The following is a 224,335-nucleotide window of genomic DNA, read 5'->3' on the forward strand; positions in this document are numbered from 1 at the left end:
CCCTTCAGGAGGACTAGTGCGGTGGACCTGACGCTCGTATCAGTATTGCAGCAAGCTCTTCATACGAGCGTCAGATCCAAAACTGCACTAGAATCATAATCATGCTAGTGTCCCGTCTCCGAATTACCGCTTCATTTGCCTGACCCTCGCACGGTCATTCGGAGACATCAGGACACTAGCAAAATCAAAAAGCTAGAGCAGGCTCCGAGCGATGTGAATCGAATCAGGATTCCCGAATCGGCTGACATCTGATTCATGATTCCTGCCGCAGAATGGAGGCGGCTGGAATGGCGCTTTCCGACGATCTTCGCAAACGAGTGGTGGAGGCTGTCGTCTCGGGCGGGCTGTCGCGCAATGCGGCGGCGAAGCGTTTCGAAGTCAGCATTGCGAGCGCCGTGCGCTGGGTCAAGCAATTCGAGACGACGGGAGAAATGTCGCCGAAGCCGACTGGAGGCGATCGCCGCTCCGGCCGCATCGAAGCCCATCACGGCTATCTGATGGGTCTGATCCGGCGCACGCCGGACGTCACCCTGCTGGAGATCCAGGAACGTCTGATCAGGAATTGCGGCGAGCATTTTTCGAGTTCCGTGCTGTGGCGCTTCTTCGACCGTCATGGCGTCACGTTTAAAAAAAGACCGCACACGCCTCGGAGCAGCAGCGGCCGGACGTCCTGAAGCAACGCCTCGAATGGTTCGAGCGACAGCTCGATCTCGATCCCGAGAAGCTCGTCTTCATCGACGAAACGGGCGCCTCGACCAATTTGGCGCGCAAAGGCGGGCGTTGCCGGCGTGGGCGGCGGCTGCGCGTCGGCGTGCCGCACGGCCATTACAAGACGGTCACGCTCGTCGCCGGCATCCGCCTTCGCGGGCTCGTGGCGGCGAAGACCTATGATCGTCCGATCACCGCCGCCCTGTTCGAGGACTGGGTGGAACACTGCCTCGTTCCTACCCTCACGAAAGGCGACGTTGTCGTCATGGACAATCTGTCCGCCCACAAGGGGCCGCGGGTCAAGGAGTTGATCGAGGCCGCGGGCGCCGAGCTGCTCTACCTCCCGCCCTATAGCCCCGACATGAACCCGATCGAGAAGGCGTTTTCCAAGCTGAAAGCGCATTTGCGCAAAATCGCCGAGCGAACTGTCGCCGCCCTGATGCGCGCCCTCGAAACCTGCGCCGACATCTTCAAGCCCGCCCAATGCGCAAACTACTTCGCCGCATGCGGATATGATCCACCTTGATCGGAGTCTGCTCTAGTGCGGCTTATGTCTCGCAATTGCCTACAGGGGCTTGCCGCGAAGGGCATAGGCAATTGCGAGACGCCACACTAGTGTCCCGTTGGTTGTAACGTTCGTATGAGTGCTCGCTGCAAGGGAATACGAACGTTAGAACCGGGACACTAGAGCGTTTTCTCGCGAAGTGGATACCGGTTCGCGCGAACAAAACGCTCTAGCGGTCGGATGCCGATCCGAGCCGGCCGCGAGTGTGAAAAGCCGTTTCGGCAGCAAGCTCGCCGCTTGTCACGGTGCGTCATGATCAGCATCCTTTGCGCCGCATGGGCAAAAGGGAGAGCATGATGACGAGGTCAGGCGTGGCACTGCTGGGTCTGCTGGCATTGACGGCGACAGCACCGTTGCCGGCGCTGGCCGAAGGCATGGCGGAAGCTGCCGTCAACCAGGTGTTGGCGGATCCGCGGGTGGCCCGCGCCCTCGAGGCCATCAAGGCTGATGATGCGCGAACCCTGGCTGAACAGCGCAGGCTGACCGAGATTCCGGCGCCGCCCTTCAAGGAGGCGGCGCGCGGCGTTTATCTGTTGTCGCGGTTCAAGGAAGTCGGCTTTGCCGACGCCAGCATGGACAGCGAAGGCAATGTGCTGGCGCGCCTCAAGGGGAGCGGCGGCGGGCCGATGCTCGTCATCGCCGCCCACCAGGACACGGTGTTTCCCGAAGGCACCGATGTCACGGTTCGCGAGAACGATGGGGTTCTCAATGCACCGGGCATCGGCGATGATTCGCGTGGCCTTGCCGCGCTGCTGTCGGTCATGCAGGCGATCAAGACGGCGGAGCTGTCCACCGTCGGCGACGTGCTGTTCGTCGCCGATGTCGGCGAGGAGGAGCTCGGCAATCTCCGGGGCATGAAGGCGCTGTTCCGCGATTACCCGGAGATCGACGGCTTCGTATCGATCGACGGCCTCGGTCTCACCCGGATCATCAATCGCGGCACCGGCAGCCATCGATACGAGATGGTCTTTCGTGGTCCCGGTGGACACAGCTTTCAGGAATTCGGATTGCCGAGCGCCGCTCACGCCCTCGGTCGGGCCGCCGCGAAGATTGCCGAACTGCGGGTTCCCGCAGAGCCGAGGACCACCTTCACGGTCGGCACGGTGTCTGGCGGCACGTCGGTCAATGCCATCGCAGCCGAGGCCCGCATGACCGTCGACATGCGCTCGAACTCCACTGAGGAATTGCTGAAGCTGGAGCAGCGCCTGCTCGGGCTCGTGCACGAAGCCGTCGCCGACGAGAACCGGCGCTGGGACACCGACAAGATGACCGTAGAGGTCAAGCTGATCGGCGATCGGCCCGCCGGCGAGACCCCGGCCGATTCGCCTCTCGTCGAGGTGGCGCAGCGCTCGGCCAGGGCCCTGACCGGGGCGGCGCGCGTCGGCTTGTCCGGCGCCAGCACCGATTCCAACGTGCCAATGTCGCTTGGCATCCCCGCTATAACCATCGGCGGCGGTGGAGAGGGCGGTAACTGGCATTCGCGCAACGAATGGTACAAGCCGGCCAGAGCCTGGCTTGGCCCACAGAATGCACTGGTCCTGGTGCTGGCGCTGACCGGGCTCGACGGTGCGACCGCGCCGGTGCTTGCCCGGCGCAAGTAAGGGTTCCGTTCCGGCGTTCGTCCGTTTTCGGGTGGTCAGCTGCGCCGGCGATGCCAGGCTTTGGCGCAAGATTCTCCATGTGAACCAAAATTTCAGCATGATAGGATCAGGCATCATGACCAATGGCTATTCGCTGTTCGACACCGCCGTCGGGCGCTGCGGCGTTGCCTGGGGCGAGGGCGGTCTGATTGCGGTGCAACTGCCGCAGCCGAATGAGGGGCAGACCCGCACGCGCCTCGCCCAGCGTTGCGGCGAACTGGAGGAATGCGCGCCGCCGCCGCATGTCGCTGCGGCGATTGCGGCCATGATCGCGCTGCTGGCCGGTGAAGCGCGCGGCCTCGACGACATTGCCCTCGATATGACCGATGTGCCTGACTTCAACCGCAAGGTCTACGCGATCGCCCGCGCCATTCCGCCGGGAGAGACTCTTACCTATGGTGATATCGCCCGCCGTCTCGGCGACGTGGCGCTGTCGCGTCAGGTCGGTCAGGCTCTCGGCCAGAATCCATTTCCGATCGTCGTGCCCTGTCATCGGGTGCTGGCGGCCGGCGCCAGGCCCGGCGGCTTTTCGGCCAGCGGCGGCACCGCGACCAAGCTGCGCATGCTGGCGATCGAAGGCGCCTACGTGAACCATACGCCGTCGCTGTTCGATCTGCCGCGGCAGGAGGCGGGCCAATGATCGCGACGCAATTGCGCGCCGGTGCAGTGACCGTCCATGACCACCGCTGCAATCGTGGCCCGGACGATGTTCCCTTTGCCGAAGTCCATGGCGGTTTTTCCCTGTCCTACGTCCGGCGTGGCAGTTTCGCGTGCAGCGCGCGCGGTCGCCACCACGATCTCGTTGCCGGTGCTGTTCTGATCGGTCGCCCGGGCGACGAATATGTCTGCAGCCATGAGCACCACGCCTGCGGCGACGAGTGCCTGAGCTTTCAGTTCGTGCCCGAACTCGTCGATGCCGTCGCCGCCGGCGTCGAACTCTGGCAGGCCTCGGCACTGCCGCCGCTCGCGGCCACCATGGTGGCGGGCGAGCTTGCCCAGGCTGCCGCCGAGGGGCGCAGCGACATCGATCTTGCCGAGGCAGGCCTTCTTCTCGCTGCACGGTTTGCTCGCCTCGCCGGCGCCTCGTCGCATGCCGTCGGCACGCCGCGTGCGGCGGAGCGCAATCGCATGGTCGAGATCGCGCTCTGGCTCGATGCCTGTTCCGATCAGGCGATCGATCTCGAGTGTGCCGCCGCCCGGGCATCGCTCAGCCCGTTTCATTTCTTGAGGCTGTTCTCGAAGGTGCTCGGCGTCAGTCCGCATCAATACCTGGTGCGCGCGCGCCTGCGCCACGCGGCCCGCCTGCTCGCCGACGAGGAGCGCGCCATCACCGACATCGCCTATGATGTCGGTTTCGGCGATCTGTCGAATTTCGTGCGCAGCTTCCGGCGCGCCGCCGGGGTGTCGCCGAGCGGCTTCCGCGCGCTGGCGCGGGGCGACCGCGCCGCCATTGCTGCGAGTCTCGAAGTTGCAGGCTTCGAAGGCTTCGACGCGGCGATCTTCCGGCAGTAGCGCCGCAAGAATGTCCAAGCCGCGCGAGGCGTGGCGCATCTAGTGTGGCGTCTCGCAATTGCCTACAGGGGCTTGCCGCAAAGGGCATAGGCAATTGCGAGACGCCACACTAGTATCCCAGAGCGCTCGGAGGAGGGCTGGGCGGTCGCGCGACTGACGCCGTCCATGACAACCAACGGCACGGCGTACCGGATCGCCTGCTTTCGCAGGCGATGACAACTAAGAGGTGAGGCCGCGCGGGCCGACGAGATGCCGTCTAGCCGCGCCCTTTCAATTGAACCACTTGTCGTAGATCGTCTTGAACTTGCCGGTTTCGATCATGATGTGCAGCCACTGGTCGACGAAGGCCTGGAGGGCGATGTCGCGTTGCAGCCAATAGGCCTTTTCGGCGAAGTCGAATGGCTTGTCCGGATGCACAGCGCAGAGCACGCCCGGATGCAGCTTCTGCTGATAGCGCGTCTCCGAGGCGTCGGTCATCATGACGTCGGCGTGGCCGGATGCGATCTGATCGAAGATGGTGACGTTGTCGCGAAAGACCTCGATCGGCGCCTGCTTGATATTGGCCCGGGCGAAGCGCTCGTTGGTGCCGCCCGGATTGACGATCACCCGCGTCTGCGGCTGGTCGATGTCGGCGACGCTCTGGTATTTCGCAACGTCGCCGCAGCGCGCGATCGGCGTCTTGCCTTCGCGCATAATCGGCGTCGAGAATAGGCCTTTCTTCTGCCGATCGAGGGTGATCGAGACGCCGCCTGCGGCCATGTCGAAGGCGTCCGCCTCGAAGTCCTTGGCGAGGGTCGGCCAGTTCGTCGGCACGAATTCCACCTTGACCCCGAGCGCCTGGCCAAGCGCGTTGGCCATATCGACATCGAAGCCCTCGAATGGTGTGCTTGCGTCCGGGCGAAAGCCGAACGGGCGGTAATCGCCGGTGAGGCCGACGCGCAGCGTGCCGCGGGCGAGAATGGCGTCGAGCCGCGAGGGCGCTGCGGCGACCTGCCCCGATGCCGATGAAGCCGCCGAAGCAGGTGCCTCGGCCGGCGCCGCGGTCGCGGCCGACAGCGTGGCCATCATGAGCACCGCGGGTAGAATGCGTCGCATCCGTCTCTCTCCCGGCTCAGGGCTTCGGCGGCGCGGTGTCATGCACCGACGGGCGGAGCATCATGGCGTCGTGGAAGGCCTTCAGATTGGGGAAGGCGTCGCGCCAGCCGCAGCTGGCAAAGCGCAGGTCGGCATAATCGAGCGCGCAGACGAGGGCGATCTGGGTGATGTCGAGCGGACGTCCGAACACCTCGCGCCGTGCGTCGAACAGTTTGAACCCCTGCCAGGCGCGATCCCACTGGTCGTCATACCAGGCCTGCCAGCGCAGCGCCTCCGGCCGCAGCGCCGTCTCGTAGCGGCACAGCAGCATGGCATCGAGCATGCCCTGGATCATCGAATGCTCGCTGCGCACCAGCCACCGCGCCGGTCCGGAGGCCGGAACGAGCTTGCCGCCGCCGGCGAGATCGTCGAGATAATCGACGATGGTGAGCGAATCCACCACCACGCTGCCGTCGTCGAGGATCAGCGCCGGCAATTTGCGCAGCGGATTGATCTTGCCGGCATAGTCGGCATTCGCCTGGGTCGGGCTCATGCTCGCCGGCAGCAATTCGATGCGGTCAATCAGGCCGAGTTCGATAGCGGCGATCCTGACCTTGCGGGCGAACGGCGAGGCGGCGGAGTAAGTCAGCTTCATGACGCGTCTCACGATCTTGCAGATGCAGATGTTGCAAATGAAAAGGCCGGTGCCAGCGGGGCGCGAATGTCGGATTCACTCCGCCATGCACCGGCTCTTGATGTCATTGCCCTTTAAGCCGCGACGACTTCCTGGCGCTGGCTGCCGAGCCCCTCGATGCCCAGCGTCACCACGTCGCCGACATTGAGGAATTTCGGCGGCTTCATGCCAGCGCCGACGCCGGGCGGCGTGCCGGTCGTGATGATGTCGCCGGGCAGCAGCGTCATGAATTGCGAGACGTAGGCCACGCACTTGGCCATCGTGAAGATCATGGTGGAGGTGTTGCCGGTCTGGCGGCGCTCGCCATTGACGTCGAGCCACATGCCGAGCTTCTGCACGTCGGCGATCTCGTCCCTGGTGACGAGCCAGGGGCCGATCGGGCCGAACGTGTCGTGCGACTTGCCCTTGGTCCAGGTGCCGCCGCGCTCGAGCTGGAAGTTACGCTCGGAGACGTCGTTGCAGATGGCGTAGCCGGCCACATGGTTGAGCGCCTCGGCCTCGCTGACATAGCGGGCGCGGGTGCCGATCACGGCGGCGAGTTCCACCTCCCAGTCGAGTTTGGTCGAGCCGCGCGGCTTTTCCGTCGGATCGTTGGGACCGCACAGGCAGGTGTTGGCCTTGAGGAAGAAGACCGGCTCCGCCGGGATCGGCATGCCGGATTCGGCCGCATGGTCCGCATAGTTCAGGCCGATGGCGACGAATTTCGAAATTCCGCTGACTGGCGCGCCATGGCGCGGATTGCCGGAGACGAGGGGCAGGCTCGAAGGATCGAGCGCGGCCAGCGCCTTCAGCCCAGCCGGCGACAGCGTCTCGCCGTTGATGTCCTTCACATGGGCCGACAGGTCGCGGATCTGGCCGGCGCTGTCCAGTAGGCCGGGCTTCTCATGGCCGACGGCGCCGAAGCGGACGAGTTTCATAGGCGTCTTCTCCCTTTGTATCCTTCAGCGAGTGTTTGAAGCAGGTGGCGGCAAAGATCAACCGCTGCAGCCGGAATGCCACTCCACTACATGGCGAGGCGGAAGGCGGCGCCGTCGCGCACGATCCGGCCGCCGGCGAAATGACCGCCGATCACCCGCGTGTCACTGCCGGCGAAGCGCTCGGCCAGCATCAGCCGGCTGCGGATCGCCTGGCCGGTGTCGAAATCCGCGGTGGAGCACCAGTCGAGATGGGCCAGTTGAATGGGATGGTGCGCTGCATCACCCGCCAACAGCAGGCTTTCGCCCTGGGAGCTGATCAGCAGGCTGAAATGGCCGGGGCTGTGTCCAGGGGTCGGGATCAGGCTGATCACGTCGGCGATGCGGCTGTCAGCGTCGTAGAGCGCGCCTTGCCCCGCCGCCATCACCGGCGCGACGGAGTCGACGAAATGCGCCGGCGGCTTGGCCGCCCAGTGGTCGTATTCGGCGCGGCCGAACAGATAACGGGCGGCGGGGAAGGTCGGCAGCCAGCGTCCCTCGACGAGGCGTGTATTCCAGCCGACATGATCGACATGGAGATGGGTGCAGACCACTGTATCGATGCTCTCGGCCGGATAGCCGGCCTCGGCGAGGCGCTCGAGGAACGGCGTCGCGAGATTGTTCCAGGCCGGAATCGAGCGATCCTGTTTGTCGTTGCCGAGCCCGCTATCGATCAGGATGCGCCGGTTCGGGGTTTCCACCACCAGGGCATGGATGGTCATCTTCATCCGGCCCTCGCCATCGGCGAAATCCGGCTCCAGCCACGGGAGCGCCTGGACCTCCTCGCGGCTGGCCTGCGGCAGGATGAAACGGGTGCCGCCGAGGGACTCCAGCTCGACGATTCGCGTCACCCTCACCCGTCCTGCCGTCCATTGCATGCGTTGCCCCTCCGCCCGTCGGCCGCAGCATGGCGCAGGGCACCGCTTCCGGGCAAGGTTGGGGCGCTCTTCCGCAATTCCGTCATGGCGCACATGCAAAATGCGCGGGCGTTCCATTCCCACGGATCGGTTTCATTCCTGGAACGTTGTTGGTGCGTTCCGATCCACCGATTGGCAGATGACGGAGAGCCCCATGCCTGAACTGGCGATTTCGCCCGACAAGGTCGCCTTCCTGATCCTCAAGGCGCGCGAGTTCGACGCCAAGGAGGCCGTCACCGATGCCGACAGCGGTTCCAACGGTGCCGACGACGACATGATCGATGTGCTGGAAGACGACGGCGACGACCCGGTGGTGAGGGAGATCGCCGGCTTCATCGGCGCGCTCACCGAAGATGAGCAGGCCGATCTCGTCACCCTGATGCGGCTCGGCCGCGGCGACGGCACCATCGAGGAATGGGACGAGCTGCGGGCCGAGGCCCTGCGCCAGAGCAATGGCCGCACCGCGCATTATCTCCTGGGCGAGCCGCTGCTCGGCGATCTGCTCGCCGATGGGCTCGAGGGCTTCGGTATTTCCTTCGCCGATCTGGAGCGCATTACCCCGGTGAGCGAGTAGCACTCTGCCGACGCGCGCATCGGCTCGCCGCATCTTCTGGCCTCATCACCCGCTTTAAGCGGGTGACCAAGTAAGCCGTGCCGGCGAGAGAGGGCGTGGCGGCTGAGGACTCGGTTACAGCGTTCCCGGGAAGGCGCCGCCGTCGAGCAGGATGTTCTGCCCGGTGATGTAGCCGGCCTTGGCGCTGCACAGGAAAGCGCAGGCGGCGCCGAATTCCTCCGGATCGCCGAAGCGTCCGGCCGGATTTTCCGCGGCGCGCTTGCCCAAAACCTCCTCCACCGGGACGCCGGCGGCCTTGGCCTGGCCGGCGCTTACCGTGCGCAATCGGTCGGTGTCGAAGGGACCCGGCAGCAGCGCGTTGATGGTGACGTTGTGCTTCACCGTCTTGCGCGACAGGCCGGCGACGAAGCCGGTAAGGCCGGTGCGGGCGCCGTTGGAGAGCCCGAGCACGTCGATCGGCGCCTTCACTGCGGCGGAGGTGATGTTGACGACACGGCCGAACTTGCGCGCGATCATCGGGTCGACCGTCGCCTTGATCAGCTCGATCGGCGTCAGCATGTTGGCGTCGAGCGCCTTGATCCAGTCGTCCCGCGTCCAGTTGCGAAAATCGCCGGGCGGCGGGCCGCCGGCATTGTTGATCAGGATGTCCGGCTGGGGGCAGACCTTGAGCGCGGCCTCGCGGCCCTCCGGCGTGGTGATATCGGCGGCCACCGTGGTCACCTCGACGCCGGGATTGGCCTTGCGGATCTCCGCCGCGGTCGCTTCCAGCGCCTCGACGCCGCGTGCCACCAGGGTGACGTGAACGCCTTCGTTGGCGAGCGCCACGGCGCAGGCTCGGCCGAGACCCTTGCTCGCGGCGCAGACCAGCGCGCGCCGGCCCTTGATCCCGAGATCCATTGTTTTTGCTCCGTCTTCTTGGCTGAGGGCGGGGGCGGCGCCTCCCGCGCGCCGCCATGCTTCACGTTTTTCCCAGATCTGCAAGCGGGGGAGAAAATTGACGATTTCTCAATGGCTTGGCGATTCGTACCGGATCGTCATAAAATCATGAAAAAGATCGTCATGGCCCCTTTCCAAAGCGGGGTGACGTTGGTACATAGCCCTCGCAACCGCGGGCCGCTTCGGCCCCGGGCGCCTTCTTCGGAGCACCGGACAGGTGACGGCGTCCTGGAACATCCAGGCCGCGAGCCCTTTCTTCTCCGTGAAGGCATGCAACGGTTTAACGCGGGGTGGAGCAGCCCGGTAGCTCGTCAGGCTCATAACCTGAAGGTCATAGGTTCAAATCCTATCCCCGCAACCAACTTTGATCGCGAACGGCCCGCCCTTCCGGCGGGCCGTTTGCTTTTCGAGCGCAGCCGCTCGAATGCCGGCCGGACATCGCCGATCCTCGCCATTAGTCGCGCTACAGCTGCGATTTCTTTGAGCGTCCGGTCGCGGAAGGCGAGAATTGCGAGAATCGTGGCGAGCGTTCGGGGATGGACGAGGTGGCAGGAAACGGGTCGTTTCGGCTCGGTCTGTGCGGCAAGGTGGCTAGGCAATCCTGATTACGGGGAATGAACATCGGGATAGGCTGCAAGTGATGATGCGTGACCTGTTTGCTGATGACGAACATGCACTGCCGAGACGCGAGAACATCACGGCCGGCGCCGTCCTCATGCGCGGTGTCGCCTTGGGCGTCGAAGACGAACTTCTCGCAGCTCTCGCTGCCGTCGCACAAGACGCGCCGTTTCGCCACATGACAACGCCGGGTGGCGTCATGTCGGTCGCCATGACCAATTGCGGTGCGGGCGGGTGGGTGTCGGATCGCAGCGGTTATCGCTACGACAGCACCGATCCGGAAACCGGCAAGCCGTGGCCGGACATGCCCCAGGTTTTCCGTCGTCTTGCCATCGAGGCTGCGGCCGATGGCGGTTACGATACCTTCGTTCCGGATGCCTGCCTGATCAACCGCTACCTGCCCGGTGCACGGCTGTCGCTGCACCAGGACAGGAATGAGCGGGATATGGCCTGTCCGATCGTGTCGGTTTCACTTGGTCTGCCGGCGAGTTTTCAGTTCGGCGGGCCGAAGCGGATCGATCCGATCAGGAAATATCTCCTTCGCCACGGCGATGTCGCCGTTTGGGGTGGTCCGTCACGCCTCTGCTATCACGGCATCTCGACGCTCAAGGCGGGAGATCATCCGAAAATCGGCCCGATGCGGATCAATCTGACCTTCCGCCGGGCGCTGTAGCGGTGATCTTATGGCGTCACGACCACTGCCGAAACATGACCGATGCGATGCCATCCCAGACCGGGCCGCTCACCATAAGTCTGGAGTCGCTGCTTTGATGGTCGGCGACGTCGGCGTCGAGAGCGAATGAGGCGCACCTGCTTCGCTTCTACCGATAACCGCTGGCATCGGCCGGTTTGCCGGCCTCCTGCACTTCGATGAGATAGCGCCAGGCGTTCGGCCGGGAGCCGTCGATATCCGTGAAGCCATAGGCCTGTGCCAGTCCGCCGCGTTCTCCCGGTCACATAGACAGCCGCGCCTTGCGCGCCCAGCTCGATCGCAATGCCACGACCGGCGCCGCGTGTCGCGCCTGCCACCAAGGCCACTTTTCCCGTCAGTGCGGCTGATCCCATGTTGATTCTCCTTCGACGCCGAGGCGGCACTTGCCGGCGAGTCAGGAGTTCTGTCACCCCGATGTGTTCACGCCTTGACGTAGACGAAGGCCTTGAGCCCCGATCTCAGTGTCACTTCGATCCGCTTGTAGTCCGACACTTCGTATCGGTCGGCTGCGTCCAGCTCCTGCGGCGTGATGCGAAACACCTGGCCCTCGACGGCGTCGGACGGATTGTCGGACGGCATCACCACCGGGTGAAAGCGCTCGCCGCTGGTGCGAATGACCTCGGGGTCGGTGATCTCCAGCATCTCCTGGCGGAAGCCGGGCATGGCGTCGCCTTGTCCTTCCAACAGCCGACCAAACGAAGACAGCTGGACACTCTCCAGCTGCAGGGTTCCGTAGGAAAACAGATTGATGGTGCGGAAAGTAGTCATCGGCGCCTCCGTGGGAGACGCATATCGCCTGATGGCCGCCCCGACAATCGCTGTCGACGCAGATCCTATCGTGCGGCGAAACGCCGTGCTGATGGCGACCAGCGCAACTGTCCCGGCTAGTACGGGAAGAAGCAGAAAGCTCCACGACGCGCCAATGGTGATGGCGACCAGTGGGTCGGCGCCTGCGGGCGGATGCAGCGTGCGGGTCAGCCGCATGGCGGCGATGGCGAGGCCGACGCCGAGCGCCAGCGACAACGGCTGGTGGCCGAGCAGCGAGAAGCAGCCGAGGCCGATTGTCGCCGAAATCAGATGGCCGCCGATCACGTTGCGGGGTTGGGCGAGGGGGCTGTCGGGCAGGGCGAAGAGCAGCACCGCGGTGGCGCCGAAGGGGGCGATGATCAGGGCGAGTTGCAGCGATGCGCCGACAAGCGCCAGCAGAAAGATTGCGACGAAGCCGCCCAGGCCGGCAAGCAGGGCGGGAAATAGCTGCGGCCTTGCCGATGACCAGGCGGCGCGCCAGGGGCTTTCGGCTAGCGCGCCCGGGGGATCGGACAGCTCTCCGCTCATGCGCGGCATCCTTGTGAAACTTCGGAAAATCTCCGCCTGACTCGGTTGTCGTCGCCCGCCTGCGCGAGGGATCTGCAAGATCGTTTTCTGGTCATGCCCGGCCCTGTGCGGCCTTGTGCCGGGCATTCACGCCTTTGCAGCTTTTCAGCAGAGAAAGACGTGCATGGCCGGGACAAGCCTGGACGAGCCCGGCCATGACGAGTGATCTCACTTCTGCAAGACCTCGCTTGCGCGGGCGACGACGATTGCGGATTTGCTATGCCCGCTTCCGGAATTTGGCGGCCTCTTCCGACCCGCCGGTGGCGTTGCCGGCGCTGTAGGAATGGGCGCCGGTGCCGGCGAGCTGGCCGCCGTCGACGATGAGATATTCGTCGCGGATCGGCCGGCCCTCGAAGAAGCATTCGAGGATCTCGCGCGTGCCTGCCGCATAGCGTGCCTGCGCCGAAAGCGAGGTGCCCGAGATGTGCGGCGTCATGCCGTGATGAGGCATGGTGCGCCAGGGATGATCCTGCGGCGCCGGCTGCGGGAACCAGACGTCGCCGGCATAGCCCGCCAAGTGGCCGCTCTCGAGCGCCCGAACGATGGCGTCGCGATCGCAGATCTTGCCGCGCGCCGTATTCACGATATAGGCGCCGCGCTTCATTCCGGCGAGCATCTTCTCGTCGAACAGATGCTCGGTCTCCGGATGCAGCGGGCAGTTGATCGTCACCACGTCGCAGACCTTGACCATGTCCTCGACCGTCGGATGCCAGGTGAGGTTCAGCTCCTTCTCCACCGTTTCCGGCAGGCGGTGGCGGTCGTAATAGTGCAGATGCATGTCGAACGGCTTCAGCCGCCGCAGCACGGCGAGGCCGATGCGGCCGGCGGCGACGGTGCCGACATGCATGCCTTCGACGTCGTAGGAGCGGGCGACGCAATCGGCGATGTTCCAGCCGCCCTTGATCACCCACTGGTAGGACGGGATGTAGTTGCGGACGAGGCCGAGGATCATCATCACCACGTGCTCGGCGACGCTGATCGAATTGCAGTAGGTGACTTCCGCGACCGTGATGCCGCGCTCGATCGCGGCCTGAAGATCGACGTGGTCGGAGCCGATACCGGCGGTCAAAGCGAGCTTGAGCTTCTTCGCCTTGGCGATGCGTTCCGCCGTCAGATAGGCGGGCCAGAACGGCTGGGAGATGATGACGTCGGCATCGACCAGCTCGCGCTCGAGGACGCTGTCGGGGCCATCCTTGTCCGACGTAACCACCAGGGTGTGGCCGCGGGACTCGAGATATTGGCGCAGGCCCAGTTCGCCCGAGACGCTGCCGAGCAGCGCGCCGGGAACGAAATCGATGGCCTTCGGCGTCGGCAGGGTCTGGCCGCCGGGATAGCGCTCGATCTTGGGCAGACCGTCCCGGGCATAGGATTTCGGGTATCCGTCGATCGGATCGTCGTAGAGCACACAGACAACTTTCGCCATGAAACGCTTCCTCCGTTCGTTGTGTTGGGCAGCAGGAAGCGCTCCCGCAGACAGCGTCCTGTCCGCAGCTGTCCCCGACGATCGGGGGAGTTCATCCCAAGCCGGCCCTCCGGCCGGCGCGGTGATGTCTCGGAGCGTTTCCCATTCTGCTGAAGGTCCTGACAGGACCCTTGCTGTCGCGCCGACGAGAATGTCCGTGGGCGCATGGCGTGGGCAAATCGATTGTTTTGAACGATTGATAAACGGCCTTGATCAAGCGGGCGGTTCGATCGGCCCGGCAACGCCGTCGCCACTGCCCACCGCGTCCAGCAAGGCGGCGGCCATGGGGGATTGCGGCAGACGGTCGAGCAGGACGAGGCCGATCGCCTGCGTCTCGATCGGGTTGACGAGTTCGATCGTGCGCAGATCCGGTGCGGAGCCGAGCAGACGGGAAAACGTGTGCGGCAGGATGCTGCACCAGCGTCCGGAGCTGACATGGGCGAGCACGGCCAGGAATGAATCGCTGATGACCGGACTTGCGACGGGCAGCCCCAGCGACGCGGCGATGGCGTTGAGGATGCGCCGGTTCTGCATGTTTTCGTTGAGCAGGCACAGGGGCTCGGCGAGCGCCTCGGCCCAGTCGATGGAGGGTCGGGCGGCCAGCGGATGGCCGCAGGTACAGGCGAAGACGTAATGCTCGCGATAGAGCAGGTGGCGGCGGACGTGTTCGAGCGGTTCGTTTTCCAGATAGGTCAGCCCGCCGTCGATCTGGTAGGTCTCGAGCGCCAGCTGGATCGCCCGCGAGGTCATGGAGCGGATGTCGATCGTCGCCAGCGGATTGATGCGGGTGAAGCGTTCGGAGATCAGGGCGACGCCCGGCATCGCCGCCGGAATGACCCCGAGGCGAAGAGCGCCGTTCAAGCCCGCCCTGGCGCTGCCGAGGCCTTTCTTCAGGTTCTGATAGTCGGACAGGATCTGCCGGCCCCATTGCAGCGCCCGCTCGCCGTCCGGCGTCAGGCCCTGGTATCGGTGGCCGCGCACGATCAGCGTCGCATTGAGGTCGTCCTCCAGCTTCCGGATCGCCGCCGACAGGGCCGGCTGGGTGACGTTGCAGATTTCGGCGGCACGGGCGAAATGCCTGGCATCGGCGAGGGCGACAAAATAGCTCAGGTGGCGGATCAGCACGGGCGGTCCTCCGGATATCGTTATATTAAAATATATATATCGATATCAGCCCGGTTTCCCAAGCGGGACGATCCTGCGCGCGTGCCTCTTCTGGCGAAACGCCTATTCCAACATTTGCATGCCTTTTGGACTGGCGTGGTTTGCGAATGTTGGAATCGAAGGACCACTACGACGACCAGTAGCGCCGGCGACGCAGAGGACGACGAGCGCGGCCGCGGCGATCATGGTCCAGGAGACGGGTTCGCCGAGCAGCAGCGCTGCGAGGGCGAGGCCGAAGAAGGGCTGGAGCAGCTGCAGCTGTCCGACGCGGGCGATGCCGCCGAGCGCAAGGCCGCGATACCAGAACACGAAGCCGACCAGCATGCTGAAGACCGAGACATAGGCGAGCCCGAGCCACGCGCCGCCGTCGATCCCCTGCCATGAATCCGGCAGGGTGACGAGCGCCACCGCTGCCATCATCGGCAGCGCGATGACGAGTGCCCAGGAAATCACCTGCCAGCCGCCGAGCCGCCGCGACAGCTTCGCGCCTTCGGCGTAGCCGAGGCCGCAGAGCAGGATGGCCGCGATCATCAACAGGTCGCCGGAGACCGCGGCCGCGCCGCCGCCCGACAAGGCGAACCCCGCGACGGTCGCGCTGCCGAGGCCGGCGAACAGCCAGAACCTGGGCTTGGGCCGCTCGCCGCCGCGCAGGACGGCGAAGATGGCGGTGGCCAGCGGCAGCAGGCCGATGAAGACGATGGAATGCGCCGAGCTGATGTGCTGGAGCGCCAGCGCGGTGAGCAGCGGGAAGCCGACGACGACGCCCAGCGCGGTGATCACGAGCGGGGCGAGATCGCGGGGCATCGGCCGCGCTTGGCGAAGCGCCAGCAGCAGCGCCGATCCGAGAAGGGCCGCGATCACCGCGCGGGCCGAGGTCAGGAACAGCGGCGAGAAGCCGCCGACCGCCGCCCGTGTCGCCGGCAGCGATCCGCTGAAGATGATCACGCCGAGGAGGCCGCTGCCCCACCCGGCTCCGGTCTGTCGCATGCCGCCTCGCTTTCGCACCGGAGCTTGAAGCGCGCGCCCTGGCGCGACCAGTCACACTCCAATACAATTCAGGTGAACTGTATGGATAAGGTCAGCCGCACAATCGGGACAGGCCGCACATGGACGACAGACCTGACACGCGCACGGGCCAGGTGATGGCCGCGATCCGCGCCAGGGTGGCGGGGCGCGCGCTGGCGCCCGGCGACCGGCTGCCGTCGATCCGCAGTTTCGCCGCCACCATGGGCGTGTCGCCGTCGACGATTGTCGAAGCCTATGACCGTCTCGCCGCCGAGGGGCTGATCCGTGCCCGGCGCGGCTCCGGCTTCTATGTGTCGGGCGCGGGGCTCATGCCGCTGGCGCTCGCCGAGACGGAGCCGCGGCGCGACCGCGCTGTCGATCCGTTCTGGGTGTCGCGGCAGTCGCTCGACGCCGATGCATCGGTGCTCAAGCCCGGCTGCGGCTGGCTGCCGGCCGACTGGATGCCTGAGCCGTCCCTTCGCCGCGCCATGCGGGCGCTGGCACGGGCCGGGGACACGGTGCTGACCGATTACGGCGGCACGCGCGGTTCGCCCGTCTTGCGCCGGCTGCTGCTCGGTCGCTTTGCCGAGGAAGGGATCGGGGCCGCGCCCGATCAGGTTCTGCTGACCGCGTCGGGCACCCAGGCGATCGACCTGATCTGCCGCTTCCTGCTGCGGCCCGGCGATACGGTGCTGCTGGACGATCCCTGTTACTTCAATTTCCAGGCGCTGCTGCGGGCGCATCAGGTCAAGGTCGTGGGCGTGCCCTATACGCGGTCCGGCCCGGACATAACGGCTTTCGAGGCGGCGCTGGCGGGCGCGAGCCCGCGCCTCTACATCACCAATTCGGCGCTGCACAATCCGACCGGCGCGTCGCTGTCGCCGCAGACCGCCCATCGGCTGCTGCGTGCCGCCGCGGCGCACGACCTGACGATCGTCGAAGACGACATCTTCGCCGACTTTGAACCGGAGCCGTCGCCGCGCCTTGCGGTGCTCGACGGCCTCGACCGCGTCATCCGGATCGGCAGCTTTTCGAAGACACTCTCGGCCTCGGTCCGTTGCGGCTACATTGCGGCGCGTTCAGACTGGATCGAAGGTCTCGTCGATCTCCAGGTCGCCACCAGCTTCGGCGGACCGAGCCCGGTCGCGACCGAACTGATCGCCCGCGTGCTGACCGGCGGCGGCTATCGCAAGCACATGGACGAACTGCGCCGGCGACTCAACGGGATGCGGCGGAAGATCGCGGCGCGCTTCGAGCCGCTCGGCATCCGGCCGTGGCTGCTGCCGCGTGGCGGCTTCTATCTGTGGTGCCGCCTGCCAGAGGGGGTCGATTCGGCCGGGCTGGCGCGCACGGCCCTCGACGACAATGTCGTGCTGGCGCCCGGCAACGTCTTCAGCGTGTCGCAGACGGCGTCGGCCTTCATGCGCTTCAACGTGGCGCAGTCCGGCGATCCGCGCGTCGCCGCCGTGCTCAGGCGGGCGATCGGCGCGGCCGGCGCGGATCGCGGACAGCGTCAGAAGGCTGCCATCGAGCTTCAGGCGCGCTCGGGGCTCCCGGGACAGGGTATCGCCGTCGGCCCGACCGAATAGCCATGGCGCCGGACGACCGCTGCCGAGTGCAGCGATTGCGACGGCGGATACGTGCTGCGCTGAAGCGGCTGCCGTTTCCGCAATCACGCCTTTCCCGCCACGGCATCGACGCCCGTCAGCTCCGCCGACAGCGCCCAGAGACGCTCGGCCTCCTCCGGATCGACCGCATAGGCGCGGACGCCGACGAAGGGCTCGCCGGCCATTTCAGCGCGCAGGGCGACATCGCAATCCTCGCAATAGCGCCCGCCGAGTCCGTCGAGCCGGGGTGAGGTCGCTGCCCAGACCTGGGTGGCGGCGCCCTGCTCCGGCGTCTTGAACGTCGGGTCTGCCGGCGCGCCGCTGGCGTCGACCCAACCGGCGGTCACCATCTCCTGGCGGGTCAGGTGCCGCTGCAGCGGGGTGAAGATCTTGCCCGGATGGAGCGAGAAGGCCCGCACGCCGGACTCGCGGCCCAAACGATCGAGATGGACGGCGAACAGCGCATTCGCTGTCTTCGACTGGCCATAGGCGCGCCATTTGTCGTAGCCGCGCGCGAAGTGGGGGTCGTCCCAGCGCATCGGCGAATTGTGGTGGCCGGCGGAGGAGACCGCGACGACGCGCGCGCCGCCGTGCAGCAGCGGCCACAGATGATTGGTCAGCGCGAAATGGCCAAGATGATTGGTGGCGAACTGGGCCTCCCATCCCGGCCCGACGCGCGTCTCGGGGCAGGCCATGATGCCGGCATTGTTGATCAGGATATCGATGCCGCGGCTTGCGCCGAGCATGCGTTCGGCGAAGGCGCTTACGCTGGCGAGATCGGACAGGTCCAACTGCTCGATGATCACGCCGACCAGGCCGACCGTGGTTGTGCGCGCGAGAGCCGGATCTCTCGCGGCCACGACGACCTCGGCGCCGGCCCGCGTCAGCGCCTTCGTCGTCTCAAAGCCGAGGCCGGAGTGGCCGCCGGTGACGATGGCGCGCCTTCCGCTGAGATCGATACCGTCGAGAACTTGCGTTGCGGTGGTTCGGGCCCCGAAGCCGGAGCCGAGCGGTGTCTGCTGGTCGGTCATGGTCGCTCCTTCTTGGGTGTCCGTGCGGCTGCGGCGCTCACCCGCCATAGCGCAAGGCGCGGAATCCGCTCACAGGGTGGCGCCGTGGTCTTTTCATCCGGCGCCAAGGTTGCACGGCGCAAGATCTGCAAACAGGACCGGTGTTATTCCGGTACTGATACTGCTATGATGGCGCCATGGACGCGCGACCCGTATCCGACGCCCGCCGCCGTGAACTCGCGGCTTTTCTGCGTAGCCGGCGCGAACGACTGACTCCGGCCAGCGTCGGGCTGGCGGAGGGCTTTCGCCGGCGCACGCCCGGGCTGCGGCGCGAGGAAGTGGCGCTGCTCGCCGGTGTCGGTACCACCTGGTACACCTGGCTCGAGCAGGGCCGCGACGTGCGTCCCTCGCCGGAAGTGCTGTCGGCGCTTGCCGATGCCCTGAAACTCGACGTCGCCGAACGGCGCCATCTCTATCTGCTCAACGATCGCGAGCCGCCGTCGTTGCGGCCGTCCGGGGCAGAGGCTGTGCCGGCGCCGCTGCTGCGCATGCTCGACAGCATGACCGGACAGCCGGCCTATGTGCTCGGCCGGCGCTGGGACGTGCTCGCCTGGAACCGAGCCGCGGCGGTGGTCTTCGGCGATTACGGCCGCCGCCACGGCGACGAGCGCAACGTTATGCATATGGTGTTCGCCGATCCGGCGCATCGCCGCCTGCTGATCGACTGGCACCTCCTGGCCCCCGCCGCGCTCGCCATGTTCCGGGCCGCCAGCGTGCACTATGCCGGCGATCCGGATTTCGAGCGGCTGATCGCCAAGCTCAAATCCGCCAGCGCGGAATTTGAACAATGGTGGCCGCGGCACGAGGTGCAGGGGCCCTTCGCCGGCCGCAAGCGCATCGACCATCCGAAGGCGAAGCGGATGCACTTCGAATATACCAGCCTTGCGGTCGCCGATCAGCCGGACATGCGGCTCGTCGCCTACATGCCCCTGGACGAGGAGCGGACGGCGGCAAAGCTCGAACGGCTGCTCAACCGGGCAGCGTAGAGCGCTCGGTTGGGATCGGAGGCGCGTCCTCTTCGTCACGATTACCGGCCTGCGGGCAGCAGGCGTCATCCGAACGTGCGATATCATGAGATCATCTCTGTCATTTCCGACCGGGCACCTTGGCCCGTCGTTGCGCCGGTGGCGTCTGCTGAACCGCGTCAAGCAGTCGGCATTGGCCGACGAGATCGGCGTCTCCCAGGCGACCGTCTCGCGCTGGGAGGCCGGAGCGTTGGTACCCGATGCAAGAGAAGAGGCGCACCTCGTCCGGTTGCTCGCGGCGCGACCGACCTCTGCCGCCGATCGGGCCGTGCTTTGCCTGGTGACGACGTCCTCGCTGCCGATGCACCTGATCTGTGATCTGACACACCGCCTCTTGGCGGTCTCCCCGGCGCGCGCCCGCGAATGGCGCGTCGGCGCCGCAGATCTGATGGGAAGTTCGCTTTGGCGTTTCGCCTCCGATGACATTATGGCCGCTGAAGCGGCGCTGGCGGAGCGCGGCTGGTACGAGGCCGTTGCGCCGGATGTGACCATCGTCACAGAGCGGGCGGAACATCCCGAATTGACGATCCGGGCGGGATCTATCCATTACGCACGCATCCCGCTGTCGGATGGCCGCTTTGTCCGGCTGGTCCAGGATGGTGTGCGGACCGGCCGTGCATAAAATATGCGGCGTCTGGCGCTTTTCGCGCGGGTCGGGCTAGTGTCCCGGTTCTAACGTTCGTTTTCCCTTGCAGCGGGCACTTCTACGAACCTTAGAACCTAAGGGACACTAGCATGATTATGATTCTAGTGTGGCGTCTCGCAATTGCCTATGCCCTTCGCGGCAAGCCCCTGTAGGCAATTGCGAGACATAAGCCGCACTAGCTTTTTGATTTTGCTAGTGTCCTGATGTCGCCGAATTACCGTGCGAGGGTGAGGCAAATGAAGCGGTAATTCGGAGACAGGACACTAGTGCGGTGTTGGATCTGACGCTCGTATGAAGAGTTCGCTGTGATACTGATACAAGCGTCAGATCCACCGCACTAGATCCCGGGATCCAGATCAGTTGGCCGGTGCTGAACGATGCATGACCCGTATTCGCCGAGAAACGACGAGGAACAGCCTGCAATCGAACCCTCGCGGTTGCGTGGCATCGTCGATTTTGTCCAGGCGGCGGAACGCCTGAAGGATACGCTTCGCAGTGGCGCGACCGCCGGCGGCCGAGCCGAGAGCGTGGCGGAGCACAGCTGGCGGCTGTGCTTGATGGTGATGATGTTCGGGAAGGAACTGTCCGGATACGATCAGCACCGGCTGCTGAAACTCTGCGTCATTCATGATATCGGCGAAGCCATCTCGGGCGATGTGCCGGCCATTCATCAATATTCCGGTGACGACAAGGCCGAGCGGGAGCGGGCGGATCTGATCGCGCTGTGCGCCTACCTGCCCGAAGATCTTCAGCAGGAGATCGTCGAACTCTGGGACGAATACAATTCCGCGGCAACGCCGGAAGCGGTTCTGGTGAAAGGATTCGACAAGCTGGAAACGATGCTCCAGCACGCCGTCGGACGGAACGCCCCTGATTTCGACTATGCGTTCAACCTGTCCTACGGCCTGGCGCAGACCAGCAGGCATCCGCTGCTCAGGCAGCTTCGCAGGCTGGTTGATGACGCGACGCGGGCGCGGCTGGACGCGCCGGCTGACGGTTGAGGGCAAGCCCCTTCCTGGCTGATGATGAACTCCGTGGCCGTCCTCCGCGCCAACCTTGCCGTGAGCCCCACGCGGTTCGTCATGGCGTGCAGGCCGTTGCCGCGTCGCGGCCGCAGGCTCGCCGAGGTGCCGGTGAAAATGATCGTCCTGGGTCCGGCGAGAACTCGACGACGATCTGCTCTTTCAAGCAGAGGAGAGCCGTGGGTTATGACGATGGCCGGGCAGCTTTGGTGATGATGGGCTGGTTGATACAGCCATCCCCGCAAGGTCCGTCCTTCCGATGAAAACTCGATATCGATACGCATGGGGCCTCCGTCTGCGGTTGAAGGGGGCTTTTATGTCGCCTTCGGCCGGCGTCCGCGCCTCGCCGTTCGACAAAAGCCACGCCGAATCGGTCAAACGCGGAGGCAAGCGGCATCTGACTGGAAGAAGGGGCGGGTCGAGAACCAGGTCGGGCTGGTCCATGAACGCTTCTTCACGCCGCGGCTGCGGTTCAATAACTATGACGAGCGGGCACTCCTGAACGCCCGTCGCCGTCTGGTCGGGCGATGTTCGATCCTCTGGCTCACTGCCGCAGGACCAGCATGTTTCCGGCCAGGATGGCGGCTGCACCGAGCAGGAAGTGGCTATCGAGCCGAAGGTTCTCGAACAGCGCGGAAAGGATCAGGGCGATGAGCGGCACGGTGGCGAACACATAGGCGGCAGGACCCGGGCCGAGCCGGCGCACCAGTTCGAAATACAGCATGAAGCTCACGCAGGAGGCTGCGACCGCCAGATAGAGCAGGCTGAGAAGGTAACGCAGCGAGATGTCGGCCGCGAGGGGCGCGCCGATTGCCAAGGCCCAGAGGGCACTCGCCGCCGCACCGATGATGGCTCCCCAGCCGAGTACGGCGAGGTTAGGCAGGCCGGCTCTCTGGTTGCGTGCGCCGAGGACCGTACCGGCGGCGGTGACGATTGCCGCGACGAGGGCCCAGGCGAAGCCGGCCTGGCTATCGGCTCCGAGCGCGCCCATCCCCGGGACGAAGACCACGGCAATGCCGACAATGCCGCACAGCGCTCCCCAGAGAAAGCGCCGCGCCAGCGCAGTGCCGAGCACGAAGCGCCCGATCACGGCGGCGAACAGCGACGATGTGGACAGGACGAGGGCGGCGAGCCCGCTCGGAATGTGCCGCGTCGCCTCGTAGAAGGCGATGAAGGCGAGCGCGAAGAACAGCACGCCCTGGAGCCCGACGTGGAACCGGACGGCGCGCGGGATCGTCAAGGACACGCCGCGCACTCGGCCATAGCCCAGCAGGAGAACGCCCGCGAGCGCCATGCGCAGGGCGACCGACCACGGCGCCGGCGTCACGCCCGCCTGCATCGCCGTCGCCAGGGCGCCGCCGCCCCACAGCAGGGCTGTGAGCGCGAATAGCACGCCCGTCACGAGTTCGATCTTCTTATCAGCGAAGGCCATCCTGATGTCTCGATGCGGGCGCTTTCGGCCTCAAGCTTGTGCAAGGCGCCGTCGATCACGGCGCGTTCATCTGCCGAGAGGACGGCGAGAAGATCGGCCTCGATCGCGCGTCCCAAGGCGGCGATGTCATCGAATGCGTTCCGGCCCCGGCGCGTGATGGTGACGGAGGCGAGGCGCCGGTCCGTCTTGCCGGTGCGTCGTGTCGCGAAGCCCAACTCGACAAGCTGTGCGATGCCGCGGCTCACCGCGAAAGGATCGAGGGCGCAGGCGCGACCGATCTCGGATGCGCTGGCGCCGTCCCTTTCGGCGACGACGGCGAGGATGCGCCAGCTTGCCTGACTGAGGCCGAACGTCTCGCCGTAGAAGCGCTCGAGCGGCCGGGCGACCTGGATCGCAACGAGGAACATGCGGTAGGGCAACCATGCGCTTAGATGCAGGGTTGCGGATGTGTCGGAGGCGGGCAGGGTCACGGCGCAGCCATATAATTGCGAATCGCAAATATATCGCAAATATTATCGCCGAGGGCAATGCCGAGCCGGGGGAAGCTCGCTTGCTCTTTCCCTCCCTGTCGCTACAATTATTGTAGCTTATAGGAGGCGAACATGGATCTCGACGCTCATCCCACCGTGCTGAAGGCTCGTTCCAAGGGGGCGGCGAGGACGGCCGTGGTTCTCGACGCGACCTGGCTGAAGGCCGTTGCCAAGGAATGTGGCGCCGACGATGTCGGCCTCGTCGAGATCGATCGGCCGGCGCTGAAGGCCGAGCGCGGCCATATCGCCAAGGTCTTTGCCGGCACGCGCACGCTGCTGTCGCTGGTGGTGCGGATGAATCGCGAGCCGGTGCGCTCGCCGACGCGCTCGGTCGCCAATCAGGAATTTCATGCCGTCCACGACGCGGTGAACGAGGTCGCCCGGGAGATCGTCCGCCGTCTCGAAGCCGAGGGCATCCCGGCCTGCAATGCGGTGGGCGCCTTTCCGATGGAGGTGCAGTTGCCCGGACGAGGCTGGATGGTGGCGCACAAGCCCATTGCCGTCGAGGCGGGGCTCGGCATGATCGGGCTTCACCGCAACGTCATCCATCCGGTGTTCGGCAGCTTCGTCCTGCTCGAAACGGTGCTGATCGGCCGCGACGCCAGCGCCTACGACCGGCCGATCGACTACAACCCATGTTTCGAATGCAAGCTGTGCGTCGCCGCCTGCCCGGTCGGTGCCATCAAGTCCGACGGCGCCTTCGATTTCATGTCGTGCTACACCCACAATTATCGCGAGTTTCTCGGCAATTTCGGCGACTGGGTCGCGGCGCTGACGGATGCCAAGGACCATCGCGACTATCGCCGGCGGTTCGACGACGGCGAAACCACCTCGATGTGGCAGTCGCTGTCATTCAAGCCCGGCTACAAGGCCGCCTATTGCATTGCCGTCTGTCCGGCCGGCGAGGAGGTGATCAATCCCTTCCTCGAGGACCGCAAGGGCTATCTCTCCGGCGTCGTCAAGCCGCTCACCGCCAAGGAGGAGACGCTCTACGTTCTGCCCGGCTCGGATGCGGAGGAGCATGCGGTGCGGCGCTTTCCCCACAAGCGCATCAAGCATGTGAAGCGCCAGCTGCGCGCGAGCTCGATCCCGATGTTCATGGCGGGCCTGCGGCTCGGCTTCCAGCGCGGCAAGGCCAAGGATCTCTCCGCCCGCTATCACTGGACCTTCACCGGCAAGGAAGAGGCGCAGGCCACCATCCGCATTCACGATGGGCGCATCGCGGTCGAGCCCGGCCATGTCGGCGAGCCCGACGTGAAGATCACCGCGGATTCGCAGGCCTGGCTGGCGATCATCGCCGGCGATGCCAACATTCTTGCCGCGATCGTCTTGCGCAAGGTCCGCGTCAAGGGTGACATGCGGCTGTTCCGCGCCTTCGGGCGCTGCTTTGCCTGAAAGCGGGCCGATGAAGCCAAAATCCTTTGCACACATGGTCTGTCCCGTCGCCCGGGCGCTGGAGGCGGTCGGCGATCGCTGGTCGCTGCTGATTCTGCGCGATCTCTTTCTCGGGCTCGCCCGTCATGACGATCTATCGCGCTCGACGGGCATTCCGCCGACCACGCTGTCGAGCCGGCTGCGCCAGCTGGAAGGTCAGGGACTGCTCGCCAGGCGCCCTTACCAGACCAACCCGTCGCGTTACGAATACGTCCTCACTCCCGTCGGCGAGGCCGCCTGGCCGATCCTGCTCGGCCTCGCGCAATGGGGCAATGCCCACGGCGGGCTGGCGCCGGCGGAAGTCCCGATCGAGTTCGTCGACAGGCGGACTGCCCACCCCATCCACCTCGAAGCGGTCGATTCGCTGACCGGCGACAGGGTTTCTGCGGCAGACATCGAGGTGCGCGCCGGCCCCGGTGCGGATGAGCTCGCGAGGTGGCGGATCGCACACGGCGAGGAGACGCGGCGCGTGCGCGACAGGTAGAAGGGCGGCAAGGCGGCGACGGTCGGCAAGCGAGAGCGACCGTAGCACTCTGCCTTAAGCCATCAACCAGCCTCTCCCATCACTTCCGCCGTCATCCCGAGACGGTGCAACAGGCTCGAATCGCGATCGTCGCCGGGATTTGCCGCCGTCAGCAGGGTGTCGCCGATGAAGATCGAATTGGCGCCGGCGAAGAAGCACAGCGCCTGCATCTCGTCCGACATGGCCGCGCGACCGGCGGTAAGTCGCACATGGGATTTCGGCATCATGATGCGGGCGAGGGCGACGATCCGGATGAACGCGAACGGGTCGACCGGCGCCGCCTCGGCGAGTTTCGAGCCGGGAATCGGGATCAGCATGTTGATCGGCACGCTCTCCGGCGCTTCGTCGAGACTGGCCAGCGTCACCAGCATGTCGATGCGGTCGTCGGCCGCCTCGCCCATGCCGAGGATACCGCCGCAGCACACCTTGATGCCGGCGGCGCGTACATGGCCGAGCGTTTCCAGGCGGTCGGCAAAGCGGCGCGTCGTGACGATCTCGCCGTAGAAGCGGTCCGAGGTGTCGATGTTGTGGTTGTAGTAGTCCAGCCCTGCGGCGGCGAGCCCTTCGGCCTGGGATGGCGACAGCATGCCGAGGGTCATGCAGGTCTCCAGCCCGAGCGCCTTGACGCCCTCGACCATGGCGGTCAGCGTCGCCAGGTCGCGATCCTTCGGGCTGCGCCAGGCCGCGCCCATGCAAAAGCGCGTGGCGCCGCCCGCCTTGGCCGTGCGGGCCTGGGCGAGCACCTCATCGACCTCCATGAGCTTGGACGCCTTCAGCCCCGTCGGGTTATGCGCCGACTGGCTGCAATAGCCGCAATCTTCCGGGCAGCCGCCACTCTTGATGTTGAGCAGCTTGCTGAGCTGGACCCGGTTGGGATCGAAATGCGCACGATGGATCGTGTGTGCGCGGAACAGCAGATCATTGAATGGCGCGTCGTAGACCTCTCTCGCCGTCGCCAGGGTCCATGGGGTGGGAGATGGGGACAGCGCCGGTGACGCGCTGCCCAAGACCGGCGTGCTGCTGGCAACTGACGTCATGGGGCTCCTTCGCGGGGTCTGCGCCCGTGGCTTCGATTGATTGCGCCGGCGCGGCTGAAGTGCTGTCCGCCGGCTTGCAGGAATCATAGATAATTGCTCTATCAATCCCTGTTTTTTTGCGGAGCATAGCCCGCAAAGGCGGCGATGCACGGACTAATATCATAGATAATCTATGAGAGACTGATGGCCGAAACCTCTGCAGAGCGTATTGCGCGGGTGCTGGCGGAGCGGATCGTGTCCGGCGAGCTTGGCCCCGGCACGCCGCTTCGCCAGGACCGGATCGCCGCGGAGTTCGAGACCAGCCATGTGCCGGCGCGGGAGGCGTTTCAGCTGTTGCGCGCCCAGGGCCTCGCGGTCAGCGAACCCCGTCGCGGCATGCGCGTGGCACCGCTCGATCACGCCGCCATGCAGGAGATCGTCGAGATCCGAGCCGCCCTGGAAAGCCTGGCGCTGACCCACGCGGCGCCGCGCATGAATGCCAACGACTTCGAGAAGATCCAGAGCGCGCTCGAGGCGGGGGATGAGGCGCAGACCATGGAGGAGTGGGAACTGGCCAATCGCGCCTTCCATCGCGCGCTGCTCGCGCCGTGCAAGATGCGCAAGCTCCTGACCATGCTCGACGAACTCCAGCTGGCCAGCTCGCGGATCGTCTTCTTCGCGAGCCGGTCGGCCGGGTGGCGGCCGCATTCGAGCCATGCCCATCGCCAGATCGTCGGCGCGTTGAAGAAGCGGGATATCGCCACGGCGGTGGCGCTGCTGCAGCGGCATATCCGAGGACTGGAACGCTCAACGGACATGAGCGGACACGGTCCAGGCGGCGGAGTGGAATGATGACCGGATCAGCCGTGAGGCAGCAGCCTGGCGATGACGCTGCGGCCGAGCTCAGCCGCTGCCGCGACCTTGGTCATCAACTCGTGAGGCGAGCCGAGATGGGTGGATTCGAGCACGTGGCGCAGATGCTGGTGATCGATCGGCAGCCGCCGCACTTCATTGGCGAGGGCGTGCTGGACCGCCGCCATCAGTTCTTCGAGCCGCCGCCCCCAGTCTGAATCCCGCAGGTCGATGCGTTTCTTGATTGCGGATTCCATCGTGTGAATTTCGGCGAGGAGATCCTTGGCGAGCCGCATCCGGTCCTTGCGCAGGGCGTATTGCAGCATCTGCTTCTTGTCGTCGATCTGGTCGAGCACGATCTGCACCGCGAGGGCATAGGGCATCTGCGAAAGCCTGGCCGCCTCCCTGGTGTTCGCGCCTTTGGTCGCAAGCTCGATGATCTGCCATTTGGCATCGAGGTGTTTCTCGACGACCGTCAACGCGAAGGGAACGGCCTCTTCGCTGGCGCTGCGCAGCTTGTTGAGCGCGGCCAGAATCTTGGTCACCGACTCGTCTTTTGCAAAATGGATCTTCGGCGGCAGGCCGGCAGTGAAAGCGGTCAGGGCCTCGTGGACGCGCTGTACCGTCATGAGCTTGACGAGGTCGTCGAACGTCGCCGGCGAGCTCGTATAGAGCATCAGTCCATGACGGATGTCAGCGGTGCCTTCGGCGGTCGCGAGCATCTGCTGGACGTAGCGGCTGACCTTGGTCTGAAAGGCCGAGGCGATCTGTTCCGCGTCGCGCGTATCATTGATGGCAATGGCGTGCTTCACCGCCTCGATGTATTCCGCGCACATCGTCCGCAGCAGCTTTTCCGAGATCCAGCTCCAGATCGGGCCGAGCGAGCTGCGCGAAATCTGGCCGGCATGGGCGCGCTCGGGAGCGCACTCGACCAGGACCGGCTCGAGCGGCTGGAAGAAGCAGCGCGACGGCGCGTCGATCCGGTTCGGCGCAGGGGCGGTGCCGCGGAATTCACCGCGAAGAAGCGCGATGATGTCCTGCGAGCCCGGGATCTCCTCGCCGAGCTGTTGCAGCCGCTCGAGTTCGGCGAGCAAGCGGCTGCGCACCTGCGGCGAGAGCTGCCGCAGGTAGCTGTTGATCAGCGGATCGCTTGGAGCTTCCGGCTGCGCCATCGCGCTCAGCCTCCGGCTGCAGTGCTCAGATCGGGCTAATCCTGGACGATTGAAGTGAATAAACGGCAAACAAAATCAATGAAAGATAGGGAATAATAGGAATTATAGATACTGATCCACCATTGTTGCGGGTTTTGCACGCGGCATAATTTCCAGTTTTTCCTGCAAATTAACCGTGCTTTGTAAGCCGAATTTAGCTCTCCCGGCGCTATGGTTGGCCGGGGGAAAAAGATGAGTGGTATTACGTTCTGTCTGCCAAGAGCTTGTGTCGCCGTCGTCGTCGCAGCCGCTGCGGCGGCCGGTCTCGTTGCACCCGCGCCGGCCCTGACGCTCCAGGGCTCGACGACCTTCACCATGACCGTGGTGGAGCCGCACGCCAAGGCGGTGGAGGACGAGACGGGCATCGGGCTGGAGATCATTCCCAACAAATCCAGCCTCGGTCTTCTTGCGCTGTTCGAGCACAAGGCCGACCTCGCGATGATTTCGGCGGGTCTCGCCAAGGAGATCCAGCTGCTCAAGGAGATTCATCCCGATCTGCCCTTCGAGCAATTGAACGCCGCCGAGATCGCCAGGACGCGTGCGGCCTTCGTCGTCCATCCCGCCAATCCGGTGCGTAGATTGCCGCTGGCAAGCATCCGCAGGATCCTGACTGGCGAGGTGGTGAACTGGAAGGCCTTCGGCGGCGCCGACCTGCCGATCCGGGTGGTGGTGGTGCGCACCGGCGGCGGCGTGCTGGCGAGCGTCGAGGCGGCGCTGCTGGGATCCGGCCATATCTCGACGCCCGACGCGATCCGGGTCCAGGTCGGCACGCAGATCCTCAAGGTGGTGGCGCAGGAGCCGGCTGCCCTCGGCATTACCCAGTTCGGCCTCGTTCGACGCGGCAGCGCCGTCGAGCTCGAGACCGATCAGCCGATCGAGCAGATCTTGAGCCTTGTCAGCCTGGGCGAGCCGTCATCCGACGACCGTCGGGTCATCGAAGCGATGCGGCGCCGGATGGAGACTGAACGATGAGCAGCTTGCGGGATCGCGTCCTGCGGGCGCCGCGGCGGATGGCAGTGCAGCTCTATACTCTGCGAGTCGTCTCCATCGCGGCAGTGGCCCTGCTGGCGCTCGCGTCGATCCATTTCGCCGAGGAGACAAGGAGGGCGGCGGATTACGTCTTTCGCAGCGGCGTTGCGACGCTGCGCAGCGGCTTCGAATTGGAAATGATGTTCGAAAAGAATCGCCGTCTGGTCGAATCCGCGCCGGCGGATCTGGATCGGGCCCGGCTGCAGGCAAACCGCGCAGTCTTGCGTCGCCTGAATGCCGACATGGCCAAATTCCTCGACCGGAGCGGCCTTTGGGACACAATGCAGGGATCAGGCCAACACGCCGCCCTGCGCCACGATTTCACCTTGCTGGCCGAGGCCGGCGACCGCGTCATGTATCTTGCCGAGAATTTCTCCCAGGATCAGGCACTCGAGGTTTCGCGGGGCGCCTACGCCAAGGCGGCCGAGGCGATCGACCTCAGGCTCGATGCTTGGCGCGACGACCGGCTGGCCACCGCCGACCGGGAGCTCGCCTCGATGTCCCAAGCCGCGACGCGGCTGGGCATCTGGGTCGGCGCCGGCGGCCTGTTGGCCGTCCTGCTGATCGGCCCGATCGGGATCCTGATCAAATTTCGCATTCTTCGCCGCCTCGGACGCCTCACCAGCGTGATGTTGCGGCTGTCGCGCAGTGAGACCGCGCTCACCGTCCCATACACCCGGTCGTCCGACGAAATTGGCGATCTCGCCCGCGCGCTCGAGGTGTTCAAGAACAATGCCATCGAGCTTCAGGCCGCCCATCTCCATCTCGATACGGCGCTCAATAACATGTCCCAGGGACTGTGCATGTACGATGCGCAGGAGCGACTGTTGCTGTGGAACGAGCGCGTTCTCGAACTTTATGCCGTGCCGCCCTGCCTGATCAGGGCGGGTCTGGCCGTGCGAGAGGTGCTCGGGATATCGCGACGCGGTCTCGTGGGCGCGGAGCTCGATCAGGCCTATCAGCAATTCCGCAGCGGGATTCCCAGGCACGGCACGCACCAGTACCGGCGCACGCTGCCCGACGGGCGCTCGATTTCCGTTTCGCAGCGCGCCATGCCCGATGGCGGCTGGGTGGAGACCCACGAAGACGTCACCGAGCAGATCAAGGCCGAGAAGCGGATCGCCCATATGGCGCTGTATGATGGCCTGACCAATCTGCCGAACCGCTTCAAGTTTCATCACGAATTGCAAGGCTGCGTCGCGCGTGCGGAGCGGGTCAAATCGGCCTTGCTTTGCCTCGATCTTGACGGTTTCAAGAACGTCAACGACGCATTCGGCCATGCCGAGGGCGACGCTCTGCTGCGGCAGGTCGCGGCCAGATTGACCGCCTGCATAGGCAAGAACGACATCGTCAGCCGGCTGGGCGGAGACGAATTCGCCATCCTGTTGCCGGATGTCGCCGAAATCGGGACGGTGACGATCCTGGCCGGCGATATCATCAGGAGTCTGAGCCAGCCGTACGACGTGAATGGACATCAGGCGATCGTCGGGGCGAGTGTCGGGATTGTGCTGATTCCCGATCACGGCAACGACGCTGACCAATTGCTCAAACACGCCGACCTCGCCATGTATGGCGCCAAGGCCGGTGGCCGGGGCTCGTTCCGGTTGTTCGAGCCGGCGATGGACGAGCGAATCCAGGCGCGGCATTCCCTCGAAATAGACCTGCGGCGGGCCGTCGACCAGAACCAGTTCGAGCTGCATTTCCAGCCGACGCTGTGGGTCAAGAGCGGTGAGGTGAGCGGCTTCGAGGCGCTGCTGCGCTGGCGGCATCCGACCCGCGGCATGGTATCGCCTTGCGAGTTCATCCCCGTCGCCGAGGAAGTCGGTTTGATCAATCGCCTCGGCAAGTGGGTGCTGCGTCAGGCCTGCATGGAGGCATCGGCCTGGCCGGAGCATGTTCACGTCGCGGTCAACCTCTCTGCGGCGCAGTTCAGGGACGCCGATCTCGTTCAGGACGTCTTCTGCGCAATCGGCGAGGCCGGGCTCGATCCGCGCCGGCTCGAACTCGAGATCACCGAAACCGTCCTGCTTCAGGACGATCTCGCGATCCATGAGACGCTGCATCAGATCCGCGGCTTCGGTGTGAAGATCGCCATGGACGATTTCGGCACTGGTTATTCGAGCCTGAGCTATCTGCGCAGCTTCCCCTTTGACAAGATCAAGATCGATCAGGGCTTCATCCGGGGGCTGGACAGCGGCGACGATGCCCTGCCGATCGTTCACGCGGTGATCGGGCTTGCCTCCGGCCTGCGCATGACGACGACGGCCGAAGGCGTCGAAACCAGAGCCCAGCTCGAGGTCCTCCAGAACGAAGGCTGTGACGAAGCCCAGGGCTATTTGTTCAGTCCGGCGGTTCCCGGCAGCGAGGTGCTGGCCTTGCTCGATCGGATCGATCGCGAGTTTCACCGCGCCGCCTGATTGGCCGCATCAACGCCGGCCGACCGCGCACCGACCGTCGCCTATATCTCGAATTGATCGAGCGCAGGTCGGATGGCGGCAGAATATGACAGGGTATCAACTCCGCTTCCTGGCTTGCGCCGGACGGCTTCTTCGGTCTGATCTTGATGAACGCTTCTTCCTTCAATTCCGAGTTCGACAGCGTGGCTGAAACTGCCGAATCCGCCATGGCGCTGATGACGGCGCAGCGGGTGCCGCCGACGCCGGATAACTTTCAGGTCTGGTTTGAATATTGCCGGGGCGAATCGCCGTACCTGCAGAAAACCATCGATGCCCTGCTCGCGAGCGGGCGCCGGTTCGATGCCGCGGTGAACCGCGATCTGTTCCTGACCCATGCCAGCTCCTCAACTCGCGATCGCGAGGACGCTCATGAGCTTTCGCGTCAGATTCAGCATCTCGCGGACCGTGCCCGCGAGATGTTGAACGCTGCCGCCGCCGATCAGCGCAACCAGGCGCGCGATCTCGTCGAAGTGACCGCCCAGGTTGGCAGTCACGCCGACGGTGGCGGTCCTTGCTCGGTCGTCGAGCGCCTTGTCGAGGAGTTGACCAAGGCCGCGGCCCGCGCCTCGAGCCTGGAATCAAGCTTCGCCAAGACATCTGACGAGATCGGCAAGATTCGTGAGAGCCTCGAAACCGCCGAAAAGGAGTCCAACACCGACGTTCTTACCGGGCTCGCCAATCGCCGTGCGCTGGATGCATTTCTGCGCGCCACCCGTATGGCGGCGTTGGGGAGCGGCGAGCCGCTCAGTCTCCTGCTGGTGGATGTCGACCACTTCAAGCAGTTCAATGACGGTTTCGGCCACCTGATCGGCGACCAGGTGCTGCGCCTGATCGCGAGGACGGCGCAGGACAATGTCAGGGCGAGCGATCTGGTCGCCCGCTACGGCGGCGAGGAATTGATGGCTGTGCTGCCATCCGCCGACAGCGAGATCTGCGGCGAGATCGCCGAGCGTATCCGTCGCCGGCTGGCCGAGTCGCAGTTGGTCCGGCGTTCGACCGGCGAGAAGCTGCCGCCGGTCACGGTGTCCATCGGCGTCGCCCAGTTCATTCCCGGCGAAGCGATCGAAGCGCTGATCGCGCGGTGCGACGAGGCGCTCTATGCAGCTAAACGCGCGGGACGAAACCGCATCGTCGTTGCCTTAAGTCGCTAGTGTCCTGTCTCCGAATTACCGCTCCATTTGCCTCATGCTCGCACGGTAATTCGGAGACATAAGGACACTAGAAAAATCAAAGTGCTAGTGTGGCTTAAGTCTCGCAATTGCCTACGAGAGGCTTGCCGCAAAGGGCATAGGCAATTGCGAGACGCCACACGAGCCTTTTGCTTTCTAATGTTCGTGTTAGAGGTTGCCGCGATGTAGCACGAACTTCGGAAAGCGGACGCCGGCGTCGAATGACGGAGATGTGATGGCGGCCGGCGATGTCGTCCCTTGCCGCGGCGGCGGGTTCCGACAATTTGCGTCCTTGCCCATTGGAGTGCGCCCATGACCAGCGATCCCCGCCGTATGCCGACCATCTTTCTCTCCCATGGCGGCGGTCCGTGCTTCTGGCTCGACTCCCGGCCGCCATTTGCGGCAAATGCGTTCGAGGGCCTGCGGCGCTATCTCGCCGCGCTGCTGACGGGGCTGCCGGCACGGCCCAAGGCGATCGTGGTGATCTCCGGCCATTGGGAGGAGGCGGTGCCGACGGTGAGCACGTCGCAAGCGCCGCCGATGCTGTTCGATTACTACGGTTTCCCCGAGCATACCTATCGGCTCAGCTATCCGGCGCCGGGCGAGCCTGCGCTGGCGGAGCAGCTGCGCCGCATGCTCGGCGAGGCAGGCATCGCCACGGCGGCGGACGCCGAGCGCGGCTTCGACCACGGCGTCTTCGTGCCGTTCCTGATCGTCGATCCTCAGGCGCAGATTCCGGTGGTGATGCTGTCGCTGCAGCACGAGCTCGATCCGATACTGCATCTCGCCATCGGCGCCGCGCTCGAACCGTTGCGCGATGAAGGCATCCTCATCGTCGGCAGCGGCAACAGCTATCACAATCTGCGGCACTTCTTCGACGGCGAGCCGGCGGCGGCGGCGACCTTCGATGCCTGGCTGACGGATGCGGTCACGGATGGCGATCCTGCCGTGCGCAATCGCAAGCTCGCCGACTGGGCGCGGGCACCCGCCGCGCGGCTCTGCCACCCGCGCGAGGAGCACCTGCTGCCCCTGATGGTCGCCGCCGGCGCCGGCGGCGACGATGTCGGCAGGCGTGTCTTCCACGACGTCATCGGCGGCAAGGCGATTTCGGGCTACGCCTTCGGCTGAGCACACGGGCAGACGATCGCCACGGCTCAAGGGGGCGGCGCGAAGGTTCGTGTCGGTCGGCGTTCTCCTCTCCGCCCTCGGCGTGCTCGGCCGCGCGCTGGCAGCCTCGACGGCGACGCAAGCCACTTGGCGCGGTGATCGCGGCGGCGCTGCGACGGGTCTGCGCTGCATCCGCAATACGCCAAGGTGCTGCGATATGGCGCCGGCCTTGCCTGAGCGGCGATGATCTTTCAGCCGCCACTAAGAATATCAATTTGTTTATGGATTTGACATTCGCTTCTCATGCCCGCGTCCAAGCGGGTTGCGAATGTCAAATCCAAAACCGCACTGGAATCATAGCTATACTAGTTTTCCTTTGGTTCTAACGTTCGTATGCGTGCTCGCAGCAAAGGGATACGAGGGTTAGAACCGGGACACTAGTGACGCACCGCATAAAGCGGGGTGCGCAATGTGAGCTGGAAGGTCGGTTTCGGCATCCAGTCGATTTCAGCGGTGACGCCGAACAGGCGGTTGTCGTTGTCGTCCATGAGGTCGAGGTCGAAGCGCAGCACCGGCTCGGTGAAGGACTGGAACTGGGCGATGCCGGCGAGTGTGCCGCCGCCGAAGGTCTGCAGCCCGGCGCGGCCGGTCAGCTTCCAGTTGTTGTCCCACTGGTAATAGGCCCCGACATAGCCGGCATAGGCCGGATCGACATGGGCGAGCGGGCTGTCGACGTGCACGGTCACGGCGCGCAGGCCAAACAGCAGGCCGCGGGTCTCGTCCTTGTCGAGCGCGTAATTCGCCTCGGCGATGCCGGTGAACTGGGTGGTGGAGAAGAGGCTGAGAGACACCGAACGGGTCAGGCTCGCCTGCACGGTCACGGCGGGTAGCACGCCGCCGTTCTGCTGGATCACGTCGGCCTGCACGCCGACGTTCCAGCTGTCCGCGGCCATGCTGCTCCAGGACGTCAGGTCGCTGCGCGTGGTCAGCGTCGTGATGCCGCCATAGACCGAGATGCGGTCGTTGAGGTCGATCGTCACCGGCAGGTCGATGCTGACGCCCTGGCGCGAAAATCCCGATGGCAGGGCGTTGTTGGACGCCAGCAACGACAGCACCGGGAAGCTGCTGCCGAGACCGATGCCGAACGTGCCGGCCGGCAGCGAGGTGAAGTTGGTGCGCATGTCGAGATAGAGATTGGGCACGGTCGAGGCGGGCTTGGCGTCGTCATCTTCGTCGGCCTCGGCGGCGAAGGCGGGGGCACTGGAAACCAGTACGACCAGGGTGCAGACCACCATCGCCGTCCGCCGCCGACGGCTCGAATGAAAACTGACGAGGTCGGCCGCGCTGGACATGCACGCAACGTCCGGGTGCGAGAGGCATGCAGGCTAATGGCAAGCGTCCGGTTTGTCAGCAGCAACCTTGCCTTCCTCGGTCTGGGCCGGATGGACAACCTCCTGGGACACTGCACCTGGTGCCCGCTTTCCGAAATTCGTGTCCGGAAGACGCCGTGCTAGTGTCCCGGTTCTAACGTTCGCTTCCCTTTGCAGCGAGCACTCGTACGAACGTTAGAGCCAAAGGGACACTTGCAAAATCAAAGTGCTAGTGTGGCTTATGTCTCGCAATTGCCTACGAGAGGCTTGCCGCAAAGGCGGTAGGCAATTGCGAGACGCCACACTAGAGCGTTTTCCCGCGAAGTGGATACAGGTTCGCGCGAAGAAAACGCGTCAAAACAAAAATCTAGAGCCTCCGCTCCGATTCCATCGGAGCGGAGAAGGCTCCAGCATAGTTATGATTCGAGTGCGGTTTTGGATCCGACGCGCGTACGACGAATTCGCTGCAATGCTGATACGAGCGTCAGATCCACCGCACTAGCGGCCGACGCGCGTCCAGGCTTCGCCGCCGCACAGCGGGCCGACACAGCCGCGCACATCGAGTCGCGAGGGGCCGGCGACGGTGATCGTGCTGTCGTAGCTCTGGCCGTCGTCGGCATTGTAGATGCGGCCGGACCAGGCATTGGCCGTCGTCTGCGCCATGTCGATGAACAGCTGCAGGCCCATGATCGGCCGGTTGCGCAGGGCGGGATTCTGGTTCTTGTCGTCGACCTGGGGCTTTCCGGTCGCCTTGTCGATGGGGTCCCTCAGCCAGATCACCTTGCCGCAAAGCTTGCCACCGCAGTGGCTGACCTGGACGCGGGCATCGCCGGCCTGAGTGAGCCAGACCCCGACGGGACCGTTGTCGGCGGCGAAAAGCACCGAAGGCATTAAAAGAGCAATGAAAAGCAGAGCGGCAGAAAATGGACGAAAGCTGAAGTGCATTGGTCAACCTGATGAGAAGCCTTAACCGGCGGAGCCTTGATGTATCGGATTTCAAAAGATTTCCAAAGGGGCTGCGGTGATTGATCGCGGCCGCGCGCCGGCGGTATCACGGACCTTTGTTTGAGTGCCGCCCGCTTGGCGCGGCGCCGGCACCCCGGCATCCTGCGGATCGGGCATATCTGGTTGATACGATCGCATGATCGGAGAGATCCCGGGGCATTGACGCGGGAGGGTGGCGAATGCCGCAGGCGGGCGACGAGGCGCGGACGCAGGCCGACTTCTACCGCAACTTCCCGCTTTTCCACAGCTTTGACAGGCTGATGGACCCGGCGCTCTATGCGCCGCTGCCGGACGGCTGGCTGATCGGTGTCGCCGACATCGTCGAATCGACCAGGGCGATCGCGGCAAAGCGCTACAAGGCGGTCAACATGGCCGGTGCCGCGGTGATCGCGGCACTCACCAATGCCCTGGACGGTCGGGAGTTTCCCTTCGTCTTCGGCGGTGACGGGGCGAGCTTCGCCGTTCCGCCGCACGAGGCGGCGCGTGCGCGCGACGCGCTCGCCGCGACCTCCGGTTGGGTCCATCGCGACCTCGATCTCGAGATGCGCGTCGCCCTGGTGCCCCTCGAAGCGATTCGCGCCGCCGGCCGGGATGTGAAGGTGGCTCGCTATGCGCCGTCGCCCTTCGTCGCCTACGCGATGTTCTCCGGCGGCGGTCTCGCCTTCGCCGAAGCGGCGATGAAGCGAGGCGAATTCGCCGTTGCGCCGGCGCCGGACGGCTTGCCCGATCTTTCCGGGCTGTCTTGCCGCTTTTCCGAGATCCCGGCGCGCCGCGGCCTCATTCTGTCGCTGCTCGTGGTGCAGGGCCGCGACGGCTCTGCCGATGAATATCGCCGCATCATCGAAGGTCTCATTCGGCTGATCGAACGCAGCCCCGACGCCGGCCGACCGGTGCCGCCGCAGGGGCCGCCACTTGGCTGGCCGCCACAGGGCCTCGACCTGGAAGCCCGGGCCAGCCGGCGCGGGCCACTGCTGCTGCGCACGGCGCAACTGCTCGGCTTCACCCTGTTCGCCTATCTGATCATGCGCTTCGATCTGAAGGTCGGCGGATTCTCGCCGGCCGACTATTGTCAGCAACTGGTCGTCAATTCCGATTTCCGCAAATACGATGATGCGCTGCGCATGGTGGTCGACTGCACGCCGGAACTCGCCGACGAATTGCAGCGACGGCTGGAGAGCGCGGCGGCGGCCGGCAGCGTGCAATTTGGTCTGCATCGCCAGGATGCGGCGATGATGACCTGCTTCACGCCGAGTGCGCTCCGCAGCGATCATGTGCATTTCATCGACGGCGCCCGTGGCGGCTATGCCTCCGCCGCCGTGGCGCTGAAGGCGGCGGCGCCTTCAGCTCGTTCGTGACGGTGGTCTCCATTCATCTCCGGCCGGTGGGCGCGGTCGCGGCGCCCCAAGGCGCGAACTTCACCACGGCGGCATAGCCGAGGTCGATGAACGCGGTGAAGGGTGCGGCGAAGCGCAAATAGCGCGCTTGCGTCGATCACGGCCGGATCGCTGGTGAAGAGATCGATCCAGCGCCGCGGCCACGTCGCGACAACAAGGCCGACAGCGGCGATGGTCACGAAAGAAACGAGGCCGGCCGTCCAGGCGACGCCCCGGGGCCGATCCGTTCGGCTCCCACCGCCATGCCGACCGTCGGCACCGAGCCGACGCCGACGGCGAAGCCAATCGACGCAAGCATGAATTCCAGCCGCGCGCCGATGCCGTAGCCGGCCAGCATCTCGGTGCCGAAGCGCGCCATCATATGGGCGAAGATGGTGACGGCGAGCACCGACTGCAGGGGCGATAGACAGGCAACGGCGCCGACCTTGAGAATGTCGAAGAGCATGCTGGCGTGGCAGCGCAGCGGCGCGGCCGAAAGATTGGCCCGGCCGAGGCCGCCGAAGAGATATCAGAAGCTGTTCGCCGCCTATGTGGAGATCTTCTTTGGCGGAGTGGTCATCCCCTGGCTGATGAACACCCTCAATTCGATCCTGCGCTGCATCGTTCCTCGGCGCCCGGCGCTGCGGGATTATCTATGATGGTCTCGGCAGTTACGGTCGCGCCTGGCAGGATGCGGCGCTGATCGGCGTTGTCGCCGGCCTCATGCAGATGCTGATCGATGTGCGGCCGCCGGAGCGCGGCAATGCCGCCGCAGTCGCTGCATTGCCCGCAAACTGATCAAATCGTCGGCAATCGCCGCCTTGCATCATTGCAGGGCGGGGGCCCATATTCCCTTCCTCCCGAAACTTCTGTAACGGTTCCGGGCTCAACAACACCTCAAACGTTCCGCGGGTATTGCCATGACCTTGAAACTCCCCGACTTGCCTTACGCATACGATGCACTCCAGCCCTATATGTCCAAGGAAACGCTGGAATATCACCACGACAAGCATCATCAGGCCTATGTCACGAACGGCAACAACCTGCTCAAGGGCACCGAATTCGAGAACAAGTCGCTCGAAGAGATCGTGAAGGGTTCGTTCGGCAAGAACGTCCCGCTCTTCAACAATGCCGGGCAGCACTACAATCACCTGCATTTCTGGAACTGGATGAAGCCGAACGGCGGCGGCGACAAGCTGCCCGGCCGTCTCGCCAAGGCGATCGACTCCGATCTCGGTGGTTTTGCCAAGTTCAAGGAGGACTTCATCGCCGCCGGCGTGGGCCAGTTCGGTTCGGGCTGGGCCTGGCTCTCCGTCAAGAACGGCAAGCTCGAAGTGTCCAAGACGGCGAACGGCGAAAGCCCGCTGGTCCACGGCGCGACCCCGATCCTCGGCGTCGACGTGTGGGAGCACTCCTACTACATCGACTATCGCAACCGTCGGCCGGACTACCTCAAGGCCTTCGTCGAGAATCTCGTCAACTGGGATTACGTCGACGAACTCTACAGCAAGATCTCCTGATCGGTCGCGCGAATGTCCGAAGGGCGGCCCCTTGCAGGGCCGCCTTTTTCGTTCCCCAGGCTTTTTCTTGGGCCAAATCTTCGTGGCCCATGCTCATGACGATGGGATAATTGACGGAGCGGGCACGATGGCCTGCATGGGTTCGGTGCTACAGGCGCGGCCGTGATTGGGGGCGACATGAAGAACTACATCCTGGTGTTTCTCGGCGGCGGTCTTGGATCGACGCTGCGCCACGGCATGAACATGTTGTGCGCGCGACTGTTCGGCACGGCCTTTCCCTGGGGCACTTTCGTCATCAACATCACCGGGTCGACGGTGATGGGACTGATCGCCGGCTATCTCGCTTTCCGCGGCGACGCGGCCCAGCCCTGGCGGCTCTTCCTGATGACCGGCATCCTTGGCGGCTACACCACCTTCTCGGCCTTCTCCCTCGACGCCATGCTGCTTTATGAGCGCGGCGAGTTCGGCCTTGCCGTCGCCTATGTGGCGGGATCGGTGGGCATCGCCGTTGCCGGCCTGGCGGGCGGGCTGGCTCTGGTTCGGCATTTCGCCTGATGCCTTGTCGCTGGCGGGCGGGAGGCTTGCCTTCTGTGTAAACGTTATAATATAACATCCAGAGATTGGCCGGATCTTCCGGCCCCTCATTTCTTTGGAGTTCCGTCTGGAGTTGTCGTTGGCCCACGCCCACCCTCATCCGGTCCATGATCACGCGCCGCACGCCCACCCGGCCCAGGCGGCGCCGTGGTCGATGCTGGCCCTCGGCGTCGGCGCCCGGCTCATGATCGCTATCGCCGCCAGCGCGGTTCTGTGGGCGACGGTCTGGCTGGCCCTGCAATGACCCTGGCACTTCAATTCGAAAATCTGACGCTGGGCTACGACCGCCACCCGGCGGTGCATCACCTCAGCGGCACCGTCAACGGCGGTGCGCTGCTCGCCCTGATCGGTCCCAATGGCGCCGGCAAATCGACGCTGTTCCGCGGCATCGCCGGGCTGATCAAGCCTCTGTCCGGTTCGGTGCGTCGCGACGGCCTCGGCCCGCGCGACATAGCCTATCTGCCGCAGAGCGCCGAGATCGATCGCAGCTTTCCGATTTCGCTGCAGGATTTCGTCGGCACCGGGTTGTGGCGCACGACGGGCGCTTTCGGTGCCCTCGGCCGCCGCGACCGCGATGCCATCGCCGCGGCAGTCGGCGCGGTCGGTCTCAACGGCTTCGAAGCGCGTCCGATCGGGACATTGTCCGGCGGCCAGACCCAGCGCATGCTGTTTGCCCGCCTGATGCTGCAGGATGCAGACGTCATTCTGCTCGACGAGCCGTTCAACGCCATCGATGCCCGCACGGTCGCCGATCTCATGGCGCTGGTGAAGCGCTGGCATCGCGAGGGCCGAACAATTCTCGCGGCCCTGCACGATTTCGAACTGGTGCAGGCCAACTTTCCCGAAACGCTGCTGCTGGCCCGCCGGTTGGTGGCGTGGGGCCCGACGGCGCAGGTGCTGACCGCGGAAAATCTGCAGACGGCGCGACGCATGTGTGAGGCCTTCGACGACGGTGCCGGCGCCTGCGCCGCGGAAACGTCCCGCGCGGCCTGAGACCATGCTCTCCTCCATCCTGATCGCGCCTTTCACGGAATTCGAATTCATGCGTCGCGCCCTCGCGGGCGTTCTGGCCCTGGCGCTGGGCGGCGCGCCGATCGGCGTGCTCTTGATGCTGCGGCGGATGAGCCTGACCGGCGACGCCATGGCTCATGCCATTCTGCCGGGTGCCGCAGTGGCGTTCCTGTTGTCGGGGCTCAATCTGTTCGCGATGGCCTTCGGCGGCCTCGTGGCAGGCTTTGCGGTGGCGCTGCTCGCAGGCGTGGTGACGCGGGCGACCGAGCTGCGCGAGGACGCTTCGCTCGCGGTGTTCTATCTGATCTCGCTGGCGCTCGGCGTCACGATCGTGTCGCTGCGCGGCTCCAATATCGACCTGCTGCATGTGTTGTTCGGCAATGTGCTGGCGATCGACGATCAGGCCTTGCTGCTGGTTGCTTTCAACGCCACGGTGACGATGCTCGTGCTGGCGGTGATCTGGCGGCCGCTGGTGATCGAATGTGTCGATCCCCTGTTCCTGCGCAGCGTCAGCCGCGCCGGGGGGCCTGCGCATCTCGTCTTTCTCGCGCTGGTGGTGATCAACCTTGTCAGCGGCTTCGAGGCCCTCGGCACGCTGCTCGCGGTCGGACTGATGATGCTGCCTGCGGCCGTCGCCCGGTTCTGGTCGCGCGACGTCACCGGCATGATCGCCGTCGCGGTCGTCGCCGCGCTGCTGTCAGGTTATGGCGGATTGCTGCTGTCTTTCCACACCAAGGTCCCGTCGGGGCCTGGCGTGATCCTCGTCGCGGCGGTGCTCTATCTCGTCTCGCTGCTCACTGGGCGCGTCGGCGGGCTGCTGCGCCGCCTGTTTCCCGCCCCGCATCTGGAGGCATGACATGACCCCGTCGCGCCGCGACATTCTCACCGCCTGCGGCTTCGCCCTGTTGGCCACGGGCCGGATCCTGCCGGCGCGCGCCGCACCGGCGCTGAAGGTGGTCGCGACCTTCTCGATCCTCGCCGATTTCGCCCGCAATGTCGGTGGCGATCGCGTCGCGGTGACATCGCTGGTCGGCGCCAATGGCGACAGCCACGTCTATACGCCGACGCCGGATGATGCCCGCCGAGTCGCCGATGCGGCGCTGGTGATGGTCAACGGCTTCGGTCTCGAAGGCTGGCTGCCCCGCCTCGTCAAGGCCGCCGGTGGCCGCGCCCGCCTCGTCACCGCCACCGCCGGGATTGCGCCACGCAAGACCGCTCCGGACGAACACGCCGAGCATGAAGTCGATCCTCACGCCTGGCAGTCGGTGGCCAATGCGAAGATTTATGTCGGCAATATCCGCGACGCCTTGATTGCCGCCGATCCCGCCGGGGCCGAGGCCTACCGGGCGAACGCCGCTGGCTATCTCGAAAGGCTCGAGGCCCTCGATGCCGAGGTGCGGGCGGCGGTGGCCCAGATCCCCCCGGCACGACGCAAGGTGATCTCCACCCACGATGCCTTCGGCTATTTCGCCCGCGATTACGGCGTCGCCTTCATCGCGCCCCAGGGCGTCTCGACCGAAGCCGATATCGGGGCGGCCGACCTCGCCGGCCTGATCCGACAGATCCGCGCCGAAAAGATACCTGCGGTGTTTCTCGAAAATCTTTCCGATCAGCGGCTGATGCGCCAGATCGCCGCCGAAACCGGCGCCCGGATCGGCGGAACGCTCTATTCCGACGCGCTGACGGCCGAAAACGGCGAAGCACCCACTTACATTGACCTCGTCAGGCACAATATAAAGACACTGACCGGCGCCCTCGCGGGGTAGACCCGCATCCCGCGGCCGGTAGAAACCTTCCCTCCGAAACCGTCCGCCCGGAGTTCGTTGATGTCCACCGCCGCTTCCGAGAAAATCCCCGTTACTGTGCTTACCGGCTACCTGGGCGCCGGCAAGACCACTCTGCTCAACCGCATCCTGTCGGAAAACCACGGCAAGAAATATGCGGTGATCGTCAACGAATTCGGTGAAATCGGCATCGACAACGACCTCGTCATCGGCGCCGACGAGGAAGTGTTCGAGATGAACAACGGCTGCATCTGCTGCACCGTCCGCGGCGACCTCGTGCGCATCTTGGAAGGCTTGATGAAGCGCAAGGGCAAATTCGACGCGATCATCCTGGAGACGACCGGGCTCGCGGACCCGGCTCCGGTGGCCCAGACCTTCTTCGTTGACGAGGACGTCCAGGCCGCGGCGCGGCTCGATGCCATCGTCACGGTGGCCGACGCCAAATGGCTGAGCGAGCGCCTCAAGGACGCCCCTGAGGCGAAGAACCAGATCGCCTTCGCCGACGTCATCGTCCTCAACAAGACCGATCTCGTCTCCAAGGCCGAACTCGCCGAAGTCGAGGCGCGGATCCGCGGCATCAACCCGTACGCCAAGCTGGTTCGCAGCGAGCGCTGCAACGTCGCGCTCTCCGACGTGCTGGGGCGCAACGCCTTCGATCTCGATCGCATCCTCGACCTCGAGCCGGAGTTCCTCGAGGCCGGAGACGATCATGACCATCATCACGATCATGGTCACGGCGACGATCACGATCATGGTCATGATCATGATCATGACCATGATCATGGCGGGCTGAAGCACTATCATGACGAGGAGGTGCAGTCGGTGTCGCTGCGCACCAGCGATCCGCTCGATCCCAACAAGTTCATGACGTGGCTGCAGGATCTGATCGCCCGCGATGGCATGAACATTCTGCGCTCGAAGGGCATTCTGTCGTTCAAGGACGACGACGAGCGTTATGTTTTCCAGGGCGTCCACATGATGCTGGAGGGCGACCACCAGCGCGAATGGCGCGACGACGAGCCGCGCGAAAGCCGCGTGGTCTTTATCGGCCGTGATCTTCCGGAAGAGGCGATCCGCGAAGGTTTCGCCACGTGCGTCGCGGCGTGATGTCCACCTTCGATCCCCGCCCCGAGGCGGCATCCATCGCTTCCGTGACCGATCGCGTCGTGCCGGTGAAGCTGGCGCAGCCGGCTTTCGCCGTGCATTTCCTCGGTGACGCCGTCGCCTTTGTCGGCAGTGTGGAGAGCGTCATGCTCGCCGGGGCCGGCGAGACTTCGGGCGAGACTTCGGTGGTCGCCGCCCATGGCGGCGGCATTCTCTGCACGGCCAGCGACGGCAGGCGGCTGGTGACCGGCGGCGACGACGGCAAGGTGGTTATACTCGACGCAGCCGGCAACGCCGAGACGGTGGCGGCCGACGTCAAGCGGCGCTGGATCGACAATGTCGCGCTGCAGAGTGACGGCGCGGTGGCCTGGTCGGCGGGCAAGACCGCGACGGTGCAGTCGGGAAGACAGGAAGCCAAGTCGTTCGATACGCAGTCGACTGCGGGCGGGCTCGCCTTCGCGCCCAAGGGGCTGCGGCTGGCGATCGCCCACTACAACGGCGTGACGCTGTGGTTTCCGAACATGGCGGCGAAACCGGAAGTCCTGGAGTGGAAGGGCTCCCATCACGCCGTCACCTTCAGCGGCGACAATCGCTTCCTGGTCACGGCCATGCACGAGCCGGCGCTGCATGGCTGGCGGCTGGTCGATTCCAAGCACATGCGCATGACCGGATATCCTGGCCGCGTCCGCTCCATGGCCTGGACCGCGGGCGGCAAGTTCCTTGCGACCTCCGGCGCAGATACGATCATCCTCTGGCCATTCGCCAGCAAGGACGGCCCGATGGGCAAGGAGCCGATGATGCTGGCGCCGATGAAATCGCGCGTCAGTGCGGTGGCTTGCCATCCCAGGCAGGAGATACTCGCCGCCGGGTACGAGGATGGCACCATCCTGATGGTGCGTATCGCCGACGGCGCCGAGATCCTGGTCCGGCGCAATGCCGGCGACGCCGTGACGGCACTTGCCTTTGGTCCGAAGGGGACGCGGCTCGCTTTCGCGAGCGAAGGGGGCGAAGCAGGTCTTCTGGACCTGTAGGGGGCGGCCGGGGGGCAATGCGTTTTCTCGAAACTTTTCAGACCGCTGATTTCTTTGACACACTGGTCAGTCTCGCGGTCGCCTTCGTGCTCGGCACGTTCATCGGCGCCGAGCGGCAATACCGGCTGCGGACCGCGGGTCTGCGCACCAACGTGCTGGTCGCGGTCGCCGCTGCGGCTTTCGTCGATCTCGCCATGCACCTGGAAGGCGCCGATGGCGCGGTGCGGGTGATCGCCTATGTGGTCTCCGGCATCGGTTTTCTCGGCGCCGGCGTGATCATGAAGGAAGGCACCAATGTGCGCGGCCTCAACACCGCGGCGACGCTGTGGGGCTCGGCGGCGGTGGGGGCTTGCGCCGGCGCCGACATGGTGGCGCAGGCGGTGGCGCTGACGGTGTTCGTGCTTGCCGGCAATACGCTGCTGCGGCCCCTCGTCAATGCCATCAACCGCCGCCCGCTCCACGTTGCGAGCTCGGAAGTCAATTACGACGTCACCGTCACCTGCGACGTCGAGTCCATCGCCGAGCTGCGCGACGTGCTGGTCGAGACTCTCGAGAACGCCCATTATCCGGTCGACCATGTCGAAGTGACCGAGCGCGGCGATGCCGTCGAGCTGGTGGCGCGACTGACCAGCACCTCGGTGGATGCCGAGGAGCTTGACGCCGTGGTGGCAGCGCTGTCGCGCCGCGACGGTGCGCGCCATGCCACCTGGGAAAGCCGTACGCGGGATTGAGTGAAAGTCGCAGCGCGGCCGGCAACGACGACCGGTTGGAACGGAGCCCGGCGCCTTGCGTTGGACGCGGAACCGCAACGGCGCCGACGGATTCGAGACGATGGCGAGCCACGTCGCCGGCCACGAGCAGTCGATCGATATTGCCGATCGCTCGCAATTCATCCCGCGCTGAGTTTGCCGCAGGAGGTTCCATCCGTGGTGCAGGAACTTCGCGCGCTGCCATCCGTTGCGAAGAGAGAGACGGCGCCGTGCAGCGCCGCGTGCGCGGAGGTGGAGATGAGCGAGACTCCCGGCCGATCCCGTCAGGCGACGAGCATTCACGCGCGGCGGCGTGACGCGCTGCTGCGCCGCCGTCGCGCGTCCGGCGTTGTGTTCGGCATCGCCGGCCTGACGATCTCGGTGTTCGCCTACGCCCTCACTGTTCGATCGCCGCACCCACAGGTCGCGCAGCATTACGTGCAGAGCCAGACGGCCCCCAGTGGCCAGACCACGGGACAGAATCGGTCACCGCCCGCGGCGCTGCCGCCGGCGCCCGCCGAAAAGATCGCGCCACTGATCAGCAGGTGAGGCGCCTTGGCGTCGCCATCGAAGGGAGGCGTCCCGCTGCGCGCATTCCGGTGTGGCGTCTCGCAATTGCCCACCGCCGTTGCGGCAAGCCTGTCGTCGGCAATCGCGAGACATAAGCCACACTAGGAATGCCGCGTCTCAGCGTACCAGGATGTTGCGGAACTGCCAGGGATCGCTGGTGTCGATGTCTTCCTCGAACAGGCCGGGACGGTCGTTGAGCGGGGTCCAGTCGGTGTAGTAGCCCTTCACCGGACCGAGATAGGGCGTCTGCACCTCGAGGCAGCGGCGGAAATCGAGCTCGTCGGCCTCGACAATGCCGGCGGTCGGATTCTCCAGCGCCCAGACCATGCCGGCGAGGACGGCGGAGGATACCTGCAGGCCGGTGGCGTTCTGATAAGGCGCAATCAGGCGGGTCTCCTCGATCGAAAGCTGCGAGCCGTACCAGTAGGCATTCTTGGCGTGGCCGTAGAGCAGGACGCCGAGTTCGTCGATGCCGTCGACGATCTCGTGCTCGTCGAGGATGTGCCATGTCGGCTGCATCTTGCCGGCGGCACCGAACATTTCGTGCAGCGACAGCACCGCGTCGTTGGCCGGGTGATAGGCGTAGTGGCAGGTCGGTCGGTACACCACCTTGTCGCCGTCGCGCAGGGTGAAATAGTCGGCGATCGAGATCGACTCGTTGTGGGTGACGAGGAATCCGTATTGCGCGCCAGGAGTGGGGCACCACGAGCGCACGCGGGTATTGGCGCCCGGCTGCAGCAGGTAGATCGCGGCCTGGCAACCCTGCGCATGGCTGCGGCCGTTCTCCGGCATCCATTTCTCATGGGTGCCCCAGCCGAGCTCGGCCGGTTGCAGGCCCTCGGAGACGAAGCCTTCCACCGACCAGGTGTTGACGAATGAGTTCATCGGCTTCGGCGCGCGGGCGCGCTGGGTGTCGCGCTCGGCGATGTGGATGCCTTTGACGCCGAGCTGCTGCGCGAGCTGGGCCCAGCCGTCGCGGCTTTTCGGCTCGTTGATCGCGAGCCCGGTATCCGCGGCGAGGTTGATCAACGCCTGCTTGACGAACCACGACACCATGCCGGGATTGGCGCCGCAGGTCGAGACCGCCGTGGTGCCGCCGGGATTGGCGCGCTTGGCGGCGAGCAGGGTTTCGCGCAGCGCGTAGTTGGAGCGCGCCTCCGGGCCCATGCTGCGGTCGAAATAGAAGCCGGCCCAGGGCTCGACGACGGTGTCGACGTAGAGCGCGCCGATCTCACGGCACATCGTCATGATGTCGACCGAGGAGGTGTCGACCGACAGATTGACGCAGAAGCCCTGGCCGCCGCCTTCGGTCAGCAGCGGGATCAGGAGTTCGCGGTAGTTCTCGCGGGTCACGCCCTGCTTGATGAAGCGAACGCCATGCTTTGTCGCCAGCTCGCCGTCCTCGTGCGGGTCGAGAATGACGAAGCGCTTTGCGTCATATTCGAAGTGCCGCTCGATCAGCGGCAGCGTGCCCTTGCCGATCGAGCCGAAGCCGATCATGACGATGGGGCCGGTGATGCGCGCATGTACGGGGAAGCTGGACATTCTTCAGGTCTCCAAATAGCGGGACATGACGGGGGGCGGCGGTGCGTGCCCGCGGCGGCTCGATTGGCTCGTTCAAAACGACAAATGGCCGATGAAATCAAGGCCCTCCAGATGGCCGAGCGGCGGCTGTCATCGGTGCGTCACACGATGTGGTCCGGCTCGAGCGCGCAGCGGACATCACGCGACAGCTCAATCTGCAGGGTTGGATGCCCGATGCCGAAGCGATGGGCCAGTTCGCCGCAGGTCTGCGCCAGGAAGCTGTCCCCGGGGTGACCGGCCGGCATGACCAGGTGGGCGGTGAGCGCCGTTTCGGTCGTGCTCATCGGCCAGATATGCAGGTCGTGGATCGAGGCGACGCCAGGCAGTCCGACGAGAAAGGCCCGTACCGCGACCGGATCGATCCGGTGCGGCACCGCCGCGAGCGACATGGCCGTGCTCTCGCGCAGCAGGCGCCAGGTCCCGGCGACGATCACCGCGACGATGCCGAAGCTGGTGACCGGATCGAGCCACAGCCAGCCGGTTTGCGCAATCAGGAAGCCGGACATTACCACGCCCGCCGAGACCGCCGCATCGGCCGCCATGTGGAGGTAGGCACCACGGATGTTGAGGTCGCGGTCGCGGCCGCCGGCGAACAGCAGAGCGGTGAAACCGTTGATTGCGATACCGACCAGAGCCACCACCATGATGGTGCCGGTCGCAACCGGCTCGGGGGCGATCAGGCGCTGCGCGGCTTCGAGGATGATGGCGCCGCAGGCGATCAGCAGCAGGACGGCATTGGCGAGTGCGGCGAGGATCGAGGAGCTGCGCAGGCCATAGGTCAGACGCGAGGTCGGCGGCCGTTTGGCCAAGATGGCGGCGATCCAGGCAACGGCAAGCCCAAGCACGTCGGAGAGGTTGTGTCCGGCATCGGCCAGCAGCGCGGTCGAATTGGCGAGAAAACCGAAGACACCCTCGACCAGCACGAAGCCGCCATTGAGCGCGATTCCGATAGCGAAGGCGCGGCCGAAATCGGCCGGCGCATGGCTGTGGCCATGGTGATCGTGCTGATGATGCGCATGATCGTGGCCGTTCCGATGATGATGCTGACTGCCGCTCATGGCGGCGATGTTAGCATCGCCGGATGGCGGCGGCGACTGCGCATCGATGTCACGAGTGCCGAACAGCTCGCGGAACGTTATAACGTCGCGGCGGAACGCGAATGTCGGAGCAGGGAGGGCTGCACGCGCCGCATCTTCCGCTGTGCCGACCTGAACCGAACCCGTCGCTCAGCTCCGCCGCTTGGCCGTCACCTCGATCTCGATCTTCATCTCCGGCTTGAGCAGTGCGGCGATCACCAGCAGCGTGGCGGCGGGGCGGATCGCGCCGAGATATTCGCCGCAGACCGCGAACACGGCATCGGCATCCTTGGCGTCGGTGACGTAATAGGTGGCGCGGACGATGTCGGCCATGGCGAAGCCGGCTTCGGTGAGCACCTTGCCGATGGTGTTGAAGCAGTTGCGCGTCTGGGTGGCGACATCGGCCGGCATGATCATCGTGCTGTAGTCGTAGCCGGTGGTGCCGGAGATGAAGACGAAGTCGCCATCGACCACGGCGCGGCTGTAGCCTGCCGTCTTCTCGAAGGGCGAGCCGGTGGAGATCAGGCGACGGGACATATGGTGCTCCTCTTGGACAAAACGCCGGCGCCAGCGTGCCGCCGCCAGCGGGCAATTCGACATCGAATTTTCAGGCAGCCTGATTCAGGCCACTTTGTTTCATGCAGCCTTGGCTACGGCACGGCGGCCGCGTGAGCGCGACCAGCCATCCGCGGCGCCGGTGGGCAGGATCATGCCGGCGGCATCGGCCAGGGCACCCTCTCGCAGTTCGAGCGCCAGCAGGCGATCGCGCTCAAAGGGCCCCGGCAGGGTCAGCGCTCCGGTGGCCGCGGCCGAGAAGCCGAAGCGGGCATAATAAGGCGCGTCGCCAAGCAGGACCACGGCGCCATCACCGCGGCGCTCTGCCGCCGCGATGGCATGGACCATCAGCGCGGCGCCGATCCCGAGCGACCGGCAGGCCGGATCGACGGCGAGCGGGCCGAGCATCAATGCCGGCTTGCCGCCGGCATTGATGTGCCAGAGCCGCAAGGTCCCGACGACGCGGGCAGCGCTGCGGGCCATCGAACCGTGGCAGGTCGCGACGAAGGCGAGGCCTTTGGCCGGCAGCCGGCCATCGCGCAGGCGCTGGCAGGTGCGTTCGAAGCGGCCGGGGCCGAAGGCGGCATCGAGCAGGGCCTCGCGCGCGCCGGCATCGGCGGCGCGCTCGGCGCGGATCGCGAACGGGGCGGCAGCCGCGGCGGGCCGTTTCGAGGCGGTCAGGTTCAAGGCGGTCATGTTCAAGGCGGTCATGGCACGTCGTCCCGGCTCCGCTGTCGTCTCGCGCGGAGCATCGTCATCCGGTCGCGCCTCGCGCGCCGGCGATGGTTTCGGGGAAGGGGCCGGCAGCGCCGGCCCCGGGCTGAATCGTGTTCAGATGTGATAGGTCTTCAGCGGCGGGATGCCGTTGAACGCCACCGACGAGTAGGTCGAGGTATAGGCGCCGGTGCCCTCGATCAGGACCTTGTCGCCGATCTCGAGCGTCACCGGCAGCGGGTACGGCATCTTCTCGTACATCACATCGGCGCTGTCGCAGGTCGGACCGGCCAGCACGCAGGGGGTCATCTCCGCGCCGTCATGCGGGGTGCGGATGGCGTAACGGATCGACTCGTCCATGGTCTCGGCGAGACCGCCGAATTTGCCGATGTCGAGATAGACCCAGCGCACCTCGTCCTCGTCGCTCTTCCTGGAAATCAGAACGACTTCGGTCTCGATGATGCCGGCATTGCCGACCATGCCGCGGCCCGGCTCGATGATCGTCTCGGGGATCTGGTTGCCGAAATGCTTGCGCAGGGCACGGAAGATCGATCGGCCGTACTGCACCACCGGCGGCACGTCCTTGAGGTAACGGGTCGGAAAGCCGCCGCCCATGTTGACCATGGTCAGGACGATGCCGCGCTCGGCGCAGTCGCGGAACACCTGCGAGGCCATGGTCAGCGCACGGTCCCACGCCTTCACCTTGCGCTGCTGGGAGCCGACATGGAACGAAATGCCGCACGGCTCCAGCCTGAGGCGCTTGGCGAGGTCGAGCACCTCGACCGCCATCTCCGGGTCGCAGCCGAACTTGCGCGACAGCGGCCATTCGGCGCCGGCGCAATCATAGAGGATGCGGCAGAACACCCGGGCGCCCGGCGCCGCGCGCGCGACCTTCTCGACTTCGGCGGCGCAGTCCACCGCGAACAGCCGGATGCCGAGCGCGTAGGCGCGGGCGATATCCCGCTCCTTCTTGATGGTGTTGCCAAAGGAGATGCGGTCCGGCGTCGCGCCGGCGGCCAGCGCCATCTCGACCTCGGCCACCGTGGCGGTGTCGAAGCACGAGCCCAGCGAGGCGAGCAGCGACAGCACTTCCGGCGCCGGGTTTGCCTTCACGGCATAGAACACCCGGCTGTCGGGCAGCGCCTTGGCGAAGCTCTGGTAGTTTTCACGCACGACCTCGAGGTCGACGACGAGGCACGGCTCGGTGTCGAGGCCCTCGCTGCGGCGGCGGCGCAGGAATTCCTGGATACGTTCGGTCATAGCACTCTCCAAACGGCCCAGCGACGGACCGCTTCAGATGTGACGCCGGATACGAGCCCACGGCCCCGTCACGCGATGGAGGCGCGACGCAGCCAGAACCTCGAACCGACAAGTGCTGCCGTGGATTGGAAGGGAAATCCCATCCGCACACCTGGCAATGAAGGACAAGCCTCTTCGGTATTCGCGCCAGCTGGTGGAAAGCTGGCAGAGACCAAAAAAGCCCGCTCCGTCGTTGCTTTAAGTCGCGTCCCCCGTTGAGAGCGGGGTGCGCCGGTTCGCCTCCGGCTGCCGATCACGGTTGCAAGGAGTGAGGACCCTTAAGTGGCGCGCCTCTTGAGAGAGGAGCTGGGCTACTCAGTTCCTTGGCGGCTGTCCGGCCTCTTGTCCGGATACCTACCGACCGACACACGACCACAGGCACGTGCGAAATTGGGCAAGACCGGAGATAAGTCTTTTAATCCGGTACCGCAAGAATTTTTTCGTCGCGACGCCAGATTTCACAACCGGCGCCGCGCAGTGTTGCCGCGAGGGCGCAAGATCGGCGCCTCAACATGAACAGCTGTTAAACTTGATCGAGGAAAGGCCGGATGAAGATGCCGTCGAGCACGCGCGAGGCCCCTAAAACAAGGCTCGCGGCGAATCGCTCTGGCGCCGAGGCTCAGCTGCGGCGGGTGAACGGTTCGATCTGCCGGGCGTTGCGCACGAAGGACACCATGATGGCGAAACCGATGACGAACAGCACCGCCTGCAGCACGTGGGCGCCCTTGTCTTCAAGCCCGAACAGGATGGCGAGCGCCCAGCCGCCGGCAAAGGCGGCCCCGAACACTTCGGCGCCGATCAGCACGGCAGCCGACAGCACGGTGATCACGCTCGGCCAGGCAATGCTTCCCTTTGCAGCGGGCGTGGTCGGCGAGGAGCTCGGAGAAGCCATGATCAATGATCCTGTGGGTGGTCCGGGTGGATTGAAGGTCAGCAGGTGACCTTCACGAGGGGCAGTGAGCTTCGAACAAGGGCTAAAGAAGGCGGCCTGCCGCCCCACCAGCGGGCCGCAATTTCGTCGAAAACGCCGGCCCGATCAAGGCTCGTGGCTGCTCAGGCGCCGAAACGGCCAGGACGGACCTGAAATCGCCGGTTCCGGGCTCTATATATGCTGATCCGCGCCAGCCGGCGCTTTCGACCAGAGCTTTCGATCCATGCAGGATGATCCGATGACCGATTCCGTGACCGCCGCCCCGAACGCCGCCGGCAACCCGTTGCTCGCGGCCTGGACGATGCCGTTCGAGACGCCGCCCTTCGACGCGATCCGGCCCGAGCATTTCCTGCCGGCCTTCGAACAGGCCTTTGTCGATCACGCCCGCGAGGTCGCCGCCATCGTCGACGATCTCGCCGAGCCGGATTTCGACAACACCATCACCGCCTGGGAGCGCGCCGGCAAGCTGCTCAACCGCGTCGCGGCGGTGTTCTACGACCTCGTCTCCGCCGATTCCAATCCGGAGCTGCTGGCGATCGAGAGCGAGGTCGCCTTGCGCATGGCGAGGCACTGGAATCCGATCATGATGAACGCGGTGCTGTTCGGGCGCGTGGCGCGGCTCTATCACGACAGCGCCCGGCTGCGCCTGACAAGGGAGCAGGCGCGCCTGCTCGAGCGCACCTATACCCGGATGCACCGGGCCGGCGCCGGTCTCGACGAGGCGGCCAAGCAGCGCATGGGCGAGATCAACGAGCGCCTTGCCCAGCTCGGCACGACCTTCAGCCATCATCTGCTGGGCGACGAGCAGGACTTCGTCCTCGAACTCGGTCTGGACGATCTCGGCGGCCTCAGCGAGGGCTTCATTGCCGGGGCCAGGGCCGCGGCGGCCGAGCGCGGCCTCGACGGCAAGATCATCGTCACCCTGTCCCGCTCCTCGGCTGAGCCGTTCCTGCAGACCTCGACCCGGCGCGATCTGCGCGAGAAGGTCTACCGAGCTTTCATTGCCCGCGGCGACAACGGCAACGCCAACGACAACAGCGCGGCGATCCGCGAGATCCTCGCCCTGCGCGAGGAATCCGCCAAGCTGCTCGGCTATCCCCATTTCGCCGCCTATCGCCTCGAGGACTCCATGGCCAAGACGCCGGAGGCGGTGCGTGGCCTGCTGGAGCGGGTGTGGGTGCCGGCCCGGGCCAAGGCGCTGGCCGACCGTGATGCGCTGCAGGAGCTCGTTCGGGAGGAGGGGGGCAATTTCGCTCTCGCGCCCTGGGACTGGCGCTATTACGCCGAGAAGCTGCGGCAGCAGCGGGCCAATTTCGACGACGCCGCGATCAAGCCCTATCTCGTCCTCGACAATATGATCGCCGCGGCCTTCGACGTCGCCCACCGCCTGTTCGGCCTTACTTTCGCCGAGCGCAAGGATGTTGCCGTCTGGCATCCGGACGTCCGGGTCTGGGAGGTGAAGGACGCCAAGGGCGATCACAAGGCGCTGTTCTACGGCGATTACTTCGCCCGGCCGTCGAAGCGCTCCGGCGCCTGGATGACCTCGCTGCGCGACCAGCAGAAACTCGATGGCGCGGTGGCTCCGATCGTCATCAACGTCTTGAATTTCGCCAGGGGCGCCGAGGGCGAGCCGGCGCTGCTGTCGCCGGACGATGCCCGCACCCTGTTCCACGAGTTCGGCCACGGCCTGCACGGCATGCTGTCCGACGTGGTCTATCCGACCCTGTCGGGCACCAGCGTCTTCACCGATTTCGTCGAGCTGCCGTCGCAGCTCTATGAGCATTGGCAGCAGCGTCCGGAAGTGCTGCGGAGCTTCGCCAGGCACTACCAGACCGGCGAGCCGCTGCCCGACGAACTGCTGCAGCGTTTCCTTGCCGCCCGCCGCTTCAATCAGGGCTTCGCCACGGTGGAGTTCCTGGCCTCGGCCCTGCTCGATCTCGAATTCCACAGCCAGCCGGCGGGTTCGATCGCCGATGTGCGCGAATTCGAGCAGCGCGAGCTCGACAAGATCGGAATGCCGGCCGAGATCGCCATGCGCCACCGGCCGCAGCAGTTCGGCCACATCTTCTCCGGCGGCCATTATGCTGCGGGCTACTACAGTTACATGTGGTCCGAGGTGATGGATGCCGACGCTTTCGGTGCCTTCGAGGAGGCCGGCGACATCTTCGATCCGGCGGTGGCCAGGCGGCTGCACGACGACATCTATGCCTCCGGCGGCTCGCGTGACCCGGAGGAGGCCTATATCGCCTTCCGCGGCCGCAAGCCGCAGGTCGAGGCGCTGCTGCGCGGGCGAGGGTTGCTGACAGAACCGGAAGCGGCTTAAGACGGACCCGTCACGGGCCGGCAGCCTGCCGGCCCTGTTTCCGAGAGCGATCGCATGACCCTCTACTCCAGCGGACATCGCCGCGGCGTCGTCGCCGCCCCTCATGCCGTGACCGTCGAGGCCGGGCGCCACGTCCTCGCCGAGGGAGGCAATGCGGTCGAGGCGATGGTGGCGATGGCCGCCTCCATCGCTGCAGTCTATCCGCACATGAATCATGTCGGCGGCGACGGCTTCTGGCTGCTGCGCGAGCGCTCCGGCCGGGTGCGGGCACTGATGGGAGCCGGGCCCGCCGGCAGCCGCGCCACGCGGGAGCTCTATCGCGAGCACGGCCATGACGCGATCCCGCCGCGCGGGCCGCTCGCCGCACTCACCGTGCCGGCGGCGGTCGGTGCCTGGAAGCTGGCGCTCGATGCCGCCAGGGCGCTGGGCGGCAGGATGCCGCTCGACGTGCTGCTGGCGAGCGCGATCCGCAGCGCCCGCGACGGCTACACCGTCACCCGCAGCCAGGCCGATCTGACGCGTACCAAGCTCGACGAGCTGAAGGATGTGCCGGGCTTCGCCGCGGCCTTTCTCACTACTGAGGGCAAGGTGCCCGAGGCCGGCACCACCCAGCGGCAGAGCGCGCTCGCGGCAACATTGGAGCATCTCGTCTCCGCCGGGCTCGACGACTTCTATCGCGGCGACGTCGGCCGCGAGATCGCCGCCGATCTTGAGCGGATCGGCAGCCCGGTGACCCGCGCCGATCTCGAGACCTATCGGGCCTATGTCGCCGAGCCGCTCTCCGTCGGCATCGGTGCCGGCACGCTCTACAACGCGCCGCCGCCGACCCAGGGCCTTGCCTCGCTCATCATCCTCGCGCTGTTCGACCGGTTGCGGGTCGCCAAGGCCGAGGGCTTCGACCACGTCCACGGCATCGTCGAAGCCACCAAGCGGGCATTTCGTGTCCGCGACCGTTTCGTTACCGATCCGCGGCGCCTCCCAACGCCACTCGACCGCTTCCTGTCGCCTGCCTTTCTCGATTCCGAGTTCAAGCAGATCGACCGTGCCAGGGCAGCGGTCTGGCCGCAGGTCTGGGGCGAGGGCGACACCATCTGGATGGGCGCCGCCGACGGCGACGGCAATGTCGTCTCCTATATTCAGTCGATCTTCTGGGAGTTCGGTTCGGGCTGTGTGCTGCCGAAGACCGGCGTGCTGATGCAGAACCGCGGCGCCAGCTTTTCGCTCGATCCCAAGGCGACCAATCCGCTGTCGCCCGGGCGCATGCCTTTCCACACCCTCAACCCCGCCCTCGCGGTGCTCAAGGATGGCCGCGTCATGGCTTATGGCACCATGGGCGGCGACGGCCAGCCGCAGACCCAGGCAATGGTGTTCTCGCGCCATGTGCTGTTCGGCCAGCCGCTCGAAGAGGCCCTCGACCGGCCGCGCTGGCTGCTCGGTCGGACCTGGGGCTCGAGCCATACCAATCTGCGCCTCGAGGGTCGCTTCGACGGTAATGTGATCGACCGCCTGTTGTCGGCGCGGCACGACGTCGAGGTGCTGCCCGAGGCCTATTCCGACACCATGGGCCATGCCGGTGCAGTGGTGCTGCATCCGTCCGGGTTGATCGAGGGCGGCCATGACCCGCGGGCCGACGGCGGCGCTGCCGGGCTCTGAGGTGCGGTCGCGTTTACGCCGCAGTTGACGGTCAAATCATTGCTGCGCTGCGGCGGCCTGCCGCGGCGCTTCGTGCTGCATTGATGAGCGAGGCGGGGATGATCCTGAATCGGCTTTGCGGGCTGGAAAAGCTGCGCGCAGGCTTGGTCCGGCTGGTGCCGGCGCTTCTGTGCTTGGGCGTGCTCGCCGGGGCCGCCGAAGCCCATCCCCATGTCTGGGTGACGGCGGAGAGCGAGCTGCTGTTCGCGCCCGACGGTGCGCTGACTGGCGTGCGCCACAGCTGGACCTTCGACGACATGTTCTCGAGCTATGCGGTGCAGGGCATCGAGACCAGGACCAAGGGCGTCTTCACCCGCGAGGAGCTCGCGCCGCTCGCCCAGACCAATGTCGAGTCCCTGAAGGAGTTCGGCTTCTTCACCTTCGCCCGCAACGTCGAGGCCGGGCGCAAGAAGCAGAAATTCGAGGAGCCGGTCGATTACTATCTCGAGCACAGGAACGGCGCCCTGACGCTGCACTTCACGCTGCCGCTGAAGGCGCCGGTGAAGAGCCGCAATCTCCTGGTCGAAGTTTATGACCCGACCTTCTTCGTCGACTTTGCGCTGGCCAAGGAGAATCCGGTGAAGCTGGTCGGCGCACCGGACGGCTGCAAATTGTCGATCGAGCGCCCCTCGGACGGTGCCTCCCAGGCGCAGACCCTCGGCGAGCAGAATTTCCTCGATGGCGCCAATGCCAATTTCGGCGCCAATTTTGCCAACAAGATTGCGGTGGAATGCCCATGACCGGAATGATCACGAGGGCCCGCGCCGCCGCCGGGCGCGGGCGGTCCTTTCCTGTGCTGGTCCTCGCGGTGGCGGCGATGGTGGTGGTGGCCGACGGCGCCTTTCATCAGCTCCTCGCCCAGTCGCCGTTCGGCGTCGGCCGCACCACGCCGGATCCGCAGGTCGGCGGCGTGGTCGGCTGGCTGCTCGAGATGCAGTCCTATTTCTACCGGCAGATCTCCGGTGCAATCCGCGCCGCCAAGCAGGATGGCAGCGCTGTCGTCACCCTGCTGGCGATCTCCTTCGCCTACGGCGTGTTTCACGCCGCCGGGCCCGGGCATGGCAAGGCGGTGATCTCCTCCTATCTCGTTGCCAATGAGGAGACCGCCCGGCGCGGCATCCTGCTCGCCTTCGTCTCGGCGCTGCTCCAGGCCGTCGTCGCCATCGCCGTGGTCGGCGTCGGTGCCTGGCTGCTCAACGCCACGGCGAAGAGCCTGTGCGGCGCCGAGCGGGTCATCGAAGTCGCGAGCTACGCGCTCATCGCGCTGTTCGGCCTGCGTCTCGTCTGGGTCAAGGGGCGCGGGCTGCTCGGCGCCGTGCGGGACGCGCGACTGCCTTATGGCGCGGTGGCCTCGCCCGCATTGGCACCGGATCTGGCGGCCGTGCCCGCGGGCGCCGCGGCCGCGCTGATCGAGCCGGCCGCTGCCTCCGGTCACGATCATCGCCATCGTCATGACGAGGGCCATCACCATCACGATGGTGACGATCATCACCACCTGCACGACGGGCACGCCCATCATCCGGCGCACGGCGAGCCGGGGCATATTCACGACGCGCATTGCGGCCATAGCCACGGGCCGATGCCGGAAGAACTCTCCGGGCCCGGCGGGCTGCGTCGCGGCTTCGGCGCCATTCTCGCCGTCGGCCTGCGGCCCTGCTCCGGGGCCATCCTGGTGCTGGTCTTTGCGTTGGCCCAGGGCCTGTTCTGGGCAGGGATCGCGGCGACGCTGCTGATGGGTCTGGGAACCGCGCTCACAGTGGCCACCATCGCCGTGATGGCCGTCTCGGCCAAGGGGCTGGCGCGGCGCCTGGGTGCGGCGAGTTCGCGCGGCGCGTTGATGCTGCGCGGGCTGGAACTCGGCGCGGCGGCCGTCGTGCTGGTGTTCGGTGTCGGGCTGTTGCTCGGCTATCTGGCGACCGAGCGGGTCACCTGCTTCTGAGCAATTCGTGGCCAGGCGATCTGGCAATCGGCGTCCTTGACAAGCTCCGGTGGAGCCCCCAAGCCAAGGACATGATGAGCACGGTCATCCCCTTCGACGCCCATCGTCAGGGCGCGGCCCCCCTCGCCGAGCGCATCGGCGTCCTCCTGGTCAATCTCGGCACGCCGGATACGGCCGACGCCCGCGGCGTGCGGGTCTATCTCAAGGAGTTCCTTTCCGATCTGCGAGTGATCGAAAACCAGAATCTGGCCTGGAAGCTGGTGCTCAACGGCATCATCTTGCGCGTGCGCCCCGCCCGCAAGGCGCTCGACTACCAGAAGATCTGGAACACCGAGCGGAACGAGTCGCCGCTCAAAACCATCTCCCGCTCCCAGGCCGAGAAGCTCGCCGCATCGATTTCGAACAGGGGCCCGCTCCTCGTCGACTGGGCGATGCGCTACGGCAATCCGTCGATCGCCTCGCGCATCGACGCGCTGCTCGCTCAGGGCTGCACCCGTCTGCTGGTGGTGCCGCTTTATCCGCAATATTCGGCGTCCACCTCGGCGACGGTCTGCGACGAGGTCTTTCGGGTGCTGTCGGAGAAGCGGGCGCAGCCGACCCTGCGGGTGACGCCGCCCTATTACGTCGACGACTTCTACATTGAAGCGCTGGCCGCCTCGATCGAAAACCACCTCGCCGGCCTGCCGTTCAAGCCGGAGCGGATCGTCGCCTCCTTCCACGGCATGCCGCAGAGCTATGTCGCCAAGGGCGATCCCTATCAGCAGCACTGCATTGCCACGACGGCGGCGTTGCGCCGCCGCCTCAGGCTCGACGAGACATCCCTGATGCTCACCTTTCAGTCGCGCTTCGGCAACGACGTCTGGCTCCAGCCTTACACCGACAAGACCATCGAGCAGCTCGCCAAGGATGGCGTGCGTCGTATCGCGGTGATCACGCCGGGCTTTTCGGCCGATTGCCTCGAGACCCTCGAGGAGATCGCGCAGGAGAATGCCGAGATCTTCCGCCATGCCGGCGGCGAGCAGTTCTCCGCCATTCCCTGCCTCAACGACAGCGATGAGGGCATGACGGTGATCCGCAATCTCGTGTTGCGCGAATTGCAGGGCTGGATCTGAAGCCAGATCCGGGCCTCGCCCGGCGAGCGGCGGCCATTTCGCCCTCGACGGCGGGCCTCGAACCCGCCATCCTGCCGCGACGACCAAGTAGATACAGGTCGTCGTCGAAACAGGTGGGGCTCGTCATGTCCGGATTTGACATTTTCGCCATCGCGCTGGCGCTCGTGGTGATCGCGACGCTGTTCGCCGGCGTCAAGACGGTGCCTCAGGGCTTCGATTGGACCATCGAGCGCTTCGGCAAATACACCCGCACCCTGCGCCCGGGCCTCAACTTCATCATCCCGTATTTCGACCGTGTCGGGCGCAAGATCAATATGATGGAGCAGGTGATCGACATCCCCGAGCAGGAGGTGATCACCAAGGATAATGCCACCGTCACCGTCGACGGCGTCGCTTTCTTCCAGGTGTTCGACGCCGCCAAGGCGAGCTACGAGGTCGCCAATCTCAACCAGGCGATCGTCACCCTGACCATGACCAATATCCGCTCGGTGATGGGCTCGATGGATCTCGATCAGGTGCTCTCCCACCGCGACGAGATCAATGAGCGGCTGCTGCGCGTGGTCGATGCCGCGGTGTCGCCCTGGGGCCTCAAGGTCAACCGCATCGAGATCAAGGATATCGTGCCGCCGGCCGACCTCGTCGAGGCGATGGGCCGGCAGATGAAGGCCGAACGCGTCAAGCGCGCCGACATCCTCCAGGCCGAGGGGCAGCGTCAGTCCGAAATCCTACGCGCCGAGGGCGCCAAGCAGGCGCAGATCCTGCAGGCGGAGGGCCGCCGCGAGGCCGCTTTTCGCGACGCCGAAGCCCGGGAGCGCTCCGCCGAGGCCGAGGCCCGGGCCACCCAGATGGTGTCGAGCGCCATCGCCAGCGGCGATGTCGCGGCGCTGAACTATTTCATCGCCGACAAATATATCCGAGCCTTCGGCGAGATCGCCCAGTCGCCCAACCAGAAGATCGTGATGCTGCCGATCGAGGCGACGGGCATCCTCTCGTCGCTGGCCGGCATCGGCGAAATCGCCAAGGCGACCTTCGGCGAGAGCGCGGCGTCGGCGGCGGCCGCCGCCCGTCGCGGCAGCGTCCCCGCCGCCGGCGCCCCGCCGGCAACCCCGCCGCCGGCCGGGCGGGGCTGAGGGGTGATGCAGATGCTGACGGCACTCGGCGGCTGGGGCTGGCTGATCGCCGGCCTCGTCTTGATGGGGCTGGAGATGCTGGCGCCCGGCGTCTTCCTGTTCTGGCTCGGCCTCGCGTCGTTCCTCGTCGGGCTGCTCTCGTTCCTGGTGGCGTGGTCGTGGCAGTGGCAGCTCGTCGGCTTCGCGGTTTTCGCGCTCGCCGCCGTGCCGCTGTGGCGCCGGCTCGGCCGGCCGCGCCAGGATGCCACCGACCAGCCCTATCTCAACCGCCGCGCCGATGCGCTGGTCGGACGCGTCTTCACCTTGGAGCGGCCGATCATCGACGGCGCCGGCATCGTGCGGATCGACGACACGGTGTGGCGCGTGTCGGGCCCCGACGCGCCGGCGGGCAGCCGCGTGCGCATCGTTGCCGCCGATGGCGCGAGCCTGAAGGTCGAGGCGACGGCGTAGGGGGCGCTCGATCGCAAGAGGGCATTGCTCAGACGACTGGCGGCTGAACGGCCTGCGCGCCCGCACTACCCCCGGTTGTTGTTGCCCGATCGCGCCGAGATAAAGTCACGGCCGCGGCGCTGCCACGACCTCCGCCGTCATCGCCGCTTCAAGCGGGCGAACCCGGGCGATGACAACGCAAGTGTCTTGCGAGCGACAAGCATGGCCGTGACAGCGCAGCGGCGAAGAAAAACGAGATGCGGGTCAGCTTACTCCGGCGCGATGATCTCGCGCTCGTCGCGGTGGATGCGCATGGCGCCGAGCGCCGCGCCGCAGCGCCGGCGCATCAGGATGCGCGGACGGCGGGTCTTGATCACATTGTGCCGCCGCCGCCGGCTCGCCGGCCCGGCGCGCTGTGCGTCGTCCTCGTCGATCATCGGCAGCGCCAATGTGTCCCGCCACGTCGCGGCGGCGTGCTCGATCTCGACGCTGTCCTCGCACGACACCAGCGGAATCGAGAGCGAAGGATCGCGATGTACCAGCACCAGCATCCAGCCGGCATCGGCCTCGCGCATGGCGATGCCGAGAAAGTCGTCGACGCGGACATTGATCGCCATCCGCATGCCGCGCACGGCGCGCCGCAGGGTGATGCGGTCGCGGTCGATCTCGACCTGGCGAATACCGCCGTCGGCACGCGCATCGCGCGCATCGAACCGCACCGGTAAAGTGTGTGGGTCGAGCCGCAGTGCGCGGCCCGACCCGGCGGGTGTCCCGCCAGCTCCGAATTGACGCCTCACGATTTCAGTCTCCCCGCCAGGATTATGTTCCCGGTCGATGGGGCGACTGTGCCATCGCGCTTTCCGTATCCGCTTAAGAAGGCTGGTTAATCGAACCTCACCCCGCGACATGCTTGACGACTCCTTGCCGGGGAACGGAAATTTGCTTTATTTCGCGTTGCGGGCGTGCTTGAACCGCGACTGGATTCTGCCCATTTCTTAAGGGTGGCGAACTCGGCGAGGCGCAGGCCTGCCGCGTCGGGTTCCATGAGCGTGCGCAACTCGTGCGGTTTTGGATCTGACGCTCGTATCAACATTGCAGCGGGTTCTTCGTACGATCGTCAGATCCAAAACCGCACTGGAATCATATTGATGCTAGTGTCCCGTCTCCGAATTACCGCTACGTTTGCCTCGCACTCGCACGGTAATTCGGAGACATAGGGACACTAGCAAAATCAAAGTGCTAGTGTGGCTTATGTCTCGCAATTGCCTACGAGAGGGTTGCCGCGAAGGCGGTAGGCAATTGCGAGACGCCACACTAGTGTCCCTTTGTTTCCGACGTTCGTATAAGCGCCTGCTGCAACGGAATACGAACGTTGGAGACGCGACACCAACGCATCATCGGCCACACGGCCTGCTAATCGGGATGGTCTCGTGAACGCATCTTCTCCGGCTACGGCCGCGGCTTCAAAATCCCCCGCTTCGGATCTGTTCGACCAATCCGCGCTCGGTGACCTCGCCGAGCGCCTCGTCGAGGCGGCGAAGCGTGCCGGCGCGGATGCGGCCGATGCGGTGGCGGTGCGCGGCATGTCCCAGAGCGTCGTGGTGCGCGATGGCCGCGTCGAAGAATCGGAGCGCTCCGAGGGCGACGATGTGGGCTTGCGCGTCATCGTCGGCCGCCGCCAGGCGGTGGTGTCGACGAACGATGTTGCTGCGGGCGACGCCGCGGCGCGGCTCGCCGAGCGCGCGGTCGCCATGGCGAGGGTCGCTCCCGATGATGCCTTTGTCGGCCTCGCCGATCCGGCGCTGCTGGCCCGCGACATTCCCGCCCTCGACTTGCTCGATCCGGCAATGCCTTCGACCGCCGATCTGGAGCGACGGGCGCTGGAGGCGGAGGCGGCGGCGCTCGCGGTGACCGGCGTCACCAAGTCGGGCGGAGCTTCGGCGTCCTGCGGCATCGGTGGCATGGTGCTGGTAACCTCGACCGGCTTCCACGGCGCTTATCTGCGCTCGAGCCAGGGCCTCTCGACCACGGCGATCGCCGGGCAGGGCACTGCCATGGAGCGCGATTACGATTTCACCTCGGCAATTCACGCCGCCGATCTGGAAGGCCCTGCGGTGATCGGCCGCCGCGCCGGCGAGCGGGCGGTGAAGCGGCTCAATCCGCGCAAGGTCGCGACCTGCAAGGCGCCGGTGCTGTTCGATCCCCGGGTGTCGGCCTCGCTGGTCGGTCATCTCGCCGGGGCAGTGAACGGTGCCGCCATCGCCCGCAAGACCAGCTTTCTCAAGGACCGCCTCGGTCAGCAACTGTTCGATTCCAGCATCCGCATCATCGATGATCCGCTGCGGCCGCGCGGGGTGCGCTCGCAGCCGTTCGATGCTGAAGGCGTCGCGGTCAAGCGCCTTGCCTTGGTGGATGACGGTGTGCTCACCTCCTGGTTGCTCGATTGCGCCACGGCCCGCGAGCTCGGGCTCGTCACCACCGGCCATGCCCATCGCGGCGTTTCGTCGTCGCCGTCGCCCGGCAGCTACAACATGCACATGGAACCCGGTCACGTGACGCCGAAGGAACTGATGGCCGACATCGGCTCGGGCTTCTATGTCACCGATCTGATCGGTTCGGGCGTCAACGGCGTCACCGGCGACTATAGCCGCGGCGCTGCCGGTTTCTGGATCGAGAATGGCGAGCTCGCCTATCCAGTGAGCGAGGTCACCATCGCCGGCCACCTCATCGACATCTTCAAGTCGCTCACCCCCGCGAACGACCTCGTCTTCCGCTACGGCATCAACGCGCCGACCATCCGCATCGAGGGTTTGACGATTGCCGGACGTTGACGTCGCGCTCGAGGGCCGGCTGGCCGAGGACACCGCGCTTCTGATCGAAGCCGTCCGCGAGGCGGGCGCGCTGGCGCTCAGCCTGTTCCGCACGGACGTGCGCAATTGGATCAAGGGCAAGTCCTCGCCGGTGTCGGAAGCCGACCTCGCGGTGAACGATCTGCTGGCGCGGAGGCTGCGCTCGGCGACCCCGAATTACGGCTGGCTGTCGGAAGAAAGCGCCGATGATCCGGCCCGGCTGGCACGGCCCCGGGTCTGGATCGTCGATCCGATCGACGGCACGCGGTCCTATCTCGCCGGCCAGGAGGACTGGTCGGTCAGCGTCGGCCTTGTCGAGGGCGACGCGCCGCTGCTCGGCGCCGTGTTCGCCCCGGTGACGGGAGAACTGTTCTTCGCCGCGCGCGGCGAGGGCGCCCGCCGCAACGATGCGCCGATCCGGGCCGCGGCCGGCGCCCGGCTCGACCCCGGCCGCATCGTCGGCCCCAAGCCGCTGGTCCAGCGCCTCGGCGAAGCGCTCGAACCGGGACCGCTGCATCCCCGGATCGGCTCGCTGGCGCTAAAGATCTGCCGGGCAGCCGAGGGGCGGCTGGATGCTGCTTTTGCAGGCGGGCATAGCCATGATTGGGACCTTGCGGCGGCCGATTTAATCGTGCACGAAGCGGGTGGAACCATGACCTCGCTCTCCGGCGAAGCCGTCGTCTATAACCGCCCCGAGGTAAAGCATGAGCCCTTGGTGGCGGCGGGGCGCGAACGGCACGCCCGCATCGTCGCGCATTTCAGGCGCAGCCCTCCGGTCTGACCATGCGCTTTTGACCATGCGCCGAGCAGAGCGCGGTTCCGAAAGTACCGTCGATGCCAGGGCACTTGTAACTTTATGAGGCGGCCCCGGCCGTTTGCTTCAGGGAAATAGATCCATGTCCGACACCTCGCAGCAGCTGCTTCACCTCGTCATTGGCGGCGAGCTGACCAGCCTTGAAACCATCACCTTCAAGGACCTCGACAGGCTCGATATCGTCGGCGTGTTTCCGAATTATGCCAGCGCCTACACGGCCTGGAAGGCCAAGGCGCAGCAGACCGTCGACAACGCCCACATGCGCTATTTCATCGTGCATCTGCACCGCCTGCTCGATCCGACCTCGGACGACAAGTCGAACTGAGCGATCGCACCCGCCTGTAAATGTCCCTTCGTCAGATCACCCGATCGAGCTGGTTTCAGCACGCTGCCGGTTTCGTCGCGTCCGAGTTTCTGCGCTTCGTCTGGCTGACCAACCGCTTCAGCTACGATCCGCCGGACCTCTATGCGCAGTTCGAGCCGCAGATGCCGGTGGTCGTCGCCTTCTGGCACGGTCAGCATTTCATGATGCCGTTCCTCAAGCGGCGGCATCTCAAGGCGAAGGTGCTGGTTTCGCGTCATCGCGACGGCGAGATCAACGCCATCGCCGCCGAAAGGCTGGATATCGGCACGGTGCGCGGCTCGGGCGATCACGGCGCGTCGTTCCACCGCAAGGGTGGGGTCGCGGCGTTCAAGGCCATGCTGCGGGTGCTCGAGGAGGGCGTCAACATGGCGCTGACCGCCGATGTCCCCAAGGTATCGCGTGTCGCCGGTCTCGGCGTGATTATGCTTGCACGCGATTCCGGCCGGCCCATTATACCGGTGGCGATCGCCACCAGCCGGTTCAAGCGTCTGAACAACTGGGATCGTTCGGTGATCAACCTGCCGTTCGGGCGCGGGGTGATCGCCACCGGCAAGTCGGTCAGGGTGCCGGCGGACGCCGACGACGCGGCCATGGAGGCTCTGCGCGTGCAGCTTCAGGACAACCTCAACGAGGTGACCCGGAGAGCCTATGCCATCGTCGGCCGCGCGGACGAGGCCGACCGTGCCGGTTGACCTGCCGCTGACACTGCGCGCCTATCGGCGGCTGTCGGCGGCTGCCATGCCGCTGAGCACGCTGCTGATCCATCGGCGCATCCGCCAGGGCAAGGAGGAGACCGGCCGGATCAATGAGCGCCGCGGTCTTCCCGGCGTCGCGCGGCCGCGCGGGCCGCTGATCTGGATCCACGGCGCCAGCGTCGGCGAGGTCCTGGCGGCTGCGGAACTGATCGGGCGGTTGCGCGCGCACAACATTCGCATCCTGCTCACATCGGGCACGGTGACCTCGGCCGGCATCGTCGCCAAGCGCTTTCCTTCGGACGTGCTGCATCAATATGTGCCGTTCGATGCGCCGCGCTACGTGTCGCGCTTCCTCGATTTCTGGCAGCCGTCGCTGGCGCTGTTCATCGAATCCGATCTGTGGCCGAACCTGATCATCTCGGCCTCCTCGCGCCGCATCCCGATGGTGGTGATCAACGGCCGGATGTCGCCGCGGTCCTATCCGCGCTGGCGCCGCGCGCTCGGCACCATCAGCGCGCTGCTCGGGCGCTTCGAACTGTGCCTCGCCCAGTCGCAGCTCGATGCCGAACGTTTCAGCGCCCTCGGCGCCGAGAACGTGGTGGTCACCGGCAATCTCAAGCTCGACGTTGCGGCGCCGCCGTCGGATCCGGCGAAATTCGCGCAGCTGCGCGCGGCGATCGGCGGTCGGCCGGTGATCGCGGCCGCCTCGACCCATCCGGGCGAGGAGGAACTGATTGCGGCGGTGCATGCCCGCCTGGCATCGCAGATCCCCGGCCTGCTCTCCGTCATCGTGCCGCGCCATCCCAAGCGCGGCGAGGCGGTTGCGCGCGATCTCGCGGCCGCGGGCTTCGCCGTGGCGCGCCGCGCCGGCGGCGAATTGCCTTCGCGTGAAACCGAGATCTACGTCGCCGACACCATGGGCGAACTCGGCCTCGTCTATCGTCTCGCTCCGGTGGTTTTCATGGGCGGCTCGCTGGTGCCCCATGGCGGGCAGAACCCCATCGAGGCGATCAAGCTCGGCGCTGCGACGCTGCACGGGCCCCACGTGTTCAATTTCGCCGAAGTCTATGAAGCGCTCGACCAGGCCGGCGGCGCTGCCCTGGTGAGCGATGCGGACGATCTGGCGCTGCGTATCGCCCGCCTGCTCGGCAACGAGGCGGCGCGAGCGCGCATGGTCGCGGCGGGCACCGAGGTGGTGACGCGGCTCGGCGGCGCGCTGGAGCGCACGCTGGCGGCGCTCGAGCCCTATCTGCTGCAACTGCGCATCGAACGCGGTGCCATCGATGCGTGAGCCGGGCTTCTGGCACCGGCCGCCGTCCTGGCAGGCGCGCCTGCTGGCGCTGCCTGCGATGATCTACGGCCGGATCGCAACGCGCCGCCTGGCGCGTCCCGGCCGGCGGGTCGGGGTGCCGGTGATCTGCGTCGGCAATTATCACCTCGGCGGCGCCGGCAAGACGCCGACGGTGCTGGCGCTGGCGGCACTGCTACGCAAGATGGGTGAACAACCGGTGGTGGTCAGCCGCGGCTATGGCGGTCGGTTGGCCGGTCCCGCGGCGGTCGAGCCGACGCAGCACAGCGCCGCTGAGGTGGGTGACGAGCCCTTGATGATGGCCTCGGAGGTGCCGGTGATCGTCGCCCGCGATCGCGCCGCCGGCGCGGCCATGGCGATCGCCCGCGGCGCCAGCGTCATCCTGCTCGACGACGGCTTCCAGAATCCGGCGCTCGTCAAGGACGCCAGCATCATCGTCATCGACGCCCGGCGCGGTCTCGGCAACGGACTGGTGTTTCCGGCGGGGCCGCTGCGTGCGGCGCTCGAGCCGCAGCTCGAGCGCACCGACGCGCTCGTCATCGTCGGCCATGGCTCGGCGGCGGATGCCCTAGCCGCGAAGGTTGCGGCGAGGGGCAGGCCGGTGTGGCGGGCGGAACTGGCGCCCCAGCCATCCTCGCTGGCCGTGCTCAGAAGTCGCCGCTGCCTTGCCTTCGCGGGGATCGGCGATCCGGCCCGTTTCGTCGCCACCTTGCGGACCCATGGCGTCGAGGTCGTTCGCGAGGCGGCTTTCGCCGATCACCATGCCTACCGGCGCGAGGAAATCGAGGCGCTGGCGGCGACGGCGCGGACAGAGGCGCTGGCGCTGGTGACGACGCAGAAGGATCTGGTGCGGATCGCCAGCGATCCGGCGCTGGCCGACCTCGCCCCAAGCCTGACGGCGCTGCGCGTGAGGCTGGTGCTGGAGGGGGATGTCGAGGGATTCCTGGCGCGGCTGTTGCGGCGCGGGTGATCAGCACGCAGAGGCGTTTTTCCAGCTCAGCGTTCCACGACGATTCCGAGCCTCGTCGTCATGGCCGGGTTTGTCTCGGCGGTACAAGGCCGGGCATGACGATCGAAATCAGCGGCAGCGCGCGGCCGCTCAATGTGGCGCTATGATACCTCAGCCCAAGCTGACTTCAGCTCAGGCCGACTTCAGCGCCTCGGGGAAGTGGCGTTCCAGCACCGCGGTCGGGGTGGCATAGGCCTCCTGGCGGTCGACGCTCCAGTATTTCAACTCGTCCAGCGGAATCCGCACGCCGCTGACAGCGCAGACCACATAACTGCCCGGGCTGACGACCCGATAGTCGCCGTCGAGATATTGCAGGCGGGCTTCGGACTGGCCTGAGGACGAGAATCTGTTGAGCACGCTGAGTGTCCCGAATTGGTCGCGCGTCGCCGCGCCGGATTGATCTTGTATCATAAATGGGGGCGCGGCGCCCGCCTGTCAAAGGCTGTCCTGCCGGAAGCCGGTGCCGTCAGAACAGGCTGCCCTGCTTGTCGGGCTGCATATCGGCGTGCTTGGGCGCCTCGGCTTTCTCGGCCTTCACCTCGGTTTTCGGCCGGCGCTGCGGCTTCGGCGCATCGACCGGCGGCGCTGTGCCCTCGGCGGTGGCGGCGACCCGGCCGTCGGCGAATTCGAGGCTCAATCGGGCTCCCGGGGCGACCGCCGCGGCAGCGTGGAGCGGATGGCCCGCCTGGTCGCGCACCAGGGCAAATCCGCGCGCAAGGACGCTGCGATAGGATAGCGCCGCCAGCAGCTGCCCGGAATGCTCGATCCTCGCCCGGCGCCGCTCCACCAGGGTGGTCAGCGCCCGTGCCGCGCGCTCAGTGAGGCGCTGGGCGCGCTCACGGTCGCGCGCCAGCAGCTGGCGCTGCGCCTTGGCATTGGCAAAGCGGGAAGCTTTCAACCGCGTCTCGATGCCGATGTAGCGGTCACGCCGGCGCTGCAGCAGCGACCGCGCGGACAACGAAAGCCGGTCGCCGGTCATCTGCAGGCGCTGGGCGGCATGGTCGACCTGGGCGCGCAGCACGCGCAGCGTGAGCCGGGCGTCGGCCTGGGCGAAGCGTCGGTAATGGGCGTGGGTATTGCCCTTCAGCGCCCGCGGCAGGCCGGTGGCCGCGGCGTCGAGGCGCTGGCGCGGGATGGCCAACAGGTCGGCGGCGCTCGGCAGCGCCCGCGTGGCGCTGCGCAATTCGCTGCGGCGATGTTCCTGGGCGCGTTGCCAGCAGGCGAAGGCGCGGCGGGCGAGGCTATTGACCTCCACCGTGAGTTCGGCTCGCACCGGCACCGCCATTTCGGCAGCCGCGGTCGGCGTCGGCGCCCGCCGGTCGGCGGCAAAGTCGATCAACGTCACGTCGGTCTCGTGACCCACCGCCGAGATCAGCGGGATCATGCTCTCCGCCGCGGCCCGCACCACGATCTCCTCGTTGAACGACCACAGGTCCTCCAGCGAGCCGCCGCCGCGGGCCACGATCAGCAGGTCGGGCCTCGGGATGCGGCCGCGTTCGGGCAGGGCATTGAAGCCGTGAATGGCAGCTGCGACCTGTTCGGCGGCGCCTTCGCCCTGCACCCGCACCGGCCAGACCAGCACGCGGCGCGGGAAGCGGTCCTCGAGCCGATGCAGGATGTCGCGGATCACCGCGCCGGTCGGCGAGGTGACGACGCCGATGACCTCCGGCAGCCACGGCAGGAGCTGTTTGCGCGCCTCGTCGAACAGCCCTTCGGCGGCGAGCTTGCGCTTGCGCTCCTCCATCAGGGCCATCAGCGCCCCGACCCCGGCGGGTTCCAGCGCCTCGATGACGATCTGGTATTTCGACGAGCCCGGATAGGTGGTCAATTTGCCGGTGGCGATGACCTCGAGGCCCTCCTGCGGCTTGAAACGCATCCGGCCATGGACGCCCTTCCAGATCACCGCCTCGATCTTGGCCGAGGCGTCCTTGAGGGCGAAATAGCAGTGGCCGGAGGAATGTGCGCCGCGAAAGCCGGAAATTTCGCCGCGCACGCGGACATGGCCATAGGCGTCCTCGACCGTGCGCCTGAGCGCATTGGACAGCTCGGAAACCGAGAATTCCGGCGCATTGGCGAGCGGGGCGGGAGCGGAGACCATGTCGAATCAAGCTTTCGGGTTGAGCCGCCAAGGTAGGCGCTCGAATCGCCCCCGCCAATGCCCCCGGGGCTGCGTTGTCCGCGATGTCGGCAGACCGGCAAGGGGCAGGTTCCGGCCCTTGTTTCCCCTGCCGCGAGCGGCTAACCGGTCGGTTCAGGAGACCAAAGCCCATGAATATCCTTCTGCTCGGTTCCGGCGGACGTGAGCATGCCCTGGCCTGGAAGATCGCGGCCTCGCCTCTGGTGACGAATTTCTGGTGTGCTCCGGGCAATGCCGGGATCGCCCACGACGCCGAATGCGTCGGTCTCGACGTTGCCGACCATGGCGCGGTGATCGCCTTCTGCAAGACCAACGCGGTAGATCTGGTGGTGGTGGGACCGGAGGCGCCGCTCGCCGCCGGCATCGTCGATGATCTCGCCGCAGCCGGCATCAAGGCCTTCGGGCCGACCAAGGCCGCCGCCCGGCTCGAAAGCTCCAAGGGCTTCACCAAGGATCTCTGCCGGGAGGGCGGCATTCCCACCGCGGCCTACGAGCGCTTTTCCGACGCCGACCAGGCCAAGGCCTATATCCGCGCGCAAGGCGCGCCGATCGTCGTCAAGGCCGATGGCCTCGCCGCCGGCAAGGGCGTCGTGGTCGCCGCCAGCGTCGCCGAGGCCGAGGCGGCGATTGACATGATGCTCGGCGGCGGCTTCGGCGCGGCCGGCGCCGAGGCGGTCGTCGAGGAATGCCTGGTCGGCGAGGAGGCATCCTTCTTCGTGCTGTGCGACGGCGATGATGCGTTGGCGCTGGCGGCGGCGCAGGACCACAAACGCGCCTTCGACGGCGACGAGGGGCCGAACACCGGCGGCATGGGCGCTTATTCCCCGGCGCCGGTCATGACCGACGCCATGTGCCGGCGCACCATGGACGAGATCATCCTGCCGACCCTGCGCGCCATGAAAGCGCGCGGCACGCCCTACAAGGGGGTGCTGTTCGCCGGGTTGATGATCACCGCCGAGGGTCCGAAGCTGATCGAATACAATGTCCGCTTCGGCGATCCCGAGACCCAGGTGCTGATGATGCGCCTCAAATCCGATCTCGTTCCCGCACTGCTTGCCGCCTGCGACGGCCAGCTCAAGAGCTTCGACCTGCGCTGGTCGGACGAGGCCGCGCTCACGGTGGTGATGGCGGCGAGGGGCTATCCGGGCGATTATGCCAGGGGCAGCGTCATCGAGGGACTCGACGAAGCGGCCAAGGTCGAGGGCGTCGAGATCTTCCATGCCGGCACGCGCGCGGACGGCGCCACCATCCGGGCCAATGGCGGCCGGGTGCTCAACGTCACCGCGATCGGCGAAAGCGTCGCAGAGGCACAGCGCCGCGCCTATGCGGCGGTCGACCGCATCCGCTGGCCGGAGGGCTTCTGCCGGCGCGATATCGGCTGGCGCGCGGTGGCGCGCGAGAAGGACAGCAGATAGGCTCGAACTCCGTGTCGTGGCCGGAACAGGCAGGCCTGACGAAATCGAAGGAAGAGGCAATGTCCGACCTCGCCGATCTGTTTCCCGGTTTCGCCTCGGAGTGGATCTCGACGGCGCGCGGGCGCATCTTCGCCCGCGTCGGCGGTTCAGGCCCGCCGCTGCTGCTGCTCCACGGCTATCCGCAGACGCATGTGATGTGGCACCGCGTGGCGCCGCAGCTCGCGCCGCATTTCACAGTGGTGATCGCCGACCTGCCGGGCTACGGCTGGTCCGATGTGCCGGTGAGCGATGCCGAGCACACTCCGTTCACCAAGCGCGGCATGGCGCAGGCCATGATCGAGGCCATGGAGAAGCTGGGCCATGCCCGTTTCGCGGCTGCCGGGCACGATCGCGGCGCTCGCGTCGCCTATCGTCTCGCGCTCGATCATCCCGGCCGGCTCATGAGGCTCGCCACCCTCGATATCCTGCCGACCTACGAATACTGGTCGAGCATCGATCGCACCTTCGCGCTCAAGATCTATCACTGGGCGTTTCTCGCCCAGCGGGCGCCGCTGCCGGAGGACCTGATCAAGACTGATCCCGACGCCTATTTCGGCCGCACCTTCCGCTCCTGGGCCAAGGCCGGAACGAATCCGTTCGATCCGCGCGCCGTTGCCCACTATCTCACGGCGCTGCGCGATCCCTTGCGCATCCATGCCGCCTGCGAGGATTACCGCGCCGGCGCCTATGCCGATTTCGACCACGACAAGGCCGATCTCGAAGCCGGGCGCAAGATCACCGTGCCGCTGCTGGCGTTGTGGGGCGGTACCGGGATTGCCGCCGCGTCGCGCTCGCCGCTCGAGACCTGGCGCAAATGGGCCACCGACGTGCGCGGTAGCCCGATCGACAGCGGCCATTTCCTCTGCGAGGAGGCGCCCGACGCCACCGCTGCGGCGCTGCTGGAATTCTTTCGCGCGTGATCGCGCTGGTCTTCATTTTGGGGCGGAAAGGGCGCTGCGAATGGTCCGCTCGATCGAGCTGATCTCACACTGGGCGTACCACCATTGGAAGCGGGCAAGCAGATAAAAGCAGCCAATGAAGCCGAAGCCGCCCAGAGGGATCAAGAGTTCGGCCGGGTTGGCGATGATGCTCCGCAGATCGTGAAAGACCGTTCCCAGGACGTGGGCAATAGCGACGAAGGTCCATATGGCTAAAAAGGCCAGGGCGAGCGTCGTGCCCACCATCGCCCCCTCGGTCGTCGAATAGCTGCCCCGCAAGACGGCCTTTCCGTCGCGTTCTTCGAAGATGCCGTTGAAGACGGGCGAACGCGTGCCGCTAAAGAAGGATAGGTATCTGATCTCGACGTCATCGCGAGCCACCGAGCCCGAGATGCCGAAGCGTGGGGTAAGGACTTTGGCGCGCGGCACGCGGGCTTGCAAACGCGCAATCGATACCTCGACGGAGAGGTCGCTGTCGAACTCCGCCGGCTCATTGGGATAGAAGGTCCGATAGATCGAAGGGGTCATTTGGTTCAAGCGGGCAAAAGGTTAGCCGGATTGGAGCAGGGGCCGGCGTCTTAAGCAACGCCCCGCCCGTTGCGGGCGGTTACCGCCGCGCCCTGAAGAACTCCTTCAGCAGCGCGCCGGAGTCTGTTTCGCCGAGCCCGGGATAGACCTCGGGGGCATGGTGGCAGGTCGGCGAAGCGAAAAAGCGCACGCCGGATTCGACCGCGCCGCCCTTGGGATCGGCGGCGCCGTAATAGAGCCGGCGGATGCGGGCGAAGGAAATCGCCCCGGCGCACATGGTGCAGGGTTCCAGGGTGACGTAGACATCGCATCCGGTCAGGCGCTCGCTGCCGAGGCGGGCGCCGGCGGCGCGCAAGGCGACGATTTCGGCGTGGGCGGTCGGATCGTGGTCGGTAATGGTGCGATTTTGCCCCTCGGCCACCACCTCGCCGTCCCGGACGACGACGCATCCGATCGGCACCTCGCCCGCGGCCTCGGCGGCCCGGGCCTGGGCCAGGGCCAGATCCATGAAAGAATGTGACGTCATGCCTCGTTTCGCGCGCATATCTCTGTTACACAGGCGCCATCACCAGCACAGAGACAGCGGCTTCCGACCTGAGTCAACGCGGTTGAATCGGGCCTGACGGAGGCGCCTTTCATTTTTTCGAGCGAGAAACCAGATGCCCCGCGACAAGGACAAGAACAATGCACCCCGCGGGGGCCGCGGCGGACGGCCGCCAGGTCGCGACCGGGGCGAGGGCCCGCGGGGCGGCAAGGGACCCCACAAGGGGGGCGGCAAGACCGAAGGGCGCAGTTTCGCCGGCCGGGGCGAGCGCGACGAGCGCCGCTCCAGCGGCGATCGCAAGCCCTATGGCGACCGCAAGCCGTCGGGTGATCGCAAGTCCTTTGGTGAAGGCAAGTCCTTCAGCGAACGCAAGTCGTTTGGTGAACGAAAGCCTTATGGCGAGCGCAAGAGCTTTGGCGAAGGCAAGAGCTTCGGCGAGCGAAAGTCGTTCGGCGACCGCAAGCCGTCGGGTGATCGCAAGTCCTTTGGTGAAGGCAAGTCCTTCAGCGAACGCAAGTCGTTCGGTGAACGAAAGCCTTATGGCGAGCGCAAGAGCTTTGGCGAAGGCAAGAGCTTCGGCGAGCGAAAGTCGTTCGGCGACCGCAAGCCGTCGGGTGATCGCAAGTCCTTTGGTGAAGGCAAGTCCTTCAGCGAACGCAAGTCGTTCGGTGAACGAAAGCCTTATGGCGAGCGCAAGAGCTTTGGCGAAGGCAAGAGCTTCGGCGAGCGCAAGTCGTTCGGCGACCGCAAGCCTTCAGGCGAGCGCAAACCCTATGGCGAGAAGGGCGCCGGCGAAGGCTTTCGCGCGCGGGATGATCGGCCGCGGCGCTTCGAGCGCGATGGCGATCGTCCGGATCGCGGGCCGCGCAAGGATTTCGCGCCGCGTGGCGAGCGGGGCGGCGAGGAGCGGCCGCGATTCAAGCCGCGTCAAGATCGCAATGAGCGTCCGGCGCGCGCCGCCGGCGAGACCCGCCGTTTCGACGATAAGCGCGGTTTCGGTGAGAAGCGCGGCGAGGGTCGCCGTGATTTCGGCAAGGGCGGCTTCCGCCACGATCGTGACGGCGACAAGCCCTTCGCGCGCGGGCCGCGCCTGGGCCGCGAGGATTTCGCCGGCCGTGACCGCAGCGAGGAGAAGCCGTGGCAGCGTCGCGAGGCGGGCAGCCGCGATGAGGCGCGCGGCGAGAGGCGTTTTGACCGGCCACGCCAGGATCGCGAGGGTGGCTTCTCGCGCGGCGAACGGCGGTTCGATCGGCCGCGCGAGGAGCGCGGACCGGAAGGCCGCGGCGGCTTCGCCCGGCCAAGGGGCGAGCGCAAGAGCTGGCAGGAGCATCCCCGCGGCGAGGGCGGCTTCGAGCGCGGCGGGCGCCCTGAACGGCGCGGTCCCGGCGAGGGCGACGACGCCAAGATCTTTCCCAAGCGTCCGGCTTTCGGCGGTCGCGGCGCCTATCGCGAGCGCAAGCCGGAGGATCACGGCAAGCGCGATCATGGCAGGCGCGACCACGGCAAGAAAGACCTGGGCATCGGCGTGCCGCCGCCCAATCCGGACAAGAGTGGCGAGCGCATCGCCAAGCGGCTCGCGCGCGCCGGCCTGTGCTCGCGGCGCGATGCGGAAGCCTGGATCGCCGAGGGCCGGGTTACGGTCAACGGCAACGTGCTGACCTCGCCGGCGCTCGATGTCGCCGACACCGATACCATTCTGGTCGACGGCAAGCCGTTGCCGGAGCCCGAACGCACCCGGCTGTTCCTCTATCACAAGCCGCGCGGCCTGATGACGACCCATTCCGATCCGGAGGGGCGGCCGACGGTGTTCGACCATCTGCCGGAAGGCCTGCCGCGGCTGATCAGCGTCGGCCGGCTCGACTTCAACACCGAGGGGTTGCTGCTGCTGACCAATGACGGCGGCCTCGCGCGTGCGCTCGAACTGCCGGACACCGGCTGGCTGCGGCGCTATCGCGTCCGTGCCCATGGCGAGATCACCCAGGCCCAGCTCGACACGCTGCGCGGCGGCGTCGAGGTCGATGGCGTCAAATACGGGCCGATCGAGGCGGAGCTGGAACGCGACCAGGGCAGCAATGTCTGGCTGGTGGTGGCGATCCGGGAGGGTAAGAACCGCGAGGTGCGCAACGTGCTCGCCCATCTCGGGCTCGAGGTGAACCGGCTGATCCGCGTTTCCTATGGGCCGTTCCAGCTCGCCGAATTGCCCGAAGGCGAGGTCGAGGAGGTGCGCACCCGCGTGCTGCGCGACCAGCTTGGCGACAAGATCGCCAATTTCGCCGGGGTCGATTTCGAAGGGCCGAAAGCTCCCTTCCAGCGCCATGAAGGCGACGATGGCGGAGCGGCGCCGCGCCGCGGGGACAAGGCGCGGGAGCCGAGATCCGATCGCGCCAGATCGAAAGATTTCAAGTCGAAGGACTTCAAGCCGAGAGATTCGAAGCCGCGAGATTTCAAATCCAGGGATTTCGATTCCAGGGATTCCAAGCCGAGGGATTTCAAGTCACGTGATCACAAGTCGCGTGACTTCAAAGATAGGGATTTCAAGGACAGGGATTCCCGGTCAAAGGGATTCAAGTCCAAGGGGCCCGACGCCAGGCCCAAGCGCAAGGAGCGCGATCCCGACGCGCCGGTGGTCCGGAAACGGGCCGCCGAGGTGGAAGATCGCAAGGGCCGCCGCGTGCTGGTGGAGCGCAGCGGCGATGGCGACCGGGAGGCGCGTCCCTACCGGCGGCCGAACCGCACCTATCACGGCAAGCGTGAGCACGGGGCCGACTGAGCATGCGCGTCGTCGGGGGGCGGCTGCGCGGCCGCAATCTTGCCTCGCCGGCTTCGCGCGAGATCCGGCCGACCGCGGACCGGCTGCGCGAGGCGCTGTTCAACATCCTGTTCCACGCCTATGACGATCCGGTCACCGATGCCCGAGTGATCGATGCGTTCGCCGGTACCGGCGCGCTCGGCATCGAGGCACTGTCGCGCGGCGCGCGCTTTGCGCTGTTCATCGACAACGGGGCGGAGGCGAGAGCCCTGCTGCGCCAGAATGTCGAGTCTCTCGGCCTCGGCGGCGTCAGCAAGGTCTGGCGCCGCGACGCCACCGAGCCCGGCCCGGCCCATCCGATGGAGCCCTTCAAGCTCGCCTTCCTCGATCCGCCCTACGGCAAGGGCCTCGCCGAAAAGGCGCTCGCGGCGCTGCGCGCCGGCGGCTGGCTGATGCCGCAGGCGCTGGTGGTGGTGGAAGAGGCACGCAAGCCCGGCTTCGTCGTGCCGGAAGGCTTCACCGAGCTCGAGCGCCGCGCCTATGACGACACCGAGTTCGTCATTCTCCGCGCCGCGTGAACACATTTTCTGGAACATCATCCGGAAAGATGGGTCTTTATAAGGTCGGCTCCATCGACGCGCTTGAGCGCGCGCCGCCGTTCGATCTGAAGCGATTGCATTCGAGTGGTCCGATTGTAACTTTCGCATTGGCTTTGGGCAGCCCGCCCAGGCGCGTCAACCCACCATGAATGTTTCAGGATAAGTCCGTCTTCCTGCGCAGGCAGCCCGGGACAACCTAGACGAGCGGCCTACACCCCTGCTAGCCTGTTGGCGGGTCTGGGGAATTCACATGAAACGTCTGATCGTCGTGGCGGCCGCGGCCGCCTTGGGCGCCTGCGCCGGCCGGGCTCCTGCGCCCGTTGCCGTGGTGCAGCCGCAGGATCGCTATATGGACTGCGCCGCCATCACCATTGAAGTGCAGTCGAACAACGCCAAGGTGCAACAGCTAGCCTCTGACAAGGGCCTCAAGGTCGCGCAGAACGTAGCCGCTGGCGTTGCCGGTTTGGTGATCCCGGTGCTTTGGTTTGGCATGGACTTCCAGGGCACGGCTGATACCGAGATCCAAGCACTCCAGGCGCGGCAGCAGTACCTGGCGGCCCTTGCAGAGCAGAGGCACTGCGGTGAAGACTCGGGCGAGCCTCAGAAGGTGATCAGCGAGGCGTCAAAGGGCGGCAAGCAGCAACCAAAACCAAAGCTGCGGCCGGCCCCCGTGGCTTCAGCACCGGTACCCCCGCCCACCGCAGACGCTGCCACGGCGGCAGAGCCATCGCCGCGCTAAAACAGGCTCGAAAACGCCAGAGCGCGTTAGCGTTTGATCGTACCGCGCTGTGGGAGTGGACGGCAGTGGCGGCGCCGATCTCCCGGCGCCGTCATCCCCCATGATCCAGCGGCGCGTAGGACGACGCATCGACGACATCGGGCCGGCCCGGGACGGAGAGCCTCGACCGCCGCGGCTCGCTTTCGGCGACGACGCGGCCACGGCTGACGACGTAGAGCCGCGCGGCGCGCAGCCGGATCGCCTCGATCGGATCCGTCGCCTGCAGCACCACCAGGTCGGCCTGGCAGCCGACCTCCGTGCCGTAATCCTCCAGTCCAAGGATGCGTGCGGCGGTCGTGGTGATCGAGGCGAAGCAGTCGCGCATGGCGTCGCGCGAGGTCAGCTGCCCGACATGCAAGGCCATATGCGCGACGTCCAGCATGTCGGCCGAGCCGAGCGAATACCACGGGTCCATGCAGCAGTCCTGGCCGAAGGCGACGTCGATGCCGGCCGCGCGCATTTCCGCGACGCGGGTCATGCCGCGGCGCTTCGGATAGGTGTCGTGCCGCCCTTGCAGGACGATGTTGATCAGCGGATTGGCAATGGCCGCGACCCCGGCCTCGGCCATCAGCGGCAGCAACTTGGAGACGTAGTAGTTGTCCATGGAATGCATGGAGGTGAGGTGCGAGCCGGTGACGCGTCCGCCAAGACCGAGGCGATGGGTCTCGTCGGCCAGGGTCTCGATGTGCCGCGACAGCGGATCGTCGGTCTCGTCGCAGTGCAGGTCGACGCGCAGGCCGCGCTCGGCGGCGAGTTCGCACAGCGCGCGCACCGATGCGCTTCCGTCACCCATGCTGCGCTCGAAATGCGGAATGCCGCCGACCACCTCGACACCCTTGTCGAGCGCGCGGGACAGGTTCCTGACCGCGCCCGGCGATCGATAATAGCCGTCCTGGGGGAAGGCCACGAGTTCGAGATGCAGATAGGGCGCGACCTGGCGCTTGACCTCGAGCAGCGCGTCTACCGCCACAAGATGATCGTCGCAGATGTCCACATGGCTGCGGATGGCGAGCAGCCCCTGGGCAATCGCCAGATCGCAATATTTCATCGCCCGTTCGAACACCGCTTCTGCCGTCAGCAGCGGCTTGAGCTCGCCCCATAGTGCGATGCCCTCGAGCAGCGTGCCGGAGCGGTTCAGCCGCGGCAGCCCGAGCGAGAGCGTCGCGTCGAGATGGAAATGGGAATCGACGAAAGGCGGCGCGACGAGGCGGCCGGCGGCGTCGATCACCTGGCCGGCTTCCGCTCCGATGGCAGGTTCGATCGCCGCGATGCGGCCGGCATGGACCGCGATATCGATCCCGGTGCGGCCATCGGCAAGCGACGCGTTGCGAATGATCAGATCGAACGACACGGCCGGAGCTTTCCTTGAGTGCGCAACCTCAAATGTTGACCGTTTCACGAAGGCTCGCAAGGGCCGGCAGGGCCGCGCCAGGCGATCGCGTCAGCGACGACCGAACAGCCTTTCGATGTCGGCGAGCTTGAGCTCGACATAAGTCGGCCGGCCATGGTTGCACTGGCCGGAATTGGGGGTCGATTCCATTTCCCGCAGCAGCGCGTTCATCTCCTCGGGCTTGAGGATGCGCCCCGCCCGTACCGAGCCATGGCAGGCCATGGTGGCGGCGACATGCATCAGCCGGCGCTCCAGCGGCAGCGCCTCGTCCCATTCGGCCATGTGCTCGGCGAGATCGCGCAGCAGCGCCGCGGCATCACCTCGGCCGAGCAGGGCGGGGGTCTCCCGCACCGCGACCGCGCCGGGACCGAAGGATTCGACGACGAGGCCGAAGCGCTCGAGTTCGCCGGCGCGGCCGAGGAGCCGCTCCACCGTGGCCTCGTCCAGTTCGACGATCTGCGGGATCAGCAGGATCTGGCGGCCGACGCCGTCGCGCTCCAGCGACGCCTTGAGCCGCTCGTAGACGATGCGCTCGTGGGCGGCGTGCTGATCGACGACGATGAGACCGTCGCGGGTCTGCGACACGATATAGGTGCCGTGGATCTGGGTGCGCGCCGCGCCGAGGGGGGCGTCGATCAGGTCCGGCGGCGGCGCGGCGTGGCCGCGCAGGTCGGCGGCCGGGGCGCCGACGTCGAACGCCGGCTGCGCCGGTGCGGCAAAGCCAGGCGCCGCATCGGCGATCGTGGCAGTAAAGCCGGAGCCGAAGGGCGACGCCGTCGGCGACACGAAGGCCGGCCCAGGCGCCGCCGGCGAGCGCTGCCAGTCCCAGTTGACCGGCCTCGAGCGAAACGCCGCTATCGCCGCCTCGCCGCTGTTGCCGGCGGTGCGGCGGCCCTCGCGGGCGAGACCTTCCTTCAGCGCATGGACGATCAGCGCGCGCACCAGGCCGGCATTGCGGAAGCGCACCTCGGTCTTGGCCGGATGGACATTGGCGTCGACTTCCTGTGGCGGCAGCGTGACGAACAGCGCCACCACGGGATGACGGTCGCGCGGCAGGTAGTCGGCATAGGCGGCGCGCACCGCGCCGATGATCAACTTGTCGCGCACCGGCCGGCCGTTGACGAACAGATACTGGCCGAGCGCATTGGCCCGGGTCAGCGCCGGCGCCGCGGCGAAACCTTCGACATGAACCCCTTCGCGCTCGGACATCACCGCGATGGCATGGGTGCGGAAGTCGGCGCCGAGAATGTCGCCGAGCCGGGTGAGGCGGCCGGGCCCGCCGGGCAGCGCCGCCGCCCAGGTCACCGGCGCGCGTTCCTCCCCGGCGAGGGTGAAGGCGATGTCCGGTCTCGCCATGGCGAGACGGCGCACCGTCTCGCGGATCGCCTCGGCCTCGGTGCGGTCGGTCTTGAGGAATTTCAGCCGTGCCGGCGTCGCGTAGAAAAGTTCGCTGACATCGACGCGGGTGCCGCGCGACAGTGCCGACGGCGCGATCGGCGACTTGGCGCCGCCCTCGACGTTCAGCGCCCAGGCATGGGGCTCGCCGGCGTGACGCGTGGTGATGGCGAGTTTCGCCACCGCGCCGATCGAGGGCAGGGCCTCGCCGCGGAAGCCGAGCGTCTTGATCGCCAGCAGGTCCTCGTCGTCGAGCTTGGAGGTGGCGTGGCGGTCGACGGCGAGCGCGAGGTCGGCCCTCGTCATGCCTTGGCCGTCGTCGGTGATGGTGATGCGGCGCCGGCCGCCGCCCTCGGTGAAGATGTCGATCCGGCTTGCGCCGGCATCGATGGCGTTCTCCACCAGTTCCTTGACGGCGCTCGCCGGCCGTTCGACCACCTCGCCGGCGGCGATGCGGTTGACGATGGTTTCGGGAAGCTGGCGGACGGGCATCGGATGCGACTCGGAGCGATCAAAAGGTCAATCTAGCAGAGCTTCGCAAGGTCCGAGACCCTCGAGCATTCCGACCAGATTTTCCGGCCAGACGATGCTCGTCGTGGTTCTGAGACGGGCAGCCGACCACCAGGCCTCCTCGGTCATCACGTCTCGCTCCTGTTCGGTCCAGCCGTCCCTGGATAACCGTTCCTGGCTGATCCGGACCACGAAATAATGCTCGTCCGCGATCACCCATTCTCCGTCGGGGAGTTGAAACGAGGCCTCCCGCCGCGCGGCCAACGGACCGGCGTGCGATAAAATCACCCCGGTCTCTTCCCGCAGCTCACGGAGTGCTGCCGCCTCGACGGTTTCGCCTGGCTCGACGCCGCCGCCGGGCGTTGCCCAATAGTCTTTGCCCGCCAACGGGCCGTGGCTGTGAACGAAGCGGAACAGCAGTACTTCGCTCGCTGGATTAAGGATGAGCCAGCGGGCGGACAGTCGCCTTCGCGTTGGGTGATCGGCCATGCTGCGGTTGTGCCTCAGTCGCTGATTCGGCCGCGCATGGCCTTGACGTCGCCGCGATGCTTCTTGCCTTCGAGGCGTCGCTGCTTGGAGCCGAGGGTGGGGCGGGTCGCCCGGCGGGGCTTGGGCCGCACCGCGGCGTCGCGAAGCAGGTCCACCAGCCGATCGATGGCATCCTGGCGGTTGCGCTCCTGGGTGCGGTAGCGATCGGCCTGGATGACGATGACACCGTCCTTGGTCATGCGGCGCCCGGCGAGGCGGGCGAGACGCTCGGCCATGTCCGGCGGCAGCGCGGCGCGGTGGCTGTCCCAGCGCAGCTGCGCGGCCGTGGCGAGCTTGTTGACGTTCTGCCCGCCGGGCCCGGAGGCCCGGACAAAGCTGATCTCGACATCGTCGTCGTCGATGGAAATGGCGTGATTGATGCGCAGCATGGCCGGACCGGTCGTGTGCCCGCGGAAACGGGATTCGGCGAACACTCTATCCGTATTCGTCGCGGCGGTCCCGTGCGGATCAGTTGCGGACCGGTTGGGGCGGAGCAGCGGCGGCCGGCAGCGACTGGGCGGTGGCCTTCACCGGGCGGCCGACCACGACCGTGAGCAGGCCGCTGCCCCACAGCCGTTTCGCCGCACGCCGCGCGTCATCGAGGGTCACCGCGTCGACGAGGCCGTTGCGGATCTCGATATAGTCGATCGGCAGGCCGTCGAGCTGATATTGCATCATGGCCGCGGCGATCTTCGACGAGGTGTCGAGGGCCAGCATCTGCGAGCCCTTGAGATAGGACTTCGCCTCGTCGAGTTCCTTTTGGCTCGGTCCGTCCTCGCCCATGCGGCGGATTTCGCGGTCGAGGGTCTCGACCGTCTCCTCGGCGCGGTCGGCGCGGGTCGCGGTCGAGCCGGCGAACAGCGCCGAGTTCTGCATCCACACCAGCGAATCGTAGATCGAGTAGACGAGGCCCCGCTTCTCGCGCACTTCGCGATAGAGCCGCGACGACAGCGAGCCGCCGCCGAGGATGTGGTTGGCGACATAGCCGGCCATGAAGTCGGGATCGTTGCGCAACAGGCCAGGGCCGCCGAAGGTCACCACCGTCTGCGGCACGTCGAGCGGCACGAACACCCGCTGCGGCGGCTTGATCGCGGCCACCGTGGGGACATCGATGAGCGAACTGGTTGCCGGCAGCGCGCCGAAGGTGTCGTCGAGCAGGCGGCCGAGGGTCGCGGCGTCGATGTCGCCGACGACGCCGATGCGCAGCTTGTCGCGCGTCAGGGTACGGCGGACATAGCTGCGCAGGTCGGCGGTGGAAATGGTGGGGACGCTGTCGAGGCTGCCGTTGGTGGCGCGGCCATAGGGATGATCGGGATAGGCGAGCTGCCAGAAGCTGCGATTGGCCAGCGAGGTCGGCGTCGTGGTCTCGCGGCGCAGGATCGAGATGATCTGCGAGCGGATGCGCTCGACCGCATCACCGTCGAAGCGCGGTTCGATCAGCGTCAGCCGCAGCAGGCTGAAGGCCTCGTCGCGGTTGTCCTTGAGCATCCGCAGCGAGCCGCGGAAATAGTCGCGGGCGGTGGAGAAGGAGAGCTGGATGGCACGACGTTCGAGTCGATCGTGATAGGCACTGGAATCGAGGTCGCCGGCGCCCTCGTCGAGCGTCTCCGCCACCATATGACTGACGCCGGACTTGTCCGCCGGGTCCTGGGCGGCGCCGCCGGCAAAAGCGTATTCCATGGCCACCAGCGGCACGGTGGCGTCCTGGACAAACCAGGCCTCGATGCCGCCGGGCGACACCACGCGTTGGATCCTGGCGGCGGCCTGGGCGAGGCGCGGCGCGAGCGGCAGGGCGGCGCCGGCCAGCGCGAAGGCGCCGGCGGCGCGGAGAAAGTCTCGGCGGCGCATGATCACGAGCGTTTCTCCTCGCGCCGGGGCGCGTTGTCCTTGACGAGATAACCGGTCACGGAGCGCTTCTTGTCGAGCCAGGTGCGTGCGGCATCGCGCACCTGGTTGGCGGTGACGGCGCGGATGCGACGCGGCCACTCGATCACGTCATCGACCTTGAGGCCGACGGTGAGGGCGGCGCCATACCAGCGCGCCAGTGTGCTCTGGCTGTCCTGGGCATAGACTGCTTCGGCAATGAGCTGGGTCTTGGCGCGCTCCAGCGTCTCGGCGGAGACGCCGTTCTGCGCCACTTCGGCGATCACCGCGTCGATCGCGGCCTCGATCTGGGCGAAGTCTACTCCGGGCTTTGGCGAGGCGGAAATGGCGAACTGGGTCGCATCCACCGCCGTGCCCTGGTACCAGGTGCCGGTGCTGACCGCGAGCGGCTTGTCGACGACGAGGGCGCGATAGAGCAGCGAATTGTTGCCGCCGCCGAGCACCTGGGCGAGTAGTTCGAGGGCGTCGCTGTCGGTGGTGGAGCCGGTCGCCGCCGGCACCAGATAATAGCGGCGCAGCGCCGGCTGCTCGACGCGGGGATCGGCCAGCGTCACGGTGCGCGGGCCGGCGGGCGCCGGCTCCTGCGGGCGCACGCGCTGGACCGGGATGTCGGGCTGCGCCGGGATTGCCGCGAAATTGCGTTCGACCAGCGGGCGCACCTCGTCGGCGGTGACGTCGCCGGCGATCACCAGCGTGGCGTTGTTGGGGGCGTAGAAGCGCTTGTAGAAGGCGAGCGCATCCTCGCGGTTGAGCTTCTCGATTTCCTGGTGCCAGCCGATCACCGGCCGGCCATAGGGGTGATTGAGATACAGTGCCGCCATGATCTGCTCGGTGAGCCGGGCGTCGGGGCTGTTGGCGACGCGCATATTGTATTCTTCCAGCACCACGTCGCGTTCCGGCAGCACCTCCTCGTTCTTCAGCGTCAGGCCGGTCATGCGGTCGGCTTCGAACGCCATCATGGTGGCGAGCTTGTCGCGCGCCACACGCTGGAAATAGCCGGTGTAGTCGGTCGAGGTGAAGGCATTCTCGTTGCCCCCGACCCGGATCACGGTCTGGGAGAATTCGCCGGCCGGATGCTTGGCGGTGCCCTTGAACATCAGGTGTTCGAGGAAATGGGCAAGGCCCGATTTGCCCGGGGTCTCGTCGGCGGAGCCCACCTTGTACCAGATCATCTCCGTGACCACCGGGGTGCGATGGTCGGGAATGACTACGACCTGAAGGCCGTTGGCGAGGCTGAAGGTTGATGGCTTCGGCGGGGGAGCCTCCTCGCGCGGCGGTGCGCCGACGGCAGCCGGAGGCACCTCGACGGCGTGCGCCGGCGTGGCCAGCAGTGCGACCGCAAGGGCCGGGGCCGTCAGCGGGGAGCAGAAATCGGCAGCGAGATGGCGGAGCAAGTGTCGCGGTGACAGGTGTCGCGGTGAGCGGATCATGCGCGGGCATACCCTCGGCAGACAAATGGAGCAGCGGCGTGGATTTGACACTCGCGACGCGCCTGGACGGACCACCAGGTCGCTGGTCCGGTGCCGAACGGATCGCGCCGCGCATCGTCAGGCGGCAAAGCGGACACAAGAAGCGGCGCCGGCACGGGCCGGCGCGCGTCACTTCAGTTCGGCTTCTGCTGCATGTTGGGATCGAACACGTTCGTGCCCTGCTGGTCGATCGGCTTGGCCGGGCCGGTGCCATAGGCATAGGTCGGCGACGGCGTCTGGTAACCGGTCGGCGGCTGGGTCAGGTCTTCGCGGGTCGGCTCGCCCTTGAACTGGCCGACCTCAGCAGAGTTGCCGCCCTTGAAAATGCCGGACCACATCCCGCCGCTGAACCCCAGCTGTGAGGGCGCCAGCATCGGCCCGCTGCCGGTGCCGCCCCACGCGTCAGGCTGGCTGCCAGGCTGCTGGGTGGTCGCTTCGCGGACTGATTTCGTGCGCTTGGGTGCAAGCTCGGCAGGGGTCAGCGGGCGGTTCAACTCGAACATGTCCGCCTTTTGCTGGCTCGCGGCTTCCTTCTCCGCCTTGCGTGCGGCGATCGAAGGGTCCTTGGGCCAGTTCGCCGGGGTCTTTTCGGCGCGGGCGTTTTCCGGCGGCGGCAGGTCGAGATTGCGCGGCACCACCAGCGGCGAACGCTCGCGGTAGTCGATGCCCTTGCTGTCCATGTTGGTGCCGCCGATGCCGCTCATGATGTTGCGGACCAGCCTCTCCTCGAAGGTCGAATCGTCTTCTCCGTCGTCGCCGGCGCGGGCGGCACCCGCGGCGAGGCAGAGACCGACGCCGAGCAGGCAGGCGGTGAGGCGCAGCCGCGGGCCCAAACTCGCGCCAAAGAGGGCCTGGCGGCCGCGATGCGGCAGGATGTTGCTGGTTCGCATGATTCCCATCCGATCAGATTTCCTTATCCGATCAATCGCTTAGGCGGAAGGCGCCAGCCCGTCGGACGGGCCTTCGCAGACGGCCGTATCGGCCGGGATCAGGGCGCTTTTACGGCGGTCCTGCCAAAGAAGGAGTCATACAGGAGGCCCACCACACCGGCAACAATGGCCACATCTGCGAGGTTGAAGACGTACCAGTTATAGGTGGTCCCGCCGATCTGGGCGTGCAGCAATGCAAAATCGACCACGGCGCCGTAGAGCAGCCGGTCGATCGCATTGCCGATCGCGCCGCCGATGATCAGACCGAGGCTGAGGCTGGCGAGCACGGTCTGGGACCGCGCCATCCAGATCGCCATCACCACCACCGCCACGGCCTTCAGCGCCACCAGCAGGGTCTGGCCGATGGGCCCCTGGTTCTGGAACCAGCCATAGCTGATGCCGGTATTCCAGGCCATCACGAGGTCGAAGAACGGCGTCACCTCATAGGCGCCGCGACGCGGCAGATCGAAGATCTGCAGCAGCCACTGCTTGGCGGCCTGGTCGAGCACCAGCGTGATGGCGGCGGCAATGATGCCGGCGCGGAGCGGCGGTTTCATGCCGGCCTCATGGCGTCGCCGCGGAAGACCCTAGTACCCTGTTTCCGAAGTTCGTGAGTCACCTGCTGCATCCTCTGGACACGAACTTCGGAAACAAAAGGGTACTAGAATTATAAAGTTTGCTAGTGCCCTTTGCTTTCCGAAGTTCGTGGTTGGACGTGCGGCGCTGTATCACGAACTTCGGAAAGCGGGCACTAGACCGCATGGCCCAGCGCCTTCCATTCGCGCAGCGCCTCGGCGTCGCGCGGCGTCACGTCCGGGTACTGCGGATCGCTGCCGACGGTCGGCAGGATCTTCCACGACCGGGCGCATTTGGTGCCCACGGCGCGCTCGATCACCACCGCGACGCCCGGCACGTCGGCGAGCCGGAAGGCGTCCGCCGGCGCATCCGCATCGGTCAGCATCGCATTCGAGGTGATCGCGATCTCGGCCAGGTCGACATCGGCCAGCAGCGCCAACACGGCCGGATCGGAGACGTAGACGAGCGGCGAGGCCTCGAGCGAGGAGCCGATCTTCTTGGCGGCGCGCTCGACTTCCAGCGCGCCGGTGATGACCCGCCGCACCGCCCGGATGGTCTCCCACCGCGCCGCCAACGCGTCGTCGCGCAGCGACGCAAGATCGTCGCGGAACGTGGTCAGATGCACGGAAGGCTCCGCATCGGGCCGGTACAGCAGCCAGGCTTCGTCGCAGGTGAAGGACAGGATCGGCGCCAGCCATTTCAGGATGGCGTCGCACAGCATGTCGATGGTGGTGAGCGCCGATTTGCGCGCCGGCGAGGACGGCGGATCGCAATACAGCGTGTCCTTGCGGATGTCGAAATAGAACGCCGACAGTTCGGTGTTCATGAAGGCGGCGAGCGCCGCCACCACAGTCTTGTAGTCGAAATCCGCATAGGCCCGGCGCACCACGCCATCGAGTTCGGCGAGGCGGTGCAGCATCAATCGTTCGAGCTCCGGCATCTTCGTCACCTCGACCGCGTCGTCGCGGTGGAAGTGATGCAGCGTGCCGAGCATCCAGCGGATGGTGTTGCGCAGCTTGCGATAGGTCTCGATGGTGTTCTTGAGGATCTCCGGGCCGATGCGCTGGTCGTCGGCGGTATCCGAGCTCGCCACCCATAGCCGCAGGATGTCGGCGCCGGACTGTGCGATGACCTTCTGCGGCTCGACGGTGTTGCCGAGCGACTTCGACATCTTGCGGCCCTGTTCGTCCAGGGTGAAGCCGTGGGTCAGCACCACGTCGTAGGGGGCACGGCCGCGGGTGCCGCAGCTCTCGAGCAGCGACGAGTGGAACCAGCCGCGATGCTGGTCCGAGCCTTCCAGATACATCACGGTGTCGCCGCCGCCATCGACCTTGCGGCGGATGCCGGCGAGACTCGGGAAGTTCTGCTGATCCTCCAGCACGAAGGCGTGGGTCGAGCCGGAATCGAACCAGACGTCGAGGATGTCGTCGACCTTCTGCCAGCCTTCGCTCGCGCGCGCGCCCAGGAAGCGGGCGGCTGCGCCCTCGGCGTACCAGGCGTCGGCGCCTTCCTCCATGAAGGCCTCGGCGATGCGCTGGTTGATGGCTTCGTCCTTGAGGATCTCGACCGAGCCGTCGGCCTTCTCGCGGACGAAGACGGTGATCGGCACGCCCCAGGCGCGCTGGCGCGAGACCACCCAGTCCGGCCGCCCGGCGATCATGCCGGTGATGCGGTTCTGGCCCTGGGGCGGCACCCAGCGGGTCGCGGCGATGGCCTTGAGCGCCCGCGCCCGCAGCGTGTCGCCGTCCTTCGAAGCGCCGGTATCGTCGGCGATCGGCTGGTCCATGGCGATGAACCATTGCGGCGTATTGCGGAAGATCACCGGCTTCTTCGAGCGCCAGGAATGCGGATACTGGTGCTTGAGCCGTGAGCGCGCCAGCAGCATGCCGCGTTCGATCAGGGCCTTGATCACCGCCTCGTTGGCGTCGCCCTTCTCGCCCTTGTCGGTGAGGACGCGGCGGCCGGTGAAGCCCGGCGCCTGGGTGGTCAGGGCGCCGTCGGCGTCGACGGTGTAGGGGATGGCCGGATTGATGCCGCGGGCGGCGAGCGCCCGCGCGTTGGCGGTCCAGATCTCGAAGTCCTCGCGGCCGTGCCCCGGCGCGGTGTGGACGAAGCCGGTGCCGGTGTCGGCGGTGACGTGCTCGCCGTCGAGCAGCGGCACGCGGAATTCGTAGCCGCCCTCGAGGCCGGCGAGCGGATGGGCGCACTCCATGGCGGCGAGCGCCGTGGCGGGCACCGCGCCCACTCTCTCGAAGCCGTCGACCCGCGCCTGCTTGAACACCGCCTCGGCGAGGCTGTCTGCGAGCACGAGCAGATCGCCCGCCTTGGCCCAGTTGTCGGCCGGCGCCGCGGTGACGCGATAGAGGCCATAGCCGATCTTCGACGAGAAGCTGATGGCGCGGTTGCCCGGCAGCGTCCAGGGAGTGGTGGTCCAGATCACGACCGCGGCGCCGGCGACGGCCTCGATCAGCGCCGGCGTGGCCTCGGTGCTGCCGGCGAGTTCGACCTGCGCCACCGGGAATTTCACCCAGACGGTGTCGGAGGTGTGATCCTCGTACTCGACTTCGGCCTCGGCCAGCGCGGTCTTTTCGACCACCGACCACATCACCGGCTTGGAGCCGCGATAGAGCGTGCCGTTGGCGGCGAATTTCATGATCTCGCGGGCGATCTGCGCCTCGGCGGGATGGCTCATGGTGGTGTAGGGATGGGCCCAGTCGCCGACGACGCCGAGGCGCTTGAATTCCTCGCGCTGGACATCGAGCCAGTGGCCGGCATAGGCCCGGCATTCGCGGCGGAAGGCGATCATCGCCGCCGAGTTCTTCAGGTCCGGCTTGGTCTTGCCCTTGGAGCGGTAGTTCTCCTCCTCGATCTTCCATTCGATCGGCAGGCCGTGGCAGTCCCAGCCGGGCACGTAATTGGAATCGAAGCCGAGCATCTGCTGGCTCCGCGTCACCAGGTCCTTCAGGATCTTGTTGAGCGCATGCCCGATATGGATGTGGCCGTTGGCATAGGGCGGCCCGTCATGCAGCACGAACTTGGCGCGGCCGCGGGCGCTCTCGCGCAGCTTGCGGTAGAGGTCGATGTCGTTCCAGCGCGCCAGGATCTCCGGCTCGCGCTGGGGCAGGCCGGCCCGCATCGGGAAATCGGTCTGCGGCAGGTACAGCGTCTTGGAATAATCGTGGCCGGCGGCCTCTGCGGTCTTGGCGCTTGAAGTCTTGGCAGTTGAAGTCTTGGCGTCGGAAGCTTTGGAATTGGTCATGGATCTGGAACCAGGCGGTGCGCTGCTGAAGGCCGGATGGCCAGCCGAGTGATCGGCACCCCGGTATGGGCGCCCCGGTCATCGGCACAGGTTGATCGGCACAAGTTGATCGGCAACAAGTGATGGGCAAGTGTCGGTTCGTCCCGGTCTTGCGCCCCGAGCGGAAGCTCAGGCGGAAGCCGGGCCGGTAATCCCGATTGAGCCGAACTCGCGGTGGTCGTTGCGCTGCGACGCCATGTCCCGTCCTTGAAGATGGCCCGTCATTAGCAAAGCTGGCGGGCCACGGAAAGGCCCCGGCACCGCTGCCGGAGGTTTAGAGCTCGACCTCGCCGAGCCGGGGAAAGGCTTCGGGGGCGGCCGCGAGCGCCGCCCGGGCGCGGATGCTGTCCTGGTCCATCTGGGCGATCAGCGCCGGAATGCCGTCGAATTTCTGTTCCTCGCGCAGGAAGGCGATGAAGGCGACGTCGAGGCGGCTGCCATAGAGATCGCCCTTGAAGTCGAACAGGAAGACCTCGAGCAGCGGCGCGCCGTTGTCGAAGGTCGGCCGGCGGCCGAAGCTCGCCACTGCCTCATAGCGCTCGGCGCCCCGGCCGACCCGCACCGCATAGATGCCGTGGCGCAGGCCGCAGGCCGGATCGAGGCGGATATTGGCGGTGGGATAGCCGAGATCGCGGCCGCGCTTCTCGCCATGGATCACCTCGCCGGAGATGAACCAGGGATAACCCAGCAATTCGGCGGCCTCGTCGACCTGTCCGAGGCCGAGCGCGTTGCGGATCGCGGTCGACGACACCGCCCGGCCCTCGACGTCGATATGGGGCTGGATGTGGACCGAAATGCCGCGGCGCGGCCCCTCGTCGGCCAGCAGCTGCGGCGAGCCCGCCCGGCCCTTGCCGAAATGGAAGTCGAAGCCCACCGAGATGCCGCTGACCGCGAGGCGGCCGATCAGGTCGTGGTTAATGAAGTCCATCGCCGAGGTGCGGGCGCGCGCCGCGTCGAAGGTCATCACCACGGCGCCGGACAGGCCGGTGGCGGCCAGGAGCCGCAGCTTGTCGCGCAGGTCGGTGAGGCGGAACTGCGGCGTATTGGGGCTGAAGAAACTGCGCGGATGGGGCTCGAAGGTGACCGCCAGGGCCGGTCGGCCCTGGGCCTGGGCCATCTCCAGGGCGGCGCCGATGACGGCGCGATGGCCGAGGTGAACGCCATCGAAGTTACCGAGCGCCACCACCGCGCCAGGTGGAATGGCCTCGGGCGGCGTTGTGTCGCGGACGACATGAAAGCGGGCAGGGGTGGTCGACATCGCCGCGGACCGTGATGCCTGAGGCGGCCTCAAGTCAAGCGCCAGCCGGGGTTTCATCATCGCGACTTCCCTTCGCGATCGGGAAGAACATCCAGCCCCCGCCGTGATTGGCAGGATCGAAGCGGGCGATTAACGCGCTGTTTAATGCCCCGGTGCTAGGGGTAAGGGACAGGCGCGGCGGCCGACGACGGGAGTTCGAGGCTGCTTCGTCGCCGGGCCAGGCCGGCGGGTCATGCTCGCCGCGGCGGCGACGCGCGCCGTGACGATACAGGGAGCGAGAGAGCGATGGCGATGGATTTGTCGATGCCGGTCCTGGTGGTGGACGATTACAGCACCATGATCCGCATTATCCGCAACCTTCTGAAGCAGCTCGGGTTCGAGAATATCGACGATGCCAATGACGGTTCGGCGGCGCTCAACAAGATGCGCAGCAAGAAGTACGGCCTCGTGATCTCCGACTGGAACATGGAGCCGATGACCGGCTACGACCTGCTCAAGGAAGTGCGGGCCGACCCCAATCTCGCCACCACGCCCTTCATCATGATCACCGCGGAATCGAAGACCGAGAACGTCATCGCCGCCAAGAAGGCCGGCGTGAATAACTACATCGTCAAGCCGTTCAACGCCGCGACGCTGAAGACCAAGATCGAGGCGGTGTTCCCCGATCACGCCCACGCCTGACTCGCAGCGGACGAAACCGGGATGAAAACGGCCGGGCCTCGCCCGGCCGTTGTCGCTTCGACCCAGCTTCACGCGAGGCAGCGCCGCAACTCGGCTACGGCGCGATGGGTCAGGCCGACGGCCCGGCCGTCGACCGCCTCGTTCTGCGCGGACAGCTTGGCGATGACGAGGCCATTGGCCCGGTCGACGAACAGGTTCTGGCCGTGGATGCCCATGGCGAACAGCAGCTTCGGCTCGTCCCTCGCCACGTACCAGCCGCTGCGATAATGCATCCGGCGCCGGCCGAAGCTCATGGCGAATTCGCCGCGGGCCCAGGCGTTCTCGTCGCCGTTGTCGGCGATGTCCTCGATCCACTCCGCCGGCACCACCGAACGGTTGCCGCGCTGTCCGCCCGCCAGCACCAGCTGGCCGACCCGGGCGAGATCGCGCGCGGTGGCACCGAGGCCGCCGGTGCAGCGCGGCGCGCCGCGGCCGTCGAGGGTGATGAAGGCGGCATCCGCGGCGCCGAGCGGCTGCCACAACAGCCGGCTGGCCAACATTGCGAAGCTTTCGCCCGCGGCGCGCTCCATCGCCCAGCCGAGCAGGTCGATATTGGCCGAGACATAGCGGAAGATGCCGCCATGGGGCCGCGCCGGCAGGCTCATATGGGCGAAGAAGCCGTGCAGATCGGGCGGCGGCGCGCCGGTCGTCTGCGGCAGCCAGTGGGTGGCGGCGTCATAGGCGCGCTGATGCGCCGCATCGAGCACCACGCCGCCGCGCATGTCGAGCAACTGGCGGATCGTGGCGCCGTGATAGGCGGTGGCGGCAACCTCGGGCACATAGGACCCGACCTCCGCCTCGACATCGAGCAGTCCCTCGCCGGCGAGGATGCCGGCGATCAGGCCGACCACCGATTTGGTGGCGGACATGATGATGTGCGGAGTATGCGGCGTCATGCCGCCGGCGTATGCCTCGGCGACGATCTGGTCGTCCTTGAGAATGACGATGGCGTCGGTCGCGGTCGCCGCGAGGAAGTCGGCGAAGCCGAGTTCGCCGTCCGGCATCGCGAGGCTGAAGGCATCCAGCGTCCGCGGCGCCTCGGTGAGGGCCCACACGGCGGCGGGATCGTTGGCGATGTCGGCGACCGGCATCAGGGTGCGGACGTTGCGGAACGCCCGGCGGCTGAACGGCGCGCTGCGCCAGTTCGCCAGGGTCACCGCAGTCTCGTCGGCCTCGTTCCGGCCATCCGCCATCGCTGTATCGTATCCGACAGCCGCTACCAGCGCACTTCGTGCATCAGCGCGAAGGGCAGCCTCGCGCCGCCGAACAGCTTGCGCAGCGCCGCGTCGTCGAGCCGGCGCTGGCCCTTGAATTCGTCGGCATGGATGCCGCGGGTCACGAACAGGCAGTCGAGGCCCATGGCATTGGCCCCGGTGAGATCGGTGCGCACCGAATCGCCGATCGCCAGCACGTGCTTCGGCTCAGTGCCGCGCTGCTCCTTGGCGAGCGACAGGGCGCGATCGTAGATCGGCCGGTGCGGCTTGCCGTAGAAGATCACCTCGCCGCCCATGGCGGCATAGAGCTCGGCAATGGCCCCGGCGCAGTAGATCAGCCGGTCGCCACGCTCGACGACGATGTCCGGGTTGGCGCAGACCAGCGTCAGCCAGCGGTTGAGTGCCTGCGTCAGCATCGCCCGGTAGTCCTCCGGCGTGTCGACCTCGTCGTCGAACGGACCGGTGCAGACGATGTAGTCGGCGCTTTCGACCGGCGCGAAGGCGACGTCGAGGTCGCGGAACACCGAGTTGTCGCGGTCGGGGCCGATCCGGCACACCGTCTTGCCGCGATGGGCGGTGACGTAATGCCGCGTCAGGTCGCCCGAGGAGACGATGGCGTCATAGCAGTCGTCGGCGACGCCGAGCTTGCGCAACTGCCGTTGCACCGAAGCCGCCGGTCGTGGCGCATTGGTGATCAGCACCACGGTGCCGCCGCCGTCGCGGAAGCGGCGCAACGCCGCGCAGGCCTCAGGGAACGAGGCGAGACCGTCATGGATGACGCCCCAGATATCGCTGAGGATGACGTCGGCATCGCGCGCGACATCGTGCAGGTGATCGACGAAACGAAGACTGGTCATGATGATGCTGGTTCAGTTGGGGCCGCCGGCGCGGCGCGCCAGTGCGGCCTTGCCGACGCGGATGCTGTCGCCGCGGCCGGGATCGGCGGCGCGGCTTGCGGGCGCGGCCGCCTCCGGCCTGGTTTGAGGTCTGACGGATTCGGCTTTGGCGGTGTCGAGTTTCGCAAGGTCGGGCCCGGCGGCATCGGGCCGGGCAGCGGACGGTCGGGCTTCCGTGCCTTCGGGCCGCAGCGGCCGCGGCGGCGCGAACAGGAATCCCTGGCCGAAACGCACGTCGTAATCGAGCAGGTCGAGCACGGTGCGCTCGCCCTCGATGCGCTCGGCGACGAGGTCGATGCCGTAGCGTCCGAGCAGGTCGGACAGGTCGGCGGGGTGGATGTCGGCGGCGGACGTCCGGCTCTGGTCGAGCAGCAGGCTGGCCGGCACCTTGATGAAGCGCACGCCGCGATCGGCGAGGTCGCGCGCGTCAATGCGCAGGTCGGTGACATGGTCGATCGAGAAGCGGTAGCCGCGCTGGGCCAGGGCGGCGAGATTCTCGGTCTGCAGCGGCGTCAGGCTGCGCAGCGCCGCATGCTTGAATTCGAGCACCAGTGAGGGTGCCAGCACGCGGTTGGCCTCGAGGAAGTCGAGGCACTGGGCGAAGCTCGCGGCGTCGCCGAGAGTCGCGCCCGACATGTTGCAGAACACGCCGATGTCGTTGTTGCGGACGATCAGGCGGCGCAGCACCTGGACGCAGCGAAGCATCACCTGGCGGTCGATCTGGCCCATCAGGCCGGCGCCCTCGGCGGCGGCGATGAATTCCTCGGCGCCGATCAGTTGATCGCGGTCGTCGCGGATCCGCGACACAGCCTCGTAGAACCTTACCTTGCGCTGGGGCAGGGTGACGAGCGGCTGCAGGTAGAGATCGATGCGGTTGGTCTCGATCGCCGCCTTCACCGCGGCGAGCACTTGGGCCGGCGCGAGTTGAGCTGCAGCAAGCTGGACTGGAGCGGACTGTGCCGGAACGTCCGGCGCGACGCTCGGCGCCGCGGCAAGCGGGACGGCAGCGGCGGCACCGGGCGAGCCGCCATGGGCTTGGTGGTGTTGCGAGGTGTCGTTGGCCGGCGCCGCCGGCGGCGTCAGCCGTCCGGCGATGGCATCGTCATGGGCGGCCACCGAGATCGCCAGTTGTCTGACGAGGCCGCCGAGTTCGCCGATCTCGCCCAGCGCGACCTGGACGCGTTCCTGCGAGGCGGTGTCGAGGCTTGCGACGCGATGCTCGACGGCGGCGAGGCGGCGGCCGAATTCGGCCACCTGGCGCGCCAGGTCGGTGGTGCCGCGCGACAGGTCGGCGATCGGTCCGCCGACCGCGCTGCGCTCGCGCAGGCGCATCGCAACCGCGTTGTAGAGAACGAGGAAGGTCAGTGCCGCCAGCGCGACGATGGCCGATTCCGACTGGTTCAGCCCGGCGACGCTATGGACCACGAAGCCGAGCGAGGCGGCGATCAGCACCATGCAGATGGCGATGAATATCGTCGAAACGCGGATCATTCCCGACGCGGCCCCTGTCCTGCGCGCACAATCTTTATTCACTTTACCATCATTGCTGATTCGTCGGCTAAATCTTCCCGGGGCGGCAAATCGAGACGGCCGGCTTTTGCGCCGGCCGCCCGATCGAACCGAACCTTCCGGCGCTCAGGCGACCGTGCGGATCACCTTGCCGACCTTGTCGATGATCTCGCCGATCTGGGCCTCGCTGATGATCAGCGGCGGTGTCAGCGCCAGGGTGTCGCCGACGGCGCGCAGCATCACGTCATGCTCGAAGAACGAGGCATTGAGCGCTTCGGTGCCGCGGATGCCGGGGGCGCCCTTGGGGGCGAGGTCGATGGCCGCGGTCAACCCGACGGTGCGGATGTCGAGGACGTTCGGCGCGTCCTTGAGGGTCATCACAGCGTCCGCCAGCACCGGCTCGAGCTTGCGGGCGCGCTCGAACAGGCCCTCCTCGCGATAGACGTCGAGCGTGGCGAGACCGGCGGCGCAGGCCAGCGGATGGGCCGAATAGGTGTAGCCATGGAACAGTTCCACGACGTGTTCGGGGCCGGTCATGAAGGCGTCATGAATGGCGTCGCGCACCAGCACGCCGCCCATCGGGACCGCGCCGTTGGTGATGCCCTTGGCGAAGGTCAGGATGTCGGGCGTGACGCCATAGCGCTCGGCGGCGAAGGCGAAGCCGAGGCGGCCATAGCCGGTGATGACCTCGTCGAAGATCAGCAGGATGCCGTGCTTGTCGCAGATGGCGCGCAGTCGCTGCAGATAGCCCTTGGGCGCGGGCAGCACGCCGGTGGAGCCGGCCATCGGCTCGACGATGACGGCGGCGATGGTGTTGGCGCCGTGCAGTCCGACCAGGCGCTCCAGCTCGTCGGCGAGATGGGCGCCCCATTCCGGCTCGCCCTTGGTGAAGGCCTGCTGCTCGCGGTTGTAGGTCGACGCCAGATGGTCGACACCGGTCAGGAGATTGCCGAACAGTCGGCGGTTGTTGACGATGCCGCCGACCGCGGTGCCGCCGAAGCCGACGCCGTGATAGCCGCGCTCACGGCCGATCAGGCGACTGCGGGCGCCTTCGCCGCGGACATTGTGGTAGGCGAGGGCGATCTTCAGCGCGGTGTCGGCGGCTTCCGAGCCGGAATTGCAGAAGAAGACGTGGTCGAGGCCCTTGGGCGCCAGCGCTGCGATCCGGCTCGCCAGTTCGAAGGCTTGCGGGTGGCCGAACTGGAACGGCGGCGCGTAGTCGAGAGTCTCGGCCTGCTTGGTGATCGCCGCGGTGATGGCGTCGCGGTTGTGGCCGGCATTGCTGCACCACATGCCGGCGGCGCCGTCGATGATCTTGCGGCCATCGGCGGTGAAGTAGTGCATGTCCTTGGCCCCGACCACCATGCGCGGAGCGCGCTTGAAGGCGCGGTTCGCCGTGAACGGCATCCAATAGGCGGCGAGATCGTTCGGCGCGGTGGCGGAGGCGAGGGCGGCACTGCTTTTGGAGGACATGGTGACCTGCTGGTGAGCGTGAAGATCGGAAAAGAGAAGATCGGGACGGCGGTCCGGCTGGCGAGATCCGGGAGGCGAGATCCCGGGGTGACATCCGGGGGGAATTCGCGCCTGGAACGCAACCCGACCCTACCAGTTTGATGGCCCTGCGAAAATCTCGGCGACTGTGATTTTTGGCCGCCGCGCCGTCGGCGGGCGCATGGCCGCCCTGCCGCTCCTGCAGCCGGGTCCTTCCGAAACCGGCCGACTGCTTGCCGGCCAGGAGCGCGGCTGCTAACCCGGGGCGCACCCGTCCCGACCGACGAAACCATCCGATTCAAAGCGAGCGATGTCCGAGAAACCGAAGAAGCCCCAGAAACTCAAGGCCCGGCTGCCGCGGGGGCTGGCCGATCGCGGCCCGGCCGAACTCGCCGCCACGCGGGCCATGCTCGCCACCATCCAGAAGGTCTATGAGCTCTACGGTTTCGAGCCGGTGGAGACGCCGGCGATGGAATATACCGATGCGCTCGGCAAGTTCCTCCCCGACCAGGACCGGCCCAACGAGGGCGTGTTCTCGTTCCAGGACGACGACGAGCAGTGGATCAGCCTGCGCTATGATCTCACCGCGCCGCTGGCGCGCTATGTCGCCGAGAATTTCGACACCCTGCCGAAACCCTATCGCAGCTTCCGCGCCGGCTATGTCTTCCGCAACGAGAAGCCGGGCCCGGGCCGCTTCCGCCAGTTCATGCAGTTCGACGCCGATACGGTCGGATCGGCCTCGCCGGCCGCCGACGCCGAGATGTGCATGATGGCCGCCGACGCCATGGAGGCGCTCGGCATCCCGCGCGGCGCCTATGTGGTCAAGGTCAACAACCGCAAGCTGCTCGACGGCATCCTGGAATCGATCGGGCTCGGCGGCGAGGCCGAGGCCGGCCGGCGCCTGACGGTGCTGCGCGCCATCGACAAGCTCGACAAGTTCGGCTCCGACGGCGTGCGCCTGCTGCTCGGCGAGGGCCGCAAGGACGACAGCGGCGATTTCACCAAAGGCGCCGGCCTGCCGGCCGATGCGATCGAGAAAGTGATCGCCTTCACCGAGGGCAAGGCGGCGGCCGATACCGCGCGCGGCGCCGAGGGCGTCGCCGAGCTGACGCAGATCCGCGATCTGGTGACGCGCGCCGGTTACGGCGAGGACCGCATCCGCGTCGATCCCTCGGTGGTTCGGGGGCTCGAATATTACACCGGGCCGGTCTACGAGGTCGAACTCCTGCTCGACACCAAGGACGAGAAGGGGCGGCCGGTGCGCTTCGGTTCGGTCGGCGGCGGCGGCCGTTACGATGGCCTCGTCTCGCGCTTCCGCGGTGAGGTCGTGCCGGCGACCGGCTTCTCCATTGGCGTGTCGCGGCTGCAGGCCGCGCTGGCGCTGATCGGCAAGCTCGCCACCGCGCCGGACGTCGGTCCGGTGGTGGTCACGGTGTTCGACCGCGACCGCCTCGCCGATTATCAGGCCATGGTCGCCGAGCTGCGCCGCGCGAACATCCGCGCCGAGCTCTATCTCGGCAACCCGAGGAACATGGGCAATCAGCTCAAATACGCCGATCGCCGCAACGCGCCCTGCGTCATCATCCAGGGCTCGGACGAGAAGGCGCGCGGCGAAGTGCAGATCAAGGACCTGATCGAGGGCGCCAAGGCGGCGGCGGCGATCGCCTCCAACGAGGAATGGCGCGCGGCGCGGCCGGCGCAGTTCGCGGTGGCCGAGGCCGAGCTCGTCAGCGCGGTGCGCGAGGTGCTGGCGCGTCATGACGTGCCCTGGGCTGATGCCTGACGAGTTTGACTGAGAATCGGAGATCACGCAACAGGGAGACGCCGCGATGCCCGAAGTTCAGGTTTTTATGGCCGAAGGTCGCACCGACGCGCAGAAGAAGGCGATGATGCGCGACATCACCGCCGCGCTCGTCAACAACCTCGGCGTCAGCGCCGATGTCGTTACCGTCCAGATCGTCGAGGCCAGGCTCACCGACAAGATGAAGGGCGGCGAGACCTTCGCCGAACGGGCGGCCAGGAAGTAGCGGGGCCGCATCATGGGCGTTCTCGACAAAGTCGCGGTCGGCATGAGCGGGCAGGAGCGCGTCACCGTCACCGACGAACTCACGGTGGGGCATTTCGTGCCGACGATGCCGAAGGTCTACGCGACGCCGATGATGATCCTGGCGATGGAGACGGCGTCGGCCTCGGCGATCGCGCCGCATCTGCCGCCGGGCTTCGTCAGCGTCGGCACCGAGGTCAACATCCGCCATCTCGCCGCGACACCGGTCGGCCGCGAGGTCCGCGCCACGGCGAAGGTGATCGCGGTCGAGGGCTTGAGCGTGGTGTTCGAGGTTGCCGCCTTCGACGGCGAGCGCAAGATCGGCGACGGCACCCATCGCCGCGGCATCGTCGAGGTGGCGAGGTTCGAGAAGCGCCTCGCCGGCGGTTAGCCAGCCGAAGACGGCCGTTGCCTTACGGCTTGCGGATCATGGCGCGGAGGTCTTCCGGATCCTTGATGTTCATTTTGACGCTGCCGGGCATGACGATGTCGCCGGATATCTTCGTCGCCACCTTGACCGTATAGGCGGAATTGAAGTCGCCGCCGATCTCGGCATGGCGGTGGTGGCCAGGCGGACACCGCTTGGCGTGGAGGAAAAATACATCGCTTGAAAAATGGCGCCTCCCGCTCCGTTTCCATCGGAGCGGACAACGTCGATCAGCTGTCGATCAGTAGCGCACGCTCAGCGTGTGTTCGCTCCGTCCCGGCGGCGGCCAGATGCAGGCGAAGGAGAGATAGCCGCCATAGGTGGCCTGCACACCGGTCAGCCGCACCACCTTGCCGTATCGCGCGCAATGATCCACGGCCATTGCCCGGACATCGGCTTGCCCGACCAGGGAATAGGAAATGATCCCGCCGGTGTCGTTGCCCTTGAACGGCGGTACCCAGTCCGCCCGCGCCGGGCCGCAGGCCAGCACGACACCGAGCACCGCGGCCGCTCCGGCCATTCCTCGTCGCATCATCATCTCCATTCCGGCCCGCCCCGGTCAGGGACCGAATCGGCCAGCTTTCCAGCAGTCAGTCCGCCCAACTTAACGGCGGGCCGCCGGGCTTGGAAGGCGTCGCGGGTTGATAAAACGCAACAAATGGGCGGTGTGGCCAGGCTGCACTTGACCGCATCGCGCCTTCGCGGCACCGTCCGGCGCAATTCGATTTTGAGGCGGTCCATGCGCAATCCTACCAGGCTTCTCCGCGGCTTCTGCATTGCCGCTGCATTCGGCGCCATCCTCGCCGGCAGCGTCCCCGCCAGGGCGGCCAATCCGCTGGAAATGAATTTCTGGCTGTCGGGCCCGCGCTATGACAGCGACGTGCCGCCCTGCCAGGCGGCGCTCGGCGCAGTCGCCCTGCAATTCGCCGACAAAGAAAGCACCTTCTGGAATTCGTCGCTGCAGATCACCGGCTACGCCGACGTCCGCGAACTCGGATTTCGTCCCTGGGCGTCGGATTCGATTCCGCGCCGCTTCTGCACCGCCCGCGCGATGCTGAGCGACGGCCGTCCGCGCCGCGTGGATTATTCGATCATCGAGGACGGCGGGTTCGCCGGCTATGGCGCCGGCATCGAATTCTGCGTCGTCGGCCTTGACCGCAACTGGGCCTATCAGCCGGCCTGCAAGGCTGCCCGCCCCTGAACGAGATCCGCCTGAGGTCATCTGTTCTTGTTTAGGTTGTGTTTTGTTCTTGTAACGTTCGTATGGTGGTGCTAACCTGACGACGTTTCCATGCGTAGCAGGGGTATTGCCATGACTGCTCTTTACATGATCGCTGTTCGATCGGCTGGTTCTCGATCACGTTTTGCGGCACGTCCGCTCTCGCGTCTGATGTCATTCTGGTCGCGGGCCGTCCTCATCATTGCGCTGTCGCTGCTGGCGGGTGTCGCCGGGTCGGGGGCGGCGTCGGCCCAGGACAGCCGGCAGAATACGCCGGGAGAGTTCGACTTCTACGTGCTGTCGCTGTCGTGGTCGCCGTCCTATTGCGAGACCGCGAGCGAGCGGGGCGCCAACGGGCGCAACCAGCAGATGCAGTGCGGCGGCAGGCCATATTCCTTCGTCGTCCACGGGCTGTGGCCGCAATATGATCGTGGCTTCCCCAATTACTGCCAGCGGCCGGCGCCGCGGCTCGATCGCAACATCGTCAGTTCCATGCTCGACCTGATGCCGGCCCCCGGCCTGATCTTCAGCGAATGGGACAAGCACGGCACCTGCTCGGGTGTCTCGGCGAAAGCCTATTTCGAGACGGTGCGAAAGGCCCGTGCCGCGGTGAAGATTCCGGCCGAATTCCTCCAGCTGACCGAGACGCGTGAGGTCACGCCGGCCGAGGTGGAGGAGGCTTTCGTCAAGGCCAATCCGGGGCTGAGCAATGCCGCAGTCACGGTGACCTGCGACAGCAAGCGGCTGAGCGAAGTGCGCCTGTGCCTGAACAAGGACCTCCAGTTCCGGGCCTGCGAGGAGATCGACCGCCGGGCGTGCCGGCGCGACAAGATCGAAATGCCGCCGGTGCGCGGCGGCTGAAACCTCGTCGGGCCGAGACCACTGCGAGATCAGCCGGCGCGGTCGGCGACGCCGGACGGTGGTCCGGCTCTGCCATGGGCGCGGTTGATCGCGCGGCCTCTTTGTCCGACAAGGGCGCGGTGTCCGACAAGGGCGCGCTCGCCAACAATTGGGCCCCGGCATGAACTATCGTCACGCGTTTCACGCCGGCAATTTTGCCGATGTCATCAAGCACATCGTGCTGGTGCGTATCCTGCTCTACCTGCAGGAAAAGCCGGCGGCCTTCCGCGTCATCGACAGTCATGCCGGTGCCGGCCGCTACGACCTCACCGGGGCGGAGGCGCAGCGTGGCGGCGAATGGTTGACCGGCATCGCGCGGCTCTATCAGGCACGGCTGTCGCCTGCGGTGCAGGAGCTGCTCGCGCCCTATCTCGACATCGTGCGGGCCTTTAATCCGCCGGGCAAGCTCGAGACCTATCCGGGCTCGCCGCTGATCGCCCGTGCGTTGCTCCGACCTCAGGACCGGCTGGTCGCCTGCGAGGTCGAGCCCAATGCCCGCAAGCAGCTCATTGCCGCGCTGCGCCGCGACGAGCAGGGCCGGGTGGTCGATCTCGACGGCTGGACCGCAATCGGCGCCTTCGTCCCGCCCAAGGAGCGGCGCGGCCTCGTGCTGGTCGATCCGCCGTTCGAGGCCAGCGACGAATTCAGCCGTCTGGCCACGGGCTTTGCCACCGCTTTCGCGCGCTGGCCCACCGGGATTTTTGCGCTGTGGTATCCCGCCAAGGATCGTCGGGCCACCGACGCGCTCGCCGCTGCGGTTGCTGACACCGCAGCGGCCAATGGTGCAGCCGGCAAGATGATGCGGCTGGAATTCAGCGTGGCGCCGCAGTCCTCCGACGGGCGGTTGACCTCGGCCGGCCTGCTCATCGTCAATCCGCCCTACATCCTCGCCGGGGATCTCAAGCGCATTCTGCCCGAACTCGAAAAGCCTCTGGGCCAGGGTGGCGCCGCCCGGTTCCGTCTGGACGCTCCGAAGGTTTAAATGGACGGCTGTCAGGTCAACCGCGGGCCGAATCCAGGGCGTGGAGATCCGCTGCAGGGCGGTTTTGTTCGCTGGCGCAATATTGCAATTGAGCCATAGCCAATTTGCATGGAACCGTATTATGCTCGTCACGTGAGGACGGGCTTTACGTTCCGCTTCCGCGAATGGGGGCGGCGGAGTGACGAGGCCTCGTGAGGTCCTTCAGGCGACGCTAGGGCCGCGGTCCGCCGCGTCGCAGGGGCGACCTTGCCGGCAATGCTTTCCGGACGTGATGTCCGTTCGCGCACCTCTGCGGTCGCGGAGGCGGAAGCATTGCGGGAGAGGAGTTGCCCGATGGCCATGACGGGTACCGTCAAATTCTTCAACGGCGAGCGCGGCTACGGCTTCATCAAGCCGGATGACGGCGGTCGTGATGTGTTCGTGCACATTACGGCGGTCGAGCGCGCCGGCCTGAAGGATTTGAAGGAAGGACAGCGCATCACGTTCGAAGTCGAGCCGGACAAGAAGGGCAAGGGCCCGAAGGCGGTTGATCTCGTGGTGTCCTGAGCGCGGGTCTTGCTGGTTCCGCTTCAGGATGAACTGACGGCGTCGCGTTTTGGTGTGGCGGTGGCGTGCCCCCACTGCATGGCTGGACCGCTATCGCGGCCCTCGGCAGGGTCGGTTGTCTCCGCGAGTTGTAGTCGCGACTGTGATATTCGCGACGGTTCGCGCCGATTTGTTTGGTGATCGTCGCCGAATGGAGGCCGATAGACGTCGATCTCGCCCTCCACTGCACCTCCTCGATTCACGCCTCTACATCGCACCTGCACCATCAAACCCGCGACATCACAGCAGTCGCATCACTTCGCAGCCCGTCCCGCGGCTCATCTGCGGCCGGCACGGCGTGCTCCCTTGGCGTGGCCGGCCGGGTCGGAGCGCAACGTGCCGGTTGGAATGACGGCGCCGGCGATGCCGGCGACGGCGTTTCCCGATCAGAAATGGTAGTTCGCGCCGAGCCGCAGCAGGCCGAAGTGGTAGCCGTTGCTGGCGCCGGTGAGCGTGAAGTTCTGCGTCGAGAGGTCGACATAGAGATACTCGACCTTGGCCGACCAGTTCGGAGTCAAGCCGACTTCGGCGCCCGCGCCCAACGTCCAGCCCGCTGTGGTATGGCTCTCGGTGCGGCCGAGGAGGTCGGCATCGAGCGCGCCGAAGGCAAGACCACCGGTGCCGTAGACGAGGATGTTGTTCAGGGCAAAGCCGAAGCGGCCGCGAATGGTGCCGAACCACGGGTTGGAGAACTTCCAGCCTGCGAAGCGGTCCTCGGCGCCGCTGGCCTGGATGTCGCCTTCGACACCGTAGACCCACTGGCCAGTCTGCCAATTGTAGCCGATCTGGGCGCCGCCGGCGATGCCCGACGGCTTGGTCGCGTTGTTGCTGACGCTGCCCCAGGCATAACCGAGATTGCCGCCGAGATAGGGGCCGGCCCAGCTGAAGGCGTTCAGGGGCTGGTTGACGGTGTAGGGCTGGGCGGGGCGATACGACAGGTCCGCCGCGCGGGCCGATGTCATCGCGCCGAGCGTCGCCACTATTGCTGCACCGAGGATCGCCTTGTTCATGGTACTCTCCGACTACACACGCGAACTGCTGGCGCTCCGCGGCAAAAACGAGAAGGCCGCGGGAACTGCACAGGGTTAGGAAATCCCCAACCGGATATGCCGGATTTATCGAGATCTTTATGTTAAGCGGGTCTTAAGGAGCACCGGCGCCACAGTGCTGTCGTTAACGAGACCTTAATGGCGGACCGATCGGCGGTTGGAACTACGTCTCCGGGGCCGGCGATCCAGCTTCCTCGTCGCCAGCGGCGGGGTGGCTTCCCATATGACCCTTGATCGCGCATTGACTGAGCCTTGACTGCCACCCCGACTGACTCATTAGGGCGCCCTTGGAAGTCTCGATCGCTGCGGCGAGACGGGCGTGGTGAGGGGCCCGAACACCCGGCACGCCGCGGCCGGACGACGACATGACCGACACTGAACGCACGCCTCATTCGAAACCTGATGCTGCCGAACCGGCCACCACCGGACCGGTCTCTGCCGCGACGCCCGTCCCCGGCGATTTGCCGCCCCAGGCGATCGACCTCGCCGCCGGCGGCGGCGAGGAAGATGAGGAGCCGCGGCTGCCCGAGGCGGTCGAGGAGGGCGATGAGCCTGCGGCCGAGGGGCCCCTGGCGGTCGGACGGGCCGCGATCGCCCGCGCCGTGCGCTTCGCGCCTACCGCGCCGGGCGTCTATCGCATGCTCAATGCCGCGCAGGACGTGCTCTATGTCGGCAAGGCGAAGAACGTCCGCAAGCGCCTCGCCTCCTACACGCGGCCGACCGGCCATCCGGGGCGGATCGTGCGGATGATCGCGGCCACGGTGGCGGTGGAAATCGTCTCCACCCCCACCGAGACCGAGGCGCTGCTGCTCGAAGCCAATCTCATCAAGCAGCTCCGGCCGCGCTTCAACGTGCTGCTGCGCGACGACAAGTCGTTCCCCTATATCCTGATTACCGGCGATCACTGGGCGCCGCAGATCCTCAAGCATCGCGGCGCCCACACTCGGCCGGGCCGCTATTTCGGCCCCTTCGCCTCGGTCGGCGCGGTCAACCGCACCATCACCGCCCTGCAGCGTGCCTTCCTGGTTCGCTCCTGCACTGATTCCTTCTTCGAGAGCCGGACGCGCCCCTGTCTGCTCTACCAGATCAAGCGCTGCGCCGGCCCTTGCACGCAGGAGATCGATTTCACCGGCTACAGCGAGCTGGTGCGAGAGGCGACCGATTTCCTGTCCGGCAAGAGCCGGGCGGTGAAGGAACTGCTCGCCGCCGAGATGGAGAAGGCGTCCGCCGAACTGGAATTCGAGCGCGCCGCGCTCTATCGCGACCGCCTCGCCGCGCTCTCGGCGATCCAGTCGCAGCAGGGCATCAATCCGCGCACGGTGGACGAGGCCGACGTCTTCGCCATCCATCAGGAGGGCGGCTATTCCTGCGTCGAGGTATTCTTCTTCCGCACCGGCCAGAACTGGGGCAATCGCGCCTATTTTCCTCGCGCCGACAAGTCGCTTGGACCCGGCGATGTGCTCGGCGCCTTCGTCACCCAGTTCTACGACGACAAGCCGCCGCCGCGTCTCGTGCTGCTGTCGCACGACATCGAGGATCGCGCGCTGCTCTCGGACGCGCTCTCGACCAAGGCCGGCGTCAAGGTCGAGGTCAACGTGCCCCAGCGCGGCGAGAAGAAGGACCTCATCGGCCATGCGCTGACCAATGCGCGCGAGGCGCTCGGGCGCAAACTCGCCGACACCGTCACCCAGTCGCGGCTGCTGGAGCAGCTCGGCGCCACGCTGCACCTGCCGCATACGCCGCGCCGCATCGAGGTCTACGACAACAGCCACATCCAGGGCACCAATGCGGTCGGGGCGATGATCGTCGCCGGCACCGACGGCTTCATCAAGAACCAGTACCGCAAGTTCAACATCCGCGCCGAGGGCCTCACCCCCGGCGACGACTACGCGATGATGCGAGAGGTGCTGGAGAGGCGCTTCAAGCGATTGCTGGCGGAGGCGCCGGCGGGCGACGGCGCGCGCAGCGAGGCCGACGACATCGTGCCGCAGCGGCCCGATCTCGTCGTCATCGACGGCGGCTTGGGCCAGCTCAATGCGGCGCATGAGGTGATGGACCGGCTCGGCGTCAAGGACGTGGCGCTGATCGCGGTGGCCAAGGGCCCCGATCGCGATGCCGGCCGCGAGACGCTGTTCTTTCCCGACCGTCCGTCGATCAAGCTCGAGCCGCGCGATCCGGTGCTCTATTTCATCCAGCGGATGCGTGACGAAGCCCATCGCTTCGTCATCGGATCGCATCGCAATCTGCGCAAGAAGGACATCCGCGAGGCCGGCCTGCAGGAAATTCCCGGCATCGGTCCGTCGCGCAAGCGGGCGCTGCTGCATCATTTCGGCACCCTGAAGGAGATCGAGCGCGCCTCCATCGCCGATCTCGGCAAGGTTCCGGGCATCAGCGCCGAAGGCGCCCGCCGGATCTTCGAATTCTTTCATGCCCAGTCGAAATGAAAGGCCAAGCGAAACGCCGGTCAATCGCCGGACCCGGGGGCCGTCGCCGGGCTGGCGAAAGCCGAAGGAAACGGCCGCCCCGCGCTTTGCGCCGGCGGCAAATGGCGCTATCTCTGCCCGGCGACGCCCCGGGGGGCCGGGCGTCTGCGGCGGACCGTCCGGGGGCGGGTGGAAGTGAGCGCGCCCGATCGGGCGGGTTGAACCGGGCGACATGAACGAGAACTAGGCACTTGGAATGCATATGGACAGCGTGACGGGCAGAGGTTCGGCGAGGCATTCCTTCTCGCTGCCCAACCTGCTCACCTATTCCCGGATCGTTGCAGTGCCGGTCGTTGTCGGCTGCATCTATGCGCAGTCGATCCTCCAGGGGCCGCTCTGGCTGCGGTGGGTGGCGCTCGCCGTTTTCATCGCTGCGGCCGTGACCGATTTTCTCGACGGTTATTATGCCCGGATCTGGGACCAGCAGTCGGCATTCGGCCGGATGCTCGATCCGATCGCCGACAAGCTTCTGGTCGCCTCCTGCCTGCTGATGCTCGCCGCCGACGGCATCATCCACGGCTGGACGCTATGGGCCGCCATCGTCATCCTCTGCCGCGAGATCCTGGTTTCGGGCCTGCGCGAATACCTTGCCGGCTTGCGCGTCAGCGTTCCGGTGACGCGGCTTGCCAAGTGGAAGACCACCGCGCAACTGGTCGCCATCGGTTTTCTCCTGGCGGGCGATGCCGGCGATCAGGTGATTCCGATCGTGACGCCGATCGGCCTCGCGCTGTTGTGGATCTCGGCGCTGGTGACGCTCTACACCGGCTGGGATTATTTCCGCGCCGGCATTCACCACCTCATCGCCGAGGACTCATGAAGGTTCAGCACTCATGAAGGTTCTCTATTTCGCCTGGGTCCGCGAGCGCATCGGCAAGGCCGAGGAGATCGTCGAGCCGCCGCCGTCGGTGCGGACGGTCGGCGAGCTGATGCGATGGCTCAGGAGCCGCGGCGAGGAGTATGAGCGCGCCTTCGAACGCCCGGTGGTGCGCGCGGCGATCGATCAGGTGCACGTCAAACCGGAGGCCGTGATCGCCGGCGCCCGCGAGATTGCCTTTTTCCCGCCGATGACCGGGGGCTGAGCCGTGTCGGCACCGCCCAGCGCAGCGACCGCGCCTGTCACCATTCGCCTGCAGCGCGAGGATTTCGACGTCGCCCGCGAGATCGCGGCGCTTACTGCCGGGCGCAGCGACATCGGCGCGGTGGTGTCTTTCGTCGGCCTGTGCCGGAAAGGCGAGGGCGCGGAGGCGATTACTGCCATGACGCTCGAGCATTATCCCGGCATGGCCGAGGCGGAAATCCGCCGCCATGTCGACGAGGCGCTGGTGCGCTGGCCGCTCACCGCGGTCACCGTGATCCACCGCCACGGCCGCCTCGTGCCGGGCGACAATATCGTCCTGGTGCTCACCGCCTCGGCACACCGCCAGGCGGCCTTTCACGGAGCCGAATTCCTGATGGATTATCTCAAGGCCAATGCGCCGTTCTGGAAATCCGAGGAACGCGCCGAGGGGGCGCGCTGGGTGGAGGCCCACGCGCGCGATGACGAGGCGCTGACGCGCTGGAGATCGTGATGGCGAAGCGCGTGACGGCGAAAGCGGCTCCTCGCAGGCGCGAGGCAGCCAGGACTTCTGGTGTCAAGACTTCTGGTGCCAAGAGTTCTGGTAGCAAGGCTTCTGGTAGCAAGGCTGCCGGCAGCAAGACCGCCGGGATGCCGGCTGGCAAACCTTCGCGCGACAAGAAGTCGCTCAACAACACTTCCGGCCGCAGGATCTCGACTGTTGCGACGTCGACCGCATCGATGACGGCCACGTCTGGAGCGGGTCTCGTCAGCCTGCTCGATCACATGCGCTTTGCCGTGAGCCGCTTCAACGAGGCGCGGCTGGCGTTCGCCCACGGCACCACCGATCCGGTGGCGGAAGCCGCCTTCCTGGTGAGCGAGGCGCTCCACCTCCATCCCGACCAGTTCGAGCCTTTCGCGACCGCGCGGCTCACTGTTGATGAGAGCGCCAGGGTGATGGCGCTGATCGAGACGCGGGTGCAGACACGCAAGCCGGCGGCCTATCTGGTCAACAAGATCTACATGCGCGGATTGCCGTTCTACGTGGACGAGCGGGTCATCGTCCCGCGCTCCTTCATCGGCGAGCTGCTCGACAGCCATTTCGGCGAACAGCAGTCGCTGCTCGGCGACCCCGCCGAGGTGACGCGGGTGCTGGACCTGTGCACCGGCTCGGCCTGTCTTGCCATCCTTGCCGCCAGGCATTTTCCCAACGCCCACGTCGACGCGGTGGAACTCTCGAAGGATGCGCTGGCGGTCGCGCGGCGAAATGTCGCCGAGCACGGCCTCGACGAAGCGGTGACGCTCTACCAAGGTGACCTGTTCGCGCCGCTGCCCGAGGGCGCGCGCTACGACCTGATCATCAGCAATCCGCCTTACGTCGATGCCGAAGGCATGGCCGGCCTGCCGCAGGAATGCCGTCATGAGCCGGCAATGGCTTTCGAGGCAGGTCCTGACGGTCTCGACGTGGTGCGCCGGATCCTCGCCGAAGCAGGACGCTATCTCACGCCCGAGGGGGGGCTGCTGTGCGAGGTTGGCCGCGGTCGCGACAACGTCGAGGCCGCATTCCCTGAACTGCCCTTCCTCTGGCTCGACACCGAGGATTCCGAGGGCGAGGTGTTCTGGCTGCCGGCCGAGGTGTTCTGACCGTCGCACCTCGCCACTGATGCGAGGTTTCAATGCTGTTTGTCCCATCGAATGCGGCCGTCCGCGTGGCCTGGCGCGATGAATTGCGCGCCTCGCTGGCGCTCGCCTGGCCGCTGGTCCTGGGAAATCTCGCCCAGACCGTGCTGACGACGACGGATGTCATCGTCATCGGCCGGCTCGGCGCCAATGAGCTCGCCGCCGGCACGCTGGGCGTCAATCTCTATCTCGGTCCGTTGCTGTTCGCCACCGGCCTCGTCACCGCGACCTCGCCGATGATGGCGACGGCGCTTGGCCGCAAGCTGCACAGCCTGCGCGAGCTCCGCCGCACCTTCCGCCAGGGGTTGTGGTCGGCGGTGCTGATCGCGCTGCCGTGCTGGCTCCTGCTCTGGAACAGCGAGGCGGTGCTGCTCGCGCTGGGGCAGGCGCCGCGGCTCGCTGCGGAAGCGCAATCCTTCCTGCGCCTGCTGCAGTGGGGCGTGCTGCCGGCGCTCGGCTTCGTCGTGCTGCGCGCCTTCGTCTCGGTGATCGAGCGGCCGGTCTGGGCCATGGTGGTGACCGCCGCGGCCATCCTGTTCAATATCGCCGCCAACTGGATCCTGGTGTTTGGCCATCTCGGCTTGCCGGCGCTCGGCTTGCGCGGCTCGGGGCTAGCCACGGCGCTCTCCAACACCTTCATGTTCGTCAGCTTCGCCGGTATCGTCGCCTTCCATCCGCGCTTTCGCCGCTACCGCCTGTTCGGGCGATGGTGGCGGAGCGACCTGCCGCGCCTTTCGGCGCTGTGGCGGCTCGGGTTGCCGATCGGGGCATCGCTTGCCTTCGAAGTCACGGTCTTCAATGCCGCGGCGTTCTTCATGGGCTGGCTCGATACCGTCGCCATCGCCGCCCACGCCATCGTCCTGCAGATCGCCACGATGACCTTCATGGTGCCGCTCGGCATCGGCCAGGCCGCCACCGTGCGGGTTGGCCTCGCCCGCGGCGCCGACGATGTCGAAGGGGTCACCCGTGCCGGCTGGACCGCCTTTGGCCTTGCCGTCGCCTTCATGGCGGTGATGAGCGCGATGATGGTGCTGCTGCCGCGGTCGCTGATCGGGGTGTTCATCGATCTCGGCGACCGCGGCAATGCCGGCGTCACCGATCTCGCGGTGGCCTTCCTGATGTGGGCGGCTGTGTTCCAGATCGCCGACGGCATCCAGGTGGCGGCCGCCGGCATGCTGCGCGGCCTGCAGGATACCCGGGCGCTGATGGTGTATGCCGCGGCCGGCTACTGGGGGGTCGGGATGTCGTCGAGCCTGCTGCTCGCCTTTTCGGCCGGGTTTGGCGGCGTCGGCATCTGGATGGGGCTGGCGGCCGGGGTCGTCGCGGTCGCCGCGGCTTTGATGACGCGCTGGCTGGGCCGCGAGCGGCTCGGATTGGTGACCTGAAACGGCAAACGGATCGCAAAACGTGGAAACGCCGGGCAGCGAGCCCGGCGTTTTCGAAGTGGATGGAGCGGAAGCTCCAGCCGGGCGCAGACCGTCAGGCCGCGGCCTTGGTGCCCTTCGGCGTCACCTCGGCGGTATAGTCCTCCATCAGCTGCTGGGTGATGGCGCCGGGGGTGAAGCTCCAGTTGGCGATCTGCGACACCGGGGTGACCTCGGCGGCGGTGCCGGTGATGAAGCACTCCGAGAAGCCGCTCAGCTCTTCCGGCTTGATGCGGCGTTCAAGCACCTCGATGCCGCGCCGCTTGGCGAGGTCGATCACCGTCGCCCGGGTGATGCCGGCGAGAAAACGGTCGGCGATCGGAGTGTGCAGCTTGCCGTCCTTGACGAAGAAGATGTTGGCGCCGGTGCATTCGGCAACGTACCCTTCCCAGTCCAGCATCATGGCGTCGGCGAAGCCCTCGCGTTCCGCCTTGTGCTTGGAGATGGTGCAGATCATGTAGAGGCCGGCCGCCTTGGCCATCGCCGGAATCGTGCGCGGGTCGGGGCGGTGATACTCGGCGAGCGCGAGGCGGATGCCCTTGAGCCGCTCGGCCGGGTCAAAATAACTCGGCCACGACCAGCAGGCGATGGCAAGGTGAATGGTGTTGGACTGGGCCGACACGCCCATCATCTCCGAGCCGCGCCAGGCGACGGGCCGGACATAGGCGTCGGTCTGGCCGTTCTTTTCCAGCACGAGCTGCTTGGCGGCGTCGATCTCGGCGGCCGAGTACGGGATATCGAAATCGAGAATGTTGGCGGAGGCCCTCAGCCGCTCGGAATGCTCGGTGCTCTTGAAGATCTTGCCGCCATAGGCGCGCTCGCCCTCGAACACGCAGCTGCCGTAATGCAGGCCATGGGTGAGGACATGGACGTTGGCGTCGCCCCACGGCACCAGCTTGCCGTCGAACCAGATGACACCATCGATTTTGTCGAACGAAACACCCATTGCTCTTCTCCCGGTCACGCGTGGCCCGATTGTGCGCGCAGGTCCTCTTTCGACAGGCGCACGGCCGATTTGATCCAACAGGGCCAGGGATGGCCCACTTTTGCGGGAACATCCGAAGTCCAGTATGTTTCCCGGCGCGCTGGCGGACAATCGGGGCACCGAAAAATCGGGGGATTTTCCGTCCGCCCGGTGCGGTCTGCCTGGAGCGCGTCGCGTCTGGATGCCTGTGAAATATTCTAATATTTCGTGGCGAGACGCGTTTTTGTAACTTTGAAACCGAAATATGTCAATATGTCTGACGTAAATTTCACGCCGGATCTGGCCGGCTCCAGGGACGGTTCCGCGGCCGCCGAGGCCGAAGAGCAGCGCTGGGACATCATCGAGCTGTTGTTCTTTGCCTACCGCGACTTCGTCGGCGATGCCGATCATGTGCTGCAGGCCTTCGGTTTTGGCCGTGCCCACCACCGGGTGGTGCATTTCGTCACGCGCTACCCGGGGCTGAAGGTCGCCGATCTGCTCGACGTGCTGCGAATCACCAAGCAGTCGCTTGGAAGGGTGCTCAAGCAACTGCTCGACGAAGGCTATATCGTCCAGAAGTCCGGTGCCGCCGATCGGCGCCAGCGCCTTTTATTCGCCACGCCCAAGGGCCAAGCGCTTGTGGCGCGGCTGGCGGCGCTGCAGACCACGCGCATCGAGCGGGCGCTCGCCGCGGTCGGGCCGGGGGAGGGAGAATCGCTGCGCGCCTTTCTGCGCGCCATGATCGACCGTGACGATCCGGACAAGGTGCTCGAAATCATTCTCGCTGAGAAAAAGGCGGCGACGAAGGAGACGAGGTGAGCCAGTGAACACGAGCCATCGGCGATCAGCCGTGGGGGAGGTGAGCCATGGGAATTGAGACGGCTTCTGCGTCGGCCGGCGTCGCGCACGCCCGGGCCCGGCCGTCGGACGACGCCGCGCACCTGCTGCTGGTCGACGACGATCGCCGCATCAGGGACCTGCTGTCGCGCTTCCTCGCCAACGAGGGTTATCGCGTCACGACCGCGGCGAGCGCCGCCGATGCGCGTTCCAAGCTCGCCGGGCTGCATTTCGACCTGTTGATCCTCGACGTCATGATGCCGGGCGAAACCGGTTTCGACCTTGCGCGCTCGCTGCGTGCCGCCTCGCTGGTGCCGATCATCATGCTCACCGCCCGCGACGAGGCCGAAGCGCGGATCGAAGGCCTGCAGATCGGCGCCGACGACTACGTTGCCAAGCCGTTCGAGCCGCGCGAACTGGTGCTGCGCATCGCCAACATCCTCAAGCGTACGGCGCCGGCTCCCGCCCAGGTGATCGAAGAGGTGGTGTTCGGGCCCTATATCTATCATCTCGAACGCGGCGAATTGCGCCAGGGCGAGGAGATCCTCAAGCTCACCGACCGCGAGCGCGACATGCTGCGCGTCCTCGCCGCGACGCCGGGTGAGACCGTGCCGCGCGGCGCGCTGACCGGCAACGGCACCGTCAACGAGCGTGCCGTCGACGTCCAGATCAACCGCCTGCGCCGCAAGATCGAGATCGATCCCGCCAACCCGCTCTTCCTGCAGGCGGTGCGCGGCATCGGCTACCGGCTCGTCGCCTCGCCCTGAGCCGATCGCCCATGAGCACCCTCGACACCGGCCTGACGCTGATCCGCACGGCGTCGCAGCGCGTCTCCGATGCGAGCGGCTGGATGGGCACGCGTTTCAAGAACGTGATGCCGAAGGGGCTCTATGCCCGGGCGCTGCTCATCATCATCGTGCCGATGGTGATCCTGCAGTCGGTGGTCGCCTTCGTGTTCATGGAGCGGCACTGGAACACGGTGACGCGCCACCTCTCGGCGGCCGTGGTACAGGACATCGCGGCGCTGATCGATGTCTACAAGGTCTATCCCCAGGACAAGGATCGCACCCAGCTGCGCCGCATCGCCCAGGAGCGGCTCGGGCTGGTGGTGGATTTCCTTCCCCTCGGCGATATGCCGCCGCCGGGACCGAAGCCCTTCTTCTCGCTGCTCGACCAGACCCTGTCGGTGCAGCTCAGCCACCAGATCGGCAAGCCGTTCTGGATCGACACCGTGGGGCGCTCGTCGCTGGTGGAGATCCGCATCAAGCTCGACGACGCGGTGATGCGGATCTTCGCCCGCCGCAGCGCCGCCTATGCCTCCAATTCGGAGATCTTCATCTTCTGGATGCTCGGCACCTCGTCGATCCTCCTGATCGTCGCGGTGCTGTTCCTGCGCAACCAGATCAAGCCGATCCTGCGGCTCGCCGATGCCGCCGAAAGCTTCGGCAAGGGCCGCGATCAGCCCGATTTCCGGCCGCGCGGCGCCCGCGAGGTCCGTCGCGCCGCCCAGGCCTTTTTCGAGATGAAGACCCGCATCGAGCGCAGCATCGAGCAGCGCACGGCGATGCTGGCCGGCGTCTCCCACGACCTGCGCACCATCCTGACCCGCTTCAAGCTCGAACTGGCGCTGATCGGCGACAGTCCCGAAGTCGAGGCGATGCGCAAGGACGTCGACGAGATGAATGCGATGCTCGAGGCCTATCTCGCCTTCGCCCGGGGCGACAGCGGCGAGCAGGCGCAACCGACCGACATGAAGGCGGCGCTCGAGGAACTGCGTTGCGATGCCGAGCGCCACGGCCACGCCGCCACCGTCGTGTTCCACGGGCAGCCGATGGTCACGGTGAAGCCGGCCGCCTTCAAGCGCTGCCTCGCCAATCTGGTGTCCAATGCGGCGCGCTATGCCGACACCATCGCCATCACCGGCCACCGCGATCATCGCTATCTCAGCATCAGCATCGATGACGATGGCCCGGGCATTCCGCCGACGATGCGTGAGGAGGTGTTCAAGCCTTTCCTGCGGCTCGATGATGCCCGCAACCAGGACGAGGGCGGCACCGGCCTCGGCCTCGCCATCGCCCGCGACATCGCCCGCTCCCATGGCGGCGACATCATGCTCGGCGACAGTCCGCTCGGCGGCCTGCGCGCGACGGTGCGGATTCCGGTCTGACCCGGTATTTCATCGGACATGCGCTGCGCTCGGACGGGCCGGCATATCGAATCATGTGCGGCATGCGCGCCGCTATTGGACGAGCGCGACGGGCTTGTATCCCGTCATCCTGAGGAGCGAGCCGTGCCCGAGCAGGCCGAGCGGAAGCAAGGCCGTCGCGAGCGGCTCTTGACGGCGAGCCTCGAAGGGCGACGGTTCAAAATCCGATCCGAGTTGACTGCAGAATTGAGTTGCTGTCCTCGGTCTTTCATTCACCCGGCGAGTTCGCGCGAGCGCTTCGTTGCCGCCGCGATCGCCTCGATCATGATCCTCGGCATGGCGTCGGCAGCCATCAGCACGTTGAGGGCCGCGGCGGTGGTGCCGCCCGGTGAAGTGACGTTCTGGCGCAATACCGCGGCGTCGAGATCGGAACGATGCAGCAGTTCGCCGGCGCCGGCGACGGTCTCCCGCGCCAGGGTCGCGGCGAGTTGCGGCGGCAGCCCCGCGGCGACACCGGCCTTGGCGAGCTCTTCCGCCAGCAGGAAGACATAGGCCGGGCCCGAGCCCGACACCGCCGTGACCGCGTCCATCAGCGCTTCGTCATCGACCCATTCGACGCTGCCGGTGGCGCGCAGCAGCGCGTCGCTGAGCGCGCGCTGGGCGGCGCTCACCTCTCGCGCCGCCACCGCCACCGTCATGCCGCGGCCGATGGCGGCGGGGGTATTGGGCATGGCACGGACGACGTCGCCGCCGCAGCCTGCCGCGATCGCCGCGATCGGCTTGCCGGCCATGATCGACACCACCAGCGTCGATGGCCCGACGAAGGCGCGCAGCGCCGCGCTGGCTTTGGTGAACATCTGCGGCTTGATCGCCAGCACCAGCACCTCGGCGATGGCAGTGTCGCCCGAATTGAGCCGCACGCCGCGGGCGGCGAGGGCACGGATGTCCTCGGACGGGGTCGGTTCGATGACGGTCACGACGTTGGGATCGAGGCCGCCCGCCAGCCAGCCGGCGAGCATGGCACCACCCATCTTGCCGGCGCCGGCCAGCACCAGGGGACCGGAAACACCCGCAAGGGCGGCGGGGGCGGGCGTCGAAGTCATGACTGAAATCCTGCAAGAGAGCGTTGCGCCGACCCATATCACCCGTGGGGCGCGGCGATGTCCAGCGACGCCGCTGCCTCAGACGAGGTCCTTCTTGAAGAAATACCGGCATGCCCCGCGCGGGTGGTCGTCGATACGGCCACATTCGGCAAAGCCGTTGCGCCGGTAGAACTCCGGCGCCTGGAAGGCGAAGGTATCAAGCCAGATGCCGCGGCAGCCGCGTGAGCGTGCCAGGTCCTCGGCGGCGGCGATCAACTTCGTGCCGAGACCCTGTTTGCGCCAGGCCTGCGGCACCACCAGCAGTTCGATGAACAGCCAGTCGTAGGTGATCTTGCCCCAGATGCCGCCGATGGTCGCCTCGTTGGCGGGGTGCTTGAACAGGATGGCGACGGGCGAAAAGCCTGACGGCCGGCCTGCGGCTGCGTCGTTATAGGCGACCAGCGCTTCGACGATGGCGTGACGATCCGCCTCTTGTGCGGTTTCGACGACGACCAGCCGCGGCGGCTGCGGCATCGTCACGGGATCAGGCTTCGCCCGCGGTGTCGAACAGCGCAGCGCTCATCGCTTCGGACGCCGTCTTGCCGGCCCAGACCACGAACTGAAAGGCGGGGTAATAGCGCTCGCAGGACTGCAGGGCGGCGGCGAACATCGCCTCGCATTGCGCCTCCGAGGCCACGATGCCGTTCGGCAGCATCAGGGCCTGACGGTACATCACGAGGCCGGAGCTCGTCCACAGGTCGAAATGGCCGACCCACAACTGCTCGTTGACCGCCGCGATCAGACGCTGCACTTCCGCCTTGCGGCCATCCGGAATCTTCATGTCGAAGGCGCAGGCGAGGTGCAGCGCCTCGATCTCGCCCATCCAGGTGAAGGAGAGCTCGTAATCGGTCCAGGCTCCCTTCGTCAGAATGGTGACTTCATCGGCGCCGGAGCGCTCGAAGGTCCAGTCGTTGAAGGCGGCGATCTCCTCGATCACGGTGATCGGGTTGGTCCGGGAATCGATGGAGATGTCCAGTTGGGACATGCGAATGAGCCCTGCCTTGTACCGATGATGCGCAAGCCGAATACAAGACGCCGGGAATTCGCGCGTTGACGTCGCAGTCAGCCGCCGCCTGGGTCGATCCGAGGATCTGGATGCCGCCCGGCGGGGCAACCTGCGCCGACGAATTGATCAGTGATTTGCGCCGATGGCGCAACCGGAGGTGAATCCCGTCCACAGCGAAAGGGACCACCGTCCACAGCTCCGGCATGGAGGAGGCGGTGAGAACGAAACGGAATCGGATTGCGGCGCGCCCGCCCGGAGTTGCGGCGGCCTCGGCGCTTGCGCCGCCGCCGCCGCTTCTGCATAGTTTTTCATCGAGTTCCGGGACGAGGTCGGTCGATCTGGTCCTTTGCCGGAGTCACCCGCCCATGTCTGCGACCCCTCCATCCGACGCTTCCGCCGCGACGTCGGCTTCGCCGCCGATCCGCTTTGCACGACCGCATCGCATCGCCTTCATCCAGTCGGCCCGTCATCCCGAGCTGGTTGCGGCCTGCCGTGCGGCCTTCATCGGCGAGGTGGTGGCCAACGGCCTCGCCGCGACGAGCGTCAGCGTGTTCGAAGTGCCCGGCGCCTATGAGATTCCGCTGCACGCCCAGCTGCTCGCCAAGACGGGCCGCTTCACCGCCATCGTCGCTGCTGCGCTCGTGGTCGACAGTCCGGTGTTTCGCCATGCCTTCATCGCCAGCACGGTGGTCAACGCGCTGATGCAGGTGCAGCTCCAGACCGAGATCCCGATCTTCTCGGCGGTCCTGACGCCGGAGCAGTTCCACGACCAGGCCTCGCAGTTCGATTACTTCCGCGAGCATTTTGGCCAGCGCGGCATCGACGTGGCGCAGGCGTGTCTGCGTACGCTCTCGAGCCTCGATTATCTCGGCAATCAGGTGGTGGCGGGAATGGAGTGAAGGGCGGGGCGGCAGCATCCGGCTCACCGTGTATAGCGCGCCGGCGCTGCCCGGGTGACGACGAAGCTCGCGCCGGGCGGCGCCTGGAAGGCCGCGGCGGGCGCCGGATCGCCGATCCGGTCATGGCCGTAGCCGAGCTTGCCGCGCAGCATCAGCCCGGCCAAGCCGGCGCTCGAGGTCCAGTTGCGGCGGCGATCGAAGCATGGGGGCCGAATGTCGCTTGTCATTACGTTCGTTCCACTACGCTGCGCGAGCCGACATAGATGGCCGAGGGCTATCGTGTTGATGTTGTTCGCGGTGCTTCGCTTCCAATATTCGCGAACACGCCCGCCGAAACGAAATGCGAATGTTGCAAGCGGAGCAATAGCAGGCCGCCGGGCGGCCCGATGTGCCCAGCGTCTCAGCGGGCTCATCTCAGGCGGGCTGGTGCAAGGAAGGCACAGTGAGGTGCCTGGTCTTGAGGTGCGACCGGCACCTCACGTCGCCAAGTCATCCCGACGCCGCTTGCCGGGGGATGGTCCGATGGCTACAAATCGGAGATCAACCTCGGCTTGCAGCTCGCCGCCGCGGGAATCCGGTCCGCTAAGGCTTCGCCTTATCGCGGGTGATGCCGACGAGGCCTGGTTGTGAGCGATGGAGCGGCGAGAGAGGGCGGCAATCGCGGCGCGGAGGCGTTGAAGGCGTTTCGCGAGGCGACGGTCGATATCTGCGATGTTATCCCGCTCACCGCTGAAGACGATTTCGAAATCTCATCGGATCTCTCGGCGGTGGCGATCGCCGCCGGCAGTGCTTTGCTCGTCGACACGGTCGCGACGGGACTGCGCTACGACCGGACCGCTGGGCATATCGCCCGCGGCGGCCTCGATCATTATCAGGTCACCCTGTGCATCGACGGCGAGATGGAGTTCAGCTCCGGGCGGCGCGCGCTGACCCTGCGGCCGGGAGATATCGGCCTCATCGACATGGCGCAGCCCAACCACACCACATTGATCGAGGGACCCGGCCGCCGGTCCCGGCTTCGGGCGGCGATCCTGCCACGTGCCGTTCTCGCGCCGCGGCTGGCACACCCGGATTCCGCGACAGCGACGCTGCTGTCGCGCGGCGACGCGCCGCCGTCGCGGCTTGCGGATGCCCACGCTGCATTGTGGCAGCGTTCCGCCGGTGAGGATGCCGCCGCCCGGGTCGAGGCCGTCGCCGATCTCGTCACCCGCGCAGTGGGAAGCGCCGCGCAGACCGATGGCACGGTGGAGCGGAGCGATCGCCAGCTCTTTCTCGCCATGATCAAGCGCTATGTCGATGCCCATCTCGACACCGAGACGCTTGGCGCCGACGATCTCTGCCGCCGCTTCGGCCTATCGCGGGCGAGCCTTTACCGGATGTTCGTCCCTGAAGGCGGCCTCGCCAGCTATGTGCAGGAGCAGCGGCTCAATCTCGCGATGCGGCGACTGATTGCACCGCAGGCGCGCGACATCCGGCTGATCGACCTGGCGGTCGATCTGCAGTTCAGTAGCGACTCCACGTTCGTACGGGCTTTCCGCAGAAAGTTCGGCTTGACGCCCGGAGAACTCCGGGAGCGGTCGCAAGCGTGGTGGCGCGCCGGAGGCCCGCCGCTGCCGCCAAACGATATCCTGCACACGCTCGCCAAGCGCTGAGTTTGCTGTCGGCGAAGTCGCGGGAAGGACGCGCCTAGCGTGGCGTCTCGCAATTGCCTACCGCCTTTGCGGCCAGTCTCTCGTAGGCAATTGCGAGACATAAGCCACACTAGCTTTTTGATTTTGCTAGTGTCCCGATGTCTCCGAATGACCGTGCGAGCATGAGGCAAATGGAGCGGTAATTCGGAGACGGGACACTAGTCGAACAGGCTGGAGACCGATTCCTCGGCCGCGGTGCGGCCGATGGCGTCGCCGATCAGGCTGGCGATCGAGACCACGCGGATGTTGTGCGCGACGCGCACCGCCTCGGTCGGCTGGATCGAATCGGTGATCACCAGCTCCTTGAGCTTGGAGGAGGCGACGCGCGCGGTGGCGCCGCCCGACAGCACGCCATGGGTGATGTAGGCGTAGACTTCCTTGGCGCCGTTGGCGAGCAACGCGTCGGCGGCATTCACCAGCGTGCCGCCGGAATCGACGATGTCGTCGATCAGGATGCAGGTATAGCCCTCGACGTCGCCGATGACATTCATCACTTCGGATTCGCCGGCGCGCTCGCGCCGCTTGTCGATGATGGCGAGCGGGGCGTTGATGCGCTTGGCGAGACCGCGGGCGCGGACCACGCCGCCGACGTCCGGCGACACCACCATGATGTTGCTGAGATCGAAGCGCTCCTTGATGTCGCGCACCATCACCGGCGAAGCGTAGAGATTGTCGGTGGGGATGTCGAAGAAGCCCTGGATCTGACCGGCATGCAGGTCGAGCGTCATGACGCGATCGGCGCCGGCGTGGGTGATCAGGTTGGCGACCAGCTTGGCGGAGATCGGCGTGCGCGGGCCGGCTTTGCGGTCCTGGCGGGCATAGCCGAAATAGGGGATCACCGCGGTGATGCGGCGCGCCGAGGCGCGTCGCAGCGCGTCGGTGATGATCAGGAGCTCCATCAGGTGGTCGTTGGCCGGATAGGAGGTCGACTGGATCACGAAGACGTCGGTACCGCGGACGTTCTCCTGGATCTCGACGAAGACTTCCATGTCGGCGAAACGCCGGACGATGGCCTTGGTGAGCGGCAGCCCGAGCCAGGCCGCGATGGCCTCGGCGAGCGCGGGATTGGAGTTGCCCGCCACGAGCTTGATGGCGCCGTTTTTCGCCGACATCGACGCTTCTCCTCGTGTCATGGTGGCGACCGATTTCAACATTCAAAAGGCTCGCAGGGATGGCGGCTTCGCTGGCCCGGCCGGTGCCGAGCGAGCGAGGAGATAGCAAGGAGGCCGTCCGGCTGGCAATACGCGGAACCGGTTTTTCCTACGCAAATGCAAGCGCGTGCATGGCAGCTCGGCGCTGCGAGGTTAATGCGCGCTGAAGGCGAGGGCACCGCCGTTCGCGGTGGCGTCGCCGCCGTCCCCCACCGCGAGGCTGGCGATTGCCGGCCCGCCACTGGCCGGCAACGACGGCTCCTCGGGCGGCGCGGTTCCATTGACGAGGCCGGACAGGGAAATCAGCCCGGACTGGGCAATCCGGCGCAGCAGCTGATCGTCGGCGGCGGCCCAGGCGTCGCGCCCGGCTTTGCCGGCAGGCTCTTCGCCGGTCAGCCGCAGCGCCCGCTGCTGGTTGCTGTCATAGACGTCCCAGACCCATGCGATGACGGTCTTGCCGCCACGGAGCTGGGCCGAGAGATAGCCGCGGATGCGGTATCCGGGGGCGGCATTGCGCGAGACCACGCTGACATTGCGGGCCTGGGATTCGCTGTCGATGACGCGCACGAAACGCTCGAAGACCTGCGGCGGCGGTCCGTCGATGGATTCGAAGGCGATGGTCTGGGCGTTCGAGGCGGACACCGTGGAGACCGAGGCCATCGCCGCCATGGGGCCCGATGCCCCATCGGTTGAGGCCTGCGGTCCGGCGCAGCCGGCGGCGAGACTCGCGAGGGCCGTCAGGATCAGCAGCCGGATTCCCAGCCGCTGGCCAACCGGTGCGATCTGCCCAACCATGCGTAATGCCTCAAGTCCAATCCCAAGCCGCCCATGAAGACGGCCGGGAGCAGCGATATCTTTAAAATCCGTTAACGTCCAGCCGGGCAGCACCGGCATCCCACAGTGGCTGTTAACGTGGCCGCGTGCCAATTTGCGACACCGTCCCCAGCCTGAAGGGTCCTTCGTTGCGCATCCACGCCGCTGCCATCCTCTATTTCGATGCGGTCCGTCGCGCCGGCTCGATCCGCGAGGCGGCGCGCCGTCTCAACGTCGCCTCCTCGGCGGTGAATCGGCAGATCCTCAAGCTCGAGGCGGAGGTCGGCACGCCGCTGTTCGAGCGCTTGGCCAGTGGCATCAGGCTGACCTCCGCCGGCGAGGCCCTGGCGCGCCACGTCCTGGTGGTGCTGCAGGATCTGGAGCGGGCCCGCTCCGACATCGAGGGACTCAAGGGAGCACGCATCGGCCACGTCTCGGTGGCCGCGGTGGAAGGCGTCTGCGGCGCGCTGCTGCCGGCGGTGATCGGACGGCTGCGGGAGCGCACCCCGCGGGTGACGATCAGTGCCGATCCGATGGGCTCCTTCGCGATCCCCAAGGCGATCGCCGAGGGGGATGCAGATGTCGGCATCGCCTTCTCGCTGCCGCGCCAGAGCGAGTTGCGCCAGGTCGCCGTGGCGCGTTTTCGCCTCGGCGCCGTGGTCGCGCCAGACCATCCGCTCGCCGGTCGCGACAAGGTCGGCCTTTCGGCCTGCTTCGACTACCCCGTCATCATGCCGAGCGGAGATCTCTCGATCGCCCAATTGCTGGCGCCGGCCATGGCGCGGCTGTCGCGCCACGTGCAACCGGCGGTCCGCTCCTCGTCGATCGAACTGATGCGCGAACTTGCCGAGCGCGGCATCGGCCTCGCCTTCCAGACCCGGGTCGGTCTCGAGCGGCTGATCGACGAGAAACGACTGGTCCATGTCCCGCTCGACGCCGGCGGGCCGATCTGGTGCGATCTGGGCATCTACGTCCGCGCTGGCCGGGCACTGCCGTCGACCCTCGACCTGCTGCTGCAATTGCTCGGCGAGGAGCTGCGCAACCGCGAGGCGGCGGAGCGCGCCGCCGGCGCTTGATCTCTGGAAGTCTTTCAGAATCAATGGTTTGAATGGCACTTGGCGTTGCGCAAGGCGTTATGATCGCCGATGCGATGCCGTTTCAGCATCGGGCTGCACGATATTCTCTGCTTTTTAGTTCATCGGACGGCCAGCTAGCTTGTTTTTGCACCGCAAGATGGAGAGGACGATGCGCGCTGCCTATGAGGCCAGCCATGTGGCAACGACCAGCCTGCCGCTGATCGATATCGCCGGCCTGTCGTCGTCCGATCCGGCCCGGCGGCGCGCGGTGGGCGCCGCCCTGCGCGAGGCCTGTCTCGACAAGGGCTTTCTCTACGTCACCGGTCACGGCATTCCCGCCGGGCTGATTGACGCGGTGTTCGCCGAGGCGCGGCAGTTCTTCGCCCTGCCACAGGCGGTAAAAGCCGCCGTCGACAAGTCGCGTTCGCTCTGCAATCGCGGTTACGAGCCATTGAAGGCCCAGACCCTGGAAGCGGGCGCGCCGCCCGACCTGAAGGAGAGCTTCTATATCGGCGCCGACCTGCCGCTCGATGATCCCCGCGTCGCCGCCCGCCGCTTCAACCGCGGGCCCAACCTCTGGCCGGCGGACATGCCCACCTTCGCTCCGGTGATGCGGGCCTATTTCGTCGCCATGCTCGATCTCGGCGAGCGCCTGATGCGTGGCCTCGCGCTGTCGCTCGATCTGCCGGAGGACTATTTCGGCGCGTTCAGTCGCGATCCGCTGGCGACCCTGCGCCTGCTGCACTACCCGCCGCAGCCGGGCAATCCGGCGCCGGGCGAGAAAGGCTGCGGTGCCCACACCGATTTCGGCGGCCTGACGCTGTTGATGCAGGACGATGTCGGCGGCCTGCAGGTCCATGATGGCGCCAGCGGCAAGTGGCTTCACGCCACGCCGGTGCGTGGGGCCTATGTCGTCAATCTCGGCGACATGATCGCCCGTTGGACCAATGACCGCTATCGCTCGACGCTGCATCGCGTCGTCAATGAATCCGGCCGCGAGCGCTATTCGATTCCCTTCTTCTATGTCGGCAATCCGGACCATCAGGTCGTCTGCCTGCCGAACTGTCTCGCTCCCGGCGAGACGCCGCGCTACGCGCCGGTGACGGTCGAAGGCCATCTTCAGGAGATGTATCGCCGGACCTACGCCGCATGAACGCGGCGGATCCTGTCGTCCTGATCCACGGCGCCTGGCAGGGCAGCTGGGTGTGGAGGAGGATGCTGCCGCTGTTCGCACGCGCGGGCCTTTCGGCCGTTGCCGTCGATCTGCCCGGCAACGGCAGCGACGCGACGCCGCCCCAGGACGTCTGCCTCGGGGGGTATCTCTCGTATCTTGAAGGCGTGCTCGTGCGTCTCGGGCGGCCGGCTAGTCTCGTCGCGCATTCCGGCGGCGGTGTCGTCGCCTCTGCCCTGGCGGAGCGCTGCGCCGATCGGGTCACGCGCATCGCTTATGTGGCGGGCATGATGCTGCCGAGCGGCATGGGCTTCGCCGATCTGATCGCGGAGCTGTGCGCCGAACATTCCGAGGCCGCCGGGATCGGGCCCCATCTTGTCTGGTCGGCCGACCATGTCATGAGCAGCGTGCCGGCGGCAGCGGCATTGGCCTATTTCTTTCACGACTGCGCCGACACTGACGCCCGCGATGCTGCGGCGAGGCTCACGCCGCAGCCCGAGGGTGGTCGTGCGCTCTGCGCCACGCTGACGCCGCAGCGTTTCGGCCGCATGCCGCGCCTCTATGTGGAAGCGGCAGCGGATCGTTCGGTAGTGCTGCCCTGCCAGCGCCGGATGCAGGATCTGGTGCCGGGCGCGCAGGTCGTCACGCTACCCACCGGCCATGCCCCCCATCTTGCGGCGCCGGCGCTGCTCGCCGAGGCGCTGATCCCGTTCCTTGCCGGCACCGACGATGGCACGCCGCTTGCTCGTTCCGATGGGCACGCGGGCGGCGCTGCGCCTCACGGCCGTTCACTTCAAGCCGATGAACGACAATGACCTTGCAACCGTCCACAGGAGACCGTCCCCGATGAAACGCCTTGTCAAATCCTGCGCCGCGCTGGCCGTCTCGCTCACGCTCGCCCAATTCACTTCTGTTTCCGCGCGGGCTGCCGAGCACGTGACCTTCATGCTCGACTGGCTGCCGGCGGGCGACAAGGCGGCGATCTACCTCGGCGTTGAAAAGGGACTGTTCGCCGCCGAGGGCATCGACGTCAGCATCCGTTCGGGCCGCGGCTCGAGCGACGTCGTCACCAAGCTCGCCACCGGGGTCGCCGATTTCGGCACCGGCGGGCTCGCCGCGCTGCTGCAGGCCAAGGCCGCGGATGCCGTTCCGGTCAAGGCGGTGATGTCGCTCTACACGCTGCAGCCGGACGCCATCTTCACCACCACGGATGCGGGTATCGACAGCCTCAAGGACCTGGTCGGCAAGACCGTCGCGACCGCCACTTTCTCCTCGTCCAACGTGTCGTGGCCGCTGGTGCTCAAGGCCAACGGCGTCAACCCGGATTCGATCAAGCTGCTCAAGGTCGATCCCGGCGCACTGGCGCCGATGCTGGCCTCCGGTCAGGTCGCCGCGACCATCAACTGGGTGACGGTGGCGCCGGCCTTTGCCGGTCCGCTCAAGGAGGTCAACAAGAGCTTCAAGGCGCTGGCCTGGTCGAATTACGGCTTCGACGGCTACGGCCTGTCGGTGTTCGCCTCCGACAGGATGCTTGCCGAGCGGCCCGAAACCGCGCGCAAGTTCCTCAAGGCCTATGCCAGGGCGACGCAGATGGCGAACGACGATCCGATGGCCGCAGCCAAGGCGCTCAAGGCGGTGGTGCCGGAGGTCGATGTGAATACCGCGGCGGAGCAGTGGAAGGCCTCGATCCCGCTGATGGTCAACGACATCGCCAAGAAGGACGGTCCCGGCGCCTTCGAGCCGAAGCTGCTCGCCACCACCTGGAAGTGGGTGGCGGAAGCGCAGAACTTGCCGATCGAGAAGCTCGATCCCGAGACCGCGGTCAGCCGCGACTTTCTCAAGTGAGGGGGCGGACGTGAGTGCGACCACGGTGCATGCGATGATGGCGCCGCCGCCGGCCGTGATCCGCTTCGTCGATGTCGGCCAGCGCTTCGCCGGCGCCGACGGCAAGCCCGTCGTCGCCCTCGACGGCCTCTCCTTCGACATCGCACGGCATGAGTTCGTCGCCGTGCTGGGGCCCTCCGGCTGCGGCAAGTCGACCTTGCTGCGGCTGATCTCCGGCCTGATCCACCCGACCTCCGGCCGGGTGGAGATCTACGGCCGTCCGGTCACCGAGCCGCGGGACGAAATCGGCATCATTTTCCAGAAGCCGACGCTGCTGCCGTGGTTCGACGTGCTCGGCAACGTCACCTTCCCGATGCGCCACAAATACGGTCGCGTCACCGAGGCCGAGCGCCGCCGCGCCCGCGAACTGCTCGATCTCGTCGGCCTCGCCGACTTCGCCGCGCGGCGGCCGGACGAGCTGTCCGGCGGCATGCAGCAGCGGGTGGCGATCGCCCGGGCGCTGCTGCTCGACCCGGACATTCTCCTGATGGACGAGCCGTTCTCGGCCCTCGATGCGCTGACCCGCGACGAGATGAGCTTCGAGTTGCTGCGCATCTGGCGCGAGCGGCCGAAGACCGTGCTGTTCATCACCCATTCCATTCCCGAAGCGCTGCTGCTCGCCGACCGCGTCGTCGTCATGACGGGGCGGCCGGGCCGCGTTCGCGAAATCCTCAACGTGCCGCTGTCGCGGCCGCGGTCCATGGCGACCCTGTCGGAGCCGATCTTCCATGAGCTCGCTGCCCACATCCGTGCCCGCCTCTTCAGCCGTCCGGTCGCGGCCTGAGCCCGTGACCGGAGCGGGGCCGATGCCGGGGGTGCGGCGGGCGCGGCTTGCGGCCCTGCTCGACCGCTACGCCCCGCCGCTCGCCTTCGTCGCTCTCGTCCTCGTCTGGGAGGGCGCAACGCGGCTGCTGAAGATTCCGAGCTTCCTGCTGCCGGCGCCGAGCGCGATCGTGCAGGCACTGGTGGCGACGCCGCTGCAAGTGTGGGCCGGTCACGCCTTCGCGACGCTGCGCGTCGCGCTGATGGGCTATGCCCTCGCCATCGTCGTCTCGGTGCCGCTGGCGATGGCCTTCGCCTCGTCGCGGCTGCTCTCCCGCACGCTCTATCCGATCCTGGTGGTGGTGCAGTCGACCCCGATCGTCGCGGTGGCGCCGATCATCGTGGTGACGCTCGGCGCCTCGGATCTGCCGCGGGTCGTCATCACCTTCCTGATCACGTTCTTTCCCATCGTGGTCTCGACGGTCGCCGGCCTGCTCGCCACGCCCGAGGAACTGATCGAACTGTCGCGCTCGCTGCGCGCCGGACGTGCCCGCGAGATGCTCCATGTCCGGCTGCCGTTCGCGCTGCCCTATGTGTTCTCGGCGCTGAAGATCGCGATCACGCTGTCGGTGATCGGCGCGGTGGTGGCCGAATTCGTCGCCGCCGAGCAGGGGCTCGGTTTCTTCATTGCCTTCTCGACCTCCTACTTCAAGATCCCGGCGGCCTTCGCCGGTCTCGGCGTGCTGGTGGCGATCAGCCTGATCCTGTTCCGCCTGGTCGCTTTCGTGCAAAAGAGGCTCGCGCCCTGGTCGCTGCCGAAATCGGAAAGGTGAATGCCGTCATGAGCGTCGCGTCGGACAAGCCGGCTCTCGACCACGAGGCGCTGCTGCGCCGGGCCTTTGCCGTCGCCCTGCAGGCGAAGGCCGCGGGCGATCATCCGTTCGGCGCCATCCTGGTCGACGGCGCCGGCGCGGTCATCATGGAGCAGGGCAACGGCTTCACCGCCGAAGGCCGCGACATGACCGCCCATGCCGAACGCCTGATCGCCACCCGCGCCTCGAAGACCTACGCGCCGGCCTTTCTCGCCGACTGCACGCTCTATTCCTCGGCCGAGCCCTGCGCGATGTGCGCCGGCGCGATCTACTGGGCGGGCATCGGCCGGGTGGTGTTCGGCCAGAGCGAAAAGGATCTCAAGGCGCAGACCGGCGATCACGCCGAGAATCCGACCCTCGATCTGCCTTGCCGCGCCGTGTTCGCCGCCGGCCAGCGCCCGGTCGAGGTGATCGGACCGCTGCTCGCCGAGGAGGCCGCGGCGCTGCAGTCCGGCTTCTGGGCGGAGCGGGCGAAGGACTGAGGCGCCCGCAATCGGCTCTATTCCAGCACCAGCGCGTGGATGTGTCGGCCGTAATCGGGCTCGGCGCGGTGCACCGAGCGGCGATAGCTGAAGAAGCGATCATCCTCGTAGGTGCAGATGGCGAGATCGTCGATTTCGGCGAGGCCGGCGCCCTCCAGCCGCATCCGGATATAGCCGGCGAGGTCGAACATGGCGTGGCCGCTGCGCGTCGACGGCACGAAGAAGCGGGCATTGGCCGCATCTTCTTGCGTGAAACGATCGACGAATTCCTGGCCGACCTCGTAGCTGCGCTGGCGGATCAGGGGGCCGATGGCGGCCTTGATCCGGCCGCGCGCCGCGCCGAGCTGCTCCATGGCGGCGATGGTCGCCTCCAGCACGCCGGTCAGCGCGCCGCGCCAGCCGGCATGGGCCGAGCCGATCACCCGCGCCTCGCCGTCGGCGAACAGCACCGGCCCGCAATCCGCCGCGGTGGCGCCGATGGCGATGCCGGGCGTACGGGTGACGATGGCGTCGACCCGCGGCCGCTGGTCGGCGGTCCAGGGTTCGCTCGCCACCGCGACATCCGGCGAATGGATCTGGTGCGCGGTGAGAAAATGCGACGGCGCGACGCCCAGCAGCGCCGCCATGCGGCGGCGGTTCTCGGCGACGTGGCCGGGATCGTCCGAGGAGCCGACGCCGCCATTGAGGCTGGCATAGATGCCGCCGGAGACGCCGCCGGCGCGGCTGAAGAAGGCGTGGCGCAGGCCGGGGACGGCGGCAAGCAGCGGCGAGGTCAGCTTCATTGCACGTCGCTCCGTCCGGCGATGGAAGGGTCGGCCGGTGCCGGGTCGTCGCTCAGTCCGGCCAGTTCGGTGATGGCCGGATGGGAGATGCCGAGCACCTTGAACAGCGAGCCCATGCCGCCGGTGCCGCTGTCGGTGAGGCGCTTGAGACCGTCGGCGATGTCCTCCGCGACCTGCGGTGCCGCCTTGGACATCAAGGTCGCGGCGCGGGTCTCGATGCCGAGCCGGCGCAGGAAGGCGCCCTGCTCGACCGGGCCGTGGACCCGGGCGCCGGCATCCTGCGCCGCGAGCGAGAGCGCCTCGAAATCCACATGGGCGGTGACGTCGGCCCGTCCGGGCGCGCGCAGCGGATCGGTGAAGGAATGGCGGGCGATGGCCTGGAAGGTGTCGCCGGCATCGCTGCGGGTGTGGCCGTAATCGATGACCAGGGCGGCGCCGCCGAAATCACGCACGCGCCGCGCCAGCTTCATCGCCTCGGCGGGCGCGCGCCATTCGAACACCGCGCCGACCGGCGCGGCGCGGACCAGCGGCGGCACCAGCAGGTCGAAATGCGGCGTCGGCTCCGCGGCGGTGCCGAAGGCGAGGCGGCCGCCCGGGCCGATCTCGATCACGCGCTCGTGCCAGCCGGTCTCCTCGCGCACCATCTGGTGGACCGGCAGCACGTCGAAATATTCATTGGCGAAGATGATCGAGGGACCGTCCGGCACCTCGTCGATGGTGTCGTGCCACTGCACGTTCGCAGCATCATGCAGCGCGGCGCGCTGCTTGTCGCGCAGCACCGAATTGATCTCGACGAGATGGACCTGGCAGGCGGCATGGAACGGCGGGACGACGCGGATCGCGCGCAGCGCGTCCATCATCAGCGTGCCGCGGCCGGGACCGAGCTCGATCAGCCGCACGCGGTCCGGGGTCCCCATCGCCTTCCAGACCGATGCGGCCCACAGCCCGAGCAGTTCGCCGAACATCTGGCTCACTTCGGGCGCAGTGATGAAATCGCCCTCGCGGCCGAGCGGGTCGCGGCCGATATAGTAGCCGTATAGCGGATGGGTGAGGCACAGATCCATGAACCGCCATACCGGCATCGGGCCGGTGGCCTTGATCAGCCGGCGGATTTCGGCCTCGAGCGGCGAGGAGGTGAGATTCACGTGATCTGCCCCGTTGGCCGCGGCGTCGTCATGGTCAGCTTTCCGCCTCGACCGGCGTCGTCCGCGGCGGGCGGCGCAGCGCCACGGCGAGGAAGCCCGATCCGGCGAGAATCATCGGCACCGACAGCAGCATACCCATGGTCAGGCCGCCCCACAAAAAGCCGAGCTGCGGGTCGGGTTCGCGGAAGAACTCGCCGGTGATCCGGAACAGGCCATAGAGCACGGCGAAGCTGCCGATGATCAGCCCCGGCCGCTTGAGCGCGCCGGCGCGGATCAGGAGGGCGAGGATCGCGAACAGCGCCAGCCCCTCGAGGCCGGCTTCATAGAGCTGGCTGGGGTGGCGCGGCAGCGGTCCGCCATGGGGAAAAATCACCGCCCAGGGCACGTCGGCGGGGCGGCCCCACAATTCGCCGTTGATGAAATTGGCGATCCGGCCGAGGAACAGCCCGATCGGGCCGACCGCGCAGGTGATATCGCCGAGCGACAGCACCGAGATCCGCCGCCGCCAGCCGAACAGCACCACCGCGAGCACGCAGCCGAGAAAGCCGCCATGGAAGGACATGCCGCCCTCCCACAGCCGCAGGATCGCGACCGGGTGGCTGATGAAGAAGTCGAAATTGTAGAACAGCACATAGCCGGTACGGCCGCCGAGAATGATGCCGAGGGTCACCCACAGGATGAAGTCGTCCATGTCGGTGAGCGAGACCGGCGAGGCGCCGCCCCATAGCCGGCCGTTGCGGATGATGGCGCGGGCGTAGATCCACCCGAGCACGATGCCGCCGATATAGGCGAGCGCATACCAGCGGACGGCGAAGGGGCCGAATCCGCCGAACGGGCCGAAGCTGATCGCGGTCGGATCGAAGTCGGGGAAGGCGAGGGCGAGCATCGGCATCGTTTATTGGCTCCCGTGCGCCGCGTAAAGCGCCGGCGCTCATCGCCGCATTCCCCCCGCCCGATATGTCGCGGTTGTGACCGCTGGCGTTGGCGCGCCGGCCGGCGCGGTGAAAAGGTGCTTGCAGTCGCTCGCTCCGGCCGCCATTTTGACGGCGGCGCAGGTCACGGCGGGTCCGCCACCTTGTCGCCACGGACGAATGATCAGGGAGTGGCCACCGCCTTCGGCGGGTCCCCGGATCGGCAGCTTGGAGACGTCGCGATGACCCAGACCACCAACCGGTTCTTTGACGAGATGGCGCGGCTGATGAATGACGCCGCCGGCGCCGCTCAAGGGGTCCGGCGGGAGATCGAGGGCGTGGTGCGTCACCAGGCCGAGCGCATGCTGCGCGATCTCGACCTCGTCAAGCGCGAGGAGTTCGACGTCGTCAAGGAGATGGCCCGCCTCGCCCGCGAGGAGAACGAGGCGCTGAAAGCGCGCATCGCCGCGCTCGAGGCCAGGCTCGGCGGCACCTCGCAGCCATAAAACCGCGCGCGGGGCGTCAATCCATCTTGATGCCGGCGGTCTTGATCACCTTTTCCCATTTCGCCGTCTCGGCGGCGATGTACTGCGCCATCTCCTGCGGCGTGCTCTGCAATGGGTCGATGCCGGCGGCGATGATCTTCTGCCGGGTGTCGGCATCGTTCACCGCCTTGACATAGGCGTCGTGGAGTTTGCCGATGATCTCCGGCGGCGTCCTGGCCGGGGCGGAAAGGCCCTGCCAGGCCCAGGCCTCGAAACCGGGAATGTCGGCGGCGACCGGCGGCACGCCGGGCAGCCCGTAGAATTCCTTGGGCGAGCACACCGCGATGGCCTTGATGCCCTTGAGGTTGAGCTGCGAGCGCGCGGTGGCGAAATCGACGAACATCATGCCGAACTGGCCCGAGGCGAGGTCCTGCAGCGCCGGGCCGGCGCCCTTGTAGGGCACGTGGTTGATCTTGATGCCGGCGCTCTGGGCGAACAGCTCGGCGGCGAGATGGAACGGCGAGCCGACGCCGGCGCTGGCGTAATCGATGCCGCCGCTGTTGTTGCGGGCGGCCGCGATCAGCGCCTTGACCGAGCCGACCGGCAGCTTGTCGGTGTTGACGAGCAGCACCAGGGCGAAGCGTCCGGTCAGGCTGACCGGCGCGAGGTCCTTCTGCGGGTCGTAAGGCAGCTTCTGGTAGAGCGAGCGGTTCGAGGCATAGGTCGAGGTGTCGCCGAGCAGGAAGGTGTAGCCGTCGGGCTCGGCCTTGGCGGCGGCCTCGGCGCCGATATTGGTGCCGGCGCCGGGGCGGTTCTCGACCACGATCTGCTGGCCGAGGCCGGCGCTCATGGTGGCGCCGGCGAGGCGGGCGAAGAAATCGGTGCCGCCGCCAGCGGCATAGGGAACGATCAGCCGGATCGGGCGCGTCGGCCAGGCGGTCTCGGCCGCGCGGGCAAGGCGGGCGCCGGCGGTGGGGGCAATGGCCGCGCCCATGGCGGCGGCGACGAAATGGCGGCGGCTGATCATGCGGTGTCCTCCCGGAACGGCGCCGGTTGCGATCCGGCAGCTCTGGCAATTGGTTGCAGGTGCATCTAATCGGCATGGCCGGGCGATGGCAATGTCGGCCGGCGGCGCTGGAAACCCCACCGCTGGCCCCGCAGATGGCGTTCCGCGCTGATTGACTTTCCTTGTTTTTCCGGCCGCTTGCCGTTATGACACCGCCTGCCGGCCACCCCCGCACCCCTGGAGGCTTGTGACCGGCGCCAGAGGGGCCGCGATTTGCGGCCTTAAATTTTTGAAAATGAACGCTTTTTTGTCCCGCGCGGAAGGCGGCAGGGGCAGGGGCGCGTTCGCAACCAAGGACTGACTGCAATGGCGACCGTCAAGGAATTGAAGGCGACCGCGCGTCCGAAGGCCGGCAAGGGGGCCGCCCGCGCTGAACGCCGAGCCGGCCGAGTGCCGGCCGTGATCTATGGTGACAACAAGGCCCCGCTGACCATCTCGCTGGACGACAAGGCGTTGCGCCAGAGCATCTTCGCCGGCCACTTCCTCACCACGATCTTCAACATCGATCTGGACGGCGAGAAGCACCGGGTGATCCCGCGCGATTTCGCGCTCGATCCGGTCAAGGATTTCCCGATCCACGTCGACTTCCTCCGGCTCGGTAAAGGCGCCTCCATCCGCGTCAGCGTTCCGCTCCACGTCACCGGCACCGAAGCCTCGCCGGGCGTCAAGCGCGGCGGCGCGGTCAACATCGTCAACCACACCGTCGAGCTGGAAGCGGAAGTCGAGCACATCCCGCAGTTCATCGAGGTCGACGTCAGCAAGCTCGAGATCAACAACTCGGTGCATCTGAGCGACGTTGTTCTGCCCAAGGGCGTCAGGGTGGTGTCGCGCGAAGACCAGACCCTGGTCACCGTCGTTCCGCCGTCGGGCTATGCCGAGGAAACCAAGGGCGCTGGCGCCGAAGGCGCCGCCGCTCCGGCCGCCGGGGCTGCGGCCGCCGCCGCTCCCGCCGCCAAGGCGCCGGCTGGCGACAAGAAGAAGTAAGCTGTCGGTGCGGATCGGCGCTCGCATGGTCGATGCGAGCGCCGCTCCCGCCGCGCGCCGCCGTCGCCTCGGAAGATAGCGTCACTTCCGCGGGCCCCCTTGCGATCCGGCATGCCGCCGGGCACGCGCAGTAACGGGGGCGCCCGCGTCGCAAACGGGATCGTGCCGCCATGCGCCTCTTCGTCGGTCTGGGCAATCCGGGCTCGCGCTACGAGGGCAGCCGGCACAACATCGGCTTCATGGCCGTTGATGCGATCGCGCGACGTCACGCCTTCTCGCCGTGGCGCCGCCGCTTTCAGGGCGAGACCTCGGAAGGCACGCTCGAGGGTGAGCGCGTCGTGCTGCTCAAGCCCACGACCTACATGAACGAGTCGGGGCGCGCGGTCGGCGAGGCTGCGCATTTTTTCAAGCTCGGCGTCGGCGACATCGTCGTAGTTCATGACGAACTCGACCTGCCGCCGGCCAAGCTGCGGGTCAAGACCGGCGGCGGCCATGCCGGCCACAACGGCCTGCGGTCGATCTCCTCCCACGTCGGCAACGACTACCGGAGGGTGCGGCTCGGGATCGGTCATCCCGGTGTGAAGGATATCGTGCACGCTTACGTGCTCAACGATTTCGCCAAGGCCGAGCGGCCCTGGGTGGAGGCGCTGTGCGAAGCGGTGGCCGATAATGCCGGTCTGCTCGCCGCCGATCGCGACTCGGCGTTCCAGAACAAGGTGCATCTGGCGATGCAGGCCAAGGGCTTCGCCGGCGAAGACAGCTAGAGTGGCGGCGCCTGACGCGGCCGAGAGGATTGGACGAAGATGGGATTCAAATGCGGAATCGTCGGTCTGCCCAATGTCGGCAAGTCGACACTGTTCAATGCGCTGACCGAGACCGCGGCGGCGCAGGCTGCCAATTATCCGTTCTGCACCATCGAGCCGAATGTCGGCGCGGTGGCGGTGCCCGATCCGCGCCTTGAAAAGCTCGCCGCGGTGTCCGGCTCGGCCCAGATCATTCCGACCCAGCTCACCTTCGTCGACATCGCCGGCCTGGTGCGCGGCGCCTCGCAGGGGGAAGGGCTCGGCAACCAGTTCCTCGCCACCATCCGCGAGGTCGATGCCGTTGCCCATGTGGTACGCTGTTTCGAGGACTCCGACATTACCCATGTCGAGGGCAAGATCGCTCCGCTCGCCGACATCGAGACCATCGAGACCGAATTGATGCTGTCCGATCTCGACAGTCTGGAGAAGCGGGTCGACAACCTGTCGAAGAAGGCCAAGGGCGGCGACAAGGATTCCAAGGAACAACTCGATCTGGTGCAGCGCGCCCTGGTGCTGCTGCGCGACGGCAAGCCGGCGCGCCTGCTCGAGCGCAAGCCGGAGGAAGAGCGCGCCTTCCGCATGCTCGGCCTGCTGACCTCCAAGCCGGTGCTCTACGTCTGCAACGTCGATGAAGGTTCGGCGGCGACGGGCAATGCCTTCGCCGAGCAGGTCGCCGAGCGTGCCCGCGAAGAGGGGGCGGTCGCGGTGGTGATTTCCGCCAAGATCGAATCCGAAATCGCGACGCTGTCGCGCGAGGAGCGGGCCGAGTTTCTCTCGACGCTGGGCCTCACGGAGGCCGGCCTCGACCGCCTGATCCGCGCCGGCTACGAACTTCTCGACCTCATCACCTATTTTACCGTCGGCCCCAAGGAAGCGCGCGCCTGGACCATCACCCGCGGCACCAAGGCGCCGGCGGCGGCCGGTGTCATCCACACCGATTTCGAGCGCGGCTTCATTCGCGCCGAGACCATCGCCTATGACGACTACATTCGTCTCGGCGGCGAGGCCGGCGCGCGCGATGCCGGCAAGCTCCGGCTGGAAGGCAAGGAATACGTCGTCGCCGACGGCGACGTGATGCACTTCCGCTTCAATACCTGACGGCGCGGGCCCGTCGTTCTGCGCGGCGAGGCCCGCTCCGGGTCACCGCGGCGACATGCAAGAAGGCACCACGCCGATCGGCGTCGCCGGCCGCAGGCGCTGGGCGATACCGCTACCGTTGCATCCCGCCCTGGTCGCGAATGGCGCCCAGGTGCTCGTTGATGCGGAAGACGATCAGCACGAATTCAGTGCCGATGCGGGCCATGACGATGCCCACCACCGCCCCGACCACGCTTGCCAGCACCGTGACGAAGCCGACGAAGGGACTGACGCCGATCAGGGCGAGGCCGGCGAACACTCCCTGCAGCCCGTATAGCGCGATCAGCACGATGACCAGCCAGTAGAAGGCCTTGATGATGGTCGGCGTGATGAAACGGTCCCATTGGAACAGGTCCCGGAAATCCAGCATCGGCAATCTCCCTGCGAATCACGTCATCCGGCGGATGCGGCGCATCGGCGCGGAATTAGCGCCCGACGCCCAAGTCAGCAAGATTGCAGCCTCGCCCCGCGAATCGTCCGGTTGAGATTGCCGCCAAGTGCGGCCACAATCGGGCTGGTTCAAACGCTGTCCCCATGACCCTGACCTTCGAAGACTTCCAGCCCGGCCATTTCGGCACTTTCGGCCCCCGCCATGTCACCCGCGAGGAGATCATCGCGTTTGCTGCGGAGTTCGATCCGCAGCCGATGCATCTCGACGAGGAGGCGGGCCGCAATTCCATGCTGCGCGGCCTTGCCGCGTCAGGTTGGCATCTGTGCGCGCTGATGATGCGGATGCTCTACGACGGTATGCTGCATCGGACCGCCTCGCTCGGCGCGCCCGGCGTCAACGAGCTGAAATGGCTGGTGCCGCTGCGCCCTGGCGACGACATCACGCTGGATCTCCATGTGCTGGAATCCCGCGTCTCGCGCAGCCTGCCAGGGGTCGGGATCGTCACCTTCCGGGCCGAGGTCCGCAACGCATCCGGCCAGCAGCTGCTCGAGGCAGTCTGGCCCGCGATGATGGGACGGCGCGACGCCTCCGCCACCGATTGAAGAGCCGGTCATGCCCTATTTCGATGATCTCAAGGTCGGCCAGCGCACCGAGCTCGGCTCCTTCACCTTCACCGCCGAGCTGATCAAGCAGTTCGCGCGTCAATTCGATCCCCAGCCGTTCCATCTCGACGAAGAGGCGGGGCGGGCCTCGCTGTTCGGCGGCCTGGCCGCGTCCGGCTGGCACGTCGGCTCGGTGGGGATGAAGCTGCTGGTCGCCAAGCGGCGCAGCGAAATGGAGGTCGCCGGCGACGGATCCGGCGAGCCGCCGATGGGGCCGTCTCCCGGATTTCGCGAGCTGAAATGGCTCAAGCCGGTGCTGGCCGGCGATACGCTGGCCTATGCCTCGGAGATCGTCGAATTGCGGGTATCGGGGTCACGGCCGCAATGGGGCATCCTCAGTGCCCTGACCACGGCCACCAACCAGCGCGGCGAGCTGGTCTATTCCTGCATCGGCACCGCTTTCGTGCCGAGGCGTACCGGCTGAGGCCGTCTCGCTCGCCCAGGGCAGGGTTAAAGCTTTCGTTAAGATTTTACACAGATGGTGCCGTCGGACGTTTTTTGTCGCCGGGGTTTCGAACCCGTTGTGGCGAGGCCCGACAAAACAACGAGAAAACGGGGACAAGACCATGGCGGACCGTGTCGGTCTGAAGATTGTCGGCTTCATCTTCGCCACCGTGACGCTGGCGGTGATGCTGACCACGGTACAGGTGGTCAAGAGCCAGGCGGATAGCGGCTACACGCTCGACGGCAGCGCTTCGGCGTCTTACGCTCGCTGAGCCGACCGAAGCGCGCACCGATCTGAAAGCATCGACCAGAACACGCCGATCGGAACACATCGACTCGAGCGTATCGACTCAAGCGCGCTGGCCGAAGTGTTCAGGCCCCCGGCGACCCAGTCCCCTTCTTTTTTCCCCCAATGAAGGCCCGACCGTCGCGCGCTGTCGCTGTCCGCTCTGCGATGCCGTGGCGCCGTTGCGGAGCCTCCCTCGATCAGCGGCTCCAGGCGAATGCCATGACCAGAATGGCGGCTGCCAGCAGAGCCACGAAACGGATGATGATCTTGCCCATGTTGTGCGCCGCCGGCGGCGCGACGGCGATGGGATCTGAATCGCTTGGCCGGATTGATTTCAACTGCGAGCCCGCCCTCGGTACGACTGGTACGGCGGACATTGGCGCCGCGCTGGAACGTTGGTCGCGCCGGAGGCGGCGCTGGTTCACCGGGGAGGTTTGGTGGTGGGGCAGCTCAAACTGCTTCGGCCCAAACGAAAACCGCCGCCCCGAGGGCGGCGGTTCGTGCATTCTAGTGTGGCGTCTCGCAATTGCCTACCGCCTTCGCGGCAACCCTCTCGTAGGCAATTGCGAGACATAAGCCACACTAGCACTTTGATTTTGCTAGTGTCCTGTTTCCAACGTTCGTATCCCATTGCAGCAGGCGCTCATACGAACGTTGGAAACAAGGGGACACTAGCATCATTATGATTCTAGTGTGGTTTTGGATCTGACGCGCGTTCGAAGAACTCGCTGCAATACTGAAACGAGCGTCAGATCCACCACACTAGTGTCCCGATGTCTCCGAATGACCGTGCGAGGGTGAGGCAAACGAAGCGGTAATTCGGAGACGGGACACCGGGGACCGGCATCAGGACTGGCGCACGCTTTCGGCGGCGCGCTTCCACTGCGCGACGTTGTCGGCGATCATCCGGGTCGATTTCATTGCGGCCTGGCTGAGCTGGGCATAACCGGCGATCTCGCGCTGGACACGCTGGCCTTCGTTGTGGAGCAGGTCGCGGAGCGCTTCGAGCTCGGAGACCAGGTTTTCGATCTCGCTCAACGAGGTGCCGGCGACGCGCTGGATCAGCGAATTGACGCTGTTGACGGTCGCCTCGGCGGTGGTGTCGAGCGCAGGCTCTCCTGAGGGGGCAGTCCCGACTCCGGGCCGCCGCAGATAGGCGACGTCGTTACGGACGAAGTCGCGGATGCCGGCCTCGACCTCGGTCACGGCGGCGAGATTGGCCTCGGACTCGAGAGGCTCGGTCTTTTCCGGGCGAGTGGCGTTCATCGGCTGTGTCCTCTTTCGTGTGTCTAAGCATGTTGGCAGGGCGCCAGCGCGGTTTGTCCCCCGCACGACGACGTCAGGCGGTCATCAGTTCAGTCGAATTTGACGATAGCGCGGCCAAGTTGCGGCGCTTGACCGGCATTCCCTCGATATCGATCGGAATTTAAGGTTTTCGTTATCAACAGGTTATCGTCGCCGGGCGTTTCTCTACCAGGTCGTCTTGAAGCCCGCCGTAAGACTTTTGCTCAAACCACCCGTGGAGGTTTCGCTCACCGTGCCGGCCACGGTGATGTCGCCGAACAGCTTTTGCTCGGCGCCGACCCGGCGCAGCCATTTCTCGGTGCCGTCGAGCGTTTCGCCGGCGATCAGGCTGGTTCCAGTGGTGTTGAAGTTGAATTTGGCCGATCGGTCGGCCTCGATGCCGGACACCGTGCGCCCGCCGAACCGGGGCAGCACGGTCTGCTCGATTCTGCTGTAGCCGCCCTGGAGCGTCAGCGAGGTGGCGTTGCCTTCCAGCGGCAGGGTCTTGCTGATCGAGGTGCCGAGCCTGCTCTGGTCCTGGGTCGGATCGACGCGGGCCTCGATCGCGGTCTTGTCCCACAGCGAACCGAGGCCGGGCGCCGTCATGGCGGCCCAGGCGACGCCCGAGGATTCCCACAATCGGCCGTCGCTGGCGAGCTTCTCCGGTAAGGGCACGCTGGTCTGGCCGTCGGCGACGGTCATGTCGGCGCCGATCCGGGTCTCCCACAGCGGCAGCAGTGGCTGTTTGACGCTCAAGGCCGTCGCGCCCGGCCGGTCACTGCGCGACCAGGCCGCTCCACCGCCGTCGCTGCGAGCGGTGCTGCGCTTCGGCCGCTCCCGCGGCCCGGACGGGCTGCTGTCGAGCACGCTCCAGTCGACGGCCGCAGGATCGGGCAAGGCGCTGGCGGTGTCCTTGGTTTCAGCGGCGGCGTCCTTGGCCTCGGCAGCGGACTGTTCGTCTGCGGCAGCCGGCAGCGTCTCCGGCCTGATGAAGGCCCAAGGGTCAGAAGGCGGATCGGTGGCGGGATCGGAGCCGGGTTCGCCTGCCTGCGCCGGTGGCGCCAGCGTCATCACGAGCAGGAGCGCGAGGACCGGCCGACAGATCAGACCGCGAGAGATGGATCGGACACACATGGAAGCGTGATGCGAGTAAAAAGCGTGAATGCCAACAGTGATGCAAGCCAGGATCCAGGAAGCCCCCTAGTGCCCCCGATGTCTCCGAATTACCGTGCGAGGGTGAGGCAAACGAAGCGGTAATTCGGAGACAGGACACTAGCCATAGCCCAATATTTTGCCAAATTGTGTCCGGGCGGAGTCGCAACGGGCGGCATTGCGGTCGGGCAGGATGTCAGGCGGGGCGATGGCGGAACCAGGTGAGCATTCCGTGATTGTCGTCGGCGTTTGATTGTCGTCACCGTGGAGGGCACGACATGAAGAAATACGCACTGGTTATCGCGGCGGCCATTGCGCTGGTTGCGGCGGCCATTCCGGCCAAGGCCGCACCGGCCGCCACCGACGAGGGTCGTCAGCATGCCATCCCGGTCGTTGCCAACCTTGATATGGGAGGTCATTGCGGGGGACGGCATCATGGCCGGTCCTGACGGGTTTTCGTCGCGCGCATGACAACGGCCTCGCGATGCGAGGCCGCCTTTCGCTTTGCCGTTGTGTTGTGATCAGACGGCCGTCGGCAGATGGATCGGCTGGCCGAGGGCCTGTTCGACGAGATCGAAGGTGTCGAGCAGCATGCGCAGCGAGATCAGTCGCCCATCCTTGAATCTCGCGAACGTAGCCGCGCGTACGCTGATCGGCTGGTTGTGGTCGCGGGTCGTCAGGCTGAAGCGGGTCAGGACCGAGCCTTGCTCGTCGCCGAGTACGACCTGCTCGCGCTCGTAGCGGCGGATTCGCACATTGTCGGCGATCTGCTTCAACGCCTCGAGCGCGGCAGCCTTGCCGCGCCGGGCGCCGAGAAATGGAAACATGTCGATCGGGCCGTAGATCGCCCATTCGACATCGTCGTCGACCAGGGCCGCGACCGCAGCGATCTGGCCGTGATCGATGGCCCCGCGCAATGCATGCGACAAACGCCAGAGGCTGTGCTCTGTCATTGGGATAGGCTCCGGAAATGGCTGCTGTCGAACAGCAAACGGCCCTCGCGGCGCCAGAAAACGGCGCCGGGGCAAGAGTTGCTGCATTCCAATGTCATTCGTATACAAACGGCACTGCCGCGCCACCAGTGTATTTATTGCAATGCATAAATGCGATCGCATGGGCCGGCGTTCAGCGGTCGCTCATCTAGTGGTTGTATGTTACCGGGGCGTTGAGTGGGGCGTGTTCAGGCGTGCATGGCCGCCGCCAGTTCGAGGGCGAATTCGCCGGTGAGGTCCCGCCCGATCAGTTGCTGCACAAGGTCGAAGGAATCGAAGTAGGCGCGGTGCTCGAAGATGCGCCCGCCGCTCAGGGTGAAAAATTCGCCGGCCGAGACCTGCACGACGCGGCCGTCGCGACGCTTGGCGAAAGTCAGATCGCAGATCGTTGCCACCCGCAGTCCATCGGCGGCGATGAAGCGCAAGACGTGGCGGCGCTGGGTGAAGCGCTGCTGCTGGATGCGAATGATTTCGCCGAGCCAGGCGCGGCCCTGCTTCAAGCCGAGATGCGGAAACAGATCCACGGGCGCATGCGTGAGCGAACTCACCCCCTCATGACAACATGCCTCGGCACCGGCGATGTCGCCGGCGTAGAAGGCATCCAGAAACTTGATCACGCATTCGCGCGCTGACCGTGTCGACATCGACGAACCGAACCCTTGGTCTGAGATCCGGGCTCGACATCGGACAGATCGCTGCGACGATCAAGTTCAATACCAGTAAAATGTTACCGATCGTGCAGGATGACGGCGCCGCCAGCGAGATTAACGTTATTGCCATGCCGACAATTGGACGCACAATTAGCGCTTCTTGAATCTTCCGCGCTGGCCGGGTGCGCCGCCCGACGAACGCGGCGCGTTGCCTGGACGCCAGGGACGCGATTCCGGCCCGGGCCCCATCTCATCGAGGTCGGGCTTGCGCGCGCGTGATGACCGCGGCGGCAGATTGGCTGCGTCGCCATATTTGCGCGCGCCGCCATAGGCACCGGCCTTGCCGGCGACGACGCGCTGCTTGACGGTGGGATCGTCGACCACGGCGAGTTCGGTGGCGCGCAGGCGCTTCACCTCGTCGCGCAGTCGCGCCGCCTCCTCGAAGTTGAGATCGGCGGCCGCTTCCCGCATGCGGGTTTCGAGGTCGGCGAGCACCGCCTCGAAATTGTGGCCGATGCTGACGACGTCGTCGGCGAGGCCGGCTTCGCCGACGTCCACCAGCACGTGGTCGCGCTCGTAGACGCTGTTGAGGATATCGCCGATCGACTTCTTCACGCTTTCGGGTGTGATGCCGTTGGCGACATTGTAGGCGATCTGCTTCTCGCGGCGGCGGTCGGTCTCGGCGATGGCGCGCTCCATCGAACCGGTCATCTGGTCGGCATAGAGGATCACCTTGCCGTCGACGTTGCGCGCGGCACGGCCGATCGTCTGGATCAGCGAGGTCTCGCTGCGCAGGAAGCCTTCCTTGTCGGCATCGAGAATGGCGACCAGCGCGCATTCGGGAATGTCGAGGCCCTCACGCAGCAGATTGATGCCAACCAGCGCGTCGAATGCGCCGAGGCGCAGGTCGCGAATGATCTCGATGCGCTCGATGGTATCGATGTCGGAATGCATGTAGCGCACCCGGATGCCCTGTTCGTGCAGGTATTCGGTGAGATCCTCCGCCATGCGCTTGGTCAGCACGGTGACGAGGCTGCGATAGCCCGCCACCGCGGTGGCACGGACCTCGCCCACCAGGTCGTCGACCTGGGTGCGTGCGGGGCGGATGTGGACGGGCGGATCGGTCAGGCCGGTTGGACGGATCACCTGCTCGACGAACACGCCGCCGCTCTCGTTCAGCTCCCAGCCGGAGGGCGTCGCCGACACCGCGACCGACTGCGGCCGCATCGCGTCCCATTCCTCGAAACGCAGCGGGCGGTTGTCCATGCAGGACGGCAGACGGAAGCCGTATTCGGCGAGCGTCGCCTTGCGGCGGAAATCGCCGCGGAACATGGCGCCGATCTGCGGCACGGTGACGTGGCTCTCGTCCATGAAGACGAGGGCGTTGTCCGGCACGTATTCGAACAGCGTCGGCGGCGGCTCGCCCGGCCTGCGGCCGGTGAGATAGCGCGAATAATTCTCGATGCCGGCGCAGCTGCCGGTCGATTCCATCATCTCCAGATCGAAGGTCGTGCGCTGTTCGAGCCGCTGGGCCTCCAGCAGCCGGCCCTGGGCGTTGAGCTGGTCGAGCCGCAGCTTCAATTCGGCCTTGATGCCCTTGATGGCCTGGAGCAGCGTCGGCCGCGGCGTGACGTAGTGCGAGTTGGAATAGACCTTGATGAATTCCAGCTCGTCGCTCTTGTGGCCGGTGAGCGGATCGAACTCCTCGATGCTCTCGACGGTGTCGCCGAACAGGTTGACGCGCCAGGCGCGGTCTTCGTAGTGCGCCGGGAAGAGGTCGATGGTGTCGCCGCGGACGCGGAAGGTGCCGCGGCTGAAGTCGGCGCTGGTGCGCTTGTATTGCAGGGCGACGAGGTCGGCGATGATCTGCCGCTGGTCGATGCGATCCCCCCTCTTCAGCGCGAAGGTCATCGCCGTATAGGTCTCGACCGAGCCGATACCGTAGATGCAGGACACCGAGGCGACGATGATGACGTCGTCGCGCTCGAGCAGGGCGCGGGTTGCGGAGTGCCGCATCCGGTCGATCTGCTCGTTGATCGACGAATCCTTCTCGATATAGGTGTCGGTGCGAGGAACGTAGGCTTCCGGCTGGTAATAGTCGTAATAGGAAACGAAGTACTCGACGGCGTTGTCGGGGAAGAAATTCCTGAACTCGCCGTAGAGCTGGGCGGCCAGCGTCTTGTTGGGCGCGAGGATGATCGCCGGGCGCTGCGTCGCCTCGATCACCTTGGCCATGGTGTAGGTCTTGCCCGAGCCGGTGACGCCGAGCAGGACCTGGGTGCGGTCGTTGCGCTCGATCCCTTCCACCAGATCCTTGATCGCCTGCGGCTGGTCGCCCCTGGGCACGAATGGCGACTTGATCTCGAAGCGGACGCCGCCTTCGGATTTTTCCGGGCGCGGCGGCCGGTGCGGTGTCCACACCTGCAGGCTGCCGTCGCCTCTGCGGAACTCCGGCCGGCCGTCGCGGATCAACGCTTCCAGTGCCTCGGCGGTGGCCTTGACGCCGAGTGCCTCCATCTTGTTGCGCGCCGGCCGCGCCAGCGTGTCGTCGTCCTCGACGTCGAGGCCGAGTTGGCGGGCGAGCTCCGGATCCATCACCGGCACCGTGGCGGTGGTGCCGTAATTGGCCTGGGGCGCTTCGCCGAAACCGTCGCCACCGGGCAGACCAGACGGCTGGCCCTGCGCGGCCTTGGTCGAGGCGCGGGCGCGATGCACTGCCGCCTCGCTGTCGCGGCGGTCGCGCGACGTCTCCGGCGGCGGCTGCAGGCCGGTCTGCGAGCCGACGCCGCTTTCGCCGCGATTGATCGCGGGATTGAGCAATTCGGCCAGGGCCGGCGCGATCGGCTGCACGTCTGGACGATGCGCCTTGGACTTCGGCGTCCGCGGCGTCTTGTTCTTGTCGGAGGGGGCTGCCATGGCGCCAATATGGGTCCAATCGCCGGGCTTTGAAAGTCTGCCTGCGAAGGATGGGGACACCCGCCGAATGCGCAACCCGATGGAACTTGGCCCCGCTCGAAAGGCGCCAGGCGCCCGCTCATCGCGACGGGCGCGAACCGTCTCCTCGCCGCGCACTCCTGCGCAGCAGCTGCGGGATTGACTTCGCCGGCCGAATTGAGTGAAGTGCCGCCAGTTGCATGCAAACGCATGAAGTTTGCCGGAGGACCATGCCGATGATCGACCTGCATTACTGGCCGACCCCGAACGGCCACAAGATCACGATGTTTCTCGAGGAGACGGGCCTGCCCTACAAGATCATTCCGGTGAACATCGGCGCCGGCGACCAGTTCAAGCCGGAATTTCTGGCGATTGCGCCCAACAACCGCATGCCGGCGATCGTCGATCACGCGCCGGTGGACGGCGGCAAGCCGGTCGCGATCTTCGAATCGGGAGCGATCCTCACCTATCTTGCCGAGAAGACCGGCAAGTTCCTGTCGAGCGATCTGCGCGTCAAATACGACGTCCTGCAATGGCTGTTCTGGCAGGTCGGCGGTCTCGGCCCGATGGCGGGGCAGAACCATCACTTCGGCACCTATGCGCCGGAGAAGCTGCCTTACGCCATCAATCGCTATGTCAACGAGACCAACCGTCTCTATGGCGTCATGAACAAGCGTCTCGCCGATCGCGAATTTCTTGCCGGCGATTATTCCATCGCCGACATGGCGAGCTATCCCTGGGTCGTACCGTGGAAGCGCCAGGGTCAGAACCTCGATGATTTTCCGCATCTCAAGCGCTGGTTCGAGACCATCCGGGCGCGTCCGGCCACGGAGCGCGCCTACGCGCTCACCGAAAAGATCAATCCGGATGCCGCGGCCGGCACCATCAGGACCGAGGAGCAGCGCAAGGTGCTGTTTGGTCAGACCGCTGCGGTCGTCAAGAACTGAAAAGGAATGAAATGGGGCTGAAACTGTTTGAACTGGTGGGCGCGGAGGCCGGTCGGCCGTTCAGCCCCTATTGCTGGCGCATCCGCCTCGCGCTCGCCCATAAGGGTCTGGAAGCCGACAGCATTCCCTGGCGGTTCACGGAGAAGGCGCTACTTGCGCCATACAACTCCGAGAAGGTGCCGGTGCTGCTCGATGGCGACAGGGCCGTGGCGGATTCCTGGGCGATCGCCAACTATCTCGAGGATGCTTATCCAGATCGCCCGTCGCTGTTCGGGGGCGACGGCGGCCGCGCCATGGGCCGCATGATCAATGCCTGGGCCGATACCGTCACCGTCGGCGGCATCTTCCCGCTGATCGCCGTCGACATTGTCGGCCATCTCGCGCCGAACGATCAGGCTTATTTCCGCCAGACGCGCGAGGCCCGGCTGGGCAAGCCGCTGGAAGAGGCGATGGCGACGCGCGACAGCCGGGTGGAGGATTTCCGCAAGTCGCTGGATCCGCTGCGGCTGACTCTGCGTGCCCAGTCCTTCATCGGTGGCGCTGCGCCGAACTACGCCGACTATGCGGTGTTCGGCGGTTTTCAGTGGTCGCGCGTCGTCAGCCCGTTCAGGCTGCTCAAGGAAGACGATCCCGTCCATGCCTGGCGCCAGCGCCTGCTCGACGCCTTCGACGGCCTCGCCCGCAAGTGCGAAGGCTATCCGGTGTGAGCGGACGTCAGCCGGCCCGCCGCGCGCCGCGGCCGGCTGACGCCGCGGCGAATATGGCTCCCGGCCGCCTGACGATCTTCGCGTAGCGCTCGGTCTGGTTTTGGCGATAGGTCGTGCCATTCGCCACGACTGCCGATCAGTTGGGCTCGACCCACAGAGGTGTAGCAGGGCTGATCCATGGCGCTGGGACATGCCGCCCGACACCGAATTGGGCGTGGACGATTCCGGCCTTGTCGGGACCCGGCGCATCGCCGTCGGGCCCCGCCTTCGGGCAGGCTGGTTCAGATCGAAATCAGAACGGCAGCCCCACATAGTTCTCCGCCAGCAGGCGCAACGCCGTCTCCGACGAAAAGAGATAATTGAGTTCTGTTTCCTGGAGCTTCTGATCGTAGGAAATCTGCTCGGGAAACCGATGCAGAAGCGTCGTCATCCACCAGGAGAAGCGCTGGGCTTTCCAGATCCGTGCCAGCGCGCGGTCGGAATACGCATCGAGGCCCGCATCCGACCCATTGCGATAATGATCCAGCATCGCATGGTAGAGATGGTAGATGTCGGACGCCGCACTGTTGAGGCCACGCGCACCGGTCGGCGGCACGATATGGGCTGCATCGCCGGCGAGAAACAGTCGGCCGTAGCGCATGGGTTCGGCGACGAAGCTGCGCAGCGGCGCGATGCTTTTCTCGATCGAAGGGCCCGTGATCAACTGCCCGGCGACCGAGGACGGTAGCCGCCGCTTCAACTCGGCCCAGAATTCATCGTCCGCCCACTGGTCGAGCGTATCGGTCAGGGGCACCTGCAGGTAATACCGGCTCAGCACCTGCGAGCGCAGCGAGCAAAGTGCAAATCCGCGATCGTGCTTGGCGTAGACGAGTTCGGGCGAGACCGGCTTGGTCCGCGACAGGATGCCGAGCCAGCCGAAGGGATAGATCTTTTCGTGCTCCCGGATCTTGTCCGCAGGGATCGACTTCCGGCTGACGCCATGGAAGCCGTCGGCGCCAATGACGTATTCGCAGTCGACCCGGTGCGTTTCGCCGTCCCGCGTGTACGTGACGAAAGGCCGATCGGTCGTCAGGTCGTGGAGCGCGACGTCCTCGGCATTGTGGACGACCATGCCTCCCGCACGATCGCGGGCGTCGTAGAGATCGCGCGTCAGCTCCGTCTGGCCATAGACGACGACCGAATTGCCGCCGGAGTATTTATGCAGATCGACCCGATCGAGGATGCCGTCATGGGCAATGAAGAAGCCGTGATGGATCTCGCCTTCCCGATCCATCCGCTCGCCGCACTCGGCTTCCCGCATCAGCTTGGCGAAGCCATGCTCCAGCACGCCGGCGCGGATGCGTCCGAGGACATATTCGCGCGTGTGTTTTTCGAGCACGATATTCTCGATGCCGCGCAGATGGAGCAATTGCGAAAGCAGCAACCCCGATGGCCCGCCGCCGATGATGCAGACTTGAACCTTCATGTGACCTCCCTGTCGATGCAGGGGGGGTCTAGATCATCGGCGCGCCGAATAGGATGGATAATTCCGACTATGACTTGGACAAATCAGACGTCTTGGATCGATCGTCGGCTGTTCGCCTCGCCGCGTCGGCCACCGCCCTCAGGCAGGCCGGGCAGAGGCAGTCCTCGTCATTCGTCGGCAGCGGCAGGCGTGCGCTGATATCGTTGCACCAGCAGCCGCCCGACAGGTTGCAGCCGAACACGGTGCCACACCGCGGACAGGCCGTCCGGCGCTCGCCCGCTGCGTTCCGCCCTGACGAAATTGTCATGACCGCCACCGCATTTTCGACCAATCCTTCATGTCGGGTTCATCACGCGCTTCTCTATAGTCCGTCCGGTCACGAGGGCGACGGCCCCAACTAACCGGTGGAATGGGACGAGATCAATGGCCCGCGATCCGCAACTGGCCCTGGTGGCGCTGAACAGGTTCGGATTTGGTGCACGGGGCGGCGCCTCGGGCGACTACGTTGCTGCTGCTTCCGACCCGCGCGGCTTTGTCAAAGCCGAGATCGGCAAGCCGGGCGCGGCGCTGCTCGAAGTCCCGGGGCTGTTGCCGACCCCGGTCCTGGCGCGCCAGCTGTTCGACTATCAGGAGGAGGTCCGGAAGGAGCGCGAGGCCAATGCCAAGCTCGCGGCCCTTGCTCTGGCCTCCGGCTCCTCCGCAGCGGCCGTCGCCGGCAACGAAACCTCCGCCCCGTCCGTCAGCCAGTCTCCGCCGCCGCCCCGTCCGCTGCCGCCGAAACCGCTCGACGTCGTGCAGCGGACCTATCGCGCCGAGGCGCTCGCCCGCATCCAGCGAGCCAGTCTTGCCGAGGTCGGCATCGTCGAGCGCCTTGTGGCGTTCTGGTCCAATCATTTCTGCATTTCGATCACCAAGGGGCAGCCTGCTCACATCTGGGCGGGCTCGTTCGAGCGCGAGGCCATCCGCCCCCACGTGCTCGGCCGCTTCGCCGATATGCTCGAGGCGGTGGAGCAGCATCCGGCCATGCTGTTCTTCCTCGACAACCAGCAGTCGGTCGGCCCCGACTCCCGGGCCGGCCAGAACCGCAAGCGCGGCCTCAACGAGAATCTCGCCCGCGAGATCATGGAACTGCATACGCTCGGGGTCGGCAGCGGCTACAGCCAGGAGGACGTCACCACCCTCGCGCGCATCATCACCGGATGGACCTTCGCTGGTCGCGACGGCAAGCTGGGCGAGCCGGGCAGCTTCGCGTTCAACGCCAATGCTCACCAGCCGGGGCCGCAGACGCTGCTGCGCCGGACCTATGCCGACACCGGCGTGACCCAGGGCGAAGCGGCGCTCGCCGATATCGCCCGCCATCCGGCCACCGCGAAATTCATCGCCACGAAATTCGTCCGCCATTTCATCGCCGATGATCCGCCGCAGGCGCTGGTCGGAACCCTGGCGCAGGTGTTCGCGACCACAGATGGCGACCTGCATGCGATGACGTTGGCATTGCTCGATTCCGACGAGGCGTGGCAGGCGCCGCTCACCAAGCTGCGCAGCCCTTATGAATTCCTGGTTGCGTCCGGACGGCTGCTGTCGCGCATCCCGGAAGAGCCGGGCCGCTATCTCGGCCCGCTCAACATGCTCGGCGAACCGCTCTGGGGACCACCGGGGCCCAATGGTTTCGCCGACACCGTCGCGGCCTGGGGTTCGCCCGAGGGGCTGAAGCTGAGGCTCGATGTCTCGGCGCAGATCGCCTCGCGTATCGCCGACACCGTCGATGCCCGCGACCTGCTCGAGATCGTTGCCGGATCCGCCGCGTCAAGCGACACGCGGCAGACGGTCGGCCGCGCCGAATCGCGCCAGCAGGCGCTGGCGCTGTTGTTGATGTCGCCGGAATTCCAGAGGAGGTGAGCCATGTCGCCGTTCGGGATCGAGCCGTTCGGGCCGAAACAGGCCGGGAGCACCGAGGACGAAGCCAGCCGCGGCTTCCGCACGACGCGGCGATCGCTGCTGCTCGGCGGCGTCAGCTTCGCGGCCTGGGCGTACCTGCCGAAATTCGCCCGCGCCGCCGGCGCGCGCGATCCGCGCCTCGTCGTCATCATCCTGCGCGGCGCGCTCGACGGTCTTGCCACCGTGGCGCCGCTCGGCGATCCTGATTATGCCGCCCTCCACGGCGCCATTGCCCTGAGCCGCGACGGCTCGCACGCAGCGCTGCCGCTCGATTCCTTCTTCGCCCTGCATCCGGCGATGCCGGAATTCGCCCGCATGTATCGCGACGGCAAGGCGGCGGTGGTGCATGCGGTCGCGACCTCCTATCGCGAGCGCTCGCATTTCGACGGCCAGGACGTCCTCGAAAGCGGCTTTCCGGGGCCCGGCCGGGTGCAGTCCGGCTGGCTCAATCGCGTCGTCGCGGCGCTGCCACGGGGCGCTCCGGTCGCGAGCGCGCTCGCCATCGGGCCGGTGGCGCCGCTGGTGCTGCGCGGCGCCGCGCCCACGGTGGGCTGGGCGCCCGCGGCCATGCCGCAGGCCGACGACGACACCATCATGCGCCTGCTCGATCTCTACAAGCACCGCGACCCGGCGCTGGCGGCGGCCTTCGCCCAGGGCGTGCAGATCGACAGGATCGCCAAGCGTGACGAAGATGCCATGAGGCCCAAGCCCGGGATCGATGCGATGCGGGTTGCCGCGCGCGGCGCTGCCCGCCTGATGGCAGCCGACGATGGCCCGAGGATCGGAGCGCTGGCCTTCGATGGCTGGGACACCCATGCCAACGAAGGCGGTCCGGTGGGACGGCTGGCACAACTGCTCGGCGGGCTGGACGGCGCGCTGGCCGATTTCGAGAGCGGCCTCGGCGGGCATTGGAACGATACGGTCGTGGTCGTCGCCACCGAATTCGGCCGCACGGCGCGCATCAACGGCACCGAAGGTACCGATCACGGCACCGGCACCATCGCACTGCTTGCCGGCGGCGCGGTGAAGGGCGGGCGTGTCATCGCCGATTGGCCGGGCCTTGCTGCGGCCAGCCTCTACGAGGGGCGCGATCTCAAGCCGACCACTGACCTGCGCGGCATCGTCAAGGGCGTGCTGCAGGACCATCTCGGCCTGAGCGAGCGGGTGCTGGCGAGTGCGGTCTTCCCCGAGAGCGAGGCCGTCCGGCCGGTTCGCGGCCTGATCGCCTGATCGCCTGATCGCCTGATCGCCTGAGCGGCGACAGCGGCGTGCATCATCGACGTTGCTGCGGTGGAACGGAGTCCTCCGCCGAGCTAGTGTCCCGTTTTCAGCGTTCGTATTCCTTTGCAGCAGGCGCTTCTACGAACGTTGGAAACAGGACACTAGTGTCCTGTCTCCGAATTACCGCTTCGTTTGCCTCACCCTCGCACGGTAATTCGGAGACATCGGGACACTAGCAAAATCAAAGTGCTAGTGTGGCTTATGTCTCGCAATTGCCTACGAGAGGCTTGCCGCAAAGGCGGTAGGCAATTGCGAGACGCCACACTAGCTCACCGCCTCGACGGCGGGCAGTGGTTTCGCCGTGTTGAGGGCCGTCAGGTCGCCAGCGCCGGCTCGGAAGACGGGGCGGGCTGCGGCGCGGGAGGAGCGAGGCCGGGGCGGCGCCGCGCCGCTGCGGTCATGCGCCGAACCTCGGTCTCGGCGGCACGGGCGATCGCCTTGCGATCGGCAGAGACATCATAGGCGACGGCTTCGCCCCAGCTCACGGTGACATCGACAGCACCGCTGCGCAGCACACCGAGCATGTGGGGGATCAGTTCGAGATCGCCATACCAGGCGAGGCGATCGCGCAGGGCGCGGCCCGTCGGCACGCCGCCGATCCCGGTATAGGCGATGGAGAGCGGCTGCACCGTGACGCTGTCGTGATGGGCGGAATTGCCGAGGGTGTGATGGACCGCGCCGACCAGCGCCGAGCGGAACGGCAGCACGCGGTTGCCGTCGCTGGAGGTGCCCTCGGCGAACAGCACCACCGCGTCGCCGCCGCTCAGTCTGTTCGCCATGGCGGCGGCGGCCTCGCCGGTCTTGTGCCGCCGCTCGCGCTCGATGAACACCGTGCGCTGCAGCTTGGCCAGCCAGCCGAACACCGGCCACGACGCCACTTCGTGCTTGGCGACGAAGACGGCCGGGGTCGTCGCCGTGATAACGATGATGTCGAGCCACGAGACATGATTGGAGAGGATCAGCAGCGGTCCGTTGGCGGACCGGCGGCCGATCTGGTTGATGCGGATGCCGAGCAGGGCACAGACGCCGCGATGGAAGATCTGCGGCACAAGGCGTTGCAGCGGTGAGCGAAACAGCAGCCCCGCGAGTTGGAACGGTAGCAGCGCCAGGGTCAGCAGCACCAGGGTGATGAACTGGAAGGGCAGGCGGATCATGGCTTCATTGGCGCGAGGCGGATGAGGTTCCGTGACGATGTAGCGCAGAACGGGCGGCGCTGGATACCCACTGCGACAGACGCGAAACTGCAACAGACCGAGAAAAAGGGCGGTCCTGCCGGGATGCGGAGCCGGCAAGGACCGCCGATGGCAGATCCGGCGAAAGCGAAAGCCGGTGGCGGGACGCGGAGCTGCCCCCACCCGGCGGCGCAGAGCCCGTCGGGGACATGGTCTTCGACGCGCTGAAACGCTACCTGAGGCTTGTTTCGGGTTAATGACATCGGGGGCCGCATCCACAGCTTGCCCGGTCCTGCCGCGCCGTTTCTCAGAAGCCCGGTTTGCTGACGCCGGCTGTGGCTCACGCCGGCATCGTCGCCGCGATCCGCATCGACAGCACCGTGAGGGCGACCATCAGGCCGAGCGATAGCGAGCCGATCGCCAGCGATGCCGCAACGATGCTGCAGCGATGCGAGGCGGCGAGAACGCGGCGATGGTCGAAGCCGTGCCGAGAGGCCGACGGCCGGGACATGAGTAAACCTTTGGCTGCCCAGACGAATCAGTCGCGGGCCAAGGTGCCTCAGGGCGCCGCCGAGATTGTGGCGGCACTGGAGCCTTCTCCGCTCCGATTCAATCGGAGCGGACGCTCGTACGACGAATTCGCTGCGATGCTGATACGAGCATCAGATCCACCGCGCTAGTGTGGCGTCTCGCCACACTAGCGCTTTGATTTTGCTAGTGTCCTTATGTCTCCGAATGACCGTGCGAGCATGAGGCAAATGGAGCGGTAATTCGGAGACAGGACACTAGCCGTCGGCTGCGTTCGCCGCAGAAGACAGCATCGGCACGAAGCGCGGCGTCCCTTCGATGCGACGCAACCAGGCTCCCACCGCCGGAAAGCCGGACAGGTCGTAACCGCATTCGCCGGCGAGATGGGTGTAGCCGTAGAGCGCGATGTCGGCGACCGTAAGCTGGCTGGCTGCGAAATAGGACCGGTCGCGCAGGTGATGCTCCATCACCTGCAGCGCGCGATACCCCCGTTCGGTCCAGTCTTCGAGTGAATGGGCATGCAGTTCGCGCCCGCCTTTGACCAGCGACAGCCAGAAATAGGCGGCGCCGAGATTGGGTTCGAGCGCGTGCTGTTCGAAGAACATCCATCGCATCATGTCGGCCCGGTCGAGCCGGCTCTCCGGCGCCAGGGCGCTGCCCGCTGCCACATACCAGAGGATCGCGTTGGATTCGGCGAGATAGCGGCCCTCAACAACCTCAAGTAGCGGAACCTGGCCGCTCGGATTCTTCGCCAGGAATTCCGGTGTGCGGCTTTCGCCCTTGAGGATGTCGATCTCGATGGCTTCGTAAGGCACGTCGAGCAGCGCCAGCGCGAGGCGAACCTTGTAGCTGTTTCCAGAGTGCTGCATTGTAAAGAGCTTGTACATCGGACGGCGCTTGTGTCTCACACCCGCGGCTCGGGTGTTCAGCGGCGGGTCCGACGATCATTTAATCGGACCGCCTGATGGAATCGGCCGTAAGGGGGCCGGTGACGATGGTCGAGAATGGGCCGAGGGCCGACGGCCTGCAACCCCCGCGATCCCAAACAGGGGGGCTTGCTAGGAATGCTGCGCTGCGCAGCACAATTGTTTCCCGCGCAGCGGCATCACGGATGCGCGAGTAGTACCCTCAGACCTGCACGCGAGCCGAAGATGGCGCGGCGCAACGTGAAGACATAAAGCGCCGCGACCGTGGCGAAGCCGATCGGGATCAGAACCGCGTCGGCGATGCCGCGCGCCAGCAGCGGCACTGTCCAGGCCGCGGCGAGCAGGCTGATCTCGCCATCGTGAAAGCCCTCGTCGAGGCCATGGCGAACGAGGAAGGCAATGGCGACCCCGAGCACGGCGAGGTCATAGTCGAGTACGTAGGGGGTGGCGAGCAGGCAGGCCGTCGCCAGTGCCGCTGCCTTCAGTGCTCCGCTCGCCCGGCTGTGCCAGAGCCAGGCGAGACTCGATGCGAGAGCCAGGGCAAGCACAGCCTGCATCGCATAGGCCGTTGGCACGCCGGCACCCCACATTCGCATCGCTGCGAACAGCGACTGGATCTTGGCCCAGCCGGTGCCGCCCTGTTCGAGCACGATCGTTTGCGTGAAGGTGGTCGAGGCGGCGAAGGCGCGCCACACATCGCTGCCCAGGGTGATGAGCGTCGCCCCCACCAGGGCAGCGATGGCGGCGGCGGCCGCGGCAATGACGCGCCAATGACCGCCAGCCACCAGGGCGATGGGAATCAGAATGCCGAATTGCGGCTTATAGGCGAGCAGCCCGAACAACGCTCCGGCGAGCAGCGGACGGCGCTCGAGGGCGCAGAGTGCACCGGCGAGCAGGGCGGCCGTGAGGAAGCCATTCTGGCCATGGCCGATATTGACGAAGACGGCGGGAAAGGCGAAGGCGGCAAGCCAGACGTCGCGCGCCGGAACGGGCGCCGGCACAATTGCGCGAATTGCGATTCCGTAGGCCGTGCCGCTGAGCAGCAGCCAGAGCAGGAGGCCTGGGCCATAGGGCAGGGCCGCCGCTGCCGCGGCCACAGCGAAGAAGAACGGTGGGTAATGCCAGCCGTAGAACGGCACCTCGCGCCCGTCGAACGCGGCTTTTTCGGCCGCATGCTGGCGGGCGGGGTCATAGGCGTCGGTGGCGCGGCCTTGATAGACCAGGGCACCTGCTGCGTAGACGCTGGAAAAATCCGTTCCCAGGGGCTTGCCGTTGCGGTCGACGAGACGGTCGGCCATCGCCGCCCAGATCGTCAGCGCGGCAACCGCCATGGCGAGCAGCATCAGGCTATAGTTGCGCAAGCGCGCCCGCGTCAGCCAGGCGCCGGTCCGCACTGCATGCCGAAGATGATCCATTCGCCCTAGTGTCCCGTCTCCGAATGACCGCTTCGTTTGCCTCACGCTCGCACGGTCATTCGGAGACATAGGGACACTAGCAAAATCAAAGTGCTAGGGTGGCTTATGTCTCGCAATTGCCTACGAGAGGGTTGCCGCGAAGGGCATAGGCAATTGCGAGACGCCACACTAGGGATCTTGCCGATTGTTGCGCAAACGTTACGGGCTGCGCGTTTAAGGCTTTGTTAGCCGCGGGGGATTTTGGCGCAATTTCCAAAGTTTCTTGCGGTGCGGCGATGCCCGCTTTAGGGTGCGGCCCTGCCCGAAAACCGATCCCGGGAGCCCACAGGGCCCTGATTTCGCAAGGAGACCATGATGCCTTTTCTGTCTGCCGCGCTCGCCCGTGTGAAGCCGTCCGCGACCATCGCGGTAACGGATAAAGCGCGGCAGCTCAAAGCGGCAGGCCGCAATGTCATCGGCCTCGGCGCGGGCGAGCCTGATTTCGACACCCCGGCCAATATCAAGCTGGCGGCGATCCACGCCATCGAGGCCGGCAAGACCAAGTACACCGCGGTCGACGGGCTGCCCGAACTGAAGGAGGCGATCATCGCCAAGTTCAAGCGGGAGAACGGCCTCACCTATGTGCCGAATCAGGTCATCGTCGGCACCGGCGGCAAGCAGGTGCTCTACAACGCCCTGATGGCCACCATGAATCCGGGCGACGAGGTGATCATCCCGGCGCCCTACTGGGTCAGCTACCCGGAAATGGTGGCACTGGCCGGCGGCGAATCAGTGCCGGTGGTCTGCACCGCCGAGCATGGCTTCAAGCTGCAGCCCGCCGAACTCGAACGCGCGATCACGCCCAAGACCAAGTGGCTGATCCTGAACTCGCCGTCGAACCCGACCGGCGCTGCCTACTCCAAGGCCGAGCTCAAGGCCCTGACCGACGTGCTGCTCAAGCACCCCCATGTCTGGGTCATGACCGACGACATGTACGAGCACCTCGTCTACGACAACTTCGAATTCACCACCCCGGCCCAGGTGGAGCCGCGCCTGTTCGACCGCACATTGACGGTCAATGGCGTGTCGAAGGCCTATTGCATGACCGGCTGGCGCATCGGCTATGCCGGCGGCCCGCGCGAGCTGATCACGGCGATGGCGACCATCCAGTCGCAATCGACGTCCAACCCGTCATCGATTTCGCAGTGGGCGGCGGTCGAGGCGCTCAACGGACCCCAGGACTTCATCCCCGAGAACAACCGGGTGTTCAAGGAACGGCGCGACCTCGTGGTCTCGATGCTGAATCAGGCGGCGGGCATCAGCTGTCCGCGGCCGGAAGGAGCATTTTATGTCTATCCGTCCTGCGCCGGCACCATGGGCAAGACGACGCCCTCCGGCAAAACCCTCAAGAGCGATGAAGATTTCGTGACCGAGTTGCTGGAGAGCGAGGGGGTCGCGGTGGTCCAGGGCTCGGCTTTCGGCCTCGGCCCGGCATTCCGCATCTCTTATGCCACAAAGACCTCGGATCTCGAGGATGCCTGCAAGCGGATCCAGCGGTTCTGCGGCAATCTCCGGTAACACCGCGCAGGACACGCCGCGGGCGGCTTTCCCGCCGTTGAATCGTCTTTAAGTTGAACCGTTCCCACGGTTTTTGCGACCCAAGTCGGATTGTTCCAGCTTGGGTCTTTATCTTTTCATCAGCCCCGCGCGCGGAACGTTGTTTCTCCTGTGGACGATGCGCGCGGATCCGACGAATGGCGTGAAATCCTTTAGACAGTTTTCGCAATTTCCGGTCAGAGTAGCGGTGCCTCCGCGGCTCATTTGCCACGGTTAGGAGAATTCGCGGCATTTTTGGGCCACCGCCATGTTTTTGACACGGCGTGCGCTTCAACGTCCGCCCCGTTCCAACTTCTTGGAGTCTCCCAAATGCGTCTGTTTGCCTCCGTCGGCTTCGCCGCCGCCACCCTCATTGCTTCAATGTCCGCCGCCAGCGCCCAGCAGGCCGTCCAGGTCGGCATCCTCGAGTGCCAGGGCGGCCAGAATGTCGGCTTCGTCGTCGGCTCGGCCACCCAACTGGAATGCGTGTTTCGTGCCAACAACGGCGCGCCGCCGGAGCCGTACGTTGCCACCGTGCGTCGCTATGGCCTCGACCTCGGCGTGACCGAGCAGACCGGCTTGGCCTGGGCAGTCAATGCGCCGACCTATCGTCTCGGCCGCGGCGCGCTGGCCGGTCACTTCGGCGGTGTCGGTGCCAATGCCACCGTGGGTGTGGGCGTCGGTGCCAACCTGCTGGTTGGCGGCTCGGCCAATGCCTATTCGCTGCAGCCGCTTAGCCTGCAGGGCCAGACCGGCCTGAGCGCAGTCGCTGGCATCGTCGATGTCGACCTGCATCCGGTGTTCCCGGCGCCGCGGCGTCACGTTCGTCATCATCGCCGCCACCACCACTGAGCGGTCAGATCGGCCGATCCGCGACATCAAGAGGCCCGCGCAAGCGGGCCTCTTTGCGTCGGCGTTGAAGTATGTCCGCGGCTATGGATTGATCGTTCCACGATCAGCCGTCATGCGAATCGCTTCTCTATTTCTCACTTTCTGCTTCCGATTTTTCCAGAAGCAACACCGGGAGACTCGCCCCATGCGTCGTCTGTCAGCCTACCTGGGAGGAGCCGCCCTCGTGCTCGCCGTTTCGTCTGCCGCCGTCGCGGAAGAACGCGTTCAGGTCGGGGTGCTGGAGTGCCGCGGCGGTGCCAGCGTCGGCTTCATTGTCGGGTCGGTGACCAACCTCGCCTGCGTGCTGCGTGCCGACAGCCGGCCGCCGGATTATTATGTCGCCCAGATCCGCAAGGTCGGCCTCGACCTCGGCATCACCGAGCAGAGCTCGCTGGCGTGGGCGGTGTTCGCGCCCACCAGCCGGATGGGCCCCGGCGATCTCTCCGGCAATTACGGCGGCGTCCAAGGCAGCGCCGCCCTCGGCGTCGGACTCGGCGGCAACGCGCTGGTCGGGGGGTCGAGCAATTCGTTTGCGCTGCAGCCGCTCAGTGTCCAGGGCCAGGTCGGGATCAGCGTCGCTGCCGGTGTCGCCGATCTGACTCTGCGGCCCGGTCGCTGATCAGGACGGAACGCGATACCTGCACTTGAGACGCGACTGCGCGGATCAACGCCGCGCAGCATGTTTCCACCTTGCCAAGCCGGGCAACCCCTGAGAGCATCATGGGCCGACCCAATCACGGGCCGAGCTCCAGTCAGGAGGCGGCAATGGGACATGACGTCAGAAGTCCCCGAGGTCCCCGGTGCATTGCACTGGTGGGACCCTTCCAAAGCGGCAAGACCACTCTTCTCGAAGCCATTCTCGCGCGCACAGGCGCGCTCGCAAAGGCAGGCACCGTCGACGCTGGTACGAGTTTCGGGGATTCGTCCCCAGAGGCGCGCGCTCATCGCATGAGCGTTGCGCTCACCGCAGCCACCACGACTTTCATGGGTGACAACTATACTTTCCTCGACTGTCCTGGGTCGGTCGAGTTCGCGCACGATATGCGTGCGGTGCTGCCGGCCATCGACGCCGCGGTGGTGGTGTGCGAAGCCGACGAACGCAAGCTGCCGCAGCTCCAGATCATCCTGCGCGATCTTGAGGATCTCGGCATCCCGCGCTTTCTGTTCCTCAACAAGATCGACAAGGCCGACCAGCGGATCAGCGATGCGCTGGCCCTGCTGCAACCCGCCTCGCGTCAGCCGCTGGTGCTGCGTCAGATCCCGCTCTGGAACGGCAACCTGATCGAGGGCTTCGTCGATCTCGCGCTGGAACGCGCCTTCGTCTACCGCGAGCACATGCCGTCCGAGGTGGTCGCGCTCGAGAGCGGTGATCTCGATCGCGAGAAGGAAGCGCGCTTCACCATGCTGGAGCGTCTGGCCGATCACGACGACCGCCTGATGGAGCAGTTGCTGGAGGATGTGCCGCCGCCGCGCGATGCGGTCTTCGACGATCTCGCGCGGGAATTGCGCGAGGGCCTGATCTGTCCGGTTCTGCTGGGTTCGGCGGCGCGCGAGAACGGTGTGCTGCGGCTGATGAAGGCCCTGCGCCACGAATGTCCCGGCATCGACGCCACCGCACAGCGGCTCGGTGTCGAGGCCGTGGGCAAGGACGCCATCGCCTATGTGCTCAAGACCGTCCATCTTCAGCACGGCGGCAAGATCTCGCTGGCGCGGGTGCTGGCCGGCCGGCTCGAAGACGGCGCCATGCTGCAGACGGCGCGCGGCACCAGCGGTCGGGTTTCCGGAATGACCGCGCCGTCGGCGTCGGGCGAGGCCAAGCGCAGCAGCGCCGAGGTCGGCGACGTCGTTGCGCTCGGGAAGCTGGATCAGATCCACACCGGCGACACGCTGTCGTCGGGCAAGACCGCGCCGGCAGCGATCGCCGAGATTGAACCGTTGCCGCCGGCGCTGGCGACCGCGGTCGCGGCGCCCGATCGCAAGGACGACGTCAAGCTCGGCCAGGCGCTCGCCCGGCTGGCCGACGAGGATCCTTCGCTGGTGGTGCAGCACGATCCGCTCAGTCACGAGATGGTGGTTTGGGGGCAGGGCGAGATGCACCTGCGCGTCGCCCTTGAGCGGTTGCGGGAACGTTTCGGCGTCGCCGTCAAACAGCATACTCCTCCGGTCGGCTATCTGGAGACGATCCGCAAGCATGCGACCCAGCGCGGCCGTCACAAGAAGCAGTCAGGTGGTCATGGGCAGTATGGCGACGTGCTGCTCGAAATCCGTCCGCTGCCGCGCGGCAGCGGTTTCACCTTCGAAGAAAAGATCGTCGGCGGCGCGGTGCCGCGCAACTACATCCCCGCGGTCGAGGACGGGGTTCGCGACGCGCTGACCCGCGGCCCGCTCGGGTTTCCGGTGATCGATGTCGCAGTGACACTGGTCGACGGCTCCTATCACACGGTGGATTCCTCCGACCTCGCCTTCCGCACCGCGGCGCGGGGCGGCGTGTCCGAGGCCCTGGCACAATGTCAGCCCGTGCTGCTGGAGCCGATCGACGAGGTGGAGATCGTCTGCCCCAGCGACGCCACCGCGCGGATCAACGCCATTCTGTCCGGACGGCGCGGACAGATTCTGTCCTTCGACACCCGCGACGGCTGGACCGGCTGGGATACGGTGAGGGCAATGATGCCCGAGGCCGAGATCGGTGACCTGATTGTCGAATTGCGCTCGGCGACCGCCGGCTCGGGCGGTTTCACGCGGCGCTTCGATCACATGGCGGAGGTGACGGGTCGGGCAGCCGACCAGATCATCGCGGCGCATCGCACCGCGGCCTGATCGGCCGAACTGATCGTCGGCGCGGGAGGTGAGGCGGTCTCGTCGCTGGACACCCGCTCTCCTCCTCGCGTTCGGCCGGCGGAGTCGAGCGTCCCGCACTGTCGTCTGCGGCCGTGCCCAGCCACGCCCGACGCCCGTCGTCCCCCAGTCTAGTGTGGCGTCTCGCAATTGCCTATGCCCTTTGCGGCAAGCCCCTGTAGGCAATTGCGAGACATAAGCCACACTAGTGTCCCGTTTCCAACGTTCGTATCCCATTGCAGCAGGCGCTCATACGAACGTTGGAAACAAGGGGACACTAGACCGGGCAACCGATGCGCTCGTCCCTGATCGCACCGTCGCGGAGGACCGGATCTCCAGCTTGAAGAAGGGGATAACAGCAGATTGCGAGCGAGCGTCTCGTCTCGACACAAACCATGGTGTCGCGGCTCCGCATGACCCGGATAGGCGAGGCAGCGGTTTTCTGCTAATCGGTTTCATCCGACCGTCGGCATCCCCGGATGCCCGCCTCCGCCTCCTCCAACGAAAGATCCTGACTGCCTTGTCCTCGCGTTTCATTGACCTCTTCACGCCCAAGCTCGTCACCGTCCTGCGCGAGAATTACCGTCTGCCCGATTTGCGCGCCGATGCTCTGGCCGGGCTCACGGTCGCCATCGTCGCGCTGCCGCTCTCGATGGCGATCGCGATCGCCTCCGGCGTCACGCCCGACCGCGGGCTCACCACCGCGATCATCGGCGGCTTCCTGGTTTCGGTGCTGGGCGGCAGCCGCTTTCAGATCGGCGGTCCGGCCGGCGCCTTCATCGTCCTGGTTGCGGCGACCGTCACCCATCACGGCGTCGACGGTCTGATCCTCGCCACCCTGATCGCGGGCCTGGTGCTGCTGGTCGCGGGCTTCGCCCAGCTCGGCACCTACATCAAATACATTCCCTATCCGGTGACCGTGGGCTTCACCTCCGGTATCGCCGTGATCATCTTCGTCAGCCAGATCAAGGATCTGCTCGGCCTGACGCTGGCCGGCGGCGAACCCGGCGACATCATCCCCAAGCTCAAGGCGCTCGTTGCCGCCTGGACGAGCTTCACGCCCCAGGCTTTCGGCCTGTCGCTGCTCGCCGTCGGCGTCATCGTCGCGGTGCGCCGCTGGCGGCCGCACTGGCCGGGACTGCTGATCGCGGTGGCGCTGGTCACAGTGGTGGCCTGGGCTTTCGCCCTGCCGGTGGACACGATCGGGTCGCGCTTCGGCGGCATTCCGCGCGGTCTGCCAGCGCCCCATCTGCCTGACGTTTCCCTCGACAAGATCGTCGCGGTGTTGCCGGCGGCGCTATCCTTCGCGCTGCTCGGCAGCATCGAAAGCCTGCTTTCCGCCGTGGTCGCCGACAGCATGAGCGGCCGCCGCCATCGCTCGAATTGCGAGCTGGTGGCCCAGGGCGCCGCCAACATCGCTTCGGCGCTGTTCGGCGGCATCTGCGTGACCGGCACCATCGCCCGCACCGCGACCAATGTGCGCTCGGGTGCCCGCGGTCCAGTCGCGGGCATGCTGCATTCGGCATTCCTGCTGCTGTTCATGCTGGTCGCGGCGCCGCTGGCGAGCTACATCCCGCTCGCCGCGCTGGCCGGCGTGCTGGCGACGGTGGCCTGGAATATGGCCGAGCACCATGCTTTCACCACGCTGGTGCGCGCTTCGCGCGGCGATGCCGTGGTGGTGCTGGCGACCTTCTTTCTGACCGTCTTCCGTGATCTCACCGAAGGCATCCTCGCCGGTTTCGGCATCAGTGCGCTCCTGTTCCTGCACCGCATGGCCCAGACCGTCGAGGTGCAGAACCTGCCGGCGCTGGTGGAGGAGGATCGTCCGGACCAGGACCAGGGCAAGCCGCGCACCCGCTACGACACCGCTTACGCCACCGACCGAGACGTGGTGGTCTACCGGATCTCCGGCGCGTTCTTCTTCGGCACCGCGGCCAGCGTCGCCATGGCGCTGGAAGCGATCGCCGAACATCCCAAGGCCTATGTCATCGATCTGTCGGCGGTGCCGGTGCTGGATTCCAGCGCTGCTGCGACGCTGGAGGGCTTCGTCCGCCAGGCGGTCCGGCGTCATACCCGGATCTATTTCGCCGGGGCGCGTGCCCCGGTCCGCCTCGCGCTGCAGATGCACGGCGTCCGCCAGCCGCCGGTCCGCTTCGTGGCGAGCCTCGAGGCGGCGGTCGCCCTGGCCCACGCCAACCTGCCCGACCTGATCGCCGAGGATGATCACCTCGCAGGCCCGCAGCCCGTCGCCTGATTGACAGGCGGCGTTCCCGGTGGTTTGACCCGGGCCGCCCGGTGAATAATCCGGGCGGCCGCAGGCTCCAGTCGGGGGGATAGCCGCGGCACGTCAAACACCAGCATAGGGCCTCCTCATGCAGGGTATCGTCAAGATTGCGGCCGTCGGGCCGGCTCTTTTGCCATGACCTCCGCTCCGGCCGCCTGCCTGATCGGCTGGCCGGTGGCGCATTCGCGCTCGCCGCTGATCCACCGCTACTGGCTGAAGACCCTCGGCATCGCCGGCGATTATCGCGCCGAAGCGGTGGCGCCGGAGGCGGTGACGGCATTCGTCTCCACGCTGCGCGAGCGCGGTTATGTCGGTGCCAATGTCACCATTCCGCACAAGAAGCGTGTGCTCGAACTCGCTGCGCCCGACGGGCGCGCCCGCGCCGTGGGTGCCGCCAATACGCTGTGGTTCGAGGACGACCGGCTGCGCGCCACCAATACCGACGTCGAAGGTTTCATTCACAACCTCGATGCGGCGGCACCCTCCTGGAACAGCGGCGGCACGGCCCTGGTGCTCGGCGCCGGCGGTTCGTCCCGCGCCGTGATCTTCGGCCTGCTCGAGCGCGGTGTCCGGCGCGTCCACGTCGCCAACCGCACGCTGGTGCGGGGCGTGGAGCTCGCCGTGCTGTTCGGCGATCGCGTCGAGGCGATCGGCTGGGAGGACATCGACCGCGTGATGCCGCACGCCGATCTTCTGGTGAACACCACGTCGCTCGGCATGGTCGGGCAGCCGCCGCTCGATATCGCGCTCGATGCGCTGCCGGGGAACACAGTCGTCGCCGATCTCGTCTACGCGCCGCTGGTGACGCCGCTGCTCGCCGCCGCCCGCGCGCGCGATTTGCGCACCGCCGACGGGCTCGGCATGCTGCTGCACCAGGCCGTGCGCGGCTTCTCGTTGTGGTTCGGAACCACACCGCGAGTGACGGCGGAACTTCGCGCGCTGGTCGAGGCCGATCTCACGAAAGCTTGAGGCGGCGGAATAAGACGCTTGGCCTCGTGTTCTGAGGCATGTTGCCACAAACGCGAGCGGTGAACCGTCATGACCTTTCTGCGCCTTTCCGTCCTCGTCTCCGCCCTTGTCCTCTCGGCCCCGATCTGCGCTGAGGCGCAGCCCTCGCCGGTGCCGTCGCGCATCCGCGGCACCATTGAGCGTGCCGATGGATCATTGCTCACGGTGAAGGCCCGTGACGGCAGCGACCTGCAACTGCGCGTACCGGACAACGTCCCGGTCAGCGGCATCGAGCGCATCACGCTCGCCGACATCAAGCCCGGCACCTTCATCGGGGTCGCCGCCATGCCGCAGGCCGACGGCAGCCAGAAAGCGTTGTCGGTCCATCTGTTTCCGGAATCGATGCGCGGCACCGGCGAGGGCTTCCGCCCCTGGGACCTGCGGCCCAACAGCACCATGACCAATGCCACGGTGGATCAGCGCGTCACTGCCAACGACGGTGAACATCTCACCGTGAAGTACAAGGGTGGCGAAAAGACCGTGGTGGTGACGCCGGAAACGCCGATCGTCACTTATGCACCGGGCAACGTCGCCGAGCTGGTCCCCGGCGCCAAGATCATCGCCTTCGTCAACCGCAGGAGCGACGGCAGCCTGGAGGCGTCGCGCATCGGCGTCGGTCGCAACGGCCTGACGCCGCCGATGTGAGGAGCCGCCGCCTCAGTGCCGGCGGCAGTGCCGCACGCCGCGGGAATCGCGCCAGCACGACTTGTAACCGCGATGGAAGGTCGGCCCGCCGACGACCGCCCCGACAACGCCCCCCGCCACCGCGCCGATCGGTCCGAGGACGATGGCGCCGGTGCCGGCCCCGATCGCTGCGCCGCTGAGCGTGCTGCTGCTGGTGGTCTGCGCAGACGCCGGCGCTGCGAAGGCGATCGCGGCGAGCGTGGCCGAGGTGACGACGAGACGGTGCATGCGGAGCCTCCCGGAAAAGTGATTCGGCCGATCCAAGCGGCCGAATAGGGCGCGACGGCGGCGTGGCGGCGTGGCGGCGTGGCGGCGTGGCGCCGCGGTGCCCGGCACCGCGGCACTCCGACGCGCCTTCAGTCTTCGACGATCGACTTGGGGGTGATGCCGGCGATGCTGTTGATGCCGCACAGGCCCATGGTGGTGGATAACTCCTGGGCGATGATGTCGATCGCCTTGGCGACACCGGCCTGGCCGCCGGCGCCGAGGCCGTAGATATAGGAGCGGCCGATCATGCAGGACTTCGCGCCGCGCGCGAGCGCCCGGAACAGGTCCTGGCCGGAGCGGATGCCGCCGTCGAACAACACTTCGATCTGCGAGCCGACCGCGTCAACCACCTTGGGCAGCACTGAAATCGACGACGGCGCACCGTCGAGCTGCCGGCCGCCATGGTTCGACACCACCAGCGCATGGGCACCGGTCCGCACCGCCTCGCGGGCGTCCTCGGCGTCATGAATGCCCTTGATGATGAGCTTGCCCGGCCAGATGCTGCGGATCCACTCGACGTCCTTCCAGTTCAGCGAGGGATCGAACTGCGAGGCGACCCAGCCCGAAACCGAGGCGAGATCCTGCGAGCCGGGCAGGTGGCCGGCGATGTTGCCGAAATTGCGCCGCTTGGAGCGCAGGACGCCGGCGACCCAGCCGGGCTTGGTGGCGAAGTCGATGACGTTCTTCAGCTTGAGCAGCTGTGGCGGCACCGACAATCCATTCTTGATGTCGGCATGGCGCTGCCCGATCACCTGCAGGTCCACGGTCAGCACGAGGGCGCTGCATTTGGCGGCGATGGCACGCTCGATCAGCGCCTTGCAGAAGCCGCGGTCCTTCATGACGTAGAGCTGAAACCAGAACGGCTTGTCGACATTGGCGGCGACGTCCTCGATCGAGCAGATCGACATCGTCGACAGCGTGTAGGGGATGCCGGCGGCCTGGGCGGCGCGGCAGGCATAGATCTCGCCGTCCATGTATTGCATGCCGGTCGAACCGACCGGAGCGAGGATCAGCGGCAGGCTGGCCTTCTCGCCGAGAATGGTGGTGGACAGATCGCGTCTGGAGATGTCCACCAGGATCTTCTGGCGCAGCTTGATCTTCTCCATGTCGGCGCGGTTGGCGCGCAGTGTCTCCTCGGCATAGGAGCCGTGGTCGACATAGTCGAAGAATGCCTTCGGCACCCGGCGCTTGTGAATCTGGCGCAGGTCCTCGATGCAGGTGATATCTTTCATTGGAAGCGTCCCCGCCCTCTCCGGTTCAGCGGCTTTCCAGGCCGTCGCGATTGGTCGCAGGGCTGTCATCTAGCACGTTCGGCCGAGGCGTAAACGCGCAACGCGCGGCGGGCAGGCCAGGTGTGGGGAGCCGATGCAGGAGGGCGTGCGGCGCCGCCGCCGGTAGCACGGTGGGAAAGCGCACGGGTGGCGGCCAGCGCCGGAACGGGCTGGTGATAAGTCGAAAATATATTTTATATCAATGGCTTAACGCGTTTAGCCGGCGGCGCCCGGTAACCATTGATCATATTTTTTGAAGTCGAATTGATGTCAAAAGGATTATAAGCACGCCAACGTTATCCAATTCAGGCTCGTGCGTTGCGGAAGGAATGCACGGGGCGGGGGACACATGGCTCGCAAATATTTCGGTACCGATGGCATCCGCGGTCGCGCCAATGGCGTGATCACGCCGGAATTGGCCCTGAAGGTCGGGCAGGCCGCCGGACTGGTGTTCCAGCGCGGCGATTATCGCCACCGGGTCGTGATCGGCAAGGACACCCGCCTGTCCGGCTACATGATCGAGAATGCCCTGGTTGCGGGCTTCACCTCGGTCGGCATGGACGTGCTGCTGCTCGGCCCGATACCGACGCCGGCGGTAGCGATGCTGACGCGCTCGATGCGCGCCGATCTCGGGGTGATGATCTCCGCCTCCCACAACCTGTTCGATGACAACGGCATCAAGTTGTTCGGTCCCGACGGCTACAAGCTGTCCGACGAGGTCGAGCTTCAGATCGAGCAACTGATGGACGAGAGCATCGCCAAGAAGCTCGCCGCAAGCGCCAGCCTCGGCCGCGCCCGCCGCATCGACGGCGTCCATGACCGCTACATCGAATTCGCCAAGCGCACCTTGCCGCGCAATCTCAGCCTGGATGGCATTCGCGTGGTGGTCGATTGCGCCCATGGCGCCGCCTACAAGGTGGTGCCTGAAGCGCTGTGGGAACTCGGCGCCGACGTGATCGCCATCGGGGTCGAGCCGGACGGCTTCAACATCAACAAGGACTGCGGATCGACCTCGCCGGAGGCGTTGCGCAGCAAGGTGCGCGAAATGCGCGCCGATATCGGCATCGCGCTGGACGGCGACGCCGACCGCGTCATCGTGGTCGACGAGCGCGGCCATCTCGTCGACGGCGACCAACTCCTGGCCGTGGTGGCGCAGAGCTGGAAGGAAGACGGCCGGCTGTCGAAGCCCGGCATCGTCGCCACCGTGATGTCCAATCTCGGCCTCGAACGCTATCTTGCCGCAGAGGGGCTGGTTCTGTTGCGCACCCCGGTCGGCGATCGCTACGTCATCGAACAGATGCTGGCCCAGGGCTACAATGTCGGCGGCGAGCAGTCCGGTCACATCGTGCTGTCCGACTACAACACCACAGGCGACGGTTTCGTCTCCGCCCTGCAGGTGCTCGCGGTCATCCAGAAGCTCGGCCGCCCGGTCTCGGAGGTCTGCCACCGCTTCGAACCTTTGCCGCAGATCCTCAAGAACGTGCGCTACCGCAGCGGCAAGCCGCTGGAGCAGCCCGAGGTCAAGTCCGCCATGGCCGCTGCCGAAGCGCGTCTCGGCTCCGGCGGACGCCTGCTGGTGCGATCGTCAGGCACCGAGCCGGTGATCCGCGTCATGGGCGAGGGCGACGACCACGACACCGTTGAGGATGCGGTGGATCTCGTCGTGGCGGCCCTGAGCCAGGCGGCGGCGGCCTGACCGGTCCGGGCGGCGTTCAGCCGTCCGTCTGCCGCGGCCCAATCCACTGCGTCCAGCTCCGTTCAAGGCAGCCATGGCCAAATGAGGCTGGCTGGCCTTGGCGCAGGGCACTAAACATGCGGCGCATTCGCATCTGGTGCCCGCATCGGCCGCGGATGCACCCATCGAGAGTGCTGCCTTGAACAAGCCCGTTGTCATCGCCGATGGCGCACCCGTTGCGCCCGCCAGCACCGTCAGCCCGCCTGCAGCCACCGGGCCGGTCTACGTGGTGCTGGGCGGAATCAGCCTTTCGCATTTCCTCAACGACACGATGCAGTCGTTGATTCCGTCGGTCTATCCGATCCTGAAGGCCAATTACGCGCTCGATTTCGCCCAGATCGGCCTGATCACGCTGGTGTTCCAGGTCACGGCCTCGCTGCTGCAGCCGCTGATCGGGATGGCGACGGACCGCAAGCCGATGCCGTTCTCTCTCGCCGCCGGCATGGGCTTCACCTTCTTCGGCCTGCTGCTGATCAGCACCGCCCATCACTACGCGATGATCCTGGTCGCCGCGGCGCTGATCGGGCTGGGCTCGGCGGTGTTCCATCCGGAATCGGCGCGCATCGCCAGGCTCGCATCCGGCGGCCGCTACGGGCTTGCCCAGTCGATCTTCCAGGTCGGCGGCAATTTCGGCTCGGCGATGGGGCCGGTGCTGGCGGCGCTGATCGTTGTGCCCTTCGGCCAGCCGAGCCTCGCATGGTTCTCCTCCATCGCCTTCCTGGCCATGATCATCCTGTGGCGCATCGGGCGGTGGTACCGGCCGCGTGTCGTGCCGCGCAAGGCGGCGCAGCTGATGCGTCCGGTCGACGGGCCGTCGCCGCTGCGCACCGCGCTCACGCTGGCGATCCTCATCGTGCTGGTGTTCTCGAAGTTCTTCTACATGTCGAGCCTGACCAGCTATTACACCTTCTATCTGATGCACAAATTCGGTGTGTCGACCCAGAGCGCCCAGCTCTACCTGTTCCTGTTCCTGGGCGCCGTCGCCGCCGGGACGTTGTTCGGCGGGCCGATCGGCGATCGCGTCGGGCGGCGCTACGTGATCTGGTTTTCGATCCTCGGGGCGCTGCCTTTCACACTGGCTTTGCCCTATGCCTCGCTCGAGGTCAGCGCCCTGCTCAGCGTCATCATCGGCCTGATCCTCGCCTCTGCCATGCCGGCGATCCTGGTCTATGCCCAGGAGCTGATGCCGCACCGCTTCGGCATGATCTCGGGGCTGTTCTTCGGCTTCGCCTTCGGCGCCGCCGGCATCGGGGCGGCGATCTTCGGCGAAGTCGCCGATCGCATGGGCATCGATTTCGTCTATTCGATCTGCGCCTATCTGCCGGCGCTCGGCTTGCTCGCGGTGTTCCTGCCCAATCTCAACCGCGCCGCGCGCTGAGGAACTGCTGATCCGGCTCGCGGGCCATGCGGCGCGCCAATTCCCAACGCATCGTTAACCCCGGTAAACAAGCCGTTGCGGGAGCGCCTTCACTGCGTGCTCGACAACGCCTCATCAACCTTAATTATTAGGGTTAAGTGGCGCTTAAACTTTTTCTGGCATCGTTCCGATCGTGAGTTTTGTGAGTGAGGCCTTTTGCGTCGTCTGCCTCACGGACGAAGGGACCGATCATGCGTAGCCTGAAACATCTCATCGCCGCGACCGCGGCCTCCCTGCTGTCCACCGCGGTTATGGCCGCCGATCTCCCAATCGATCCGCCGCCCGCCTATGCGCCGCCGCCCGCCTTCGATCCCAGCGGCTGGTATCTGCGCGGCGACATTGGCTTCAGCAATCAGAGCGTGAAACGCCTCGAAAACGCACTCGATTCCACGCTGCTGACCCAGAGCCAGACGCTCGATTTCAACACGGCCGGAATCTTCGGCATCGGCGTCGGCTATCAGGTCAACAACTGGTTCCGTGCCGATCTGACCGGTGAATATCGGGGCAAATCGACGCTCAACGGGCTCGAGCTCAACACCTTCAGTTATGGCGGCTTTGTCCACAGCGGTGCCGATAAGTACACCGCGGACAAATCGGAATGGCTGGTCCTCGCCAACGCCTATGTGGACCTCGGCACCTGGTGGAGCGTGACGCCGTTCATCGGCGCAGGCGTCGGCGCGGCGCGGGTGTCGGTCTCGAACTTCATCGATCAGGGATTGACCGATGCCGTTCCCGGCTTTCCGGCGACCTATGGAGCGACGCCGGGTACTGCCTATGCCGCTGCTGCGTCGCGCTGGAATTTCGCCTGGGCAGCCCATGCCGGTCTGGCCTACCGGGTTACACCGAGTCTGACGATGGAATTGGCCTATCGTTACGTTGATCTCGGCGACGGCGCCACCGCGGATATCGTGACCTATCAAGGTACCAATAACGTCGTGAATCCCATGACGTTCAAACATATTACGTCTCAGGATCTGAAACTCGGCGTGCGCTGGTCGCTGGATCCGACCCCGGTCTACGCGCCGAGGCCGCTGATCACCAAAGGCTGATCGGACAATATCAAATCGGCTCAGACGACGGCGCGGAGCGATCCGTGCCGTCGTCGTTTTTTGCGCCCACTCGACGGCCGGCGACGCATGAATTGCATGAGTTACCCGACCGGGCTGAGGCGGCGTCGTTAACGCAACGAATGATTAAGGTTAACGCGCAATACTGCCGCCATATGGATCACGTGTCGGTGGAGTGACGTTATGCGTCGGTGGATGTTGGCGGCGGTGGTGGCCACAATGGCGCAGGGCGCGGTCGCGGCCGATCTTCCCGATCTCGCCGACCTCCCCGTCCTGCGCGGCCCGATCACCGAACTCAGCTCCACCAGCGTCAACTGGCAGGGCTTCTACATCGGTGGCCAGGGCGCCATGGGCAGCTCCGACATGGACTTCAGCGGCGCCACCCAGGACATCGCGGCAGCGCTGCTCAGCGGGACAGCGATCGAAGCCGCGGCCAACGTTTCGAGTTGGCCGGTATTGGGCAAGGTGTCGAAGACCGGCCACGGCTGGGGCGGTTTCGTCGGCTACAACGCGCAATGGGACGACGTTGTGCTCAGCCTCGAGGCAAGCTACATCCACGGCTCCTTCGGCGGCTCGCAGAGCAACAGCATGAGTCGCAGCTTCGTCGACTCCAACGGCTACACCGATGGCGTCACCTATACGTCGACGGCGACCAACAATATCACCGACATGGGCTCGATCCGCGGCCGCGCCGGTTGGGCCTGGAACAACTTCCTGCCTTACGGTTTCGTCGGCGTCGCCCTCGGGCGGGCGGACGTGACGCGATCCGCAACCATCTCCGGCGTGCAGGTCAATCCCAACGCCGCGCCGGGATTCCAGACCATTCCCTTTTCGCTCTCCCAGAGCGCCGGCCAGAGCGGCCGCCTGATCTACGGCTACGCCGGCGGTCTCGGCATGGATGTCTTGCTGGTGGGTGGCCTCTTCGGTCGCGTCGAGTGGGAATATCTGCGCTTCCTCGGCGGCGGAGGCACCATCGACACCACCATCAATACGGCTCGCCTCGGCCTCGGCTACAAGTTCTGATTGCGGGCGCGCTACTGCTTCATTGACGGCCCGGCTCGTCTCTGTTTCGCTTGATCGAATATCGATCGGCGGGGCAGGCGGGCGATGAAGATCTTCGGCGACTTGAATTCGGGCAACTGCCTGAAGGTGAAATGGGTCAGCGAGGCGGTTGGCCTGCGCTTCACCTGGGTCGATGTCGACATCATGAAGGGCGAAAGCCGCACGCCCGAATTCCTCGCGATGAATCCGGCGGGCCAGGTGCCGACCGTGCTGTTCGACGACGGCCGGGTGCTCGCGCAATCCAATGCCATCATCCGCTATTTCGCCCGCGGTAGTCGCTTCATTCCGGCTGACGATTTCGGTGCTGCCATGATGGATGAATGGCTGTTCTGGGAGCAGTATAGTCACGAGCCCTATATCGCCGGATGCCGTTTCCAGCTGGTTTATCTGCGGCGCCGGCCCGAAGAACTCGATCCGGAGCGAGTGAGGCGGGGCTATGCCGCGCTCGATCGCATGGACGAGCATCTGCGCAAGACCCGCTTTCTGCTCGGTGAGAGCGTCTCACTCGCCGACGTGGCGCTCTTGGCCTACACCCGGCTCGCTCCTGAAGGTGGCTTCGATCTATCGCGCCACGCCGCCCTGTGCCGCTGGATTGGCGAAGCCGAACAGGATCTTGGCGTGGCATCCCAGACGGCCTGAGCATGCGGCCTGCGCGCGCCCCTGCTCCTTCCGTGTGCAACTTGCTTGACGATGGAGTGCAATGCTCCTAAAGCCGCCGGCGGGAAACCTCTCCCCACCGAGAGGCAGCTATCTGGAAGGATAGAACATATGAGTAAGGCGAAGCCCGCCACGCGGCCGACCGTTCCGCATTTCTCCTCCGGCCCGTGCGCCAAGCGTCCCGGCTGGACCCCCGAAAGCCTTAAGGACGCAGCCCTCGGTCGTTCGCACCGCGCGAAGATCGGCAAGGCCAAGCTCAAGCTCGCGATCGATCTGACGCGCGAGGTGCTGGGCGTGCCGGCCGACTATCGCATCGGCATCGTCCCCGCCTCCGACACCGGCGCGGTCGAGATGGCACTGTGGTCGCTGCTCGGCCCGCGACCCGTTACCGCGATCGCCTGGGAATCCTTCGGCGACGGCTGGGTGACCGACATCGTCAAGCAGCTCAAGCTCAAGGATGTCACCAAGCTGACCGCCGGCTATGGCGATCTGCCCGATCTCTCCAAGGTTGATCAGGCCTCCGACGTCGTCTTCACCTGGAACGGCACCACCTCCGGTGTCCGCGTCCCGAATGCCGACTGGATCAAGGCCGACCGTGACGGTCTGACCATCTGCGACGCCACGTCCGCCGCGTTCGCCCAGCCGCTCGACTGGTCCAAGCTCGATGTCGTCACCTTCTCCTGGCAGAAGGCGCTGGGCGGTGAGGCTGCGCACGGCATGCTGATCCTGTCGCCGCGCGCGGTGGCGCGGCTCGAAAGCTACACGCCGCCGTGGCCGCTGCCGAAGATCTTCCGCATGACCAAGGGCGGCAAGCTGATCGAGGGTATCTTCGTCGGCGAGACCATCAACACCCCGTCGATGCTCTGCGTCGAGGATTATCTCGATGCGCTCAACTGGGCCAAGTCGGTCGGCGGGCTCAAGGCGCTGATCGGCCGCGCCGACGCCAATACCAAGGTGCTTGCGGAGTGGGTGGCGAAGACGCCGTGGGCCGAATTCCTGGCCAAGGATCCGGCGATCCGCTCCAACACCTCGGTCTGCCTCAAGGTCGTCGATCCGGCGATCACGGCGCTGTCCGACGACGGTCAGGCGGCGTTTGCCAAGGCGCTGGTCGCCGCGGTCGAGAAGGAAGGCGCCGGTTACGACCTCGGCCATTACCGCGATGCGCCGGCCGGCCTGCGCATCTGGTGCGGTGCCACGGTCGAGGCCAAGGATGTCGAGATCCTCACCCAATGGCTCGACTGGGCGTTCGCCGAAGCCAAGGCCGCGCTCGCCAAGGCGGCCTGATTCCGCGCCGCCACCTCCATGCTCCGGCGGGACGCCGGTCGTCCCGCCGCCGCCTGTCCAATCCCGTTTCTTGCAACCGATCGCGGCCCCACGGCCGCGCCCCCGATCCGGGGCGAAGGACATTCAAGCCATGGCACCCAAGGTTCTCATTTCCGACGCGCTCTCTCCCGCCGCCGTGCAGATCTTCAAGGATCGCGGCATCGAGGTCGACTTCCAGCCCAGCCTGGGCAAGGACAAGGAGAAGCTCGCCGAGATCATCGGCAATTATGATGGCCTGGCCATCCGCTCTGCCACCAAGGCTACCGCCAAGATCCTGGAGAAGGCGAACCGGCTGAAGGTCATCGGCCGCGCCGGCATCGGCGTCGACAATGTCGAAATCCCCGCGGCCACCGCCAAGGGCATCATCGTCATGAACACGCCGTTCGGCAATTCGATCACGACGGCCGAGCATGCCATCACCCTGATGCTGTCGCTGGCCCGCGAAATCCCGCAGGCCGACGCCTCGACCCAGGCCGGCAAGTGGGAGAAGAATCGCTTCATGGGCGTCGAGATCACCGGCAAGACGCTGGGCATCATCGGCGCCGGCAATATCGGTTCGATCGTCGCCGACCGCGCCCAGGGCCTGAAGATGAAGGTCGTCGCCTATGATCCGTTCCTGTCGCCGGAGCGCGCCAGGGACCTCGGCGTCGAGAAGGTCGAACTCGACGACATCTTCAAACGCGCCGACTTCATCACCCTGCATACGCCGCTCACCGACAAGACCCGCAACATCATTGATGGCGCCGCGATCGGCATGATGAAGAAGGGCGTGCGCATCATCAATTGCGCCCGCGGCGGTCTCGTCGACGAGCATGCGCTCGCCGAAGCGCTCAAGTCCGGGCACGTCGCCGGCGCCGCCTTCGACGTCTTCGTCGAGGAGCCGGCCACCACCAACGTGCTGTTCGGCCTGCCCAATGTGATCTGCACGCCGCATCTCGGCGCCTCCACCACCGAGGCCCAGGAGAATGTCGCTCTGCAGGTCGCCGAACAGATGTCGGACTATCTGCTGACCGGCGCGATCTCCAACGCCATCAACTTCCCCTCGATCACCGCCGAGGAAGCGCCCAAGCTCAAGCCGTTCATCGATCTCGCCGAGAAGCTCGGCTCCTTCGCCGGCCAGCTCACCGAAACCGGCATCACCATGGTGCAGATCACCTATGAGGGCGTGGTGGCGGAGATGAAGATCAAGGCGCTGACCTCCGCGGCGTTGTCGGGTCTGCTGCGTCCGATGCTCGGCGAGGTCAACGTCGTCTCTGCGCCGGTCATCGCCAAGGAGCGCGGCATGGTGGTCGAGGAGGTCACGCGCGCTGCCCAGAGCGATTACGAGAGTCTGATCACCGTGACAGTGACCACCGGCCGGCAGGAACGCTCGGTGTCCGGCACGGTCTATCACGACCAGAAGCCGCGCCTCGTCGACATCAAGGGCATCCGCGTCGATGCCGAGTTCGGCAAGACCATGATCTACGTCACCAACGAGGACAAGCCGGGATTCATCGGCAAGTTCGCCTCGCTGCTCGGCGATGCCAGGGTGAACATCGCGACCTTCCATCTCGGTCGCCTGCAGCCGGGCGGCGACGCCATCGCGCTGGTCGAGGTCGACGGCGACGTGCCGGCCGAGGTGCTGACGAAAATCATGGCGTTGCCGCACGTCAAGCAGGCCAAGGCGCTGAGGTTCTGAGGTGCCATCGACCTTCCGAGCAACGAAGCGGCCGCCCTCAGGGCGGCCGTTTTGCTGAGTGCTGCGCAACAGACCCGGCCCTGTTGAGCGCGCGGCGAGATATCCACCACGATCTCGCGTTGTGAATAAATTGTTATGTAATTTCAATAAGTTGATGGACGCACAGCGCGTCTGGCACGATCATGGCGTGACGGCCGCCTGGGCCCATTCGCCGATGCAGCGTTCGAGGTCGCGGAAATTGGCGTGGACCTGTTCGAGGGCGAAGCCGAGGGCGAAGAAGCGCTCGGCGTCGTCGTCGGACAGCGTCCGGGTCAGCCCGTCGCGGCGCACCGCGGAGAGCGCGAGGGCGAATTGCTCGAGCGCCCGGCGCACCATGTCGAGCGGCGGCGGTCCCTGCCGCGCCAGCAGGGCCTTGCCGCCGGAGCGCATGTAGTCGGCGAAGGCCGCCGAGACCTGCTGCAGCGGATCCTTGAGGCGCTCGCGCAGGGCCGGCGGCAGCGGCAGCGCCGAGGCGCGGCCGATGATGACGAGGTCGTGGCGCAGCCGCAGCAGCGTGCGCAGCAGCGGCCGGGAGTCCGGCTCGTCGGCGATCCGCACCGTGCGTTCATGGGCGGCTTCGCTCGCCACCTCCTGCAGCTGCACCAGCGACTGGCCGACGGCGTCCTGGATGCGGTGCAGCGTCTCGACGTCGCGGCTGCGCGACACGTCGCCGACGAGCTGCGTCACCGCCGCCGCCATCAGGTCGAGGGACCGCGCGGCCGCCTCGATCGCCTGGCGCTGCGCGGTCGCCCGGAACACGAGGAAGGAGACGGCGAGCCCGGTGAAGGCGCCGAGCGCCACCTCGATGACGCGGTTGATCGCCGATTCCAGCGGGCTGCCGTGAGTGATGGCGGGCAGCAGCAGCACGATCGCCGCGGTGATCGGCGCGGCACTGAGGCGCGGATTGAGCGCGGCGAGCAGGGCGAGCGGGGCCACCGCCAGCCCCAGCACCGCGAGCAGCGCGGCCTCGCTGTCGTGCGGGATCAGGACGGCGATGGCGCCGCCATAGATCGCGCCGCCGAGGGTGGCGACCATGTAATCGGTGGCGGCGCGCAGCGAACGCCCGAGATTGGCCTGGGTCAGGATCAGCGCGGTGAGCACCGCCCACAGCGGCAGCGGCAGGCCGATGGCGAGCGCCAGGGCCAGCGCCAGCAGCGCCGAGATGGTGATGCGCAGCGCCAGCAGCAGCTGGGCTTGCCGCTGCCGCAGGCGCTGGCGGATGAAACGAAAGCGTGACGCGGACACGGCCCGGACCGACGAAAATCGATGATGTTGCAAGATTATACCGGGCGGGGCGGTGTGAGCCAGCGAGCGGCGGCGGCCATCAACGGTCTTCTCGCGCCCCCTGGCGGCGGGCGGCGATGGTGATGCCGCCGAGCACCAGGGCGTAGCCGACGATATGGAACACTTCGAGCCGCTCGGACAGGAACAGGATGGCCATCGCCGAGCCGAACACCGGCGTGAGATGGATGAACGGGGCCGCGCGGTTGGGGCCGATCAGCACGATGCCGCGGTTGAGGCAGAGATAGCCGATGATCGAGGGGAAGAGCACGGCGTAGCCGAGCGCCCACAGCGTGGTGAAGTCCCACACCGGGTGCTCGCCCGCGGCGACCTCGCCGATCATCAACGGCAGCAGCAGGACGGCGCCGCCGATCACCGTGCAGGTGAACAGCGAGATCGGGTGGATCGGCGGGCGCTTCGGCATCAGCGCCGAATAGAGGCCGAACACCACCAGCGCCATCATCAGCAACAGGTCGCCGATATTGAAGTGCAGCCTTGCGATGGCACTGACGTCGCCGTGCAGCAGGATCGTCAGGACGCCGGCGAGCGAGATCATGATGCCGAGCGCCTGGGCCGGCGTCAGCCGCACGCCGAACAGTCCGAGCGACCACAGCGCGACGAACAGCGGGGCGGACGACTGGATCAGGAGGCCGTTGAGCGCCTGGGTGTATTGCAGGCCGGAATAGGCCAGCACGTTGTTGCCGGCGAAACCGGTCGCCGACAGCAGCAGCAGCATCGGCAGCGATCGCACGATCACCGGCCAGTCGCGCCTGAGATACGGCCAGGCGATCGGCAGGATGATCGGCACTGCGCCGAGCCAGCGGATGCAGGACAGGGTGAACGGCGGCACGTGGCCGACGACGAAACGGCCGAGCACCAGATTGCCGGCCCAGGACAGCGAGGTGATGCTGAGCAGCAGATAGGGCTGGTCGATCAGCCAGCTCCAGAGGCTGCGGCGCTGGGCCTTCGCCGGTCGCGACGGCGCCACGCTCATGTCGATGCCGGCCGGCGGGCCGCGACGATGACGCCGGCCAGCACCATGACGAAGCCGACGAGATGGAACGGCTCGAGCTTCTCGCCGAGCATGGTGATGGCCATGGCTGCACCGAACACCGGAATGAGATGGAAGAACGGCGCGGCGCGGTTGGCGCCGATGATGGCGACGCCGCGGTTGTAGCAGAGGTAGGCGATGAAGGAGGGGAAGATCGCGACATAGGCGACCGCCAGCGCGTTGCCGGCCGTCACCGCCGGCAGCGGCCGTGTCGTCAATTCCCAGGCCACCATCGGAATCAGCATCAGCGTGCCGCAACCGAAGGTGAAGGCGAGAAAGGACATGCCGTTGATCGCCGGCCGGCGCAGCGTCAGCACCGGATAGCATCCGAACATCGCCAGCGCGAACAGGAAGATCAGGTCGCCGCGGTTGAAGCTGATGTTGCCGAGAGCGGCAAGATCGCCCTTGAGCAGGATGATCATCACCCCGACCATCGAGACCAGGATGCCGCCGAGCTGGGCCAGCGTCAGCCGCACCCCGAGCAGCGCCAGCGACCATGCCGCGACGAACAGCGGGCCGGTCGACTGCAGCAGCAGCACGTTCAGGGCGGTCGTGTATTGCAGGGAGGTGTATTGCAGGGTGTTGAAGGCGCTGACGCCGACGAACGAGATCAGCACCATGATGCCGAGGCGGGCGCGAATCGCGGACCAGTCTCCGGCGAGGTGGCGAAAGGCAAAGGGCAGCACCACCAGAAAGGCGCCGCTCCAGCGCAGGAAGGACAACGTCGCCGGCGCCAGCTCGCCGGCGACCGAGCGTCCGACGATCGCATTGCCGGCCCAGAACAGCGAGGTCAGGCTGAGCAGCAGATAGGGCTGATCAGTCAGGCGCGTCCATCGCGAGGCGCGGGCAGGTGAGCGGGCGGCAACGGTCATCGTACAACGTTCATCGGTCAGCGATCATCGGGCAAAGGTCGTCTGCACCAGTCGGAGCGGGAGCGGCCGCGGTGGGGAGACGCGGCGCTGCGCCGGCCGGATCGCGTGCGGTCCCCGATCTCGCTTGGGTCCTGATTGTCCGATGCGGTGCGCGCCGACAACAGCCAATGCCGGGACCGGCCCATGCCGATTTGCACGATGTTGCTGTCTCGGTGTCGGATGGCCTCGGTTCCGGACGGGAGGGGCTGCGGAGCCGCGTCGGTGCAAATGGGCACGGCGATTGACGCGGTGCCCATCACGCCGCTCGCGGCGTACTGGTTTGTCCGCTTGACGCGGGCGATGACGGCGGAGGTTGTGTCGGCGCCTCGGCCAACGAGGGTGTGCTGATAAAGCCAGACCGACGGGCGCCTGGTGATCACGGCAGAGCGGAGATCCGCGTGGACGACGACGCCGATGAAGACCCTCCATATTTCGATCTTCAACGGCAAGGACTGGGACATTTCGGAGAAGCCGGTCAGCGAACAGCACGGCGGGCGAGGGGGCGCCGGACCGGCGGCCGTCCCCAACGTCGCCAGCCAGCTCGGATTTTGAGGGGGATATCAATGGTTTGGCGGCCGCTTCGGGGCGCCGGACCCGGCCATTTGTCTTGCGTCCGGAGGCCGCATCCTTTATCCGGGGGAACGTCCCGCATGCGCGCGGCCCCGGCCGCAACGCGGGACGTTTCTGCGTCAGGAACCCGGCGGATGATCCCTCGGGTCGCGATTTCAGGGGACTTCAGCCCATGGCCAATGTTGTCGTCGTCGGCGCCCAGTGGGGCGACGAGGGAAAGGGCAAGATCGTCGACTGGCTCTCGGAGCAGGCTGACGTCGTGGTCCGGTTCCAGGGCGGCCATAATGCCGGCCACACCCTGGTCATCAACGGAAATACCTACAAGCTGGCGCTGCTGCCGTCCGGCGTGCTGCGGCCCTCGAAGCTGTCGGTGATCGGCAACGGCGTGGTGTTCGACCCCCAGGCCTTCATCGACGAGGTCGAGCGGCTGCGGGCCCAGGGCGTCGCGGTGTCGCCGGAGAATCTGCGCGTCGCCGAAAACGTCACGCTGATCCTGCCGCTCCATCGCGAACTCGACGCGCTGCGCGAATCCTCCAACACCGGCACCGCCATCGGCACCACCCGGCGCGGCATCGGCCCGGCCTATGAAGACAAGGCCGGCCGCCGCGCGATCCGGCTGATGGACCTCGCCGACCCGGCGACCCTGCCGCACAAGATCGACCGCCTGCTGGCGCATCACAATGCGCTGCGCCGCGGATTGAGCCTGCCGGAGATCGATGGCGGCGCGCTGTTCGCCGAGCTCGAGGCCCTGGCGCCGCAGGTGCTGCCTTATGCCGAGACGGTGTGGATGCTGCTCGATCAGCACCGCCGCGAGGGCAAGCGCATCCTGTTCGAAGGCGCGCAGGGCGCGTTGCTCGACGTCGACCACGGCACCTACCCTTACGTCACCTCGTCCAACACGGTGGCGGCCCAGGCGGCAACCGGCAGCGGCATCGGCCCGAGTTCGGTCGGTTATGTGCTCGGCATCTGCAAGGCCTACACCACCCGGGTCGGCATGGGGCCGTTCCCGACCGAGCTCACCAACGAGATCGGTGAGGAGATCGGCCGGCGCGGCAAGGAATTCGGCGTCAACACCGGGCGCAAGCGGCGCTGCGGCTGGTTCGATGCGGTGCTGGTGCGGCAGACCGCCCGGACCTGCGGCATCCACGGCCTGGCGCTGACCAAGCTCGACATCCTCGATGGCTTCGACACCATCGACGTCTGCACCGGCTACGAACTCGACGGCAAGGTGATCGACCATCTCCCGGCGGGAGAGGGCGCGCAGGCCCGGGTGAAGCCGATCTACGAGACGATCGAAGGCTGGAAGGAACCGACTGCCAATGCGCGGTCGTGGGCCGACCTGCCGGCCCAGGCCATCAAATATGTTCGTCGCGTCGAGGAGCTGGTCGGCTGTCCGATCGCCTTGCTTTCGACAAGCCCGGAACGCGAGGATACTATTCTCGTACAGAATCCGTTTGAGGATTGATCGTAACCGGGCCATCGCGGCCCACCGGTGTGGACATTCATGGCTGACTACTATCCGCTCATCGCGCGGGCCGTCGCCGGCCTCGATCCCGGTGCTCCCGGCGAGGCGCGGCGTGCGCTTTACGAGCGGGCCCGGACCGCGCTGATCGCGCAATTGCGCAGCGTCGAGCCGCCGCTGACGGAAACCGAAATCACCCGCGAACGCCTCTCGCTGGAGGAGGCGATCCGCAAGGTCGAATCCGAGGCGGCGCAGCGGGCCAGGATCGAGCCGCCGAAATCCGATCCCCTGGCGCGGACCCGTCCCGGCGATTCGCTGCGCTCGACGGTGCGCAGCCGGGCCAATGTCACCGAACGCGCCAATGCCGGCGAATCGGCCGCCGGCCGCGACCGGCCGGGCCGCGAGCGTGTCGCCCCGCCGGCCGAGGAGGCCCAGCGGCCGGCGCGTCCGCCGCGGCCCGAACCGCCGCAGGCTCCGCAGCCTTCATCGCCGCAGCCTTCAACCCCGTCGACCGAACCGTCCCGGCGTGAGGCGTCGCGACCGCAGCCGCCTGCGCCGCCGGACGCCAGGCGTCCGGCGCGCGGCGCCGACGCCGGCGGGCTGCGCGGCTTCCGCGATGTGGTGGCCGATGCCGACGACCTCGGCAACGCCGCGGCCCAGGCCAATCGGTCGGCCCGCCGGACCTATGCCAATGTCCCCTCGCCCTCGCCGGAATTCGACCGGATCGAGCCGAGCATGGACAACCGCGTCGATCCGACGGCGGAGGCGCCCTACGGTCATGACGAGGAGCCGAAGGAGCAGGCGCCCGCGTCGCGCATGGCGCCGCCCAAGTCGCCGGGCGGCAAGACGGCGCGGCGGCTGCCGGGCCTGAGCGCCTTCCCGGTCAGGACAGCGATGATCCTCGGCATCGTGCTGGTGCTCGCCGGCATCGGCGCGCTGGCCCTGCCCAAGGCGTGGCCGCTGCTTCGGGGCATGATGAAGACCCAGCCTGTCGCCGAGGCGCCGGTGGCGCCGGCACCGTCCGATGCCGGCACACGGCCGAAGATCGCCGACCGGGTGGGCCAGCCGGGCGCGACCCAGATCGCGCCGGTGGCGCAGAAGGTCGTGCTCTATGACGAGGACCCGTCCGATCCGAGGGGCAAGAGCTATACCGGCACCGTCGTCTGGCGGACCGAACAGATCGCGGCGGCGGCCGGCCAACCGGCCGATGTCGCCGTGCGCGCCGATATCGAGGTGCCGGATCGCAAGCTCAAGATGTCGCTGTCGATCCGCCGCAACACCGACACCTCGCTGCCGGCGAGCCACACCGCCGAACTCACCTTCAGCCTGCCGCCGGATTTCGCCGGCGGCGGCGTCGCCAACGTGCCCGTGATCCTGATGAAGTCCAGCGAACAGGCCAAGGGCACGCCGCTCGCCGGCCTCGCGGTCAAGGTCACCGACGGCTTCTTCCTGATCGGCCTGTCCAACGTCGACGCCGACAAGTCGCGCAACATCCAGCTCCTCAAGGAGCGGTCGTGGTTCGACATCCTGCTGGTCTTCAACAACCAGCGTCGCGCCATCCTGGCGATCGAGAAGGGGGCGCCGGGCGAACGCGCCTTCGGCGACGCCTTCGCGGCGTGGGGGCAATAGCACAGCAATAAGGGGCGTTTTCTCCATGCGGATTACCCTGGTCGGGTCGCGGCACTTCGGCGTGACCGTGTTGAACATGTTGCGCCAGCACGACCAGGACGTCGTCCGGGTGGTGGTGCACGAGGGCGGCGACCGCCTGGTGGCGGCGGCGAAGGCCGCCGGCATCGAGGTCGTGGTCCAGGCCGACCGCAAGACGGTCACCGCCGCGGAAATCGCGCCCGGCACCGATCTGATCGTCACTGCCCATAGCCACGCCCGGGTCACCCGCGAGGCCCTGGCGGCGTCGCGGCTCGGCGGCGTCGGCTATCATCCCTCGCTGCTGCCGCGCCATCGCGGCCTCGCGGCGGTGGAGTGGACGATCCGCGAAGGCGATCCGATCGCCGGCGGCACCATCTATCAACTCGCCGACCGGATGGATGCCGGCGCCATCGTCGTCCAGGACTGGTGCTTCGTGAAGAAGGGCGAGACCGCCCGCGAGTTGTGGGAGCGCGCGCTGGCGCCGCTCGGCGTGCGGCTGCTCGCCGAGGCCGTCGAGATCGCCCGCCGGACCGGCTCGCTGCCGTCCAGGCCGCAGGACGAAACCTTCGCCACGCTGGCGCCGGCCATCAGCGACTGAGCTGATAACAGGCACCTACTTCGTGCCGGACTGCGTTCTGATGCTAAATTCCCGAGCCCGGCCGAATAGTCTATAGTTCGTGCCGCTCGTCCGATATCGGACCCGTTACTGCCGCCAATCGAAAGTACTTCGGAAATGCTCATTAGCCAAGCCGAACTGCGACGCGCGAGTTCAGGGGCAAAAAAGGGACGGGCAGTGGACGCCTATTTTTCGGCGGACGTTGAGACCGACGGCCCGATACCGGGGCCATATTCCATGCTTTCGTTCGCGCTCGTTTATGCGGGCTCATTTGACGGAAGCAAGTTTGAGCGGCCGCTGGATTACCAACAGGTATTCTACAGAGAGCTTCGCCCGATTTCCGAGCAGTTTGAACAGGAAGCTCTTGACGTCAACAGACTCGATAGACGCCGTTTACTCATTGAGGGAACTCTCCCGGAAGAGGCCATGACCGAAGCGAGCGAGTGGATCAGAGCGGTTGCGGGAAATGCGCAGCCAGTTCTGGTCGCCTATCCTCTGAGCTTCGACTGGTCTTGGTTGTATTGGTACTTTGTCAGGTTTTCCTCGACTGGATCCCCCTTTAATCACTCACGTTGTTTCGACGTTAAAACCGCGCTTGCGGTAAAGACCGGGATTCCGATTAGCGAGGCGGGGAGGTCTCGGCTAACGGAGCCGTTACGTTCTCGGCGCAGCCATACTCATCACGCAGTTGATGATGCGATCGAGCAAGCAGAGATATTTGCAAACATCTTTCGGTGGGAGAGAGATAGTGGGGGAATTATCTGACCGACGGACGCAAACGGAGAAACGTATAAATCAATTGAGCGAGCACTTAGAGCCAGCTGAAAAAATCGCCGCCGGGAAAGCATCAGTTTATGCAACCGGATCTTTTGGGCGACGCGAGGCCAGTCAATCGAGTGACCTCGATCTATTTATCGTTGGAAAGCCGGGTGACATCGACGACAAGGGGAAGGAAAAGCGACCGTTAAGTAAGCTGGACGAAATTCTTGTGAAGGCCAAGCTGATTGAGCTTACGAGAGATCTTGGCATTAAGGATTTTTCCGGTGACGGACGATATCTCGTCTATTACTCAGTTCAGGATCTGACCAGCACCCTCGGGACTCCTGATGATGACGTTTTAAACACTTTTACAGCCCGCCTGCTGTTGTTACTCGAAAGCTTCCCTCTTGTTGAAAGAGGGGTGTACGAGGATGTCATAAAGCAAGTCATTGACGCATATTGGCGAGATTTCGAAGATCATAGTTCGTCATTTATGCCCGCGTTCTTGGCAAATGATATTCTTAGACTTTGGCGTACGTTTTGTGTGAATTACGAAGCCAGAACAGTTCGTGTGCCGGAAATCGAAAAAGCTAAAGGAAAAACCACTAACTACAAACTGAAGCATAGCCGAATGCTGACGTGCTATTCTGCTTTGCTGTACCTGTTGGCGGTCTATGTTGAAAAAGGAACTGTGCAGCAGGCCGATGCATTTCACATGACCCAACTAACTCCCACTAGTCGGCTCGATTGGTTGTCTAGTCATGAAGGTGCCGCCTCGGCGCGTTCCGTCCTCGAGAAGCTCCTATCCAAGTACGAGGAGTTTCTTGCGACCACAAGTGACGGAGATTCGAAACTGATTGAGCGTTTCATGGATCGAGAGCAAAGCCATCGGCTCATGAACGCAGCGTACGAATTTGGGGATCTCATGTTTGACGCTTTGGCGGCAATCGGAGGGTCAAATCGGTTTTATCGTCTATTAGTGGTTTAGTTCAAACTGAACTTCTGCAGAATTAATGCCCATACGGCATCGATCGATGCCCACTCTAAAATGGCCCGGCATCGGCCCGCTTCCTACCCTCCCGGCGAAAAACCAAAGCCCCCTGAAGACGCGCGCCGGTCGCTGCGAGAACGCTCGCCGCAAGACCGACAACGATAACCAACCGGGAGGATATCGATGTTCATCATCAAGCTCGCGACGCTGACGACGACGCTGCTGCCGCTGGCCGCCATCGCCATGAGCGCGGCGGCGCGCGCCGAGACCTTCGCCTATGTCGGCAATGCCGACAGCAACGACATCACGGTGCTGCGGCTGTCGGACAACGGCGAGATGACCATGGTGGAGACCGTGCCGTTTTCCGGCGTCGCCAAGGCGGGCGGCTCGACGCCGCTCGCGGTCAGTCCCGACCGGCGCCGGCTCTATGCCGGCGTGCGCTCCGAGCCGTTCCAGGTGCTGACCTTCGCCATCGACGGCAAGACCGGCCGCCTCACGTTCCGCGGCAGCGCGCCGCTCGCCGACAGCATGGCCAACATCGCCGCTGACCGCAGCGGCAAATTCCTGTTCAGCGCCTCCTACGGCGGCAACAAGGTGGCGCTCAATCCGATCGGCGATGACGGCGTGGTCGAGGCGCCGAAGCAGGTGATCCCGACCGGGCTCAATGCCCACGCCTTCCTGCCTTCGCCGGACAACCGTTTCGCCTTCGCCACCAGCCTCGGCTCCGATCAGGTGCTGGGCTTCGGCTTCGATGCAACGCGCGGCGTGCTGACGCCGATGGCGGCGCCGGTGGCGAAGCTTGGCGAGAAGAACGGGCCGCGCCACTTCGTCTTCCATCCCGACGGCACCAGCGTCTATCTTCTCAACGAGCTCAGCGCCGCGCTGATCGTCTACGGCTATGACGCGGCAAGCGGCGCCTGGCGCGAGGTTCAGACGACCAGCGCGCTGCCGCAGGGCTTCGCGGGCAAGGCTTTTGAAGGGAAACCCTGGGCCGCCGATCTGCATCTCACGTCGGACGGCCGCTTTCTCTATGCCAGCGAGCGCACCTCGAGCACGATCGCGGCGTTCCGCGTCGAGGACGGCGGTCGGCTCGCGCCGCTCGGCAGCGTGCCGACGCAGCGGCAGCCGCGCGGCTTCGCCATCGATCCGTCGGGCCGCGTGCTCGCCGCGGTGGGCGAACTGTCCGACGCCATGACCGTCTACGCGATCGACGGCGCGAGCGGCGCGCTCAGGCCGGTGCAGACGCTCGAGGTCGGCGGCAAGCCGAACTGGGTGGAGTTCGTGACGCTGCCGTAAGGCTTCGCAGGAAAGTCGTGGAGAGCGGGTGGCCACGCCCGTGCGCCGACGACACGCGGGCAAGCCGGTGTTTGCCGTCAGGAAAGCATCCATGCTAAATGTCGGGCCGAAAGGGGCGATCGATAACCGATTGGCATCGATGTTCGATATCATGCAGCTGCGCTGCTTCGTCGCCGTGGCCGAAGAGCTCCATTTCGGCCGCGCCGCGCTGCGGCTCAACATGACCCAGCCGCCGCTCAGCCGGCAGATCCAGGTGCTCGAGCGCATCATCGATGCGCCGCTGCTCGAGCGCACCAGCCGCGCCGTGCGCCTGACCCCGGCGGGCCGCAGTTTCCTGCCCGAGGCGCGGCGCATCCTCAAGCTCGCCGCCGGCGCGGCTCACACCGCCAAGCGTATCGCCGCCGGCAAGACCGGCGGCATCAAGCTCGGCTTCACCGCCGGGGGCGCCTATTCCTTCCTGCCGCAACTCGTCACCGCGCTGCATCGCCGCCTGCCGGAGGTCGATCTCGCACTCAAGGAAATGATCAGCGCCGATCAGTTCGAGGCGCTCGGTTCCGGCGAGATCGATATCGCCCTGCTGCGGCCGCCGGTGGCGCGGCCCGAGCTCGATTCACTGCGCGTCGTCGCCGAGCCGCTGGTGGCCGCGGTGCCGGCGGAACATGCGCTGGCCGGCCGGCCGAGCCTGTCGCTGGCCGATTTCGATGGCCAGCCCTTCGTCATGTACGCGCCCTACGAGTCGCGCTATTTCCACGACCTGCTGGTCGCCGAATTCAGCCGCGCCGGTGTGCTGCCGCGCTATGTCGAGCATCTCAGCCAGATCCATTCGATTCTGTCGCTGGTGCGGGCCGGCCTCGGCCTCGCGGTGGTGCCGCAGGCGGCCGAGGGCCTGCGCATGGAGGGCATCGTGCTGCGGCCGCTGCGCATCAAGGCGCCGCGGGCCGCCGAGATGTTCCTCGCCTGGCGGCGCGACGCCGACAATCCGCTGCTGCCGACGGTGGTCGAGGTCGGCCGCGAGATCGCCCGGGTCTGAGCAAGAGCGCGCCACGGAGCGAATAGATGCGCGCTGACCACAATTCATTCTCGTCATGGCCGGGCTTGTCGCCCGGAAGTCGGATGTTTCCGACTTCCGGCATTAAGGAGAACGCGATCCGGTGAAGGCCGGATCGCTATGCCATCCACGTCTTTCAGGGCGAGAGGCTCCAAAGTCGTGGATGCCCGGCACAAGGCCGGGCATGACGATTGGCTGAAAGAGTGGCTGCTTTCTCCGCTGTCATCGTCTGGTTGCGCCCCCCCCCCCACAGGAGAGTCCGCACGCTCCGAACGGTACCAACGCGATGACAAGACTCAGCCTCTGACGAAATCTGCGCGCCGGCTGCGGATCAGAGTGTGCATATCGTAGCGCGTTCGCGGAGGACGACGGTGTGTGGTGGCGGCCGGCGTCTCGGCCGAGAGTCTGGTCCGCCGATCGATGCGGATTTGGCATCGATCGACCCAGCCTTTGGCTTGGACCCGATGAAGGCCGGCGCCTAGACCGGACGCTGAACCCCTTGTCCTTGATTTCGTCCGGCCGCCCCGCGCGTCGACGCGCCGGCCGACCGCGCAGGAGATTGCCCCATGACTTCGAGCTTCACCCCGCGGGACATGGCCCGGCGCATCGGCGCCGGCCTGCTGTCGTTCCCGGTGACGCCGTTCCGGTCCGACCTGGCCTTCGACGAGGAGCGCTATCGCGACAATCTCGACTGGCTGTGCGGCTACGAGATCGCCGGCCTGTTCGCCGCCGGCGGCACCGGCGAGTTCTTCTCCCTGACCCTCGCCGAAGTGGAACGGGTGGTGCGGATCGCGGTCTCCGAAACCCGCGGCCGCGTCCCGGTGCTTGCCGGCGCCGGCTACGGCACCGCCATTGCCAGGGAAATGGTGGCGGCCGCCGAACGCGCCGGCGCCGACGGCATCCTTTTGCTGCCGCCCTATCTCGTCGGTTCCGAGCAGGAGGGGCTGGCCGCCCATGTCGCGGCGGTCTGCGCCGCGACGAAGCTCGGCGTCATCGTCTACAACCGCGACAATGCCCGGCTGAACGAGGCGACGCTGGAGGCGCTGTGCGGCCGCTGTCCCAACCTCGTCGGCTACAAGGACGGCATCGGCGACGTCGAACTGATGGTGCGGATCTACAACCGGCTGGGCGATCGGCTGACCTATATCGGCGGCCTGCCCACCGCGGAAACCTTCGCGCTGCCCTACCTGGAGATGGGCGTCACCACCTATTCCTCGGCGGTGTTCAACTTCGTGCCGCAATTCGCCACCGAGTTCTATGCCGCGGTGCGCCGCCAGGACCGCGCCGCGGTGCAGGCCGGCCTGCGCGACTTCATCCTGCCGCTGATCGCGATCCGCAACCGAGCCAAGGGCTATGCGGTGTCGATGATCAAGGCCGGCATGAAGGTGATCGGCCGCGACAGCGGCCCGGTGCGACCGCCGCTGACCGATCTCACCGAAGGCGAGATCGCCGAGCTCGCCGCGCTGGTGCACGGCCTGCGACCGTCATCCTGAGGTGCGCGCGATAGCGCGCCTCGAAGGATCGACGGTCCGGGCCACGCCGCCCTTCGGGGGTCGCGCGCTTCGCGCCCGACCGCCTCAGGGTGACGTGGAGAAAGATCGGGAGCGGTGTCAAAGCCGCCGAAGCGTTGCCAATGGCCGTCTTCGCCCCCAGATTGGAGGTGGAGTGCAAGGGAGAAGACGAGAAAACAGCGATGCTCAAGGTTCAGCCGCAGCCCGCCACCAGGCCGCTCTACATCCGCATGCGCGACGAGGACAATGTCGCCATCGTCGCCAACCGCGGCGGGCTGCATCCCGGGGCGGAATTTCCCTGCGGACTGCGCCTCGTCGAGCAGATCCCCCAGGGCCACAAGGTGGCGCTCGCCGACATCGCGCAAGGCGCGCCGATCATCCGCTATGGCGAGGTCATCGGCCATGCCGCGGCGCCGATCGAGAAGGGCAGCTGGGTCAGGGAAGCGCTGGTGGCGATGCCGGAGGCGCCATCGCTGACCGACCTGCCGAAGCCGCGCGGCGCCGCCGCGCCGGAGCCGCTGGAAGGCTTCACCTTCGAGGGCTACCGCAATCCCGACGGCAGCGTCGGCACCCGCAACATCCTCGCCATCTCCACCAGCGTGCAATGCGTCGCCGGCACCGTCGAATATGCGCTGAGGCGCATCCGCGGCGAGCTGCTGCCGAACTACCCCCATGTCGACGACGTCGTCGCCATCACCCATACCTATGGCTGCGGCGTCGCCATCAACGCGCCTGGCGCGGCGGTGCCGATTCGCACCCTGCAGAACCTTGCGAAGAATCCCAATTTCGGCGGCGAGGTCATGATCGTCGGGCTCGGCTGCGAGAAGCTGCAGCCCGAGCTGCTGCTGCCCGAGGGCCTGCAGGCCGACGACGAGATCATGCGGATGCAGGACGAAAACCTCACCGGCTTCGGCGAGATCGTCGACAACATCGTGCGCATGGCCGACGCGCGGCTGAAGGTGCTCAATGAGCGCCGCCGCGAAACCGTGCCGGCCTCCGAGCTCGTGGTCGGCATGCAGTGCGGCGGCAGCGACGCCTTTTCCGGCGTCACCGCCAATCCGGCGCTCGGCTTCGCCGCGGATCTGCTGGTGCGCGCCGGCGCCACCGTGATGTTCTCGGAAGTGACCGAGGTGCGCGACGCCATTCACCTCCTGACGCCGCGCGCGGTCGATCAGGAGGTCGCCGACGCGCTGGTGCGCGAGATGGCCTGGTACGACCGTTACCTGGAGCAGGGCGCCGCCGATCGCAGCGCCAACACCACGCCCGGCAACAAGAAGGGCGGGCTCTCCAACATCGTCGAGAAGGCGATGGGCTCGGTGATCAAGTCCGGCACCAGCCCGATCGCGGGCGTGCTGTCACCCGGCGAGCGGGTGCGCCAGCGCGGCCTGATCTTCGCCGCCACCCCGGCGAGCGACTTCATCTGCGGCACGCTGCAGCTCGCCTCGGGCATGAACCTGCACGTCTTCACCACCGGTCGCGGCACGCCCTACGGTCTTGCCGCGGCGCCGACCATCAAGGTGGCGACGCGCAGCGATCTCAAGCAGCGCTGGCACGACCTGATCGACGTCGATGCCGGCACCATCGCCACCGGCGAAGCCACCATCGAGGACGTCGGCTGGGAGATCTTCCGCCTGATCCTCGACGTCGCCTCGGGCCGCAAGCAGACCTGGGCCGACCACTGGGGCATTTCGAACGCGCTGGCGCTGTTCAATCCGGGGCCGGTGACGTGACGAAAGGCTGAAGCGGCCCAGTACTCCGTGTCGTCGCAATCGGGAACGGCGGCGGACGCTCCGCGCTTCACCACCGCCACGACGTACTGGTGCCCGCTTGAAGCGAAGGGCTCTGCAGACGTACGCTCAGTGGTCATGGCCGCGCCGGCAGCCGTCTGTAACTTCCGCCGCGCGGTTTTCGATTCCGACGCCCCTCACCCGGACCGCTGACGCGGTCCGACCTCTCCCCGCTGACGCGGGGCGAGGTGACGACTGGAGCTATCGCCAAATTTTGGTGACGGCCGGGGCGGTCAGGCGGCGGCGGTTATGGGCTGACGGTCGGTCGGCTTGGCGATGACCTCGATCCCATCGTTGAATGTCACACCGAGAACGAGTTTTGGCAACTGGTTGTGGCCATCGAGGCGACGCCAGCTTTTCTGTGCGCCTTCGAGCAATTTGAAGACCATCGCGAGCGCGGTCCTGTTCGACAGGCAACCCTTCGACCAGATCGTGCGGTGGCGCACGGTAGCGAAGGTGCTTTCAATGGGATTGGTCGTCCGCTCGCGCTCCGGCAGGTGACCGTGACGGACCACGCGCTGGCGGCGGTCCCCGGTCTTCAAGTCGGCATGCTTGCCGAGAAAGTCCGCAACCTCGGCCTCGACCGCCTGAGCCAACAGGGCACGCGCCCCATTGCGCAAGATTTCGGTGAGTTGGTCGTCGACGTTTCCTGGCTGAATCGGCTTGAGAATATTATCTTTGGACACGGCACATCGCTCCCTCGGTGGAGAAGCGGAGGCGTCAAGCACCCCCACGATATGCCGCCTTTCCGATTCCTGCCGTCACCAACTTTCAGCGATATCTCAACTTCGAGTGGCATGACTTTAATTTTAATACTATATGCGCTTTGGGAGACGATTCCATCGTTTGAAGCGACTCCGCTCCCAGAGCGGCGAACTACAAGGAACAAGACATGTCAGAAAAGACTTTGATGTCGCGGCGTCGATTGCTGCTGAACTCGGGCATATCCGTTATCGGTCTGAGCCTGTTGCCAGCCATCGCCAGCCCCGCGCTGGCTTCTGTTCCCGCGAATGATGCCCTGTCAGGTTTTATCTCTTTTTCCCGCCTTGCGACCGGGCATAACGATCTTGATGAAAAGATCGGCAGCCAGCTTTATGCGGCGCTTTCCGCCAAGGATGCCGCCTTTACCGACAATCTCCGCAAGCTTGTCGACATGGTCCGCGGCGGCGCACATGCCGATGTGGAATCGCTGGATGCGGCCCTGACGGGAAACCCGCTTCGTGACACGCTCCTTGGTATCATCAAGGCCTGGTATAGCGGCGTGGTCGAAGAAGGAACCGGCGCCACGGTCTATGCCTTTGAAAAGGCGCTGATGTATCAACCCGCCCGCGATGTTGTCGTTATCCCGACTTTTGCTTTCAACGGACCGGATTACTGGGTTGCTGAACCCAATCCGGTATCGCAGATGCCGCGGTTCTGATCCGTTCACAATTCATATTCAAAGCAATGATCGGAAGAGAATTGATTTTCAATCCCTCTGTTGGCGTCTCCGTGTTCAAAAGAAAGACGCAGGCGATCGCGGGTCTGTCCGCTGTCATCGCCTTCTTCACATTGTCATCCGCTGTTCTGGCCGCGGATGCCGAGCTGATCGCCCGCGGTAAATATCTTGCCAAGGGGGCAGACTGTTCCGCCTGTCATACCAATGGTGAAGCCGGTGCTGCTTTCGCCGGCGGCTACGCCATTCATTCGCCGATGGGTGAGATCTATTCCACGAATATCACGCCTTCGAAGCAATACGGGATTGGCAGCTACACGGAAGAGCAGTTTGCCCGCGCCGTGCGCGAAGGTGTCCGTCCCGATGGCGGGCATCTTTATCCGGCAATGCCTTATCCTTCCTATTCGCGCATGACGGATGAGGACGTGAAGGCGCTTTACGCCTATTTCATGAATGAAGTTCCGGCCGTCGATGCGCCGGCAAAGGAAACGAAGCTTCCTTTTCCCTTCTCCATCCGCGCGTCGATGATCGGCTGGAACTTGCTGTTCCTCAACAACGAGCGTTTCATGCCGGATGCGGGCCACAGTGCCGAATGGAATCGCGGAAAATATCTGGTTGATGTTCTGGCCCACTGTGGCGACTGCCATACGCCCCGCAACCTGCTGATGGCGTCCGACAGCAGCCAGTATCTTGCCGGCGGCGATGTCGGCCCATGGCATGCGCCGAACCTGACGAGCGACAAGGTCAGCGGTATCGGCGGCTGGTCCGATGAAGCGCTTCAGTCCTACCTTCTGACAGGTAAGTCCGAGCATGCGCGCACCTCCGGTCCCATGGCCGAAGCCGTGCAGCACAGCCTGCAATATCTCACCGTCGACGATACGAAGGCAATGATCGCCTATCTGCGGACGGTCGCGCCGATACGCACGGCCGGGCAAACCGCACCGGACTTTTCGCATGGCGAAGCCGCAACGTCCTACGATATCGCCGCGACGGCATCCCGCCGTGGCGGCACGGTCCTGACGAACACGATGGATGGCGCCGACCTCTACGAGCAGGTTTGTGCAAGCTGTCACCAGTCGTCCGGCGCGGGCACGCGGGACGGTTTCTATCCGGCGCTGATCAAGAACACGACGACCGGACAGGCGAATGCGACGGACCTCGTTGCGACCATCGTTTACGGTGTGCAGCGTGAAGTCGGCGGGCATGAAACGTTGATGCCCGGCTTCGGCGAGAAATCGCTGGTTCAGCCGCTGACCGATACGCAGATCGCTTCCGTCTCGAACTATGTCCTCAAGACCTTCGGAAATGCCTCTGCGAAGGTGACGCCACAGGACGTCGCGACGATCCGCGCCGGTGGACCGGAAGCCCTGCTTGCCAAGCTGGCCGACCCGAAAATTCTGGCGGCTGTCGGAATTGCCGGTCTTGTCGTGATCGTCGCTGTCTTGGCTGCTGTGCTGCGCCGCAGACCCAGAGCGACTGCCTGACGTCATTTCAGGCGGCGCGGCAAAGCGTGCGGTCAAGGTTTTTCAAGCAATGTACGGGCCTTTTTGCCCGAAACGAACGGGCTTTCATATGCTGGCGGTGCCGCGTGAAGCCTTGAAACTCAGGAGTGTCTTTTATGGCAAACGAGAAACTTTCAGCCGATGTGGTGATTGTCGGCGCAGGCATTTGCGGTTCGCTGGCAGCCCTTGAGCTAGCCCGCGCCGGGATATCGGTGCTCTTGCTCGATGCAGGTCCCCGCTACGACCGGGCGCAGATCGTCGAGAACTGGCGCGGCATGCCGCCGCACAACAAGGCGTTTTACGATTATGCGACGCCCTATCCGGTCGTTCCGTGGGCGCCGCACACCACGTTCTTCCCCGAAAACAACTACCTGATCGTCAAGGGACCGGATGCGACGGCTTACAAGCAGGGCATCATCAAGGGCGTTGGCGGCACCACCTGGCACTGGGCGGCGTCGAGCTGGCGTTACCTGCCCAACGACTTCAGGCTGAAGTCGACCTATGGTGTCGGTCGCGACTATGCGATCACATACGACGATCTCGAGCCTTACTATTATGCGGCGGAAGTCGAGATGGGGGTCAATGGTCCGAACGGGATGGATATCGTTCCGTCTGCGCCGCGCAAGAATCCATGGCCAATGGATTCCATGCCCTATGGCTACGGCGATCGCCGCTTCACGGAAATCGTCAAGCCGCTCGGTTATGACAATACGCCGGTGCCCCAGGGCCGCAACAGCCGTCCCTACGACACGCGCCCGCAGTGCTGCGGCAACAACAACTGCATGCCCATCTGTCCAATTGGCGCGATGTATCACGGTATTTACAGCGCCCAGAAAGCCGAGGCTCTGGGTACGAAGATCATTGAGAATGCCGTTGTCTACTCAATCGAGACGGACGACAAGAACCGTATCGTTGCGATGAACTATTACGATCCGGACAAGCAGTCGCACCGCGTGACCGCCAAGACCTTCGTGATCGCGGCCAATGGCATCGAAACGCCGAAGCTGCTTCTTTTGGCGGCCAACGATAAGAACCCGAACGGCATTGCCAACTCATCCGATCAGGTCGGCCGCAACATGATGGACCATCCCGGCATCGGCATGAGCTTCCAGTCGGCAGAGCCGATCTGGGCCGGTGGCGGTTCGGTGCAGATGAGTTCGATTACCAACTTCCGCGATGGGCCTTTCCGTTCAGAACACTCGGCGATCCAGATCGGTTACAACAACACGGCGCAGAACTCCCGCGCCGGCATGAAGGCGCTGTCGATGGGGCTCGTCGGCAAGAAGCTGGATGAGGAAATTCGCCGCCGCGCCGCCCACGGCGTCGATATTTACGTGAACCATGAAACCTTGGCCAATCCCGACAATCGACTGGTTCTGTCGAAGACACAGAAGGACGCGCTTGGCATTCCGCATCCGGAAGTCACCTATGACGTCGGCGAATATGTGCGTCAAGCTGCCGTGTCCTCGCGTGAGCACCTGATGACGATTGCCAATGCGATGGGGGGAACAGAGATCGAAATGACGCCCTATTTCACGCCGAACAACCACATCACCGGCGGCACGATCATGGGCAACGACCCGAAAGATTCCGTTGTGGACGGCTGGCTGCGCGCACATGACCACGAAAACCTGTTCCTTGCGACCGGCGGTGCGATGGCCGCCGCAGGCACGGTCAACTCGACGCTGACCATGGCGGCACTCGCCTTGCGTGCCGCCGACGCGATCAAGCGGGATATGAAGCACGCCTGATTGGCTGCCTCTATCGGACAAAAAGTCCCGCACCGGCCTGGCGCGGGACTTTTTCCATGTCGTTTTTTATGCGGCTTTTCTCACAGGTCGAGATCGATCAGCGCCTGGCGCATGACGGCGGCATCAACATCCAGACCGGTCCAGTATTTGATGCCGATGACACCCTGGTTGACCAGCATGCCGAGACCGTCGGCCGTCTTGCAGCCTGCGGCTTCGGCCGCGCGGATCAGCCTTGTGCGCGGTGGGTTGTGGATGCCATCGGCTACGACCATGGACGGGCGAAGCGTCGAAAGATCGATATCGGGCAATCCGTTGAGATCTGGATAGAGGCCAACGGAGGTCGCGTGGATGACAATGTCAGTGTCTTCGGGAATGGCAAAGGCTCCCTCCCATGCGGCATAGACTGCCTTGGCCGGGGTCTTTTCATCGATCAGACGAGCAACGGCTTCGCCGCGTTCTCGGCCACGGTTGACGAGGGTGATTTCGGCAGCGCCGGCCAGCGCCATTTCGACGCCGACGGCGCGCGCCGCTCCGCCAGCGCCGAACAGCACGACCTTCTTGCCCTCCGGATCGGTCACGTCGGAAAGCGCCTTCACGAAGCCCTTGCCATCGGTGTTCTCGCCAATCAGCGTGTCGCCCCGCCGGACGATGGTATTGACCGCGCCGATGATCTCGGCGGATTCGCCGAGCCCGTCGAGGTGCTGGATCACGGCGACCTTGTGGGGAATGGAGCAGTTGAAGCCTGCCCACCCCATGGCGCGGGCACCTGCCACGGCCTCCTTGAGGTTTTCCGGGCTGACCTCGCAGTTGATGTAGCGCCAATTCAAGCCATGATGCCTGTAGGCGGCCTCGATCATGGCGACCGTCGGGTTTTCGCCGGCAGGCATGGCGAAAGAGCCGGTGATCTGCGCGAGGAAGTCACGCGACATGGTTGGTCTCCTTGATTCCAATTTCAGACGAGTTCCGGCGGGAAAACCGGCTTTCGCGGAGGTGCTCACCGACGCGCAACGCCTGCGCGGCGACAGTGAGCGCGGGATTGAGCGCTGCCGAAGACGGGAAGAATCCGGCATCGACAACATAGAGATTGGTATGATCATGCGCGCGACAGAATTCGTCGAGTGCGGATTTTTTCGGATCATTACCCATGCGCACGGTACCGCACTGGTGGGATGGTCCCTCTATGCCGAAGGAGTGGCCGAGAACGATCGGAAATCCATTCTTCTTCAACAGTGAGCGCATATGCCGCACAAACCGCTCGTGCGCTTTCCGGTCTCCGGGGCGATAGATCACTTCGGCACCATATTCCTCCAATGGCCGCACCCGGCTTTCATATTTCGGGGTATCCTCGGACATGACGAGGAAATTCACGCTGTGGCGGGCGAGCAGGTTGGCGAGAAAGCCCGGCATCCAGGGGTAGGCTGCGCGGATCATCGGTCCCTGAATGTTGCCGAGCATCTGCACATTGCCGCGGGCCGCCTCGTCGCCCGGCAATCCATGATAGAAGTCGTTGATTGAGAGGGTTTTTGGAAAGCGCGTCTCGTTGACGGCAAACGGCATCAGCCCCATCAGTCCGCTCAGGTGATGGTTCATCAGATAGCGACCGACGACGCCGGACGAATTGGCAATGCCATCCGGGTTCTTCTCATCCGCCGAGCGCAGCAGAATGAGGGCGGAATTGATCGCCCCGGCCGAGAGGATGAAGAGCGGCGCTCCGGTCGTCCGGATTTCGCCTGCCCGCTCGATTTCCGCTGCGACGATTTCGCGACCGTCGGCGCCCGATATCAATCGGCGAACCCGCGCACCGGTCAGAAGAGAGACGTTGGGATGCTGCAGGGCCGGGCGCAGAAGCCGGGTTTCGGCATCGCCCTTGGCGTCGAAACGGCAGGCAAAGGCATCGCAGGTGCCGCAGCGCCGACAGAGCCCGCCGGGGCCGTAATCGATGGCCGAGGGCATGTGAAACGGGTGTAGCCCGAGACGGGCAAAACCTGCCGCCACTTTGCCGATGACCGGCTCGTGCGGGATGGCCTCATGCCGGTAGGCGGCGGACCGGGGCGGGTCGGTCGGATCATCGCTGGCCCTTCCGCGCACGCCGAAAAGGCTTTCGGCTTCGCTATAGAAGGGCTCCAGGGCGGAATAGGAAACGGGCCACTGCGGGGAAACGCCGTCTTCATGGACCACCTCGGCAAAGTCACGCTCGCGGAAGCGGAACATGGCGGTGCCGTAGAACTTGGTGTGCCCACCGACATAATAATATTGGCCGGGACGATAGCTGCGCCCGGTTTCGTCCCGGTAGAGATCCGTGGTTCGATAGCGGCTCTGAACGAAAACCGCCTCCGCATCGGCGTTTTCCGGTTCATTCGGCAGTTTTTCGCCGCGTTCGACAATCAGGATTTTCGCACCCGTCGCCGCGAGCTTCAGCGCGACTGAACTGCCGCCGACGCCTGAACCGATGATGACGACATCCGGTTTCGTCTCGAAGTCCCATTGTTTCCCGGCAGACATGCCGCATCCCCCGATCTACCGCCTTTTTTCTTGAAAATAACGATCCGAGGAGGCGGGGGCGATTTCCGTGGACGGCATGTTCTTGTATGATTGCCGCATATGGAGGCGCATAAGCTGCGAGGAAAGCCGGAATTGGAGCCGTGGTTCGAAACCGTCACCGTTCCTGCCGATCGCTCCTGGCTACTGTTCGACCGGTGTCTGCCGGAATTTCCCTTCAACTGGCATTATCATCCCGAATTCGAACTGACGCTGACGCTGAACAGCACCGGGATGCGCTTCGTCGGCGATTCGATAGAGCACTACGGCGATGGCGATCTCGTCCTTTTGGGACCGAACTTGCCGCACGCATGGCAATCGCAGGCATTGATCGAAACGCCGGGTGTTCATCGCGCAATGATCTGCTGGTTCACGCGGGATTGGATCGAGGGTCTCATCGCCCTCACGCCTGAACTGGCCGCCATCAAACCGTTGCTTGACGAAAGCGGTCATGGTGTCTGCTTCGGGGACGAGATGCCGGCGGAGGTGCGTGAGCGTCTGGCGAGACTGAACGACATTGCGCCCGAACAACAGATATTGACGCTGCTCGGCGTGCTCGTTGATCTTGCTCGGTCTTCCGATCGCAGGCCGCTTTCGACCGGCGAAGTGACGGTCAGCAGCGTGCCGCGCGACCGTGCGCGCATGGAGCGTGTGCTGAATTACATTCACGCCCATTATGCCGGCCCTGTCAGCCTCGACCCCTTGAGCGACATCGCGCATCTGAGCGAAAGCCAGCTACAACGGCTGTTCAAGCGCTCGACCCGCATGACGATCAGCCAGTATGTCGGCCACTTGCGGATCGGCAGCGCCTGCCGCCTGCTTGTCCAGACAGACCAGCCCCTTGCCCGTATTGCCGAAACGGCCGGCTTTTCCGATGCCGCACATTTTTCCCGTCAGTTCCGCGCCGCCAGAGGCATGACACCGGGCGATTACCGGCGTCGGTTTGCGCCCGGTCAAGCCAAGCGATGACAACGGCGAGTGCCGCCGGCCAGGCACAAAAAAGCCGGCGTCGCCGCCGGCTTCTGTCATCGCTTGATCGATCCGTCTCTCGACGCGATCGCAGATCTCAATGCGCCGCGGCGGCGAGCGCGGCGTGCGGCGCTTCCTGGCTGGCGATCGCCGACTTCACCGCGGCCTGCACCTTCTCGAAGGCGCGGACCTCGATCTGGCGGACGCGCTCGCGCGACACGCCGAATTCGGCGGCGAGGTCTTCCAGCGTCATCGGGTCGTCGGCGAGGCGCCGCGCCTCGAAGATGCGGCGCTCGCGGGCGTTGAGCACGTCCATGGCGCCGTGGAGGGCGTCGCGGCGGTGATCATATTCCTCGCTCTCGGCCATGATGGCTTCCTGGTTGGGCGAGGTATCGACCAGCCAGTCCTGCCATTCGCCGGGCTCGCCGTCGTCGCGGATCGGCGCGTTCAGCGAGGCGTCGCCGCCGAGACGGCGGTTCATGTCGATCACGTCCTGCTCGGTGACGCCGAGACGCTTGGCGATCAGCTTGACCTGGTCCGGGCGCATATCGCCCTCGTCCAGGGCCGAGATCTTGCTCTTGGCCTTGCGCAGGTTGAAGAACAGCTTCTTCTGGTTCGCGGTGGTTCCCATCTTCACCAGGGACCACGAACGCAGGATGTACTCTTGAATTGACGCCTTGATCCACCACATCGCGTAGGTGGCGAGGCGAAAGCCCTTCTCGGGCTCGAACCGCTTCACCGCCTGCATCAGGCCGACATTGCCTTCCGACACCACCTCGGCGATCGGCAGGCCGTAGCCGCGATAGCCCATGGCGATCTTGGCCACGAGTCGGAGGTGGCTGGTGACGAGCCGGTGGGCGGCGTCACGATCATCATGCTCGCGCCAGCGACGCGCGAGCATATATTCCTCCTCGGGCTCCAGCATCGGGAACTTGCGGATCTCGGCGAGGTAGTGAGCGAGGCCGGATTCTCCACTGAGAACCGGTAATGCAGCGGTACGGGCCATGCTTGCGCCCTCCAAATTTGTTCAGACCCCCGACAGCGGCGGGTCCGGCAGGCCGTCTGCTTGTCAAAGCCAGATGGACCTGCTTGTTCCGCGGTGGGACATCCAACGCAGCTGCAACATACAGGAAGCTCCCCCCGGGGGGAAGGATAACCGCCCGTCACGTTGCCGTGACGCCAGTTAACTCTCTGTAATCTTATTAATTTTTGAATCCGCCTGCGTCAGGACGCCGCGCTCAGGGCGGCCCGGAGCCGGGCCAGATCGGGCGGCAGCGGGCTTTCCCAGGTGAGGATTTCGCCGCTCAGAGGGTGCTCGATCGCCAACAGATAGGCATGCAGCGCCTGGCGGCCGAGGTCGTCCAGCGCCGCGCGCGCCGCCGGGCCGAGCTGGCGCGCCTTGGTCCTGAAGCCGGCGCCATAGACCTCGTCGCCCATCAGGGGATGGCCGAGATGGGCGAGATGGACCCGGATCTGATGGGTGCGGCCGGTTTCGAGCAGGCACTCGAGGAGGGCGGCGACGCCCTTGCCGTCCTGGCCGGCATAGCTTTCCACCACCTCCCAATGGGTCACCGCCGCGCGGCCGGAACCGCGCACCGCCATCTTCTCGCGGGCGTGGGGATGGCGGTCGATCGGCGCCTCGATGGTGCCGCGCGGCCGACCGGGCACGCCCCAGACGAAGGCGAGATAGCCGCGGCGCATCGCGCCGGTGCGGCCATGGTCGGCGAACTGGGCGCTGAGCGAGGCGTGGGCGCGGTCGGTCTTGGCCGCCACCAGGAGCCCGGTGGTGTCCTTGTCGAGGCGGTGGACGATGCCCGGCCGCCGCACCCCGCCGATGCCGGACAGCGAGGCGCCGCAATGGGCGATCAGGGCGTTGACCAGCGTGCCGGTCTCGTGGCCGGCGGCGGGATGGACGACGAGGCCGCGCGGCTTGTCGATGACGATCAATTCGTCGTCCTCATAGACGACGTCGAGCGGGATGCGCTCGCCGGCCGGGGTGGCATCGACCGCCGGCGGCACCCGCAGGGCGATGACCTCGCCGGCCGCGACATGCTGGGCGGGATCGGTCAGGACCGCCTCGCCGCGGCGGACCTCGCCGCCGACGATCAGCGCCTTGAGCCGCGAGCGCGACAGGCCCTCGCAATGCACGGCCAGCACCTTGTCGAGCCGCGGCGAGCCTTCGTCGCCCCGGACCGTCACCTCGACCCTGCTGCCGCCGTCGGTCGCCGCGCCTGCCGGCGCCGGCTCCTTGTCCGCTATCGCCAATTGTCACCCATCGCCAAACCTGCTTGAAGGGGCCGCATGACCGACCCCGCACTGTCAGAGCTCACGCCGGAGCAGGCCCAGATGGCCGCCCGGGTCCGCCGCATGATGCTGATCGCCGGATTGACCACCGGCCTCGGCATCGCCGCGGTGTTCGTCGCCATCGGCTACCGTCTTTTCCGCAGCGAGGGAAGCGCCCCGGCGGCCGACGTCACCGCCACCCTGCCGCGCGGCGCCAGGATCGTTTCCACCGGCATCGCCGGCGACCGCCTGCTGGTGACGCTGGAGGTCGGCGGCGCGACCGAGATCCGCGCCTTCGACGCCCGCAGCCTCAAGCCGGCCGGCCGGCTGCGCTTCGCCGCCGAGCCGTGAGGCTGGGCAGGGCAGGATAGGGGCGGCGACCGCTCCGGCCGGCGTTCCCCAGCTATCTGAAGACTTTAAGCCGGATTCATTGTTAACGGTCGAGACCAGTCTTGCGGCGGCGCCCGATCGAGGTTATTCAGCGCCCGTACGCTCCCTTCGTCTAGCGGTTAGGACGCGGCCCTCTCAAGGCTGAAACAGGGGTTCGATTCCCCTAGGGAGCGCCAAATTGCCACCATTCAGAATAGAACCACGAACTCGCACAATCTCCATGTCCTGTCGAAGGCCGCATTCCGGAGATTGAGGAGCGCCGGTAAAGTGTGACTAAGCTGAAAGAAGGGGCGCAAAGAGATTCTGCAGCGCCTTGTCGTCAAACTGATCCTTGTCTTGCGGACGATAGACGGTGCTGCGCGGCGATTCTGCCTCATCCGACTGCGAGTTGATCTTTTCAATGCGCTGATCGATGGCACGGAAGGCCGGCTTGAGATCGGTGACGCCCACCCGGGGCGCATATTTTTGAAGGGCCGTCTTGTAATCGCTGAGTTCGGTTTCAGAATCGATGTCGGAAATGCTGGAGTCTACATCCTCAAGTTGGCGTGTAATGGCGTCGTCGACATGAGGAGCGACATCGGTCTCGAATACGTTCTGCGCCTCATCGACGGCGTCGCAGAAGCTTTCAAACTCGTGCGGAAATAAATGCCCGTCGAGCAGACCGATCACAGCTGCTTCGAGCTTCTCAAATAATGCGGTTGAACCTTCGAGAGTCGCGTAATCCTTCTTGAGGCTGCGCAGAAGCCGTATCAGACCGGTTCCGTCGCGAAAAACGGTGAAGTGGCCGCCGGCGGGCTTGTTTGCAAGCTGAAGCGCGAGATCCATGAATCGCGTCTCCTCGCTTGAGGCGCGCCATTCGAGGAGAAGACGTATGCGGTCCGTATTGGACAGGTCGTAGAGGTGCCAAGTGGAGGGATTGCGGCTGTCTTGCTTCCATATCGGGATCGTGGGGAAAAGCTGCGCGGCATTGAGCAGGGATTTCGCGACGCGCTTTTGCTGCTCGGGCGGCAGCGGGCGGACCGTCCGGACATAGCTCCAAAGCTCGTCGGCCCAGGAGGCTTTCACCGCGGTATGTGCCAGGTCGTCGAGAAGGTCCGCGTCATCGGCCAGATAGGTGATGAGGTAGTCCCGCAGCGACGGATTGACGAACGAGACGCGCCGGTCACGGATTTCGAGATAGCCACCTTCGAGAATCTTCAAGGCTTCCTCGAAATCCTTCGAATCGTGTTCGATCGAGAATTTCTTGCAGAAGTAGGGGTGAAGCGAATTGAAGGACGCACGAAGCTCGTCGATGTCGACACCGTATTCCGAGCAGAAGAAGAGGCTAAAGAGGAGATGGCGGCAGCGTGGCGTTATGTGCTTCCGAAACGAGATGTCCCACACCAGAAGGGGGTTTTGCAGCGTGTTGAGAAAGCTTGCCGCGTAGGTCTCGGGCGGCAGGGAGCGCAGATGCATGGCATCGGTCATCGCTTCGATGATGCGCGGATTGTAGTTCGGATGATCAATGATTTTGGGAAGCGCTTTGGCGTCCCACAAGGCCCGAATATGCGCGCGTGGCGTCCCCGCGACGAGAAGGTGGTTGTAGAGAATTCTGGCCCGGATGCGCCGGGTGTAAACGCCGACGTCGAGGACGTATTTCGTGATGTCGAGCGCCCGATCGGCAAGGTGCTCAGAAACGCGGCGCGCTTCCTCGAAAATCGGGGCGCGCGTCGTTAAAACAAACCGTGCGTTCTTCGAGCGCCTGACCCTCTTAATAAACTTGGCCAGTTCGGTATCATGGGCGGCCAGCGATTTGGTATCCAGCGCGGCACGGCCGAGAAAGTCGTCGAAAAAGAAGATTTGCTTGCGGGTATCGACAATCGCGGCAAAGCCGTCGTCGAGGCTCCGGATCGCAACGTACTCCCATTCCTCGCCGAGATAGGCATAGGATATCATTTCGGCGAGCGTAGTCTTGCCGACGCCGGGCGGTCCGGAAATGATGATGGCGTGCTCGGCTTCAAGCTTGTCGCGCGCTTGTTTGAAACTCGGGTTTGGCGCGTAGACTCGGACCTTGGCTTCGATCTCCTCGCGGGTGATTTCGGTGAAACGGTGCGACGCAGCGTGGAGGATCCGGTCGAGGACGGTTGAGCTGCTCAGCCAGAGCTTGATGTGCGCCCGCTCGATATCGCTAAATTTGCGCAGCAGGCCGTTGAGGTCGCCATGGCTGTAAATGTCGGCCGGATCGGAAAGCAGGGGGCTAAGAGTTTTTACCAGCTCAGCCTTGTTCTGTGGCGTCAGAGGGCGCGATGTCGCCAGAAGATACCGGGATTTACGAAGGGACTTGAGCGCCTGGGGCACCTCCGCCATGGCGCCTTGGAGCGCGCGGAAGGTCGAACCCGCGTAATGCTTGGCTTGCAGGATGGTGGTGTGGCCAGCCTTCGCGTGCCTTCCGTCCATTCCGCCATCAGGGCCGGGGCCGAAAGCCTCGAACCGCACGCCAAACTCCGCGCCGATGAGATCCCGGGCGAGATCCTCGAAGTCGGCTGGCGAGAGATTGGAGAAGGTGTAGCCCGGCATCCGCGTGCTTCAGTTCCTGGAGCGAGGTTACTATCTGGGCTAGTGTAGGTGACTTTTTGATAAGATATCTGATTTTACAACAAAGAAGTGAGTTTCAACTGCCTATTTATGGTACCATAGTAGGGTGATGAAGTTATAGCTTCCTAAGCCTCTTTCACAGCTTATATAGTCATCTATGGTTTCCTTCAAGGGCCAGAAACTTCCTCGGAGAGGGGTCCAATAAATTGCAGCTTCCTGTGACGCTTAGAAAGGCGCAAGTCGTATTTAAAAAGCAGCACGTCGGTACGTTCGAAGAGACGGCCGACGGCGGGACGCGCTTTACCTACGCTGTCGAGTGGGCCGAGCCGATCGCGTGCTGTCTGCCACCGACCCAGCGGGAGCACGAATGGCGCCAAGGCGTTCATCCCTTCTTCCAGCATCTTGCCCCCGAAGGATGGCTTCGCGAACAGCAAGCACGTGTGGCCCACATCGCCGAAGAGGATGATTTTGGGCTTCTGCTGCGTTACGGCGCTGACTGTATTGGCGCAGTCGGCGTCAAACGGGCGGAAGACGCAGCGGCAGATGATGCGCCCGTCGCGGAAGCTACGGCTAACCCGGGTCGCACGGTCTCGGGCATCCAGCGCAAGCTCCTCGTCATCAAGCAAGCCAATGCCGCCTTTGCGCCTGCCGCGGCCGACGGCCTTGCGCCCTATATCGCCAAGTTCAATTCCGAACGTCTCGATACACTTGTGCGCAACGAGGCCTTAAGCCTGCGCTGGAGTGCGGCCATTCTCGGCAAGGGCGGGGTGAACGACTTTACGTTGGGAACGGTCGCCACCATCGACGAGCCCGCGCTAGTGGTGACAAGGTTTGATCGACTGGCCGATGGTGGCAAGCTGCGCCTCGAAGACTTCGCGCAAATCCTTTGCAAGCCTCGCGGGCGGGACTTTGCCGGAAAATACGACGCGGCCTACGAAGATGTCGCTGCGGTCATTCGGGATCACTCGGTCCGGCCCGAGATTGATCAGGCCCGCTTCTTCCGCCGCCTTGTCCTCTTTGCCCTCGTTGGTAATTGCGATGGCCACCTCAAAAATTTCTCGCTTCTTGAGACGGATGCAGGGCTTCGTTTGTCGCCGGCCTATGACATCGTCAACACGGCCTTCTATGACGGCTTCGACCGGCAGCTCGCGCTCTCGATCGATGGCAAGAAGCAGAATCTCGACGACGTGACAAAGGCAACGTTGGTCGCATTCGGCCTGAGCATTGGTTTATCGCAGCGAACGGTGGATCAGGTCCTCAGCGACCTCGCGAACCGCGTCAAACGCGCGAGCAACATCCTGCAGCCGCCGCAAGGTGAGCCGCCCGAAGGTTTTGTCCATCGTTATTCTGAAATCGTGAGCCGCGCATGTCTGAGAATTTTCGGGGCTTAGCCCCTTTGAACTGGCAAGCCTATGTCGATGAGGCTATCCGCCGGCGAAAAAAGGAGCAGCTCACGCAGCGTGAGCACGCGGCGCTGGCCAGCGTCAGTGTTCCCACGATCGTGTCCTTTGATCGCGGAGAGGCGACGCTTACGCTCGGCAAGGCATTCGATATCCTGCGGGTGGTGGGCCTCGTCCGGGAGCCAAACCCCTTTGGGGCGCAAGGTGCCTTCGTGCAGGAAGCCTTCGCGCGATGGCGCGAGCTCACTGCGGCGCTGCCCAAAGACTCGCCCGGGCGCTTTCCGCATGGGTGGTACCGGCTCGACTACGCGCTTGAGGGCGATTTGAAGTCGGTCGATCTCCACAACTTCTCGGCGCTCCTTCGGCAGTCCGTCGTCCGTCACACGGGCTGGCCGCTCTTTCTTTTCCTGACGCGGCCTGAATTCGCCCCCTACGAGATCGACGGCGTGATGGAGTGCTGGCTAAAACCCGAAGATGCGGGAGCCAACCGGCCGCTTGGAGATGCCGCCCATTGCGATTTCTGGCGCGCCGCTCCGACGGGGCGGGCCGTTACCATGCGCGGTTATCAAGAAGACGGGCAAGAAACGTTTCCTTCGGGGACCATTTTCGACACGACGCTCCCCACTTGGCGCATGGGGGAGGCACTGCTTCATGCGAGCAACCTCGCCCGGCTTCTTGCAGAAGACCCCAAGAGCGTGAAGGTCAAGTTTCGCGCGGTCTACACCGGCCTGAGCGGTCGCGTCCTTCGCGCCTGGGGCAACCCGATGAGCGATCTGATGATGGAGGGCGGCGCCGCCCGTAGCGACGAAGCCATACTCGAAGCAGTCATTCCGGCCGATGAAATTGAGACAAATCTCGCGAAGTGGCTTCACCCCATGATGGCGTCGCTGTTTGAACGGTTCGGCGTCGCAGGCCTGTCCGTCGACCGCGTCAACACTGAGCTCGATCGCATGCGAGCGAATAATTTTCAGTCGGTCAGAAGCTAACCCGATCTATTCACGACGACCAACGTCTGTAGGTCGTTTCGGCGTATTTCGGATTTCAAGCGCGCGCCGTCATTCGGATATTTCACCGTCTGACGAACCTTACCTTGGCGAACGCGCTGGAGGAAACGGGGGGTGGGATCGTTGGGGCTCACGCCCCGCCTTTTACGGGCCGCAAGGCATCAGCGCGGCGGGCAATCCGCGGAACAAATCGGCTTCCGGACAACAGGCGGCGAAGGCGAGACGCACGCGACTGGCCGTCTCGACGACCCGGGCGGCGACCTTGATCAGCCGGAGCCGCAGCGTCGCGAACTCCGCCTTCGCCAGATCCCGGACCTTGGGAATGGCGTTGCGCACAGCGAGCATCAGCCAGTATGCCGTCGTGTGCAGCACGAGACGCACTTGATTGGCAATGGCGGAACGGCAGGACGTGCGATCGGACGCCAACTGGGTCTTGTGCAGCTTGATCAGGTTCTCGGCCTGTCCGCGCGCGCAATACAGGCTGTCGTGCGGCTAGCTTGCCCAGCCACTTTCCGATCTCGGCCAGAATCTGTTCAAAAGTCGGCTTGCCGGAATAGTAGTGTGCCGAGCTCGCCTCATAGGCCTTCGCATAACGCGCGCGGGCGAATGCGGCTGAGTTTGCCGCTTCAAATTACCTGTGGTGCCCGCTGCGCTTGTTCTCGTCGGCAATCGTCCAGCGGTTAGTACCCGTAGGTAGCCGCGATCTTCTTGGAAAAAGTCGAGAAGAGTGCTTGCGCGCCATATGTAAGCCTCTTCCTCGGTGCCAGCGACTCAGCGATATTCACAGCTCTTACACAGGTTTGTTCACAGTCAGTTGCGTTGCGACTTCGCGGAAAACGGAGATTGCAATTGATGGCACGTCAGAACACGCCCAGGGCTCTCTATTTTCGATCGCGCGCCGCTGCACTCCTGTCCGATCCGGATGATTGGCTCGATGAGAGCGTCCGCTATTGGCTGGAGAAGGAACTCAAGCGCGAGCCAGGTTATTTATACACCGACCCTGAACATCGCGCACTCAAGCGGGTCATTCGAGCTGGTAAGCAATACGACAGTTGGGATGGTTATAGCGTGCCTGAACTGATCGCAGCCAGTGCGCGGTACGCGGGGGACATGGGCGAAGGCGAAGGCGTTGTCAACGCGTGGGCACGGACAAGGCCGACAAGGCTGCGGTACGCCGAGATGAAAGAACTTGTCGGCTATGCTCGCTCGGCAGGAGTCGATGTTCAAAGATTTGAGCCGCCTTTCGATGTTGACGATGACTGAATAAAGATATCTAGCTAGCGGGCGTAGCCCTAGATGAGCGAAGCGATATCTGGGAATGCTCGCGTAGGGCGGAACAGCGAAAGCGTCGCCGAGCCAAGTTGCGCCGATCGGCGCAGCACGCCGACCTCGTCGCGCTGCCCGGCTAGCGAAGCGATGCCGCAATGTCGGCAATCGACCTGAAAAGGACGAGCGGATCGTCCTTCGAGGGAATGAAACCGCGTCGTCCCCAGAACGCAGCAGCTTCGGCGTCAACCGCATTGACAATCAGCGCGCGCCCTCCGATCAGGCCGGCGGCCGTGACGCAGCGCTGCAGCGCATGTTTGAGGAGGCCGGTGCCAACGCCCTTGCCGGCCCGGTTCTGATCCGTCGCAAGTTGTCCCAGGAGAAGGCAGGGGACAGGGTCGGGCGGCTGACCGGTCCGAATGGTTCGCGGCAGCCGCGATGGCACGATCGCTGTTGGCGCAAGACCATAATAGCCGACCACGCGCTGCGCCTCGTGAACCACGATGACCGCGGTGAAGCCCTTTTCCTGGTTGGAGAGCGCCCGCGTCTTGAGCCATCGGTCGAGAGATGGTTTGCCGCAGGAGAACTCGTCGAGGTTATGAGCCGGCGTCAGTGGTTCGGGGCCGGAGATTGCCAAGTCTCAGCCCCTCTTGTCCGAGCCACCTTTTTGCTCCGACGCGTTTTCTTCACGCGAACCGGTATCCACTTCGCTGGAAAACGCTTTGCTCTCCCATGGTGCCGCGCGTTGGAAGAGTTCAATCATTTCCGGCACCGGGGTGGCTGGTCCGGACAATGCCGCCATGAAAGCTTTGAATCCGGCGGGACTCATTCGAATGGGTGCCGTCTCCATCAGCACATCCTCGGCCGCCCGTACTGCCGCGTCGCGCACGAAATCGGTGCGCGATCGGCCACGCAGTGCGGCAGCGCGGTCGATGATGGCAATGTCAGTTTCGGGCAGCCGCATCGAAAGCGGATGCTCCTTGCGCTCAGCGGTTCGGGGCATGAGGAACCTCCATGGCGACTATCTATAATATCTGTAGCGCATTTTACAATACAGAGCCCTGGAATATGCCTCAGGCGCACACGCGCCGGTTCATTTGGTGATGGGCAGACCCTTCGTGGTGAAGCGTCGCGTCCCTCCGGGCTGGCGCACCGGCCGTCGCGTGCCGGCGGCCTTGCCGGTGCCGGGCGGCTGGTGGACCGGCACGAGCTGGTCGGGACGCGAGCCGATCAGGTCGGCGCGGCCCATCTGCCTCAGCGCCTCGCGCAGCAGCGGCCAGTTGTCGGGGTCGTGATAGCGCAGGAACGCCTTGTGCAGTCGGCGCTGCCGCAGGCCCTTGATCGCCTCGACCTTGTCGCTCGCTCCGTGCCGCACGCCGCGCAGCGGATTGACGCCGGTGTGGTACATCGCCGTGGCGGTCGCCATCGGCGACGGCAGGAAGGTCTGGACCTGATCGGCGCGGTAGCGGTTCTTCTTGAGCCAGAGCGCGAGGTTCATCATGTCCTCGTCGGTCGTCCCCGGATGCGCCGCGATGAAATACGGAATCAGGTAATATTTCTTGCCGGCCTCTTTCGCGGCGGCATCGAACATCTGCCTGAAGCGGTCGTAGGCGCCGATCCCCGGCTTCATCATCTTGTCGAGCGGGCCGCGCTCGGTGTGCTCGGGCGCGATCTTCAGATAGCCGCCGACGTGATGGGCGACGAGCTCCCTGATGTATTCGGGGCTCTCCACCGCGAGGTCGTAGCGCACACCGGAAGCCACCATCACCTTCCTGACGCCCTTCACCTCGCGCACCTTGCGATAGAGCCGGATCAGATCGTCGTGCGAGGTGTTCAGGTTCGGGCAGATGTCGGGGAATACGCAGGACGGCCGCCGGCACGCCGCCTCGATCTTCGGATCCCTGCACGCCATCCGGTACATGTTGGCGGTCGGCCCGCCGATGTCGGAGATCACGCCGGTGAAATCCGGCGCGCTGTCGCGGATCCGCTCGATCTCGCGCAGGATCGAGCCCTCCGAGCGGTTCTGGATGATGCGGCCCTCGTGCTCGGTGATCGAGCAGAAGGTGCAGCCGCCGAAGCAGCCGCGCATGATCGTCACCGAGAACTTGATCATCTCCCAGGCAGGGATCCTGGCATCGCCGTAGCACGGATGCGGCGCGCGGGCGTAGGGCAGATCGTAGACGGCGTCCATCTCGGAGGTGGTCAGCGGGATCGGCGGCGGGTTCAGCCACAGGTCGCGGTCGCCGTGGCGCTGGACGAGCGGCCGCGCGTTGCCGGGATTGCTCTCCCGGTGCAGCACGCGCGAGGCGCGGGCATAGGCCTCGCGGTCCTGTTCGACCTGCTCGCACGCCGGCAGCCGGATGACGGTGTCGCCGGGGCGGCGCGCCGCGCCCTGGTCGGCGGAGTCGAGATCGTCGGCGTGCAGTTCCGTGTAATCGTCCGGGACGCGGCGGAACAGCGCGGTGCCCCGGATCGAGGCGAGATCGCGCGGCGCCTCGCCGGCGGCGAGCCGGTGCGCCACCTCGACGACGGCGCGCTCGGCGTTGCCGTAGAGCAGCAGATCCGCCTTGGCGTCAGCCAGCACCGAGCGGCGCACCTTGTCGGACCAGTAGTCGTAATGGGCGATGCGGCGCAGCGACGCCTCGATGCCGCCGAGCACGATCGGCACGTCCTTGAAGGCCTCGCGGCAGCGCTGGGCGTACACGATGGCGCAGCGGTCCGGCCGCCGGCCGCCCTCGCCGCCCGGCGTGTAGGCGTCGTCGTGGCGCAGACGGCGGTCCGCCGTGTAGCGGTTGACCATCGAGTCCATGTTGCCGGCGGTGACGCCGAAGAACAAAGTCGGCTTGCCCAGAGCCTTGAAGGGCTCGGCCGACTGCCAGTCGGGTTGGGCGATGATGCCGACCCGGAAGCCCTGGGATTCGAGCAGCCTGCCGACGATCGCCATGCCGAAGCTCGGATGGTCGACATAGGCGTCCCCGGTCACCAGCACGACGTCGCAGGCGTCCCAGCCGAGCGCCGTCATCTCGGCCCGGCTCATCGGCAGGAACGGCGCCGCCCTGCCGGGGCGCGCCCGGTGGCGGGACCAGGAAATCAACGGCGTTTCGGCGCGGGCGGGGGTGTCCATGGCACCCACGCATAAGCCCCCGGCGCCGCGAATTCAACCGACCGGGAGGCCGCCCGGCGGCGGCGCGGACGGCGCCGACGAGAGCGCCAGTTCAGCCGACGATGTCGATCGAATGCAGCGCGCACCAGTCGCGCAACGCCCGTTCGGTGGCTTTCGCTTCGAACGCGTGCTAAAGCGCGATGAGATTGGGATGAATCATCATCGCGCTTTAGGTTATTGTTTGAGCATGATCTTTTCGGAAAACCGCGGCGCACTTTTCCGGATCATGCTCTAGTGTCCTGTCTCCGAATTACCGCTTCATTTGCCTCACGCTCGCACGGTAATTCGGAGACATAAGGACACTAGCAAAATCAAAAAGCTAGTGCGGCTTATGTCTCGCAATTGCCTACAGGAGCTTGCCGCAAAGGGCATAGGCAATTGCGAGACGCCGCACTAGCGATCGATCGCGCTTCGTCGAGCGAGCAGGGCCTTGAATTTCGGGTAGGCACCCCGCCTGCTGAAGAAATAGCGGACGTCGTCGAAATCATCCGGCAGGAACTCGCGGGCGAAATCGAGCGCCAGCGACCGGCCCAGTCCGATTTCGCGTTTGTCCGGGAGCGCGACGTATTTCTCCTCGTCGTCGACGTCGTCCGGCAGTTCGTCGTTCATCTCTGCTGCGTCCGGAAAATCGTTCTGATAGTAGATCTTCCCGGTCCGTTTGCAGACGAAGGCGAGAAATTCCCCATGTCGCCGCCGCTGTTGGCGAACTCGAAGGCGTCGGTGATGTCCCCGATACTCACTGGCATGGTCTTCGGCTGCCGTCCGATTGGGTGTCATTCGGATCCAGAATCTGGGTATGATCCGTGATCCCAAACAGGCCCGTCAACAGGCAATTCCGGCGTCCATCCAGTGTGGCGTCTCGCAATTGCCTACCGCCTTCGCGGCAACCCTCTCGTAGGCAATTGCGAGACATAAGCCACACTAGCACTTTGATTTTGCTAGTGTCCCTATGTCTCCGAATGACCGTGCGAGTGCGAGGCAAACGTAGCGGTCATTCGGAGACGGGACACTAGTGTGGCGTCTCGCAATTGCCTACCGCCTTCGCGGCAACCCTCTCGTAGGCAATTGCGAGACATAAGCCACACTAGCACTTTGATTTTGCTAGTGTCCCTATGTCTCCGAATGACCGTGCGAGTGCGAGGCAAACGTAGCGGTCATTCGGAGACGGGACACTAGTGCGGTGGATCTGACGCTCGTATCAGTATTGCAGCGAACTCTTCATATGAGCGTCAGATCCAAAACCGCACTAGAATCAAGAATGGTCCGATCATGAGGCTGGCGCCGGTTCTCACCCCGCGTGGTTTGCTGATTCTCAGGGAAACGGAGGACGCGCCTGGGCTGCAGTCCGAGGAGCGTCCTCGGCTGGCGGAAGCCTTCCTGCGGGGGGCCGGACACGGGCTGTTGCGCCTGGGAGTCGATGAAGTCGGGACGGTTCTGCCTCCGGTGCTGTCGTATTGGCGAGACTTCGGAGCGCGCTACGTCACCGCATTGTGCACCGTTCCCGGCATCGGCGATCGGTCGACCAAGCCTGAAGTCGCCGTTCCGGCAGATGACGAACTCAGCCGGATCGCGGCGGCCGTTCCGCCGATGATGGGCGCCGAATATCTGACCACGATGGTCCTGGCCGATCTTTGGCGAGACATGGACGCCGCCTTCGACGCCGAACTGGCCGACGCCAGGCTCTCCGTGCAGGATTTCCTCAAAGCCCGGCATCCGGCGTGGAACCTGATCGGGCGTGTCCATTTCAATCTCGCCGAGAACAGGAAGGACGACGCTGCCCCGTTCGCGTTCATGGCAACCTACACGACGCGGCTTTCGGCGGAAGCCAAAGCCCAGCATATGCCTCTCGGCAAGGCCTTGCAGGAGTATGCCGGCGCGAGAAATCGCGAGCGCCTGCTGTCGCTGTTGCTGCCCGTCCAGCGCGCCGCCGAGCATTGCGCCTGGCTGAAGGTCATGGTCGACGCGGGCGAGATCTTTCATCCGCTACGCTGGAGCCAGCAGGAGGCGCTGCAATTCCTCAAAGATGTGCCGGCGCTCGAAAGCGCCGGCGTCGCGGTGCGGATGCCGGCGAGCTGGCGTCTGAACCGCCCCGCGCGTGCGCAAGTCAAGGCGACGATCGGGGGGCGAGCGCCATCGCAGATGGGAACGGATGCGTTGCTCGACTTCCAGATGGAAGTGACGCTCGACGGCGAGAAGCTTTCGGCGGCCGAGATCAAGCGGCTGCTCGCAGAGGCCGACGGCCTGGTCCTGATACGTGGCAAATGGGTCGAGGTCGACCATGAACGTCTGCGCCGGACCCTCGATGAATTCGAGGCGATCGAACGGCGCGCCGCCAGCGACGGTCTGTCGTTCGGCGAGGCAATGCGCATGCTGGCAGGCGCCAACATCGTCGAACAGGGTCCCGGTGGACAGGCACAGATCGACTGGAGCCAGACCGTGGCGGGTCCCTGGCTGGCGGAGACGCTGGCGGCCTTGCGCCGCCCCGATGGGCTCGCGCGGATCGATCCCGGTAAATCCCTTCGAGGCTCATTGCGGCCCTATCAGCTGGCGGGCGTGCAATGGCTCTATCTGCTCACCCAGCTCAGGCTCGGGGCCTGCCTTGCCGACGACATGGGGCTCGGCAAGACCATCCAGGTCTTATCGCTTCTGCTCGTGCTGAAGAGCGAGACCAAGGACAGCCGACGGCCATGTCTTCTCGTGGCCCCGGCGTCGCTGCTCGCCAATTGGGTTTCGGAAATTGCGCGATTCGCGCCGGGTTTCAGGGCGCGCGTCGCCCATCCATCGGCTGCACCGGCCGAGCAGCTGGGCGCGGACGACGCCGGCAATCCGGACGCAGACATCTTGGCGGACACGGACCTCGTGATCACGAGCTACGGGTTTCTGGCGCGCTCGCCCTGGCTGGGGACCGTGCCGTGGCGATTGGTCGTGCTTGACGAGGCGCAGGCGATCAAAAATCCGGCCACCAAGCAGACCAGGATGGTCAAGCAGCTCCAGGCCGACACGCGCATTGCCCTGACCGGCACGCCCATCGAGAACCGGCTTGGCGACCTCTGGTCGATCTTCGACTTCATCAATCCCGGACTGTTGGGTTCGTCGAAGCAGTTCTCGTCCTTTGTCAAAGGCCTCGCCGATCGGCCGCATAACCCCTACGGACCGCTCCGCGATCTGGTCCGCCCCTACATCCTGCGACGCCTGAAAACCGACAAGAGCGTCATCGCCGATCTACCCGACAAGACCGAGGTGAATGCCTTTTGTTCACTGAGCCGCAAGCAGGCGGCGCTCTACCAGCAGGCGGTGAAAGAGCTGGCGCAGCGGCTCGACGACGTCGACGGGATGCAGCGCAAAGGCCTGGTGCTCGCCATGCTGATGCGGCTGAAACAGATTTGCAACCATCCCTCGCAATGGCTCGGCGACGGTGCATGGACCGAGCAGGACAGCGGCAAATTCGAGCGGCTGCGTGACATCGCGGAGGTGGCGGCCGCCCGGCAGGAGAAGGCGTTGATCTTCACTCAGTTCAAGGAGACGACAGCCCCGCTGGCGGCGTTCCTGGGCTCGGTGTTCGGACGGTCCGGCCTCGTCCTGCATGGCGAAACCGAGGTCAAGAAGCGCAAGGAGCTCGTGCGCCGGTTCCAGGACGACGAAAATGTGCCGTTCTTCGTGCTCTCTCTCAAGGCGGGCGGCGCAGGGCTCAATCTCACCGCCGCCTCGCATGTCGTTCATTTCGACAGGTGGTGGAATCCGGCCGTTGAAAATCAGGCGACAGACAGAGCTTTCCGAATCGGGCAGACCAAGAATGTCCTTGTGCATAAATTCATTTGCCGGGGCACCGTGGAGGACAAGATCGATAAGTTGATCGAGTCGAAGAAGCAGCTGGCCGGGGATCTGCTCGGCTCCGCATCCGAGGTGGTATTGACCGAGATGAAGGATGAGGAACTGCTGCAACTCGTGGCCCTCGATCTGCATGCGGCGGCAAGGGAAGCGGGCGGATGAGATATTTTGAGTGGCAGCCTTACGTGTCGGTGGCCGCGAAGCGGCGACAGGCCGAACGCGAACTGGCCGAGCTGAGGAAACGAGGGCAATCCGTTGCCCCCGTGACGATCGAGGGCCGCACGATCGCCAGGACCTTCTGGGGCAAATCGTGGTGCGTCAACCTCGAGCGCTATAGCGACTATGCGAGCCGGCTGCCGCGTGGCCGTTCCTATGTCCGTAACGGTTCCGTTCTCGACCTGAAAATTGCAAAGGGTGAGGTCGCGGCGATGGTTGCGGGTTCCTCGCTCTACGAAATCAAGATCGCCATCGCGCCCGTCAAGGCGGAGCGCTGGAAGGCCATCTGTCGGGACTGCGCGGGCGCGATCGACTCCCTGGTTGAACTGCTGCAAGGCCGTTTGGCCAAGGGGATCATGGACCGGGTCTGCCGGGAGGGCGACGGCCTGTTTCCATCGCCCGACGAAATCAAGCTGTCCTGTAGCTGTCCGGACTGGGCAGACATGTGCAAGCATGTCGCGGCGGCACTCTATGGCGTGGGCGCACGGCTCGACAAGAAGCCCGAACTCATCTTCGCGTTGCGCGGCGTGGACGAGAATGAGCTGCTCGCCGATGCCGGACGAGACCTTGTGCGAACCAGCGCTGCGCCCAGCACGGCCAAGCTGCTCGGTGACAGCGATGTCGCGGCGCTGTTCGGGCTGGAGATGGCGCAATCCGCGGCTTTCGATACCGGCGTTTCCCCCGCGCCAAAGCGGCGCCGGGGATCGGCGACATCAAGAGGAAACGCCACGTCCGTCGCGACAAAGCCATCGGCGGCGAAGAAAACCAAGCCATCGACCGAAACCAGGCCATCGAAGAAGACCAAGTCATCGAAGAAGACAAAGTCATCGAAGAAGACCAAGCCATCTCCTGCGGTTCGGAAGAAGTCCGGGCGCAAGGCAGCCTCGGCCGGCACCGGGAAGGGAGGCGGACGACGCAGGTCTTAACCTTCGGCTTAACTTTGCTTCCAGCGTTCGTATGGCGGTCGCGCGCTCTCCGGCGCTTTTTTGGCAGCGCCTGGCCGATCTCATCGGCAAACCCGACGACGCGCAGCTCGAGGCGGCGCTGGGCTATCTCGATCGCGGCACTGATCGAGCCGGCCAATCCCGGCAATCGATCGGGAAGTCGCGTGAGCGACCTGTAACGGGCGTCCACCCTCCGCCGTCGTTGGCCGGCTCGACCGCGCAATCCAATATGCCGCGCGCTCCTTCGATCTCGCGACCGCCGCGCCTCACCTCAAATGACACGCCACGAAATGCTGCTCGCCCTCGTCCTTCAATTGCGGCGCGATCTGCGCGCAGCGCGGCTCGGCCAGGGGGCAGCGGGTGTGGAAATGGCAGCCCGCCGGCGGGTTCATCGGGCTCGGCACATCGCCTTGCAGCCGGATCCGCCGGCGCTTGACCTTGGGGTCCGGCACCGGCACCGCGGAGAGCAGGGCCTGGGTGTAGGGGTGGCGCGGATTGCGGTAGATGTCGCCGGCCCTGGCCAGCTCGACGATGCGGCCGAGATACATCACCGCGACACGGTCGGAAATATGCTCCACCACCGACAGGTCGTGGGCGATGAAAAGATAGGACAGGCCGAGCTCGGCCTGCAGGTCTTCCAGCAGGTTGATGACCTGCGCCTGAATCGAGACGTCGAGGGCAGAGACCGGCTCGTCGCAGACGATCAGCTCGGGCGCGACCGCGAGCGCCCGGGCAATGACGATGCGCTGGCGCTGGCCGCCCGAGAATTCATGCGGATAGCGGCGCATGTGCTCGGCCTTGAGCCCGACCTTGACGAGCAGGCTGGCGACGCGGTCGTTCCGCTCGCCGGCGGAAGTCGCCAGCTTGTGGATGGTGAAGGCTTCGCCAATGATCGCCCCGATCGTCATGCGCGGATTGAGCGAGGCGAACGGATCCTGGAAGATGAGCTGCATCTTGCGCCGCATGGCGCGCAGCTCAGGGCCGCCGAGACCGGTGACGTCCTGCCCGTCGAAGGCGATCTCGCCCTCGCTGGGCTCGATGAGGCGCAGCACGCAGCGGCCGGTGGTGGATTTGCCGCAGCCGGACTCGCCGACCAGCCCCAGCGTTTCGCCGCGGCCGACCGTGAAGGACACGCCATCCACCGCATGGACCCGCCCGACTTCGCGCGACAGCAGCCCGCCGGTGACGGGAAAATGCTTCTTGAGGCCGGTGACGCGCAGCAGGGGCTCGCTCATGCCGGCGCTCCCAGATGGCAGGCCATGCGGTGGTTCGGAGCGATCTGGCGCAGGACCGGCTCCTTCTCGGTGCAGAGCGGCATGGCGAAGCGGCAGCGCGGCGCGAAGCGGCAGCCGGGCGCGGGATTGATCAGGATCGGCACCGAGCCGCCGATGGCCTCGAGCCGGGTCTTGTGCGTGCCGTCGAGGTCGATGCGGGGAATGGAGCGGATCAGGCCATGGGTGTAGGGATGGCGCGGGTCGGCGAACAGGGCGTCGACGCTCGCCTCCTCGACCACCTTGCCGGCATACATGACGACGACGCGCTGGGCGGTCTCCGCGACCACGCCCATGGCGTGGGTGATCAGCATCACCGCCATGCCGAAGCGCTGCTTCATGTCCTGCAGGAGATCAAGGATCTGCGCCTGGATGGTGACGTCGAGGGCGGTGGTGGGCTCGTCGGCGATGACGAGCTTGGGCTTGCAGGCGAGCGCCATGGCGATCATGACGCGCTGGCGCATGCCGCCCGAGAACTGGTGGGGGTAATCGTGGACGCGCCCCGCGGCGTTGGGGATCTGCACCAGCTTCATCATCTCCACGGTGCGGGCGAGCGCGTCCTTGCGCGACAGGCCCTCGTGGCGGCGCAGGCTCTCGGCGATCTGCTCGCCGACGGTGAGGACCGGGTTGAGCGATGTCATCGGCTCCTGGAAGATGAAGCCGATCTCCCTCGCCCGAACGTCGTCGAGCTCGCCGCCGGTCAGCGGCACGAGGTCACGGCCCTCGAACAGGATCTGGCCGGCGACGATGCGGCCGGGCGGCATGGCGATGAGCTTGAGGATCGACATGGCGGTGACGGTCTTGCCGCAGCCGGATTCTCCGACGACACACAGCGTCTCGCCCTTGTCGATGGTCAGATCGACGCCGTCGACCGCCTGGACGATGCCGTCGTCGGTGCGAAAATGGGTCTTCAGCCCCCTGATTTCGAGCAGAGGCGCCATCAGATCACCCGTCGCGCATCGAGGGCGTCGCGCAGGCCGTCGCCGATGAAATTGATGGCGACGACCGCGGTGAAGATGGCGCCGCCGGGAAACAGCGCCCAATGGGCGGCGATGTCGAGATAGTCCTTGGCGTCGTAGAGCAGGCGTCCCCAGGTCGGCGTGTCGGGCGGAAATCCAAGTCCGAGAAACGACAGCGTCGACTCGGCGATGATGGCGGCGGCGACATCGACCGTTCCGGCGATGATCACCGGTCCGAGCGCGTTCGGCAGGATGTGCTGGACGACCTGTCGCAACGGGCTGGCGCCGAGGGCGCGGGCGGCTTCGACGAACTCCTTCTCGCGCAAGGACAGGAACTGGGCGCGGACGAGACGGGCGGTGGGCATCCAGCGCAGGCCGCCGATCACGACCACGATCAGGATGAAGATGCCGACTTCGGGACCGAATACCGCCTTGAGGTTGTCCCGGAACAGATAGATCAGGAGGAGCAGGAGCGGCAGTTGCGGCAGCGACAGGAACAGGTCGGTGAGCCATATCAGCCCGTGCCCGACCGCGCCGCGCGACATGCCGGCGAGTGCGCCGATCAGCGTGCCGACGAAGACGGAGACGATCATCGCGGCGAGGCCGACCGCAAGCGAGATCCGGCCGCCATAGATCATGCGGGCGAGGATGTCCTGCCCCAGATCGTCGGTGCCGAAGGGATGGGCGAGGGAAGGCCCCTCGAGGCGCGCGTTGAAATCGATGTCGTTGATGCCGATGCGCCAGAGGAACGGTCCGAACACCACCGCCACGACGAGAGCGAGCAGCAGCACCGCGCTGACCACCGCGAGCCGGTGACGGCGATAGCGCCTCCAGGTCTCGCGCAACGGCGAATAGGCAGGCCGCTCAGCGGAGAGAGATGCGAGGGTCAAGCCAGCCATAAAGGACATCCGCGACGAGGTTGAAGAGCACCACAAGACAGGCGAAGACGAAGGTGACGGCCATCACGACCGGCGTGTCATTGGCGAGAATGGACGAAATCAGCAGCGAGCCGATGCCGGGAATGCGGAAGATCTGCTCGGTGACGATGGCGCCGCCGAACACCGCCGGCATCTGCAGCGCGATCAGGGTGACCACCGGGATCATGGCGTTGCGCATCACATGCTTGATGATGACCCTGACCTGGCCAAGGCCCTTGGCGCGGGCGGTGGTGACGTAATCGAGCCGGATGACGTCGAGCATCGCGGCGCGGACGAAGCGGGTCATGGAGGCGGCCTGGAACAGGCCGAGCACCATGACGGGCATGATGGCCTGGCGCACCTGTTCGACGAGCCACCGTGCGCCGGTGGCGTTGATGTCGCTGGTGTAGACGAACGGCAGCCAGTCCAGCGTGACCGAGAACACCAGAATGAACAGGATGCCGGTGAAGAAGGTCGGCAGCGAGAAGCCGATGAAGGCGAGGGTGTTGGCGACCTGGTCGAAGATCGAATAGGGCCGCATCGCCGCATAGACGCCGACCGGGATGGCGATCAGCAGCGCCAGCACCTGCGCCGAGCCGATCACATAGAGCGTCGCCGGCAGGCGCTGGAGGATCAGCGTGTCGACATCGACGCGGCTGACGAAGGAAAAGCCCCAGTCGCCATGGGCCATGGCGAGCAGCCAGTGCAGGTAGCGCAGATAGATCGGATCATCGAGGCCGAACCTGGCGCGCAGCGCGAGGCCGACTTCGGGCGGCACGTTCGGATTGGTCGCGAGCTCCGCGAACGGGTCACCGGGCGCCAGCGCCAGCACGACGAACAGGACCAGTGAAATGCCGAGCAGGCTCGGGGCCGCAATCAGGAGGCGACGCAGGACATACTGACTCATGAGGGATTCATCCGCCGCCGGCCGTCAAACCTCCCGATACCAGTCGTGCAGGTTGTCGGTCTCGTTGGCCCAGCCGCTGATCACCGGGCGCAGGGTGTTGGAAGAGGCCTCGACCTTGAGGCGGTGCATCACCGGGATGAACACCGTGTCCCGCCAGAGGACATCGTTGGCCTTGATGTAGAACGCGGCGCGCCTGAGCGGGTCGACCTCGTTATCGGCGGCGTCGATCGCCGCGTCGTAGTCCGGATTGCGATAACGCGGGAAATTCTGTCCCTGCCACTTGTTCTCCTTGGTCGCCACGTAGCGCGAATGAAAGCGGCGCATCAGCTGGGCCGGGTCCGGCTGGGTCATGGGGATCTGCAACATCTCCATGTCGGCGTAGAATTTCAAAAAGGTGTCGGGGTTGCCGACGTCGGAGGAGAAGAACACCGAGGCGACGACCGATTTCAGCTCGACCTCGATGCCGGCTTTCTGGCAGGCCTGCTTGACGATCGCCTGGGTCTTCTGGCGCGGGCCGTTGATGGAGGTCTGATAGAGCAGTTTCAGTTTCTTGCCGTCCTTGGCCCGGATGCCATCGGCGCCCGGCTTCCAGCCGGCCTCGTCCAGCAGCCTCGCCGCCTTTTCGATGTTGAACTCCCACGTGGTATTCTTCGAGACGAACTTCTCCGGGCCGTTGAGGAAGTTGGCGGTGGTTCGTCCGGCGCGGCCGTAGATGACTTTCTTGATCGCGTCGCGGTCGACGAGGAGCGCGAGGGCCTGGCGCACGGCCGGGTCGGAGAACAGGGGATGGCTGGTCTTGATCGACGACCGCTCGCCGTCGACTTCCGTGTTGGGATCGGTGAAGTTGAGGGCGATGAATTCGGTGTCGCCGCCGACCGCATAGATGGCCTTGCCCTTGCCGCCCTTCTCGAGGCGCAGCAACACGTCGTCTTCGACCTGAATATTCCAGGCGAAGTCATATTCGCCGGTCTGGATGACGGCGCGCGCCGCGGAGACGGCATCGCCGCCGCCCTTCATCTCGAGGGTGTCGAAATACGGCCGGTTGGGCATGTGGTAGTCGAGATTGATCTCGCCGCGGATGAGGTCGCCGGGCCGGAATTCGACGAACTTGTAGGGACCGGTGCCGACGGGCTTGAGGTTGGCCGGCGCCTCGCGGGACCTGGCGCCCTTGTAGTCGGCGAACAGATGTTTCGGGATGATGGCCCCGGTGGCGCCGACAAAGGCGTCGGCCCAGAACGGGGTGGGCTGCTTGAACAGGATGCGGACCGTGAGGTCGTCGACCTTTTCGACGGTGATGTCGCGGTAGATGCCGATGCTCGTCGTCGAGGTGGCGGGATCGGTCGCGTATTCCCAGTTGAAGACCACATCATCGGCGGTGAAAGGCTTGCCGTCATGCCATTTCACGCCGGGCTTGAGTTTCCAGGTCACCGACTTGCCGTCGGCGGCGAGGCCGCCGTTCTGGATCGACGGGATCTCGGCGGCGAGCACCGGCGACAGGTTGCCGTCGGCGTTCCAGCTGGCGAGCGGTTCATGGAACAGGCGCGAGCCATCCTGCTCCTTGGTGCCGGTCGCAAAATGGGGATTGAGCAAAGTGGGGCCCTGCCACCACAACAGCTTGAGCGGGCCGCCGCCGCCGCGTTTGGCCGGCTTGTAGGCCGACGGGCTCTGGGCCATGGCGACGCCGCCGATGGCAAGAATCTGCGTCGCCATCGGCGCGGTGAGACCAAGGCCGATCATGCGCTGAACGAAGGCACGGCGATCCATGCGCCCGTCCTTGACTTCGTCGACCATGGTTCGAAGTTCAGCGTCCAGCATCATTGTCCTCGTCCGCGTCTCGCGTGTCCCGGGTGAAGATGGCACACCGACGCCCCTCCCGGTCAACTTCAATCGACGCGGACACGCATTATCTGTGGGCTTTGCCTGATCTACCTTTGGGCAGAACGGCGTTCTGCTGCCCACGTCTTCGGCATTGCCGCGTTCCGGATGCAAGGCGCGTCGTAACGCGTCTTGCATTGCGGAAAATCGGTTCGTCCGTCAGGTCCCGGATTCAGGTCCCGGATTCAGGTCCTGGACATGTCCAGCGGCGGCGCCACATCGGCCGGCAGCGGGCATTCATAGGGCGTTCGCGCGGTTCGCTTCGCAAGGTCCGCCTTGGCGGCGTCGATCAGGGCCGGCTCCGTCAGCGCCTTGACGCCGAGCCCGGCCATTGCCTTGGCGACCTGCACCATGGCCTTGTGGGCGGCCGGACTCTTTCCCTGCGCCACCACCTGCCAGGTATGGAGCGGTGTCCCGATAGCGATGGTGGGAGCATGGACCTGAACGGTCGGCACCACCCAGCTGACGTCGCCGACGTCGGTCGAGCCGATCAGGGGATTGCGCCTGGCGTCCAGCGGCACGAGGAAATCGGCCAGCGGCCGATCGGTCGGTTCCATGCCGATGGCGTGGTAGACGGCGCCGATGTCCTGTTCGCTCAGCGTCGACTGGATCTTTGCGGCGAAATCCCTGTCCGTCTCGTCGAAAGGCGGCGGGCCAAGCTCCTCCATGACGAGGTAAAGGGCTTGCTCGAGCGGGGTGTTGGGCAACAGATTGGAGACGGCGGAGATGATCCGCATCTCCACCCTGGTTTCGGTCATCAGCGCCGCGCCCCTGGCGATGTTGTGAACGCGCCCGACCAGTTCGTTCATCCCCGGCAGGTCGCGGGCCCGGATCGAATAGCGGACGCGCGCATGGGCCTGCACCACGTTGGGGGCGATGCCGCCGGTGTCGAGCAGGGCGTAGTGCACGCGGGCGTCGCTCGGCATGTGCTCGCGCATGTAGTTGACGCCGACATTCATCAATTCCACCGCGTCGAGCGCGCTGCGGCCGAGATGGGGCGACGCCGCGGCATGGGAGGTGCGGCCGGTGAAGATGAAATCGGCGCGGGTGTTGGCCAGCGAAGGCGCCACCGCCACCTCCCAGAAACTGTGCGGGTGCCAGCTGATGGCGACGTCGGCGTCGGCGAAAGCCCCCGAGCGCACCATGAAGGTCTTGGCAGCGCCGCCTTCCTCGGCGGGGCAGCCGTAATAGCGGACGCGGCCCGGCAGGCGGTGGGCGGCAAGCCAGTCCTTCACCGCGGTGGCGGCGAGCATGGCGGCAGAGCCGAGCAGATTGTGGCCGCAGCCATGGCCATGGCCGCCGCTCTCCAGTGGCCGGGGTTCGGCGACGCCAGCCTCCTGGCTCAGGCCCGGCAGGGCGTCGTACTCGCCGAGGAAGGCGATGACCGGCCCGCCTTCGCCCCATTCGCCCATCATCGCGGTGGGAATGCCGGCGACGGTTTCGGTGACGCGAAACCCCTGATGGCGCAGCTCGGCGAGGTGCTCGGCCGCGGATCTCGATTCGGTGTAGCAGATTTCCGGCGTCGCCCAGACCTTGTCGCTCAGAGCCATGAAGCGCGGCTTGACCGCATCGACGCTGCGCCAGATGTCACTGCGATTGTCCATTCCGATCCTCGATCCTGGAGCCAACTGAAAGTGGGCACGCTAGTATGGCGTCTCGCAATTGCCTATGCCCTTTGCGGCAAGCCCCTGTAGGCAATTGCGAGACATAAGCCACACTAGCTTCTTGATTTTGCTAGTGTCCCGATGTCTCCGAATTACCGTGCGAGGGTGAGGCAAACGAAGCGGTAATTCGGAGACGGGACACTATCAGTTTCGCCAGAATCGGCCAGAGCGTGATGTCGGCAACACCATCGCGCACCTGCTTGTTCGTTGGGCATGATCTGGCGGCGTCGGGCCTGCCGAGCGGCCGGGACCGGCCTGCCGCGCCGCGAACACGCCGGCCGCACTAGTGTGGTGGATCTGACGCTCGTTTCAGTATTGCAGCGAGTTCTTCGAACGAGCGTCAGATCCAAAACCACACTAGAATCATAATGATGCTAGTGTCCCGATGTCTCCGAATGACCGTGCGAGGGTGAGGCAAACGAAGCGGTAACTCGGAGACGGGACACTAGCAGCCGATCTGGCGGAGCCATTGCGGCCAGTCGGTCGCACTTCTTGCACGACGATGCCGCAGGATCTCGCGCTCCGGGAGATGGCGCGCTTCGCGCGGCGTCAGGTCGAACAGGCTTCGGAAGCTGCGGGTGAAGCTCTCCGGATTGGCAAAACCATGCAGTTCTGCGATCTCGGCAATCGACAGATGCCGCAGTCCGGCGGCACGCAACGCGTCCCAGGCGCGTCGCAGCCGCTGTCTCTGAAGATAGGCCTTGAAGCCGCCCGCAGCCTCGAACAGCCGATAGAGCGTCCGGCGCGACATGCCGAAAGCCCGCATGACGGTTTCCGCTGAAAGATGCGGCTCCAGCAGGTGCGTTTCGATATGGCGCCGGACGGCGTCGGCCAGCGCCGTCCGCACCGCGGCCTCTTTTTCCTCGTCGACTTCCGCATTCACCACGGCGGCAGCGAGCTGCAGGATGGAGGGCAGCGCCAGCCGCGCAGTCCCGGTCGACATGTTGCCGAGGTTCTGCGCGAGGCTCGCGCAGGTGTCGCGCAGCAGACAGACCAGCGGCAGACGTGCCGGCAACACCAGCTCGTGACAGTCGTCGGGGTTCTTCAGCAGCGGCGACAGCAGGCGTCGTGGCACGGCGATGCTCAATTGCGCGTGCTCGGTGGTGACCGTGGCCAGCGGCTGGGCCATGTCGATCAGGTAGAGGTCGGCGGGCCTGGCGACGGAATAGTCGTCGCGGCTCATGCTCTCGCCGCGGCTGTAGAACTGCAGCACGTATCCGTCCATGCCGTCACGGGCGATCTTGTGGCGCGAACGGCTGAACTGCTGGGCGCTGCCACGGACGTGGCCGATGCCGACATCATCGATCAGCCAGGCGTGGACGGAGGCAAAGAAGCCGTCCTGATCGGCTTTCTGAACGCGCGCATCGAACAGCACGCTGATCTGTTCCTGCCACATGTCGAGGCCGATCCTGGACGGCAGGCTGCGTGTGTCGAAGCGGGATTCCGGCAGGCTTGTCATGGACAGATCGAACCAAAATGGCGGCGCAGGCCGCAGGAGCTCGCCGCCGCGTCCGTGCCGGCCGAGCCGCCGCTCCGATTCGATCGGAGCGGCAACGGCCCGACGAGGCGTCGGTCCCGCCCGGCATGCCGCCTGCCTTGCGTCCTTCTGGCACCAGATCGCGGAAGATTGGCACTCGCAGTCAATTCGTCCGAGGCCTCGTGGATTTCCCAGGCGTGGGCGCACGCTCGTTGCTACAGCGGCGCCATCGATGCCATCGATATTCATTTCTGGGAAGTCTCATCATGAAAAAAGTTCTTCTCGCCGGCGCGGCCGTGGTCGTTCTGGCAACCTCCGCATCCGCGGCGGATCTCGCGGCGCGCGCCCCGGCGACCTACACCAAGGCTCCGGCGATGGTGTCGCCGCTGACCAACTGGTCCGGCTTCTACGCCGGTGTGATGGGCGGCTATGGCTGGTCCAGCAACTCCGGCGGCAACAACTTCAAGGGCGGCTTCGGCGGCGGCACGATCGGCTACAACTGGCAGGCCGCTCAGTTCGTCTTCGGTGTCGAAGCCGACGCGGCCGGCTCCAGCATCAAGGCCGCCGCGACCAGCGACGGCGTGACCGTCAACGATTCGATCCGGGCGCTGGGCTCGGCGACGGGGCGCCTCGGCGTTGCCGTCAACTCGGCGCTGCTCTACGTCAAGGGCGGCTATGCCTTCGCGAACAACCGCGTCAACGCCCTCAGCGGCGGCGTGAGCTTCACCGAGAGCAAGATGCACTCGGGCTGGACCCTCGGCGGCGGCGTCGAATACATGTTCCTGCCGCACTGGTCGGCCAAGGCGGAATACATGTACAGCGATTTCGCCGGCAAGAATTACTTCAGCAACGTCGTGGTCGGTGGCATCGATTCGGGCCGTCAGCAGATCCACACCGTCAAGGGCGGCATCAACTACCACTTCAACTGACGCCTCGTCGACCGGGCCAATCCGTAATCGGATCCGCGTCCCGCCCCATCAGCAATCGAGCCCGGCGTCAGCCGGGCTTTTGCGATGGGCGGCCGATCGGCGCAGGCAGGCGGATCGCGACGTTGCCACTGCGGCAGGACTGATTTAGCACCTCCGCTGTTTCCGCTCCGCTTCATTCGGAGCGGAGCGTTTTTCCGACACCAGTCAGATCCCGCGTCGCTGCACAGGCGTCTGCGCCGGCGCTCTCAAGGCGTGACGACGACCTTTGCCGTCATGAACGGGTGCAGGCTGCAGAAATAATCGAACTCGCCCGCGGTCATGAATGTGAAGCTGTAGGAGTCGTCGGTATCG

213 protein-coding genes, 2 tRNA genes and 2 pseudogenes (2 of these 217 cut by a window edge) are annotated in these 224,335 nt (G+C 65.9%); 124 read left to right on the forward strand and 93 right to left on the reverse strand.

The features are described 5' to 3' along the window. From DB459_RS12555 to DB459_RS12575, 5 genes are all read left to right on the forward strand, one after another. On the forward strand, window positions 1-17 hold the end of the coding sequence (locus DB459_RS12555; RefSeq protein WP_253713181.1) for a hypothetical protein. It extends 553 nt beyond the left edge of the window; only the last 17 of its 570 coding nucleotides appear in the window; its start codon lies off the left edge, out of view; it ends in the stop codon at window positions 15-17. Between the two features lie 270 nt (window positions 18-287). After that, a protein-coding gene (locus DB459_RS12560; RefSeq protein WP_253706644.1) for an IS630 family transposase occupies window positions 288-1,234 on the forward strand; the annotation gives its coding sequence in 2 pieces (ribosomal slippage) (window positions 288-627 and window positions 627-1,234; 948 coding nt in all). 335 nt (window positions 1,235-1,569) lie between these two features. Next, the gene (locus DB459_RS12565; protein ID WP_253713182.1) at window positions 1,570-2,874 is read left to right on the forward strand and encodes a M20/M25/M40 family metallo-hydrolase; all 1,305 of its coding nucleotides are present in this window, start codon (window positions 1,570-1,572) and stop codon (window positions 2,872-2,874) included. Window positions 2,875-2,989: 115 nt separating this feature from the next. Continuing rightward, a complete protein-coding gene (locus DB459_RS12570) occupies window positions 2,990-3,553 on the forward strand; it encodes a methylated-DNA--[protein]-cysteine S-methyltransferase (RefSeq protein WP_253713183.1) in 564 nt (187 codons plus the stop codon). After that, window positions 3,550-4,425 carry a helix-turn-helix transcriptional regulator gene (locus tag DB459_RS12575; RefSeq protein WP_253713184.1) on the forward strand — a complete coding sequence of 292 codons (876 nt, stop codon included), beginning with the start codon at window positions 3,550-3,552 and terminating at the stop codon, window positions 4,423-4,425. The genes DB459_RS12570 and DB459_RS12575 overlap by 4 nt, the downstream gene beginning before the upstream one ends. Before the next feature lie 270 nt (window positions 4,426-4,695). Here DB459_RS12575 and DB459_RS12580 read toward each other — a convergent pair whose 3' ends face one another. The 4 genes from DB459_RS12580 to DB459_RS12595 all read right to left on the reverse strand — a co-directional run bounded on the left by DB459_RS12580 (window position 4,696) and on the right by DB459_RS12595 (window position 8,024). Beyond that, the gene (locus DB459_RS12580) at window positions 4,696-5,490 is read right to left on the reverse strand and encodes a transporter substrate-binding domain-containing protein (protein ID WP_371926981.1); all 795 of its coding nucleotides are present in this window, start codon (window positions 5,488-5,490) and stop codon (window positions 4,696-4,698) included. 46 nt (window positions 5,491-5,536) lie between these two features. Continuing rightward, window positions 5,537-6,154, reverse strand: a complete 618-nt coding sequence (locus tag DB459_RS12585) for a glutathione S-transferase family protein (protein WP_253713186.1) — start codon at window positions 6,152-6,154, stop codon at window positions 5,537-5,539. A gap of 113 nt (window positions 6,155-6,267) precedes the next feature. Further along, window positions 6,268-7,110, reverse strand: coding sequence for a fumarylacetoacetate hydrolase family protein (locus DB459_RS12590; protein ID WP_253713187.1), 843 nt, complete (start codon window positions 7,108-7,110; stop codon window positions 6,268-6,270). A gap of 86 nt (window positions 7,111-7,196) precedes the next feature. Further along, entirely contained in the window at window positions 7,197-8,024 is an 828-nt protein-coding gene (locus tag DB459_RS12595; RefSeq protein WP_253713188.1) for an MBL fold metallo-hydrolase, read from the reverse strand. Between the two features lie 193 nt (window positions 8,025-8,217). On the opposite strand from DB459_RS12595, the gene DB459_RS12600 reads away from it, so the two are divergent. Beyond that, window positions 8,218-8,637, forward strand: a complete 420-nt coding sequence (locus DB459_RS12600; protein WP_253713189.1) for a DUF3775 domain-containing protein — start codon at window positions 8,218-8,220, stop codon at window positions 8,635-8,637. A 114-nt stretch (window positions 8,638-8,751) separates the two neighbouring features. Here DB459_RS12600 and DB459_RS12605 read toward each other — a convergent pair whose 3' ends face one another. Next, window positions 8,752-9,534: an SDR family oxidoreductase gene (locus tag DB459_RS12605; protein WP_253713190.1), complete on the reverse strand. Its 783-nt coding sequence runs from the start codon at window positions 9,532-9,534 to the stop codon at window positions 8,752-8,754. Between the two features lie 323 nt (window positions 9,535-9,857). Here DB459_RS12605 and DB459_RS12610 point away from each other — a divergent pair. Both DB459_RS12610 and alkB read left to right on the forward strand, forming a co-directional pair. Continuing rightward, window positions 9,858-9,934 (forward strand) — tRNA-Met (locus tag DB459_RS12610). Window positions 9,935-10,216: 282 nt separating this feature from the next. After that, on the forward strand, window positions 10,217-10,864 hold the full coding sequence (gene alkB, locus DB459_RS12615; RefSeq protein ID WP_253713544.1) for a DNA oxidative demethylase AlkB: 648 nt from the start codon (window positions 10,217-10,219) through the stop codon (window positions 10,862-10,864). Window positions 10,865-11,043: 179 nt separating this feature from the next. On the opposite strand, the pseudogene DB459_RS27585 reads toward alkB, so the two are convergent. The 5 genes and pseudogenes from DB459_RS27585 to DB459_RS12645 form a co-directional block, all read right to left on the reverse strand. After that, window positions 11,044-11,256, reverse strand: a pseudogene (locus DB459_RS27585) (short-chain dehydrogenase); the annotation flags it as partial. A gap of 67 nt (window positions 11,257-11,323) precedes the next feature. After that, window positions 11,324-12,238, reverse strand: a complete 915-nt coding sequence (locus tag DB459_RS12630; protein WP_253713191.1) for an HPP family protein — start codon at window positions 12,236-12,238, stop codon at window positions 11,324-11,326. Between the two features lie 256 nt (window positions 12,239-12,494). Continuing rightward, window positions 12,495-13,700, reverse strand: coding sequence for an NAD-dependent formate dehydrogenase (locus DB459_RS12635; RefSeq protein ID WP_253713192.1), 1,206 nt, complete (start codon window positions 13,698-13,700; stop codon window positions 12,495-12,497). A gap of 252 nt (window positions 13,701-13,952) precedes the next feature. Further along, window positions 13,953-14,864 (reverse strand): LysR family transcriptional regulator, encoded by a 912-nt coding sequence (locus DB459_RS12640; RefSeq protein ID WP_253713193.1) that lies wholly within the window; start codon window positions 14,862-14,864, stop codon window positions 13,953-13,955. A 102-nt stretch (window positions 14,865-14,966) separates the two neighbouring features. Continuing rightward, entirely contained in the window at window positions 14,967-15,890 is a 924-nt protein-coding gene (locus DB459_RS12645; protein ID WP_253713194.1) for a DMT family transporter, read from the reverse strand. Window positions 15,891-16,009: 119 nt separating this feature from the next. Here DB459_RS12645 and DB459_RS12650 point away from each other — a divergent pair, with 119 nt between their 5' ends. Continuing rightward, window positions 16,010-17,497 carry a PLP-dependent aminotransferase family protein gene (locus tag DB459_RS12650; RefSeq protein WP_253713195.1) on the forward strand — a complete coding sequence of 496 codons (1,488 nt, stop codon included), beginning with the start codon at window positions 16,010-16,012 and terminating at the stop codon, window positions 17,495-17,497. 83 nt (window positions 17,498-17,580) lie between these two features. On the opposite strand, the gene DB459_RS12655 is transcribed toward DB459_RS12650, so the two are convergent. After that, the gene (locus DB459_RS12655) at window positions 17,581-18,546 is read right to left on the reverse strand and encodes an SDR family NAD(P)-dependent oxidoreductase (RefSeq protein ID WP_253713196.1); all 966 of its coding nucleotides are present in this window, start codon (window positions 18,544-18,546) and stop codon (window positions 17,581-17,583) included. A gap of 176 nt (window positions 18,547-18,722) precedes the next feature. Here DB459_RS12655 and DB459_RS12660 point away from each other — a divergent pair, with 176 nt between their 5' ends. From DB459_RS12660 to DB459_RS12670, 3 genes are all read left to right on the forward strand, one after another. Then, window positions 18,723-19,571, forward strand: a complete 849-nt coding sequence (locus tag DB459_RS12660) for a helix-turn-helix transcriptional regulator (RefSeq protein WP_253713197.1) — start codon at window positions 18,723-18,725, stop codon at window positions 19,569-19,571. Window positions 19,572-19,656: 85 nt separating this feature from the next. Further along, window positions 19,657-20,232: a helix-turn-helix domain-containing protein gene (locus tag DB459_RS12665; protein ID WP_256519371.1), complete on the forward strand. Its 576-nt coding sequence runs from the start codon at window positions 19,657-19,659 to the stop codon at window positions 20,230-20,232. Between the two features lie 401 nt (window positions 20,233-20,633). Next, the gene (locus DB459_RS12670; protein ID WP_253713199.1) at window positions 20,634-21,257 is read left to right on the forward strand and encodes an HD family hydrolase; all 624 of its coding nucleotides are present in this window, start codon (window positions 20,634-20,636) and stop codon (window positions 21,255-21,257) included. A 565-nt stretch (window positions 21,258-21,822) separates the two neighbouring features. Here the strand turns inward: DB459_RS12670 and DB459_RS12675 are convergent. Both DB459_RS12675 and DB459_RS12680 read right to left on the reverse strand, forming a co-directional pair. Next, window positions 21,823-22,710, reverse strand: a complete 888-nt coding sequence (locus DB459_RS12675; protein WP_253713200.1) for a DMT family transporter — start codon at window positions 22,708-22,710, stop codon at window positions 21,823-21,825. Continuing rightward, window positions 22,677-23,180: a MarR family winged helix-turn-helix transcriptional regulator gene (locus tag DB459_RS12680; RefSeq protein WP_253713201.1), complete on the reverse strand. Its 504-nt coding sequence runs from the start codon at window positions 23,178-23,180 to the stop codon at window positions 22,677-22,679. Before DB459_RS12680 ends, DB459_RS12675 begins: the two co-directional genes overlap by 34 nt. Before the next feature lie 132 nt (window positions 23,181-23,312). Between DB459_RS12680 and DB459_RS12685 the strand changes: the two genes are divergently transcribed. Both DB459_RS12685 and DB459_RS12690 read left to right on the forward strand, forming a co-directional pair. Continuing rightward, on the forward strand, window positions 23,313-24,635 hold the full coding sequence (locus DB459_RS12685) for an SCP2 sterol-binding domain-containing protein (protein WP_253713202.1): 1,323 nt from the start codon (window positions 23,313-23,315) through the stop codon (window positions 24,633-24,635). A gap of 10 nt (window positions 24,636-24,645) precedes the next feature. After that, window positions 24,646-25,158: a helix-turn-helix domain-containing protein gene (locus DB459_RS12690; RefSeq protein WP_253713203.1), complete on the forward strand. Its 513-nt coding sequence runs from the start codon at window positions 24,646-24,648 to the stop codon at window positions 25,156-25,158. Between the two features lie 62 nt (window positions 25,159-25,220). Here DB459_RS12690 and bioB read toward each other — a convergent pair whose 3' ends face one another. Next, the gene (gene bioB / locus DB459_RS12695; protein ID WP_253713204.1) at window positions 25,221-26,234 is read right to left on the reverse strand and encodes a biotin synthase BioB; all 1,014 of its coding nucleotides are present in this window, start codon (window positions 26,232-26,234) and stop codon (window positions 25,221-25,223) included. A gap of 183 nt (window positions 26,235-26,417) precedes the next feature. Between bioB and DB459_RS12700 the strand changes: the two genes are divergently transcribed. Next, window positions 26,418-27,065, forward strand: a complete 648-nt coding sequence (locus DB459_RS12700; RefSeq protein ID WP_253713205.1) for a GntR family transcriptional regulator — start codon at window positions 26,418-26,420, stop codon at window positions 27,063-27,065. 8 nt (window positions 27,066-27,073) lie between these two features. On the opposite strand, the gene DB459_RS12705 is transcribed toward DB459_RS12700, so the two are convergent. Next, the gene (locus DB459_RS12705) at window positions 27,074-28,237 is read right to left on the reverse strand and encodes a hypothetical protein (RefSeq protein ID WP_253713206.1); all 1,164 of its coding nucleotides are present in this window, start codon (window positions 28,235-28,237) and stop codon (window positions 27,074-27,076) included. 231 nt (window positions 28,238-28,468) lie between these two features. On the opposite strand from DB459_RS12705, the gene DB459_RS12710 reads away from it, so the two are divergent. From DB459_RS12710 to DB459_RS12725, 4 genes are all read left to right on the forward strand, one after another. Further along, on the forward strand, window positions 28,469-29,248 hold the full coding sequence (locus DB459_RS12710; protein ID WP_253713207.1) for a substrate-binding domain-containing protein: 780 nt from the start codon (window positions 28,469-28,471) through the stop codon (window positions 29,246-29,248). Then, window positions 29,245-31,722 (forward strand): bifunctional diguanylate cyclase/phosphodiesterase, encoded by a 2,478-nt coding sequence (locus DB459_RS12715; RefSeq protein WP_253713208.1) that lies wholly within the window; start codon window positions 29,245-29,247, stop codon window positions 31,720-31,722. The genes DB459_RS12710 and DB459_RS12715 overlap by 4 nt, the downstream gene beginning before the upstream one ends. A gap of 146 nt (window positions 31,723-31,868) precedes the next feature. Continuing rightward, window positions 31,869-32,912: a GGDEF domain-containing protein gene (locus tag DB459_RS12720; protein ID WP_253713209.1), complete on the forward strand. Its 1,044-nt coding sequence runs from the start codon at window positions 31,869-31,871 to the stop codon at window positions 32,910-32,912. Window positions 32,913-33,242: 330 nt separating this feature from the next. Continuing rightward, window positions 33,243-34,058 carry a class III extradiol ring-cleavage dioxygenase gene (locus DB459_RS12725; RefSeq protein WP_253713210.1) on the forward strand — a complete coding sequence of 272 codons (816 nt, stop codon included), beginning with the start codon at window positions 33,243-33,245 and terminating at the stop codon, window positions 34,056-34,058. 416 nt (window positions 34,059-34,474) lie between these two features. Here DB459_RS12725 and DB459_RS12730 read toward each other — a convergent pair whose 3' ends face one another. Next, window positions 34,475-35,389, reverse strand: a complete 915-nt coding sequence (locus DB459_RS12730) for a hypothetical protein (protein ID WP_253713211.1) — start codon at window positions 35,387-35,389, stop codon at window positions 34,475-34,477. Window positions 35,390-35,905: 516 nt separating this feature from the next. Continuing rightward, window positions 35,906-36,298: a DUF2147 domain-containing protein gene (locus DB459_RS12735; RefSeq protein ID WP_253713212.1), complete on the reverse strand. Its 393-nt coding sequence runs from the start codon at window positions 36,296-36,298 to the stop codon at window positions 35,906-35,908. Between the two features lie 293 nt (window positions 36,299-36,591). Here DB459_RS12735 and DB459_RS12740 point away from each other — a divergent pair, with 293 nt between their 5' ends. Continuing rightward, window positions 36,592-37,767 carry a DUF3095 domain-containing protein gene (locus DB459_RS12740; RefSeq protein WP_256519372.1) on the forward strand — a complete coding sequence of 392 codons (1,176 nt, stop codon included), beginning with the start codon at window positions 36,592-36,594 and terminating at the stop codon, window positions 37,765-37,767. Window positions 37,768-37,981: 214 nt separating this feature from the next. Here DB459_RS12740 and DB459_RS27590 read toward each other — a convergent pair whose 3' ends face one another. Further along, window positions 37,982-38,251 carry a hypothetical protein gene (locus tag DB459_RS27590; RefSeq protein WP_371926939.1) on the reverse strand — a complete coding sequence of 90 codons (270 nt, stop codon included), beginning with the start codon at window positions 38,249-38,251 and terminating at the stop codon, window positions 37,982-37,984. On the opposite strand from DB459_RS27590, the gene DB459_RS12750 reads away from it, so the two are divergent. The 11 genes from DB459_RS12750 to DB459_RS12800 all read left to right on the forward strand — a co-directional run bounded on the left by DB459_RS12750 (window position 38,238) and on the right by DB459_RS12800 (window position 46,127). Then, window positions 38,238-38,444 (forward strand): hypothetical protein, encoded by a 207-nt coding sequence (locus DB459_RS12750; protein WP_253713213.1) that lies wholly within the window; start codon window positions 38,238-38,240, stop codon window positions 38,442-38,444. The genes DB459_RS27590 and DB459_RS12750 overlap by 14 nt on opposite strands. Window positions 38,445-38,705: 261 nt before the next feature. Next, on the forward strand, window positions 38,706-39,305 hold the full coding sequence (locus DB459_RS12755; RefSeq protein ID WP_253713214.1) for a superoxide dismutase: 600 nt from the start codon (window positions 38,706-38,708) through the stop codon (window positions 39,303-39,305). 177 nt (window positions 39,306-39,482) lie between these two features. Beyond that, entirely contained in the window at window positions 39,483-39,860 is a 378-nt protein-coding gene (gene crcB, locus DB459_RS12760; RefSeq protein WP_253713215.1) for a fluoride efflux transporter CrcB, read from the forward strand. Window positions 39,861-39,978: 118 nt separating this feature from the next. Continuing rightward, a complete protein-coding gene (locus DB459_RS12765) occupies window positions 39,979-40,143 on the forward strand; it encodes a hypothetical protein (protein WP_253713216.1) in 165 nt (54 codons plus the stop codon). Next, on the forward strand, window positions 40,140-40,892 hold the full coding sequence (locus DB459_RS12770) for a metal ABC transporter ATP-binding protein (protein WP_253713217.1): 753 nt from the start codon (window positions 40,140-40,142) through the stop codon (window positions 40,890-40,892). The genes DB459_RS12765 and DB459_RS12770 overlap by 4 nt, the downstream gene beginning before the upstream one ends. Window positions 40,893-40,896: 4 nt before the next feature. Then, on the forward strand, window positions 40,897-41,766 hold the full coding sequence (locus DB459_RS12775) for a metal ABC transporter permease (RefSeq protein WP_253713218.1): 870 nt from the start codon (window positions 40,897-40,899) through the stop codon (window positions 41,764-41,766). A 1-nt stretch (window position 41,767) separates the two neighbouring features. Further along, window positions 41,768-42,676: a metal ABC transporter substrate-binding protein gene (locus DB459_RS12780; protein WP_253713219.1), complete on the forward strand. Its 909-nt coding sequence runs from the start codon at window positions 41,768-41,770 to the stop codon at window positions 42,674-42,676. Window positions 42,677-42,736: 60 nt separating this feature from the next. Beyond that, complete coding sequence (locus tag DB459_RS12785; protein WP_253713220.1) at window positions 42,737-43,801, forward strand: GTP-binding protein; 1,065 nt, start codon at window positions 42,737-42,739, stop codon at window positions 43,799-43,801. Beyond that, window positions 43,801-44,829 (forward strand): WD40 repeat domain-containing protein, encoded by a 1,029-nt coding sequence (locus DB459_RS12790; protein WP_253713221.1) that lies wholly within the window; start codon window positions 43,801-43,803, stop codon window positions 44,827-44,829. Before DB459_RS12785 ends, DB459_RS12790 begins: the two co-directional genes overlap by 1 nt. A gap of 17 nt (window positions 44,830-44,846) precedes the next feature. Beyond that, complete coding sequence (locus DB459_RS12795; protein WP_253713222.1) at window positions 44,847-45,560, forward strand: MgtC/SapB family protein; 714 nt, start codon at window positions 44,847-44,849, stop codon at window positions 45,558-45,560. Window positions 45,561-45,755: 195 nt separating this feature from the next. After that, window positions 45,756-46,127, forward strand: coding sequence for a hypothetical protein (locus DB459_RS12800; protein ID WP_253713223.1), 372 nt, complete (start codon window positions 45,756-45,758; stop codon window positions 46,125-46,127). Window positions 46,128-46,265: 138 nt separating this feature from the next. On the opposite strand, the gene DB459_RS12805 is transcribed toward DB459_RS12800, so the two are convergent. The 6 genes from DB459_RS12805 to DB459_RS12830 form a co-directional block, all read right to left on the reverse strand. Then, window positions 46,266-47,693, reverse strand: a complete 1,428-nt coding sequence (locus DB459_RS12805) for a homospermidine synthase (RefSeq protein ID WP_253713224.1) — start codon at window positions 47,691-47,693, stop codon at window positions 46,266-46,268. 140 nt (window positions 47,694-47,833) lie between these two features. After that, a complete protein-coding gene (locus tag DB459_RS12810; RefSeq protein ID WP_253713225.1) occupies window positions 47,834-48,790 on the reverse strand; it encodes a cation diffusion facilitator family transporter in 957 nt (318 codons plus the stop codon). A gap of 168 nt (window positions 48,791-48,958) precedes the next feature. Next, entirely contained in the window at window positions 48,959-49,345 is a 387-nt protein-coding gene (locus DB459_RS12815; RefSeq protein WP_253713226.1) for a RidA family protein, read from the reverse strand. A gap of 99 nt (window positions 49,346-49,444) precedes the next feature. Further along, entirely contained in the window at window positions 49,445-50,059 is a 615-nt protein-coding gene (locus DB459_RS12820; RefSeq protein ID WP_371926982.1) for a GNAT family N-acetyltransferase, read from the reverse strand. Between the two features lie 135 nt (window positions 50,060-50,194). After that, window positions 50,195-51,337, reverse strand: a complete 1,143-nt coding sequence (locus tag DB459_RS12825) for a type III PLP-dependent enzyme (protein WP_253713228.1) — start codon at window positions 51,335-51,337, stop codon at window positions 50,195-50,197. 658 nt (window positions 51,338-51,995) lie between these two features. Then, entirely contained in the window at window positions 51,996-52,268 is a 273-nt protein-coding gene (locus DB459_RS12830; RefSeq protein WP_253713229.1) for a hypothetical protein, read from the reverse strand. Between the two features lie 277 nt (window positions 52,269-52,545). On the opposite strand from DB459_RS12830, the gene DB459_RS12835 reads away from it, so the two are divergent. The 7 genes from DB459_RS12835 (at window position 52,546) to DB459_RS12865 (ending at window position 60,953) form a co-directional block, all read left to right on the forward strand. Beyond that, a complete protein-coding gene (locus DB459_RS12835; protein ID WP_253713230.1) occupies window positions 52,546-54,630 on the forward strand; it encodes a M3 family metallopeptidase in 2,085 nt (694 codons plus the stop codon). A gap of 54 nt (window positions 54,631-54,684) precedes the next feature. Beyond that, window positions 54,685-56,283 carry a gamma-glutamyltransferase family protein gene (locus DB459_RS12840; RefSeq protein ID WP_253713231.1) on the forward strand — a complete coding sequence of 533 codons (1,599 nt, stop codon included), beginning with the start codon at window positions 54,685-54,687 and terminating at the stop codon, window positions 56,281-56,283. Between the two features lie 98 nt (window positions 56,284-56,381). Next, a complete protein-coding gene (locus DB459_RS12845) occupies window positions 56,382-57,062 on the forward strand; it encodes a DUF1007 family protein (protein ID WP_253713232.1) in 681 nt (226 codons plus the stop codon). Further along, the gene (locus tag DB459_RS12850) at window positions 57,053-58,261 is read left to right on the forward strand and encodes a nickel/cobalt transporter (protein WP_371926940.1); all 1,209 of its coding nucleotides are present in this window, start codon (window positions 57,053-57,055) and stop codon (window positions 58,259-58,261) included. Before DB459_RS12845 ends, DB459_RS12850 begins: the two co-directional genes overlap by 10 nt. Window positions 58,262-58,335: 74 nt before the next feature. After that, a complete protein-coding gene (hemH, locus tag DB459_RS12855) occupies window positions 58,336-59,373 on the forward strand; it encodes a ferrochelatase (RefSeq protein ID WP_253713233.1) in 1,038 nt (345 codons plus the stop codon). 125 nt (window positions 59,374-59,498) lie between these two features. Next, the gene (locus DB459_RS12860) at window positions 59,499-60,503 is read left to right on the forward strand and encodes an SPFH domain-containing protein (protein ID WP_253713234.1); all 1,005 of its coding nucleotides are present in this window, start codon (window positions 59,499-59,501) and stop codon (window positions 60,501-60,503) included. Between the two features lie 12 nt (window positions 60,504-60,515). Next, a complete protein-coding gene (locus DB459_RS12865; RefSeq protein WP_253713235.1) occupies window positions 60,516-60,953 on the forward strand; it encodes an NfeD family protein in 438 nt (145 codons plus the stop codon). Window positions 60,954-61,201: 248 nt separating this feature from the next. Here DB459_RS12865 and DB459_RS12870 read toward each other — a convergent pair whose 3' ends face one another. Then, window positions 61,202-61,729, reverse strand: coding sequence for a DUF6101 family protein (locus DB459_RS12870; RefSeq protein WP_253713236.1), 528 nt, complete (start codon window positions 61,727-61,729; stop codon window positions 61,202-61,204). Window positions 61,730-62,362: 633 nt separating this feature from the next. Here DB459_RS12870 and DB459_RS12875 point away from each other — a divergent pair. The 6 genes from DB459_RS12875 (at window position 62,363) to lpxK (ending at window position 67,933) form a co-directional block, all read left to right on the forward strand. Further along, a complete protein-coding gene (locus DB459_RS12875) occupies window positions 62,363-63,763 on the forward strand; it encodes a TldD/PmbA family protein (RefSeq protein ID WP_253713237.1) in 1,401 nt (466 codons plus the stop codon). Next, window positions 63,750-64,562 carry a 3'(2'),5'-bisphosphate nucleotidase CysQ gene (locus tag DB459_RS12880; RefSeq protein ID WP_371926941.1) on the forward strand — a complete coding sequence of 271 codons (813 nt, stop codon included), beginning with the start codon at window positions 63,750-63,752 and terminating at the stop codon, window positions 64,560-64,562. Before DB459_RS12875 ends, DB459_RS12880 begins: the two co-directional genes overlap by 14 nt. A 115-nt stretch (window positions 64,563-64,677) precedes the next feature. Beyond that, on the forward strand, window positions 64,678-64,920 hold the full coding sequence (locus tag DB459_RS12885) for a DUF4170 domain-containing protein (protein WP_253713238.1): 243 nt from the start codon (window positions 64,678-64,680) through the stop codon (window positions 64,918-64,920). Window positions 64,921-64,940: 20 nt separating this feature from the next. Next, window positions 64,941-65,651, forward strand: a complete 711-nt coding sequence (locus tag DB459_RS12890; protein WP_253713239.1) for a lysophospholipid acyltransferase family protein — start codon at window positions 64,941-64,943, stop codon at window positions 65,649-65,651. Beyond that, window positions 65,608-66,945: a 3-deoxy-D-manno-octulosonic acid transferase gene (locus DB459_RS12895; RefSeq protein ID WP_253713240.1), complete on the forward strand. Its 1,338-nt coding sequence runs from the start codon at window positions 65,608-65,610 to the stop codon at window positions 66,943-66,945. The genes DB459_RS12890 and DB459_RS12895 overlap by 44 nt, the downstream gene beginning before the upstream one ends. Next, window positions 66,938-67,933 (forward strand): tetraacyldisaccharide 4'-kinase, encoded by a 996-nt coding sequence (gene lpxK, locus DB459_RS12900; RefSeq protein ID WP_253713241.1) that lies wholly within the window; start codon window positions 66,938-66,940, stop codon window positions 67,931-67,933. Before DB459_RS12895 ends, lpxK begins: the two co-directional genes overlap by 8 nt. Before the next feature lie 171 nt (window positions 67,934-68,104). On the opposite strand, the gene DB459_RS12905 is transcribed toward lpxK, so the two are convergent. Next, the gene (locus DB459_RS12905; RefSeq protein ID WP_253713242.1) at window positions 68,105-68,329 is read right to left on the reverse strand and encodes a DUF2093 domain-containing protein; all 225 of its coding nucleotides are present in this window, start codon (window positions 68,327-68,329) and stop codon (window positions 68,105-68,107) included. A 109-nt stretch (window positions 68,330-68,438) separates the two neighbouring features. Beyond that, a complete protein-coding gene (xseA, locus tag DB459_RS12910) occupies window positions 68,439-70,070 on the reverse strand; it encodes an exodeoxyribonuclease VII large subunit (protein ID WP_253713243.1) in 1,632 nt (543 codons plus the stop codon). 170 nt (window positions 70,071-70,240) lie between these two features. Here xseA and purD point away from each other — a divergent pair, with 170 nt between their 5' ends. Next, a complete protein-coding gene (gene purD, locus DB459_RS12915; protein ID WP_253713244.1) occupies window positions 70,241-71,524 on the forward strand; it encodes a phosphoribosylamine--glycine ligase in 1,284 nt (427 codons plus the stop codon). Between the two features lie 59 nt (window positions 71,525-71,583). Then, a complete protein-coding gene (locus DB459_RS12920; RefSeq protein WP_253713245.1) occupies window positions 71,584-72,483 on the forward strand; it encodes an alpha/beta fold hydrolase in 900 nt (299 codons plus the stop codon). A gap of 12 nt (window positions 72,484-72,495) precedes the next feature. Here DB459_RS12920 and DB459_RS12925 read toward each other — a convergent pair whose 3' ends face one another. Next, on the reverse strand, window positions 72,496-73,029 hold the full coding sequence (locus DB459_RS12925; protein ID WP_253713246.1) for a hypothetical protein: 534 nt from the start codon (window positions 73,027-73,029) through the stop codon (window positions 72,496-72,498). A gap of 79 nt (window positions 73,030-73,108) precedes the next feature. Continuing rightward, window positions 73,109-73,555, reverse strand: a complete 447-nt coding sequence (tadA, locus tag DB459_RS12930) for a tRNA adenosine(34) deaminase TadA (RefSeq protein ID WP_253713247.1) — start codon at window positions 73,553-73,555, stop codon at window positions 73,109-73,111. 133 nt (window positions 73,556-73,688) lie between these two features. On the opposite strand from tadA, the gene DB459_RS12935 reads away from it, so the two are divergent. The 3 genes from DB459_RS12935 (at window position 73,689) to DB459_RS12945 (ending at window position 77,660) form a co-directional block, all read left to right on the forward strand. Further along, window positions 73,689-76,343 (forward strand): pseudouridine synthase, encoded by a 2,655-nt coding sequence (locus DB459_RS12935; RefSeq protein WP_253713248.1) that lies wholly within the window; start codon window positions 73,689-73,691, stop codon window positions 76,341-76,343. A 2-nt stretch (window positions 76,344-76,345) separates the two neighbouring features. Beyond that, a complete protein-coding gene (rsmD, locus tag DB459_RS12940) occupies window positions 76,346-76,900 on the forward strand; it encodes a 16S rRNA (guanine(966)-N(2))-methyltransferase RsmD (RefSeq protein ID WP_253713249.1) in 555 nt (184 codons plus the stop codon). 271 nt (window positions 76,901-77,171) lie between these two features. After that, complete coding sequence (locus DB459_RS12945; protein WP_253713250.1) at window positions 77,172-77,660, forward strand: hypothetical protein; 489 nt, start codon at window positions 77,172-77,174, stop codon at window positions 77,658-77,660. A gap of 91 nt (window positions 77,661-77,751) precedes the next feature. On the opposite strand, the gene DB459_RS12950 is transcribed toward DB459_RS12945, so the two are convergent. The 10 genes from DB459_RS12950 to DB459_RS12995 form a co-directional block, all read right to left on the reverse strand. Further along, window positions 77,752-79,050 (reverse strand): amidohydrolase family protein, encoded by a 1,299-nt coding sequence (locus DB459_RS12950; RefSeq protein ID WP_253713251.1) that lies wholly within the window; start codon window positions 79,048-79,050, stop codon window positions 77,752-77,754. A 90-nt stretch (window positions 79,051-79,140) separates the two neighbouring features. Beyond that, the gene (gene mutL, locus DB459_RS12955) at window positions 79,141-80,976 is read right to left on the reverse strand and encodes a DNA mismatch repair endonuclease MutL (RefSeq protein WP_253713252.1); all 1,836 of its coding nucleotides are present in this window, start codon (window positions 80,974-80,976) and stop codon (window positions 79,141-79,143) included. 27 nt (window positions 80,977-81,003) lie between these two features. Further along, complete coding sequence (locus tag DB459_RS12960; RefSeq protein ID WP_253713253.1) at window positions 81,004-81,483, reverse strand: NUDIX hydrolase; 480 nt, start codon at window positions 81,481-81,483, stop codon at window positions 81,004-81,006. Window positions 81,484-81,497: 14 nt separating this feature from the next. Continuing rightward, a complete protein-coding gene (gene arfB / locus DB459_RS12965; RefSeq protein WP_253713254.1) occupies window positions 81,498-81,911 on the reverse strand; it encodes an alternative ribosome rescue aminoacyl-tRNA hydrolase ArfB in 414 nt (137 codons plus the stop codon). A gap of 79 nt (window positions 81,912-81,990) precedes the next feature. After that, window positions 81,991-83,370, reverse strand: a complete 1,380-nt coding sequence (locus tag DB459_RS12970; protein WP_253713255.1) for a pitrilysin family protein — start codon at window positions 83,368-83,370, stop codon at window positions 81,991-81,993. Between the two features lie 2 nt (window positions 83,371-83,372). Continuing rightward, window positions 83,373-84,836, reverse strand: a complete 1,464-nt coding sequence (locus DB459_RS12975; protein WP_371926942.1) for a M16 family metallopeptidase — start codon at window positions 84,834-84,836, stop codon at window positions 83,373-83,375. Window positions 84,837-85,009: 173 nt separating this feature from the next. Then, complete coding sequence (locus DB459_RS12980) at window positions 85,010-85,765, reverse strand: hypothetical protein (RefSeq protein WP_253713256.1); 756 nt, start codon at window positions 85,763-85,765, stop codon at window positions 85,010-85,012. A gap of 98 nt (window positions 85,766-85,863) precedes the next feature. Then, the gene (lspA, locus tag DB459_RS12985; protein WP_253713257.1) at window positions 85,864-86,361 is read right to left on the reverse strand and encodes a signal peptidase II; all 498 of its coding nucleotides are present in this window, start codon (window positions 86,359-86,361) and stop codon (window positions 85,864-85,866) included. Window positions 86,362-86,555: 194 nt separating this feature from the next. Next, window positions 86,556-89,639, reverse strand: coding sequence for an isoleucine--tRNA ligase (gene ileS / locus DB459_RS12990; RefSeq protein ID WP_253713258.1), 3,084 nt, complete (start codon window positions 89,637-89,639; stop codon window positions 86,556-86,558). 313 nt (window positions 89,640-89,952) lie between these two features. Then, window positions 89,953-90,936 (reverse strand): bifunctional riboflavin kinase/FAD synthetase, encoded by a 984-nt coding sequence (locus tag DB459_RS12995; protein ID WP_253713259.1) that lies wholly within the window; start codon window positions 90,934-90,936, stop codon window positions 89,953-89,955. Between the two features lie 285 nt (window positions 90,937-91,221). Between DB459_RS12995 and DB459_RS13000 the strand changes: the two genes are divergently transcribed. Then, a complete protein-coding gene (locus DB459_RS13000) occupies window positions 91,222-91,617 on the forward strand; it encodes a response regulator (protein ID WP_253713260.1) in 396 nt (131 codons plus the stop codon). Between the two features lie 68 nt (window positions 91,618-91,685). Here DB459_RS13000 and DB459_RS13005 read toward each other — a convergent pair whose 3' ends face one another. The 4 genes from DB459_RS13005 to DB459_RS13020 all read right to left on the reverse strand — a co-directional run bounded on the left by DB459_RS13005 (window position 91,686) and on the right by DB459_RS13020 (window position 96,748). Further along, the gene (locus tag DB459_RS13005) at window positions 91,686-92,849 is read right to left on the reverse strand and encodes a serine hydrolase (protein ID WP_253713261.1); all 1,164 of its coding nucleotides are present in this window, start codon (window positions 92,847-92,849) and stop codon (window positions 91,686-91,688) included. Between the two features lie 23 nt (window positions 92,850-92,872). Next, on the reverse strand, window positions 92,873-93,727 hold the full coding sequence (locus DB459_RS13010) for a TIGR01459 family HAD-type hydrolase (protein ID WP_253713262.1): 855 nt from the start codon (window positions 93,725-93,727) through the stop codon (window positions 92,873-92,875). A gap of 12 nt (window positions 93,728-93,739) precedes the next feature. Beyond that, on the reverse strand, window positions 93,740-95,257 hold the full coding sequence (locus DB459_RS13015; RefSeq protein ID WP_253713263.1) for an EAL domain-containing protein: 1,518 nt from the start codon (window positions 95,255-95,257) through the stop codon (window positions 93,740-93,742). Between the two features lie 144 nt (window positions 95,258-95,401). Further along, the gene (locus DB459_RS13020; protein ID WP_253713264.1) at window positions 95,402-96,748 is read right to left on the reverse strand and encodes an aspartate aminotransferase family protein; all 1,347 of its coding nucleotides are present in this window, start codon (window positions 96,746-96,748) and stop codon (window positions 95,402-95,404) included. A gap of 328 nt (window positions 96,749-97,076) precedes the next feature. On the opposite strand from DB459_RS13020, the gene hisS reads away from it, so the two are divergent. From hisS to DB459_RS13035, 3 genes are read left to right on the forward strand one after another with little or no spacing between them, the layout of a single operon-like run. Next, a complete protein-coding gene (hisS, locus tag DB459_RS13025; protein ID WP_253713265.1) occupies window positions 97,077-98,549 on the forward strand; it encodes a histidine--tRNA ligase in 1,473 nt (490 codons plus the stop codon). Between the two features lie 46 nt (window positions 98,550-98,595). Further along, window positions 98,596-98,793: a tautomerase family protein gene (locus tag DB459_RS13030; protein ID WP_253713266.1), complete on the forward strand. Its 198-nt coding sequence runs from the start codon at window positions 98,596-98,598 to the stop codon at window positions 98,791-98,793. A 12-nt stretch (window positions 98,794-98,805) separates the two neighbouring features. Further along, on the forward strand, window positions 98,806-99,201 hold the full coding sequence (locus tag DB459_RS13035; protein WP_253713267.1) for a thioesterase family protein: 396 nt from the start codon (window positions 98,806-98,808) through the stop codon (window positions 99,199-99,201). A gap of 277 nt (window positions 99,202-99,478) precedes the next feature. Here the strand turns inward: DB459_RS13035 and DB459_RS13040 are convergent, their stop codons facing one another. After that, window positions 99,479-99,769, reverse strand: coding sequence for a hypothetical protein (locus DB459_RS13040; RefSeq protein ID WP_253713268.1), 291 nt, complete (start codon window positions 99,767-99,769; stop codon window positions 99,479-99,481). Between the two features lie 207 nt (window positions 99,770-99,976). Here DB459_RS13040 and DB459_RS13045 point away from each other — a divergent pair, with 207 nt between their 5' ends. The 4 genes from DB459_RS13045 to DB459_RS13060 all read left to right on the forward strand — a co-directional run bounded on the left by DB459_RS13045 (window position 99,977) and on the right by DB459_RS13060 (window position 102,884). After that, window positions 99,977-100,438 (forward strand): hypothetical protein, encoded by a 462-nt coding sequence (locus tag DB459_RS13045; protein ID WP_253713269.1) that lies wholly within the window; start codon window positions 99,977-99,979, stop codon window positions 100,436-100,438. A 189-nt stretch (window positions 100,439-100,627) separates the two neighbouring features. Beyond that, window positions 100,628-101,317: a ribonuclease T2 gene (locus tag DB459_RS13050; RefSeq protein WP_253713270.1), complete on the forward strand. Its 690-nt coding sequence runs from the start codon at window positions 100,628-100,630 to the stop codon at window positions 101,315-101,317. A 160-nt stretch (window positions 101,318-101,477) separates the two neighbouring features. After that, window positions 101,478-102,338 carry a 23S rRNA (adenine(2030)-N(6))-methyltransferase RlmJ gene (locus DB459_RS13055; protein WP_253713271.1) on the forward strand — a complete coding sequence of 287 codons (861 nt, stop codon included), beginning with the start codon at window positions 101,478-101,480 and terminating at the stop codon, window positions 102,336-102,338. A 333-nt stretch (window positions 102,339-102,671) separates the two neighbouring features. Further along, window positions 102,672-102,884 carry a cold-shock protein gene (locus tag DB459_RS13060; protein ID WP_253713272.1) on the forward strand — a complete coding sequence of 71 codons (213 nt, stop codon included), beginning with the start codon at window positions 102,672-102,674 and terminating at the stop codon, window positions 102,882-102,884. A gap of 425 nt (window positions 102,885-103,309) precedes the next feature. Here DB459_RS13060 and DB459_RS13065 read toward each other — a convergent pair whose 3' ends face one another. Further along, entirely contained in the window at window positions 103,310-103,933 is a 624-nt protein-coding gene (locus tag DB459_RS13065) for an outer membrane protein (protein ID WP_253713273.1), read from the reverse strand. A 404-nt stretch (window positions 103,934-104,337) separates the two neighbouring features. Here DB459_RS13065 and uvrC point away from each other — a divergent pair, with 404 nt between their 5' ends. The 6 genes from uvrC (at window position 104,338) to DB459_RS13095 (ending at window position 110,574) form a co-directional block, all read left to right on the forward strand. Then, a complete protein-coding gene (uvrC, locus tag DB459_RS13070) occupies window positions 104,338-106,416 on the forward strand; it encodes an excinuclease ABC subunit UvrC (protein WP_371926945.1) in 2,079 nt (692 codons plus the stop codon). 241 nt (window positions 106,417-106,657) lie between these two features. Next, on the forward strand, window positions 106,658-107,272 hold the full coding sequence (pgsA, locus tag DB459_RS13075; protein ID WP_253713274.1) for a CDP-diacylglycerol--glycerol-3-phosphate 3-phosphatidyltransferase: 615 nt from the start codon (window positions 106,658-106,660) through the stop codon (window positions 107,270-107,272). A 13-nt stretch (window positions 107,273-107,285) separates the two neighbouring features. Continuing rightward, window positions 107,286-107,534, forward strand: coding sequence for a molybdopterin converting factor subunit 1 (gene moaD, locus DB459_RS13080; RefSeq protein WP_253713275.1), 249 nt, complete (start codon window positions 107,286-107,288; stop codon window positions 107,532-107,534). A gap of 3 nt (window positions 107,535-107,537) precedes the next feature. After that, window positions 107,538-108,023, forward strand: coding sequence for a molybdenum cofactor biosynthesis protein MoaE (locus tag DB459_RS13085; RefSeq protein WP_253713276.1), 486 nt, complete (start codon window positions 107,538-107,540; stop codon window positions 108,021-108,023). 227 nt (window positions 108,024-108,250) lie between these two features. Next, window positions 108,251-109,153, forward strand: a complete 903-nt coding sequence (gene prmB / locus DB459_RS13090; RefSeq protein ID WP_253713277.1) for a 50S ribosomal protein L3 N(5)-glutamine methyltransferase — start codon at window positions 108,251-108,253, stop codon at window positions 109,151-109,153. Between the two features lie 32 nt (window positions 109,154-109,185). Further along, the gene (locus DB459_RS13095; protein WP_253713278.1) at window positions 109,186-110,574 is read left to right on the forward strand and encodes an MATE family efflux transporter; all 1,389 of its coding nucleotides are present in this window, start codon (window positions 109,186-109,188) and stop codon (window positions 110,572-110,574) included. A gap of 94 nt (window positions 110,575-110,668) precedes the next feature. Here DB459_RS13095 and DB459_RS13100 read toward each other — a convergent pair whose 3' ends face one another. Next, window positions 110,669-111,559, reverse strand: a complete 891-nt coding sequence (locus DB459_RS13100) for a branched-chain amino acid aminotransferase (RefSeq protein ID WP_253713279.1) — start codon at window positions 111,557-111,559, stop codon at window positions 110,669-110,671. A gap of 291 nt (window positions 111,560-111,850) precedes the next feature. Here DB459_RS13100 and DB459_RS13105 point away from each other — a divergent pair, with 291 nt between their 5' ends. The 3 genes from DB459_RS13105 to DB459_RS13115 are packed head-to-tail and all read left to right on the forward strand — an operon-like array spanning window position 111,851 to window position 114,581. After that, window positions 111,851-112,396 (forward strand): MarR family winged helix-turn-helix transcriptional regulator, encoded by a 546-nt coding sequence (locus DB459_RS13105; RefSeq protein WP_253713280.1) that lies wholly within the window; start codon window positions 111,851-111,853, stop codon window positions 112,394-112,396. 47 nt (window positions 112,397-112,443) lie between these two features. Then, window positions 112,444-113,181 (forward strand): response regulator, encoded by a 738-nt coding sequence (locus tag DB459_RS13110; RefSeq protein WP_253713281.1) that lies wholly within the window; start codon window positions 112,444-112,446, stop codon window positions 113,179-113,181. An 11-nt stretch (window positions 113,182-113,192) separates the two neighbouring features. Next, on the forward strand, window positions 113,193-114,581 hold the full coding sequence (locus DB459_RS13115; RefSeq protein ID WP_253713282.1) for an ATP-binding protein: 1,389 nt from the start codon (window positions 113,193-113,195) through the stop codon (window positions 114,579-114,581). Between the two features lie 251 nt (window positions 114,582-114,832). Here the strand turns inward: DB459_RS13115 and proC are convergent, their stop codons facing one another. The 3 genes from proC to DB459_RS13130 form a co-directional block, all read right to left on the reverse strand. Continuing rightward, window positions 114,833-115,663: a pyrroline-5-carboxylate reductase gene (gene proC, locus DB459_RS13120; protein WP_253713283.1), complete on the reverse strand. Its 831-nt coding sequence runs from the start codon at window positions 115,661-115,663 to the stop codon at window positions 114,833-114,835. 78 nt (window positions 115,664-115,741) lie between these two features. Then, entirely contained in the window at window positions 115,742-116,176 is a 435-nt protein-coding gene (locus tag DB459_RS13125) for an N-acetyltransferase (RefSeq protein WP_253713549.1), read from the reverse strand. Window positions 116,177-116,186: 10 nt separating this feature from the next. Beyond that, window positions 116,187-116,687: a YbjN domain-containing protein gene (locus DB459_RS13130; RefSeq protein WP_253713284.1), complete on the reverse strand. Its 501-nt coding sequence runs from the start codon at window positions 116,685-116,687 to the stop codon at window positions 116,187-116,189. Between the two features lie 386 nt (window positions 116,688-117,073). On the opposite strand from DB459_RS13130, the gene DB459_RS13135 reads away from it, so the two are divergent. Continuing rightward, entirely contained in the window at window positions 117,074-117,607 is a 534-nt protein-coding gene (locus tag DB459_RS13135) for a 6,7-dimethyl-8-ribityllumazine synthase (protein WP_253713285.1), read from the forward strand. A gap of 23 nt (window positions 117,608-117,630) precedes the next feature. Here the strand turns inward: DB459_RS13135 and DB459_RS13140 are convergent, their stop codons facing one another. Continuing rightward, window positions 117,631-117,834: a hypothetical protein gene (locus DB459_RS13140; RefSeq protein WP_253713286.1), complete on the reverse strand. Its 204-nt coding sequence runs from the start codon at window positions 117,832-117,834 to the stop codon at window positions 117,631-117,633. 399 nt (window positions 117,835-118,233) lie between these two features. Here DB459_RS13140 and DB459_RS13145 point away from each other — a divergent pair, with 399 nt between their 5' ends. Beyond that, on the forward strand, window positions 118,234-119,259 hold the full coding sequence (locus DB459_RS13145) for a helix-turn-helix domain-containing protein (protein ID WP_253713287.1): 1,026 nt from the start codon (window positions 118,234-118,236) through the stop codon (window positions 119,257-119,259). 197 nt (window positions 119,260-119,456) lie between these two features. On the opposite strand, the gene DB459_RS13150 is transcribed toward DB459_RS13145, so the two are convergent. Together DB459_RS13150 and DB459_RS13155 are read right to left on the reverse strand one after the other, a co-directional pair. Further along, the gene (locus tag DB459_RS13150; RefSeq protein WP_253713288.1) at window positions 119,457-120,410 is read right to left on the reverse strand and encodes a ribose-phosphate pyrophosphokinase; all 954 of its coding nucleotides are present in this window, start codon (window positions 120,408-120,410) and stop codon (window positions 119,457-119,459) included. A gap of 192 nt (window positions 120,411-120,602) precedes the next feature. Beyond that, the gene (locus tag DB459_RS13155; protein ID WP_253713289.1) at window positions 120,603-121,244 is read right to left on the reverse strand and encodes a hypothetical protein; all 642 of its coding nucleotides are present in this window, start codon (window positions 121,242-121,244) and stop codon (window positions 120,603-120,605) included. 167 nt (window positions 121,245-121,411) lie between these two features. Between DB459_RS13155 and DB459_RS13160 the strand changes: the two genes are divergently transcribed. The 7 genes from DB459_RS13160 (at window position 121,412) to DB459_RS13190 (ending at window position 127,509) form a co-directional block, all read left to right on the forward strand. Next, window positions 121,412-122,338, forward strand: coding sequence for a LysR family transcriptional regulator (locus tag DB459_RS13160; RefSeq protein WP_253713290.1), 927 nt, complete (start codon window positions 121,412-121,414; stop codon window positions 122,336-122,338). 169 nt (window positions 122,339-122,507) lie between these two features. Next, window positions 122,508-123,491: an isopenicillin N synthase family oxygenase gene (locus DB459_RS13165; protein WP_253713291.1), complete on the forward strand. Its 984-nt coding sequence runs from the start codon at window positions 122,508-122,510 to the stop codon at window positions 123,489-123,491. Then, window positions 123,488-124,324 carry an alpha/beta fold hydrolase gene (locus tag DB459_RS13170; protein WP_253713292.1) on the forward strand — a complete coding sequence of 279 codons (837 nt, stop codon included), beginning with the start codon at window positions 123,488-123,490 and terminating at the stop codon, window positions 124,322-124,324. The genes DB459_RS13165 and DB459_RS13170 overlap by 4 nt, the downstream gene beginning before the upstream one ends. Before the next feature lie 31 nt (window positions 124,325-124,355). Beyond that, window positions 124,356-125,354 (forward strand): ABC transporter substrate-binding protein, encoded by a 999-nt coding sequence (locus DB459_RS13175; RefSeq protein WP_253713293.1) that lies wholly within the window; start codon window positions 124,356-124,358, stop codon window positions 125,352-125,354. Window positions 125,355-125,391: 37 nt separating this feature from the next. Next, window positions 125,392-126,177, forward strand: a complete 786-nt coding sequence (locus DB459_RS13180; RefSeq protein WP_253713550.1) for an ABC transporter ATP-binding protein — start codon at window positions 125,392-125,394, stop codon at window positions 126,175-126,177. 22 nt (window positions 126,178-126,199) lie between these two features. Then, window positions 126,200-126,988 (forward strand): ABC transporter permease, encoded by a 789-nt coding sequence (locus DB459_RS13185; protein ID WP_253713294.1) that lies wholly within the window; start codon window positions 126,200-126,202, stop codon window positions 126,986-126,988. An 8-nt stretch (window positions 126,989-126,996) separates the two neighbouring features. Beyond that, window positions 126,997-127,509: a nucleoside deaminase gene (locus tag DB459_RS13190; protein ID WP_253713295.1), complete on the forward strand. Its 513-nt coding sequence runs from the start codon at window positions 126,997-126,999 to the stop codon at window positions 127,507-127,509. A 17-nt stretch (window positions 127,510-127,526) separates the two neighbouring features. Here DB459_RS13190 and pgeF read toward each other — a convergent pair whose 3' ends face one another. The 3 genes from pgeF to lgt form a co-directional block, all read right to left on the reverse strand. Next, complete coding sequence (gene pgeF, locus DB459_RS13195; RefSeq protein ID WP_253713296.1) at window positions 127,527-128,291, reverse strand: peptidoglycan editing factor PgeF; 765 nt, start codon at window positions 128,289-128,291, stop codon at window positions 127,527-127,529. Next, on the reverse strand, window positions 128,288-129,373 hold the full coding sequence (locus DB459_RS13200; RefSeq protein WP_253713551.1) for a class I SAM-dependent methyltransferase: 1,086 nt from the start codon (window positions 129,371-129,373) through the stop codon (window positions 128,288-128,290). The genes pgeF and DB459_RS13200 overlap by 4 nt, the downstream gene beginning before the upstream one ends. 97 nt (window positions 129,374-129,470) lie before the next feature. Next, entirely contained in the window at window positions 129,471-130,328 is an 858-nt protein-coding gene (gene lgt, locus DB459_RS13205) for a prolipoprotein diacylglyceryl transferase (protein WP_253713297.1), read from the reverse strand. Between the two features lie 261 nt (window positions 130,329-130,589). On the opposite strand from lgt, the gene DB459_RS13210 reads away from it, so the two are divergent. Continuing rightward, the gene (locus tag DB459_RS13210; RefSeq protein ID WP_253713298.1) at window positions 130,590-130,853 is read left to right on the forward strand and encodes an accessory factor UbiK family protein; all 264 of its coding nucleotides are present in this window, start codon (window positions 130,590-130,592) and stop codon (window positions 130,851-130,853) included. Between the two features lie 16 nt (window positions 130,854-130,869). On the opposite strand, the gene DB459_RS13215 is transcribed toward DB459_RS13210, so the two are convergent. Continuing rightward, window positions 130,870-131,859, reverse strand: a complete 990-nt coding sequence (locus tag DB459_RS13215) for a tripartite tricarboxylate transporter substrate binding protein (protein ID WP_253713299.1) — start codon at window positions 131,857-131,859, stop codon at window positions 130,870-130,872. A 345-nt stretch (window positions 131,860-132,204) separates the two neighbouring features. On the opposite strand from DB459_RS13215, the gene DB459_RS13220 reads away from it, so the two are divergent. The 3 genes from DB459_RS13220 to ychF all read left to right on the forward strand — a co-directional run bounded on the left by DB459_RS13220 (window position 132,205) and on the right by ychF (window position 134,783). After that, window positions 132,205-132,882 carry a 50S ribosomal protein L25/general stress protein Ctc gene (locus DB459_RS13220; RefSeq protein ID WP_253713300.1) on the forward strand — a complete coding sequence of 226 codons (678 nt, stop codon included), beginning with the start codon at window positions 132,205-132,207 and terminating at the stop codon, window positions 132,880-132,882. Between the two features lie 170 nt (window positions 132,883-133,052). Then, entirely contained in the window at window positions 133,053-133,646 is a 594-nt protein-coding gene (gene pth / locus DB459_RS13225) for an aminoacyl-tRNA hydrolase (protein WP_253713301.1), read from the forward strand. 39 nt (window positions 133,647-133,685) lie between these two features. Next, window positions 133,686-134,783 carry a redox-regulated ATPase YchF gene (gene ychF / locus DB459_RS13230; protein WP_253713302.1) on the forward strand — a complete coding sequence of 366 codons (1,098 nt, stop codon included), beginning with the start codon at window positions 133,686-133,688 and terminating at the stop codon, window positions 134,781-134,783. A gap of 112 nt (window positions 134,784-134,895) precedes the next feature. Here ychF and DB459_RS13235 read toward each other — a convergent pair whose 3' ends face one another. Further along, complete coding sequence (locus DB459_RS13235; RefSeq protein ID WP_253713303.1) at window positions 134,896-135,192, reverse strand: DUF4282 domain-containing protein; 297 nt, start codon at window positions 135,190-135,192, stop codon at window positions 134,896-134,898. Between the two features lie 164 nt (window positions 135,193-135,356). On the opposite strand from DB459_RS13235, the gene DB459_RS13240 reads away from it, so the two are divergent. The 3 genes from DB459_RS13240 to DB459_RS13250 all read left to right on the forward strand — a co-directional run bounded on the left by DB459_RS13240 (window position 135,357) and on the right by DB459_RS13250 (window position 136,591). Then, complete coding sequence (locus DB459_RS13240; protein WP_253713304.1) at window positions 135,357-135,815, forward strand: MaoC family dehydratase; 459 nt, start codon at window positions 135,357-135,359, stop codon at window positions 135,813-135,815. A gap of 10 nt (window positions 135,816-135,825) precedes the next feature. Then, window positions 135,826-136,299: a MaoC family dehydratase gene (locus DB459_RS13245; protein WP_253713305.1), complete on the forward strand. Its 474-nt coding sequence runs from the start codon at window positions 135,826-135,828 to the stop codon at window positions 136,297-136,299. 142 nt (window positions 136,300-136,441) lie between these two features. After that, window positions 136,442-136,591, forward strand: a complete 150-nt coding sequence (locus DB459_RS13250; protein WP_253713306.1) for a hypothetical protein — start codon at window positions 136,442-136,444, stop codon at window positions 136,589-136,591. 214 nt (window positions 136,592-136,805) lie between these two features. On the opposite strand, the gene DB459_RS13255 is transcribed toward DB459_RS13250, so the two are convergent. The 3 genes from DB459_RS13255 to DB459_RS13265 form a co-directional block, all read right to left on the reverse strand. Continuing rightward, window positions 136,806-136,946: a hypothetical protein gene (locus DB459_RS13255; protein WP_253713307.1), complete on the reverse strand. Its 141-nt coding sequence runs from the start codon at window positions 136,944-136,946 to the stop codon at window positions 136,806-136,808. A 508-nt stretch (window positions 136,947-137,454) separates the two neighbouring features. Further along, the gene (locus tag DB459_RS13260) at window positions 137,455-137,874 is read right to left on the reverse strand and encodes a hypothetical protein (protein WP_253713308.1); all 420 of its coding nucleotides are present in this window, start codon (window positions 137,872-137,874) and stop codon (window positions 137,455-137,457) included. A gap of 204 nt (window positions 137,875-138,078) precedes the next feature. Beyond that, window positions 138,079-139,026: a hypothetical protein gene (locus DB459_RS13265; protein WP_253713309.1), complete on the reverse strand. Its 948-nt coding sequence runs from the start codon at window positions 139,024-139,026 to the stop codon at window positions 138,079-138,081. Window positions 139,027-139,322: 296 nt separating this feature from the next. Here DB459_RS13265 and DB459_RS13270 point away from each other — a divergent pair, with 296 nt between their 5' ends. Further along, on the forward strand, window positions 139,323-139,493 hold the full coding sequence (locus tag DB459_RS13270; RefSeq protein WP_253713310.1) for a hypothetical protein: 171 nt from the start codon (window positions 139,323-139,325) through the stop codon (window positions 139,491-139,493). 72 nt (window positions 139,494-139,565) lie between these two features. Here DB459_RS13270 and DB459_RS13275 read toward each other — a convergent pair whose 3' ends face one another. The 3 genes from DB459_RS13275 to uvrB form a co-directional block, all read right to left on the reverse strand. Then, window positions 139,566-139,997, reverse strand: a complete 432-nt coding sequence (locus DB459_RS13275; protein WP_253713311.1) for a nuclear transport factor 2 family protein — start codon at window positions 139,995-139,997, stop codon at window positions 139,566-139,568. Between the two features lie 227 nt (window positions 139,998-140,224). Beyond that, a complete protein-coding gene (locus DB459_RS13280; protein ID WP_253713312.1) occupies window positions 140,225-140,653 on the reverse strand; it encodes a nuclear transport factor 2 family protein in 429 nt (142 codons plus the stop codon). Between the two features lie 183 nt (window positions 140,654-140,836). Continuing rightward, entirely contained in the window at window positions 140,837-143,602 is a 2,766-nt protein-coding gene (gene uvrB / locus DB459_RS13285; RefSeq protein WP_253713313.1) for an excinuclease ABC subunit UvrB, read from the reverse strand. 254 nt (window positions 143,603-143,856) lie between these two features. On the opposite strand from uvrB, the gene DB459_RS13290 reads away from it, so the two are divergent. Both DB459_RS13290 and DB459_RS13295 read left to right on the forward strand, forming a co-directional pair. Beyond that, window positions 143,857-144,567 carry a glutathione S-transferase N-terminal domain-containing protein gene (locus DB459_RS13290; protein ID WP_253713314.1) on the forward strand — a complete coding sequence of 237 codons (711 nt, stop codon included), beginning with the start codon at window positions 143,857-143,859 and terminating at the stop codon, window positions 144,565-144,567. 11 nt (window positions 144,568-144,578) lie between these two features. Next, window positions 144,579-145,274, forward strand: coding sequence for a glutathione S-transferase family protein (locus DB459_RS13295; RefSeq protein ID WP_253713315.1), 696 nt, complete (start codon window positions 144,579-144,581; stop codon window positions 145,272-145,274). 292 nt (window positions 145,275-145,566) lie between these two features. Here DB459_RS13295 and pobA read toward each other — a convergent pair whose 3' ends face one another. Together pobA and DB459_RS13305 are read right to left on the reverse strand one after the other, a co-directional pair. Then, window positions 145,567-146,739, reverse strand: coding sequence for a 4-hydroxybenzoate 3-monooxygenase (gene pobA, locus DB459_RS13300; protein ID WP_253713316.1), 1,173 nt, complete (start codon window positions 146,737-146,739; stop codon window positions 145,567-145,569). A 67-nt stretch (window positions 146,740-146,806) separates the two neighbouring features. Next, complete coding sequence (locus DB459_RS13305) at window positions 146,807-147,046, reverse strand: cysteine-rich CWC family protein (RefSeq protein ID WP_253713552.1); 240 nt, start codon at window positions 147,044-147,046, stop codon at window positions 146,807-146,809. 116 nt (window positions 147,047-147,162) lie between these two features. On the opposite strand from DB459_RS13305, the gene DB459_RS13310 reads away from it, so the two are divergent. After that, complete coding sequence (locus tag DB459_RS13310) at window positions 147,163-148,638, forward strand: DUF1800 family protein (protein WP_253713317.1); 1,476 nt, start codon at window positions 147,163-147,165, stop codon at window positions 148,636-148,638. A gap of 3 nt (window positions 148,639-148,641) precedes the next feature. Beyond that, complete coding sequence (locus tag DB459_RS13315) at window positions 148,642-149,907, forward strand: DUF1501 domain-containing protein (protein ID WP_253713318.1); 1,266 nt, start codon at window positions 148,642-148,644, stop codon at window positions 149,905-149,907. Between the two features lie 365 nt (window positions 149,908-150,272). On the opposite strand, the gene DB459_RS13320 is transcribed toward DB459_RS13315, so the two are convergent. The 4 genes from DB459_RS13320 to DB459_RS13335 all read right to left on the reverse strand — a co-directional run bounded on the left by DB459_RS13320 (window position 150,273) and on the right by DB459_RS13335 (window position 153,999). Next, a complete protein-coding gene (locus DB459_RS13320; RefSeq protein WP_253713319.1) occupies window positions 150,273-151,112 on the reverse strand; it encodes a 1-acyl-sn-glycerol-3-phosphate acyltransferase in 840 nt (279 codons plus the stop codon). Between the two features lie 358 nt (window positions 151,113-151,470). Further along, window positions 151,471-151,641, reverse strand: a complete 171-nt coding sequence (locus DB459_RS13325) for a hypothetical protein (RefSeq protein ID WP_253713320.1) — start codon at window positions 151,639-151,641, stop codon at window positions 151,471-151,473. A gap of 274 nt (window positions 151,642-151,915) precedes the next feature. Next, window positions 151,916-152,545, reverse strand: a complete 630-nt coding sequence (locus DB459_RS13330) for a glutathione S-transferase family protein (protein ID WP_253713321.1) — start codon at window positions 152,543-152,545, stop codon at window positions 151,916-151,918. A gap of 218 nt (window positions 152,546-152,763) precedes the next feature. Next, window positions 152,764-153,999, reverse strand: a complete 1,236-nt coding sequence (locus DB459_RS13335; protein ID WP_253713322.1) for a glycosyltransferase family 87 protein — start codon at window positions 153,997-153,999, stop codon at window positions 152,764-152,766. A 354-nt stretch (window positions 154,000-154,353) separates the two neighbouring features. Here DB459_RS13335 and DB459_RS13340 point away from each other — a divergent pair, with 354 nt between their 5' ends. The 7 genes from DB459_RS13340 (at window position 154,354) to DB459_RS13370 (ending at window position 163,237) form a co-directional block, all read left to right on the forward strand. Continuing rightward, window positions 154,354-155,556, forward strand: a complete 1,203-nt coding sequence (locus tag DB459_RS13340) for a pyridoxal phosphate-dependent aminotransferase (RefSeq protein WP_253713323.1) — start codon at window positions 154,354-154,356, stop codon at window positions 155,554-155,556. A 348-nt stretch (window positions 155,557-155,904) separates the two neighbouring features. Next, window positions 155,905-156,426 carry a DUF992 domain-containing protein gene (locus DB459_RS13345; RefSeq protein WP_253713324.1) on the forward strand — a complete coding sequence of 174 codons (522 nt, stop codon included), beginning with the start codon at window positions 155,905-155,907 and terminating at the stop codon, window positions 156,424-156,426. A gap of 184 nt (window positions 156,427-156,610) precedes the next feature. Next, window positions 156,611-157,084, forward strand: a complete 474-nt coding sequence (locus DB459_RS13350) for a DUF992 domain-containing protein (RefSeq protein WP_253713325.1) — start codon at window positions 156,611-156,613, stop codon at window positions 157,082-157,084. A 146-nt stretch (window positions 157,085-157,230) separates the two neighbouring features. After that, window positions 157,231-159,282 carry an elongation factor G gene (locus DB459_RS13355; RefSeq protein ID WP_253713326.1) on the forward strand — a complete coding sequence of 684 codons (2,052 nt, stop codon included), beginning with the start codon at window positions 157,231-157,233 and terminating at the stop codon, window positions 159,280-159,282. 529 nt (window positions 159,283-159,811) lie between these two features. Next, on the forward strand, window positions 159,812-161,554 hold the full coding sequence (locus DB459_RS13360; RefSeq protein ID WP_253713553.1) for a SulP family inorganic anion transporter: 1,743 nt from the start codon (window positions 159,812-159,814) through the stop codon (window positions 161,552-161,554). 165 nt (window positions 161,555-161,719) lie between these two features. After that, window positions 161,720-162,553 carry a shikimate dehydrogenase gene (locus DB459_RS13365; protein WP_253713327.1) on the forward strand — a complete coding sequence of 278 codons (834 nt, stop codon included), beginning with the start codon at window positions 161,720-161,722 and terminating at the stop codon, window positions 162,551-162,553. 69 nt (window positions 162,554-162,622) lie between these two features. Continuing rightward, window positions 162,623-163,237 carry a DUF5666 domain-containing protein gene (locus DB459_RS13370; RefSeq protein ID WP_253713328.1) on the forward strand — a complete coding sequence of 205 codons (615 nt, stop codon included), beginning with the start codon at window positions 162,623-162,625 and terminating at the stop codon, window positions 163,235-163,237. Between the two features lie 12 nt (window positions 163,238-163,249). Here DB459_RS13370 and DB459_RS13375 read toward each other — a convergent pair whose 3' ends face one another. Beyond that, window positions 163,250-163,504: a hypothetical protein gene (locus DB459_RS13375; protein WP_253713329.1), complete on the reverse strand. Its 255-nt coding sequence runs from the start codon at window positions 163,502-163,504 to the stop codon at window positions 163,250-163,252. 128 nt (window positions 163,505-163,632) lie between these two features. Continuing rightward, on the reverse strand, window positions 163,633-164,775 hold the full coding sequence (locus tag DB459_RS13380; protein WP_253713330.1) for an alpha-hydroxy acid oxidase: 1,143 nt from the start codon (window positions 164,773-164,775) through the stop codon (window positions 163,633-163,635). Window positions 164,776-165,163: 388 nt separating this feature from the next. Here DB459_RS13380 and glmM point away from each other — a divergent pair, with 388 nt between their 5' ends. The 7 genes from glmM to serA all read left to right on the forward strand — a co-directional run bounded on the left by glmM (window position 165,164) and on the right by serA (window position 173,753). Continuing rightward, window positions 165,164-166,510: a phosphoglucosamine mutase gene (gene glmM / locus DB459_RS13385; RefSeq protein WP_253713331.1), complete on the forward strand. Its 1,347-nt coding sequence runs from the start codon at window positions 165,164-165,166 to the stop codon at window positions 166,508-166,510. A gap of 178 nt (window positions 166,511-166,688) precedes the next feature. Further along, window positions 166,689-167,927, forward strand: coding sequence for an MFS transporter (locus tag DB459_RS13390; RefSeq protein WP_253713332.1), 1,239 nt, complete (start codon window positions 166,689-166,691; stop codon window positions 167,925-167,927). Window positions 167,928-168,157: 230 nt separating this feature from the next. Next, a complete protein-coding gene (locus DB459_RS13395) occupies window positions 168,158-169,015 on the forward strand; it encodes an outer membrane protein (protein WP_253713333.1) in 858 nt (285 codons plus the stop codon). A gap of 201 nt (window positions 169,016-169,216) precedes the next feature. After that, window positions 169,217-170,056: an outer membrane protein gene (locus DB459_RS13400; RefSeq protein WP_253713334.1), complete on the forward strand. Its 840-nt coding sequence runs from the start codon at window positions 169,217-169,219 to the stop codon at window positions 170,054-170,056. Between the two features lie 84 nt (window positions 170,057-170,140). Then, entirely contained in the window at window positions 170,141-170,734 is a 594-nt protein-coding gene (locus DB459_RS13405) for a glutathione S-transferase family protein (protein WP_253713335.1), read from the forward strand. Between the two features lie 129 nt (window positions 170,735-170,863). After that, the gene (locus DB459_RS13410) at window positions 170,864-172,036 is read left to right on the forward strand and encodes a phosphoserine transaminase (RefSeq protein ID WP_253713336.1); all 1,173 of its coding nucleotides are present in this window, start codon (window positions 170,864-170,866) and stop codon (window positions 172,034-172,036) included. A 130-nt stretch (window positions 172,037-172,166) separates the two neighbouring features. Continuing rightward, on the forward strand, window positions 172,167-173,753 hold the full coding sequence (gene serA / locus DB459_RS13415) for a phosphoglycerate dehydrogenase (protein ID WP_253713337.1): 1,587 nt from the start codon (window positions 172,167-172,169) through the stop codon (window positions 173,751-173,753). 180 nt (window positions 173,754-173,933) lie between these two features. Here serA and DB459_RS13420 read toward each other — a convergent pair whose 3' ends face one another. The 3 genes from DB459_RS13420 to DB459_RS13430 form a co-directional block, all read right to left on the reverse strand. Beyond that, a complete protein-coding gene (locus DB459_RS13420) occupies window positions 173,934-175,037 on the reverse strand; it encodes an aromatic acid exporter family protein (RefSeq protein WP_253713338.1) in 1,104 nt (367 codons plus the stop codon). A gap of 79 nt (window positions 175,038-175,116) precedes the next feature. Next, window positions 175,117-176,067, reverse strand: coding sequence for a DMT family transporter (locus tag DB459_RS13425; protein WP_253713339.1), 951 nt, complete (start codon window positions 176,065-176,067; stop codon window positions 175,117-175,119). Next, complete coding sequence (locus DB459_RS13430; RefSeq protein ID WP_253713340.1) at window positions 176,064-176,996, reverse strand: DMT family transporter; 933 nt, start codon at window positions 176,994-176,996, stop codon at window positions 176,064-176,066. Before DB459_RS13430 ends, DB459_RS13425 begins: the two co-directional genes overlap by 4 nt. Window positions 176,997-177,449: 453 nt before the next feature. Here DB459_RS13430 and DB459_RS13435 point away from each other — a divergent pair, with 453 nt between their 5' ends. From DB459_RS13435 to garD, 10 genes are all read left to right on the forward strand, one after another. Continuing rightward, on the forward strand, window positions 177,450-177,587 hold the full coding sequence (locus DB459_RS13435; RefSeq protein ID WP_253713764.1) for a hypothetical protein: 138 nt from the start codon (window positions 177,450-177,452) through the stop codon (window positions 177,585-177,587). Between the two features lie 190 nt (window positions 177,588-177,777). Further along, window positions 177,778-179,070, forward strand: a complete 1,293-nt coding sequence (locus DB459_RS13440; protein ID WP_253713341.1) for an adenylosuccinate synthase — start codon at window positions 177,778-177,780, stop codon at window positions 179,068-179,070. 39 nt (window positions 179,071-179,109) lie between these two features. After that, window positions 179,110-180,696 (forward strand): hypothetical protein, encoded by a 1,587-nt coding sequence (locus DB459_RS13445; RefSeq protein ID WP_253713342.1) that lies wholly within the window; start codon window positions 179,110-179,112, stop codon window positions 180,694-180,696. A gap of 25 nt (window positions 180,697-180,721) precedes the next feature. Further along, window positions 180,722-181,312 (forward strand): formyltransferase family protein, encoded by a 591-nt coding sequence (locus DB459_RS13450; protein WP_253713343.1) that lies wholly within the window; start codon window positions 180,722-180,724, stop codon window positions 181,310-181,312. Between the two features lie 195 nt (window positions 181,313-181,507). After that, window positions 181,508-182,095: a 3'-5' exoribonuclease domain-containing protein gene (locus tag DB459_RS13455; protein WP_253713344.1), complete on the forward strand. Its 588-nt coding sequence runs from the start codon at window positions 181,508-181,510 to the stop codon at window positions 182,093-182,095. Beyond that, the gene (locus DB459_RS13460; RefSeq protein WP_253713345.1) at window positions 182,079-183,077 is read left to right on the forward strand and encodes a nucleotidyltransferase domain-containing protein; all 999 of its coding nucleotides are present in this window, start codon (window positions 182,079-182,081) and stop codon (window positions 183,075-183,077) included. Before DB459_RS13455 ends, DB459_RS13460 begins: the two co-directional genes overlap by 17 nt. Window positions 183,078-183,269: 192 nt before the next feature. Then, window positions 183,270-184,376 carry a lactonase family protein gene (locus tag DB459_RS13465; RefSeq protein ID WP_371926983.1) on the forward strand — a complete coding sequence of 369 codons (1,107 nt, stop codon included), beginning with the start codon at window positions 183,270-183,272 and terminating at the stop codon, window positions 184,374-184,376. Window positions 184,377-184,515: 139 nt separating this feature from the next. Then, window positions 184,516-185,406 (forward strand): LysR substrate-binding domain-containing protein, encoded by an 891-nt coding sequence (locus DB459_RS13470; protein WP_253713346.1) that lies wholly within the window; start codon window positions 184,516-184,518, stop codon window positions 185,404-185,406. A gap of 584 nt (window positions 185,407-185,990) precedes the next feature. Beyond that, window positions 185,991-186,917 carry a 5-dehydro-4-deoxyglucarate dehydratase gene (kdgD, locus tag DB459_RS13475; RefSeq protein ID WP_253713347.1) on the forward strand — a complete coding sequence of 309 codons (927 nt, stop codon included), beginning with the start codon at window positions 185,991-185,993 and terminating at the stop codon, window positions 186,915-186,917. A 200-nt stretch (window positions 186,918-187,117) separates the two neighbouring features. Beyond that, the gene (gene garD / locus DB459_RS13480) at window positions 187,118-188,665 is read left to right on the forward strand and encodes a galactarate dehydratase (RefSeq protein ID WP_253713348.1); all 1,548 of its coding nucleotides are present in this window, start codon (window positions 187,118-187,120) and stop codon (window positions 188,663-188,665) included. Window positions 188,666-188,955: 290 nt separating this feature from the next. Here garD and DB459_RS13485 read toward each other — a convergent pair whose 3' ends face one another. Then, a complete protein-coding gene (locus DB459_RS13485) occupies window positions 188,956-189,408 on the reverse strand; it encodes a hypothetical protein (protein ID WP_253713555.1) in 453 nt (150 codons plus the stop codon). A 206-nt stretch (window positions 189,409-189,614) separates the two neighbouring features. On the opposite strand from DB459_RS13485, the gene DB459_RS13490 reads away from it, so the two are divergent. The 3 genes from DB459_RS13490 to DB459_RS13500 all read left to right on the forward strand — a co-directional run bounded on the left by DB459_RS13490 (window position 189,615) and on the right by DB459_RS13500 (window position 193,410). Then, window positions 189,615-190,142 carry a sorbitol dehydrogenase family protein gene (locus DB459_RS13490; protein ID WP_253713349.1) on the forward strand — a complete coding sequence of 176 codons (528 nt, stop codon included), beginning with the start codon at window positions 189,615-189,617 and terminating at the stop codon, window positions 190,140-190,142. A gap of 41 nt (window positions 190,143-190,183) precedes the next feature. After that, a complete protein-coding gene (locus tag DB459_RS13495) occupies window positions 190,184-191,641 on the forward strand; it encodes a cytochrome c (protein ID WP_253713350.1) in 1,458 nt (485 codons plus the stop codon). A gap of 134 nt (window positions 191,642-191,775) precedes the next feature. Then, entirely contained in the window at window positions 191,776-193,410 is a 1,635-nt protein-coding gene (locus DB459_RS13500) for a GMC family oxidoreductase (RefSeq protein WP_253713351.1), read from the forward strand. Window positions 193,411-193,490: 80 nt separating this feature from the next. On the opposite strand, the gene aroE is transcribed toward DB459_RS13500, so the two are convergent. Together aroE and DB459_RS13510 are read right to left on the reverse strand one after the other, a co-directional pair. Then, the gene (gene aroE, locus DB459_RS13505) at window positions 193,491-194,408 is read right to left on the reverse strand and encodes a shikimate dehydrogenase (RefSeq protein ID WP_253713352.1); all 918 of its coding nucleotides are present in this window, start codon (window positions 194,406-194,408) and stop codon (window positions 193,491-193,493) included. After that, window positions 194,329-195,912, reverse strand: coding sequence for a GMC oxidoreductase (locus DB459_RS13510; protein ID WP_253713353.1), 1,584 nt, complete (start codon window positions 195,910-195,912; stop codon window positions 194,329-194,331). Before DB459_RS13510 ends, aroE begins: the two co-directional genes overlap by 80 nt. A gap of 99 nt (window positions 195,913-196,011) precedes the next feature. Between DB459_RS13510 and DB459_RS13515 the strand changes: the two genes are divergently transcribed. Next, on the forward strand, window positions 196,012-196,917 hold the full coding sequence (locus DB459_RS13515; protein WP_253713354.1) for an AraC family transcriptional regulator: 906 nt from the start codon (window positions 196,012-196,014) through the stop codon (window positions 196,915-196,917). A gap of 97 nt (window positions 196,918-197,014) precedes the next feature. Here DB459_RS13515 and rpoH read toward each other — a convergent pair whose 3' ends face one another. Then, window positions 197,015-197,923: an RNA polymerase sigma factor RpoH gene (gene rpoH / locus DB459_RS13520; protein WP_253713355.1), complete on the reverse strand. Its 909-nt coding sequence runs from the start codon at window positions 197,921-197,923 to the stop codon at window positions 197,015-197,017. Between the two features lie 218 nt (window positions 197,924-198,141). Continuing rightward, window positions 198,142-199,116, reverse strand: a complete 975-nt coding sequence (locus DB459_RS13525) for an RluA family pseudouridine synthase (RefSeq protein WP_253713556.1) — start codon at window positions 199,114-199,116, stop codon at window positions 198,142-198,144. A gap of 102 nt (window positions 199,117-199,218) precedes the next feature. Between DB459_RS13525 and DB459_RS13530 the strand changes: the two genes are divergently transcribed. Continuing rightward, on the forward strand, window positions 199,219-199,551 hold the full coding sequence (locus DB459_RS13530; protein ID WP_253713356.1) for a hypothetical protein: 333 nt from the start codon (window positions 199,219-199,221) through the stop codon (window positions 199,549-199,551). Window positions 199,552-199,691: 140 nt separating this feature from the next. Then, window positions 199,692-199,766 (forward strand) — tRNA-Glu (locus tag DB459_RS13535). A 97-nt stretch (window positions 199,767-199,863) separates the two neighbouring features. Here DB459_RS13535 and DB459_RS13540 read toward each other — a convergent pair. Further along, entirely contained in the window at window positions 199,864-202,146 is a 2,283-nt protein-coding gene (locus DB459_RS13540; RefSeq protein ID WP_253713357.1) for a restriction endonuclease, read from the reverse strand. 224 nt (window positions 202,147-202,370) lie between these two features. Between DB459_RS13540 and DB459_RS13545 the strand changes: the two genes are divergently transcribed. Together DB459_RS13545 and DB459_RS13550 are read left to right on the forward strand one after the other, a co-directional pair. Then, window positions 202,371-203,555: a type II toxin-antitoxin system HipA family toxin gene (locus tag DB459_RS13545; RefSeq protein WP_253713358.1), complete on the forward strand. Its 1,185-nt coding sequence runs from the start codon at window positions 202,371-202,373 to the stop codon at window positions 203,553-203,555. Further along, window positions 203,531-204,550 carry a transcriptional regulator gene (locus DB459_RS13550; RefSeq protein WP_253713359.1) on the forward strand — a complete coding sequence of 340 codons (1,020 nt, stop codon included), beginning with the start codon at window positions 203,531-203,533 and terminating at the stop codon, window positions 204,548-204,550. The genes DB459_RS13545 and DB459_RS13550 overlap by 25 nt, the downstream gene beginning before the upstream one ends. A gap of 162 nt (window positions 204,551-204,712) precedes the next feature. Here DB459_RS13550 and DB459_RS13555 read toward each other — a convergent pair. Next, a pseudogene (locus DB459_RS13555) lies at window positions 204,713-205,057 on the reverse strand (transposase); the annotation flags it as partial. A 363-nt stretch (window positions 205,058-205,420) separates the two neighbouring features. Between DB459_RS13555 and DB459_RS13560 the strand changes: the two are divergent. After that, window positions 205,421-205,831, forward strand: a complete 411-nt coding sequence (locus DB459_RS13560) for a hypothetical protein (RefSeq protein WP_253713360.1) — start codon at window positions 205,421-205,423, stop codon at window positions 205,829-205,831. 142 nt (window positions 205,832-205,973) lie between these two features. Here DB459_RS13560 and DB459_RS13565 read toward each other — a convergent pair whose 3' ends face one another. The 3 genes from DB459_RS13565 to DB459_RS13575 all read right to left on the reverse strand — a co-directional run bounded on the left by DB459_RS13565 (window position 205,974) and on the right by DB459_RS13575 (window position 208,958). Further along, entirely contained in the window at window positions 205,974-206,471 is a 498-nt protein-coding gene (locus DB459_RS13565) for a GNAT family N-acetyltransferase (protein ID WP_253713361.1), read from the reverse strand. 3 nt (window positions 206,472-206,474) lie between these two features. Continuing rightward, entirely contained in the window at window positions 206,475-206,837 is a 363-nt protein-coding gene (locus DB459_RS13570; RefSeq protein WP_253713362.1) for a DUF1778 domain-containing protein, read from the reverse strand. A 90-nt stretch (window positions 206,838-206,927) separates the two neighbouring features. Further along, the gene (locus tag DB459_RS13575) at window positions 206,928-208,958 is read right to left on the reverse strand and encodes a YgiQ family radical SAM protein (RefSeq protein WP_253713363.1); all 2,031 of its coding nucleotides are present in this window, start codon (window positions 208,956-208,958) and stop codon (window positions 206,928-206,930) included. Between DB459_RS13575 and DB459_RS13580 the strand changes: the two genes are divergently transcribed. Continuing rightward, window positions 208,957-209,232 (forward strand): hypothetical protein, encoded by a 276-nt coding sequence (locus DB459_RS13580; RefSeq protein ID WP_253713364.1) that lies wholly within the window; start codon window positions 208,957-208,959, stop codon window positions 209,230-209,232. The genes DB459_RS13575 and DB459_RS13580 overlap by 2 nt on opposite strands. A 158-nt stretch (window positions 209,233-209,390) precedes the next feature. Here DB459_RS13580 and DB459_RS13585 read toward each other — a convergent pair whose 3' ends face one another. Next, entirely contained in the window at window positions 209,391-209,606 is a 216-nt protein-coding gene (locus DB459_RS13585) for a hypothetical protein (protein ID WP_253713365.1), read from the reverse strand. A gap of 660 nt (window positions 209,607-210,266) precedes the next feature. Between DB459_RS13585 and DB459_RS13590 the strand changes: the two genes are divergently transcribed. Both DB459_RS13590 and DB459_RS13595 read left to right on the forward strand, forming a co-directional pair. Further along, a complete protein-coding gene (locus DB459_RS13590) occupies window positions 210,267-212,987 on the forward strand; it encodes a DEAD/DEAH box helicase (protein ID WP_253713366.1) in 2,721 nt (906 codons plus the stop codon). A 23-nt stretch (window positions 212,988-213,010) separates the two neighbouring features. Further along, a complete protein-coding gene (locus DB459_RS13595) occupies window positions 213,011-213,967 on the forward strand; it encodes an SWIM zinc finger family protein (protein WP_253713367.1) in 957 nt (318 codons plus the stop codon). Window positions 213,968-214,251: 284 nt separating this feature from the next. On the opposite strand, the gene DB459_RS13600 is transcribed toward DB459_RS13595, so the two are convergent. The 7 genes from DB459_RS13600 to DB459_RS13630 all read right to left on the reverse strand — a co-directional run bounded on the left by DB459_RS13600 (window position 214,252) and on the right by DB459_RS13630 (window position 223,037). Further along, window positions 214,252-215,220 carry an ABC transporter ATP-binding protein gene (locus tag DB459_RS13600; RefSeq protein ID WP_253713368.1) on the reverse strand — a complete coding sequence of 323 codons (969 nt, stop codon included), beginning with the start codon at window positions 215,218-215,220 and terminating at the stop codon, window positions 214,252-214,254. Next, a complete protein-coding gene (locus tag DB459_RS13605) occupies window positions 215,217-216,197 on the reverse strand; it encodes an ABC transporter ATP-binding protein (RefSeq protein WP_253713369.1) in 981 nt (326 codons plus the stop codon). Before DB459_RS13605 ends, DB459_RS13600 begins: the two co-directional genes overlap by 4 nt. After that, complete coding sequence (locus DB459_RS13610) at window positions 216,197-217,114, reverse strand: ABC transporter permease (RefSeq protein WP_253713370.1); 918 nt, start codon at window positions 217,112-217,114, stop codon at window positions 216,197-216,199. Before DB459_RS13610 ends, DB459_RS13605 begins: the two co-directional genes overlap by 1 nt. Further along, a complete protein-coding gene (locus DB459_RS13615) occupies window positions 217,080-218,039 on the reverse strand; it encodes an ABC transporter permease (protein WP_253713371.1) in 960 nt (319 codons plus the stop codon). The genes DB459_RS13610 and DB459_RS13615 overlap by 35 nt, the downstream gene beginning before the upstream one ends. A gap of 24 nt (window positions 218,040-218,063) precedes the next feature. Next, window positions 218,064-219,854: a peptide ABC transporter substrate-binding protein gene (locus DB459_RS13620; RefSeq protein ID WP_253713372.1), complete on the reverse strand. Its 1,791-nt coding sequence runs from the start codon at window positions 219,852-219,854 to the stop codon at window positions 218,064-218,066. Window positions 219,855-220,099: 245 nt separating this feature from the next. After that, entirely contained in the window at window positions 220,100-221,518 is a 1,419-nt protein-coding gene (locus tag DB459_RS13625; RefSeq protein WP_253713373.1) for a M20 family metallopeptidase, read from the reverse strand. A 505-nt stretch (window positions 221,519-222,023) separates the two neighbouring features. Next, window positions 222,024-223,037, reverse strand: a complete 1,014-nt coding sequence (locus DB459_RS13630) for a helix-turn-helix domain-containing protein (RefSeq protein WP_253713374.1) — start codon at window positions 223,035-223,037, stop codon at window positions 222,024-222,026. A gap of 284 nt (window positions 223,038-223,321) precedes the next feature. Between DB459_RS13630 and DB459_RS13635 the strand changes: the two genes are divergently transcribed. Continuing rightward, window positions 223,322-223,984 (forward strand): outer membrane protein, encoded by a 663-nt coding sequence (locus DB459_RS13635; RefSeq protein ID WP_253713375.1) that lies wholly within the window; start codon window positions 223,322-223,324, stop codon window positions 223,982-223,984. A gap of 245 nt (window positions 223,985-224,229) precedes the next feature. Here the strand turns inward: DB459_RS13635 and DB459_RS13640 are convergent, their stop codons facing one another. Beyond that, window positions 224,230-224,335 carry the 3' portion of a cupredoxin family copper-binding protein gene (locus DB459_RS13640; RefSeq protein WP_253713557.1) on the reverse strand. 191 nt of this gene lie beyond the right edge of the window, so the window shows 106 of its 297 coding nt (coding positions 192-297); its start codon lies off the right edge, out of view; it ends in the stop codon at window positions 224,230-224,232.

The sequence above is a fragment of the Bradyrhizobium sp. WD16 genome (assembly GCF_024181725.1).
Classification (GTDB): Bacteria; Pseudomonadota; Alphaproteobacteria; order Rhizobiales; family Xanthobacteraceae; genus Bradyrhizobium_A.

What these genes read in the sequence shown, in the direction of transcription:
- DB459_RS12590 (WP_253713187.1), bottom strand. Translation starts at nt 7,110, where the DNA reads ATGAAACTCGTCCGCTTCGGCGCCGTCGGCCATGAGAAGCCCGGCCTA.
- DB459_RS13060 (WP_253713272.1), top strand. Translation starts at nt 102,672, where the DNA reads ATGGCCATGACGGGTACCGTCAAATTCTTCAACGGCGAGCGCGGCTAC.
- DB459_RS13510 (WP_253713353.1), bottom strand. Translation starts at nt 195,912, where the DNA reads ATGTCTGCCGGGAAACAATGGGACTTCGAGACGAAACCGGATGTCGTC.
- DB459_RS12735 (WP_253713212.1), bottom strand. Translation starts at nt 36,298, where the DNA reads ATGCCTTCGGTGCTTTTCGCCGCCGACAACGGTCCCGTCGGGGTCTGG.
- DB459_RS13325 (WP_253713320.1), bottom strand. Translation starts at nt 151,641, where the DNA reads ATGTCCCGGCCGTCGGCCTCTCGGCACGGCTTCGACCATCGCCGCGTT.
- DB459_RS13215 (WP_253713299.1), bottom strand. Translation starts at nt 131,859, where the DNA reads ATGATCAGCCGCCGCCATTTCGTCGCCGCCGCCATGGGCGCGGCCATT.
- DB459_RS13020 (WP_253713264.1), bottom strand. Translation starts at nt 96,748, where the DNA reads ATGTCCTCCAAAAGCAGTGCCGCCCTCGCCTCCGCCACCGCGCCGAAC.
- DB459_RS12895 (WP_253713240.1), top strand. Translation starts at nt 65,608, where the DNA reads ATGCCATCGTCGGCCGCGCGGACGAGGCCGACCGTGCCGGTTGACCTG.
- DB459_RS13185 (WP_253713294.1), top strand. Translation starts at nt 126,200, where the DNA reads ATGCCGGGGGTGCGGCGGGCGCGGCTTGCGGCCCTGCTCGACCGCTAC.
- DB459_RS13605 (WP_253713369.1), bottom strand. Translation starts at nt 216,197, where the DNA reads ATGGCGCCTCTGCTCGAAATCAGGGGGCTGAAGACCCATTTTCGCACC.
- DB459_RS13150 (WP_253713288.1), bottom strand. Translation starts at nt 120,410, where the DNA reads ATGTCGGCGAAAAACGGCGCCATCAAGCTCGTGGCGGGCAACTCCAAT.
- DB459_RS12700 (WP_253713205.1), top strand. Translation starts at nt 26,418, where the DNA reads ATGGCCGAAACCTCTGCAGAGCGTATTGCGCGGGTGCTGGCGGAGCGG.
- lpxK (WP_253713241.1), top strand. Translation starts at nt 66,938, where the DNA reads ATGCGTGAGCCGGGCTTCTGGCACCGGCCGCCGTCCTGGCAGGCGCGC.
- DB459_RS13540 (WP_253713357.1), bottom strand. Translation starts at nt 202,146, where the DNA reads ATGCCGGGCTACACCTTCTCCAATCTCTCGCCAGCCGACTTCGAGGAT.
- DB459_RS13115 (WP_253713282.1), top strand. Translation starts at nt 113,193, where the DNA reads ATGAGCACCCTCGACACCGGCCTGACGCTGATCCGCACGGCGTCGCAG.
- DB459_RS12570 (WP_253713183.1), top strand. Translation starts at nt 2,990, where the DNA reads ATGACCAATGGCTATTCGCTGTTCGACACCGCCGTCGGGCGCTGCGGC.
- DB459_RS12830 (WP_253713229.1), bottom strand. Translation starts at nt 52,268, where the DNA reads ATGGCTTCTCCGAGCTCCTCGCCGACCACGCCCGCTGCAAAGGGAAGC.
- DB459_RS12720 (WP_253713209.1), top strand. Translation starts at nt 31,869, where the DNA reads ATGAACGCTTCTTCCTTCAATTCCGAGTTCGACAGCGTGGCTGAAACT.
- DB459_RS13270 (WP_253713310.1), top strand. Translation starts at nt 139,323, where the DNA reads ATGAAGAAATACGCACTGGTTATCGCGGCGGCCATTGCGCTGGTTGCG.
- DB459_RS12650 (WP_253713195.1), top strand. Translation starts at nt 16,010, where the DNA reads ATGGACGACAGACCTGACACGCGCACGGGCCAGGTGATGGCCGCGATC.
- kdgD (WP_253713347.1), top strand. Translation starts at nt 185,991, where the DNA reads ATGACTTCGAGCTTCACCCCGCGGGACATGGCCCGGCGCATCGGCGCC.
- DB459_RS12690 (WP_253713203.1), top strand. Translation starts at nt 24,646, where the DNA reads ATGAAGCCAAAATCCTTTGCACACATGGTCTGTCCCGTCGCCCGGGCG.
- DB459_RS12705 (WP_253713206.1), bottom strand. Translation starts at nt 28,237, where the DNA reads ATGGCGCAGCCGGAAGCTCCAAGCGATCCGCTGATCAACAGCTACCTG.
- DB459_RS13100 (WP_253713279.1), bottom strand. Translation starts at nt 111,559, where the DNA reads ATGGGTGTTTCGTTCGACAAAATCGATGGTGTCATCTGGTTCGACGGC.
- DB459_RS13590 (WP_253713366.1), top strand. Translation starts at nt 210,267, where the DNA reads ATGAGGCTGGCGCCGGTTCTCACCCCGCGTGGTTTGCTGATTCTCAGG.
- DB459_RS13005 (WP_253713261.1), bottom strand. Translation starts at nt 92,849, where the DNA reads ATGGCGGATGGCCGGAACGAGGCCGACGAGACTGCGGTGACCCTGGCG.
- DB459_RS12835 (WP_253713230.1), top strand. Translation starts at nt 52,546, where the DNA reads ATGACCGATTCCGTGACCGCCGCCCCGAACGCCGCCGGCAACCCGTTG.
- DB459_RS12575 (WP_253713184.1), top strand. Translation starts at nt 3,550, where the DNA reads ATGATCGCGACGCAATTGCGCGCCGGTGCAGTGACCGTCCATGACCAC.
- DB459_RS13235 (WP_253713303.1), bottom strand. Translation starts at nt 135,192, where the DNA reads ATGCTGGATTTCCGGGACCTGTTCCAATGGGACCGTTTCATCACGCCG.
- DB459_RS13435 (WP_253713764.1), top strand. Translation starts at nt 177,450, where the DNA reads ATGAAGACCCTCCATATTTCGATCTTCAACGGCAAGGACTGGGACATT.
- DB459_RS13570 (WP_253713362.1), bottom strand. Translation starts at nt 206,837, where the DNA reads ATGCCCCGAACCGCTGAGCGCAAGGAGCATCCGCTTTCGATGCGGCTG.
- DB459_RS13240 (WP_253713304.1), top strand. Translation starts at nt 135,357, where the DNA reads ATGACCCTGACCTTCGAAGACTTCCAGCCCGGCCATTTCGGCACTTTC.
- DB459_RS13065 (WP_253713273.1), bottom strand. Translation starts at nt 103,933, where the DNA reads ATGAACAAGGCGATCCTCGGTGCAGCAATAGTGGCGACGCTCGGCGCG.
- DB459_RS12580 (WP_371926981.1), bottom strand. Translation starts at nt 5,490, where the DNA reads ATGGCCACGCTGTCGGCCGCGACCGCGGCGCCGGCCGAGGCACCTGCT.
- DB459_RS12725 (WP_253713210.1), top strand. Translation starts at nt 33,243, where the DNA reads ATGACCAGCGATCCCCGCCGTATGCCGACCATCTTTCTCTCCCATGGC.
- prmB (WP_253713277.1), top strand. Translation starts at nt 108,251, where the DNA reads ATGACGGCCACGTCTGGAGCGGGTCTCGTCAGCCTGCTCGATCACATG.
- DB459_RS13450 (WP_253713343.1), top strand. Translation starts at nt 180,722, where the DNA reads ATGCGGATTACCCTGGTCGGGTCGCGGCACTTCGGCGTGACCGTGTTG.
- DB459_RS12775 (WP_253713218.1), top strand. Translation starts at nt 40,897, where the DNA reads ATGCTCTCCTCCATCCTGATCGCGCCTTTCACGGAATTCGAATTCATG.
- moaD (WP_253713275.1), top strand. Translation starts at nt 107,286, where the DNA reads ATGAAGGTTCTCTATTTCGCCTGGGTCCGCGAGCGCATCGGCAAGGCC.
- arfB (WP_253713254.1), bottom strand. Translation starts at nt 81,911, where the DNA reads ATGCTGCGCATCAATCACGCCATTTCCATCGACGACGACGATGTCGAG.
- DB459_RS13380 (WP_253713330.1), bottom strand. Translation starts at nt 164,775, where the DNA reads ATGAAAGATATCACCTGCATCGAGGACCTGCGCCAGATTCACAAGCGC.
- pgsA (WP_253713274.1), top strand. Translation starts at nt 106,658, where the DNA reads ATGGACAGCGTGACGGGCAGAGGTTCGGCGAGGCATTCCTTCTCGCTG.
- pth (WP_253713301.1), top strand. Translation starts at nt 133,053, where the DNA reads ATGCGCCTCTTCGTCGGTCTGGGCAATCCGGGCTCGCGCTACGAGGGC.
- DB459_RS13315 (WP_253713318.1), top strand. Translation starts at nt 148,642, where the DNA reads ATGTCGCCGTTCGGGATCGAGCCGTTCGGGCCGAAACAGGCCGGGAGC.
- DB459_RS12995 (WP_253713259.1), bottom strand. Translation starts at nt 90,936, where the DNA reads ATGTCGACCACCCCTGCCCGCTTTCATGTCGTCCGCGACACAACGCCG.
- DB459_RS13105 (WP_253713280.1), top strand. Translation starts at nt 111,851, where the DNA reads ATGTCTGACGTAAATTTCACGCCGGATCTGGCCGGCTCCAGGGACGGT.
- DB459_RS12805 (WP_253713224.1), bottom strand. Translation starts at nt 47,693, where the DNA reads ATGTCCAGCTTCCCCGTACATGCGCGCATCACCGGCCCCATCGTCATG.
- DB459_RS12945 (WP_253713250.1), top strand. Translation starts at nt 77,172, where the DNA reads ATGAAACGTCTGATCGTCGTGGCGGCCGCGGCCGCCTTGGGCGCCTGC.
- DB459_RS13370 (WP_253713328.1), top strand. Translation starts at nt 162,623, where the DNA reads ATGACCTTTCTGCGCCTTTCCGTCCTCGTCTCCGCCCTTGTCCTCTCG.
- lgt (WP_253713297.1), bottom strand. Translation starts at nt 130,328, where the DNA reads ATGCCGATGCTCGCCCTCGCCTTCCCCGACTTCGATCCGACCGCGATC.
- DB459_RS13610 (WP_253713370.1), bottom strand. Translation starts at nt 217,114, where the DNA reads ATGGCTGGCTTGACCCTCGCATCTCTCTCCGCTGAGCGGCCTGCCTAT.
- DB459_RS12645 (WP_253713194.1), bottom strand. Translation starts at nt 15,890, where the DNA reads ATGCGACAGACCGGAGCCGGGTGGGGCAGCGGCCTCCTCGGCGTGATC.
- DB459_RS12815 (WP_253713226.1), bottom strand. Translation starts at nt 49,345, where the DNA reads ATGTCCCGTCGCCTGATCTCCACCGGCTCGCCCTTCGAGAAGACGGCA.
- DB459_RS13290 (WP_253713314.1), top strand. Translation starts at nt 143,857, where the DNA reads ATGATCGACCTGCATTACTGGCCGACCCCGAACGGCCACAAGATCACG.
- DB459_RS13030 (WP_253713266.1), top strand. Translation starts at nt 98,596, where the DNA reads ATGCCCGAAGTTCAGGTTTTTATGGCCGAAGGTCGCACCGACGCGCAG.
- DB459_RS12665 (WP_256519371.1), top strand. Translation starts at nt 19,657, where the DNA reads ATGAGATCATCTCTGTCATTTCCGACCGGGCACCTTGGCCCGTCGTTG.
- xseA (WP_253713243.1), bottom strand. Translation starts at nt 70,070, where the DNA reads ATGGTCTCCGCTCCCGCCCCGCTCGCCAATGCGCCGGAATTCTCGGTT.
- DB459_RS13245 (WP_253713305.1), top strand. Translation starts at nt 135,826, where the DNA reads ATGCCCTATTTCGATGATCTCAAGGTCGGCCAGCGCACCGAGCTCGGC.
- mutL (WP_253713252.1), bottom strand. Translation starts at nt 80,976, where the DNA reads ATGCCCGTCCGCCAGCTTCCCGAAACCATCGTCAACCGCATCGCCGCC.
- pgeF (WP_253713296.1), bottom strand. Translation starts at nt 128,291, where the DNA reads ATGAAGCTGACCTCGCCGCTGCTTGCCGCCGTCCCCGGCCTGCGCCAC.
- hemH (WP_253713233.1), top strand. Translation starts at nt 58,336, where the DNA reads ATGAGCACGGTCATCCCCTTCGACGCCCATCGTCAGGGCGCGGCCCCC.
- DB459_RS13365 (WP_253713327.1), top strand. Translation starts at nt 161,720, where the DNA reads ATGACCTCCGCTCCGGCCGCCTGCCTGATCGGCTGGCCGGTGGCGCAT.
- DB459_RS13410 (WP_253713336.1), top strand. Translation starts at nt 170,864, where the DNA reads ATGAGTAAGGCGAAGCCCGCCACGCGGCCGACCGTTCCGCATTTCTCC.
- DB459_RS13165 (WP_253713291.1), top strand. Translation starts at nt 122,508, where the DNA reads ATGCGCGCTGCCTATGAGGCCAGCCATGTGGCAACGACCAGCCTGCCG.
- DB459_RS12655 (WP_253713196.1), bottom strand. Translation starts at nt 18,546, where the DNA reads ATGACCGACCAGCAGACACCGCTCGGCTCCGGCTTCGGGGCCCGAACC.
- DB459_RS12860 (WP_253713234.1), top strand. Translation starts at nt 59,499, where the DNA reads ATGTCCGGATTTGACATTTTCGCCATCGCGCTGGCGCTCGTGGTGATC.
- DB459_RS13440 (WP_253713341.1), top strand. Translation starts at nt 177,778, where the DNA reads ATGGCCAATGTTGTCGTCGTCGGCGCCCAGTGGGGCGACGAGGGAAAG.
- DB459_RS13335 (WP_253713322.1), bottom strand. Translation starts at nt 153,999, where the DNA reads ATGGATCATCTTCGGCATGCAGTGCGGACCGGCGCCTGGCTGACGCGG.
- DB459_RS13575 (WP_253713363.1), bottom strand. Translation starts at nt 208,958, where the DNA reads ATGGACACCCCCGCCCGCGCCGAAACGCCGTTGATTTCCTGGTCCCGC.
- DB459_RS13210 (WP_253713298.1), top strand. Translation starts at nt 130,590, where the DNA reads ATGACCCAGACCACCAACCGGTTCTTTGACGAGATGGCGCGGCTGATG.
- DB459_RS12675 (WP_253713200.1), bottom strand. Translation starts at nt 22,710, where the DNA reads ATGGCCTTCGCTGATAAGAAGATCGAACTCGTGACGGGCGTGCTATTC.
- DB459_RS12740 (WP_256519372.1), top strand. Translation starts at nt 36,592, where the DNA reads ATGCCGCAGGCGGGCGACGAGGCGCGGACGCAGGCCGACTTCTACCGC.
- DB459_RS13140 (WP_253713286.1), bottom strand. Translation starts at nt 117,834, where the DNA reads ATGACAAGCGACATTCGGCCCCCATGCTTCGATCGCCGCCGCAACTGG.
- DB459_RS13560 (WP_253713360.1), top strand. Translation starts at nt 205,421, where the DNA reads ATGGCACGTCAGAACACGCCCAGGGCTCTCTATTTTCGATCGCGCGCC.
- DB459_RS13585 (WP_253713365.1), bottom strand. Translation starts at nt 209,606, where the DNA reads ATGAACGACGAACTGCCGGACGACGTCGACGACGAGGAGAAATACGTC.
- DB459_RS12595 (WP_253713188.1), bottom strand. Translation starts at nt 8,024, where the DNA reads ATGCAATGGACGGCAGGACGGGTGAGGGTGACGCGAATCGTCGAGCTG.
- ileS (WP_253713258.1), bottom strand. Translation starts at nt 89,639, where the DNA reads ATGACCAATTCCAAAGCTTCCGACGCCAAGACTTCAACTGCCAAGACT.
- DB459_RS13015 (WP_253713263.1), bottom strand. Translation starts at nt 95,257, where the DNA reads ATGATCCGCGTTTCGACGATATTCATCGCCATCTGCATGGTGCTGATC.
- ychF (WP_253713302.1), top strand. Translation starts at nt 133,686, where the DNA reads ATGGGATTCAAATGCGGAATCGTCGGTCTGCCCAATGTCGGCAAGTCG.
- pobA (WP_253713316.1), bottom strand. Translation starts at nt 146,739, where the DNA reads ATGAAGGTTCAAGTCTGCATCATCGGCGGCGGGCCATCGGGGTTGCTG.
- DB459_RS12825 (WP_253713228.1), bottom strand. Translation starts at nt 51,337, where the DNA reads ATGACCGAACGTATCCAGGAATTCCTGCGCCGCCGCCGCAGCGAGGGC.
- DB459_RS12685 (WP_253713202.1), top strand. Translation starts at nt 23,313, where the DNA reads ATGGATCTCGACGCTCATCCCACCGTGCTGAAGGCTCGTTCCAAGGGG.
- DB459_RS12890 (WP_253713239.1), top strand. Translation starts at nt 64,941, where the DNA reads ATGTCCCTTCGTCAGATCACCCGATCGAGCTGGTTTCAGCACGCTGCC.
- DB459_RS13010 (WP_253713262.1), bottom strand. Translation starts at nt 93,727, where the DNA reads ATGACCAGTCTTCGTTTCGTCGATCACCTGCACGATGTCGCGCGCGAT.
- DB459_RS27590 (WP_371926939.1), bottom strand. Translation starts at nt 38,251, where the DNA reads ATGCTCTTCGACATTCTCAAGGTCGGCGCCGTTGCCTGTCTATCGCCC.
- rpoH (WP_253713355.1), bottom strand. Translation starts at nt 197,923, where the DNA reads ATGGCCCGTACCGCTGCATTACCGGTTCTCAGTGGAGAATCCGGCCTC.
- DB459_RS13220 (WP_253713300.1), top strand. Translation starts at nt 132,205, where the DNA reads ATGGCGACCGTCAAGGAATTGAAGGCGACCGCGCGTCCGAAGGCCGGC.
- DB459_RS13550 (WP_253713359.1), top strand. Translation starts at nt 203,531, where the DNA reads ATGTCTGAGAATTTTCGGGGCTTAGCCCCTTTGAACTGGCAAGCCTAT.
- DB459_RS13600 (WP_253713368.1), bottom strand. Translation starts at nt 215,220, where the DNA reads ATGAGCGAGCCCCTGCTGCGCGTCACCGGCCTCAAGAAGCATTTTCCC.
- serA (WP_253713337.1), top strand. Translation starts at nt 172,167, where the DNA reads ATGGCACCCAAGGTTCTCATTTCCGACGCGCTCTCTCCCGCCGCCGTG.
- DB459_RS12960 (WP_253713253.1), bottom strand. Translation starts at nt 81,483, where the DNA reads ATGGCCGATCACCCAACGCGAAGGCGACTGTCCGCCCGCTGGCTCATC.
- DB459_RS13490 (WP_253713349.1), top strand. Translation starts at nt 189,615, where the DNA reads ATGTCAGAAAAGACTTTGATGTCGCGGCGTCGATTGCTGCTGAACTCG.
- DB459_RS13275 (WP_253713311.1), bottom strand. Translation starts at nt 139,997, where the DNA reads ATGACAGAGCACAGCCTCTGGCGTTTGTCGCATGCATTGCGCGGGGCC.
- DB459_RS13430 (WP_253713340.1), bottom strand. Translation starts at nt 176,996, where the DNA reads ATGACCGTTGCCGCCCGCTCACCTGCCCGCGCCTCGCGATGGACGCGC.
- DB459_RS13265 (WP_253713309.1), bottom strand. Translation starts at nt 139,026, where the DNA reads ATGTGTGTCCGATCCATCTCTCGCGGTCTGATCTGTCGGCCGGTCCTC.
- DB459_RS12980 (WP_253713256.1), bottom strand. Translation starts at nt 85,765, where the DNA reads ATGCGAACCAGCAACATCCTGCCGCATCGCGGCCGCCAGGCCCTCTTT.
- DB459_RS13350 (WP_253713325.1), top strand. Translation starts at nt 156,611, where the DNA reads ATGCGTCGTCTGTCAGCCTACCTGGGAGGAGCCGCCCTCGTGCTCGCC.
- tadA (WP_253713247.1), bottom strand. Translation starts at nt 73,555, where the DNA reads ATGACGTCACATTCTTTCATGGATCTGGCCCTGGCCCAGGCCCGGGCC.
- purD (WP_253713244.1), top strand. Translation starts at nt 70,241, where the DNA reads ATGAATATCCTTCTGCTCGGTTCCGGCGGACGTGAGCATGCCCTGGCC.
- DB459_RS12785 (WP_253713220.1), top strand. Translation starts at nt 42,737, where the DNA reads ATGTCCACCGCCGCTTCCGAGAAAATCCCCGTTACTGTGCTTACCGGC.
- DB459_RS13615 (WP_253713371.1), bottom strand. Translation starts at nt 218,039, where the DNA reads ATGAGTCAGTATGTCCTGCGTCGCCTCCTGATTGCGGCCCCGAGCCTG.
- DB459_RS12975 (WP_371926942.1), bottom strand. Translation starts at nt 84,836, where the DNA reads ATGATCCGCTCACCGCGACACCTGTCACCGCGACACTTGCTCCGCCAT.
- DB459_RS13035 (WP_253713267.1), top strand. Translation starts at nt 98,806, where the DNA reads ATGGGCGTTCTCGACAAAGTCGCGGTCGGCATGAGCGGGCAGGAGCGC.
- DB459_RS13635 (WP_253713375.1), top strand. Translation starts at nt 223,322, where the DNA reads ATGAAAAAAGTTCTTCTCGCCGGCGCGGCCGTGGTCGTTCTGGCAACC.
- DB459_RS13250 (WP_253713306.1), top strand. Translation starts at nt 136,442, where the DNA reads ATGGCGGACCGTGTCGGTCTGAAGATTGTCGGCTTCATCTTCGCCACC.
- DB459_RS12795 (WP_253713222.1), top strand. Translation starts at nt 44,847, where the DNA reads ATGCGTTTTCTCGAAACTTTTCAGACCGCTGATTTCTTTGACACACTG.
- proC (WP_253713283.1), bottom strand. Translation starts at nt 115,663, where the DNA reads ATGACTTCGACGCCCGCCCCCGCCGCCCTTGCGGGTGTTTCCGGTCCC.
- DB459_RS12820 (WP_371926982.1), bottom strand. Translation starts at nt 50,059, where the DNA reads ATGACCGCCTTGAACCTGACCGCCTCGAAACGGCCCGCCGCGGCTGCC.
- DB459_RS13630 (WP_253713374.1), bottom strand. Translation starts at nt 223,037, where the DNA reads ATGACAAGCCTGCCGGAATCCCGCTTCGACACACGCAGCCTGCCGTCC.
- DB459_RS13425 (WP_253713339.1), bottom strand. Translation starts at nt 176,067, where the DNA reads ATGAGCGTGGCGCCGTCGCGACCGGCGAAGGCCCAGCGCCGCAGCCTC.
- DB459_RS13620 (WP_253713372.1), bottom strand. Translation starts at nt 219,854, where the DNA reads ATGCTGGACGCTGAACTTCGAACCATGGTCGACGAAGTCAAGGACGGG.
- DB459_RS13260 (WP_253713308.1), bottom strand. Translation starts at nt 137,874, where the DNA reads ATGAACGCCACTCGCCCGGAAAAGACCGAGCCTCTCGAGTCCGAGGCC.
- DB459_RS13055 (WP_253713271.1), top strand. Translation starts at nt 101,478, where the DNA reads ATGAACTATCGTCACGCGTTTCACGCCGGCAATTTTGCCGATGTCATC.
- DB459_RS13180 (WP_253713550.1), top strand. Translation starts at nt 125,392, where the DNA reads ATGGCGCCGCCGCCGGCCGTGATCCGCTTCGTCGATGTCGGCCAGCGC.
- DB459_RS13295 (WP_253713315.1), top strand. Translation starts at nt 144,579, where the DNA reads ATGGGGCTGAAACTGTTTGAACTGGTGGGCGCGGAGGCCGGTCGGCCG.
- DB459_RS12935 (WP_253713248.1), top strand. Translation starts at nt 73,689, where the DNA reads ATGCCCCGCGACAAGGACAAGAACAATGCACCCCGCGGGGGCCGCGGC.
- DB459_RS13305 (WP_253713552.1), bottom strand. Translation starts at nt 147,046, where the DNA reads ATGACAATTTCGTCAGGGCGGAACGCAGCGGGCGAGCGCCGGACGGCC.
- glmM (WP_253713331.1), top strand. Translation starts at nt 165,164, where the DNA reads ATGGCTCGCAAATATTTCGGTACCGATGGCATCCGCGGTCGCGCCAAT.
- DB459_RS12845 (WP_253713232.1), top strand. Translation starts at nt 56,382, where the DNA reads ATGATCCTGAATCGGCTTTGCGGGCTGGAAAAGCTGCGCGCAGGCTTG.
- DB459_RS13125 (WP_253713549.1), bottom strand. Translation starts at nt 116,176, where the DNA reads ATGCCGCAGCCGCCGCGGCTGGTCGTCGTCGAAACCGCACAAGAGGCG.
- garD (WP_253713348.1), top strand. Translation starts at nt 187,118, where the DNA reads ATGCTCAAGGTTCAGCCGCAGCCCGCCACCAGGCCGCTCTACATCCGC.
- DB459_RS13515 (WP_253713354.1), top strand. Translation starts at nt 196,012, where the DNA reads ATGGAGGCGCATAAGCTGCGAGGAAAGCCGGAATTGGAGCCGTGGTTC.
- DB459_RS12810 (WP_253713225.1), bottom strand. Translation starts at nt 48,790, where the DNA reads ATGAGCGGCAGTCAGCATCATCATCGGAACGGCCACGATCATGCGCAT.
- DB459_RS12920 (WP_253713245.1), top strand. Translation starts at nt 71,584, where the DNA reads ATGTCCGACCTCGCCGATCTGTTTCCCGGTTTCGCCTCGGAGTGGATC.
- DB459_RS12710 (WP_253713207.1), top strand. Translation starts at nt 28,469, where the DNA reads ATGAGTGGTATTACGTTCTGTCTGCCAAGAGCTTGTGTCGCCGTCGTC.
- DB459_RS12750 (WP_253713213.1), top strand. Translation starts at nt 38,238, where the DNA reads ATGTCGAAGAGCATGCTGGCGTGGCAGCGCAGCGGCGCGGCCGAAAGA.
- DB459_RS13000 (WP_253713260.1), top strand. Translation starts at nt 91,222, where the DNA reads ATGGCGATGGATTTGTCGATGCCGGTCCTGGTGGTGGACGATTACAGC.
- DB459_RS13355 (WP_253713326.1), top strand. Translation starts at nt 157,231, where the DNA reads ATGGGACATGACGTCAGAAGTCCCCGAGGTCCCCGGTGCATTGCACTG.
- DB459_RS13530 (WP_253713356.1), top strand. Translation starts at nt 199,219, where the DNA reads ATGACCGACCCCGCACTGTCAGAGCTCACGCCGGAGCAGGCCCAGATG.
- alkB (WP_253713544.1), top strand. Translation starts at nt 10,217, where the DNA reads ATGCGTGACCTGTTTGCTGATGACGAACATGCACTGCCGAGACGCGAG.
- DB459_RS13580 (WP_253713364.1), top strand. Translation starts at nt 208,957, where the DNA reads ATGGCACCCACGCATAAGCCCCCGGCGCCGCGAATTCAACCGACCGGG.
- DB459_RS12660 (WP_253713197.1), top strand. Translation starts at nt 18,723, where the DNA reads ATGGACGCGCGACCCGTATCCGACGCCCGCCGCCGTGAACTCGCGGCT.
- DB459_RS13110 (WP_253713281.1), top strand. Translation starts at nt 112,444, where the DNA reads ATGGGAATTGAGACGGCTTCTGCGTCGGCCGGCGTCGCGCACGCCCGG.
- DB459_RS13405 (WP_253713335.1), top strand. Translation starts at nt 170,141, where the DNA reads ATGAAGATCTTCGGCGACTTGAATTCGGGCAACTGCCTGAAGGTGAAA.
- DB459_RS13175 (WP_253713293.1), top strand. Translation starts at nt 124,356, where the DNA reads ATGAAACGCCTTGTCAAATCCTGCGCCGCGCTGGCCGTCTCGCTCACG.
- DB459_RS13445 (WP_253713342.1), top strand. Translation starts at nt 179,110, where the DNA reads ATGGCTGACTACTATCCGCTCATCGCGCGGGCCGTCGCCGGCCTCGAT.
- lspA (WP_253713257.1), bottom strand. Translation starts at nt 86,361, where the DNA reads ATGAAACCGCCGCTCCGCGCCGGCATCATTGCCGCCGCCATCACGCTG.
- DB459_RS12600 (WP_253713189.1), top strand. Translation starts at nt 8,218, where the DNA reads ATGCCTGAACTGGCGATTTCGCCCGACAAGGTCGCCTTCCTGATCCTC.
- DB459_RS12585 (WP_253713186.1), bottom strand. Translation starts at nt 6,154, where the DNA reads ATGAAGCTGACTTACTCCGCCGCCTCGCCGTTCGCCCGCAAGGTCAGG.
- hisS (WP_253713265.1), top strand. Translation starts at nt 97,077, where the DNA reads ATGTCCGAGAAACCGAAGAAGCCCCAGAAACTCAAGGCCCGGCTGCCG.
- bioB (WP_253713204.1), bottom strand. Translation starts at nt 26,234, where the DNA reads ATGACGTCAGTTGCCAGCAGCACGCCGGTCTTGGGCAGCGCGTCACCG.
- DB459_RS13500 (WP_253713351.1), top strand. Translation starts at nt 191,776, where the DNA reads ATGGCAAACGAGAAACTTTCAGCCGATGTGGTGATTGTCGGCGCAGGC.
- DB459_RS13200 (WP_253713551.1), bottom strand. Translation starts at nt 129,373, where the DNA reads ATGCCGGTATGGCGGTTCATGGATCTGTGCCTCACCCATCCGCTATAC.
- DB459_RS13170 (WP_253713292.1), top strand. Translation starts at nt 123,488, where the DNA reads ATGAACGCGGCGGATCCTGTCGTCCTGATCCACGGCGCCTGGCAGGGC.
- uvrB (WP_253713313.1), bottom strand. Translation starts at nt 143,602, where the DNA reads ATGGCAGCCCCCTCCGACAAGAACAAGACGCCGCGGACGCCGAAGTCC.
- DB459_RS12565 (WP_253713182.1), top strand. Translation starts at nt 1,570, where the DNA reads ATGACGAGGTCAGGCGTGGCACTGCTGGGTCTGCTGGCATTGACGGCG.
- uvrC (WP_371926945.1), top strand. Translation starts at nt 104,338, where the DNA reads ATGACCGACACTGAACGCACGCCTCATTCGAAACCTGATGCTGCCGAA.
- DB459_RS13045 (WP_253713269.1), top strand. Translation starts at nt 99,977, where the DNA reads ATGCGCAATCCTACCAGGCTTCTCCGCGGCTTCTGCATTGCCGCTGCA.
- DB459_RS12630 (WP_253713191.1), bottom strand. Translation starts at nt 12,238, where the DNA reads ATGAGCGGAGAGCTGTCCGATCCCCCGGGCGCGCTAGCCGAAAGCCCC.
- DB459_RS13190 (WP_253713295.1), top strand. Translation starts at nt 126,997, where the DNA reads ATGAGCGTCGCGTCGGACAAGCCGGCTCTCGACCACGAGGCGCTGCTG.
- DB459_RS13345 (WP_253713324.1), top strand. Translation starts at nt 155,905, where the DNA reads ATGCGTCTGTTTGCCTCCGTCGGCTTCGCCGCCGCCACCCTCATTGCT.
- DB459_RS13470 (WP_253713346.1), top strand. Translation starts at nt 184,516, where the DNA reads ATGTTCGATATCATGCAGCTGCGCTGCTTCGTCGCCGTGGCCGAAGAG.
- DB459_RS13625 (WP_253713373.1), bottom strand. Translation starts at nt 221,518, where the DNA reads ATGGACAATCGCAGTGACATCTGGCGCAGCGTCGATGCGGTCAAGCCG.
- DB459_RS13340 (WP_253713323.1), top strand. Translation starts at nt 154,354, where the DNA reads ATGCCTTTTCTGTCTGCCGCGCTCGCCCGTGTGAAGCCGTCCGCGACC.
- DB459_RS12670 (WP_253713199.1), top strand. Translation starts at nt 20,634, where the DNA reads ATGCATGACCCGTATTCGCCGAGAAACGACGAGGAACAGCCTGCAATC.
- DB459_RS12885 (WP_253713238.1), top strand. Translation starts at nt 64,678, where the DNA reads ATGTCCGACACCTCGCAGCAGCTGCTTCACCTCGTCATTGGCGGCGAG.
- DB459_RS12865 (WP_253713235.1), top strand. Translation starts at nt 60,516, where the DNA reads ATGCTGACGGCACTCGGCGGCTGGGGCTGGCTGATCGCCGGCCTCGTC.
- DB459_RS13395 (WP_253713333.1), top strand. Translation starts at nt 168,158, where the DNA reads ATGCGTAGCCTGAAACATCTCATCGCCGCGACCGCGGCCTCCCTGCTG.
- DB459_RS12970 (WP_253713255.1), bottom strand. Translation starts at nt 83,370, where the DNA reads ATGCGCCGCCGAGACTTTCTCCGCGCCGCCGGCGCCTTCGCGCTGGCC.
- DB459_RS13050 (WP_253713270.1), top strand. Translation starts at nt 100,628, where the DNA reads ATGTCATTCTGGTCGCGGGCCGTCCTCATCATTGCGCTGTCGCTGCTG.
- DB459_RS12755 (WP_253713214.1), top strand. Translation starts at nt 38,706, where the DNA reads ATGACCTTGAAACTCCCCGACTTGCCTTACGCATACGATGCACTCCAG.
- DB459_RS13135 (WP_253713285.1), top strand. Translation starts at nt 117,074, where the DNA reads ATGTCTGCGACCCCTCCATCCGACGCTTCCGCCGCGACGTCGGCTTCG.
- DB459_RS12715 (WP_253713208.1), top strand. Translation starts at nt 29,245, where the DNA reads ATGAGCAGCTTGCGGGATCGCGTCCTGCGGGCGCCGCGGCGGATGGCA.
- DB459_RS13375 (WP_253713329.1), bottom strand. Translation starts at nt 163,504, where the DNA reads ATGCACCGTCTCGTCGTCACCTCGGCCACGCTCGCCGCGATCGCCTTC.
- DB459_RS12840 (WP_253713231.1), top strand. Translation starts at nt 54,685, where the DNA reads ATGACCCTCTACTCCAGCGGACATCGCCGCGGCGTCGTCGCCGCCCCT.
- DB459_RS12635 (WP_253713192.1), bottom strand. Translation starts at nt 13,700, where the DNA reads ATGGCGAAAGTTGTCTGTGTGCTCTACGACGATCCGATCGACGGATAC.
- DB459_RS13155 (WP_253713289.1), bottom strand. Translation starts at nt 121,244, where the DNA reads ATGGTTGGGCAGATCGCACCGGTTGGCCAGCGGCTGGGAATCCGGCTG.
- crcB (WP_253713215.1), top strand. Translation starts at nt 39,483, where the DNA reads ATGAAGAACTACATCCTGGTGTTTCTCGGCGGCGGTCTTGGATCGACG.
- DB459_RS13400 (WP_253713334.1), top strand. Translation starts at nt 169,217, where the DNA reads ATGCGTCGGTGGATGTTGGCGGCGGTGGTGGCCACAATGGCGCAGGGC.
- DB459_RS13310 (WP_253713317.1), top strand. Translation starts at nt 147,163, where the DNA reads ATGGCCCGCGATCCGCAACTGGCCCTGGTGGCGCTGAACAGGTTCGGA.
- DB459_RS13095 (WP_253713278.1), top strand. Translation starts at nt 109,186, where the DNA reads ATGCTGTTTGTCCCATCGAATGCGGCCGTCCGCGTGGCCTGGCGCGAT.
- rsmD (WP_253713249.1), top strand. Translation starts at nt 76,346, where the DNA reads ATGCGCGTCGTCGGGGGGCGGCTGCGCGGCCGCAATCTTGCCTCGCCG.
- DB459_RS13320 (WP_253713319.1), bottom strand. Translation starts at nt 151,112, where the DNA reads ATGATCCGCCTGCCCTTCCAGTTCATCACCCTGGTGCTGCTGACCCTG.
- DB459_RS12790 (WP_253713221.1), top strand. Translation starts at nt 43,801, where the DNA reads ATGTCCACCTTCGATCCCCGCCCCGAGGCGGCATCCATCGCTTCCGTG.
- DB459_RS12780 (WP_253713219.1), top strand. Translation starts at nt 41,768, where the DNA reads ATGACCCCGTCGCGCCGCGACATTCTCACCGCCTGCGGCTTCGCCCTG.
- DB459_RS13330 (WP_253713321.1), bottom strand. Translation starts at nt 152,545, where the DNA reads ATGTACAAGCTCTTTACAATGCAGCACTCTGGAAACAGCTACAAGGTT.
- DB459_RS13130 (WP_253713284.1), bottom strand. Translation starts at nt 116,687, where the DNA reads ATGTCCCAACTGGACATCTCCATCGATTCCCGGACCAACCCGATCACC.
- DB459_RS12925 (WP_253713246.1), bottom strand. Translation starts at nt 73,029, where the DNA reads ATGACCCCTTCGATCTATCGGACCTTCTATCCCAATGAGCCGGCGGAG.
- DB459_RS12770 (WP_253713217.1), top strand. Translation starts at nt 40,140, where the DNA reads ATGACCCTGGCACTTCAATTCGAAAATCTGACGCTGGGCTACGACCGC.
- DB459_RS12850 (WP_371926940.1), top strand. Translation starts at nt 57,053, where the DNA reads ATGCCCATGACCGGAATGATCACGAGGGCCCGCGCCGCCGCCGGGCGC.
- DB459_RS13040 (WP_253713268.1), bottom strand. Translation starts at nt 99,769, where the DNA reads ATGCGACGAGGAATGGCCGGAGCGGCCGCGGTGCTCGGTGTCGTGCTG.
- DB459_RS12605 (WP_253713190.1), bottom strand. Translation starts at nt 9,534, where the DNA reads ATGGATCTCGGGATCAAGGGCCGGCGCGCGCTGGTCTGCGCCGCGAGC.
- DB459_RS12730 (WP_253713211.1), bottom strand. Translation starts at nt 35,389, where the DNA reads ATGTCCAGCGCGGCCGACCTCGTCAGTTTTCATTCGAGCCGTCGGCGG.